General features: G+C 70.1%; 212 protein-coding genes, 5 tRNA genes, 2 other RNA genes and 4 pseudogenes (1 of these 223 running past the window's edge). 115 read left to right on the forward strand and 108 right to left on the reverse strand.

Annotation, left to right across the window (positions count from 1 at the left end; translation table 11 throughout):
* The first annotated feature begins 75 nt into the window (after positions 1-75).
* The 3 genes and pseudogenes from AC1U7O_RS05040 to AC1U7O_RS05050 all read left to right on the forward strand — a co-directional run bounded on the left by AC1U7O_RS05040 (position 76) and on the right by AC1U7O_RS05050 (position 4,401).
* Positions 76-945, forward strand: a complete 870-nt coding sequence (locus AC1U7O_RS05040; protein WP_479893500.1) for a Fic family protein — start codon at positions 76-78, stop codon at positions 943-945.
* Positions 942-3,281 (forward strand): annotated as a pseudogene (locus AC1U7O_RS05045) (DEAD/DEAH box helicase family protein); the annotation flags it as partial. The gene AC1U7O_RS05040 and the pseudogene AC1U7O_RS05045, both read left to right, overlap by 4 nt.
* 703 nt (positions 3,282-3,984) lie before the next feature.
* On the forward strand, positions 3,985-4,401 hold the full coding sequence (locus AC1U7O_RS05050) for a DUF488 domain-containing protein (RefSeq protein ID WP_479893501.1): 417 nt from the start codon (positions 3,985-3,987) through the stop codon (positions 4,399-4,401).
* 125 nt (positions 4,402-4,526) lie between these two features.
* Here the strand turns inward: AC1U7O_RS05050 and AC1U7O_RS05055 are convergent, their stop codons facing one another.
* On the reverse strand, positions 4,527-4,994 hold the full coding sequence (locus AC1U7O_RS05055) for an acyl-CoA thioesterase (protein ID WP_479893502.1): 468 nt from the start codon (positions 4,992-4,994) through the stop codon (positions 4,527-4,529).
* Positions 4,995-5,042: 48 nt separating this feature from the next.
* On the opposite strand from AC1U7O_RS05055, the gene AC1U7O_RS05060 reads away from it, so the two are divergent.
* Positions 5,043-6,050 (forward strand): transposase, encoded by a 1,008-nt coding sequence (locus AC1U7O_RS05060; protein WP_479893503.1) that lies wholly within the window; start codon positions 5,043-5,045, stop codon positions 6,048-6,050.
* Here AC1U7O_RS05060 and AC1U7O_RS05065 read toward each other — a convergent pair.
* On the reverse strand, positions 5,993-6,427 hold the full coding sequence (locus tag AC1U7O_RS05065; protein WP_479893505.1) for a TA system VapC family ribonuclease toxin: 435 nt from the start codon (positions 6,425-6,427) through the stop codon (positions 5,993-5,995). The two genes, AC1U7O_RS05060 and AC1U7O_RS05065, sit on opposite strands and share 58 nt — an antisense overlap.
* A 2-nt stretch (positions 6,428-6,429) precedes the next feature.
* On the opposite strand from AC1U7O_RS05065, the gene AC1U7O_RS05070 reads away from it, so the two are divergent.
* Positions 6,430-6,726, forward strand: coding sequence for a hypothetical protein (locus AC1U7O_RS05070; protein WP_479893507.1), 297 nt, complete (start codon positions 6,430-6,432; stop codon positions 6,724-6,726).
* Positions 6,727-6,829: 103 nt separating this feature from the next.
* On the opposite strand, the gene AC1U7O_RS05075 is transcribed toward AC1U7O_RS05070, so the two are convergent.
* From AC1U7O_RS05075 to AC1U7O_RS05085, 3 genes are read right to left on the reverse strand one after another with little or no spacing between them, the layout of a single operon-like run.
* Positions 6,830-7,297 carry an acyl-CoA thioesterase gene (locus tag AC1U7O_RS05075; RefSeq protein WP_479893502.1) on the reverse strand — a complete coding sequence of 156 codons (468 nt, stop codon included), beginning with the start codon at positions 7,295-7,297 and terminating at the stop codon, positions 6,830-6,832.
* Positions 7,298-7,327: 30 nt separating this feature from the next.
* Positions 7,328-7,684 (reverse strand): four helix bundle protein, encoded by a 357-nt coding sequence (locus AC1U7O_RS05080; RefSeq protein WP_479893508.1) that lies wholly within the window; start codon positions 7,682-7,684, stop codon positions 7,328-7,330.
* Between the two features lie 57 nt (positions 7,685-7,741).
* On the reverse strand, positions 7,742-9,007 hold the full coding sequence (locus tag AC1U7O_RS05085; protein ID WP_479893509.1) for a TIGR02710 family CRISPR-associated CARF protein: 1,266 nt from the start codon (positions 9,005-9,007) through the stop codon (positions 7,742-7,744).
* Between the two features lie 175 nt (positions 9,008-9,182).
* Here AC1U7O_RS05085 and AC1U7O_RS05090 point away from each other — a divergent pair, with 175 nt between their 5' ends.
* From AC1U7O_RS05090 to AC1U7O_RS05115, 6 genes are all read left to right on the forward strand, one after another.
* Positions 9,183-9,617: an NfeD family protein gene (locus tag AC1U7O_RS05090; protein ID WP_479893511.1), complete on the forward strand. Its 435-nt coding sequence runs from the start codon at positions 9,183-9,185 to the stop codon at positions 9,615-9,617.
* Between the two features lie 36 nt (positions 9,618-9,653).
* Positions 9,654-10,583: an SPFH domain-containing protein gene (locus AC1U7O_RS05095; RefSeq protein WP_479893512.1), complete on the forward strand. Its 930-nt coding sequence runs from the start codon at positions 9,654-9,656 to the stop codon at positions 10,581-10,583.
* A 45-nt stretch (positions 10,584-10,628) separates the two neighbouring features.
* The gene (locus AC1U7O_RS05100) at positions 10,629-11,096 is read left to right on the forward strand and encodes a diguanylate cyclase domain-containing protein (protein ID WP_479893513.1); all 468 of its coding nucleotides are present in this window, start codon (positions 10,629-10,631) and stop codon (positions 11,094-11,096) included.
* A 105-nt stretch (positions 11,097-11,201) separates the two neighbouring features.
* Positions 11,202-11,780: a D-sedoheptulose-7-phosphate isomerase gene (locus AC1U7O_RS05105; protein ID WP_479893514.1), complete on the forward strand. Its 579-nt coding sequence runs from the start codon at positions 11,202-11,204 to the stop codon at positions 11,778-11,780.
* Positions 11,764-12,780 carry a GSU2086 family protein gene (locus tag AC1U7O_RS05110; protein WP_479893515.1) on the forward strand — a complete coding sequence of 339 codons (1,017 nt, stop codon included), beginning with the start codon at positions 11,764-11,766 and terminating at the stop codon, positions 12,778-12,780. The genes AC1U7O_RS05105 and AC1U7O_RS05110 overlap by 17 nt, the downstream gene beginning before the upstream one ends.
* Positions 12,777-13,382, forward strand: a complete 606-nt coding sequence (locus AC1U7O_RS05115) for a SprT-like domain-containing protein (RefSeq protein ID WP_479893517.1) — start codon at positions 12,777-12,779, stop codon at positions 13,380-13,382. Before AC1U7O_RS05110 ends, AC1U7O_RS05115 begins: the two co-directional genes overlap by 4 nt.
* A gap of 20 nt (positions 13,383-13,402) precedes the next feature.
* On the opposite strand, the gene AC1U7O_RS05120 is transcribed toward AC1U7O_RS05115, so the two are convergent.
* Genes AC1U7O_RS05120 through AC1U7O_RS05130 form a run of 3 tightly spaced genes read right to left on the reverse strand, consistent with a single transcriptional unit; the run spans position 13,403 to position 14,218 of the window.
* Positions 13,403-13,738, reverse strand: a complete 336-nt coding sequence (locus AC1U7O_RS05120) for a hypothetical protein (RefSeq protein WP_479893519.1) — start codon at positions 13,736-13,738, stop codon at positions 13,403-13,405.
* A gap of 16 nt (positions 13,739-13,754) precedes the next feature.
* On the reverse strand, positions 13,755-14,069 hold the full coding sequence (locus AC1U7O_RS05125) for a transcriptional regulator (RefSeq protein ID WP_479893520.1): 315 nt from the start codon (positions 14,067-14,069) through the stop codon (positions 13,755-13,757).
* Entirely contained in the window at positions 14,066-14,218 is a 153-nt protein-coding gene (locus AC1U7O_RS05130) for a hypothetical protein (protein ID WP_479893522.1), read from the reverse strand. Before AC1U7O_RS05130 ends, AC1U7O_RS05125 begins: the two co-directional genes overlap by 4 nt.
* A gap of 77 nt (positions 14,219-14,295) precedes the next feature.
* Here AC1U7O_RS05130 and rfaE2 point away from each other — a divergent pair, with 77 nt between their 5' ends.
* From rfaE2 to AC1U7O_RS05150, 4 genes are all read left to right on the forward strand, one after another.
* Complete coding sequence (rfaE2, locus tag AC1U7O_RS05135) at positions 14,296-14,823, forward strand: D-glycero-beta-D-manno-heptose 1-phosphate adenylyltransferase (protein ID WP_479893523.1); 528 nt, start codon at positions 14,296-14,298, stop codon at positions 14,821-14,823.
* Positions 14,824-14,830: 7 nt separating this feature from the next.
* Positions 14,831-18,268: a transcription-repair coupling factor gene (gene mfd, locus AC1U7O_RS05140; protein WP_479893525.1), complete on the forward strand. Its 3,438-nt coding sequence runs from the start codon at positions 14,831-14,833 to the stop codon at positions 18,266-18,268.
* Positions 18,269-18,304: 36 nt separating this feature from the next.
* Positions 18,305-19,207 carry a peptidylprolyl isomerase gene (locus AC1U7O_RS05145; protein WP_479893527.1) on the forward strand — a complete coding sequence of 301 codons (903 nt, stop codon included), beginning with the start codon at positions 18,305-18,307 and terminating at the stop codon, positions 19,205-19,207.
* Between the two features lie 64 nt (positions 19,208-19,271).
* Positions 19,272-20,255: a peptidylprolyl isomerase gene (locus tag AC1U7O_RS05150; RefSeq protein WP_479893528.1), complete on the forward strand. Its 984-nt coding sequence runs from the start codon at positions 19,272-19,274 to the stop codon at positions 20,253-20,255.
* 35 nt (positions 20,256-20,290) lie between these two features.
* On the opposite strand, the gene yihA is transcribed toward AC1U7O_RS05150, so the two are convergent.
* The gene (gene yihA / locus AC1U7O_RS05155) at positions 20,291-20,905 is read right to left on the reverse strand and encodes a ribosome biogenesis GTP-binding protein YihA/YsxC (RefSeq protein ID WP_479893529.1); all 615 of its coding nucleotides are present in this window, start codon (positions 20,903-20,905) and stop codon (positions 20,291-20,293) included.
* Between the two features lie 33 nt (positions 20,906-20,938).
* On the opposite strand from yihA, the gene mtgA reads away from it, so the two are divergent.
* Positions 20,939-21,664, forward strand: a complete 726-nt coding sequence (gene mtgA / locus AC1U7O_RS05160; protein ID WP_479893530.1) for a monofunctional biosynthetic peptidoglycan transglycosylase — start codon at positions 20,939-20,941, stop codon at positions 21,662-21,664.
* Between the two features lie 238 nt (positions 21,665-21,902).
* On the forward strand, positions 21,903-22,223 hold the full coding sequence (locus AC1U7O_RS05165) for a DMT family transporter (protein ID WP_479893531.1): 321 nt from the start codon (positions 21,903-21,905) through the stop codon (positions 22,221-22,223).
* Between the two features lie 725 nt (positions 22,224-22,948).
* On the opposite strand, the gene AC1U7O_RS05170 is transcribed toward AC1U7O_RS05165, so the two are convergent.
* The 5 genes from AC1U7O_RS05170 to AC1U7O_RS05190 form a co-directional block, all read right to left on the reverse strand.
* Entirely contained in the window at positions 22,949-23,953 is a 1,005-nt protein-coding gene (locus AC1U7O_RS05170; RefSeq protein WP_479893532.1) for an NAD-dependent epimerase/dehydratase family protein, read from the reverse strand.
* Between the two features lie 37 nt (positions 23,954-23,990).
* Complete coding sequence (locus tag AC1U7O_RS05175; RefSeq protein WP_479893533.1) at positions 23,991-25,847, reverse strand: RiPP maturation radical SAM C-methyltransferase; 1,857 nt, start codon at positions 25,845-25,847, stop codon at positions 23,991-23,993.
* Positions 25,848-25,877: 30 nt separating this feature from the next.
* Positions 25,878-26,222 carry a 4a-hydroxytetrahydrobiopterin dehydratase gene (locus tag AC1U7O_RS05180; RefSeq protein WP_479893534.1) on the reverse strand — a complete coding sequence of 115 codons (345 nt, stop codon included), beginning with the start codon at positions 26,220-26,222 and terminating at the stop codon, positions 25,878-25,880.
* 34 nt (positions 26,223-26,256) lie between these two features.
* Positions 26,257-28,083: an adenylate/guanylate cyclase domain-containing protein gene (locus AC1U7O_RS05185; RefSeq protein ID WP_479893536.1), complete on the reverse strand. Its 1,827-nt coding sequence runs from the start codon at positions 28,081-28,083 to the stop codon at positions 26,257-26,259.
* Between the two features lie 70 nt (positions 28,084-28,153).
* Entirely contained in the window at positions 28,154-29,149 is a 996-nt protein-coding gene (locus AC1U7O_RS05190) for a ParB N-terminal domain-containing protein (protein WP_479893537.1), read from the reverse strand.
* Positions 29,150-29,327: 178 nt separating this feature from the next.
* Between AC1U7O_RS05190 and AC1U7O_RS05195 the strand changes: the two genes are divergently transcribed.
* The 4 genes from AC1U7O_RS05195 (at position 29,328) to AC1U7O_RS05210 (ending at position 31,678) form a co-directional block, all read left to right on the forward strand.
* Entirely contained in the window at positions 29,328-30,272 is a 945-nt protein-coding gene (locus AC1U7O_RS05195) for a hypothetical protein (RefSeq protein ID WP_479893539.1), read from the forward strand.
* 23 nt (positions 30,273-30,295) lie between these two features.
* Positions 30,296-30,799, forward strand: coding sequence for a hypothetical protein (locus AC1U7O_RS05200; RefSeq protein WP_479893540.1), 504 nt, complete (start codon positions 30,296-30,298; stop codon positions 30,797-30,799).
* Between the two features lie 238 nt (positions 30,800-31,037).
* Positions 31,038-31,280 carry a FitA-like ribbon-helix-helix domain-containing protein gene (locus AC1U7O_RS05205; RefSeq protein WP_479893541.1) on the forward strand — a complete coding sequence of 81 codons (243 nt, stop codon included), beginning with the start codon at positions 31,038-31,040 and terminating at the stop codon, positions 31,278-31,280.
* Complete coding sequence (locus AC1U7O_RS05210) at positions 31,277-31,678, forward strand: type II toxin-antitoxin system VapC family toxin (protein WP_479893543.1); 402 nt, start codon at positions 31,277-31,279, stop codon at positions 31,676-31,678. The genes AC1U7O_RS05205 and AC1U7O_RS05210 overlap by 4 nt, the downstream gene beginning before the upstream one ends.
* 509 nt (positions 31,679-32,187) lie before the next feature.
* On the opposite strand, the gene ssrA is transcribed toward AC1U7O_RS05210, so the two are convergent.
* From ssrA to smpB, 8 genes are all read right to left on the reverse strand, one after another.
* Positions 32,188-32,538: a transfer-messenger RNA gene (gene ssrA / locus AC1U7O_RS05215) on the reverse strand.
* Between the two features lie 97 nt (positions 32,539-32,635).
* Positions 32,636-33,604, reverse strand: coding sequence for a VTT domain-containing protein (locus AC1U7O_RS05220; RefSeq protein WP_479893544.1), 969 nt, complete (start codon positions 33,602-33,604; stop codon positions 32,636-32,638).
* A 15-nt stretch (positions 33,605-33,619) separates the two neighbouring features.
* Positions 33,620-34,006, reverse strand: coding sequence for a rhodanese-like domain-containing protein (locus tag AC1U7O_RS05225; RefSeq protein WP_479893545.1), 387 nt, complete (start codon positions 34,004-34,006; stop codon positions 33,620-33,622).
* A 45-nt stretch (positions 34,007-34,051) separates the two neighbouring features.
* On the reverse strand, positions 34,052-34,258 hold the full coding sequence (locus AC1U7O_RS05230; protein WP_479893547.1) for a CDGSH iron-sulfur domain-containing protein: 207 nt from the start codon (positions 34,256-34,258) through the stop codon (positions 34,052-34,054).
* Between the two features lie 62 nt (positions 34,259-34,320).
* Positions 34,321-34,767, reverse strand: coding sequence for a VOC family protein (locus AC1U7O_RS05235; RefSeq protein WP_479893548.1), 447 nt, complete (start codon positions 34,765-34,767; stop codon positions 34,321-34,323).
* A gap of 4 nt (positions 34,768-34,771) precedes the next feature.
* Positions 34,772-35,461, reverse strand: coding sequence for an SDR family oxidoreductase (locus AC1U7O_RS05240; RefSeq protein WP_479893549.1), 690 nt, complete (start codon positions 35,459-35,461; stop codon positions 34,772-34,774).
* A gap of 107 nt (positions 35,462-35,568) precedes the next feature.
* A complete protein-coding gene (locus tag AC1U7O_RS05245) occupies positions 35,569-36,012 on the reverse strand; it encodes a DoxX family protein (RefSeq protein WP_479893550.1) in 444 nt (147 codons plus the stop codon).
* A 173-nt stretch (positions 36,013-36,185) separates the two neighbouring features.
* Positions 36,186-36,668: an SsrA-binding protein SmpB gene (gene smpB, locus AC1U7O_RS05250; RefSeq protein WP_479893551.1), complete on the reverse strand. Its 483-nt coding sequence runs from the start codon at positions 36,666-36,668 to the stop codon at positions 36,186-36,188.
* Positions 36,669-36,786: 118 nt separating this feature from the next.
* Here smpB and AC1U7O_RS05255 point away from each other — a divergent pair, with 118 nt between their 5' ends.
* Together AC1U7O_RS05255 and AC1U7O_RS05260 are read left to right on the forward strand one after the other, a co-directional pair.
* Complete coding sequence (locus tag AC1U7O_RS05255) at positions 36,787-37,092, forward strand: type II toxin-antitoxin system PemK/MazF family toxin (RefSeq protein WP_479893552.1); 306 nt, start codon at positions 36,787-36,789, stop codon at positions 37,090-37,092.
* A 110-nt stretch (positions 37,093-37,202) separates the two neighbouring features.
* Positions 37,203-37,733, forward strand: coding sequence for a DciA family protein (locus tag AC1U7O_RS05260; protein WP_479893553.1), 531 nt, complete (start codon positions 37,203-37,205; stop codon positions 37,731-37,733).
* 581 nt (positions 37,734-38,314) lie between these two features.
* Here AC1U7O_RS05260 and gyrA read toward each other — a convergent pair.
* From gyrA to hisS, 8 genes are all read right to left on the reverse strand, one after another.
* Positions 38,315-40,810, reverse strand: coding sequence for a DNA gyrase subunit A (gene gyrA / locus AC1U7O_RS05265; protein ID WP_479893554.1), 2,496 nt, complete (start codon positions 40,808-40,810; stop codon positions 38,315-38,317).
* Between the two features lie 76 nt (positions 40,811-40,886).
* Complete coding sequence (gene gyrB, locus AC1U7O_RS05270) at positions 40,887-43,403, reverse strand: DNA topoisomerase (ATP-hydrolyzing) subunit B (protein WP_479893555.1); 2,517 nt, start codon at positions 43,401-43,403, stop codon at positions 40,887-40,889.
* Positions 43,404-43,463: 60 nt separating this feature from the next.
* Positions 43,464-44,594, reverse strand: coding sequence for a DNA polymerase III subunit beta (dnaN, locus tag AC1U7O_RS05275; protein WP_479893556.1), 1,131 nt, complete (start codon positions 44,592-44,594; stop codon positions 43,464-43,466).
* A gap of 23 nt (positions 44,595-44,617) precedes the next feature.
* Positions 44,618-45,961 carry a chromosomal replication initiator protein DnaA gene (gene dnaA, locus AC1U7O_RS05280; protein ID WP_479893557.1) on the reverse strand — a complete coding sequence of 448 codons (1,344 nt, stop codon included), beginning with the start codon at positions 45,959-45,961 and terminating at the stop codon, positions 44,618-44,620.
* 364 nt (positions 45,962-46,325) lie between these two features.
* Entirely contained in the window at positions 46,326-46,568 is a 243-nt protein-coding gene (locus AC1U7O_RS05285) for a hypothetical protein (RefSeq protein WP_479893558.1), read from the reverse strand.
* A gap of 45 nt (positions 46,569-46,613) precedes the next feature.
* Positions 46,614-46,958 carry a DsrE family protein gene (locus tag AC1U7O_RS05290; protein ID WP_479893559.1) on the reverse strand — a complete coding sequence of 115 codons (345 nt, stop codon included), beginning with the start codon at positions 46,956-46,958 and terminating at the stop codon, positions 46,614-46,616.
* A 21-nt stretch (positions 46,959-46,979) separates the two neighbouring features.
* Complete coding sequence (locus AC1U7O_RS05295; RefSeq protein WP_479893560.1) at positions 46,980-47,300, reverse strand: DsrE family protein; 321 nt, start codon at positions 47,298-47,300, stop codon at positions 46,980-46,982.
* 99 nt (positions 47,301-47,399) lie between these two features.
* The gene (gene hisS, locus AC1U7O_RS05300; RefSeq protein ID WP_479893561.1) at positions 47,400-48,653 is read right to left on the reverse strand and encodes a histidine--tRNA ligase; all 1,254 of its coding nucleotides are present in this window, start codon (positions 48,651-48,653) and stop codon (positions 47,400-47,402) included.
* A gap of 192 nt (positions 48,654-48,845) precedes the next feature.
* Here hisS and AC1U7O_RS05305 point away from each other — a divergent pair, with 192 nt between their 5' ends.
* The 10 genes from AC1U7O_RS05305 (at position 48,846) to AC1U7O_RS05350 (ending at position 56,268) form a co-directional block, all read left to right on the forward strand.
* Positions 48,846-49,493 carry a DUF502 domain-containing protein gene (locus AC1U7O_RS05305; protein WP_479893562.1) on the forward strand — a complete coding sequence of 216 codons (648 nt, stop codon included), beginning with the start codon at positions 48,846-48,848 and terminating at the stop codon, positions 49,491-49,493.
* Positions 49,494-49,506: 13 nt separating this feature from the next.
* The gene (locus AC1U7O_RS05310) at positions 49,507-49,917 is read left to right on the forward strand and encodes a hypothetical protein (RefSeq protein WP_479893564.1); all 411 of its coding nucleotides are present in this window, start codon (positions 49,507-49,509) and stop codon (positions 49,915-49,917) included.
* Positions 49,899-50,339 carry a hypothetical protein gene (locus tag AC1U7O_RS05315; RefSeq protein WP_479893565.1) on the forward strand — a complete coding sequence of 147 codons (441 nt, stop codon included), beginning with the start codon at positions 49,899-49,901 and terminating at the stop codon, positions 50,337-50,339. The genes AC1U7O_RS05310 and AC1U7O_RS05315 overlap by 19 nt, the downstream gene beginning before the upstream one ends.
* A gap of 8 nt (positions 50,340-50,347) precedes the next feature.
* On the forward strand, positions 50,348-51,226 hold the full coding sequence (locus AC1U7O_RS05320) for an LOG family protein (protein WP_479893566.1): 879 nt from the start codon (positions 50,348-50,350) through the stop codon (positions 51,224-51,226).
* Between the two features lie 5 nt (positions 51,227-51,231).
* Positions 51,232-52,518, forward strand: a complete 1,287-nt coding sequence (locus AC1U7O_RS05325; RefSeq protein WP_479893568.1) for a DmpA family aminopeptidase — start codon at positions 51,232-51,234, stop codon at positions 52,516-52,518.
* A 102-nt stretch (positions 52,519-52,620) separates the two neighbouring features.
* The gene (locus AC1U7O_RS05330) at positions 52,621-52,851 is read left to right on the forward strand and encodes a hypothetical protein (RefSeq protein WP_479893569.1); all 231 of its coding nucleotides are present in this window, start codon (positions 52,621-52,623) and stop codon (positions 52,849-52,851) included.
* Between the two features lie 92 nt (positions 52,852-52,943).
* Positions 52,944-54,134: an FIST signal transduction protein gene (locus AC1U7O_RS05335; RefSeq protein ID WP_479893570.1), complete on the forward strand. Its 1,191-nt coding sequence runs from the start codon at positions 52,944-52,946 to the stop codon at positions 54,132-54,134.
* 90 nt (positions 54,135-54,224) lie between these two features.
* Positions 54,225-54,629 (forward strand): FKBP-type peptidyl-prolyl cis-trans isomerase, encoded by a 405-nt coding sequence (locus AC1U7O_RS05340; RefSeq protein WP_479893897.1) that lies wholly within the window; start codon positions 54,225-54,227, stop codon positions 54,627-54,629.
* A complete protein-coding gene (gene gcvT / locus AC1U7O_RS05345; protein ID WP_479893571.1) occupies positions 54,626-55,729 on the forward strand; it encodes a glycine cleavage system aminomethyltransferase GcvT in 1,104 nt (367 codons plus the stop codon). The genes AC1U7O_RS05340 and gcvT overlap by 4 nt, the downstream gene beginning before the upstream one ends.
* Positions 55,730-55,740: 11 nt before the next feature.
* Positions 55,741-56,268 (forward strand): NUDIX domain-containing protein, encoded by a 528-nt coding sequence (locus AC1U7O_RS05350; protein ID WP_479893573.1) that lies wholly within the window; start codon positions 55,741-55,743, stop codon positions 56,266-56,268.
* Between the two features lie 675 nt (positions 56,269-56,943).
* On the opposite strand, the gene AC1U7O_RS05355 is transcribed toward AC1U7O_RS05350, so the two are convergent.
* Entirely contained in the window at positions 56,944-58,248 is a 1,305-nt protein-coding gene (locus tag AC1U7O_RS05355) for an aminotransferase class V-fold PLP-dependent enzyme (protein WP_479893574.1), read from the reverse strand.
* Positions 58,249-58,265: 17 nt separating this feature from the next.
* On the reverse strand, positions 58,266-61,172 hold the full coding sequence (gene gcvP, locus AC1U7O_RS05360; RefSeq protein WP_479893576.1) for an aminomethyl-transferring glycine dehydrogenase: 2,907 nt from the start codon (positions 61,170-61,172) through the stop codon (positions 58,266-58,268).
* 240 nt (positions 61,173-61,412) lie between these two features.
* Between gcvP and AC1U7O_RS05365 the strand changes: the two genes are divergently transcribed.
* The 5 genes from AC1U7O_RS05365 to AC1U7O_RS05385 all read left to right on the forward strand — a co-directional run bounded on the left by AC1U7O_RS05365 (position 61,413) and on the right by AC1U7O_RS05385 (position 67,377).
* Complete coding sequence (locus AC1U7O_RS05365; RefSeq protein ID WP_479893577.1) at positions 61,413-63,068, forward strand: FAD-binding protein; 1,656 nt, start codon at positions 61,413-61,415, stop codon at positions 63,066-63,068.
* A 62-nt stretch (positions 63,069-63,130) separates the two neighbouring features.
* Positions 63,131-63,805: a response regulator transcription factor gene (locus AC1U7O_RS05370; protein WP_479893579.1), complete on the forward strand. Its 675-nt coding sequence runs from the start codon at positions 63,131-63,133 to the stop codon at positions 63,803-63,805.
* A 46-nt stretch (positions 63,806-63,851) separates the two neighbouring features.
* Positions 63,852-65,261 (forward strand): sensor histidine kinase, encoded by a 1,410-nt coding sequence (locus AC1U7O_RS05375; RefSeq protein WP_479893580.1) that lies wholly within the window; start codon positions 63,852-63,854, stop codon positions 65,259-65,261.
* 97 nt (positions 65,262-65,358) lie between these two features.
* Entirely contained in the window at positions 65,359-66,852 is a 1,494-nt protein-coding gene (locus AC1U7O_RS05380) for a DegQ family serine endoprotease (protein ID WP_479893581.1), read from the forward strand.
* A 30-nt stretch (positions 66,853-66,882) separates the two neighbouring features.
* Positions 66,883-67,377 (forward strand): Spy/CpxP family protein refolding chaperone, encoded by a 495-nt coding sequence (locus AC1U7O_RS05385; protein WP_479893582.1) that lies wholly within the window; start codon positions 66,883-66,885, stop codon positions 67,375-67,377.
* Between the two features lie 278 nt (positions 67,378-67,655).
* Here the strand turns inward: AC1U7O_RS05385 and AC1U7O_RS05390 are convergent, their stop codons facing one another.
* Genes AC1U7O_RS05390 through AC1U7O_RS05405 form a run of 4 tightly spaced genes read right to left on the reverse strand, consistent with a single transcriptional unit; the run spans position 67,656 to position 79,786 of the window.
* On the reverse strand, positions 67,656-68,018 hold the full coding sequence (locus tag AC1U7O_RS05390; RefSeq protein ID WP_479893584.1) for a c-type cytochrome: 363 nt from the start codon (positions 68,016-68,018) through the stop codon (positions 67,656-67,658).
* Entirely contained in the window at positions 68,015-72,736 is a 4,722-nt protein-coding gene (locus AC1U7O_RS05395) for an Ig-like domain-containing protein (RefSeq protein ID WP_479893585.1), read from the reverse strand. The genes AC1U7O_RS05390 and AC1U7O_RS05395 overlap by 4 nt, the downstream gene beginning before the upstream one ends.
* Before the next feature lie 7 nt (positions 72,737-72,743).
* Complete coding sequence (locus AC1U7O_RS05400; protein WP_479893587.1) at positions 72,744-73,109, reverse strand: hypothetical protein; 366 nt, start codon at positions 73,107-73,109, stop codon at positions 72,744-72,746.
* Between the two features lie 32 nt (positions 73,110-73,141).
* The gene (locus tag AC1U7O_RS05405) at positions 73,142-79,786 is read right to left on the reverse strand and encodes an IPT/TIG domain-containing protein (protein WP_479893588.1); all 6,645 of its coding nucleotides are present in this window, start codon (positions 79,784-79,786) and stop codon (positions 73,142-73,144) included.
* A gap of 273 nt (positions 79,787-80,059) precedes the next feature.
* On the opposite strand from AC1U7O_RS05405, the gene AC1U7O_RS05410 reads away from it, so the two are divergent.
* The gene (locus tag AC1U7O_RS05410; protein ID WP_479893589.1) at positions 80,060-80,599 is read left to right on the forward strand and encodes a gamma carbonic anhydrase family protein; all 540 of its coding nucleotides are present in this window, start codon (positions 80,060-80,062) and stop codon (positions 80,597-80,599) included.
* Here the strand turns inward: AC1U7O_RS05410 and AC1U7O_RS05415 are convergent.
* Positions 80,589-81,347: a hypothetical protein gene (locus AC1U7O_RS05415; protein ID WP_479893590.1), complete on the reverse strand. Its 759-nt coding sequence runs from the start codon at positions 81,345-81,347 to the stop codon at positions 80,589-80,591. The genes AC1U7O_RS05410 and AC1U7O_RS05415 overlap by 11 nt on opposite strands.
* 191 nt (positions 81,348-81,538) lie before the next feature.
* Here AC1U7O_RS05415 and AC1U7O_RS05420 point away from each other — a divergent pair, with 191 nt between their 5' ends.
* From AC1U7O_RS05420 to AC1U7O_RS05440, 5 genes are all read left to right on the forward strand, one after another.
* Positions 81,539-83,113 (forward strand): ATP-binding protein, encoded by a 1,575-nt coding sequence (locus tag AC1U7O_RS05420; protein ID WP_479893591.1) that lies wholly within the window; start codon positions 81,539-81,541, stop codon positions 83,111-83,113.
* Entirely contained in the window at positions 83,106-84,611 is a 1,506-nt protein-coding gene (locus tag AC1U7O_RS05425) for a hypothetical protein (RefSeq protein ID WP_479893593.1), read from the forward strand. The genes AC1U7O_RS05420 and AC1U7O_RS05425 overlap by 8 nt, the downstream gene beginning before the upstream one ends.
* A gap of 27 nt (positions 84,612-84,638) precedes the next feature.
* The gene (locus AC1U7O_RS05430; RefSeq protein ID WP_479893594.1) at positions 84,639-85,457 is read left to right on the forward strand and encodes an outer membrane lipoprotein-sorting protein; all 819 of its coding nucleotides are present in this window, start codon (positions 84,639-84,641) and stop codon (positions 85,455-85,457) included.
* An 82-nt stretch (positions 85,458-85,539) separates the two neighbouring features.
* Entirely contained in the window at positions 85,540-88,287 is a 2,748-nt protein-coding gene (locus AC1U7O_RS05435) for an MMPL family transporter (protein WP_479893595.1), read from the forward strand.
* Positions 88,284-89,786: a hypothetical protein gene (locus tag AC1U7O_RS05440; protein ID WP_479893596.1), complete on the forward strand. Its 1,503-nt coding sequence runs from the start codon at positions 88,284-88,286 to the stop codon at positions 89,784-89,786. Before AC1U7O_RS05435 ends, AC1U7O_RS05440 begins: the two co-directional genes overlap by 4 nt.
* Before the next feature lie 352 nt (positions 89,787-90,138).
* On the opposite strand, the gene AC1U7O_RS05445 is transcribed toward AC1U7O_RS05440, so the two are convergent.
* Positions 90,139-90,612 (reverse strand): response regulator, encoded by a 474-nt coding sequence (locus AC1U7O_RS05445; protein ID WP_479893598.1) that lies wholly within the window; start codon positions 90,610-90,612, stop codon positions 90,139-90,141.
* A gap of 124 nt (positions 90,613-90,736) precedes the next feature.
* Between AC1U7O_RS05445 and AC1U7O_RS05450 the strand changes: the two genes are divergently transcribed.
* Together AC1U7O_RS05450 and AC1U7O_RS05455 are read left to right on the forward strand one after the other, a co-directional pair.
* A complete protein-coding gene (locus tag AC1U7O_RS05450) occupies positions 90,737-91,957 on the forward strand; it encodes an MFS transporter (RefSeq protein ID WP_479893599.1) in 1,221 nt (406 codons plus the stop codon).
* A gap of 57 nt (positions 91,958-92,014) precedes the next feature.
* A pseudogene (locus AC1U7O_RS05455) lies at positions 92,015-92,113 on the forward strand (prevent-host-death protein); the annotation flags it as partial.
* A gap of 257 nt (positions 92,114-92,370) precedes the next feature.
* On the opposite strand, the gene AC1U7O_RS05460 reads toward AC1U7O_RS05455, so the two are convergent.
* Genes AC1U7O_RS05460 through trmFO form a run of 8 tightly spaced genes read right to left on the reverse strand, consistent with a single transcriptional unit; the run spans position 92,371 to position 99,830 of the window.
* On the reverse strand, positions 92,371-93,153 hold the full coding sequence (locus tag AC1U7O_RS05460; protein WP_479893600.1) for an ABC transporter ATP-binding protein: 783 nt from the start codon (positions 93,151-93,153) through the stop codon (positions 92,371-92,373).
* Positions 93,154-93,195: 42 nt separating this feature from the next.
* Positions 93,196-94,050, reverse strand: a complete 855-nt coding sequence (locus AC1U7O_RS05465; protein ID WP_479893601.1) for a M20/M25/M40 family metallo-hydrolase — start codon at positions 94,048-94,050, stop codon at positions 93,196-93,198.
* A gap of 16 nt (positions 94,051-94,066) precedes the next feature.
* Positions 94,067-94,681, reverse strand: a complete 615-nt coding sequence (locus tag AC1U7O_RS05470) for a nicotinamidase (RefSeq protein ID WP_479893603.1) — start codon at positions 94,679-94,681, stop codon at positions 94,067-94,069.
* A 34-nt stretch (positions 94,682-94,715) separates the two neighbouring features.
* The gene (gene argB / locus AC1U7O_RS05475) at positions 94,716-95,609 is read right to left on the reverse strand and encodes an acetylglutamate kinase (RefSeq protein ID WP_479893604.1); all 894 of its coding nucleotides are present in this window, start codon (positions 95,607-95,609) and stop codon (positions 94,716-94,718) included.
* A gap of 42 nt (positions 95,610-95,651) precedes the next feature.
* Positions 95,652-97,055, reverse strand: a complete 1,404-nt coding sequence (gene hslU, locus AC1U7O_RS05480; RefSeq protein WP_479893899.1) for an ATP-dependent protease ATPase subunit HslU — start codon at positions 97,053-97,055, stop codon at positions 95,652-95,654.
* Between the two features lie 5 nt (positions 97,056-97,060).
* Positions 97,061-97,597 carry an ATP-dependent protease subunit HslV gene (gene hslV, locus AC1U7O_RS05485; protein ID WP_479893606.1) on the reverse strand — a complete coding sequence of 179 codons (537 nt, stop codon included), beginning with the start codon at positions 97,595-97,597 and terminating at the stop codon, positions 97,061-97,063.
* Positions 97,594-98,541: a tyrosine recombinase XerC gene (locus AC1U7O_RS05490; protein ID WP_479893607.1), complete on the reverse strand. Its 948-nt coding sequence runs from the start codon at positions 98,539-98,541 to the stop codon at positions 97,594-97,596. Before AC1U7O_RS05490 ends, hslV begins: the two co-directional genes overlap by 4 nt.
* A complete protein-coding gene (gene trmFO / locus AC1U7O_RS05495) occupies positions 98,514-99,830 on the reverse strand; it encodes a methylenetetrahydrofolate--tRNA-(uracil(54)-C(5))-methyltransferase (FADH(2)-oxidizing) TrmFO (protein ID WP_479893609.1) in 1,317 nt (438 codons plus the stop codon). The genes AC1U7O_RS05490 and trmFO overlap by 28 nt, the downstream gene beginning before the upstream one ends.
* Positions 99,831-99,953: 123 nt before the next feature.
* Between trmFO and AC1U7O_RS05500 the strand changes: the two genes are divergently transcribed.
* A tRNA-Val gene (locus AC1U7O_RS05500) sits at positions 99,954-100,028 on the forward strand.
* Positions 100,029-100,098: 70 nt separating this feature from the next.
* Here the strand turns inward: AC1U7O_RS05500 and AC1U7O_RS05505 are convergent.
* Entirely contained in the window at positions 100,099-100,338 is a 240-nt protein-coding gene (locus tag AC1U7O_RS05505; RefSeq protein ID WP_479893901.1) for a Fic family protein, read from the reverse strand.
* A 589-nt stretch (positions 100,339-100,927) separates the two neighbouring features.
* On the opposite strand from AC1U7O_RS05505, the gene AC1U7O_RS05510 reads away from it, so the two are divergent.
* The gene (locus AC1U7O_RS05510; RefSeq protein WP_479893610.1) at positions 100,928-101,266 is read left to right on the forward strand and encodes a hypothetical protein; all 339 of its coding nucleotides are present in this window, start codon (positions 100,928-100,930) and stop codon (positions 101,264-101,266) included.
* Between the two features lie 71 nt (positions 101,267-101,337).
* Positions 101,338-102,498, forward strand: a complete 1,161-nt coding sequence (locus AC1U7O_RS05515; RefSeq protein ID WP_479893612.1) for a tetratricopeptide repeat protein — start codon at positions 101,338-101,340, stop codon at positions 102,496-102,498.
* A gap of 36 nt (positions 102,499-102,534) precedes the next feature.
* Here AC1U7O_RS05515 and dksA read toward each other — a convergent pair whose 3' ends face one another.
* The 6 genes from dksA to AC1U7O_RS05545 form a co-directional block, all read right to left on the reverse strand.
* Positions 102,535-102,945, reverse strand: a complete 411-nt coding sequence (dksA, locus tag AC1U7O_RS05520; protein WP_479893614.1) for an RNA polymerase-binding protein DksA — start codon at positions 102,943-102,945, stop codon at positions 102,535-102,537.
* 151 nt (positions 102,946-103,096) lie between these two features.
* Positions 103,097-103,699, reverse strand: coding sequence for a recombination mediator RecR (gene recR / locus AC1U7O_RS05525; RefSeq protein ID WP_479893615.1), 603 nt, complete (start codon positions 103,697-103,699; stop codon positions 103,097-103,099).
* A 10-nt stretch (positions 103,700-103,709) separates the two neighbouring features.
* Positions 103,710-104,036, reverse strand: a complete 327-nt coding sequence (locus AC1U7O_RS05530) for a YbaB/EbfC family nucleoid-associated protein (protein ID WP_479893616.1) — start codon at positions 104,034-104,036, stop codon at positions 103,710-103,712.
* Complete coding sequence (dnaX, locus tag AC1U7O_RS05535; protein WP_479893617.1) at positions 104,036-105,757, reverse strand: DNA polymerase III subunit gamma/tau; 1,722 nt, start codon at positions 105,755-105,757, stop codon at positions 104,036-104,038. Before dnaX ends, AC1U7O_RS05530 begins: the two co-directional genes overlap by 1 nt.
* Before the next feature lie 112 nt (positions 105,758-105,869).
* Positions 105,870-105,969, reverse strand: an RNA gene (gene ffs / locus AC1U7O_RS05540) — signal recognition particle sRNA small type.
* 190 nt (positions 105,970-106,159) lie between these two features.
* A tRNA-Ser gene (locus tag AC1U7O_RS05545) sits at positions 106,160-106,249 on the reverse strand.
* 154 nt (positions 106,250-106,403) lie between these two features.
* Here AC1U7O_RS05545 and AC1U7O_RS05550 point away from each other — a divergent pair.
* Positions 106,404-107,261 carry a class I SAM-dependent methyltransferase gene (locus AC1U7O_RS05550; protein ID WP_479893619.1) on the forward strand — a complete coding sequence of 286 codons (858 nt, stop codon included), beginning with the start codon at positions 106,404-106,406 and terminating at the stop codon, positions 107,259-107,261.
* A gap of 26 nt (positions 107,262-107,287) precedes the next feature.
* Here AC1U7O_RS05550 and AC1U7O_RS05555 read toward each other — a convergent pair whose 3' ends face one another.
* Both AC1U7O_RS05555 and AC1U7O_RS05560 read right to left on the reverse strand, forming a co-directional pair.
* Positions 107,288-108,541, reverse strand: a complete 1,254-nt coding sequence (locus AC1U7O_RS05555; RefSeq protein WP_479893620.1) for an ABC transporter substrate-binding protein — start codon at positions 108,539-108,541, stop codon at positions 107,288-107,290.
* 166 nt (positions 108,542-108,707) lie between these two features.
* A complete protein-coding gene (locus AC1U7O_RS05560) occupies positions 108,708-109,778 on the reverse strand; it encodes a HEAT repeat domain-containing protein (protein WP_479893621.1) in 1,071 nt (356 codons plus the stop codon).
* Between the two features lie 287 nt (positions 109,779-110,065).
* Between AC1U7O_RS05560 and AC1U7O_RS05565 the strand changes: the two genes are divergently transcribed.
* The 5 genes from AC1U7O_RS05565 (at position 110,066) to AC1U7O_RS05585 (ending at position 114,428) form a co-directional block, all read left to right on the forward strand.
* Positions 110,066-110,148: transfer RNA gene (locus tag AC1U7O_RS05565), tRNA-Leu, on the forward strand.
* 57 nt (positions 110,149-110,205) lie between these two features.
* Positions 110,206-111,531 (forward strand): trigger factor, encoded by a 1,326-nt coding sequence (gene tig, locus AC1U7O_RS05570; RefSeq protein WP_479893622.1) that lies wholly within the window; start codon positions 110,206-110,208, stop codon positions 111,529-111,531.
* Positions 111,532-111,627: 96 nt separating this feature from the next.
* Positions 111,628-112,275, forward strand: a complete 648-nt coding sequence (gene clpP / locus AC1U7O_RS05575; protein ID WP_479893624.1) for an ATP-dependent Clp endopeptidase proteolytic subunit ClpP — start codon at positions 111,628-111,630, stop codon at positions 112,273-112,275.
* Between the two features lie 14 nt (positions 112,276-112,289).
* Positions 112,290-113,540 carry an ATP-dependent Clp protease ATP-binding subunit ClpX gene (clpX, locus tag AC1U7O_RS05580; protein WP_479893625.1) on the forward strand — a complete coding sequence of 417 codons (1,251 nt, stop codon included), beginning with the start codon at positions 112,290-112,292 and terminating at the stop codon, positions 113,538-113,540.
* A 90-nt stretch (positions 113,541-113,630) separates the two neighbouring features.
* Positions 113,631-114,428: a formylglycine-generating enzyme family protein gene (locus AC1U7O_RS05585; RefSeq protein WP_479893626.1), complete on the forward strand. Its 798-nt coding sequence runs from the start codon at positions 113,631-113,633 to the stop codon at positions 114,426-114,428.
* Between the two features lie 13 nt (positions 114,429-114,441).
* On the opposite strand, the gene AC1U7O_RS05590 is transcribed toward AC1U7O_RS05585, so the two are convergent.
* The 5 genes from AC1U7O_RS05590 to AC1U7O_RS05610 form a co-directional block, all read right to left on the reverse strand.
* Positions 114,442-115,230, reverse strand: a complete 789-nt coding sequence (locus AC1U7O_RS05590) for a HEAT repeat domain-containing protein (RefSeq protein WP_479893627.1) — start codon at positions 115,228-115,230, stop codon at positions 114,442-114,444.
* Complete coding sequence (tatA, locus tag AC1U7O_RS05595; RefSeq protein ID WP_479893629.1) at positions 115,227-116,105, reverse strand: twin-arginine translocase TatA/TatE family subunit; 879 nt, start codon at positions 116,103-116,105, stop codon at positions 115,227-115,229. The genes AC1U7O_RS05590 and tatA overlap by 4 nt, the downstream gene beginning before the upstream one ends.
* Positions 116,106-116,199: 94 nt before the next feature.
* Positions 116,200-116,613 carry a type II toxin-antitoxin system VapC family toxin gene (locus AC1U7O_RS05600; protein ID WP_479893631.1) on the reverse strand — a complete coding sequence of 138 codons (414 nt, stop codon included), beginning with the start codon at positions 116,611-116,613 and terminating at the stop codon, positions 116,200-116,202.
* A complete protein-coding gene (locus tag AC1U7O_RS05605; protein ID WP_479893633.1) occupies positions 116,610-116,867 on the reverse strand; it encodes a hypothetical protein in 258 nt (85 codons plus the stop codon). The genes AC1U7O_RS05600 and AC1U7O_RS05605 overlap by 4 nt, the downstream gene beginning before the upstream one ends.
* 89 nt (positions 116,868-116,956) lie before the next feature.
* Positions 116,957-118,165, reverse strand: coding sequence for a M24 family metallopeptidase (locus tag AC1U7O_RS05610; protein ID WP_479893635.1), 1,209 nt, complete (start codon positions 118,163-118,165; stop codon positions 116,957-116,959).
* Between the two features lie 95 nt (positions 118,166-118,260).
* Here AC1U7O_RS05610 and AC1U7O_RS05615 point away from each other — a divergent pair, with 95 nt between their 5' ends.
* From AC1U7O_RS05615 to AC1U7O_RS05630, 4 genes are all read left to right on the forward strand, one after another.
* Positions 118,261-118,719, forward strand: coding sequence for a hypothetical protein (locus tag AC1U7O_RS05615; RefSeq protein WP_479893636.1), 459 nt, complete (start codon positions 118,261-118,263; stop codon positions 118,717-118,719).
* Positions 118,720-118,918: 199 nt separating this feature from the next.
* Positions 118,919-119,299, forward strand: a complete 381-nt coding sequence (locus tag AC1U7O_RS05620) for a hypothetical protein (RefSeq protein ID WP_479893638.1) — start codon at positions 118,919-118,921, stop codon at positions 119,297-119,299.
* Between the two features lie 17 nt (positions 119,300-119,316).
* Entirely contained in the window at positions 119,317-120,048 is a 732-nt protein-coding gene (locus AC1U7O_RS05625; RefSeq protein WP_479893639.1) for a gamma-glutamyl-gamma-aminobutyrate hydrolase family protein, read from the forward strand.
* An 84-nt stretch (positions 120,049-120,132) separates the two neighbouring features.
* The gene (locus AC1U7O_RS05630; protein ID WP_479893903.1) at positions 120,133-121,605 is read left to right on the forward strand and encodes an amino acid permease; all 1,473 of its coding nucleotides are present in this window, start codon (positions 120,133-120,135) and stop codon (positions 121,603-121,605) included.
* On the opposite strand, the gene AC1U7O_RS05635 is transcribed toward AC1U7O_RS05630, so the two are convergent.
* From AC1U7O_RS05635 to AC1U7O_RS05680, 10 genes are all read right to left on the reverse strand, one after another.
* Positions 121,580-122,590, reverse strand: a complete 1,011-nt coding sequence (locus AC1U7O_RS05635; RefSeq protein ID WP_479893641.1) for a hypothetical protein — start codon at positions 122,588-122,590, stop codon at positions 121,580-121,582. The genes AC1U7O_RS05630 and AC1U7O_RS05635 overlap by 26 nt on opposite strands.
* An 86-nt stretch (positions 122,591-122,676) precedes the next feature.
* Positions 122,677-123,102 carry a hypothetical protein gene (locus tag AC1U7O_RS05640; RefSeq protein WP_479893642.1) on the reverse strand — a complete coding sequence of 142 codons (426 nt, stop codon included), beginning with the start codon at positions 123,100-123,102 and terminating at the stop codon, positions 122,677-122,679.
* A 65-nt stretch (positions 123,103-123,167) separates the two neighbouring features.
* Positions 123,168-124,682, reverse strand: coding sequence for an SLC13 family permease (locus AC1U7O_RS05645; protein WP_479893643.1), 1,515 nt, complete (start codon positions 124,680-124,682; stop codon positions 123,168-123,170).
* Between the two features lie 12 nt (positions 124,683-124,694).
* A complete protein-coding gene (locus AC1U7O_RS05650) occupies positions 124,695-125,177 on the reverse strand; it encodes a phosphate-starvation-inducible PsiE family protein (protein WP_479893645.1) in 483 nt (160 codons plus the stop codon).
* Entirely contained in the window at positions 125,178-125,573 is a 396-nt protein-coding gene (locus tag AC1U7O_RS05655; RefSeq protein ID WP_479893646.1) for a hypothetical protein, read from the reverse strand. It lies immediately after the preceding gene.
* 120 nt (positions 125,574-125,693) lie between these two features.
* The gene (locus AC1U7O_RS05660; protein WP_479893648.1) at positions 125,694-127,001 is read right to left on the reverse strand and encodes an MFS transporter; all 1,308 of its coding nucleotides are present in this window, start codon (positions 126,999-127,001) and stop codon (positions 125,694-125,696) included.
* Positions 126,998-128,101 (reverse strand): beta-N-acetylhexosaminidase, encoded by a 1,104-nt coding sequence (gene nagZ / locus AC1U7O_RS05665; RefSeq protein ID WP_479893649.1) that lies wholly within the window; start codon positions 128,099-128,101, stop codon positions 126,998-127,000. The genes AC1U7O_RS05660 and nagZ overlap by 4 nt, the downstream gene beginning before the upstream one ends.
* Positions 128,102-128,107: 6 nt before the next feature.
* Complete coding sequence (locus tag AC1U7O_RS05670; RefSeq protein WP_479893651.1) at positions 128,108-129,625, reverse strand: leucyl aminopeptidase; 1,518 nt, start codon at positions 129,623-129,625, stop codon at positions 128,108-128,110.
* A 68-nt stretch (positions 129,626-129,693) separates the two neighbouring features.
* On the reverse strand, positions 129,694-130,347 hold the full coding sequence (gene queE / locus AC1U7O_RS05675) for a 7-carboxy-7-deazaguanine synthase QueE (RefSeq protein WP_479893652.1): 654 nt from the start codon (positions 130,345-130,347) through the stop codon (positions 129,694-129,696).
* A gap of 50 nt (positions 130,348-130,397) precedes the next feature.
* Positions 130,398-131,087 (reverse strand): HAD family hydrolase, encoded by a 690-nt coding sequence (locus AC1U7O_RS05680; RefSeq protein WP_479893653.1) that lies wholly within the window; start codon positions 131,085-131,087, stop codon positions 130,398-130,400.
* Positions 131,088-131,225: 138 nt separating this feature from the next.
* Between AC1U7O_RS05680 and AC1U7O_RS05685 the strand changes: the two genes are divergently transcribed.
* The 3 genes from AC1U7O_RS05685 to AC1U7O_RS05695 all read left to right on the forward strand — a co-directional run bounded on the left by AC1U7O_RS05685 (position 131,226) and on the right by AC1U7O_RS05695 (position 134,413).
* Positions 131,226-131,310, forward strand: a tRNA-Leu gene (locus AC1U7O_RS05685).
* A 164-nt stretch (positions 131,311-131,474) separates the two neighbouring features.
* The gene (locus tag AC1U7O_RS05690) at positions 131,475-132,017 is read left to right on the forward strand and encodes a hypothetical protein (RefSeq protein ID WP_479893654.1); all 543 of its coding nucleotides are present in this window, start codon (positions 131,475-131,477) and stop codon (positions 132,015-132,017) included.
* An 86-nt stretch (positions 132,018-132,103) separates the two neighbouring features.
* Positions 132,104-134,413 carry a fatty acid cis/trans isomerase gene (locus tag AC1U7O_RS05695; protein WP_479893655.1) on the forward strand — a complete coding sequence of 770 codons (2,310 nt, stop codon included), beginning with the start codon at positions 132,104-132,106 and terminating at the stop codon, positions 134,411-134,413.
* Positions 134,414-134,434: 21 nt separating this feature from the next.
* On the opposite strand, the gene AC1U7O_RS05700 is transcribed toward AC1U7O_RS05695, so the two are convergent.
* The 8 genes from AC1U7O_RS05700 to AC1U7O_RS05735 all read right to left on the reverse strand — a co-directional run bounded on the left by AC1U7O_RS05700 (position 134,435) and on the right by AC1U7O_RS05735 (position 143,203).
* Positions 134,435-135,952, reverse strand: a complete 1,518-nt coding sequence (locus AC1U7O_RS05700) for an OmpA family protein (RefSeq protein WP_479893657.1) — start codon at positions 135,950-135,952, stop codon at positions 134,435-134,437.
* Positions 135,953-135,963: 11 nt separating this feature from the next.
* The gene (locus AC1U7O_RS05705; protein ID WP_479893658.1) at positions 135,964-136,323 is read right to left on the reverse strand and encodes a c-type cytochrome; all 360 of its coding nucleotides are present in this window, start codon (positions 136,321-136,323) and stop codon (positions 135,964-135,966) included.
* 263 nt (positions 136,324-136,586) lie between these two features.
* A complete protein-coding gene (locus tag AC1U7O_RS05710; RefSeq protein ID WP_479893660.1) occupies positions 136,587-136,778 on the reverse strand; it encodes a hypothetical protein in 192 nt (63 codons plus the stop codon).
* 254 nt (positions 136,779-137,032) lie between these two features.
* Positions 137,033-137,212: a hypothetical protein gene (locus AC1U7O_RS05715; RefSeq protein WP_479893661.1), complete on the reverse strand. Its 180-nt coding sequence runs from the start codon at positions 137,210-137,212 to the stop codon at positions 137,033-137,035.
* Between the two features lie 405 nt (positions 137,213-137,617).
* Positions 137,618-138,859, reverse strand: a complete 1,242-nt coding sequence (locus AC1U7O_RS05720) for an MFS transporter (protein WP_479893662.1) — start codon at positions 138,857-138,859, stop codon at positions 137,618-137,620.
* Positions 138,860-138,873: 14 nt separating this feature from the next.
* Entirely contained in the window at positions 138,874-139,968 is a 1,095-nt protein-coding gene (locus AC1U7O_RS05725; protein WP_479893663.1) for a glycosyltransferase family 4 protein, read from the reverse strand.
* A gap of 233 nt (positions 139,969-140,201) precedes the next feature.
* The gene (locus tag AC1U7O_RS05730) at positions 140,202-141,593 is read right to left on the reverse strand and encodes a sigma-54-dependent transcriptional regulator (protein ID WP_479893664.1); all 1,392 of its coding nucleotides are present in this window, start codon (positions 141,591-141,593) and stop codon (positions 140,202-140,204) included.
* Entirely contained in the window at positions 141,590-143,203 is a 1,614-nt protein-coding gene (locus tag AC1U7O_RS05735; RefSeq protein ID WP_479893666.1) for a sensor histidine kinase, read from the reverse strand. Before AC1U7O_RS05735 ends, AC1U7O_RS05730 begins: the two co-directional genes overlap by 4 nt.
* Positions 143,204-143,490: 287 nt before the next feature.
* Between AC1U7O_RS05735 and AC1U7O_RS05740 the strand changes: the two genes are divergently transcribed.
* From AC1U7O_RS05740 to AC1U7O_RS05805, 14 genes are all read left to right on the forward strand, one after another.
* Positions 143,491-144,735 carry a glycosyltransferase family protein gene (locus AC1U7O_RS05740; RefSeq protein WP_479893668.1) on the forward strand — a complete coding sequence of 415 codons (1,245 nt, stop codon included), beginning with the start codon at positions 143,491-143,493 and terminating at the stop codon, positions 144,733-144,735.
* Positions 144,736-144,790: 55 nt separating this feature from the next.
* A complete protein-coding gene (locus AC1U7O_RS05745; RefSeq protein WP_479893669.1) occupies positions 144,791-145,846 on the forward strand; it encodes a mechanosensitive ion channel family protein in 1,056 nt (351 codons plus the stop codon).
* A gap of 469 nt (positions 145,847-146,315) precedes the next feature.
* On the forward strand, positions 146,316-146,546 hold the full coding sequence (locus AC1U7O_RS05750; RefSeq protein ID WP_479893670.1) for a hypothetical protein: 231 nt from the start codon (positions 146,316-146,318) through the stop codon (positions 146,544-146,546).
* A complete protein-coding gene (locus AC1U7O_RS05755; RefSeq protein WP_479893672.1) occupies positions 146,539-147,156 on the forward strand; it encodes a TetR/AcrR family transcriptional regulator in 618 nt (205 codons plus the stop codon). Before AC1U7O_RS05750 ends, AC1U7O_RS05755 begins: the two co-directional genes overlap by 8 nt.
* 56 nt (positions 147,157-147,212) lie before the next feature.
* Complete coding sequence (gene glgC / locus AC1U7O_RS05760; protein WP_479893674.1) at positions 147,213-148,463, forward strand: glucose-1-phosphate adenylyltransferase; 1,251 nt, start codon at positions 147,213-147,215, stop codon at positions 148,461-148,463.
* A gap of 44 nt (positions 148,464-148,507) precedes the next feature.
* A complete protein-coding gene (locus AC1U7O_RS05765) occupies positions 148,508-148,762 on the forward strand; it encodes a hypothetical protein (RefSeq protein WP_479893676.1) in 255 nt (84 codons plus the stop codon).
* Between the two features lie 8 nt (positions 148,763-148,770).
* Complete coding sequence (locus AC1U7O_RS05770) at positions 148,771-150,039, forward strand: glycosyltransferase (protein WP_479893677.1); 1,269 nt, start codon at positions 148,771-148,773, stop codon at positions 150,037-150,039.
* A gap of 28 nt (positions 150,040-150,067) precedes the next feature.
* Complete coding sequence (locus tag AC1U7O_RS05775) at positions 150,068-150,775, forward strand: mechanosensitive ion channel family protein (RefSeq protein WP_479893678.1); 708 nt, start codon at positions 150,068-150,070, stop codon at positions 150,773-150,775.
* A gap of 19 nt (positions 150,776-150,794) precedes the next feature.
* Entirely contained in the window at positions 150,795-152,726 is a 1,932-nt protein-coding gene (glgB, locus tag AC1U7O_RS05780; RefSeq protein WP_479893679.1) for a 1,4-alpha-glucan branching protein GlgB, read from the forward strand.
* A gap of 131 nt (positions 152,727-152,857) precedes the next feature.
* Complete coding sequence (locus AC1U7O_RS05785; RefSeq protein ID WP_479893680.1) at positions 152,858-153,487, forward strand: hypothetical protein; 630 nt, start codon at positions 152,858-152,860, stop codon at positions 153,485-153,487.
* Positions 153,488-153,497: 10 nt separating this feature from the next.
* On the forward strand, positions 153,498-154,166 hold the full coding sequence (locus tag AC1U7O_RS05790) for a hypothetical protein (RefSeq protein WP_479893681.1): 669 nt from the start codon (positions 153,498-153,500) through the stop codon (positions 154,164-154,166).
* Between the two features lie 523 nt (positions 154,167-154,689).
* Positions 154,690-155,289 carry a hypothetical protein gene (locus AC1U7O_RS05795; RefSeq protein WP_479893682.1) on the forward strand — a complete coding sequence of 200 codons (600 nt, stop codon included), beginning with the start codon at positions 154,690-154,692 and terminating at the stop codon, positions 155,287-155,289.
* Positions 155,290-155,295: 6 nt separating this feature from the next.
* Positions 155,296-156,567, forward strand: coding sequence for a cation:proton antiporter domain-containing protein (locus AC1U7O_RS05800; protein WP_479893683.1), 1,272 nt, complete (start codon positions 155,296-155,298; stop codon positions 156,565-156,567).
* A 118-nt stretch (positions 156,568-156,685) separates the two neighbouring features.
* The gene (locus tag AC1U7O_RS05805; RefSeq protein ID WP_479893684.1) at positions 156,686-158,023 is read left to right on the forward strand and encodes an ArsB/NhaD family transporter; all 1,338 of its coding nucleotides are present in this window, start codon (positions 156,686-156,688) and stop codon (positions 158,021-158,023) included.
* A gap of 25 nt (positions 158,024-158,048) precedes the next feature.
* On the opposite strand, the gene AC1U7O_RS05810 is transcribed toward AC1U7O_RS05805, so the two are convergent.
* Positions 158,049-158,912 (reverse strand): HAD-IIB family hydrolase, encoded by an 864-nt coding sequence (locus tag AC1U7O_RS05810; protein WP_479893685.1) that lies wholly within the window; start codon positions 158,910-158,912, stop codon positions 158,049-158,051.
* A gap of 102 nt (positions 158,913-159,014) precedes the next feature.
* On the opposite strand from AC1U7O_RS05810, the gene AC1U7O_RS05815 reads away from it, so the two are divergent.
* Positions 159,015-159,443, forward strand: coding sequence for a hypothetical protein (locus AC1U7O_RS05815; protein ID WP_479893686.1), 429 nt, complete (start codon positions 159,015-159,017; stop codon positions 159,441-159,443).
* 4 nt (positions 159,444-159,447) lie between these two features.
* On the opposite strand, the gene priA is transcribed toward AC1U7O_RS05815, so the two are convergent.
* From priA to AC1U7O_RS05835, 4 genes are all read right to left on the reverse strand, one after another.
* On the reverse strand, positions 159,448-161,526 hold the full coding sequence (priA, locus tag AC1U7O_RS05820; protein ID WP_479893687.1) for a replication restart helicase PriA: 2,079 nt from the start codon (positions 161,524-161,526) through the stop codon (positions 159,448-159,450).
* A 38-nt stretch (positions 161,527-161,564) separates the two neighbouring features.
* A complete protein-coding gene (gene mnmA / locus AC1U7O_RS05825; protein WP_479893688.1) occupies positions 161,565-162,635 on the reverse strand; it encodes a tRNA 2-thiouridine(34) synthase MnmA in 1,071 nt (356 codons plus the stop codon).
* Complete coding sequence (locus tag AC1U7O_RS05830) at positions 162,632-163,087, reverse strand: bactofilin family protein (RefSeq protein ID WP_479893690.1); 456 nt, start codon at positions 163,085-163,087, stop codon at positions 162,632-162,634. The genes mnmA and AC1U7O_RS05830 overlap by 4 nt, the downstream gene beginning before the upstream one ends.
* A gap of 115 nt (positions 163,088-163,202) precedes the next feature.
* Complete coding sequence (locus tag AC1U7O_RS05835) at positions 163,203-163,694, reverse strand: bactofilin family protein (RefSeq protein WP_479893691.1); 492 nt, start codon at positions 163,692-163,694, stop codon at positions 163,203-163,205.
* 286 nt (positions 163,695-163,980) lie between these two features.
* Here AC1U7O_RS05835 and AC1U7O_RS05840 point away from each other — a divergent pair, with 286 nt between their 5' ends.
* Entirely contained in the window at positions 163,981-165,396 is a 1,416-nt protein-coding gene (locus tag AC1U7O_RS05840; protein WP_479893398.1) for an integrase, read from the forward strand.
* Positions 165,397-165,479: 83 nt separating this feature from the next.
* Here AC1U7O_RS05840 and AC1U7O_RS05845 read toward each other — a convergent pair whose 3' ends face one another.
* The 10 genes from AC1U7O_RS05845 to AC1U7O_RS05890 form a co-directional block, all read right to left on the reverse strand.
* Positions 165,480-166,331: a ParB/RepB/Spo0J family partition protein gene (locus tag AC1U7O_RS05845; RefSeq protein WP_479893693.1), complete on the reverse strand. Its 852-nt coding sequence runs from the start codon at positions 166,329-166,331 to the stop codon at positions 165,480-165,482.
* Entirely contained in the window at positions 166,309-167,082 is a 774-nt protein-coding gene (locus tag AC1U7O_RS05850; protein WP_479893694.1) for a ParA family protein, read from the reverse strand. The genes AC1U7O_RS05845 and AC1U7O_RS05850 overlap by 23 nt, the downstream gene beginning before the upstream one ends.
* A gap of 87 nt (positions 167,083-167,169) precedes the next feature.
* On the reverse strand, positions 167,170-167,826 hold the full coding sequence (rsmG, locus tag AC1U7O_RS05855) for a 16S rRNA (guanine(527)-N(7))-methyltransferase RsmG (RefSeq protein WP_479893695.1): 657 nt from the start codon (positions 167,824-167,826) through the stop codon (positions 167,170-167,172).
* Between the two features lie 79 nt (positions 167,827-167,905).
* Complete coding sequence (gene mnmG, locus AC1U7O_RS05860; RefSeq protein ID WP_479893696.1) at positions 167,906-169,771, reverse strand: tRNA uridine-5-carboxymethylaminomethyl(34) synthesis enzyme MnmG; 1,866 nt, start codon at positions 169,769-169,771, stop codon at positions 167,906-167,908.
* Between the two features lie 13 nt (positions 169,772-169,784).
* Positions 169,785-171,212, reverse strand: coding sequence for a tRNA uridine-5-carboxymethylaminomethyl(34) synthesis GTPase MnmE (mnmE, locus tag AC1U7O_RS05865; protein WP_479893697.1), 1,428 nt, complete (start codon positions 171,210-171,212; stop codon positions 169,785-169,787).
* A gap of 12 nt (positions 171,213-171,224) precedes the next feature.
* The gene (yidC, locus tag AC1U7O_RS05870) at positions 171,225-172,964 is read right to left on the reverse strand and encodes a membrane protein insertase YidC (protein WP_479893698.1); all 1,740 of its coding nucleotides are present in this window, start codon (positions 172,962-172,964) and stop codon (positions 171,225-171,227) included.
* Positions 172,965-173,028: 64 nt separating this feature from the next.
* Positions 173,029-173,238, reverse strand: a complete 210-nt coding sequence (gene yidD / locus AC1U7O_RS05875; protein WP_479893699.1) for a membrane protein insertion efficiency factor YidD — start codon at positions 173,236-173,238, stop codon at positions 173,029-173,031.
* Positions 173,220-173,603, reverse strand: coding sequence for a ribonuclease P protein component (gene rnpA, locus AC1U7O_RS05880; protein WP_479893700.1), 384 nt, complete (start codon positions 173,601-173,603; stop codon positions 173,220-173,222). Before rnpA ends, yidD begins: the two co-directional genes overlap by 19 nt.
* 9 nt (positions 173,604-173,612) lie before the next feature.
* Positions 173,613-173,750, reverse strand: coding sequence for a 50S ribosomal protein L34 (gene rpmH / locus AC1U7O_RS05885; protein WP_479893701.1), 138 nt, complete (start codon positions 173,748-173,750; stop codon positions 173,613-173,615).
* 99 nt (positions 173,751-173,849) lie between these two features.
* On the reverse strand, positions 173,850-176,879 hold the full coding sequence (locus AC1U7O_RS05890; RefSeq protein WP_479893702.1) for a PAS domain S-box protein: 3,030 nt from the start codon (positions 176,877-176,879) through the stop codon (positions 173,850-173,852).
* A gap of 378 nt (positions 176,880-177,257) precedes the next feature.
* Here AC1U7O_RS05890 and fmt point away from each other — a divergent pair, with 378 nt between their 5' ends.
* From fmt to pheT, 5 genes are read left to right on the forward strand one after another with little or no spacing between them, the layout of a single operon-like run.
* Positions 177,258-178,217, forward strand: a complete 960-nt coding sequence (gene fmt / locus AC1U7O_RS05895) for a methionyl-tRNA formyltransferase (protein WP_479893704.1) — start codon at positions 177,258-177,260, stop codon at positions 178,215-178,217.
* The gene (rsmB, locus tag AC1U7O_RS05900; protein WP_479893706.1) at positions 178,214-179,620 is read left to right on the forward strand and encodes a 16S rRNA (cytosine(967)-C(5))-methyltransferase RsmB; all 1,407 of its coding nucleotides are present in this window, start codon (positions 178,214-178,216) and stop codon (positions 179,618-179,620) included. The genes fmt and rsmB overlap by 4 nt, the downstream gene beginning before the upstream one ends.
* Positions 179,617-180,303 (forward strand): ribulose-phosphate 3-epimerase, encoded by a 687-nt coding sequence (rpe, locus tag AC1U7O_RS05905; protein WP_479893707.1) that lies wholly within the window; start codon positions 179,617-179,619, stop codon positions 180,301-180,303. Before rsmB ends, rpe begins: the two co-directional genes overlap by 4 nt.
* Positions 180,304-180,305: 2 nt before the next feature.
* Complete coding sequence (gene pheS, locus AC1U7O_RS05910) at positions 180,306-181,883, forward strand: phenylalanine--tRNA ligase subunit alpha (RefSeq protein ID WP_479893708.1); 1,578 nt, start codon at positions 180,306-180,308, stop codon at positions 181,881-181,883.
* Between the two features lie 21 nt (positions 181,884-181,904).
* Positions 181,905-183,611: a phenylalanine--tRNA ligase subunit beta gene (gene pheT / locus AC1U7O_RS05915; RefSeq protein WP_479893709.1), complete on the forward strand. Its 1,707-nt coding sequence runs from the start codon at positions 181,905-181,907 to the stop codon at positions 183,609-183,611.
* Between the two features lie 23 nt (positions 183,612-183,634).
* Here pheT and rplT read toward each other — a convergent pair whose 3' ends face one another.
* From rplT to AC1U7O_RS05945, 6 genes and pseudogenes are all read right to left on the reverse strand, one after another.
* Positions 183,635-183,997, reverse strand: a complete 363-nt coding sequence (gene rplT, locus AC1U7O_RS05920) for a 50S ribosomal protein L20 (protein ID WP_479893710.1) — start codon at positions 183,995-183,997, stop codon at positions 183,635-183,637.
* A 34-nt stretch (positions 183,998-184,031) separates the two neighbouring features.
* A complete protein-coding gene (gene rpmI, locus AC1U7O_RS05925; RefSeq protein WP_479893711.1) occupies positions 184,032-184,238 on the reverse strand; it encodes a 50S ribosomal protein L35 in 207 nt (68 codons plus the stop codon).
* A 25-nt stretch (positions 184,239-184,263) separates the two neighbouring features.
* Entirely contained in the window at positions 184,264-184,755 is a 492-nt protein-coding gene (gene infC / locus AC1U7O_RS05930) for a translation initiation factor IF-3 (RefSeq protein WP_479893712.1), read from the reverse strand.
* Positions 184,756-184,796: 41 nt separating this feature from the next.
* Positions 184,797-186,734, reverse strand: coding sequence for a threonine--tRNA ligase (gene thrS, locus AC1U7O_RS05935; protein ID WP_479893713.1), 1,938 nt, complete (start codon positions 186,732-186,734; stop codon positions 184,797-184,799).
* Positions 186,735-186,991: 257 nt separating this feature from the next.
* Positions 186,992-187,066: transfer RNA gene (locus tag AC1U7O_RS05940), tRNA-Val, on the reverse strand.
* Between the two features lie 91 nt (positions 187,067-187,157).
* Positions 187,158-187,328 (reverse strand): annotated as a pseudogene (locus tag AC1U7O_RS05945) (helix-turn-helix domain-containing protein); the annotation flags it as partial.
* 910 nt (positions 187,329-188,238) lie between these two features.
* Between AC1U7O_RS05945 and AC1U7O_RS05950 the strand changes: the two are divergent.
* The 27 genes and pseudogenes from AC1U7O_RS05950 (at position 188,239) to AC1U7O_RS06080 (ending at position 214,193) form a co-directional block, all read left to right on the forward strand.
* Entirely contained in the window at positions 188,239-188,688 is a 450-nt protein-coding gene (locus tag AC1U7O_RS05950) for an RrF2 family transcriptional regulator (RefSeq protein ID WP_479893714.1), read from the forward strand.
* 108 nt (positions 188,689-188,796) lie between these two features.
* A complete protein-coding gene (locus AC1U7O_RS05955) occupies positions 188,797-191,271 on the forward strand; it encodes a sulfurtransferase TusA family protein (RefSeq protein ID WP_479893715.1) in 2,475 nt (824 codons plus the stop codon).
* A gap of 3 nt (positions 191,272-191,274) precedes the next feature.
* On the forward strand, positions 191,275-192,003 hold the full coding sequence (locus AC1U7O_RS05960) for a phosphoadenylyl-sulfate reductase (RefSeq protein ID WP_479893716.1): 729 nt from the start codon (positions 191,275-191,277) through the stop codon (positions 192,001-192,003).
* Positions 192,004-192,066: 63 nt separating this feature from the next.
* Positions 192,067-192,480: a DsrE family protein gene (locus tag AC1U7O_RS05965; protein WP_479893717.1), complete on the forward strand. Its 414-nt coding sequence runs from the start codon at positions 192,067-192,069 to the stop codon at positions 192,478-192,480.
* 25 nt (positions 192,481-192,505) lie between these two features.
* Entirely contained in the window at positions 192,506-193,546 is a 1,041-nt protein-coding gene (locus tag AC1U7O_RS05970; RefSeq protein ID WP_479893718.1) for an anthranilate phosphoribosyltransferase, read from the forward strand.
* Between the two features lie 4 nt (positions 193,547-193,550).
* Positions 193,551-194,348, forward strand: coding sequence for a sulfate adenylyltransferase subunit CysD (cysD, locus tag AC1U7O_RS05975; RefSeq protein ID WP_479893719.1), 798 nt, complete (start codon positions 193,551-193,553; stop codon positions 194,346-194,348).
* Positions 194,348-196,195 (forward strand): GTP-binding protein, encoded by a 1,848-nt coding sequence (locus AC1U7O_RS05980; protein WP_479893720.1) that lies wholly within the window; start codon positions 194,348-194,350, stop codon positions 196,193-196,195. The genes cysD and AC1U7O_RS05980 overlap by 1 nt, the downstream gene beginning before the upstream one ends.
* A gap of 147 nt (positions 196,196-196,342) precedes the next feature.
* A complete protein-coding gene (locus AC1U7O_RS05985) occupies positions 196,343-197,260 on the forward strand; it encodes a P-loop NTPase (RefSeq protein WP_479893722.1) in 918 nt (305 codons plus the stop codon).
* Between the two features lie 10 nt (positions 197,261-197,270).
* Positions 197,271-198,011 carry a PCP reductase family protein gene (locus AC1U7O_RS05990; RefSeq protein ID WP_479893723.1) on the forward strand — a complete coding sequence of 247 codons (741 nt, stop codon included), beginning with the start codon at positions 197,271-197,273 and terminating at the stop codon, positions 198,009-198,011.
* Positions 198,008-198,907, forward strand: a complete 900-nt coding sequence (locus tag AC1U7O_RS05995; protein WP_479893724.1) for a hypothetical protein — start codon at positions 198,008-198,010, stop codon at positions 198,905-198,907. The genes AC1U7O_RS05990 and AC1U7O_RS05995 overlap by 4 nt, the downstream gene beginning before the upstream one ends.
* 6 nt (positions 198,908-198,913) lie before the next feature.
* Entirely contained in the window at positions 198,914-199,207 is a 294-nt protein-coding gene (locus tag AC1U7O_RS06000) for a hypothetical protein (protein ID WP_479893725.1), read from the forward strand.
* 153 nt (positions 199,208-199,360) lie between these two features.
* Positions 199,361-200,119, forward strand: coding sequence for a YebC/PmpR family DNA-binding transcriptional regulator (locus AC1U7O_RS06005; protein WP_479893726.1), 759 nt, complete (start codon positions 199,361-199,363; stop codon positions 200,117-200,119).
* Between the two features lie 82 nt (positions 200,120-200,201).
* On the forward strand, positions 200,202-200,810 hold the full coding sequence (gene ruvA / locus AC1U7O_RS06010) for a Holliday junction branch migration protein RuvA (RefSeq protein WP_479893728.1): 609 nt from the start codon (positions 200,202-200,204) through the stop codon (positions 200,808-200,810).
* 2 nt (positions 200,811-200,812) lie between these two features.
* Positions 200,813-201,337: a hypothetical protein gene (locus AC1U7O_RS06015; protein ID WP_479893730.1), complete on the forward strand. Its 525-nt coding sequence runs from the start codon at positions 200,813-200,815 to the stop codon at positions 201,335-201,337.
* A 61-nt stretch (positions 201,338-201,398) separates the two neighbouring features.
* Positions 201,399-202,376 (forward strand): Holliday junction branch migration DNA helicase RuvB, encoded by a 978-nt coding sequence (gene ruvB, locus AC1U7O_RS06020; RefSeq protein WP_479893905.1) that lies wholly within the window; start codon positions 201,399-201,401, stop codon positions 202,374-202,376.
* A 181-nt stretch (positions 202,377-202,557) separates the two neighbouring features.
* The gene (gene pheA / locus AC1U7O_RS06025) at positions 202,558-203,640 is read left to right on the forward strand and encodes a prephenate dehydratase (RefSeq protein ID WP_479893731.1); all 1,083 of its coding nucleotides are present in this window, start codon (positions 202,558-202,560) and stop codon (positions 203,638-203,640) included.
* A gap of 4 nt (positions 203,641-203,644) precedes the next feature.
* Positions 203,645-204,748, forward strand: coding sequence for a histidinol-phosphate transaminase (gene hisC, locus AC1U7O_RS06030; protein WP_479893732.1), 1,104 nt, complete (start codon positions 203,645-203,647; stop codon positions 204,746-204,748).
* Positions 204,745-205,758: a 3-deoxy-7-phosphoheptulonate synthase gene (gene aroF, locus AC1U7O_RS06035; RefSeq protein WP_479893734.1), complete on the forward strand. Its 1,014-nt coding sequence runs from the start codon at positions 204,745-204,747 to the stop codon at positions 205,756-205,758. The genes hisC and aroF overlap by 4 nt, the downstream gene beginning before the upstream one ends.
* Before the next feature lie 64 nt (positions 205,759-205,822).
* Entirely contained in the window at positions 205,823-206,695 is an 873-nt protein-coding gene (locus AC1U7O_RS06040) for a prephenate dehydrogenase (protein WP_479893735.1), read from the forward strand.
* Between the two features lie 4 nt (positions 206,696-206,699).
* The gene (aroA, locus tag AC1U7O_RS06045) at positions 206,700-208,019 is read left to right on the forward strand and encodes a 3-phosphoshikimate 1-carboxyvinyltransferase (RefSeq protein WP_479893736.1); all 1,320 of its coding nucleotides are present in this window, start codon (positions 206,700-206,702) and stop codon (positions 208,017-208,019) included.
* Positions 208,020-208,084: 65 nt separating this feature from the next.
* Positions 208,085-208,741, forward strand: coding sequence for a (d)CMP kinase (cmk, locus tag AC1U7O_RS06050; protein WP_479893737.1), 657 nt, complete (start codon positions 208,085-208,087; stop codon positions 208,739-208,741).
* Positions 208,738-209,430, forward strand: a complete 693-nt coding sequence (locus AC1U7O_RS06055) for a lysophospholipid acyltransferase family protein (RefSeq protein WP_479893738.1) — start codon at positions 208,738-208,740, stop codon at positions 209,428-209,430. The genes cmk and AC1U7O_RS06055 overlap by 4 nt, the downstream gene beginning before the upstream one ends.
* Before the next feature lie 66 nt (positions 209,431-209,496).
* Entirely contained in the window at positions 209,497-211,215 is a 1,719-nt protein-coding gene (locus AC1U7O_RS06060; RefSeq protein WP_479893739.1) for a 30S ribosomal protein S1, read from the forward strand.
* A 29-nt stretch (positions 211,216-211,244) separates the two neighbouring features.
* Positions 211,245-212,141 carry a signal peptide peptidase SppA gene (sppA, locus tag AC1U7O_RS06065; RefSeq protein ID WP_479893740.1) on the forward strand — a complete coding sequence of 299 codons (897 nt, stop codon included), beginning with the start codon at positions 211,245-211,247 and terminating at the stop codon, positions 212,139-212,141.
* A 46-nt stretch (positions 212,142-212,187) separates the two neighbouring features.
* Positions 212,188-212,490, forward strand: a pseudogene (locus tag AC1U7O_RS06070) (HU family DNA-binding protein); the annotation flags it as partial.
* Between the two features lie 25 nt (positions 212,491-212,515).
* A complete protein-coding gene (locus tag AC1U7O_RS06075; protein ID WP_479893741.1) occupies positions 212,516-213,508 on the forward strand; it encodes a PCP reductase family protein in 993 nt (330 codons plus the stop codon).
* 37 nt (positions 213,509-213,545) lie between these two features.
* A complete protein-coding gene (locus AC1U7O_RS06080) occupies positions 213,546-214,193 on the forward strand; it encodes a hypothetical protein (protein ID WP_479893742.1) in 648 nt (215 codons plus the stop codon).
* Between the two features lie 189 nt (positions 214,194-214,382).
* Here the strand turns inward: AC1U7O_RS06080 and AC1U7O_RS06085 are convergent, their stop codons facing one another.
* Positions 214,383-214,706: a hypothetical protein gene (locus AC1U7O_RS06085; protein ID WP_479893743.1), complete on the reverse strand. Its 324-nt coding sequence runs from the start codon at positions 214,704-214,706 to the stop codon at positions 214,383-214,385.
* Between the two features lie 199 nt (positions 214,707-214,905).
* On the opposite strand from AC1U7O_RS06085, the gene AC1U7O_RS06090 reads away from it, so the two are divergent.
* The 4 genes from AC1U7O_RS06090 (at position 214,906) to AC1U7O_RS06105 (ending at position 217,696) form a co-directional block, all read left to right on the forward strand.
* Positions 214,906-216,132, forward strand: a complete 1,227-nt coding sequence (locus AC1U7O_RS06090; RefSeq protein WP_479893744.1) for an FG-GAP repeat domain-containing protein — start codon at positions 214,906-214,908, stop codon at positions 216,130-216,132.
* A gap of 113 nt (positions 216,133-216,245) precedes the next feature.
* Positions 216,246-216,446, forward strand: a complete 201-nt coding sequence (locus tag AC1U7O_RS06095) for a hypothetical protein (RefSeq protein ID WP_479893745.1) — start codon at positions 216,246-216,248, stop codon at positions 216,444-216,446.
* Positions 216,447-216,585: 139 nt separating this feature from the next.
* On the forward strand, positions 216,586-216,774 hold the full coding sequence (locus tag AC1U7O_RS06100; protein ID WP_479893746.1) for a hypothetical protein: 189 nt from the start codon (positions 216,586-216,588) through the stop codon (positions 216,772-216,774).
* 10 nt (positions 216,775-216,784) lie between these two features.
* Complete coding sequence (locus AC1U7O_RS06105; RefSeq protein WP_479893748.1) at positions 216,785-217,696, forward strand: D-alanyl-D-alanine carboxypeptidase family protein; 912 nt, start codon at positions 216,785-216,787, stop codon at positions 217,694-217,696.
* A 164-nt stretch (positions 217,697-217,860) separates the two neighbouring features.
* On the opposite strand, the gene AC1U7O_RS06110 is transcribed toward AC1U7O_RS06105, so the two are convergent.
* Together AC1U7O_RS06110 and AC1U7O_RS06115 are read right to left on the reverse strand one after the other, a co-directional pair.
* On the reverse strand, positions 217,861-218,400 hold the full coding sequence (locus AC1U7O_RS06110) for a hypothetical protein (protein ID WP_479893749.1): 540 nt from the start codon (positions 218,398-218,400) through the stop codon (positions 217,861-217,863).
* A 118-nt stretch (positions 218,401-218,518) separates the two neighbouring features.
* Positions 218,519-219,463, reverse strand: coding sequence for a LysR substrate-binding domain-containing protein (locus AC1U7O_RS06115; protein WP_479893750.1), 945 nt, complete (start codon positions 219,461-219,463; stop codon positions 218,519-218,521).
* 165 nt (positions 219,464-219,628) lie between these two features.
* On the opposite strand from AC1U7O_RS06115, the gene AC1U7O_RS06120 reads away from it, so the two are divergent.
* On the forward strand, positions 219,629-220,081 hold the full coding sequence (locus tag AC1U7O_RS06120; RefSeq protein WP_479893752.1) for a group I truncated hemoglobin: 453 nt from the start codon (positions 219,629-219,631) through the stop codon (positions 220,079-220,081).
* A 39-nt stretch (positions 220,082-220,120) separates the two neighbouring features.
* On the opposite strand, the gene AC1U7O_RS06125 is transcribed toward AC1U7O_RS06120, so the two are convergent.
* The 6 genes from AC1U7O_RS06125 to AC1U7O_RS06150 form a co-directional block, all read right to left on the reverse strand.
* Entirely contained in the window at positions 220,121-220,408 is a 288-nt protein-coding gene (locus AC1U7O_RS06125) for a hypothetical protein (protein ID WP_479893753.1), read from the reverse strand.
* A 31-nt stretch (positions 220,409-220,439) separates the two neighbouring features.
* Positions 220,440-220,826 carry a DUF2065 family protein gene (locus AC1U7O_RS06130; RefSeq protein ID WP_479893754.1) on the reverse strand — a complete coding sequence of 129 codons (387 nt, stop codon included), beginning with the start codon at positions 220,824-220,826 and terminating at the stop codon, positions 220,440-220,442.
* 68 nt (positions 220,827-220,894) lie between these two features.
* On the reverse strand, positions 220,895-222,151 hold the full coding sequence (locus tag AC1U7O_RS06135) for a Glu/Leu/Phe/Val family dehydrogenase (protein ID WP_479893755.1): 1,257 nt from the start codon (positions 222,149-222,151) through the stop codon (positions 220,895-220,897).
* 49 nt (positions 222,152-222,200) lie between these two features.
* Positions 222,201-222,920: a lipoyl(octanoyl) transferase LipB gene (gene lipB, locus AC1U7O_RS06140; RefSeq protein WP_479893756.1), complete on the reverse strand. Its 720-nt coding sequence runs from the start codon at positions 222,918-222,920 to the stop codon at positions 222,201-222,203.
* Positions 222,921-223,058: 138 nt separating this feature from the next.
* Complete coding sequence (locus tag AC1U7O_RS06145; protein ID WP_479893757.1) at positions 223,059-224,099, reverse strand: S1C family serine protease; 1,041 nt, start codon at positions 224,097-224,099, stop codon at positions 223,059-223,061.
* Between the two features lie 160 nt (positions 224,100-224,259).
* Positions 224,260-224,804, reverse strand: partial view of a sigma-70 family RNA polymerase sigma factor gene (locus AC1U7O_RS06150; RefSeq protein WP_479893758.1) — the 3' end only. The gene runs 709 nt beyond the window's last position; the window shows 545 of its 1,254 coding nt (coding positions 710-1,254); its start codon lies beyond the right edge, outside the window; it ends in the stop codon at positions 224,260-224,262.

Raw genomic sequence — 224,804 nt, forward strand, 5'->3', positions numbered from 1 at the left:
GAGGGGGCAATTTCACATCAGAATAAAAGGGTCAACTTCGGCTGATGATTGACAGATCAGAACCTGCCGCGCGACGTGGACGAGGTGATCAATTACGTACGGGCGATGAACCACGGGCTTGCGCGGCTGCCTGAGCTGCCGGTCTCCGTACGGTTGATCCGCGAGATCCATGCCGAGCTGATGCGTGGCGTGCGTGGCGGCCGCTTGCAGGCCGGCGAACTCCGCACGAGCCAGAACTGGATCGGTCCGGCCGGCTGCACGCTCACCACGGCGACCTTCGTGCCACCACCGCACCACGTCGTGCCGGAGGCGCTCGGGGAGCTGGAGAAGTTCCTGAATGCGCACGACGAGTTGCCGCCGCTGGTGAAGATCGCGCTCGCCCATGTGCAGTTCGAGACGATTCATCCGTTCCTGGACGGCAATGGCCGCGTGGGCCGGCTGCTGATCACATTCCTGCTCACCGAGCGCGGCGTGCTGCACAAGCCCGTACTGTATCTGTCGCACTTCTTCAAGCAGCACCGGCAGGCGTACTACGAGCACCTGCAGGCTGTCCGCGACCGCGGCGCCTGGGAGGAGTGGCTGAAATTCTTCCTGCGCGGCGTAATCGAGGTCGCGGGCGAGGCGTCCGAGACGGCCCGGCGGATCCTGCAACTGCGCGAGCAACATCGCGCAGCGATCACGGCGCGGCTTGGCCGAGCGGCGGGCAATGGCCACAAGGTGCTGGAGTCGCTGTTCGACCGGCCGATCGTTGCCGTTGCCGACGTGCAGAAGTTGACGGGCACGACCTACGCGGCGGCGAACAGTCTGGTGTCCCGCCTCGTTCAGCTAGGCGTGCTCAGCGAGATGACCGGCTACGCACGCAACCGACGTTTCCGCTTCGCGCCCTATATCGCACTGTTCAACGATGCAGGCCCCGGCGCTGCTGCCGCGGAGGCAGGCGCATGAGTCAATTTGGGTTCTTGCAGGGCGAGTGGGCCAACCGTCTTCGATGCCGCCGCGAAGGCCGAGGCGGCGGTGCAGGCCGATCCGCGCACGGCCTGCTTCTACGCCCGCCGCGCGCTGGAGTTGGCGGTGCGCTGGGTCTTCAAGCACGACGGGGGGCTCAAGCTCCCGTACCAGGACAACCTCTCCGCGCTGATCCACGAGCCGAGCTTCAAGCAGACGGCCGGGGAGGCGGTGTTCAGCAAGGCGCGGGTCATCAATACGCTCGGCAACCGCGCCGTGCACAGCCACCGGCCGGTGCCTGAGGCGGATGCGCTCGCGGCGGTGCGCGAGCTGTTCCACGTCGCCTACTGGTTCGCGCGCACCTACGGGCGCACGGGGCGGCCTGCGCCGGGGCTTGCGTTCGATGCGGCCGCGCTGCCGCGTCCCGAGCGCGCGGTGGTGCAGTCGGCCGAGCAGTTGCAGGCCCTGGGGGCGCGCCTGCGCGAGCAGGACGAGAGCCTCGCGGCGCTGCTCGCGGACAAGGCCGCGCTCGACGAGGAGCTCAAGCGCCTGCCGCCGAGGTGGCCGAGGCGAAGCAGGCGGCGGCCGCGCAGCCGGACACGCACGACTACTCCGAAGCCGAGACCCGCGACTCTTTCATCGACCTCTTGCTCAAGGAAGCAGGCTGGCCGCTGGATTAGCCGCGCGACCGCGAGTTGGAGGTCAGCGGCATGCCGAATGCCGAGGGCAAGGGCTTCGTGGACTACGTGCTCTGGGGCGACGACGGCACGCCGCTCGGGCTGGTGGAGGCCAAGCGCACGCGCCGCGATGCGCGCGCCGGCCAGCAGCAGGCGAAGCTCTACGCGGACTGCCTCGATCGGCAGTTCGGCCGGCGGCCGGTCATCTTTTCCTCCAACGGCTACGAGCACTGGCTCTGGGACGACACGCGCTATCCACCGCGCCGCGTGCAGGGGTTCTACAAGAAGGCCGAGCTGGAGCTTTTGATCCAGCGGCGCACAACGCGCCGCGCGCTCGCCGAAGCGCCGATCAGCCCGACGATCGTCGAGCGCCACTACCAGACGCGCGCCATCCGCCGCATCGCCGAGGCGTTCGAGCGCGACCACGACCGCAAGGCGCTCTTGGTGATGGCCACGGGCGCCGGCAAGACGCGCACGGTGATCGCGCTCTGCGATCTCCTCATGCGCTGCAACTGGGCCAAGCGCGTGCTCTTCCTCGCCGACCGCGTGGCGCTCGTCAACCAGGCGGTGAACGCCTTCAAGAAGTTCCTCCCGGAGGCCTCGCCCGTGAACCTCGTCACCGAGAAGGAGGCCGAGGGGCGCGTCTATGTCTCGACCTACCCGACGATGATGGGGCTCATCGACGAGGCGGCAAACGGGCAGCGACGCTTCGGCGTGGGGCACTTCGATGTGGTGATCATCGACGAGGCCCACCGCTCGGTGTTCCAGAAGTACCGCGCCATCTTCGAGTACTTCGACTCGCTGCTCGTGGGCCTCACCGCAACGCCCAAGGACGAGGTGGACCGCAACACCTACAGCCTGTTCGATCTCGAGAACGGCGTGCCGACCGACGCCTACGGGCTCGAGGAGGCGGTGCGCGACGGTTTTCTCGTGCCGCCCAAGGCCGTGTCGGTGCCGCTCAAGTTCCAGCGCGAGGGGATCACGTACGACGAGCTCTCGGAAGAGGACAAGGACCAGTGGGATGCGCTGGAGTGGGACGACGAGGGGAACGTCCCGGACCGCGTCGAGGCCGAGGCCGTCAACCGGTGGCTCTTCAACAAGGACACCGTGGACAAGGTGCTGGAGCACCTGATGACGCGGGGCCTCAAGGTCGCGGGGGGCGACCGGCTTGGCAAGACGATCGTCTTCGCCAAGAACCAGCAGCACGCGGAGTTCATCGCCGAGCGCTTCGACGCCAACTACCCGCACCTGAAGGGGGCGTTCGCGCGTGTCATCACCTTCAAGACCGACTACGCGCAGAGCCTGATCGACGAGTTCTCGAACAAGGAGAAGGCGCCGCATATCGCGATCTCGGTGGACATGCTCGACACGGGCATCGACATCCCGGAGGTCGTGAACCTCGTTTTCTTCAAGCTGGTGCGCTCGAAGACCAAGTTCTGGCAGATGGTGGGGCGCGGCACGCGGCTCTGTCCCGATCTCTTTGGACCGGGGAAGGACAAGGAGTTCTTCTACCTGTTCGACTACTGCCAGAACCTGGAGTACTTCAGCCAGGATATCCCCGGAACCGAAGGCCACGTCGCCGAATCGCTCGCCAAGCGTCTCTTCGACGCGCGGCTGGAACTGATCGCAGCGCTCGATGGCCGCTCGAAGGAGGCCCTGGCCGAGGCGGTCAAGGAGGCGACGGCGACCTACGGCGATCCGCGCCATCCCCTCAGGCGGCCCCATCCCGCACCATCCCGGCGAAACTTTGTCCTTGCCCGCCTGCGGCGACTGGCAGACAATAGCGGCGCCCCGCGGTTATGGGGGGCACGGTCACAGCCGAAAAGGAGGCGCCCGATGAACGGCTTTCGCGCGGCGGCGGTCGGCGTGCTCGCAGTGGCGCTCGCGTGGGCGCAGGGGGCGGCGGCGCAGGAGAAGGACAACCAGGCGGTCGAGGCGGCCAAGCAACTGGGCTTCCGGACCTGCGCCAAGACGGTGTCCGTTCTCACCGATTTTATCTACGGCAAGGACAGCTTCTCGTACGTGAATACGTACAACACCAAGGAGATCGATCGTCACGCCCTCCTGATGCTCACCTCCAAGCCCTATTCCGACGGCACGTCGGTGGCCGCCGTGACCACGTCGCCGACCCCCGCCGGCACCTGCGACGGGACCTTCGTCCAGGTCTTCATGATCGCCGAATCCTGCCCGAAGCTGAGGGACACGACCTTTCAACAGTGGAAATACTACATGGACCTGGGCGGGGTGGCGCTGTACGAGGACCCCTCCTCCGACTCGCTGGTGGTCGCGCTCGCCTCCGTGCCCAGCGGCTGCCTGATCGTAAAGACGGGCATGATCTTCAACATGCCGTAGGGCCGGCGCGGTGCCGCTCATCATCAAGCTCAAGCGGGCCTACGACCCGCCGGCGGCTGGCGACGGGCGGCGGATCCTCGTGGATCGGCTCTGGCCGCGCGGCCTGACCGCGGCCGCCCTCAAGCTCGACTTCTGGGCCAAGGCCGTCGCCCCGTCCGACGAGCTGCGCCGCTGGTACGACCACGCCCCCGAGCGGTGGCCGGAGTTTACGCGCCGGTACTTCGCCGAGCTGGATGCGAACGCGGATCGGGTGGATGAGTTGATCGAGCACCTGGGGGCCGGCACGGCGACGCTGCTCTACGGCTCCAAGGAACCTCGGCTGAACAACGCCGCCGCGCTGAAGGCCTACCTGGAGACACGCACCCGGCGCGCCGCGCGCCGGACGCCGGCGGGTCGTGGAGGTTCCAAGAGGAAGTCGACCTCTTGAACGCGCCGGCCTGCTACTTCTTCCGGTCCGGCGGCTTCTTGGCGGGGCCTTCCGCGAAGAGGAGCCAGGCGAGGACGACGAAGCCGATCGCGACGGCGGTGATGGCCAGCCAGGTGCCGAACTTCTCAGGCATGACGCTCCTTCCTTCCCGTCTTCCCCCCGGGTGATCCGCCCAACGGCGGGGGATGCTCGACCGGATGCCCCGGCCCCGGCGCGTGGAGCGCCGCGATCAGCCCCGGCTCCAGTCGCTTGACCCGCCCCTCCGGCGTGGTCGCGACGAGGGTCGCCGAGCCCTCCACGACGGTCCGCCGGCTCGCGCGCTCGCGCACGACGTGGGCGAAGGTCATCGACGCCTTGCCGCTCCGCGCCAGCCTGGTCTCGATGGTCAGGGTGTCGCCGTAGCGGACCGGGGAGCGGTAGGTCAGCTCGGCGTGGACGACCATGAACAGGGTGCCTTCCTGCATCAGCTCCGCCACGGAGAGGCCGCGTTGCTCGAGGAAGTCCGTCCGCGCCCGCTCGAAATACTTCAAGTAGTTGGCGTAGTACACCACCCCGCCGCAGTCCGTGTCCTCGTAATAGATGCGGATGTCCATCGTATCTCGTGAAGCGTATCGCGTCGCTCGTGAAGCGCTTTAACCCGCATGATTCATGACGGTTCGTCGCGAAACCGTGGAGTCGCGTCGCGAGACGGGCGCGCGGAGCCGCGAAGACCCGGGGCGTACTTGAAACCGTACGTCGAGGGTCTGAGCGGCGAGCCCGCCCGCCAGCATGCGCGGCAGTCGCATGCTGGCTTGTCGCAGCCGCGTCCTGTATGTGGCAGAGGACCGCAAGCAGGAGAGCGTGGAGGCTTCTGGGGCACGCTGACGCCTGAGCAACGGGAGGGGATTGAGGCCATCGCGATGGACATGTGGGCGCCCGCCATCCAGTCGACCCAGGCTCACCTCGAGGAGGCTGCCGCGAAGATCGTCTTCGACAAGTTCCATATCGCCACGCATCTGCATGAGGCCGTGGACGGGGTGCGCCGGGCGGATCAGCGGGCTTTGAAGCAGGCGGACGATACTCGGCTGACGGGAACCAAGTACCTCTGGCTCATGCGGCCCACGGCCATGACGGCCGAGCCACGGGCGACGTTCCGCACGTTGCAGCGGACGGACCTCAAGGTGGCCCGGGCCTGGGCCCTGAAGGAGCGCTTCCGCCAGTTCTGGGAGTATACCTACCGGGGCGCCGCCCGGAACTTCTTCGCCCGCTGGTTCTGGCGCGCCCCGCACAGCCGACTACGGCCGATGGCCGCGGTGGCCACGCTGATCCGGCGGCCTCTCCCGAACGTGCTGACCTCTCTGCGGCATGGCATCACCCATGCGGGATTGGAAGCCGTCAACGCGACATCCAATGGGTCAAGAACACCGCTCGCGGCTTCCGCAACGTCGAGCACTTCAAGACCGCGATCTATTTCCCTTGTGGAGGATTGGATCTCCATCCAACCCCCACGAAAGCCTGAAGAGCCCTTTTTCTTCTCCTTCGGCCCCTCCGCGAACAGCAGCCAGAGTAGCACCACAAAGTCCATCCCACGACAAACACCTGACGAGGGAGGTCAGCGGGGGATCAGCGGATTCGTCCACTTGAGGCCGGGGAATCGCGAGAAATCTTGATCCGTTGTATGGAGCGTCGCGCCATGCTCAATGGCAATGGCGGCCAGGGCGGCGTCCATGACCAGTGGTCCTGCGGCTTGGCCGGTGTGCAGAAGGCTGCGGAGGATATCCCAATGACGTTCGCCTGCTTCGAGGATGCCGGCCACTGGTTGGTCTAGCCAGGACGACACCGCCGCTTCGGCCTCCGCCGTCGAGAGCGGACGGTCGAACACACGGGGGTTTGTCGAAACCCTGAGAAACGCCCAGATCGTCAGCCAGGCAAAGCGCACCAGTTGAGACCCGGACAATGTCGCTTCCAGCCAGGCGCGACTCGCCTCGTGCTGCTCAGCTCTTGGATGGTACGCGTACAGGAGCAGGTTGGCATCGACGAGGATCATCGGTGGAGCGGACCTTCCACTTGCTCGATCAGGTCCGCGACGCTGTCCAGGACGAGACCGGGTCGAAGATTTCCAAGGTCTCGGAACACGACTTTGAACGGCTTTCGTGGGGGCGTGCTGCGCTGAGCTGCAAGGCCGCGACGGAGGACGGCGTTCACCGTATCTCGGAAAGACCGGCCCAGTCGGCGCGCTTCCGCCTTCAGTTTGGCGGCCACATCGTCATCGAGGGTCAGCGTGGTACGCATGTCGTGATGCTATCGCCCAGGCATCACGATGTCAAGTCGTTGGCACCTCGATGACTATTTCTTCTTTTTGTCCTTCGGCCCCTCCGCGAACAGCAGCCAGGCGAGGACGACGAAGCCGATCGCGACGGCGGTGATGGCCAGCCAGGTGCCGAACTTCTCAGGCATGACGCTCCTTCCTTCCCGTCTTCCCCCCGGGTGATCCGCCCAACGGCGGGGGATGCTCGACCGGATGCCCCGGCCCCGGCGCGTGGAGCGCCGCGATCAGCCCCGGCTCCAGTCGCTTGACCCGCCCCTCCGGCGTGGTCGCGACGAGGGTCGCCGAGCCCTCCACGACGGTCCGCCGGCTCGCGCGCTCGCGCACGACGTGGGCGAAGGTCATCGACGCCTTGCCGCTCCGCGCCAGCCTGGTCTCGATGGTCAGGGTGTCGCCGTAGCGGACCGGGGAGCGGTAGGTCAGCTCGGCGTGGACGACCATGAACAGGGTGCCTTCCTGCATCAGCTCCGCCACGGAGAGGCCGCGTTGCTCGAGGAAGTCCGTCCGCGCCCGCTCGAAATACTTCAAGTAGTTGGCGTAGTACACCACCCCGCCGCAGTCCGTGTCCTCGTAATAGATGCGGATGTCCATCGTATCTCGTGAAGCGTATTTCGTATCTCGCTACAACCGTTTGATGAGGTTGCTCAGCATTCTGGATTCGTGATCGAGCTTTTCCAACACCTTGTCCCTATCATCAACTGAAAGGAAGCCGAGATCGTGGGCCACTTCAATTTGCGTTTCAGGTTCGGCACCAGAACCCAGCGCAACATAGAGCAGTTGGCGATACTCCGGGTTGTGTTTTCGATTGAATCCTTCCGCCACATTGAAGGGATTGATACGGCCGCGCGACGCATCTGTGAGATCAGCCCATACATTTCTTCCTCGGGGAAATTTCCCAGTCGCTCGATACACATCGAGGACGATTTCCTTGCCCAACTTCCACAGTTCCAGATCGCGGAAATTCAGAATCTTTCCCACTTCAAGCTCTTCCGTCTATCCCGCTTGCTACGAGATACGCTTCACGAACGACGCTCTTCAGAGGCGTAGGTTTGGGAATTGCGGTAATGAGCTGTCGCCCACGCCCGTCAGCTTCAGCACGATCTCATGGAGCTGGTGGAAGCGCTCGGGCTTCACCGGCTCGAAGCCGTGGCCCAGCACCGCGTGGCCGGCGGCGTCGAGCAGCGGCTTCATCTTGGGCCACTGGGCGAGGTAGGTCTGCCCCATCGGATCGCCCAGCCCCGCCAGCGCCCGGAACTGCGCCTGCAGCGGCAGCTTGTACTTGCCGTCCACGTCGTCCAGGAAGCTCGTGCGGCAGGGCTCGCGCAGCGCCTCGGGGAGCTGCTCCGGCTGCACGTCCCAGGTCTTGATCTTGTAGCGCTTGAACAACTGGAGCTGCGCGAAGGCCTCCAGCGCCCGGAGCAGCGTCGCCATCGCCGCTTCCGCATCCTGATCCACCTCCATCCGTCGCCGCGCGTGGGCGAGCAGGTCGTGGGCCACCGCCTCCTTCACCTCCAGCGGGTCCAGGACCAGCTTTTCGAGGAAGCCGGCGTTCTGCTTCACCGCGGGCAGGGCGGCCTTCAGGCCGGGAGGGCCGCCCCAGACCAGGGCCATGTCGAGCGCCTTGAGCGAGGTCTTGAGCTTGTCCCACGCCTGGCGGTAGTGGAACCGCTCCCAGAGGCCGTAGCCCTGGGCCAGGTCGGCCAGCGCGCGATAGAGGGGCTTCTGCCCGCCGCTGACCCGCGCCTCGACGTGGCGGAAGAGGGAGGCGGCGGCCTCGAAGGACCCGCGATTGAACAGGGCGGCGGCCTCCCGCGCGGCGTGGGCCGCGGCCTCGTCCCACGGGTTGCCCTGGGCCCAGCACCGCGGCCGGTCCTCGATCGTCACGAGCTCGCCCTCGGCCGCCGGGCCGTCCGCGGCCGCCGGCCCCAGCATCACGACGCGCGAGGTCGCCGGCAGGCCCGCCAGCGCCATCGCCGCCGCCATGGCGGGCGTCGCGCCGGTCAGGTCCAGGACGAGCTCGCCGCCGTGCACCTCCCAGGCGCGGAGCATCTCCGGCAGCCCGCGCGCCAGCGTCCGGTAGCAGGCCATGAAGCGGGCCGGGTCCGGCGTCACGAGCCAGTCCCAGCGGCGCGGCATCTTGGCGATCATCGGCTGGACGGCGGATTCGACGAGCGCCTTGGCCGGCTCCGGCACGAAGAAGCAGAGCAGCTCGGGGGTCAGCCGGTTGATGGTGTAGGCCGCGGCCGGCGCGTCGTCCGTGACCGCGAGCAGCAAGGCCTTGACGGGGCTCTCCGCGCTCATGACGCGCGGACTATAGCACCGGGGTCCCCCCTGATCAACGGGACCCGCCGGCCGGTTCCTTGACGGTCTCGGGGAATGTGTCTACACTGACCCCGCCCTGCGCCGACGCCCCCGTGGCCCGTTCATCGGCCGGCGACGAATCGAGGGGCGCGCCGGGGACCCCGGAGGTGCCACGATGGTGTGGTGGTCGTGGGCGTTGCTCGGCCTGGCGCTCCTGGCGGCGGAGCTGCTCACCCCGGGCGGGCTCTACCTCCTGTTTTTCGGCCTTGCCGCGCTGGCGGTCGGCGCCCTCGCCGGAGCGGGTCTCGCGGATCCGCCCTGGCTGCAGTGGGCGCTCTTCTCGATCCTGTCCGTGGTCTCCCTCCTGCTCTTCCGTGGCCCGCTCCTCGCTCGGCTCAAGGGACGGGACTCGCAGGCCCACCCGGTGGACACCTTGGTCGGCGAGCTGGCGACGCCCCTGGAGGATCTCGCACCAGGCGGCGCCGGCAAGGTGGAGCTGCGCGGCACGATCTGGAACGCGCGCAACGCCGGCCAAGCGGCCCTGGCCAGGGGCCGCCGCAGCCGCGTCGAGCGGGTCGACGGGCTCACGCTCTGGGTCGGGCCGGAGTAACCTCCTCACGGTCACGCCGCCATGGAGGACCTCACTATGTCGGGCTCAATGATCGTCGTCGTGGTCCTCGCCGCCCTCGTGGTCCTCGTCATCGCGAAGACCGCGGTGGTGGTGCCGCAACAGAGCGCCTACGTCATCGAGCGGCTCGGAAAATACTCTTCGACCCTCGGCGCCGGCTTCCACATCCTGCTCCCGTTCATCGACGTCATCCGCTACAAGCATTCGCTCAAGGAAACGGCCGTCGATATCCCGGAGCAGGTCTGCATCACCCGGGACAACGTCCAGGTTTCCGTGGACGGGGTGCTCTACCTGAAGGTGCTGGACCCGGAGCGCGCGTCCTACGGGATCTCGGACTACGTCTTCGCGATCACCCAGCTCGCGCAGACCACCCTGCGCAGCGAGGTCGGCAAGATCGACCTGGACCGCACCTTCGAGGAGCGGACCAACGTCAACATCCACATCGTCGACGAGCTGGACAAGGCGTCGGAGCCCTGGGGCGTGAAGGTCCTGCGCTACGAGATCAAGAACATCACCCCGCCGCAGGACGTCCTGGCGGCGATGGAAAAACAGATGCGCGCCGAGCGGGAAAAGCGGGCGGTCATCCTCACCTCCGAGGGCGTGCGCGACGCCGCCATCAACCAGGCCGAGGGCGAGAAGCAGCAGGTCATCAAGGCGTCGGAGGCGACGAGGCAGCAGCAGATCAACGAGGCCGAGGGGGCGGCCTCCGCGATCCTGGCCCTGGCCGCCGCCACGGCCGAGGGCATCCGTCGGGTCGCCGAGGCCATCCAGGTGCCGGGCGGCTACGAGGCGGTGCAGCTCCGCGTCGCCGAGCAGTACATCACCAAGTTCGGCGAGCTGGCGAAGGCGAGCAATACCCTCGTCCTCCCGGCCAGCGTGTCGGACATCGGCTCGATGATCGCCCTCGCCATGAACGTCATCGGGCGCCGTCCCGAGGCGCCGCGTTAGCTCAAGCCGGCCGCCCAAACAGCCGATGCGGAACCGGAGGGCCTGATGCACGAAGACGTCTGGGATCCCCCGACCGGCCTGTGGAGCCGGTTCGGGCTGGTGTTTTTCGCCGAGCACTATCTGAAGCTCCTGCGCCGGATGGGGCGGGAGGCGGTCCTCTACGGCCTCGCGCTGGAGGGCGTCCCGCCGGAGGGGCCGAGCGAGCCGGCCCAGGAGGCCCGCCTCCGGGAGGCCGCGACGCTGCTCCGCCGCACCTTCCGCACCTCGGACGCGGTGGCCCGGATCGCGCCGGACCGCTTCGCCGTGCTGCTGCCGGAAGCCTCGCCCCTGGCGGCCGAGGCCCTGCGCTTCCGGCTGGAGGACCGGCTGGCCGAGTGGCGGACGGAGCACGCCGGCGAGCCGCCTCTCCTGTTCAGGCTGGTGATGGATCGGGTCCGGCCGGACCGGGAGCCGACCTTCCTCGGCGTGCTGACGCGCATCGAAGCGGCGCTCAGGAGTCGGCAGCCCGCCTGACGGAACGCTGCGCCCGTCCCGCCGCACGGGGGTCCGCCCGTCCCCTCGGCGACGCCCCGCGGGCCGGTTTGACAGACCACCGGGGCTCACCTACAATCCCGGCCCATGAGGGAGCGGGCGATCGCGGCGTTCGAGGAGAGCGCGGAGGTCAAGCGACGGTTCGTCCGCGAGCAGGCGGAGCGGATCGTCGCGGCCGCGCGCCTGATCGCGGGGGCGCTGCGCGAGGGCCGCAAGCTGCTGCTGTTCGGCAACGGCGGCAGCGCGACGGACGCCTCGCACCTCGCGGCCGAGTTCGTCGGCCGCTACCACCGGGACCGGGCGCCCCTGCCCGCCCTCGCGCTGGGCTCCGACCCGGCGGCGGTGACCTGCATCGCCAACGACTACGGCTACGAGGAGCTGTTCGCGCGCCAGGTGCGCGCCCACGGCCGCAAGGGCGACATCGCGATCGCGATCAGCACGAGCGGCAACTCGCCGAACGTGCTCAAGGGCGCCGAGGCGGCCCGGGCCTGCGGCCTGGTCACCCTCGGCTGGACGGGCGGGACGGGCGGCGCGCTGGCCGGCCTCGTGGACCACGCCTTCGTCGTGCCCTCGACCGTGACCGCCCGCATCCAGGAGTGCCACATCACGCTCGGGCACGTGCTCTGCGAGCTGATCGAGGACGAGCTGCTTGGGCACGCATCCTGACAGGGCGCCGCGCCCGAGACGGCCGGCGGCGCGGGCCCCGATCCCCGCCATCGATCTCACCCGGCTCAAGACCTACCCCCTCGCGCGCCGGCACAGCAAGGTGCGGCTGTCCGACTTCGCCCGGCCCTGGCGGCGCGGCGGTTCGCTGGCGCGCTTCCTCGACGGCCTGCCCGACATCCTCGCCGTGAAGACCCTGCGCGACGTCGCTCGGGCGATCGTCCGGGCCCGGGCGCGCGGCCGACCCGTCATCGTCGGCATGGGCGCCCACGTCACCAAGGTCGGCTTGAACCCCCTGCTCGTGGACCTGATGGAGCGGGGCGTCGTGACGGCCGTCGCGATGAACGGCGCGGTGATCATCCACGACTTCGAGCTGGCCTTCCTGGGCCACACCTCCGAGGAGGTGGACAAGGAGATCGACTCCGGACGCTTCGGCATGGCCGAGGAGACGGGGCGGATGCTCAACGAGGCGATCGTCGCCGGCGTGAAGGAGGGGCGGGGGCTCGGCGAGGCGGTGGGGGCCTACATGAACCTGCACAAACGGCGCTTCCCCCACCGGGCCACCAGCCTGCTCGCGACCGGCGCGCGGCTCGGCCTGCCCGTCACCGTCCACGTGGCGCTGGGCACGGACATCATCCACATGCACCCGGCGGCGGACGGCGCCGCCATCGGGGCGGGCTCGCTGACCGACTTCCGCCGGCTGGCGGCGGTGGTCGCCGGTATGGAGGGCGGCGTCTACCTCAACCTCGGCTCCGCCGTCATCCTCCCCGAGGTCTTCTTAAAGACCGTGACCCTCGGCCGCAACCTCGGCCACCCGCTGTCGGACATCACGACGGTCAACATGGATTTTCTGCCCCACTACCGGCCGATGACGAACGTCGTGCGGCGCCCGACCCAGAAGGGCGGCCGCGGCTACCAGCTCATCGGCCACCACGAGATCATGGTGCCCCTGCTCGCCGCGGCGGTCCTGGAAGCGGCGGGGCGCCCGCCGTCGCGCCGGTGACGCCGGCGCGGCTCCAGGCCCTCTGGGCCGACCTCAACGCCCGCTACTTCCGCGGGACGCTGCCGCCCATCGAGATCCAATGGAGCCGGCGGCTCACCTCCTCCACCGGCATGTTCGTGAGCCGCGTCGGCCCGCGCGCCCGCCCGCGGCCGGAGCGGCACCGCGTGATCCGGCTCTCCGTGCCCCTGTTACGCGGCCCGGTCCCCGCACCCGAGCGGGAGCTGCTCGCCACGCTCGCGCATGAGATGATCCACCAGTGGCAATACGACCGGCTCCGGCGACGTCCCGACCACGGCGCCGAGTTCCGGCGCAAGATGGTCCGGATGAACCGCGACGGTCTCGGCATCGCCGTGCGGCACGACCTCGAAGAGGCGGTCCGCGCCTTCGTCCGCCACGTCTGGCGGTGCACGCGCTGCGGGTGTCTGTACGAACGGCAGCGGCGCTCCATCTCGCCGATCCGGCACCGCTGCGGCCGCTGCCGGGGGCCCCTCCGCGAGGTGCCGCCGGCGGAGCGCCGCGCGCCGCGGCGGCCGAAGGCGACGCCGTCCCGGCGATCCGGCCGGGCCGACCCTCCGGTGCAGCTCCGCCTGGCGTTCGACTGAGGGGGCGTGAGGCGGGCGTCTCAGGAGCTGGATGCGGCGTCCGGCTCGGGCAGGTCGAGGGTGTAGCGGGCGCGGGGGGAGGCGGGCGTCCGTTCCTGAACGCGGCCCGGCGGGATGTCGGCCTGCAGCCGGCGGACCACCCGCATGAAGGGCATCCCCTCCTCCACGTCGCAGACCCAGACGTGAGCGCCCGCCTCCGCGTCGCGATAGCGCCGCGCGAACCGCACGCGGGGGTCTTCCAAATAGTAGGCGGAGAGGAAGCCGGTGATCGCCGTCAGGACCCACCCGTGGGCCGCCGCGTAGCGGTCGCTGACGGCCAGCTCCACGGGCTTCCCGTTGTCCTGGCCCTCCGTCATCGACGGTCTCCGAAGGTCAGCCCCGCTCCCGCGCCTCGATCCCGAAACGGGGGCGGGAGATGTGCTCGCTGCGACAGTCGGGGCAGTGGCCGGGCTTGGTCAGCCGCGTCCGCTTGCGGAAGACGAAGCCGCAATCCAGGCAGGCCGGCGGCTCCCACACGAACCGGCGCGCGCGGTCCCGCGCGACCGTGCGGGCGATGTGTGCGAGGTCGTCCTCGATCCGCCGCTCCGGCAGCCCCAGCCGGTCCGCCAATTCCCGCGACGAGCAGCGCGCCTCGGCGATCGCCCGCATGATCCGCTGCCGGTCCGTCAGCTCGGGCTCGGGGCTCATCGCCGGAAGCCGTCCTTTTCCCGGAGCACTTCCTCCAGGAGGCGGTCCGCCTCCCTGGCCGCGCGCCGGCGCTGGAGCCAGCGCGCACCGACGAGATACAGGACCGCCGCCGCCGCGAGCGCCACGACCATCCAGCCGTCCTGGTCCATGGGCGTCAGTGTAGTCCGATCCCGCGGGGCGGACAAGCCGCCTTTCCTTCCGCCCCGCCCAGGCGGTAAGATGGCGCATGCTTGAGAAACTCCGCACGCGGGCCGAGCTGGCCGCGCGGCTGGCCGAGCGGCGGGCCCGCGGCGAGCGCATCGTGTTCACCAACGGCTGCTTCGACCTCCTCCACGTCGGCCACACCCGCTACCTCGCGGCCGCCCGAGCCCTCGGGGACCTGCTCGTCGTCGGCGTCAACAGCGACGCCTCGGTCCGCGCGCTGGAGAAGGGAAGCGACCGGCCCATCGTGCCGGAAGCCCAGCGCGCGGAGGTCGTGGCGGCGCTGGGCTGCGTGGACTACGTCGTCCTCTTCGACGAGCCGGACCCCGGGGCGCTGATCGCCGCGCTCCAGCCCGACGTGCTCGTCAAGGGCGGGGACTGGCCCCCGGAGCAGATCGTCGGCCGCGAGGTGGTCCGGGCGCGCGGCGGGCTGGTCACGGCCATCCCCCTCGTGCCGGGCGTCTCGACGACCGCGCTGGTCAAGAAGATCAGGGCCCTCGGGGGCGACGGCGCCGCGACGGGCGACCCGCCATCCCGCGGCCCGGCCGCCTGAGACCGCCGTGCCGCCCCCTTCGCATCCGGACTACTGGGAAGAGATCCTCCGCCCCGTGCGGGAGGGTCTCCAGGCGACCCCGCCGAGGGCCGGCCTCGCCGGCCTGCCCGGCTCCACCCCCGCCTTCGCGCTGGCGCTGCTGGGGGGCGCGCCCCGCCCGCCCGCGCGCACCTGGCTGATCGTCGCGGCCACGGACGAGGCGGCGGAGCGGCTCCACGACGACCTCCGGTTCTACCAGGCCCTGCTCGGCGGGCCGGCGGAGGCGCTCGCGCTCTTCCCGGAATGGGAAACCCTGCCCTACGAGCCGACGCTGCCGCACGTGGACCTGATCGCCCGCCGCATGCGGACGCTCCGGCGGCTCGCCGACGGCGCGCCCACGCTGCTCGTCACGTCGCTGCCCGCGGTCCTCCAGCGGCTGCTGCCCGCGGCGGTGTTCACGAGCGCCTGCCTGCGGCTCCGCCCGGGCGAGTCCATCGAGCGGGAGCCGCTCCTGACGCGGCTGCTGCGGCTCGGCTACCGACGCGCCTCGGTCGTGGAGGTGCCGGGCGAGTTCAGCATCAGGGGCGGCATCGTGGACATCCACTCGACGGCCTACGACGATCCGCTGCGCGTCGAGTTCCTGGGCGACACGGTGGAGTCGGTCCGGCTGTTCGACCCCGCCACGCAGAAGTCCACGGGCAAGCTGACCGAAGCCTGGCTGCTCCCCGCGCGGGAGCTGGTTCCGCCCGACGAGGGACGGGAGGCGGCCGTCGCGCGGCCGCCCGGCGCCGAGTGGCGCGGGCCGGACGTCTACGAGGCCATGGACACGCTGCTCGACTATGTGCGCGAGACCCCCGTGCTGGTCCTGGACCAGCCGCGCGGGCTGGCGAAGAAGGCCGAGGACTTCCGCGCGGAGGTGGACGAGGCCTATGCCCGCCACCGGACGGGACTCGACGGCGCGCCGCTCCCCGAGCCGGAGCGGATGTACCAATCGTGGGAGGCGCTGCTCGATCGGACCGCCGGCTGGCCCCGGCTCGCGCTGGAGCCCCTGGCCATGCTGGAGCCGGCCTGGCGGCCGATCGGCCCGCTCCCCGCCCAGTCGCCCGCGAGCGTGGGCCTCGGGCGGCGCGGCACCCCCTTCGCCGACAGCCTGGCGATCCTGGACCGGCTGCGCGGCGCGGGCCCGGTCCTGATCGTCGCCCGGAGCCGCGGGCAGGTGGACCGGCTCACGGCGCTCTTCGCCGAGCACGACCTGCCCGCCGCGCCCTGGCAGCCGCACCTCTGGAAGGCCGCCCCGGCGCAGAAGCCGCCGTTCTACCTCGTGCAGGGGGACCTCTCGGCCGGGTTCGTGTCCGGCGAGGGCCGCCTCGCGCTCGTCACCGAGGAGGAGCTCTTCGCCAAGGGGCTCCGGCACCGGCCGGCGCCCAAGAGCAAGGCCGCGACGTTCCTCTCCTCGCTGGAGGACCTCAAGGTCGGCGACGTCGTCGTCCACGTCCAGCACGGCATCGCGCGCTACCAGGGGCTCAAGCGGCTCGCGGTCCAGGGCTTCGAGAGCGACTACCTGATCCTGGAGTTCGCCGGCGGAGACAAGCTCTACGTCCCGCTCGACCGGCTGGACCAGGTGCAGCGCTACCGCGGCACGGAGGGCCACGCCCCGCGCCTGGACCGGCTCGGCGGGACGAGTTGGGCGCGCACGACCGCGAAGGTCAAGAAGGACATCGAGGAGATGGCGCACGAGCTGGTCGAGCTCTACGCCAGCCGGGAGCTGGTGCAGCGGCGGGAGTACGGCGAGGACAGCACGCTCACCCACGAGTTCGAGGCGGCCTTCGAGTACGAGGAGACGCCGGACCAGTTGCGGGCGATCGAGGAGATCAAGCGCGACATGGAGTCGCCCAAGCCCATGGACCGGCTCGTCTGCGGGGACGTGGGCTACGGCAAGACGGAGGTGGCCATGCGGGCCGCCTTCAAGGCGCTGGAGGACAACCGGCAGGTGGCCGTGCTCGTCCCGACGACGATCCTGGCCCAGCAGCATTACGAGAACTTCGTCCAGCGCTTCGCGCCCTTTCCCGTCAAGGTCGCCATGCTCTCGCGGTTCCAGTCGCCGAAGGAGGTCAAGGCGACGGTCAAGGACCTCGCGGCCGGGACGGTGGACATCGTGATCGGCACCCACCGCCTGCTCCAGAAGGACGTGCAGTTCCGGAACCTCGGGCTGGTGATCATCGACGAGGAACAGTGGTTCGGCGTCCGGCACAAGGAGCGGCTCAAGCAGCTCCGCACCCAGGTGGACGTGCTCACGCTCACCGCGACGCCGATCCCCCGCACGCTGCAGATGGCCATGTCGGGCGTCCGGGACCTCTCGGTCATCGAGACCCCGCCGCCGGGGCGGCTCGCGATCCGGACCCAGGTCCTCCGCTACGACGAGGCGGTCGTCCGGGAGGCGATCGTCCGGGAGCTGGGCCGCGGCGGGCAGGTCTTCTTCGTCCACAACCGCGTGCAGTCCATGGAGCGCGTCGCGACGCGGCTCGCGGAGCTGGTGCCGGAGGCCCGCGTCGTGATGGCGCACGGGCAGATGGACGAGCGGCTGCTGGAGGACGTGATGCTCACGTTCATCCGCCGCGAGGCGGACGTGCTGGTCGCGAGCGCGATCATCCAGTCCGGGCTGGACGTGCCCAACGCCAACACGATCCTCGTCAACCGGGCGGACACCTTCGGGCTCGCGCAGCTCTACCAGCTCCGCGGCCGCGTGGGCCGGGCCGGCCACCAGGCCTACGCCTACTTCTTCATCCCCGACGAGGGGACGCTCTCCACCGACGCCCAGAAGCGGCTGACCGCGATCCAGGAGATCACCGAGCTGGGCGCGGGTTTCCGGATCGCGACCGCCGACATGGAGATCCGCGGGGCCGGGAACCTGCTGGGCCGGCAGCAGTCGGGGCACATCGCGGCCATCGGGCTGGACCTCTACATGCAGATGGTCGAGCAGGCGGTCCAGCGGCTCAAGGGCACGGTCGTCGAGGAGGAGCCCGACCCGACGCTGCACGTCGCCGTCTCGGCCTTCATCCCCGAGGACTATGTCGAGGACGCGCACCAGCGGCTCTCCCTGTACAAGCGCCTGGCCTCCTGCCAGCAGGTGGGCGACCTGGCGCTGCTCCACGGGGAGATGGAGGACCGCTACGGGCCGCTGCCCGAGCCGGTCGAGCGGCTCTTCGAGGTCATGCAGATCCGGCGGCTGGCCAAATCCCTGCGGCTCGCCTCCGTGGAGGTGAAACCGGCCGCGGTGGCGCTCGCCTTCGACCCGAAGGCCCGCGTCCCCGAGGCGGGCATGCGACGGCTGATGGACCGCTACCAGCGCCGGCTGCGGCTGCTCTCCCCCCTCGCCTTCGAGCTCCAGACCCCGCACGGAGACTGGGCGTCCGTCTATGCCGACCTCAACGCCGCCTTGCAAACACTGGCGTTCTGTGATACCTAACCGGGCGTTTGGCGTCCCGGTCCGGAGCACACCCCCATGAACGTCGGACATCGGCCTGCGGGCCCGTGGCGCGCCCTCGCGGGCGCGGCGGCCTGCGGCCTGGCCGCCTGGCTGACGGCCTGCGCGCCCGCCGCGGAGGAACCCGCGGTGCTCGCCTTCGTCAACGGCAAGCCGATCACCCAGGAGGAGCTCGACCGGCGGTGGGCGGAGCTGCCGGAGGCGACGCAGGCCTACTACCGCGGCGAGGGCGGGAAGCGCAAGTTCCTGGACGACCTGGTCACGCGCGAGGTGCTGCTGCAGGAGGCCCGGAGGCTGGGCCTGGACCAGGAGCCGCGGCTCCGCGAGCGGCTGGAGCGTCTCAAGGAGCAGCTCGTGCTCGATCAGCTCGTGACGGTGGCGGTGCAGCCGCAGCTCGAGGTGTCGAAGGAGGAGATGGAGGCCTACTACGCCGCCCACGAGGCGGACTTCGCCGCCGCCTCGGCGATCCGCGCCGCGCACATCCTGCTCCCCACCGCCAAGCAGGCCCTGGACGTGAAACGGCAGTTGGACGAGGGAGCGGACTTCGGCAAGCTGGCCCGGCGCTACTCCGCCGACGACGCGACGCGGGAGCGGGGCGGCGACCTCGGCCCCTATCGCAAGGGGGCGATCGCGCCGGAGCTCGAGGCCGTCATCGTGAAGCTGAAGCCGGGGACGGTGAGCGAGCCCGTGCAGAGCCAGGCGGGCTTCCATCTCGTCATGGTGACGGAGCGCGAGCCGGACGACCCGTCCCGGGTCACGGCCCTGCGCGAGCGGCTGCGGAAGGAGCTCTACGCCGAGAAACGGCGCCGGCGGTTCGAGGCGTACGTCTCCGGCCTCAAGGCGTCGGCGACCATCCGGATGGCGGAGGCGTCCAAACTCCTGACCGAGGGCGCTCCGGCGGCGCCGGGCTCCACTCCCTGACCGCCCGCTCCCCGCTCGGGGGCGTGCCGAGGCGTTCACCCCCTTCCGCCCGCAGGGACCCGTGATGCGCGCTGAAGCGAAAGCCGTGGCTTCCGGCGGATGCGGCTTCCGCGGCCGGCGCGGCCGCGCGCCGCTCGGCGCCGTGCTTGCCTGCGCGCTCGGCCTGTTTCCCCCGGCGGCCTCCGCGGCGGTCCTGACGGACCGGATCGTGGCCATCGTCAACAACGAGGTGATCACCCTCTCCGAGCTCAAGAACGAGCTCGCGCCGGAACAGGAGCGGCTGCGCAAGCAGTATCGGGGAGCCGAGCTCCAGCGGCGGCTCCAGCAGGTCGAGTACGACATCCTCACCCGCATGATCGAGCGCAAGCTCCAGGTCCAGGTCGCGAAGACCAAGGGCGTGGAGATTTCCGACGACGAGGTCAAGAGCACGCTCAAGGAGCTGCAACGGCAGGGCGAGAAGTACGACTACGCGAACCCGACCGACAAGCGGATCATCCGGGAGCAGTTGATGCTCATGCGGCTCGTGGACCGGGAGGTCCGCAGCGGGATCATGGTGTCGGAGGCGGAGATGAGGCGGTACTACGAGGCGCATATGAGCCGGTTCATGCTGCCGAACGAGTACCGCATCAGCCAGATTCTCGTGAAACGCCGGCGGAGCGAGAGCGCCGAGGACCTGCGCCGGCGCGCGGGGGAGATTTACGAGGCCCTCCGGCAGGGCGCCGACTTCGCCGAAGTGGCCCTGCGCTTCTCCGACGGGCCGAGCGCCAACCGGGGCGGGAACCTCGGGTTCGTGCGGCAGGGCGAGCTGGAGCCCGCGATCGAGCGGGTCGTGGCCTCCCTGGAGACGAACCAACTCAGCGAGCCGGTGGAGTCGCCGGAGGGCGTGCACATCATCCGGCTCGACGAGAAGAAGCCGCCCCAGTTCCGCCCCTTCGCCGAGGTCAAGAACGAGATCAAGGGCCTCGTCTTCCAGCAGAAGACCGAGGACACCTACGAGACCTGGATGAAGGACCTCAAGAACAAGGCGTACATCGAGATCAAGTTTTGAGCGTGGCGGGGCGTGCGTTCGCCGAGACTCACCACTTACGACGCATCGCGCAGGAGTCCCCGAATGGCCTCCCAGAGGGCGTCCCGGCCCTCATGGGTGAGGGCGGAGTAGGGGATGAGGGGCGTATCCGTCGGGAGGGCCAGGAAGTCCCGGATCGCCCCGAAGGCGGCGGCCCGCTCGCCGCGGGCGAGCTTGTCCACCTTGGTCGCCACCACCACCGTGGGCAGGCCGCGCTCGCGCAGCCAGGCGACCGTGTCGCGGTCCTGCGGCTGCGGCCCCCGCGCATCCACGAGCAGGAGCACTCCGCGCAGCTCGGTCCGTTCCGAGAGATAGGCCTCGATCAGCGGGGCCCAGTGCCGGCGCACCGACTTGGGCACCCGGGCGTACCCGTACCCCGGGAGGTCCACGAGGGAGAGCCGGCGGAGCCGCGGGTCCGCCGTCGTGATCCGGAAGGCGTTCAGCAGGCGCGTCTTGCCCGGCGTGCCGCTCACCTTGGCCAGGCCCTTGCGCCGCAGCAGGGAGTTCAGGAGCGAGGACTTGCCCACGTTGGACCGCCCGACGCAAGCCACCTCCGGGAGGCGCTCGACGGGCAGGTGCTCGACGGCGGCGCAGCTTCTGATGAAGTCGGCGGTGAGGATGCGCATGGTCATCGGATAAGCCGAGGGCTTCTGCTGTAGCATCGCATGATGCCCAAGTCAACCCGCCGTTCCCGCCTCGCGCGGCTGCTGTTGGGGACGGCGCTGCTGGCCGGCGGCTCGCTGGCGGGCCTTGTCCTCTGCTGGCTGGCCACCGCGCCGGACGTGGCCGCCCTGGCGAAGACGAACCCGACCACGACCGCCCTGATGCGGGCGCGCGCGGAGGCCGCGCGCCTCGAGGGCCGGCGGGCCGCGCCGCGCTGGAGCTGGGTGCCGCTCGCACGCATCTCGCCGCATCTAGAGCGGGCGGTCCTCGTGTCGGAGGACGCCGCCTTCTACGAGCACGGGGGCTTCGACTGGAAGGGCCTGCGGGAGGCCGCGGTCCGGAACCTGGAGGCCGGAAGTATTCGGGCGGGCGGCAGCACGATCACGCAGCAGCTCGCGAAGAACCTCTACCTCTCCTCCGAGCGAACGCTGTGGCGGAAGCTGCGCGAGGCGCTGATCGTGATCGAGCTGGAGCGCCGCCTCGGCAAGCCCCGCATCCTGGAGCTTTACCTGAACGTGGTCGAGTGGGGCGACGACGTGTACGGCGCCGAGGCGGCGGCGCGGCACCATTTCGGCAAGGCGGCGCGGGACCTGACGCGGGAGGAGGCCGCGCTGCTGGCGGCGATCCTGCCCTCGCCGCGGCGGCACGACCCGCTGCGGCTGACGCCCTACCTCGTCCGTCGCCAGCAGCAGATTCTGGCGAGAATGGGCGACGGCCGGCACGCCTAGCCCGCAGGATTCATGAACGCTTCTCCTGCCATCGCGGATTGGCGGCGGCGACAAGCCGGCCTGCGGCCTTCGGCGCGGGCCGGCGGGCGGGCTCGCCGCGCGGGCGGTCAAGGTGCGGCGCGTTGCACGCCGCCTTGTTCGCGGCTCCGCGCGCCCGCCTCGCGCGCGACGGCGCGATTTCGTCACGAACCGCCATGAATAATGCGGACTAGCGAAGCGAGGGAAGGGGGGCAAGCGCATGGCGTGGATGTACGTGTTGATCGCGGGGGTCTGCGAGATCCTCTGGGCCACGGGCCTCAAGTACACGGACGGCTTCACCCGCCTGTGGCCGAGCGTCGGCACCGTGCTGGCGATGGCCGCGAGCTTCTGGTTCCTGGCCAACTCGCTCCGGGCCATCCCCCTGGGCACGGCCTACGCCGTCTGGACGGGGATCGGGGCGGCCGGCATGGCCCTCGTGGGCATCCTGTTCTTCGACGAGTCGCGCGAGCCCCTGCGCCTGCTCTGTCTCCTCCTCGTCGTCGCCGGCATCATCGGCCTCAAGTTCACCGCGCCGGAGTGACGCCGGAAGAGAGCCCGTGATGCCCTCTTAGCCCCGACCGAAAATATTTGACAACGCATCCACGGACTCCAGCGGGTCCTGTCGCGGCGATCACCCCCGTCGTCCTCGCTTCACCCCTCCCCCCGTGGGGGGCCGTTCGGGAGTTGTCGCGGCAAGGGCCTGTGATGAACGTGCTCGTTGACGGCCGTGTGGCTCTTCGCCCCGTCCGCTGCGGGCGCCGGGGGGCCCGCTCACCACGCCACCCGCTGGAGCCCAGATCGAGGACCGCACCGTTATTTTCGGAGCAGGGTTAGTATCGTGTCCCGTCAAGTCCGTTCGTCATTCCGGCCAAGGCCGCCGAGCGGCCGCGAGCCGGAATCCAGGGCCGTGGCAAGGTCCTGGAGCCGGCCCCGGATTGAACAGGTCCGGGATAACCTTCCGCCGGCATGACGAGGCCACGAACTTGTGGGACGCAACAATAGAATAGGCGAGGGCGAGGGCGACGTCGCACCGACGGCTCGGCTCGGCCCGCCTGATTCATGAACGCTTCTGCTGCCATCGCCCGTCTGCGTGTCCGTACAGGCAGGCACATGCGCGGCTGCGACAAGCCGGCACGCGGCGGGCGGGCTCGTCGCGCGGGCGGCCACCGTGCTGCAGGTAGAGCACGCCTCCCTCTCTCGCGCCTCCGCGCGCCCGTCCCGCCAGCGACCGCGCGATTTCGCGACGAACCGCCATGAATCTCCGGGCTAGGCGGGCAGGTATCCGTTCTCCTTGAACCAGTCGAGCGCGTCGCGGATGGCCTGCTCGACGGGGCGCCGCGGATAGTCCAGCTCGCGGATCGCCTTGCCGCAGTCGTACTGCTGCATGTGCCGGAGCATCTCGACGAAGAAGCCCGGCACCGGCGCCGGGCGGCGGAGGATCGTCCGGAACGTCCAGTCGCCGAGCTTCGCGCCCCAGCGCGCCAGCGCGTGGGGCACGGGCGCGAGCGGCGCCATGACGCCCGCCGTCCGCGCGATCAGCCGGTTCAGCTCCTTCCAGGTGGTGTTCCAGTTGCCGAGGATGTAGCGCTCGCCGACCCGCCCCCGCTCCGCCGCGCGGATCATCCCCACCGCCACGTCCCGCACGGCGATCGCGTTGATCGGCCCGTCCAGATAGAAGGGCATCAACCGCTTGGCGATCAGGAGGATTTGCATGCCGCCGGTCGGCCGGCTGTCGTAAGGCCCGAAGAAGGCGGTAGGGTTCACGACGACGGCCGGCAGGCCGCCCTTCGCCGCCTCCAGCACCTCCCGCTCCATGGCGGCCTTGGCCATCAGATAGGGATTGTCCGGATAGCGCGGCGCGAAGGGGCAGGCCTCGTCGGCGAGCCGGTCCGAGCCCGGCGGAGGGAAGCCGATCGTGGTCAACGTGCTCGTGAAGACGAGGCGCTCGACCGCCGCCTCCCTCACCGCCTTCAAGAGCGGGCGGGTGGCGGCCAGGGCGGCGGCGACGGCGCGCTCGACGGGGATCGTCTCGGTGGGATAGTAGCTGCCGGCCTGGTAGGCGACCCGGACGCCCCGGCAGGCGCGGGCGACGGCCGCCTCGTCGCGCAGGTCGCCCTCGACGAGCTCCAGGTCGAGGCCGGCGAGGGTCGGGCGCGGCCGGCCCGTGGGGGAGGGGCGGACGAAGGCGCGGACCTCATGGCCGTCGGCCAGGAGGGCGCGGACGAGGTTGGCGCCGAGGCAGCCCGCCGCGCCGAGCACCAGCACCTTCATGGCCGGTCACCTCGGGTCAGTGACCCCGCCCCTGCGACTAGAAATAGGGGTTCGTCGGCAGGGCCAGGGTGAAGTACTTGCCCTTCTCCTCGTAGAGAATCCGTTGCTCGGCCAGGTGGCGCAGCGCTTCATCGAGCCCGCCCGCGTCGCCCCCGCGCGCCCGCCAGGCGCTCCGGATCTGCTCGGCGGAGCGCGGCGCCTCGTTGCAGGCGTCGATGGCGAAGGCCGCGACCCCGTCGTAGCGCTGCTTGACCGGCTGGTCCGGCGAGCGCCCCTCGAAGACCGTGACGTAGCTCGGCGCCTTGGCGTAGTAGAGGAAGGGGCGGTTGTCCGAGGCGTGCCGGCGGCGCCACTCATGGACGAGCCCGACCAGCTCCTCGTAGAGGTGGGGGCTGACGCGCGATTCGATCTCATACTCGAAGTCGTAGGCGATCTTGTTCAGGTCCACCTTCCGGGGATCGTAGACGTACTCGTAGGCGAGGCCCGGCCCGGTGATGCGGATGCCGTACTGCTGCGGGCGGGTGAAGTAGGGGCTGAACCGCTCCAGCCAGAAGCGGCCGACCGATTCGGGCGGCTGCAGGTGGAAGAGCGCGGGGATCAGCCGGATCTGCCGAAGGTAGTCCTCGTCCGTCTCGCCCGGGAACCCGAGCAGGATGTTCCAGGAGACGTCGATGCGATAGTACTGGCTCCACTTCAGGCACTGGAGGTTCTGCATCGGGCTCACGCCCTTGTCCATCTCGTGGAGCTGGGCCTGGCTCAGGCTCTCGATACCGGGTTGCATGCACTTGACGCCGCCCTGGGCGAGGGTCTGGATCTGCCGCTTGGTCAGGTTGCTCTTCGTCTCGATGAAGACGTCCAGGTCCAGCCGCTCGGCCGCGAAGGTGCCGAACAGGTGGTCCACGTACTTCATGTCGATGATGTTGTCCACGAGCCGGAAGCGGGTCGCGTCGTAGCGGCTGGAGAGGGCGTCCAGCTCGCGCGCGACCTGCTCGGGCGACTTGGCCCGGAACTTCATGCTCTGCGCGTTCAGCCCGCAGAAGGTGCAGTGGTGCTTCTCCCCCCACCAGCAACCGCGGGAGCCCTCGTAGAGGAGGATGCGGTCGAGCCCCTTCGACGGCCCCGCGCCGACCTCCTCCAGGTCGCGGAAATAGTCGTCGTAGTCCGGCGGGCCCATCCGGTCGAACTCGGTGAACAAGGACGGGTTCGGCTGGAAGCGGACCTCGCCGCCCGCGCGGTAGGCCACGCCGGGCGGGTAGCCGCCCGCCCCGCCCGCGAGGATGCGCTCGACCAGCGGCGGGAAGGCCGTCTCCCCCTCCCCGACCACGACGAAGTCGATCCACGGCCAGGCGCGCAGGTGCTCCAGGCCCATCTCGCCGTCGAAGTTCGCCCCGCCGAAGACGATCGTGACCTCGGGGTAGAGGTCCTTGATCAGCTTGGCCAGCGTCAGGCTCGCGACGTTCTGATCGAAGGTGGAGGTGAAGCCGACGATGCGGTACCGGCCCCAGTCGATCGCGGTCAGCGCCCAGGTGAGGAACTGCGGAGCCGTGCGGCTCGCCAGCTCTTCAAAATACCCGATCGGCTGCCCGCTCTGGCGGGCGAGGTCTTCAAAGACCGGCTTGAAGGTGCGGGGATAGTCGGCGTGCTTGGGGCTGTCGCGGAACAGCAGGTGCGAGAAGAGCCACTCGCCGAACAGCGCACGCTTCTCGCAGATCAATTCATAGAGCGGGACCCCGATCCGGTGGGCGAAGAAGACGTTGAGGTTGTGGCTGCGGACGCCGATGCCCCGCGATTTGAGCAGGGTCGAGAGCGTGCCGAGCTGGATGGAGGGATACTTGGCGTAGCCGAAGGGCATGTTGACCAGCGCCACCGGCGTCCGGCTCGCTCCCCCGTCCATCGCCTCCTCCGCGCGGGCCCCCGGGCCTCGTCAGCCCTTCGGCGCGCCGTCGAAGACCCGATCCGCCTTCGCGGCCATGTAGAAGTCGCTCTCGGTCAGCCCGTTGATCTTGTGGGTCCAGAGCTCGACCGTGCACTTGCCCCAGGCCAGGTGCAGGTCCGGATGGTGGCCTTCCGCCTCGGCGATCGCGCCCACCTTGTTGACGAAGGCGAGGGCTTCGGCGAAGTCCTTGAAGGTGTACAGCCGCTCCAGGTGGCCGGCCGCGTTCACGCGCCAGCCCGGGTTCAGTTGCTTGAGCAGCTCCTCGACCCGTCCCTTCTCCAGCGGCGGCACGCCGCCGCGACAGGGCACGCACTTGTGGTCCGCCAATCCCATGGTGATCACCTCCGCGCATCAGACCGAGGTCGTATTATGCTCGCCGCACCCGGCACAATGTCAACGGCCGCGCCAGCCCCGCCAGGGCGCAGGCCCAGGCCTCCCGAACCGTCGCCTTCTCGCGCTCCAGGACCGCGCGGACGGCGGGGGTCTCGGCCAGCTCCCCGGCGAGCACGAGGTCGCCGCCCCGGCTCTCCCGGAGGATGCGCGCGGCCACGTTCACGGTCCGCCCGAAGTAGTCCAGCCGGCCGTTCGCCTGGATCGCGATGGCCGGGCCGTGGTGCAGCCCCAGCTTCACGACGAGCGGCGGCTGGGCCGGCGCGGCGGCGTTGAAGGCCGCGAGGTCCCCCTGGATCGCCAGGGCGCAGGCCACCGCGTCGGCCGGCCGGCAGAAGACGGCCATGACCGCGTCGCCGATGGTCTTGACCACCGCGCCGCGCGAGGCCGTCACGCGCTCCTTGAGATAGTCGAAGTGCCGCCGCACCTGCCCGTAGGCCGGCGCGTCGCCGGTCTCCTCGTAGAGTCGGGTCGAACCCTTGAGGTCGCTGAAGAGGATCGTGACCGACTCGACGCCGATCTCCTGGCCCGGCGCCAGCACCTCCGAGCTGAAGAGGTCCCGGAACTCCTGGAGCGCCGTCACCTCCGCCGCGGTCACGGCCTGCTCGTCCCAGCGCAGCCGCTCCAGCACGAGCGCGACGGGCCTGTCGGTGTCATTCCGCCAGCGGAGGCGCGCCGGCCCGGGCCGAAAGGCGAGGTCCCGTTCCCGCCAGCCCTCGGCGCCGTACCCGAGCGCCGCATCGAGGGCCGGCGCGGCGGCCTCCGGCCGCAACTGGAGCGTCGCGTTGACCCGGAGGCTGCGGAGCCGGTAGGGCTCCGGACCGAGCGTCACGGGCACCTCGCGGATCTCGCCGGGGCGGAGCAGGTGCTGGACCAGGATGTGCGGGGCGCTGTAGGGCCCGCCGAAGCAATGGACCCGGTCCTGCGCGGGCCGCACCGCCGGGTGCACCCGGAAGCGCAGCTCGACGTACCGATCGAGGGTGGCGTCGTAGCCGATCCCGCAGGTGTCGCAGTGGAAGCGCCGCGCGACCTCGGCCAATCCGCCGTACTCCGCCTTGGGCACGCGGCAGTTCGGGCAGAGCAGCTCCCACATCAGGTTCAGGAGCCCGGCGCGCGTCGCGTGGAGAAAGACGCGGAGCGTGGCATGCGGATCGGTCCGCCAGCGCGCCGCGAGCGCGTAGGGCTGCATCCGGACGACCGCCTCATCGCCGGCCGAGGCGAGGTGGCGCAGGAGCGCCGCGACCACGCCGGCGTCGAGCGGCGGCGCGGCGGAAAGCTGCGCGGCGCGTTCTTCCAGCAGGGCGGAGTCGGCCTTGCTGCGCGCCGTCCGGCCCGGGTCGGCCGGCGCCGGGCCTCCCCGCCCCTCCCGCGCCAGCACCCGCTGACAGTACGCCCAGGTCCGCTCAAGCGACCGGCGGCCGACGACGGGAATGAGCAGGCAGCCCAGGAGAGTGCGCGGCGTGATGTCGGCGAAGGCCCGGACGCGGCTCCCGCCTCCCTCCGGCTCGACCACGATCCCGCCCACGAAGCGCAACAGGGGACCCCGGAGGTAGTCCCGCTGCACCTGGTAGCTGCGGTCCCGGACCCACTCGAAGGGGTACTCGACCCAGGCCATCGGCACCAGCCCGAGGAACCGCGCCTCCACGCGGCGCGTCAGCTCGCCCTCGCGGGGCGGGCCGGGCTGGACGGCCGGGAGCCCGACCGCGCGGTTGAGCTTGTCCGTGTGGGAGAGGATGTCCCAGATCAGCGAGGGCGGCGCCTCGACCCTCCACTCCTGAGCGATGCGGCGGGGGGAATAGGGCATGAACACCGTTTCGAGCTGGGAGTGGTGAGTGTTACGAGGGAACTCCCTCCGCTAAGCACTCCTCACTCCTCTATTCGGGTTCGTCGGCCGGGGCCGCGGCGCCGGCCAGGTCCTCGCGCGCGATCTTGGCGGGATCGAACTTGGCGGCGGCCTGGGCCAGCCGCGACAGGGCCTCGTCGAAGGAGAGGGGCGCCGCGTCCTTCGGCCGGAACCGCAGCGGATTGATCCGCGCCACGACGACATTGCGCAGGTACGGACTGTCCATCCCCCGCGCCTTGAGGGCCTCGACCTTCTGCGTGACGACCTCGTCCAGCTCCAGCAGCGCCCGCGCGCGCCGCTCGCGCAGGGCCAGCGCCTCGCGCAGCGGCCGGTCGAGGAAGGCGTCCAGCCGCTTGACGATCGGCTGGTAGGCGCCGCCGCTGAACCGCGGGCGGGCCTCGTAGCAGAGCCCCAGCGTGATCAGGGCCGGCTCCTCGAACTCCAGCGCGTAGGTCGCCTCGGTGGCCCCGCCCAGCCGGGCCAGCTCGCGGTACATGCGGACGACCTCCAGCGCCTTCTCGCGCAGGTTGTGGGCCTTCTCGGTGTTGAGCGCAAGGATCTGATAGGCGGCCGCCGCTTCGGGGAGGACGATCGCCGTGATGCTCTTCGCGCCGAGCGTCTTCATGGCCGACAGCCGGTGGTGCCCGTTCGGCGTCCAGTACCTGGTGGCCTCGGTGGGATGGACGGCCCGCACGGCGATGATCGGGTCGAGGAAGCGCCCGAGCTTGCCGATCACGGCCTCCAGCTTGCGGACGTGGGTATCCGAGAGATTGCGCTGGTAGGGGGTGGGCTCGACCAGCTCGATCGGCAGGGCGGCGAGGACGACCCAGCGGCCGCCGAAGGGCTCGCGGTAGGCGGCGAGGACCTTGCCGCCGTCCTGCTCGATGGCGCGGTGCAGGTCGGCGACCTCGCCCGGCGGGGCGGCCGCTTGCAATTCGGTGGCGGCCAGGCCGGTCGCCCGGCCGGCCGGCCTTCTCCGACGCCCCCTCCCCGTGCCCGCCGCCGGCCTTTTCGCCCGCTCCGCCATGGGCGCTATGGTAGGCAAGTCGGGAACTAAAAGAAAGTCCCGATGCGGGCCCGGCGCCGGCTCGAGCCCCATGCTAGGTAGATGGCACCCCCTCAACATTGGGGGATAGCGGTCGCGGGCAGCCTCACGTACAAGCGCGGGCACGGGCGCCGGGCCGGGTGTGATTCGCGGGGACCTCATGGCCGGGAAGAAACCGAAAAAGGGCGGGAAGCCGGGCGGCCGGAAGGCTGCGCCGCCGCCGATGGCGCCGGAGCCGGCCGTCGCGGCTGCGTCCCCGGCGCCGGCCGCCGTTCCCCAGCCCCCTGCGCCGTCCGGCCTGATCGACGCGCCGCGCGACGTGATCTTCGTCCACGGGGTCCAGTGGGAGCGCGACTACCAGCTCAGGGGCTACTCGCGGCCGACGCAGGACCTCATGCGCAACCAGGCGCCGACGGTGAACTTCCGCTTCCACGAAGTCCTCTGGTCCGACGTCGTCGAGCGGGACGAGGAGCTGCTCATCGGCGGGGCCGGGGTCATCGCCGACATCCTCAGCGGCAACTACGTCGGCGCCGTCTTCGACCTGTTCAAGCTCATCGGCCAGCGGACGGACTTCCAGCTCACCTCGCAGGAGGAGGCCTTCCGCACGCCCCTGCCCGCGCTCATCAGCGGCAAGGGCGGGTTCATGGCGAAGGCTCTGAGCGCCGTCCTGGACATCGCCTTCTATTACTCCGATTCGTACGGCCCGCGCATCCGGGCCAAGGTGCGCGAGACGCTCGACCCCCTGCGGGGCGAGCCGGCGCCCATCCTGTTCGGCCACAGCCTCGGCTCCGTGATCCTGCTCGACATCCTCCACGAAGACATCGAGCGGGGCGACCTGCACTGCGGCGGCTTCGTGTCGGCGGGCAGCCCCATCGGGCTCTTCGACCCGGACCGCGACCGGCCGGAGTTCAGCCGGCTCGACTGGGTGAATTTCTACGACACCGACGACCTCGTCACGTTCTGGAATCCCCTGCGCAAGCGGGGCTATCTCTCCGTCAGCGACCAGCGGATCGACACCCACGAGCTCCCCTTCTACTCCCACGTGAAGTACTGGACGAACTCCGTGCTGGCCCGGGAGCTGGTGGACAAGTGCCTCACGATCTGAGGCGGGGGGAAGGAGGGACAAGCATGCGACGCGTGGCGGTCCTGTTGCTGGCGGTGTGGCTCGCGGGCTGCGCGGGCACCGCGATCATCCCGGCCAAGGTGACCTACACCTATCCGCTGGCCGGCCCGTCGGGCTACGAGTCGGCGGCCGGGACCGGGGCCGTCGCCTACCTGGACAACGGCACCCTGGAGCTGTACCTGCCGCTCTTCGCGCCGGGGCAGATCAAGCCGCAACGGTTCGTCTTCTCGCCCGCCGACCCGACGGCGCTTCTGTGGGTCGAGCGCAAGGACCCGGACCTACAGGCGCGGATGGTCGAGCGGCCCGAGGAGGTGAAGGCGGCCGACGGCCGGGTGCTGGCCCGCCTCCAAAACGGCATGCTCCTCGTCACCTTCCCCGACAAGCCCCAGTACCGCGACCTGGCCGGCAAGCGGCTCTGGCTCACCTCCACCGCGGGGCCGGAGGAGATCTTCATCCTGCGCGGCGTCTACTGGAAGTCGCCGGCCGGGTACGCCGACCTGGCGCAGTGAACTACGTCGCGGCCCTGGAGGGTCCGGCGCAGCGGAGCCGGCTTGGGCCGAGCCGGACGACGATGGCCCAGGCCGACATCCGTCGGCTGCACGCCGGGGCGGCCTGCGTGACGGACGGTGCCCGCACTCGTCCCGTTCGGCGCCGGCCCCACCACCGCGCTTGACGCTTCCCGGCTCGGTTTGTAGAATGGTTCCGTTTTGGTGCCATCAGCCCATACCCTGTCGACGGAGCGGCGACATGACGACGTTGACGATCAAAAACATCCCCGACACCATTTACCGCCGGCTTAAGCGGCAGGCTCTGCAGCATCACCGCAGTCTGAACCAGGAGGTGATCGCCTGCCTGGAGCAGTCGACAAGCAGTGTGCCATTCGACCCTTCCACGATCCTGGTCCAGGCTCGCGAGCTCCGCAAACAGTACAGGGGACCCGCACTCACGGATAAACGCCTGGGGCAGCTAAAGAGCGCCGGTCGGCCATGATCGTCGCGGACACCAACCTCTTGGTGTACCTCTACGTTCCCAGCACGCGCACGGCCCGGGCCGAGGCGGTGTTCCAGCAGGACCCGCTCTGGGCGTCGGCCTCTCTCTGGCGATCCGAATTCCGGAACACGCTCGTGGGACTGATCCGTCAGGGAAGTCTGTCGGTCGAGACGGCCCGGCACATGGCTCACCGGGCGGAATCGTTCATGGCCGGACGCGAGTACGCCGTGGTGACGGATCGCGTGTTGCGACTCGCGGCCGAGTCCGGATGCTCGGCGTACGACTGCGAGTTCGTCATCGTCGCCCAGGACTTGCGGGTCCCGTTGGTGACCGCCGACCGGCAGCTCCTGCGGGCGTTCCCCGGCACCGCCATGAGTCCCGACGAATTTCTCCGGTAGGCGGCGGGTTGCGGTCTGCCACAACAGCCCGATCGGCAGCGCCGTGCAGGTCGGCGCCGAAGGGGATGGCCTCGGCGCCGGCATACAGCACCACCGCAGGGGAGAAGAGGACCAGCCATGCGCGCGTCGGGGCTCGACGTGATCCGGTGCCGGTCCGCCCTGGCTCGATCGGCGGCCTTCGCGACAGAATCCGGAACCGGCTCGCGTGGCTCGGCGAGCCCGGCCCACGGATTTCAATCGGCCGACTCATGACTTTTCACTCAGCCGACGCATAACATTACACAATTGGCCGCCATGACCGCGCCGCGTTCTATCCCCGCTTTGCCGGGTCCTGCCTCATCGATGCCCTGGTGGACACGCCGAAGGGGGCATGCCAGGCGTTCAAACGTTGGGAGGACGACGATTAAGGGCCTTCGTGCTCAAAGAACGTTCGAACCCGCTGCAAGAGGGTCCACCAATCGTCAGTTTTGCCCCTGGCGGCCACGAGCCGCCAGGGGCCGAAATGACATTGGTGGAGGCGAGGGGAGTTGAACCCCTGTCCGAAGATCTTCAGCGCACCGGCTCTACATGTGTAGCCGATCGTTTAGTGTTCGCCGCCGCCCACGCCCATCGGCAGGCTTAGAACGGCCGCTAGCCCAGTGTGTTCTCGTCCTCGGCCGCTGAGCACCAGCCTCGGACCAGCCCGCTGCATCGCGCCCCTTCCACCCCCGCGGGCCTCAGGTGGAGGGACGTCGCGGTCACTTAAGCCGCGAGTGCCAGTTCTTGGTTGGCAGTTGCTTGTTTCCCGGAGGTTTTACGAGTCCCCGAGAGCTCGACATGCACCGATGGCCTCACGATCCCCGTCGAAACCGGTCGCCCCCTTTCGTGTGCGGGTTGGTCGCGATGAAGGCCGATACCGAGCTCCATGATACCGCAGGCCGGATCGCTTTGCCAGGAGGCCCTGCGCCGGCCCTGCGCTCAGGCCGGGCCGGCGTTGACGCGAGCGGGGCTCGCCGCCCTCGGCGCCAGCGGAAACGCCCGCTCGCGCCAGGCCTCGAGGCCCCCGGCCAGGGGGCGGACCCTCGTGATGCCCTTCCGTCGCAGCATCAGCGCCATCTTCGCCGCGGTCGCTTCATTCGGGCAGGCGCAGAACAGAATCACGTCGCCATGCCGGGGAATCTCGTGGTGGCGCTGCTCCAATTCTTCGGCCGTCATGGGGAGCGCCCCCGGAATCGTGACGGGATCGGCCTCGTGGTCCGGCGCGCTCCGCAGGTCCACCACGAACACTTCCCCGCCCTCGTCCATCCGCCGCTTGAGCTCGTCCGCGGTGATGCGGGCGATCCGCAGCTCGCGCAGCAGCCACCGCCGGTGCACGAGCTTGTAGCCGAGGTAGGCGACGAGGGCGACCCCGATCGCCGCCAGCAGGAACGAGCCGAGCCGGGCCTCCTGCGCGACCAAGGCCTCGAGCCGGCTGCTGAACGCGTAGCCCGGCAGGACGAAGGCCAGGGTCCAGAGGAGGGCGCCCAGTCCGTTGTAGGTCAGGAACCGTGTGAGCCGGATGCCGAAGAGACCGGCGAGCGCCGGCGCCAGCGTGTTCAGGCCGGGCACGAACTTCGCCAGGACCAGCGCGCGGATCCCGTGCCGCGTGAAGAAGTTCTCCGTCCGGCGCACGCAGGAGTCCGGCTCCAGGGCGATGCGGCAGAGGAGGTTCAGGGCCTGCCGGCCCCGGTGGCGGCCCAGCCCATACCAGATCAGATCGCCGGCCAGGCAGCCCGCGACGGAGAGGAGGACGACCGCGACGAGGTTGAGCCGGCCGGCGCCGGCCAGGGCGCCGGCCGCCAGCAAGAGGGGCACGGCCGGGATGGGCAGCCCCGCCTGCTCGGCGAAGACCACGGCCGCCACGAGCACGAGCCCATGCTGGACGAGAAACGCGCTGACGTCATCCATGGCTGCCGCCCACCGTCACTTCTCGATCTCGAATCCGTTCTCCTGCCACCACCGCCAGCCGCCCTCCAGCTCCATCACCGGATAGCCTTTCTTCGCAAACTCGACCGCCCCCGTCGCAGCCAGATGGCAAACGTGCGAGTAGCAATAGAGCACGTTGATCTTGTCCTTGCGCAGGACCGCCTTGAGCTTTTCGGCGTTACCCCATTGGTCCTTGGGCAGATTCGCCGCGCCGGGTATGTGGCCTTCGGCATAATCCTCCGAGGCCCGTACATCCACGATGTTCACCGGCTGACCCTGCCGCACCCACCGCTCCAGCTCAACCGGGCCGGTCGTGAACGCCAGTTTGTCCGCAAAATATTTCTTCGCTTTCGCGGCGCTGGGAATTGTGAGTTTCGTCGCCATCTCGGCTCCTCCTTGTTGTTGAACCCACGGGCCGCCGCCTGCGCGTTAGGATTTCTGGTCCACGTTGTTCTTGAATCCGGCCTTCTTGTGCGCGCCGTCGCAGAAGGGCTTGTCGGCCGAGTGCCCGCAGCGGCAGAGCCACGCCTCCTCCTCGTCGACCGCGATCTCGCGGCCGCCCTCGGTCACGATCTTGACCTTGCCTTTGACGTAGTACGGACCATCGTTCTTGGGTGTGATAATGACGTCGGCCATGGTTCTCCTCCTTTACGATCCCGATCCCTCCATCAGCTTGATGCCAGCCATCCCCGCGGCCCTCACAACCGGAGCGGCTTGATCGGCGAGAGCACCGCCGCCGGGTCCTTCTTCCAGATCGCCTCGTCCGCGTCCACGTAGACCTCCACCTCGTTCCCGTCCGGGTCTCGCAGGTAGAGGCTCTGGCTGACCCTGTGGTCGCTCATGCCCTCGATCGGGACGCCGGCCGCCTCCAGCTCGCGCTTGGCGGCCCGCAGCTCATCCAGACTATCGCCCACCTTGATGCCGACGTGGTAGAGGCCGAGCCGGTGGCCCCGGGGCGGCCCCGGCGCCTCCCCGACCTCGATCAGCAGCAGCTCGTGGTGCGTCCGGCCGGAGGTGAGCGCCGCGGCCTTGCCCTCCCAGATGCGGCCGACCTCCTTAAAGCCGAGCAGGTCGCGGTAGAAGGCCAGCGACCGATCCAGGCTGCGCACGTAGAACACGACGTGGCCGAGGTAGTGGGCTTGCATCGTTTCACCCCACCGGAATCAGGGCGCCGTTGATCGAGCCGGCCGCATCGGACGCGAGGAATAGCAGCGCCTCCGCGACCGCGTCGGGCTTGACCCACTTCGCAGGGTCGGCCCGTGGCATGCTCTCTCGATTGGCCGGCGTATCCATGGTCCCCGGCAGGACGCCGTTGACCGTGACGCCGGAGCCGGCCAGCTCCAGCGCCAGGGTGCGGACCATCGCAACCAGCCCCGCCTTCGCGACGATGTAGGCGGCAGCGCCGGGGAACGGCTCCACGGCCGCCCGCGCGGCCACGTGGAGGATGCGGCCGGCGCGTCGTTCCAGCATGGAGGGGAGAACCGCCTTCGAGAGCAGGAAGGCGGTCGAGAGGTTCACCGTCGCCATCCGCTGCCAGGTCGCCAGGTCCGTCTCGATCAGCCGACCCGTCGCGAAGCCGCCGACCAGGTTCACGAGCACGTCCACGCGGCCCGTGCGCCGGTGCGCCTCCTCCACCATCCGCCGCACCCCGCCCTCCTCCGTCACGTCCGCCTGGACCGAGAGCACCCCCTCCGGCGGCGCCGCGGCCCCCTGGCGATCCACCAAGACCACCTGCGCCCCGGCCTGGACGAACAGCGGGACGACTGCTTGGCCCAGCCCTCCCCGCCCGCCGGCGATCACCACGACCCGTCCCCTGAAACCCGTGGGTTCCGTTTGCACGCCCGCCCTCCTTCCGGGCCCTTTCAGGCCGTCGAGTTCCCGGCTCGACGGACGAGCACCATCGTCGCATGCCCTTCCGGCCTTTCGCCACTCCCGGCTGCGGGGCGTCACAGCCGGGCGGCGATCAGTCGGTCCACCGACCAGCGGCCGGCGCCCGCGACCGCGAGCGCGAGGCCCATGCCGATCACCAGCAGGTGGTACTCGAACCCCTCGCCCTGCTGCTGGCCGAACCAGTTCATGAAAAACCCGAAGGGCAGGTGCACCGTCACGATGGCCCCGAGCATGATCACGATGAAGCTCGCCGCCGTGAACCGCGTCAGCAGCCCGAGGATCAAGGCCAGGCTGCCGAACGACTCGGCGACGATCACGAGGAAGGCCACGACGGCGGGCAGGTGCATCGTCTCCGTGAAGAAGCCCATGGTCCCGCTGAAGCCGTGCCCGCCGAACCAGCCCAGCAGCTTCTGTGCCCCGTGGGGGAACATCACGAGCCCCAGCGCCACGCGCAGGATCAGGCTCGACCACGCCTCGTCGGTCTCGAACATCGCTTTCATGGCATCACCTCCGCCCCGCGCCGAACGACCCCGCCCCGATGTCCCCATGATAGTCCTAGCTAGTTCTGTGTCAAGGGGGGCCGGGTGCGCGGAGGCCGGCCGCGCAGCGGAGCGCGCGCGATCGCCCCTAAGAAATCGAGAGGTTGGTGGAATGGAACGGGTGGAGAAAAACTTCAGCCGCCCCGCCGGGAGCCCTTCATGACGCGCTCGACCTCGCGGCCGGCCTCGCGCTCCTTGATGGACTCGCGGCGGTCGTACTGTTTCTTGCCCTTGGCGAGCGCCAGCTCGACCTTGGCCTGGCCGCGCGGCGAGAAGTAGATGCGCAGGGGGACGAGGGTGAGGCCCCTCTGCTGCGTCCGGCCGATCAGCTTGGTGATCTCCTTGCGGTGCAGGAGCAGCTTCCTCGGCCGCAGCGGGTCGTGGTTCATGATGTTGCCGTGGCTGTACGGACTGATGTGGCAGTGGTGGAGGAAGACCTCGCCGTTGTGGACGCCGGCGTAGCTGTCCCGGAGGTTCACCCGCCCCTCGCGCAGGGACTTGACCTCGGTCCCCTTCAGGACGATCCCGGCTTCGAGCTTCTCCTCGACGAAATAATCGTGGAACGCCTTGCGGTTCGTCGCCACGACCTTCTCGCCGCTGTCCTTGCCCTTCACCATCGCGCGCCATGATAGCACGGCGACGCGGCGCGTGGCTCTGGGAGACACGCCGACCCCGACCCGGTTCGACGAGGAAGAGCGGACATGGCGGTAGCGGAGGTTTCCCTGACGCAGGGCGATGTCTGCCTCGTGGAGCTTGACCCCCACGCGCCGAAGCGAGATCCGCAAGACGCGCCCCTGCTTGATCGTCTCCCCGGACGAGCTGAACCGGCATCTCCGAACGGTCGTTATCGCCCCCACGATGACCGGGGGCCAAGCCTATCCTTGGCGCGTCCCTTGCCGGTTCCGCAGCCGGAACGGATTCGTCGCGATCGATCAGCTCGGCACCGTCGATGGCCAGCGCCTGGTTAAACGCCTCGGTCGTTTGTCTGCCGGCACCTTCACGTCCGTCCAGGCCGTTCTGCAAGAGATGTTCGCGCCGTAGCGGGAGATCACCGTGCGCTGTGGCGCGAGCGGTCCCCGCCGACCGCACTGCGGCCCGGCCGGCCGACTCCCGCCCTTGACCGCCGCCCGGCGGCCCCCTACCATGCCGGCATGGCCCGTCGTCGCTCCTTCTCCCCCCTCAGCTCGATCCTGACGAGCCTCGCCAGGGGCATCGGCCTGGAGCCCCGATTGCTGGAGGCGCGGCTCCGCCGGCGCTGGCCCGCGATCGCCGGCGACGTGATCGCGGCGCACACGCGGCCGGAGCAGATCCGCTATAAGAAGCTCTACCTGATCGCGGAGAGCTCGGTGTGGCTCCAGCACCTGACCTTCATGAAGCCGGCGCTGATCGAGAAGATCAACGAGGCGGCGGGCGGGTCGGTGGTGACGGACATCCTGCTGCGGGTGGGCGAGATCGAGCCGGCGGCGGCCCCGGCGGCGGCCCCGGCGGATCGCGCCGCGAGCCCCGCCCCGACGCCCGAGGCCCGGGCGGAGGCGCTCCGACTGACGGCCGGCGTCAAGGACCCGGAGCTGCGGGCCCGCCTGGCGGAGGCGGTGGCGGCGGCGCTGGGCTCGTCCCCGCCTCGACCCGACCCAGCCCCCCGGCCCCCGGATCAGGCTCCGGCCCGGCGATCGAGCCCTTGAACAGCAGCCGCGAGTAGGCCGCGGTCGCCGCCGAGTCCGGCCCCCGAAGGATCGGGCCGATCCGCCCCTCCTCCTCCCTCCCGTCGAGCCGGTAGAAGCCGCGGACCGCCTTCTCGAAGGCCTCCCGGATCTCCGGGTCCCCCGCCAGGTAGCGGTGCAGCATCTCCGGCTCGGCCCAGGCGTCGTGGGTGAAGATGTAGATCGCGATCCGCCGGTAGCGCCCGCCCGGGTCCGCCGGCGTCGTCGGCTGGATCTTCATCCGGCCGAAGTCGCGCGTCCCGCGCCCCACCGTCCGGAACCGCTCGATCAACGTCTCGATGGCCGAATCGCTCGTCCAGGGGGGCACGTGGACGGCGACCGCCTCGCCCTCCTGGGAGCCGATGCTGTAGGGGGGAATCGAGCGGTCGGGGCGCGTGAGGAACATGCCGCCCCAGATGAGGGCGAAGGCGGACACGAAGACGCCGAGGCCGAGCTTGACGACGGTGTCGAGCTTCTTCTTGGGAGGCGCCGGCATGGGCGTCGGGAGCGGGGTGGGGAGCCGGACGGGGCGACCGTCAGGGCGGATCGCCGCGGGGCGGGCCTCAGTCGCCGTCGCCCTCCGGGGCGGCGCCGTCCCCGTTCTCGGCGGCGCCCTCGTCCCGCTCGGCGCTCTCGGCGAGGCGGGCCACGGCCACCACGCGGTCGTCCGGCTCGTCCAGGTCCAGGATGCGGACGCCCTGCGTGTTCCGCCCGGTTTCGCGGATGCCGTCCACGCGGCAGCGCAGGACCTTGCCCTTGGCCGCCATGATCATGATCTGGTCGTCGTCGCGCACCTGCAGGAAGCCGACCGCCAGGCCGTTCCGCTCGGTGGTCTTGACGCTGATGATGCCCTTGCCGCCGCGGCCCTGGACGCGGTATTCGTTCACCGGCGTGCGCTTGCCGTAGCCGCCCTCGGTGATCGTGAGGATCGTCGTCGTCGAGTCCGGGGTGATCGTCTCCATCCCGATCACCTCGTTGCCCTCCTCCAGCGAGATGCCGCGCACGCCCTGGGCGGTGCGGCCCATGGCGCGGACCTCCTCCTCCTTGAAGCGGATGACGATACCCTGCCGCGTGCCGAGGAGGATCTCGCGCTGCCCGTCGGTGATCTCCGCCCCGATGAGCTTGTCCCCCGCCTCCAGCGTGATGGCGATGATCCCGCCCTGGCGCGGGTTGCCGAAGGCCGAGAGCTCGGTCTTCTTGATGACGCCCTGCCGGGTGGCCATGACGATGTAGCGGTCGTCGCGGAACTCCTTCACGGGCAGCGTCGCCGTGACCTTCTCGTCGCTCGCGAGCGCGAGCAGGTTGACGAGCGCCTTGCCCTTGGCCGCGCGGCCGGCCTCCGGGATCTCGTGCACCTTGAGCCAGTAGACCTTCCCCGCGTCGGTGAAGAACAGCAGGTAATCGTGCGTCGAGGCCGTGAACAGCGTCTCGACGAAGTCCTCCTCCTTGATCCCCATGCCGATCTTCCCCTTCCCGCCGCGGCGCTGCGCTCGGTAGAGCGAGACGGCGTTCCGCTTGATGTACCCGGCGTGGGAGATGGTGACGACGACCTCCTCGACGGCGATCAGGTCCTCGACGTTGATCTCCGCCTCCTCGGGGACGATCTGCGTCCGGCGTTCGTCCTGGTACTCCGCCTTCACGGCCAGCAGCTCGTCCTTGATGAGCTTGCGGACGAGCGCCTCGCTCGCGAGCACCGACCGCAGGTACTCCATCCGCTTGAGCGTCTCCTGGTATTCCTCGATCAGCTTGTTGCGCTCGAGCTGGGTGAGGCGCTGGAGCTTCATGTCGAGGATCGCGTTGGCCTGGGTCTCGGTGAGCCGGAACTGGCGGATCAGCCCGGCGCGGGCCTCCTCGGGCGAGGCCGAGCGGCGGATGAGCTGGATCACCGCGTCCAGGTGGTCGATCGCGATCTTGAGGCCCTCGAGGATGTGGGCGCGCTCCTCGGCCTTGCGCAGCTCGTAGGCCGTGCGGCGGACGACCACCTCGCGCCGGTGCTCGACGAAGGCCTGGAGGATCTGCTTGAGCGTGAGCACCTCGGGCCGGTTGTGGACCAGCGCGAGCATGATGACGCCGAAGGTCGTCTGGAGCTGGGTGTGCTTGTAGAGGTGGTTGAGGACGACCATCGGGATCTCGCCCTTCTTGAGCTCGATCACGATCCGCACCCCGTCCCGGTCGGACTCGTCACGCAGGTCCGCGATGCCCTCGATCCGCCGATCCTGGATCAACTCGGCGATCTTCTCGATGAGCTTGGCCTTGTTGACCTGGTAGGGGATCTCCGTGACGATCAGGCTGGCCCGGTCGGTGCGCGGGTCGGTCTCCACCCCGACCTTCGCGCGCAGCGTGAGCAGGCCACGGCCCGTCTCGTAGGCGTCCTTGATCCCCTGCGTGCCGTAGATGAAGCCGGCGGTGGGGAAGTCCGGCCCGGGGATGAGCTTCATCAGTTCGGGGATCGTGATGTCCGGGTTCTCGATCAGCTTGATCAGCCCGTCCACCACCTCGGCGAGGTTGTGCGTCGGGATGTTGGTCGCGTAGCCGACGGCGATGCCGCCCGCGCCGTTGATGAGCAGGTTGGGGACCTTGGCGGGCAGGACCAGCGGCTCGGTGGTGGACTCGTCGTAGTTCGGGCCGAAGTCCACCGTGTCCTTGTCGATGTCCGCCAGCATCTCGCCGGCGAGCTTCGTCAGCCGCGCCTCGGTGTACCGCATGGCGGCGGGCGGGTCGCCGTCGAGCGAGCCGTAGTTGCCCTGCCCGTCCACGAGCGGATAGCGCATGTTGAAGTCCTGCGCCATCCGGACCAGCGTGTCGTAGATCGCCGAGTCGCCGTGGGGGTGGTAGTTCCCCATGATCTCGCCGACGATCTTGGCGGACTTCCGGTAGGGCCGGTTGAACGCGAGCCCCATCTCGTTCATGCCGTAGAGGATCCGGCGGTGGACGGGCTTGAGGCCGTCGCGCACGTCCGGCAGCGCCCGCCCCACGATCACGCTCATGGCGTAATCGAGGTACGACGAGCGCATCTCGTCCTCGATGGCGATCTGGGTCAGGCGTTCGTCGGTCGGCATGTCGTCTCCTGAAAGCGTTCTCCGTTCACAGCGGTCCGTGCTCCGTGGCGGATCACCGACGACCGAGCACGTCCCCCTACACGTCCAGGTTCCGGACTTCCCGCGCGTGCTGCTGGATGAACTCGCGCCGCGGCTCGACCTCGTCGCCCATGAGCACGGAGAAGACCTCGTCCACCCCCGTCATGTCCTCCAGCTTCACCTGGAGCAAGGTGCGCGTCTCCGGGTTCATGGTCGTCTCCCAGAGCTGCTGCGGGTTCATCTCGCCGAGGCCCTTGTAGCGCTGGATGCTCAAGCCTTGCTTGCCCACGTCGAGGATCGCCCGGACCAGGTCTCCGGCCACGGCGTGCGGCGTCTCGACGCCCTTGGCCTTGAGCCGGTACGGGGCGCGGCCGAGCCCGATGGCCGCGGGCGCGTACTTCTGCAGCTCCCGGAACTCCGCCGAGCCGACCAGCTCGTGCGTCACCTCCAGGCCGTGCGCGATCCCGTTGTGCTGGACCCGGCAGACGACCTTGTTGGACTCGTGCTCCTCGTCGTCGACGATGTCCAGCGTCAGCGCGGCCTTCGGGTAGGCCGTCGTGAGCGTCTTCTTGACGTCGGCGACGACCTTCTTGAGCGCGGGCCCGTTCTTGAGCAGGTCGCGGTCCAGGGTCGGCTCGTCCACGAAGGCGCGCAGGAGCCCGGCCTCGTGCTGCATCTTGCCAAAGCGGGCGAGCAGGGCCTCGAAGGCGATGAGCTTCTTGAGGATCGGCAGCAGGCGGCGGCCCGTCACGAAGCCCTGCGCGCTCTCCAGGTAGACCTCCACCTCCTCGACGGCCAGGTCCGCCAGGAAGTCGTTGAGCGCGTTCTCGTCCTTGAGGTAGCGCTCGGTCTTGCCCTTCTTCACCTTGAAGAGCGGCGGCTGCGCGATGTAGACGTAGCCCTTCTCGATCAGCTCGACCATCTGCCGGTACAGGAAGGTCAGCAGCAACGTGCGGATGTGGCTCCCGTCCACGTCCGCGTCGGTCATGAGGATGATCTTGTGGTAGCGGGCGCGGGCGATGTCGAAGCTCTCCTTGTCGTCCCTGGCCTTCTCCCCCTCCTCGCGGTCCTCCCGCTTGCGCCCGATGCCCGTGCCCAGCGCCATGATCAGCGTGCGGATCTCCTCGCTGGAGAGCATCTTGTCGAACCGCGCCTTCTCGACGTTGAGGATCTTGCCCTTGAGCGGCAGGATGGCCTGGAAGCGGCGGTCGCGGCCCTGCTTGGCGGAGCCGCCGGCCGAGTCGCCCTCCACGATGAACAGCTCGCTGTGCGCCGGGTCCTTCTCGGAGCAGTCGGCCAGCTTCCCGGGGAGCGAGCTGCCGTCCAGCGCGCTCTTGCGGCGGATCAGCTCCTTGGCCTTGCGGGCGGCCTCGCGGGCCCGGGCCGCCTCGAGCGCCTTGGCGACGATCTTGCGCGCGACGGGGGGCGTCTCCTCGAAGTAGGTGCCCAGCGCCTCGTTGACCGCCGCCTCGACGATGCCCTTCATCTCGCTGTTGCCGAGCTTGGTCTTCGTCTGGCCCTCGAACTGCGGGTTGCGGAGCTTGACGCTGACGACCGCCGCAAGCCCCTCGCGCACGTCGTCGCCCGTCAGCGACTCCGTCTCCTTCTTGAGCAGGTCGTTGGCGCTGGCGTAGGTATTGATCGTGCGCGTCAGCGCCGCCTTGAACCCGACCAGGTGCGTGCCGCCCTCGCGCGTGTTGATGTTGTTCGCGAAGGAGTAGAGGTTCTCCGCGTAGCCGTCGTTGTACTGGAGCGCGACCTCCAGGATGAAGTCCTCCTTGCGGACCTCGATGAAGATCGGCTTGTGGAGCGGCGTCTTGGCCTCGTTGAGGTGCTCGACGAAGGAGACGATCCCGCCCTTGTAGCAGAAGACCTGCTCCTTCTCCCGGGCCATGTCCCTGAGCGTGATCGCGAGGCCTTTGTTGAGGAAGGCCAGCTCGCGCAGGCGCTGGGCCAGGACGTCGAAGCTGAACTCGGTCGTCTCCGTGAACACCTGGGGGTCGGGTTTGAAGGTGACCTTGGTGCCCCGCCGCCGCGTCTTGCCCGTGACCTTGAGCGGCGCGGTCGGCTTGCCCCGCTCGTAGCGCTGCTCGAAGACCTGCCCGTCCTGCCAGATCTCCAGCTCCAGCCACTCGGAGAGCGCGTTCACGACCGAGATGCCGACGCCGTGCAGCCCGCCGGAGACCGTGTAGGCCCCCGCCTCGAACTTGCCCCCCGCGTGCAGCACGGTGAGGGCCACCTCGGCCGCCGACTTCTTCTGCGTCGGGTGCATGCCGGTCGGGATGCCGCGCCCGTTGTCCACGACCGTGACGCTGCCGTCGATCTGGAGCGTGACCTCGATGGTGTTGCCGAAGCCGGCCATGTGCTCGTCCACGCTGTTGTCCACGACTTCGTAGACGAGGTGGTGGAGCCCGTCCGGACCGGTGCTCCCGATGTACATGGCCGGGCGCTTGCGCACCGCCTCCAGCCCCTCGAGGACCTTGATCTTGTCCGCGCCGTAGCTCTCGGACCGGCCCTCGGGACCGGCGGCGCCCTCCGTCTCCCGCGTCCTGCCGTTGGTGTCCTTGGTCGCCATTCGCCTCCTACGCTGTCGAGCGCCGCCGCCCGACGCCGTACCCCTTTCGCCGCACGGCCCCTACACCTTGACCGGCATCACGACGCACGCGAAGCCCGCGTGGCCCGCCTCGCGCAACAGGCAGGGGCTCAGCGGGGTGTCCATCTGCAGGGTCACCGCGTCGCCGTCCATGACGCCCAGCGCATCGAGCAGGTAGCGGGCGTTGAAGCCGGTGGTCAGCGCCTCGCCCTGGTACTGGGCGGCCACCTCCTCGGTCGCTTCGCCGAAGTCGGGGTTGCTGGTGAAGAGGGTCATGGCCCCGCGGGCCAGGCTCAGCCTGACGGCGTTGGTCTTGTCGCGGGAGAGGACCGCCACGCGCCGCAGCGCCCCCTCGAACTCCGCGCGCGCCACGGTGGCCCGCTTCTCGGGCTCCCTGTCCTTCGGGATGACCTGTTGGTAGTTGGGGTAGTTGCCCTCCATCAGCCGGGAGGTCAGGAGCAGCCCGCTGCGCCGGAAGATCATCAGGTTCTTCGTGAAGCCGAGGAGCGGGTCCCCGTCCCCTTCCTCCAGCAGACGGCGCATCTCCTGCGCGGCCTTCTTCGGGATGATCGCCTTGACCTCCCGCGGCCCCTCCTTGCCCGCGGGCGCGGCCACGTCCCGCTCGGCGAGGGCCAGCCGGTGCCCGTCGGTGCCGACCAGCCGGAGCGTGGTCTTCTTCTCGGCCACAAGGAGCGTCACCAGCAGGCCGTTCAAGATGTAGCGCGCGTCGTTGTCGCCGACCGCGAAGAGGCTCTTGCGGATCAAGTCCGCGAGGCCCGCCCCCTCGACGGGCGTGAGGCCTTCCCGCTCGATGGAGGGCATGGCCGGGAAGTCGGCGCCGGGCAAGCCGACGATCTTGAACTGGCTCTTCCCCGCCACGATCGTGGCCCAGTGGTTCTCGCCGACGGTGAGTCCGATCTCGCCGTCGGGCAGCTCCTTGAGGATCTCGTAGAGCTTCCGGGCGGACAGGGTGACGGCGCCCGGCTCGTCCACCGTCGCCTTGTAATGGCCCCGCATCCCGATCTCGAGGTCGGTCGCGAGGATGTCCACGCCCTCCGGCTTGGCCTCCAGGAGGACGTTGGACAGGATCGGCATGGTGTTGCGCTTCTCCACCACGCCCTGCACCCGCTGGAGCCCGGTCAACAGCTCGTCCCGTGCGATTCGTAGCTTCATGGAGCCCTCTCCCCCGGGTGGGCCTATCCCCTCGTGATCTGCGTCTTGAGGCTCTCCAGCGTGGCCCGCAGCGCCGGGTCCGCCTCCTTCGCCTTCGCGATCTGCTTGCAGGCGTGGATGATCGTCGTGTGGTCCTTGCCGCCGAAGTGCCGTCCGATTTCCGGGAAGGAGGCGTCGGTCAGCTCGCGGCACAGGTACATGGCGATCTGCCGCGGGTGGACGAGCGTCTTGCTCCGGCGGCGCGACTTCAGGTCGGAGGTCTTCACGTGGAAGCGCTCGGACACCGCCTCCTCGATGTCGGTCATCGTGATGATCTTTTTCTTCTCGCCGATGATGTCGCGCAGCACGTTCTTGGCCATGTCCATGGCGATGGGGTGCCCCGTGAGGGAGGAATAGGCGCTCAGCCGCACCAGCGACCCCTCGAGCTCGCGGATGTTGTGCTTCATGTTCTCGGCCAGGTACTGGATCACGTCGTCGGGCAGGATCACGCCCTCATCCTCGGACTTCTTCCGGAGGATCGCGATCCGCGTCTCAACGTCCGGCGGCTGGAGGTCCGCGATCAACCCCCACTCGAAGCGCGAGCGGAGCCGCTCCTCGATGTCCGGCATTTCCTTCGGGAACCGGTCGCTGGAGAGGACGATCTGCTTGCGCGCCTCGTAGAGGGTGTTGAACGTGTGGAAGAACTCCTCCTGCGTCCGCTCCTTCCCCGCGAGGAACTGCACGTCGTCCACCAGCAGCATGTCGATGCTCCGGTAGCGCTTCCGCAAGTCCATCATCTTGTCGTAGCGGATCGAGTTGATGACCTCGTTGGTGAACTGCTCCGTCGTCACGTAGGCGATCTTGAGGTCCGAGCGCTCGGCCACGTAGTTGCCGATGGCGTTGAGCAGGTGCGTCTTTCCGAGCCCCACGCCTCCGTAGATGAAGAGGGGGTTGTAGGCCTGGGCCGGGCGTTCCGCCACCGCGAGGCTCGCCGCGTGGGCGAATTGGTTGCTCGCCCCGACGACGAAGGTTCTGAAGGAATACCGCGGGTTCAAGTTGAGCACCTTCCGTTGCCGCACGCCGGGGAGGGTCCGTATCGGCGCCGCCTGCTCTCCGGGGCCGTCCACCCGCGGGATGCCTCTCGGAGCGCTCTGGAAGACTATACTCACCCGTGTCCCGCCCTGGACCTCGGCGAGGGCTTCCTGAAGGAGAGCCGTGTAGTGCTTTTCCAGCCACTCCCCGAAGAACTTATCCGGGACGTCAATCCGAGCTTCCCGATCATCAATGCTGTGCAGACGGGCCGGGGCGAACCAGGTGTCGAACACCTGCTTCTGGACCCGCCCGCCGATGTAGGCAAGCGCTTGATTCCAGATCGCTTGCGCCTCCATGGGGGGAAACCTCCCGTTATACACAAGCTTATAAACACCTGTTGATAACTAATCCCACTCCGGCGCTCCCCTCCCGCTCCTGAGCATCGGCAGGGCTTTGGCACCCCTCCACTGGCAGGCCGCCGACCAACCCCCGGGGTCAAGGGGCCCAGCCACCGGCGGTCCACAGCTTCTCTAGTGGAAAGTCGTCACCGATCCCCAAGCTCAACCGCCTCTCCTTCCGTCGTTCAACAGCCCCAGGACGCCGATATCTTCCCCGCCCACAGTGCTCACAGGCACTACTCTTACTCCGGCTCCGGTGGTTTCTTCTTCTGTGCTCCGCCTAAGAGAATTCGGAGGCACCGGGATACACAGAGCAAGGGAATCATAGGGTGACCACCAAGCGTGACGAGAAGATCATATCGAGCAGCTCCCGATAGGAGATCGTGGGGACCGAAGGGACGATGTGCCGAGCCACCGCATCGTCGCCCAGCATGTAGACGTCCTGGATGGGAAGCTTGGAGGGGTCCAAGGCGACAGCTTCCTGCAGGAGGACGATGGTCGCCGGCTCTTCCCTGGTGCCGGGCGTCAACAGGGCCTCGGTCCCGGCGAGCGAGGCCTTCGTCATGAGGTACAACCTGCCGGTTCCAGCCACGGGCGCGAGCGGGCTCCTTCAGAAGATGAGGACGCGATCGGCTTGGGCGACCACGCGGGCGATGGCGTGGGCCTCGACCTCCTCGACCGTGAAGGAGGGGTCGAGGCCGTGCCTCGCCCGGGCGCCGACCGGGACGATGAACGGGACGCCCAATTGGGCAAGCGAAGGACGGTACTTCTCCAGGATGTCCACGTCAAGGACGTCATCGGTGTTCTCGGCCAGCAGGAGCGGCGCCTCGTCGAGCAGGACGACAGTCAGGGGGTTCTCGCCCGCGCCCAGGCCGAGCGCGATGCGAAGGGCCTCGACCGCTCGGGGGCTCTTGGCCGGGTCCTCTCGGATGACGAGCACGATGGAGGGAGGCATCACCCTCTCGATGAGCGGACGTCAGTTGAACGCCACGAACCGGTCACAGCCGTTGACCATGTTCGACAGGACGACGAGCCCGCAGAGGCTCATCCCCTGCGGGAGGCCCTCCGTGGACACTCCATGTTGCTGGCAGCCATAGGCACAGACGAAGAGCTTGGCTCCGTCGGAAGCGAGGCGCGCGAGCCGACTGTCTCGGAGGTTCTTCACCCCCTCGTCGATGAGGTACAGATACACGTCCACCTGGGCGCGAAGCGCCTCCTGACAGAGGTTCGCGACGCTGACCACGTTCGGGTGGGAAGGCGCTGTGGATAGCAGGACACCGAGCTTCTTTTTCTCCATGGAAATCCACAGGATAGGAACGTGGAAAAACTTATTGAAATTCAAGAGGAATTTATCGGTTTTGCGGGGGAAAAGTCAAATAAAAAATCCGGCCTCGGGTCAGGCCTCGGCAAGGTGGGCTTTGAGCGACTCGATCGGCTTGGCGAGGGGCCAGGATTCCTGCCGTTTGCTGGCCATGTCGCGGATGAGCAGGCTGCCGGCCGCCACCTCATCGTCGCCGAGGATGAGGACCAACGCCGCGCCCAGCCGGTCGGCCGCGCGCAGGTGGGCCTTGAGGGTGGACGCGCGGTAGTCCATGTCCGCCCGGACCCCGGCATCCCGCAGCGCGAAGAGGAGCTTGATCCCGGCCGGACCCCCGGCCGCTCCGAATCCGGCGACGTAGGTCAGGCGCGGTCGGGCTTCCACCGCTCCCTCCGGCAGCATGAGCGCGACCCGCTCCAGGCCGACGGCGAACCCGACGCCGGGCACCTTCGGCCCGCCGAGCGCCTCGACGAGGCCGTCGTAGCGCCCGCCGGCGCCGACGGCGTTCTGCGCGCCGAGGTGCGTCGAGGTCGTCTCGAAGGCGGTCAGGGTGTAGTAGTCGAGCCCGCGCACCAGCCGCGGGTTCTCGACGAAGGGTATGCCGAGTTCCCGCAGGCCGGCGAGCACCGCTTCGTGGTGGCGGCGGGACTCCTCGGAGAGCGAGGAGGGGAGCAGCGGCGCGTCGGCCGTCGCGGCCCGGCACGAGAGGCTCTTACAGTCGAGGACCCGCAGGGGGTTTGTGTGCAGGCGGCGGCGGCAGTTCTCGCAGAGGTCCGCCTGTCGGCCCTCCAGGAAGGCGACGAGTTGCGCGCGATAGGCCGTCCGGTCCTCCGGCGTTCCGAGGCAGTTGACCTCGTAGGTCAGGCCGGGCAGGCCCAGCTCCGTGAGGAACCGCCAGAGCAGCGCCATCACCTCCACGTCGGCGTGGGGACTGGCCGCACCGAAGCATTCCACACCGAACTGGTGGAACTGCCGGAGGCGGCCGGCCTGCGGCCGCTCGTGCCGGAACATGGGCCCCAGGTAGAAGAATTTCTGGGTCGGCGAGGCGACCAACTTGTGCTCGATGTAGGCCCGGACCACGCCGGCCGTCCCCTCCGGTCGCAGGGTGAGGAGCTTCCCGTCCCGGTCCGGGAAGGTGTACATCTCCTTCTCGACGATGTCCGTGCTCGCCCCGATGCTGCGCGCGAAGAGCTCGGTCTGCTCGAAGATCGGGATGCGGATCTCCTCGAACCCGTAGAGGAGCGACAGGCGTCGGGCAGCGGCCTCGATCCGCTGCCACCGCCGGACCTCGTCCGGCAGGATGTCCTTGACCCCCTTGACGCCGGAGATCATCGCCCTCCCCCGCCCTCTCCCTCGGCCGCCGGCGCGGCGCGCCCCGCGCGGCCTGCGCGCACTATAGCCGCCGGTCCGGAGCAAGTCAACGCGGCCGCCGCGCGGCCGCGCCGTCGTGCGCGGGGCCTCGGAATCTGCTAGACTGGGCCTCCCACGGGGCCGGCACGCGGCCGGCACGGAGCAAGGGGTGTGATGGGTCACGGCCAGCGCGTCAGACGCTCCTTCCTCACCGGCATCCTGATCCTCGTCCCGGCCTGGGGCACCTTCCTCGTCGTCGAAACGCTCTTCGTGGCCCTCGACGGGCTGATCGCGGACGTCTTCGGGCCCGCCGTCCGGTCGGACGTGCCCGGGCTCGGCCTCCTCACGCTCATCCTGCTGATCCTCCTCTCGGGCCTCGTCGCCGCCCAGTTTCTCGGCCAACGGCTGGTGGATGCGACCGAGCGGGCGCTTGAGCGGATCCCCGTCGTGAGCGCGATCTACGCCACGCTCAAGGGCATGACGGACCTCTTCAAGTTCCACAGCCGCTTCGGAGAGGCGCCGGTGGTGGTCTTTCCCTTCCCGCGCGAGGGGCTCTGGGCGCTCGGGTTCGCGATGGGCGCGGCGCCCGCGCCGGTCCAGGCCTCCACCGGCACGAGCTTGGTGTCCGTCTTCGTGCCGACGGCCATCCATCCCCTGACCGGCTACCTGGCCTTCATCCCGCGGGAGCAGGCGATCCCCGTGGACCTGCCGCCGGAGGACGCGATGAAGTTGGAAGTGTCGGCCGGGCTCTACCGTCCGCGGCCCGGCTGGTTGAGCCGCAAAGGGCTCCCGGGGCCGGCGGCGGGCCCCCGGTCGCGGTGAGGCGGAGAGGGCGATGCGGCGTCACGGGCGGCGGTGGTCGGGTCCGGCGGTCCTGGCCCTCGCGCCGGCCCTCTGGCTGGCTCTCCTGACCGGCTGCGCCTTCAGCCGCGCCAACCTGGGCGACGCGCTCAACGACGAGGACATCCGGGCGATCGAGAAGGGCCGGAGCACGAGGGCGGAGGTCACGACGCGCCTGGGCGCGCCGGACCGGATCATCGAGGCCAACGGCCACGAGATCCTGCACTACTACCGGTACGACCTCAAGGCCGGCAGCCTGCTCCTCATCCTCTTGAACTTCAGCCGCGTCACCATCAAGAGCGACGACCTCTACGTCCTCGTGAACCGGGAAGGCGTGGTGGACGAGGTGGTGTTCGGGCGGCGGACCGACCGGATGGAGTTCCAGTGGTGGCCCTTCGGGGACTGAGGGGGCTCCTGGTCCTCGCGCTGCTCGCGCCGGCGGGCGGCCTCCACGGTTGCGGGCTGGCCAGCTTCGTGCGGCTCTCGATCAACGACCCGATCGAGCCGGAGGACGTGACGTTCATCGAGCCGGGACGCACGACCCTGCGGGAGGTGGTCACGCGGCTCGGCGCGCCCGACGAGATGGAGCCCCTGGGCGACGACGTGGTCGCGCGGTACCATTTCCGCGACGCCCGCTACGCGCGCGTGAACCTCGGCTACCCCTCGGGGTTCTTCCTGCCCGTGCCGATCGACCTGGTCGTGGCGGGCGGCGGGCTGGGCGCCGACGTCTTCCAGGTCGTCTTCGACGCCGAGTGGAGGGCCGTAGGCCACGCCTTCGCGCACCACGCCCGGTCCTCCCGCTATCGGCCCTGGCCCTTCTCGGAGTGAGGTCCGCGATGACCGAGCCGCAAGAGGACAAGCCGGCGCGCCGCAGGGCGCTCATCGAGTCCCCCTCCTACCGCCGGGCCGACCAGGACCTGGAACTGCTGGCCCGCGACGAGCTGCGGCCCGTGCGGCTGCAGCTCGAGCTGCTGAAGCCGGAGCTGATCCAGCAGGAAGAGGGCATCCGCTCCACGATCGTCGTCTTCGGCAGCGCGCGCGTGAGCGAGCCGGCCGCGGCCCGCGAGGCCCTGGCGCGGGCGGAGCGCGAGGCGGCCCGGCGGCCCGGCGACGCCGAGGCGCAGCGGGCGGCCGCGGTGGCGCGTCGGCGGCTGGAGCTGGCCCGCTACTACGAGGAGGCGCGGGAGTTCGGCCGGCTCGTCTCCTCGGCCTGCCAGGTCCAGGGCGCCTGCGACTCCGTCATCGTCACGGGCGGCGGGCCCGGCATCATGGAGGCGGCCAACCGCGGCGCGTCGGACGTCGGCGCCAAGTCCATCGGCTTCAACATCACGCTCCCCCACGAGCAGGAGCCCAATCCCTACGTGCCGCCGCGCCTCTGCTTCCAGTTCCGGTACTTCGCGCTCCGCAAGATGCACTTTCTCCTGCGGGCCAAGGCGCTCGTCGCCTTTCCAGGCGGCTTCGGCACGCTCGACGAGCTGTTCGAGGCGCTGACGCTGCTACAGACGCAGAAGGTGCGGGACCTCGTCGTCGTGCTGGTCGGCCGGGCCTTCTGGGAGCGGCTGATCAACTGGCCGATGCTCGTCGAGGAGGGGCTGATCGGCGCGCCGGACCTGGACCTGATCCACTACGCCGAGACGGGTCGCGAGGCCTGGGAGACCATCCAGGCCGAGTTCCGCGGGCTCGCGGGACCGCGGCCGCTCGACCGCGAGCGATGAGGGAGATGAAGGAGATGAGGGAGGCGACGGCCGGCATGCGGGCCGGGCTGACGGGGAGAGGATGGAGCCTGCAGATGGCGGCGGTCGGGACGGTGACGCTGCTGCTGAGTGCGGTGGGCGCGACCGAGGCGCCGGACGAGCCGCGCGTGCGGGCGCGCGAGCTGGGGATCACGATCGGGCGCTACCCGCCCGGCCGGTTCAACGCGATCACGGACGTGGCGGGGGTCAAGGTCGGGCACGTCACGCTGAGCCGCGGGCAGGGGGCGCTCAAGCCCGGCGACGGGCCGGTGCGGACCGGCGTGACCGTCGTCATCCCGCGCGACGACGTCTGGCGGAAGAAGGTGCCGGCCGCGGCCTTCGTGCTGAACGGCACGGGCGAGATGACCGGGCTGGCCTGGGTCGCGGAGTCGGGCTTCCTCGAATACCCGATCGCGCTCACGAACACGCTGAACGTCCCGCGGGTGGCCAACGGCGTGATGAGCTGGATGATCGGGCGGTATCCCGGCATCGGCATCACCGACGATACGCTCACCCCCGTCGTCGCCGAGTGCGACGACAGCCGACTCAACGACAGCCAGGGACGGCACGTCTCCGAGCAGGACGTGATCACGGCGCTGGACAAGGCGGAGGGCGGGCCGGTGTCCGAGGGGGCGGTCGGGGCCGGGACCGGCATGGTGGCCTACGGGTTCAAGGGCGGGATCGGCACCGCCTCCCGCAAGCTCGCGGACGAGGACGGCGGGTACACGGTGGGCGTGCTGGTCAACGCCAACCACGGGCGTCGGCCCGAGCTGGTCGTCGCGGGCGTGCCGGTGGGCCGGCTCTATGACGAGACGCGGGAGAAGGGAGGGAAGCGGCAGAGCGTGCTCCCGGGCGCGGCCGCGGCGGAGGCCCGCGCGGAGGAGGAAAGCCGGCCGTCCGCGGAGGGCTCGATCATCGTCATCATCGCGACCGATGCGCCCGTGGACGCCCGCCAGCTCGGCCGGCTCGCCAAGCGCGCCGCCCTGGGGCTGGCCCGCACCGGCTCCACCGCGCGCCACGGCAGCGGGGACTTCATGCTCGCCTTCTCGACGGGCAACACGATCCTGCACGAGCAGAAGGAGCGCACCTACACGATGACCCACCTGGCCGACCGGCACCTGAACCCGCTCCTGACCGCGACCGTCGAGGCGACGGAGGAGGCGATCCTCAACGCCCTGACGATGGCGACGACGACGGTCGGCCGGGACAACCATCGGGTCGAGGCGATCTCGCTCGCGCGCCTGCGGGAGCTGCTCCGCCGCGCGAACCCGTGAGCGGGCGGCGACCCGACGGGCGCTTGCAATCGGACCGTCGCGCCGCTATCCTGGGGACCCTTCGCGCGGTCGGGCGTCCGGGACGTCCGACGGAGGACCACGATGGGCGACTACCAGATCGGCGGGGCCGTGCGCCTGCTCACGGCGATCGAGAAGACCGAGAGCTTCGCGGAGTTCCTCAAGACGCGCATGACCCGGGCCCTCGAGACGCAGGACCCCACCGAGCTCCACTACCTGCTCGCCCAGCTCGACGACTACCATTCCTACATGTGGCGCTACTACAAGAAGCTGCACCAAGACCGGGGCGAGCGGTCGCTTCCGCTGCCGGAGTAGCGGTCCCCCGCGCGCCCGCCCGGTGGACAAAGCGCGCGGCGCGTTGCTAGACTGCCGCGGACCTTCCGGCTCGAGGACCTGAGGATCCCCCCATGCGCTTCACCACCGCCCTCTCCCGCGAGACGGACGCGCTCACGGCCGGGCGCGCGCTCGCCCAGACCGTCCGCCGGGACCTGGGCCCCGGGCCCGTGGACCTGGCCTTTCTCTTCCTCTCGCCCCACTACGCGGGCGCGGCGGAGGCCCTCGGCGCGGCGGTCCGGGACGGGGTGGGACCGCGCCTGCTGCTCGGCTGCACCGGCGAGGGCGTGATCGCCCGCGACGAGGAGATCGAGGTCGCCGCCGCCGCGGTGCTCTGGGCGGCGCGCCTGCCGGGCGCCTCGCTGACCCCCCTGCGGGCCTCCGCGGTGGAGGCGGAGGAGCCGCTCTCGATCGACCACTGGCCCGACGAGTTCGGAGGCGGTCAGCCGACCTTCCTGCTCCTGGCCGACCCCTTCTCCCTGCCGGTGGACGAGGTGCTCTCGGCCATGGCGGAGCGCTATCCCGGCGTGGCGGCGATCGGCGGCCTGGCGGGCGGCGGACAGGACGCGGGCGAGAACCGCCTCATCCTCGACGGCGAGGTCCACCGCGACGGGCTCGTGGGCGTGGCGGTGACCGGCCCCGTGGGCATCCGCGCGATCGTGTCCCAGGGCTGCCGGCCGATCGGCGAGCGGTACGTCGTGACGAAGGCGGACAAGAACGTGATCTACGAGCTGGGGGGCGCGCCGGGGCTTCAGCGGCTCCAGGCGGCCTTCGAGTCTCTCTCGGCGGAGGAGCAGACCCGGGCGCACCGCGCGCTCCACATCGGCATCGTGATGGACGAGCACCGCAACCGCTTCGACCGCGGCGACTTCCTCGTCCGCAACCTGATCGGCGCGGACCGCGGCGCCGGGAGCATCGCGATCGGCGACCTGGTCCACGAGGGCCAGACCGTGCAGTTCCACCTCCGCGACGCGCAGGCGGCCGCCGAGGACCTGCACCTGTTGCTGGCCGCCGACCGGGCGCGGCACGAGCGGCCGCCGCTCGGGGCGCTGCTGTTCAGTTGCTGCGGCCGCGGCCGGGGGCTCTTCGGCCGGCCCCACCACGACGTGGGGGTGATCCGCGAGCGGGCCGGCGACATCCCGGTGGCCGGGTTCTTCGCGCAGGGCGAGATCGGGCCGGTCGGCGGGCGGACCTACCTCCACGGGTACACGGCCAGCCTGGCGCTCTTCGCCGAGCCGGAGGCGGGCGCGGGGCACGAGGGCTGACGGCGGCGTGGGCCGCCGCGCGAGGGAACGGACGGGACGGAGGAGGGACGACGGATGCGAGGCGCGTGGCTCTGGAGCCTGCTCTGGGTGATGCTGGCGGCGCCCTCGGCCGGCCGGGCCGAGGAGCCGGCCGCCGCGCCGCGAGCGGGAGGTGAGATCGTGACGACCGAATCGGGCTTGCAGTACGTGGACCTCGTCGTCGGCACGGGCCGAGCGGCCGAGCCGGGCGACACGGCCACGGTCCATTACACGGGCTGGCTGGCGGACGGGACCAGCTTCGACAGCTCGCGCACCCGCAACGAGCCCTTCTCGTTCCGCGTGGGCGCGGGGCGGGTGATCAAGGGCTGGGACGAGGGGGTCTTGGGCATGAAGGTCGGCGGCACGCGCAAGCTGATCATCCCGCCGGCCCTCGGCTACGGGGCGCGCGGAGCCGGCAACGTGATCCCGCCCGACGCGACGCTGACCTTCGAGGTCGAGCTGCTGGGGCTGCGATGAAGCGCACGCCGCTCTACGAGGCCCACAAGGCCGCCGGCGCCAAGCTCGTGGACTTCGCCGGCTGGGAGATGCCGATCCAGTATTCCGGGGTCGTGGACGAGTACCAGACCGTCCGCTCGACGGCCGGCCTCTTCGACGTGAGCCACATGGGCCGCCTGACCCTCTCCGGTCCCGGCGCCCTGCCGTTCCTCCAGCGGGTCGCCACCAACGACGCCGGCGTGCTGGAGGTCCTCGCCTCCCAGTACTCGATGCTGTGCAACGAGCGGGGCGGGATCAAGGACGACATCTTCGTCTATCGGGTGAAGGCGGAGGAATACCTCCTCTGCGTGAACGCCTCGAACCGGGAGAAGGTCGTGGCCTGGCTCCGGGAGCAGGCGGCGGGGGCGCGGGACCTGACGATCGAGGACCGCTCGACGGAGCTGGCCCAGCTCGCGCTCCAGGGCGCCGCGTCCCGGGCGATCCTCGCGGCGCTGGGCGTCGCCGGGCTGGAGGGGCTCAAGCCCCGCCGCGGCCTGGAAACCTCCTTGGCCGGCGCCCCGGCCCTCATCACCCGGACGGGCTACACCGGCGAGCCGGGCTATGAGCTCTACGTCCCCGCGTCGGCGGCGCCGGCCCTCTGGCGGGCGCTCCTCGACGTGGGCGGCCCGCGGGGGCTCAAGCCGGCCGGGCTCGGGGCGCGGGACCTCCTGCGCCTGGAGATGGCCTATCTGCTCTACGGGAACGACATCTCGGAGGCGCACACGCCGATCGAGGCGGGCGCCGAGCGGGTCGTGGGCTTCGACAAGGGCGACTTCGTCGGACGCCGCGCGCTGCTGCGACAGCGCGAAACGGGACCGGTCCGGCGGCTCGCAGCCTTCGAGCTCGTCGAGAAGGGCGTCCCGCGCCACGGGTTCCCGATCCTCGCCGGCGGCGAGGCCCGGGAGCCGATCGGCGAGGTGACGAGCGGGAACTTCTCCCCGATCCTGCAGAAGGGCATCGGGCTCGGCTACGTCCCGCCCGCCCATGCCAAGGAGGGCGCGTCGCTCGCCATCGCCATCCGCGGGCGCATCGTCCCCGCCGTCGTCGTCGCCCCGCCGTTCTACAAGCGCACCCCGGCCTGATCGCCCGCCCGATGGACAAGCCCATCTACCAGGGTCGCGTCGTCAACCTCGTCCTCGAAACGGTGACGCTCCCCAACGGCAAGACCGTCGAGCTGGAGATCATCCACCACCCCGGCGCGGCGGCGGTGGTGCCGCTCAAGGCCGACGGCACGGTCGTCCTCGTCCGCCAGCAGCGCCAGGCGCTGCGCGACTTCATCTACGAGATTCCGGCCGGGAAGCTCTCGCCGGGGGAGGACCCGCCGGCCTGCGCCGCCCGCGAGCTGGAGGAGGAGGTCGGCTACCGCGCCGGCTCGCTGGAGCGGCTCGCGAGCATCTACACCGCCCCGGGGTTTTGCGACGAGGTCATCCACATCTACCTGGGCACCGACCTCTCCCCCGGCACCCAGCAGCTCGACCAGGACGAAGTGCTGGAGATCGTCGAGATGCCGCTTCAGCGGGCCCTCGCGCTCATCCGCGAGGGCGTGATCCGCGACGGCAAGACCATCGTGGGGCTGCAGGCCCTCGCGCTGCGGGGGCGCGGCGAGGCCTCCGAAAAGTAGCCGTTACGGGATCACGCGACCTGTCCTCCCGCTGCAAGACGCCCGTTCATCACCCGCCAAAACGTGGCAACGGCCTTGACCGGGGCACCGGCGCGTCCTGGCGCGCCTGGGGTGGGCGGGTGAGAAGGCGGGCTGGGTGAGCATCCTGCGAGGTATCCTGGCATCGTCGGTGACGCCGTCTCCTCGGCATTCCAGGCGGCCCAAAGACGATGCGGGTCGCGGTCGCCGGGAAACGTCACCCCGTCGGAATGACGAAAGGAACTGACGGGACGCGACCCTACGGCGGCGACCGCTTGCTGCGTCCCAGGCCTCGGCGGGCGCGGCGGCGCTCTTCCTTCACGCGATCGGCAAGATAGCCCTTCAGCAGACTCTGGTACGGCACGTCGCGCTCGTTCGCGCCAGTAGCGTGAGCTCGGTGAGGAGCGTATCCGGCAGGCGCAAGGAGATCGTCATAGACGAAGGGCGTCAAGGAGGAAATCGGACGACGCGAGCCTTTGACCAATCCACCTCCCAGTCGAACCCCGTAAAGCGGGCCAGGAGCTCGTCGATGTCGGGGGCGTCTTGGCTCGCGAAGCCAAGCCGATGGGCGGGATATACGGCCGTCAACGGGCCGGAAGCGGGCTGGACCCGAGGCCGCCATCCGTTCCGATGTCCCAGGACGCGCGGAGGTGGCCGTCAGCCCCGCAGGGCGCGGATCTCGCGCAGGGTGATCTCCACCTCCTCCGGCGAGGTCAGCAGGCTGGGGGCGAGGCGGATGTACTTCGTCGCGTAGGGGGTGACGCTCGCCACGATCCGCCGCCGCCGGAGCCGCTCGACCGCCTCGGCGGGCGTGACCCCCGCCACGTCGAAGCAGGTGATCCCCGCGGACAGCTCATCGGCCAGGGGCGTGCGCAGCGTGACGCCGGGCATCGCGCGCAGGCCCTCCTTGAGCTGCCGGTTGAGCGCGTGGATGCGGTCGGCGATGCGGGCCTTGCCGATCGCGAGATGGAACCGGAAGGCCTCGCTCAGCGCCCAGCGGTGCTCGAAGGAGTGGAAGCCGCCGGGCGTCATCAGCGCCGCCATGGGAAGGTCCTCGGGCGGCACGTCCTTCATCCAGATCCGGTAGGCCTGCATGTTGAAGGTCGGGATCGTCGCGTTGGCCGTCGGCCACGCGCGGTGGTGGCCCCAGACGATCCCGGTCCCCCGCGGCCCGAACATCCACTTGTGGGTGCCGGCGATGAAGAAGTCGCAGCCGAGGTCCGCCATCGTGACGTTCTCGACGCCGAGTCCGTGCACGCCGTCCACGCAGAGCAGGACGCGATCGGCCTCGGTCCGTGCGGCGTTGATCCGCGCGAGCGCGTCGGCCATCTCCCGGATCGGGAGCTTGAGGCCGGTGCTGGAGTGGACCCAGGTCACGGCCACGTACCGGGTCGAGGGGCCGACCTCCCGCAGGAGCGTCTCGACGAGCTCCTCCTTCGTCACGGTGGCGAGGTCGCGGTAGAGGGGCACGGTGCGGATCGCCGCGCCGGTCCGCTTGGTCCGCAATTGGAGGGCCACCTGGGTCGAGTAGTGGTCGTGGACGGTGGTCAGGACTTCCTGGTCCGGCCGCAGCGCGAGCCCGCCATAGAGCAGCCCCAGGCCCATCGTCGTGCTGTCCGTGAGGGCGATGTCGGTCGGCCGCGCGCCCAGGTACTCGGCGGCGGCGCGCAGGACCTCCGCCTCCCGGGGCTCCTCGTTGTCCGCCCAGTAATGGGCGGGGTTCTCGTCCAACCCGCGGCGGTGTCGCTCGATGGCCTCCCGCACGGGCGTGGGATGCGAGGCCAGGAGGAAGCCGGTCATGTGGATGACGTCGCGCGTGAGGAGGAACTGGTCGCGGACGGCGTCCCAGCCGTCGAGGGCGGGCGGCGCGGCCGAGGCGCGGCTCAAGAGCGGCAGCGGCCCCGCCAGCGCGCTCGCGCCGAGCAGGAGGCCGGTGCGGACGAGGAAGGCGCGGCGGTTCATCCCTTCCCGATCGCCCCTCAGGCGGAGCCCGGCTCCGTCGGCGGGCAGGTGCAGACGAGGTGGCGGTCGCCGTAGGCGTCGTCGATGCGGGCGACCGAGGGCCAGAACTTGGAGTCGCGCACCCAGGGCGCGGGGAACGCCGCCTGCTGGCGCGAATAGGGGCGCGTCCACTCGGCCGCGGTCACGGCCTGCGCCGTGTGCGGCGCGAGCTTGAGCGGGTTGTGGTCGCGCGGGAGCCGCCCCTCGACGATCTCCTGGATCTCGCCGCGGATCCCGATCAGCGCGTCGCAGAAGCGGTCCAGCTCCGCCTTGGACTCGCTCTCGGTCGGCTCGATCATCAGCGTGCCGGGCACGGGGAAGGACATGGTCGGCGCGTGGAAGCCGTAGTCCATGAGCCGCTTGGCCACGTCTACCGCCTCGATGCCGGCGCTCTCCTTGAACTGGCGCAGGTCGAGGATGAACTCGTGGGCCACGTGGCCCTGCTGGCCGGCGTAGAGCACGGGGTAGTGCTTCTCCAACCGCTTGGCCATGTAGTTGGCGTTGAGGATGGCGACCTTCGTCGCCTTCGTCAGCCCCTCCGCACCCATGAGCGCGATGTAGGTCCAGGAGATCGGCAGGATGCTCGGGCTCCCGTAGGGCGCGGCGGAGACCGGCCCGATGGCCCGCTCGCCGCCGACCGGCACCACCGGGTGGCCGGGGAGGAAGGGCGCGAGGTGCGCGGCGACGCCGATCGGCCCCATGCCGGGCCCCCCGCCGCCGTGGGGGATGCAGAAGGTCTTGTGCAGGTTCAGGTGGCAGACGTCGGCGCCGATGTCGCCGGGCCGGCAGAGGCCGACCTGGGCGTTCATGTTCGCCCCGTCCATGTAGACCTGGCCGCCCTGCGCGTGGACGATCGCGCACGCGCGGCGCACGCCCTCCTCGAACACGCCGTGCGTGGAGGGATAGGTGATCATCAGCGCGGCGAGCCGATCGCGGTGCTCGCGGGCCTTGGCCTCCAGGTCCGCGAGGTCCACGTTGCCCTTGGCGTCGCAGGCCACCGCGACCACCTTCATCCCCGCGATGGCCGCGCTCGCCGGGTTGGTCCCGTGGGCGGAGACCGGGATCAGGCAGACGTCCCGCCCCGCCTCGCCCCGGCTCCGGTGGTAGGCGCGGATCACCATCAGTCCCGCGTACTCGCCCTGCGAGCCGGCGTTGGGCTGCAGCGACACGGCCGCGAACCCCGTGATCTCGGCCAGCCAGCCTTCGAGCTGGGCGAACAGCGCCCGGTAGCCGGCGGTCTGCTCGTCGGGCGCGAAGGGGTGCAGGCGGCCGAAGCCCTTCCAGGTGACGGGGATCATCTCGGCGGTCGCGTTGAGCTTCATCGTGCAGGAGCCCAGTGCGATCATCGAGTGGACCAGCGAGAGGTCCTTGGCCTGGAGCCGGTGGAGGTAGCGGAGCATCTCGTGCTCGGAGTGGTAGCGGTTGAACACCTCGTGGGTGAGGTAGCCGCTCGTGCGCGCGAAGGGCGCGGGGATGCGCGGATCCACGCGGTCCGCCAGCGCCTCGACCGTCTCGGGCGCGGGCTGGCCGCCGGCGAAGACCTCCAGCAGCGCCCGCACCTCGTCCGCCGTCACCGCCTCGTCGAGCGAGAAGGTGACGGTCCGCTCGTCCAGCCGGCGCAGGTTGATCCGCCGCGCGCGCGCGGCGGCGAGCACCGCGTCGGCCGAGGCCAGCGGCGCGCGCCCGGTCGCGCCGACGCGGACGGTGTCGAAGAACGGCGCGGCGCCGACTTCGTAGCCGAGCCGACGCAGCCCGTCGGCCAGCAGGACCGCCAGCCCGTGCACGCGCTCGGCGATCCGGCGCAGCCCCTCCGGCCCGTGGTAGACCGCGTACATGCTCGCCATGACGGCGAGCAGGACCTGGGCGGTGCAGATGTTGCTCGTGGCCTTTTCGCGCCGGATGTGCTGCTCGCGCGTCTGGAGCGCGAGGCGGAACGCCGGCTTGCCCGCCGCGTCGCGCGACACGCCCACCAGGCGGCCGGGCATCTGCCGCTTGAACTCGTCCCTGGTCGCAAGAAAGGCCGCATGCGGGCCGCCGTAGCCCAGCGGTACGCCGAACCGCTGGCTGGAGCCCACGGCGATGTCGGCCCCGAACTCGCCCGGCGGGCGCAGGAGCGTGAGCGCCAGGAGGTCCGTGGCGACCGCCACGAGGGCGCCGGCGGCATGGGCCGCCTCCGCCAGCGCGGCGTAGTCGCGCACGGCGCCGTCGGTCGCGGGGTATTGCAGGAGCAGGCCGAGGGCGTCGGACCAGTCGGTCATCTCCTCGGTCGGGACGACCCGCACGGCGATCCCCAGCGACTCGGCCCGGGTTCGGACGACCGCGATGGTCTGGGGGTGGCAGTCCGCCGCGACGGAGAAGGTCCGCCGGTCGGCGCCGCGGGCGCGGGCGACGGACAGGCACATGGCCATCGCCTCGGCGGCGGCGGTGCCCTCGTCGAGGAGGGAGGCGTTCGCGAGCGGCAGCCCCGTCAGGTCCGCCACCATCGTCTGGAAATTGAGCAGCGCCTCCAGCCGACCCTGGGCGATCTCCGCCTGGTAGGGCGTGTACTGGGTGTACCAGCCGGGGTTCTCCAGGATGTTGCGCTGGATGACCGGCGGCGTCACGCAGTCGTAGTACCCCATGCCGATGAAGGAGCGGAACACCTGGTTCCGATCGTGCAGGGCGCGCAGCGTGGCGAGGGCCTCCTGCTCGCTCAAGGGGGGATCGAGGGCCAGCGGCCGGCGCAGTCGGATGTCCTCGGGCACGGTCGCGTCGATCAGGGCGTCGAGCGACTGAAGGCCCAGCGTCGCGAGCATCTCCTGAATGTCCGCGTCGGTGGGGCCGAGGTGCCGCTGCACGAACTGGTCGGTGGCGCTGAGGAGCCGTCTGCCTTGCGTCTCGGTCACCGGGCGACCTCCTTCCCTGGCGGTGAAAGATGAACGGATCGCGGCGGGCGTGGCGCCGGACCGACGCCGGCGACCCGCCCCCGCCCCTTGCGGCTGCTCCGGGGCTGATGGGACCCTATTATGCCCTATGTTGCGGGGGGTCTCGCAAGGAGTCTTCACCGAGCGGATGGTCCGGCGGTCCCTCGCTGCCGGTCGCCGGCCGGTCTTGCCATCGCCCGGCGTTTCCGCCATCATGGCCCCGTGCACGTGCATGACCTCCTGATCGTCGGCGCGGGACTGGCGGGGATGCGGGCCGCGCTGGCCGCGCCCGCCCACGCCGACGTCGCCCTCGTCTCCAAGGTCCATCCCGTCCGGAGCCATTCCGTCGCCGCGCAGGGCGGCATCAACGCCGCCCTCGGCGAACACGACTCCTGGGAGCAGCACGCCTACGACACGGCCAAGGGCGGGCAGTACCTGGGCGACCAGGACGCGATCGAGGCCATGTGCCGCGAGGCGCCGGGCGACATCCTCGACCTGGAACGGCTCGGCGTCATCTTCAGCCGGGACGAGCGGGGCCGGATCGCGCAGCGGCCCTTCGGGGGCGCCGGCGCGGTCCGGACCTGCTACGCCGCCGACCGCACGGGCCATGCGCTGCTGCACGCGATGTACGAGCAGCTCCTCAAGCGGCGGGCCGTCGTCTACGAGGAGTGGTACGTCACGTCGCTGATCGTGGACGGCGGCGCCTGTCGCGGCGTCATCGCCTGGGACCTGCTGCGCGGCGGAGTGCACGCGATCGGGGCCAAGGCGGTGGTGCTCGCGACCGGCGGGAGCGGGCGCGTGTTCCTGACGAGCACCAACGCGGTGATCAACACGGGCGACGGCATGGCCCTGGCCTACCGGGCGGGCGTGCCGCTGGAGGACATGGAGTTCGTCCAGTTCCACCCCACGACGCTCAAGGACACGGGCATCCTGATCACGGAGGGCGCGCGGGGCGAGGGCGGCTACCTGTTGAACACGCTGGGCGAGCGGTTCATGACGCGCTACGCGCCCGAGCAGATGGAGCTCGCGACCCGGTCCACGGTCTCGCTCGCGATCGGGCGGGAGATCCTGGAGGGGCGCGGCGTGGACGGCTGCGTGCTCCTCGACCTGCGGCACCTGGGGCGCGCGAGGATCCTGGAGCGGCTGCCGCAGATCCGGGAGCTGGCCGTGGAGTTCGCCGGCGTGGACCCGGTCGAGAGTCCCATCCCCGTCCGTCCCGGCGCGCACTACCAGATGGGCGGCGTCCGCGCGAACCAGTGGGGCGAGACCGACCTGCCGGGCCTCTACGCGGCGGGCGAGTGCGCCTGCGTGAGCGTCCACGGCGCGAACCGGCTCGGCGGCAACTCGCTCCTGGAGACGATCGTCTTCGGCCGGCGGGCCGGGCAGCGGGCGGGCCTCTACATCGCCGGGGTGGCCCCCAAGGCCCCGCCGGAGAGCCTGCTGCGCGACGAGGAGGCCCGGATCGCCAAGCTGCTCGCGCGGCCGGGCCGGGAGCGGAGCTGGCGGATCCGCGAGGAGCTCGGCCAGACGATGGCCCACAACCTCGGCATCTTCCGGACGGAGGCCTCGCTGAAGGAGGCGGCCGAGAAGGTGCGCGAGCTGCGCGAGCGGGCGGGCCGCATCGAGCTGCAGGACCGGGGCCGCGTCTTCAACTCCGAGCTGATCCAGGCGCTGGAGCTGCACTCGCTCCTGGACGTGGCCGAGACGATCGTCGCCGGTGCCCTGGCGCGCCGGGAGAGCCGCGGCGCCCACTACCGGTCGGACTTCCCGGCCCGCGACGATGCGAATTGGCTCCGGCACAGCCTCGCCCACCGGACGCCGGACGGCCCGCGGCTGTCCTCCGCTCCGGTGACGATCACCCGCTGGCCGCCGAAGTAAAATAGCGGGAAGCGTCGGGCGACCTCCCCTCGCCCCCGATGCCCTAGCCTCACGGGTTGAGCATGCGCATCCTGGTCGTCGAGGACGAGGTGAAGGTCGGCTCCTTCATCCGGCGCGCGCTGGAGGAGGAGAGCTACGCCGTGGACCTCTGCGGGGACGGGGCCTCGGGGCTGGAGCTGGCGCGGCAGGGCGTCTACGACCTGGTCATCCTGGACGTGATGCTCCCCGGCCTCTCCGGCCTGGAGGTGCTGGAGCGGCTGCGCAAGGAGAAGGTCCGGACGCCGGTCCTGATCCTCACCGCCCGCTCGCAGGTGGACCAGCGCGTCAGGGGGCTGGACGCCGGGGCCGACGACTACCTCACCAAGCCCTTCGCGATCGAGGAATTGCTCGCGCGGGTGCGGGCGCTGCTGCGGCGCGGCACGGGCGAGGGCGCCGGCCTGCTCCAGGTGGACGACCTCGTGCTGAACCCGGCCACGCGCGAGGTGACCCGCGGCGGCCAGCGGATCGAGCTGACCGCGAAGGAGTACGCGCTGCTGGAGTACTTCCTGCGCAACGCGGGCCGCGTGCTCACCCGCGCCATGATCGCCGAGCACGTCTGGAACCTGGATTTCGACACCTTCACGAACGTCATCGACGTCTACGTCAGCTACCTGCGGAACAAGATCGACAAGGGGCGGGAGCGCAAGCTGATCCACACGGTCCGGGGCAGCGGCTACGTCCTGCGGGCCGAGGACTGACCGCGGTCCGCTCGGCGCGGCCGTCGGGGAAGGGACGAGGAACGCGATGACGAGGGCCGTTTCCATCCGCGTCCGGCTGACGATCTGGTACGGGAGCGCGCTCGCCGTCATCCTGCTCCTGTTCGCCGTCACGCTCTACGCGGTGATGGCCCGGCAGCTCCGCGACCAGGTGGACCGCTCGCTCGTGGAGGCCGCGACCGTCGCCATCCATTCGATCGAGCAGCGGCGGTTCGGCCCTTTCCTCCTCTTCGACGACCTCTCGGCCGACTTTCCCCGGCTCGCCGTCCTCGACAAGTTCTTCCAGATCTTCGGCCCGAGCGGGACGATCACGATCCGGTCGGCCAACCTGGGGCGGCGGGACATCCCGTTGAGCCGGACGGCGTTCGACGCGGCCCTCGCCGGCCACACGACGTTCGAATCGGCCCGGTTCCCGGACGGCCCGCCGATCCGGCTCGTGTCCGTGCCGGTGCGGCACGGCGACGCCCTCGTCAACGTCGTCCAGGTCGGGACCTCGCTCCAGCCGGTCGAGGAGGCGCTCAACCGGCTCCTGTTCATCCTGCTGGTCGCGGTGCCGGGCGCGCTGGTCGCGGCGCTGGTGGGCGGCTGGCTGCTCGCGGGCCAGGCGCTGCGGCCGGTCGGCGCGATCACGCAGGCCGCCGAGCGGATCGCCGGCGGCGACCTCACGCAGCGGCTCACGCCGCCGGCCGCCGACGACGAGGTCGGACGCCTGGCCTCCACGTTCAACCTGATGATCGCCCAGCTGGAAGCCTCCTTCCGCCAGGTCCGGCAGTTCACCTCCGACGCCTCGCACGAGCTGCGCACGCCGCTGACCGTGCTCAAGGGCGAGGCCGAGCTGGCCCTGCGGCGGCCCCGCTCCGCGGAGGACTACCGCCTGGTGCTGGAGAGCGCGCTGGAGGAGATCGACCGGATGACGCGCATCGTGGACGAGCTGCTCCTGCTCTCCCGGGCGGACCTGGGCGAGATCGAGCTGGCGACCCAACCCGTGCGGCTCGACGCGCTGGTCGAGGAGATCCAGCGCCAGGCCGCCGTCCTCGGCCAGGACCAGCAGGTGGAGGTCACGCTGGCCGAGACCGCGCCGGTCACCGTGACGGGCGACGAGCTGGGCCTCCGGGAGCTGCTGCTGAACCTCGTGGACAACGCGGTCAAGTACTCGCACCGCGGCGGGAAGGTGGAGCTGGCGGTCCGTCGCGAGAACGGCTCGGCGAAGGTCTGCGTGTCGGACCAGGGCATCGGGATTCCCGCCGACGCGCTGCCGCGCCTCTTCGACCGGTTCTACCGCGCGGACAACGCCCGCGCCCACGCGAAGAAGGGCACGGGCCTGGGCCTGTCCATCTGCCGCTGGATCGTCGAGGCGCACCGAGGCCGCATCGAGGTGCGCAGCGCGCCCGGCGCCGGCGCGACCTTCACCGTCATCCTGCCGCTCGCCTCCGCTTAAAGCCTTTTAATCCCCCGTTAATCGCCGCTTCATCTCGGCTTGTTAGCCTCCTTCCCATCGGGGCCGAGCGGCCCCTCGGAACGAGAAGGAGGCAACGATGTCACCCACGAGCATCACGAAACCCAAGGCGGGCGCGGTCGCGGCGGCGGCCGCGCTGCTGGCCGCCGTCGCGTCCCTGTTCGCCGCCGGTCCGTCCCCCACCGTACCACCGGCCGCCGTCGCCGCTACGGCCCTTTCGGCAAATCCCGCCCCCCCGCTGGGCCAACCGGCCGTCGCGGGATTTCCCGAGGTCGCCAAGGCGGTGACGCCGGCGGTGGTCAATCTCACCACGCCCGGGGAACGGCGCGGGCGCGGCGCGGGCGATCCGCGGGATCGGCAGGATCGGCGGGATCGGCAGGATCGGATGGAGCCGCCCTTCGGGCCCCATGGGGACGAGGGCCCGCGCGCCGGCGGGATGGGCTCCGGCGTCATCATCTCCCCGGACGGCCACATCCTCACCAACCACCACGTCGTCGAGGGCGCGCGCGAGGTGCGCGTGACGCTGCCCGACAAACGGGAGTTCACGGGCAAGGTGATCGGCGCCGACCCCAAGACCGACCTCGCGGTCGTCAAGGTGGATGCGCGGGACCTCCCGGTCGTCCCCTGGGGCGACTCTTCCAAGCTCCAGGTCGGCGAGTACGTCCTGGCGGTCGGCAACCCCTTCGGCCTCAACTCCACGGTCACGCTCGGCATCGTGAGCGCGCTGGGGCGCGGTCGAATGGGCATCACGCAGTACGAGGACTTCATCCAGACGGACGCGGCGGTGAACCCCGGCAACTCGGGCGGCGCGCTCGTGAACACGAGGGGCGAGCTGGTCGGGATCAACACGGCGATCTTCTCGCAGACCGGCGGCTACCAGGGCGTCGGCTTCGCCGTGCCGGTGAGCATGGCCCGGCCGGTCGCCGAGAGCCTGATCGCCACCGGCAAGGTGGTGCGCGGCTACCTCGGCGTGGCGATCCAGGACCTGACGCCGGACCTCGCCAAGTCGTTCGGCCTCACGGAGCCGAAGGGCGCGCTCGTGAGCGACGTCAACGACGAGGGGCCGGCCGCCGCGGCGGGCGTCAGGCAGGGCGACGTGATCGTCCGGTTCCAGGGCAAGCGGATGGACGACCCGGCCGCGCTGCAGCGCGCGGTCACGAGCGCGAAGGTGGGCGCGACGGTACCGCTGACCGTCATCCGTGACGGCCGCGAGCGGGAGCTGACCGTCACGGTGGGCGAGCAACCCGGGCCCCGCAGCGCGGCCAGCCTCTCCGACGGAGAAGCCGGCGGCGCGCTGGCCGGCGTCGAGGTCCAGAGCCTCGACCGCCGGCTGGCCCGGGAGCTGGGCCTCGCCGGCCCGCTCACGGGGGTCGTGGTCACGGCGCTCGATCCCGAGAGCCCGGCGGCCGGCGCGGGGCTGCGGCCCGGCGACGTGATCCGGGAAGTCAATCGGCGCCGGGTCGCGTCCGTGCGAGACTACGAGCAGGCGGTCTCCGCATTGAAGGAGGACCAGCCGGCGCTGCTGCTGGTCGTCCGGCACGGGAACTCGCTCTTCATCACGGTGAAGGTGTAAGCTGGCTCAACGACCGCAAAGGAGGGCACGATGGGTGGACAACTGTTGAGCGCGATGGCGGCGGCGGTGCTGGCGGTGGGGCTCGGTGTCTCGCCGGCCTGGGCGGACAAGGAGCGGCATGGGAGGGGCGACGGGTCCCATCGTGAGGGCCATCGGATGATGGGCGGCCACGGCCAGACGGGCCATTACCTCCGGCACCTGCTCATGCACCAGAAGGAGATCGGCCTGACCGGCGAGCAGGTCGCCAAGATCAAGGCCATCCAGCTTGCGCTGGACAAGACCCGGATCAAGATGGAATCGGACATCCTCGTGGCCGAGCGGGAGGTGGCGGCCATGGTCGAGGACGACAAGACCGACCTCGCCGCCGTCGAGGCGAAGATCAAGCAGAGCGAGGAGCTGGAGGCGAGCCTGCGGATCGCGGCGATCAAGGCGAGGCGTGAGGCCTGGACGCTGCTGACGCCCGAGCAGCGGGAGAAGGAGCAGGCCGAGCACGAGCGGATGATGCGTCACCACCGGGAAGGGTGACGCGCGCGATTCCCACCCCATCGGCGGGCCGGCCGTCGCGGCCCGCCTCTCTTCCCCGCCTGCGCCGACTTCCATCGCGAGCGCCCGGCCGCGCGCCAAGGCCTGTCGGGTCTCGGGCGGCAGGCCATCCGGCGGGACCTCGCGACCGGAGCGCGTCACGAGGGACATGCCGCCCGGTTCGCCGGCGCCGCCCGGCCCCTGGCCGTTTCCCTGAGACAGGCTGTTGGTGCTCGCCCCGCTGAAGCCGCCGGGCCTCCCGCTCGATCCAGCTCCCGATGTCAGGGCGGGGCGGCCAGCGATCGCAGGTAGGCGATCAGCGCGGCGACCTCTTCCCGGCCGAGGATGGTCCCGTACCCCTTCATGGCGGTGCCCGGCTTGCCGGCCAGGAGTGCCCGCTCCAGGCGGCTGTCGGTGAGCCCGCTCCTCACGGCCGGGTCGCGAAAATTGGTCGGCGGCGGGACGAGGCCCGCGCCCCGTGGGCCGTTCCCGCGCCCATCGATCCCGTGACAGGCGGCGCAGTGGCCGCGATAGAGCGCCTTGCCCTTGGCGAGCTCGTCGGGCGGTCCGGCCGTGGCGACCCCCAAGACGCCGCAGATCAGCAGGAGACCGACTCCCCCGTGACGACGCGCGTGGTCCTTCATTGCGGCGGTCCCTCCCCCGATCCCGAGAGTCCGATAAAGCCGTCCCCGATCAGCTCGATGGGCGCGCCCGCGGCGTCCACGGAGAACACTTGGATGCGCACGTGGCCGTCCGACGACCGCAGGGGGGGCTGGTAGGTGAACGTCACCTGGCCGCCCGACGTCGCGAAGAGGGTCACGCGGGGGTCGGCCCCGCTGACGCTCCCGCCGAGGATCGTTCCGCCGTCCGAGGCGAAGAAGACCGACTCGACCGCCACCCCCACAAGCGTGCCGTCGGGGGCCGGACCCGCCGGCGTGGAGATCCCCGAGAGGGTCACGAGCGTCGTCGTCGCGCCGTCGGGCGGCAGGAAGGCCTGCTCCGGGGTGACGCCGACGCAGCAGACGGGCAGGGTCCCGAGGACGGTCCCCGGGGCGAGGGCCGTCGTGAAGCGGAACGGCGGCGGAACGGCGCGGTTGCCGACCGGGTCCACCACCGTGACGCTCACGCTGTAAGTCTGGTTGGCGAACAGCGGGAACTGCGGCGTGAAGGCGAGCGTCCGTCGGTCGGGCGAGAAGGCGGCGACGCCGGCGATGGGAGCCCCGCCGTAATAATCCAGGAGCGGGAACGAGAGGCTCAACCGCGTGCCGAGCGGGCTCACCGACTCATCGAAGGTCACCTCGATCGCCGTCGTCCGCGGGACGCCGGTCGCGCCGTCGGCCGGGCTGGTCGCGGCGATGGCCGGCGGGGTCGTGTCGGCGGCGGTGCCGGTCGTGAACGCGCTCCCGACCGGCGCGCCGAGCGGCCGGAGCGCCAGGTTGGCGAGCGCGGTCGTGACGGTGACCGTGTGGGCGGCGTGGCCGGCGAGCTGCGCCGGCGTGCTCGGCCGCCACTGGACGATCGTCAGGTTGGCCTCGGTATTGAGCGTGGTGTCCTGCTCGAACCGCACCGTGCCCGCCACCGGCGTCCCGCCCCGGCTCACGAGGATCGCCTGGTCCGTCAGGCTGGTCGGGGCGATGGGCTCCGAGAACCGGATGGTGATCGGCTGGTTGAGGGGCACGCCGGCCTCGCCGTCGGCCGGGGTGACGGACAGCACCCGCGGGCCGGCGGGATCGCTCGCGGCCGCGCCGGTCACGAAGCGGTCGAGGAACTGGAAGCCGACGCTGTTGCCCGCGAGGTCGGTGACCTGCTGGCCGATCAGGGGCTCGACGTAGAGCAGGCCCGGCTCGAGCGGCTGCGCCGGCGTGAAGGTGACCGTCGTCTGGTCGGCGGACAGGGAGAGCGTGCCGGGGACCAGGTTCCCGTTCCCGTCGAACAGCTGGACCGCCTCCTCGACCAGGGAGAGGGGATTCAGGCGCTCGTCGAACCGGAAGACCAGCTTCGCGTCGAGCGGCACGTTCTGGATCGCCGAGCAGGGGCTGCTGGTGATGTTGAAGGGCAGGCAGGAGGGGCTGCCGGCGACGATCACCGGGGCGGCGGTGTCCATCAGCGGCGCCTCGGCCACGGTCGTAAAGGACGCGGTGAACGTCGCCGGCAGCGGGTGGCCCGCCGTGTCCGTGAGGCCGGCGCCCAGGGTGACGGTATAGGCCTGGTTCGGCGCGAGGAGCTGATCCGGGATGAAGGTGAGGATCGTGTTCGGGCCGCGGTCGCCGAGCCCCGCGGTCACGCGGCCCGGGACCGGCGTGCCGCCCGCCGAGAGCGCGAAGGTCGCGGCGGTGAGCGTGGCCGCGTTGACCGGCTCCGACAGCTCGACGGACACGAGGACGTTGGTCGGGACGGCCGCGAGCGCGTCGCCGGGGTTCAGCCGGAGCACGCTCGGGGGCGTCGCGTCCGCGCCGTCGCCGGTGGCGAACGTGGCGAAGCCGGCGGCCGGCAGCGGGCTCCCGACCGCGCTCTTGACCCCGGTCGTGATCGTGACGCTGTAGACCGAGGCGGGGGCGAGCGGCTGGGACGGCGTGAAGGTGACGACGGTGTTCGGCCCCAGGGCGCTGCCGCTCAGGGCAAGCGAGCCGGCCACCGTCCCCGCCCCGCTCGCGACGCCGACCGTGGCCGCGGTGACCGTGGCCGGGTCCAGGCTCTGGCTGAAGAGGGCCGTGACGACGGCGTTCGTGCCGACCGCCGTCTGGCCGTCGGCCGGCGAGAGCCCCAGGATCGTCGGGAGCGGCCCCCGGAAGCCGGGCGGGATGCAGCCCGTTTCGTTCCCCTCGGTGACGCAGCCGCCGGTCTTCAAGCGGAGGAGGCCGTTGGCGAAGCTCGACAAGAACGGCGAGGTGATGTTCCCCGCCTCGTCGGAGGGGAAGACCGCGATCGTGTCCATCGCCGACTCGTCGGGCGCGAGGGTCAGGGACGGGGCGGTGTAGGGGAACTCGGCGGCGCCGCCGGGCTTCGTCCGGTAGAGCCTGAGCCGGGGCTCGGTGGTGGCCGTCCCGCCGCCGAGGGTGCCGAGCGGCCGGCCCTGGTTGAATTGGTCCGCGAAAACCCCGGCGATGATCGGAGTTTCGGGCGGGACGGGGCGTCCGAAGGTGTCCCGCACGAGGACCGAGAGGTCGGACCGGCTCGCGCCGTCGGGCAGCAGCGTGTCCGGGTTGAGGGCGATCGTCGCCGTCGTGCTCGTGACGAGGGAGACCTGCGCCGTGCCGATGAGGCTGATGGGCACGCCGGTGGCGGTGACGCTCATGATCTGGACGATTCCCCTGACGACGCTGCCCGGCGGCAGCGTGAGCGCGGGCGCCCGGTAGGTGACCTCGGTGGACAGCCCGCCGCCCTTCGTCGCGAAGACCCGGACGCGCGGGTCCGCCGCGCTGGCCGTCCCGCCGAAGATCGTCCCGCCCGCGGTGGAGAGGTCGAAGATCGGCTCGGCCGTGACCGCCACCAGCGTGCCGTCCGGCACCAGGGCCCCGTCGGCGTCCAGCACGTAGGGGATGCGGATCTTGGCGGTCGTCTTGCCGTTGGCGTAGAGGATGGAGTCGGTCGGGAAGGCGGCGGCCAGGGTCGGCACCACCGACGGCCCGCTCCCGACCTCGGTCGTGAAGGCGCTGCCGGTGTCCGCGATCCGGTTCCCGGCCGCGTCCTCGATCCCGCTGAGCGTCACGAAGAAGGTCTGGGCGGCGAAGAGCGGGAAGTTGGGCGTGAAGGTCACGACCCGCTGGTCCGCGGAGAAGGCGAAGCCGCCGGGGATCGGTCCGCTCACGCCGCCGCCGGTCAAAGTGAAGGTGGTCGCGGCGTTGACGCTGGCCGGCTGGATGGGCTCGCTGAACGTGACCTCGATGGTCGTGGACAGCGGCACGTTGGTCGCGCCGTCCGGCGGCAGCACGGAGACGACGGCCGGCGGGGCGGCGTCGGCTCCGGCGCCGGTGGTGAAGGTCGCCGCCGCGCCGGCGGCCAGGGGGTTGCCCGCCAGGTCGGTCAGGCCCGCCGCCACGGTGAGGTGGTAGACCGTCCCGGGCAGCAGCGCGCCGGCCGTCGGCACCAGGCGGACGACCGTGTTGCCCTGCTCCAGCACGAGGGTCAGCGGGACCGGCGCGCCGCCCGTCGAGAGCTGCAGGTGCTGCGCCGTGACGGTGGGCGGCGCGAGGGCCTCCGAGAACTGGACGCGGATGACCGCGTTGGTCGGGACGTGCTCGGACCCGGGCGCGGGCGTCAGGCTTCGGACGGTCGGCGGGGCGGCGTCGGCGACGGCGCCGGTCGTGAAGGACGTGGTGCCCGGGTTCCGAAGCGGGTTGCCGGCCTGGTCGCGGACGACCTGCCCGAAGCCGGTGCCGACGGTCACGGAGTGGGCGGCGTTCGGGATGAAGGGCTGGTCGGGCGTGAAGGTGGCCGAGAGGCCGTCCGGGGCGACCGCGATCGTCCCGGCCAGGCGCACGATGCTGACGCTGCCGACGAAGAAGGTGTCCCGCGTGACCGTGGCCGGGTCCACCGGCTCGTCGAACAGGAGGGTCACCCGGGCGTTCAAGGGGACGAAGGACTGGCCGTCGGCCGGCAGGACGGCGGCGACCGCCGGGCCGACCGTGTCGATCTGGGAGGGAAAGCCCGCGCTGGTCAGCCCGCCGACCTCGACCGTGACCGGACCCGGAAGCGCGCCCGCCGGCACCCGTGCCGTGATCCTCGTGCCGCTCTCGGCCAGGACCGGCGCGGTCACGCGGGCTCCGGCGAGGCCGGCGAAGGTCACACGGTTGCTCCCGGGCTTGGTGCCGAAGCCGTTCCCCTCCAGGATCACGGGCGTCCCCACCAGCGCGGCGTTGCCGGTGCCGGGCGCCAGCGCGGCGATGACCGGCGTCGGCTGCCGGACGGTCACGGTCACGGCCGTCGTCCCGCCCGGGGCGGTCAGGGTCAGCGTCGTGGGCCCGAGGCTCGTCGGATTGGGCAGCGTCACGGGCACGGTCACGCTCGTGCCGGTGGATGAGGGCCGGCCGAGCGCCATTTCCGGATGGCTCGTCGCGACGGTCGCGAAGAAGAGGCCGCTGCCCGTGAGGGTGAGGGACGCGGAGCCGCCCGCGTCGAGGATGGAGGGCGAGACCTCCGTCACGGCCGGCGCCGTGGCGGTCCCGTGCGAGATCGAGCGCAGGTTGCCCACCCGGTCGTACTCGTACACCGCCACGTTCCCCTGCCCGTCCACGACTCCGATGAGCCGGCCCAGCCCGTCGTAGTAGTACCGGGCCTGGTCCGCCTGCGCCGCGCAGACCAGGAGCGCGAGGCCCGCCGCCGTCCCCAGCCTGACCAGCCCTGCGAGGAGCTGTCGTCTCATCGCGCGGTCACGTCCTGTGTCTCGACCAGAGATACCAGGCGCAGAGGGCGAAGAAGGCGGCCCCCAGGAGCCCGACGGGGTGGCCGGTCCGGACAAAGGCGACCACCCCCGCCGCCGTCAGGAGCAGGCCCAGCAGGGCGCCGAGCCGGTCCGCGCCTCGCTCCAGCCGCTCGGCCGCGGCCGGCCCCAGGCGCCGGCCGAGCGCCGACGCGAGCAGATACCCGGCCACCGCGCCCAGGGCCGCGCCGACGCCGGCGAGCAGCCAGTGGCCCTCTTCGCCGATCAGCCACCAGCCGGCCAGGTCGCCCAGCGCCGCCCCGACCGCCGTGCCGACCGCGGCGAGCCCCGCGCCGCGCCGGTACCAGGCGGGCATCCCTTCCGAGGGTCTGCGGTCGTCTACGGCCATCATCGCTTGCGCTTTCCGATCAGCTCGTCTTCGCCGCAGTTCAGGCTGCCGGCGCAGGGGTCGTCGAACTGGCCGCCGATGGCGCCGCCGATCTGGCCGCCGATGATCCCGCCCACGAACCCGCCGACCACCTGCCCGACCACGCCGCCGACCACGGCCCCGCCCAGGCTGCCGAGCGGGCCCGCGCCCAACCCCAGCGCGCCGCCGACCCGGAAGCCGATCTCCATGCCGATCTCGGCCCCGACCGCGCGGCCGGCGAGCCCGCCCGTGACCGCGCCGGCCACGCCGCCGATCGCCTCGCCCGTCCCGCCGGACAGCCCCGGGAAGATTCCCCGCATGAGGCCCTCCGGGTCCGTGAAGGTGACGGGGTTGTCCTCCGTGTAGAGGTACTCGTTCAGGGCCAGGGGCCGGAGCAGCGCCCGGCGGCGGAGGCGGTCCACGGGGAGCCCGCCCGACGCCTGCCGCGCGAGGAGCACGCGGGCGAGGTTGAGCGGGTCGGGCGAGAGGAACCGCGCCATCCCGGTGCTGTAGTGTCGCGCCCGGTAGAAGTACTGGTCCACGCCGTCCCGCTCCCGTCCCGTGAAGCCGAAGGGGCTGTCCGACGCGCCGGTGACGCGCGTCCGGCCGAAGGGCTCGTAGGCGTAGGACGTCGCCAACGCGCCGCTCCCGTCCGTGAGGGCGACGATGCTCCCGAGCGCGTCCGCGTGGTAGGCCTCGCTCGTGACGCCCGCGTCGCGCAGGAAGGGCTCGTCGAGCGTCAGGCTGCGGAGGTAGCTCGCCCCGACCGTCCCGCCGCCGAGCTCCTGGACGATGTCCCGCCCGTCGTAGAGGTATTCCGTCGTGACGCCGTTGAGGGTCTTGCGCACCCGCCGGCCCAGGGCGTCGTAGGCGAACTCGGCGAGGAACCCCGGCCCGGTGACGGCGACCAGCCGGTTCCGCGCGTCCCAGGCGTAGGTGGTCGTCCCGGCCGCGTCCGTCCGGCTCACCAGGTTACCGTTCGCGTCGTAGGCCAGGTTCGGAGTCTCGCCGCTCCCGGCCGGAGCGTTGAAGCGGACGAGCTGGTTCGCCGCGTCGTAGGCCGCCTGGACGGCCGAGGGCATCAGCGTCGCCGCGCCGCCGCTCCTCGTCAGGCCGATCCGGTTTCCCGCGGCGTCGTAGCTGTAGGCCAGGCTCTCGATGAGCCCCGTCGGGCCTTGGTGGAGGATGGAGAGCAGCCGGGAGGCGGCGTCGTAGCCATACACCGTGCTCGTGCCGTTGGAGCGGGACAGGGAGACCCGCCGCCCCGCCTCGTCGTAAGCGAGTCCGACGGCGTGGAGGTCCTGCGCCACGCGCGCGAGCCGGCCGGCCCCGTCGTACTCGTAGGCGACCGGCGCCCGGCCGTTGGCCGTCATGGCGGTGCGCCGGCCGAGGGCGTCGTACTGGTAGGCCACCGTGCCCTGGGGCGTGGTCTCCTGGATCAGGCGGTCGAGCAGGTCGTAGGTGAACTCGATCGAGCCGGCGGCGGAGTCCGTCGCGCGGACGAGGCGCCCGGCCGCGTCGTAGGCGAAGGCGGTGCTGCCGCTGTCCCCCTGGTAGCCGGCCCCCGCCGGCCGGTTGAGCGCGTCATAGGCGAAAACGGCGACCTGGCCCTTCCGGTCCGTGTGCTGGGCGAGGTTGCCCGCGGCGTCGTACCGGTAGGTTTCCTGGCGGCCGAGGGCGTCGGTCCGCGAGGCCAGCCGGTCCAGGTCGTCGTAGGCGTAGGTCGTGGTGCGGCCCTCGGCGTCGGTGGCCGCGACCAGGTTGCCGTTCGGGTCGTACGCGAAGGCGGTCAGCCCCTCGACCGCGTCGGTGAGTTGCGTGACGCGGTTGAGGGCGTCGTACTCGATGCGCGTGGTGAAGCCGCGCGGGTCGGTCACGGCCAGGAGCCGGCTCACGGCGTCGTAGGCCCGCTGCGTCCGGTGGCCCAGCGGGTCCACGGTCGCGACCAGGTTGCCCGCCGCGTCGTACTCGAAGGTCGTCCGGTTCCCCAGCGGGTCGGTGATCGAGGCCGGCTGGCCGACGGCGTCGTAGGCGAGGGCCGTGGTCTGGCCGAGCGGGTTCGTGACGGCGGCGAGGTTCCCGCGCGCGTCGTACGCGAACGTCGCCGACCGGCCGAGGGGATCGGTGATCCGGGTCACCCGGTGGAACGAAGGCTCGTACTCCAGCCGCGTCACCTGCCCGGCCGCGTCGGTGACGGCGGTCACGTTGCCCGCCGCGTCGTAGGCGAAGGTCCTGCGCCGGCCGAGGGGGTCCACGACCGCGGTCAGGCGGCCCTGGCCGTCCCGCTCGCTCCGTGTCACCTGCCCGAGCGGGTCGGTCACCGCCTGGGTGAAGCCGTCCGGCGTGACGGCGTAGGTGGTCGCGTGCCCGCGCGGGTCCACGAGCGTCGTCGCGAGGACCGCCCCGCCCGCGAAGCTGTACCCCGCCTGGACGGCCTCCCACGACTCCTCGGAGGGGCAGGCCACGGTCCCGCTCACCCGCACGTCGAGCGTGACGATGGTGCCGCTGGTGGCCGTGGGGCAGCCGGGGCCCGTGACGGTCGCGCCGGAGAGGCGGTAGCGGAAGCGCCACTCCGCCCCGTCCGGGAGGAGCTGGCGGAGGATCCGCCCGCTGTCGCCGTAGACGTTCCGGACGAAGGGGATGTTCCGGGGGTCCGTGATCGTGAGGATCCGGCCCGCCGCGTCGTAGGCGTAGCGGGTCACCCCGCCCGCCGGGTCGGTCACCGTCGCGAGCCGCCCGTCCGCGTCGTACCCGTAGTGGACGGTCCGGCCCAACGGGTCCCGGACCTCCGTCACGCGCCCGCCGCTGCGCGTGAGCTGGATCGCGCGGCCGGCCGCGTCCACCACGCGCGTCGCGGCGCCGGCGAAGTCGCGCTCGATGGCCGTCCGGTTGCCGTTCCGGTCGGCGATCTCGATCAGGAAGTCGAGCGCCGCGCCGAACGAGTTCAGGACGGTCCGCCGGAACCGCCAGACCGTCCCGTCCTTCCAGCGCAGGAGGCTCTCGGCCGACTGTCCCGTCGAGAGCTGGGTCAGGACGGCCCCGTCCAGCAGCGGATGGGTCTTGTTGGTGAAGGTGCCGTCGGCGTTCCTCGTCAGGTCGAGCCGGGTGTTCCCCGGCAGGACGAGGCGGAAGATGTCCGGGCTCTGCGCGCGGAAGGCGATGCCCGGGATCAGGATCGGGTCGATGGACAGGGCCCAGCCCGGACCCAGCGGCGGCTGGTAGCCGCCGATCGTGCCGAAGGGATCGAAGGGGTTGTAGGTCCGCCCGATCGCCACGGGCAGCCGGCCGGGCAGGACGAGGTCCGTCTGCTCCACCGTGAAGACGCCGATGCCCAGCTTGACGGGATCGCCGCCGGCGGGGCCGGACGGGTTGTTGTTGGGCTGCTTCTGCTGGCGACTGACGAAGCAAGCCAGGCCGCAGACCCCGCAGAACCGCTGGATGCCGACGCCGGGATTGGACACGATCCTGCTGCCGTCCGGCGACACCGTGCCCGTTCCCGCCAGTCTCCACGTGCCGGGGCCGCCCATGGGCGAGGCGTCGTAGTACCAGAGTTCCGCCTCGTCGCCGGGGTCCAGGTCGAGGTCGTTGGGCAGCGCGATGGGGATCGGGGCGCTGGGCACCCCGCCCATCGGCGTGCCGAAGAAGAGCTGGTACAGCGAGCGCGTCGGCCCCGGCGGCGGCGGGACGGGCAGCCGGTCGGGGGTCAGCCGCTCGACCGCGAGCCTCGTCTTGAGCACGCCGTCCCAGCCGGTGATCGTGACGCCGGCCGGCAGCGTGATCGCGACGCCGGGGAACCGGGGGTCAGTGATTACCTGGTCGGCCGAGCCGTTGGCGATCGGCGTGAACCGCTCGGGCGGCGGGGGCGGCGTGATCCGAAACGGCGGCAGCACCGTGACCTGGCCCGCCGTCGCGACCACGTCGGCGGCGTACATCGGATAGCCGGGCACGGCCGCGTTGGCGTCGATCATGAGCTGCACCGTGCCGGCGGGGACTTGTTGGAGCAGGAAATTGCCCGCCGCGTCGGCCTGCGTCTGGATCGGGCCGCTCGGCGTCTGGACCTTGACGATCACGTCGGGGATGGGCGTCCCGTCCACGCGCAGCATCTGGCCGCTGACCGCCGTCTGCCCGCCCTGCGCGAGGACCTGGAGCGTGAGCGGCACCGACTGGGTGCGCGCGCCCGTCTCCAGGAGGGCCGTGCCGGTCAGCGTCACGGGGAAGGCCCCGGGCGGGGTGAAGGGACTCGTCAGGAAGGTCACGAAGCCCTGCTGTCCGGGCGTCAGCGCCGGCGCGGAGAACTGGGCCATCACCCCGGAGGGGAGGCCGCTCACGCCGAGCGTCACAGCGCCGGCGAAGCCGCCGAGCCCCGACACCGCCAGCGCGTAGGCAACGACGCCGCCCTGCACCGTCGTCGCCACGGCCGGCGCGGCGGGGGCCGCGATCAGGCTGAAGTCGCGGGCGAGCGTCACGGTGAAGGCCTCGGGGCTCGCCCCCGTGCCGAGGGTCGTCGTGACCGTGACCGGGCCGCTGGTGGCGCCCTGCGGGACGAGGGCGGTCAGCGCGGAGTCGGTCGCCGCGGTCACGAGGGCCGCCTTCCCGTTGAACCGGACCTGGTTGTTGCCGGGCGAGGGGTCGAAGTGCCGGCCGCTGATGGTGACCGTCGTGCCGACCGGGCCGCTGGCCGGCGAGAGGCTCGCGAGGACGGGGCCGCGGATGACGGTGAAGGGCTGGGCGCTGGTCGCCGTGCCGCCGGGCGTGGTCACGGTGAGCGGGCCGCTCTGGGCGGTCTCGGGCACGAGCGCCGTGAGACTCGTCGCCGTGACGCCCGTCACGACCGCGGGGGTCCCGGCGAACGCGACCCGGTTGTGGGCGAGGTCGGTGGGGTCGAAGCCCTGGCCGGTGACGGTGACGTGGGTGCCGGGCCGCCCGCTCGTCGGGACGAACCCCGTGAGGACCGGCAGCGGGACCGTCGTGAACCGGCTGGTGGTGGTGGGCAGGCCGGTCCCCGCCACATCCGTCAGGCCGGCGAGGGTGAGGGTGTAGGTCGTGCCCGGCTCGAGGCGCACGCTCGGGGCCAGGACGACGAGCAGCCCCTCCTCGGCCGGGGCGACGCGGGCGGGGACCAGGCCGCCCGGCCCGCTGAGGGTGACCGTCGCGGTCGTGACGCTCGTCGCCAGGAGCGGCTCGGAGGCCAGGACGGTGAGGAGGGGATTGCGCGGCACGAACGTCGCGTCCGGGGCCGGGCTCACGGCCGCGACGAGGGGCGCGGTCCCGTCGGGCGGCGGCGGGCCGAGCAGCTCCGTGTGGGCCAGGACTCCCCCGGCGCCTTCGCCCCCGGCGACGAGGATCTCGCCGCTGGGCAGCCGGGTGGCCGTATGGTGGGCGCGCGCGATGCGGAGCGTGGCGGCGACGGGTGCGAAGGTCTGGGTCGGGGGGAGGAACCGCTCCATCGAGCCGAGGAACGTGTCCCCCTGCCGGCCGCCGATGAGGAGGACCGAGCCGTCCGGCTGGAGCAGGGCGGCATGGCCCGCCCGGGGGGTGGTGAGCGTGGCGGCAAGGAGCGTGCTGTGGCCGGTGGCGGGGTCGAACAACTCGGCGGAGGCGAGGTCGGCGGTCCCGTTCCGGCCGCCGGCCACCAGCACCAGCCCATTGGGCAGGAGCGTGGCCGTATGGGCGGTCCGGGGCACCTGGAGCGCGTCGGGCAGGGGGGTGACGGCGCCGCTCTGGGGATCGTAGAGGGCGCCGCTCAGGGGCGACGGCCGGGCGTCGAAGTGCTCGCCCTCGGTCAGGGCGACGTGCGAGACATCCAGGCCGCCGAGCAGGAGGACGCGGCCGTCCGGGAGCAGCGTGGCGCTGTGGCCGGCGCGGGCATTGTGCAGGCCGGCCGGCAGCGGGTCGGCGGCGCCCAGGTCGCGGCGCAGGTGCTCGGCCGAGGGGAGCGGCCCGAGGGCGTCCGCGCCGCCGGTGACGAGGAGGGAGGCGTCGGGCAGCAGCGTGGCGCGGTGGCCCCGCCGGGCGGTGAGCAACGCCAGCTCCAGCGGGGTGCTCTGTAACGTGGCGCCGTCGAAGCGCTCCGTTGTGGCGAGGGGCTCCGCGCCCGCCCCGCCGCCGGTCACCAGCCCCTGTCCGTCGGGCAGGAGCGTGGCCGTGTGGCCGCTGCGGGGCTGCGTGAGGTCGCCCAGGGGGATCACGCCGCTGATGGAGAGGCGGAGGTAGCTGCCGGGGGCGCTGGCGAGCTCGACGCGCAGGCGGTGGGGACCCGGCGCGAGGGTCAGCGTCCGGTCGATCGTCGGAGTCGTCTTGGAGAAGGCGCTGGGGGCGACGACCTCCACCCCGTCCACGAGGACGCGGCCGCTGGACACCGCGTCCTCGATCGCGACGCGGGCGCTCCCGTCCGGGTTGCCGTTGATGAGGTGCAAGCTGAAGGGCGGGCCGACGTAGGCGGGGACGACGAAGCCGCGCTCGTAGACGTTCGGCGAGCCGCCGGTGCGGTCGAAGCGTTCCTGGCTGAAGACGGGACGCGGCTGGTCGGCCGCGAGGAGGGGGGCCGGCCCGAAGGCGGCCGCGAGGGCGAGGAGCCACGGGACGCCCGCGCATCCCCCTCCACGCCTCCCGCCCTGGTCGCGCATCGGCGGCCCCTCCCACGCCCCGCCGGGGTGGCGGGCCGCCTCGCGCGAGGCGAAGCGTGCGGGCGGCTATACAGCAATCGCGCCGGCGGCACAAAAGCCCAAATACGAGGGGGCGATCGCCAGCCCTCCTTTCGTTGGGGTCCAACGAACCGAGGGAGGTCCGCGCAGAGGCAACGATGCCTCGGGCGGGCGGATCGCGGGATGACTTGATTCGCGGCGGCGATCGCCCTAGAGTGGCGCGGGTCGCGATACATCGGAACCAAGGAGACGGCCATGATCCGCGGGTACAACGGCATCGCGCCCACCATCCCCGCGAGCGTCTTCGTGGACGAGACGGCGGTGGTGATCGGCGACGTGGTGATCGGGGAGGAGTCCAGCGTCTGGTTCAACTCGGTCGTCCGGGGCGACGTCCACTTCATCCGCATCGGCCGCCGGACGAACGTCCAGGACCTCTGCCTCCTGCACGTCACCCACGACACCCATCCCCTCGTGATCGGGGACGAGGTGACGGTGGGCCACCATGTCGTCCTGCACGGCTGCACGGTGAAGGACCGGGTGCTGGTGGGGATGGGCGCGATCGTGATGGACGGCGCGGTGATCGGCGAGGACTCGATCGTCGGGGCCGGGGCCCTCGTGACGGAGGGGACCGTCGTGCCGCCGAAGAGCCTGATCCTCGGCGCGCCGGCGAAGGTCCGGCGGCCGGTGACGGATGAGGAGCTGGCCTGGATCAGGGAATCGGCGGAGAACTACGTCCGCTACGCCCGCGACTACCTGCGCGGGCCGGAGAAGCCGAGGCCGGGGTTCACCGTCTGAGGGCGGCCCGCCGGGCGGACGGCCGCCGGCGGGGGCCGCGGTCCTCGATCCGGATGAAGCAGACCGGATCCTCCACGATGGCGGTCGGGTGGTCCTCCGGCTCCACGAGGCAGATGCGGCCGCTGCGCGCCGCCCAGTCCGTGATCCAGGGAATCTCCTCCACCGAGGTGGTGACCAGCGCCGGCGTCGCCAGCTTGTTGAGGCAGGCGTCCGCGAGCGCGCGGACGGCGGCTCGCTCCCGCGCGAAGGCGCGCGGGTCGAAGGTGACGGGGTCGGCGCGGCCGTAGGAGAGGGCCGAGAGCGTCGGGAACCGCTCCGGGTCGTTCAGCACGCTGACCATCCAGAGGTGGTCGAAGGGCCCGGCCGCCCGGCGCGCGTCCCCCGCGCGGAGCCGCCAGGCCGGGCCCCCGCGGTCGGCCAGGGCGCGGTTGATGACCGCGACCTCCGTCCTCCGGAGGTTGAAGGCCGCCACCTCCCGCCGGAGGTCGAGGGTCTCCGCCAGCGCCGCCGGCAGCTCCGCTACCCCCGCCCCGACGTAGAGGCTGCGGCCCCCCCGACGGAGGCGGCCGAGCAGCACTGCCGCCAGCCGCATGCCCAGCGCCCGACAGGGCCCGCGCTTCGCCCGCCAGAAGGCGGCGCCGCCCTCGTCGCAATAGACGGGCCCGAGCGCCCCGTAGTCCAGCCGTGCGAAGACCCGGCCGATGAGGGTCCGCGTGGGCGGGGCGATGGGGCGGGGGCGGTGCGCCATGGCCGGGCTACAGTAGGCCATCGGGCGCCGGGAGGCAACCCCGTCCGACCGCGTCAGGCCCCCTGCGGGACGTCCTTGTCTTCTTCGACGGCCTGCGCTAAGATGCGCCCCTCACTTTTCTGTACGTGCTTCCACCGAGCTGGCCGGCGGGATTCGCGCACGGGTCGGCGCGGCACGGATCGGGCGGGTTCATGACGGATGGTCCCGAGAACCCTCTGCTGGAGGGCCTCGCGCGGCTCCTGAGCCGGGCGGGCGTCGGCGGGGCCCACCTGCGGGTCGGCCGGAGCGCCTGGCGGCTCGAGGCGGCCGGACGGTTTGTCCCGGCCGACGCGGCCGACCCCCTCCCCGGACCCCGCCTCGCCCTTCCCGGCGGGACCCTGAGCCTGGCCGCGCCCCTGGCGCCCGAGGACAGCGCGGCGGTCGAGACCCTGGCGCGCGCCGCCGCCGAAGCGATCCAGCTTCGGGACCGGCTCGACACCGTCTTCAAGACCGGCCTCGCCCTCTCCGCCAACCTGAACCTCAAGAACGTGCTCTCGGAGCTGCTCGTGCTCACCCAGGCGACCCTGGACACCGAGGCCGGCTCCGTCATGCTGCTCGACGAGACGAAGACCAAGCTCTACTGGGAGGTGGCCGGGGGCGGCGGCTCCGGCGCGCTGGAGAGCCGGACCCTGCCCGTCGGCGAGGGCATCGCGGGGACGGTGGCGCGGACCGGCGAGCCGATCATCGTCGCGGACGCGGAGCGCGACCGGCGGGTCGCGCGGTGGGTGGATGAGGTCACGAGCTTCCGCACGCGGTCTATCCTCTGCGTCCCGATTCGATTCAAGGGCGCGATCATCGGCGTCCTCCAGGCCCTGAACAAGCGGGAGGGCACCTTCGACGAGGACGATCGGGAGCTGCTGGAGCTGATCGCCGCGGAGGCCGGCGTGGCGATCGAGAACGCCCGCCTCTACGAGTCCCTGGAGGCGCGGGTGCGGGAGCGGACCCGGGAGCTGAGCGACGCCAACGCGCACCTGAGCCGGACGCTCGACGAGCTGCGGGAGGCGCAGACCCAGCTCATCCAGGCGGAGAAGATGGCCTCCCTCGGCCGGCTCGTCGCGGGCGTCGCCCACGAGATCAACACGCCGCTCGGCGCCATCGCGAGCAACACCGACCTCCTCGCCCGCGGGTTCACGAAGCTCCAGGGGGCGGCGGCCGAGGCGCAGGCGCGGCTCCTCAAGACCCTGACCCCCCTGGTCGAGACCAACGCCCAGGCCTGCCGGCGCATCTCGGAGATCGTCAAGAACCTGCGCATCTTCGCCCGGCTGGACGAGGCCGAATGGAAGTCCGTGGACCTGCGCCAGGGGATGGACAGCACGCTCACGCTGGTCCACCACCTGCACAAGGGCCGCGTGCAGATCGCGCGCGAGTACGGGGAGATCCCGCTCGTCGAGTGCCACCCCGGCCAGATCAACCAGGTCTTCATGAACCTGCTGGTCAACGCGGTGCAGGCGATCGAGGGGCCGGGCACGATCCGGATCCGGATGAGCGCCGAAGAGGGGCGGGTCCTCGTCGAGGTGCAGGACAGCGGCTGCGGGATCGACGAGGCGCACCTGGGGAAGATCTTCGACCCCGGCTTCACGACCAAGGGGGTCGGCGTGGGGACGGGGCTGGGCCTGTCCATCTGCCACCAGATCGTCGCGGCCCACAAGGGCACCATCCACGTGACGAGCCGAAAGGGGATGGGGGCGACCTTCACGGTGACGCTCCCCGTGCGTCCTGGTGCGTGAGCGTCGGCGGGGCGGAGCCCTCGTCGCGGCGGCCCTGCTCGTCGCGGCGGCGGGCACGGCGGGCGCGGCGGAGCCGGCGAAGGAACCGGTCCCGGAGCCGCCGCCGGCCGGGCCGACCGGGCCGACCGGCGCGGCGTCACCCGGCGGCCCGGCTCCCGACCGGGCCGCCGCCGGCGCGGCTCCGGAGGGCGCGACCGGCTTCCTCCCGCGGCTCTACGAGGCCGGGGCGAAGCTCCGCGACCTGGGCGTCAAGGGGGACGTGACGTACAAGAACTTCACCTTCTTCCGCGACGTCCCCAACGACAAGCGCACGAACGGCATCGAAGGCATCATGCACCTGCAGCTCGACCGGCAGATCACCGACTGGTGGCGAATGTCCTTCCGGGGCGAGGCGCGGCAGGACAACCGCGACTTCACCAAGGGCTACGAGATCCGCATTCCGGACAACCTGCTGCGGCGCCGCATCCTGGACATCATGGAGTCCTACTGGAAGTTCACCCTGCCCGGCGAGGCCGAGTTCACCGTCGGGAAGCTCATCTACACCTGGGGCAAGGGCGACTTCTACAGCCCGACCGACAACATGAGCCCCTACGACTACCTGGACGTGATCGACCGACTCAAGCTCCCGGTCTACTCCGCCGAGCTCGACAAGAGCTTCGACACGCCCGCCGGCCCGGTGGACGTCTCGGCCATCTACATCCCCTTCTTCACGCCGGCCCGCAACCCGCTGGAGAACAGCCGGTGGACGCCGGTCGGCACGCCCACGCCGGGCGTAGGGGAGTCGGTGCCCACGGGCGCCCAGACCTCGCAGCGCGTGACGCCGGGCCGCGACCCGAACAACGCCCAGTACGCGGTCCGCGCCAAGACGACGGTCGGCAAGGTGGACGTCTCGCTGAGCTACTTCTACGGCTGGGAGTACCTGCCCGTCGTCCGGGTGAACCGGGACGGCCCGAACACCATCTTTATCCCCGTGTACCGGCACATGCAGGTGCCGGGGGCGGACTTCGAGACGACGCTGGACCGGTTCGTCCTCAAGGGCGAGGCGGCGCTCAAGTTCGGGGACCGCGAGCTCAAGGACAGCCGCGTCCAGGGGATGCTCGGCGCCCGCTACACGCGGGACGACGTCTGGACCGACTGGCTCAAGAAGCTCATGGTGGACTTCCAGTACAACCGGCAGGAGTTCATCTCGTCCCAGAACCCGCAATACATCGTGACCGGGAGCTTTTTGAACGGCTTCCGCAACTCGGGCTCGGGCGGCCTGGAGTTCGAATTCAACCCGGACCGCACGTTCAACCGCGAGACCAAGTTCCGCGTCGTCGGCTCCATGGACTGGTCCCAGCGGCTGAACACCTGGTACCAGTACTTGCTCACGGTCAAGCCGGTCGAGGACTGGCTGGTGGAGACGGGCTTCGACACCTTCTCGGGCAAGCAGACGACCTTCTGGGGCGAGTGGCGGAACAACGACCGGTTCTTCCTCAAGATCACCCGGCTCTTCTAGCCGGACACAGAAAGGAGCACGCCGACCATGCCGACGCAACGCCGATTCCCGGTCACGTTCCTCTGGGGCTGCCTCCTCGCCGGCCTGCTGGGCCCGGCGCCGGCCGTCCCGGTCGGGGCCGAGCCGACGGGCCTGGAGATCATGAAGAAGCAGCGGGACCTCCAACGGGCCAAGGACGAGGAGGAAACGCAGCAGATGACGCTCGTCAACAAGAACGGCGAGACCAAGCAGCGCAAGGTCGTGCGCCAGACGCTCACGGTCGGGAACGACTTGAGCAAGATCCTGATCCGATTCAAGGCGCCCCGCGACGTCGAGGGCACGGGCCTGCTCACCTGGGAGGCGGCGGACGGCAACGACGACCAGTGGCTCTACCTGCCGGACATGAAGAAGACGACGCGCATCGCCTCCAGCGGCAAGAAGAATCGGTTCATGGGGACGGACTTCTCCTACGAGGACCTGCGGCCCGAGAATCTCTCCCTGCACGTCTACAACCTGGTCGGCTCCGAGGCGGTGGACGGCCAGGACTGCTGGGTGGTCGAGGCGCTGCCCGGCAACGACAAGGAGGCGGAGGAGAGCGGCTACAGCAAGCGGAAGCTCTGGGTGCGGAAGGACATCCACTACACGATCAAGCGGGAGTACTACGACAAGAAGGAGCGGCTGGAGAAGGTCCAGACCGACACCAAGCTCGTCAATGTGCACGGCAGCGTCTGGCGCGCGGACCAGGTCGAGATGCGCGATCTGCTGGCCGGCACGAAGACGGTGGTGACGATCGAGACCCGCGCCCACGACAAGGGCTTGAAGGAGAGCCTCTTCACCGCCTCGGCGCTGGAGCGGGGCGGCCGGTGAGGGGGGCCGGCCGGCGAGGGGACGATCGGCGAGGAGCCGCCGGCGGAGAGATGGGGGCCCTGGCCTGACGATGACACGCCTGATGCGATGGATCACCGACCATCCCCTCCTCGGCCTGGGGCTCATCCTCCTGGCGTCGGTCGCGTTCGCCCTGCAGCTCCCGCGGCTGGAGATCGACACCTCCGCCGAGGGCCTGATGCTGGAGAAGGACCCGAGCAAGGCCTACTACGACCAGATCAAGCAGAAGTTCGGGAGCGACAACCTCACGATCATCCTCGTCAAGGCGGACGACGTCTTCGCCCGGCCGGTGCTGGAGCGCGTCAAGCGGCTGTCGGACGCGATCGACCGGATGGAGGGGGTGTCGCGGGTCGAGAGCCTGACGACCGTGAACAACATCAAGGGGGAGCGGGACTCGCTCAACACCGAGCCGCTCGTGGGCGCCCGCATCCCGACGGACCCGGCGCGGCTCGCGCGCATCCGCGCGGACGCGCTGGACAACCGGATCTTCCTCGGCAACATCGTCTCGCCGGACGCCAGGGCGACGGCGATCAACGTTTACACGGACCCCAAGCCGGGGGACAAGGCGTTCAACCGGCGGTTCGCCGACGCGGTGGAGGCGCTGATCGCCGAGGAGGCGGCCGGCGGGCTCTCGATCTACCAGATCGGCGGGCCGATCACCAAGGTCACCTTCGGCGACTACATCCGCCAGGACCAGATCAACCTCGTGCCGCTCTCGCTGGGCGTGCTCCTGACCGTGCTGCTGCTGGCCTTCCGGATGGTGCAGGGCGTGGCGATCCCGATCGTCACGGGCCTGGTGAGCATCACCTGGGGTCTCGGCTGGATGGCGCTGGCCGGCATCCCGGTGAACGTGATCACGGCGATCATTCCCTCGCTGCTGATCGCGATCGGCTTCACCGAGGACGTGCACATGATCTCGGAGTACCACCAGGCGCTGGCCAAGGGCCTGGACCGGGTCGCCGCGGTGCGCCACATGGCCGAGCACGCGGCCCTGCCCATCCTGATCACGACGGTGACGACTGTCGTCGGGTTCGGGAGCCTGATCACGAGCGACATCACGATGCTGATCCAGTTCGGACAGGCGTCGGCGATGGCCCTGTCCTCGAACTTCATCATCACGATCGTGCTCGTGCCGGCGCTCCTGCGCCTCTGGCCGGTACCGCGGCGGTTCCGGGCCTTGGCGTTGGCGGAGGAGGCGCCGGAGGGGACGATCGCCCGCTGGATGGAGCGGCTGGGCCGGTTCAACCTGCGCTACCGCGTCCCGATCGTGGTCGGGACGGTCGCGCTGGTCGCGGGCTCGCTGTTCGGCTGGTACTTCCTCAAGGTCAACACGGACTTCATCAGCTACTTCCCCGAACGCTCCTTCATCCGGCAGCGGACGCTGGACCTCCATCGCGCGCTCGCGGGGGCGGTGAACTTTTACGTGGTGGTGGAGACCGGTCGGCCGGACGGCGTCAAGGAGCCGGCGTTGCTGGAGCGGATCGCCGGCCTCCAGGACTACCTGGCCGGGACGGGCAAGGTGGACAAGACCGTCTCGGTGGCCGACTACGTGCGGAAGATGCACCGGGAGATGCACAACGGCGACCCGGCGCTGGAGCGCATCCCCGACAGCGCCAACCTCGTGGCCCAGTACCTCCTGGTCCTCGACGGCAAGGACCTGGTCAAGTACGTGGACGCGGACTACTCGACGGCCAACATCGTCGTGCGGCACAACGTCACCAGCTCCTGGGAGCTGTCCGCGCTCCTGACGGGGCTGGAGGCGCACGTCGCGCGCACGTTCCCCGAGGGCGTCCGCGTGCGGACCACGGGCGAGGGCATCCTGATCAACCACGCGGCCGACTTCATGGCGATCAACGAGGTCACGAGCTTCTCCTCCACCTTCGTCATCATCGGCCTGCTGCACTCGCTCCTGTTCATGTCGCTCAAGGCCGGCTTCCTCTCGCTGATTCCCAACGTGATCCCGATCCTGCTCAACTTCGGCCTGATGGGGCTCCTGGACATCCCGCTGAACACGGGCACCGCGCTGATCGCGACGATCGCCATCGGCATCGCCGTGGACGACACGGTCCACCATATGGTCCGCTACAGCCGCGAGCTGAACGAGCACCACGACCAGACCACGGCCATGTTCAACACCATGAAGGCGCAGGGCCAGCCGATCCTCTACATCTCGCTCGCCCTGGCCGGCGGCTTCCTGGTCCTGATCTTCTCGAACTTCGTGCCGACCTTCTACTTCGGCGTGCTCTCCGCGGTCGTCATGCTGGTCGCGGCCGCCACCGAGCTGGTGATCACGCCGATCCTCATGCATTCGACGCGGCTCGTGACGCTCTGGGACATCATGCTGCTCAAGATGAGCCCGGAGCTGGTCCGCACCGCACCCCTCTTGCAGAACCTGAGCCGCTGGGAGGCGCGGAAGGTCGTCCTGCTGGGCCGGCTCCAGGCGCTGGCGGCCGGCGAGCGGCTGATCCGGCGCGGCGAGACGGGGACGGAGCTCTACATGGTCGTGACGGGCCGGGTGCGCGTCGTCGCCCACGGGCCGGACGGGGCGCCGCAGCCGCTCGCGGTCCTCGGCCCCGGCCAGGTCTTCGGGGAGATGGGCCCGCTGGAGGGCGTGCCGCGCTCCGCGGACGTGGCGGCGGAGGAGCCGGCCGAGGTGCTGGCGCTCGACTATGCCGCGCTGGAGCGGATCCGGCGGCGGTTTCCCTTCACCGGCGCCAAGCTGTTTTTGAACCTCGCGCGCATCCTGAGCGGCCGCCTGCGCGCGATCACGCAGGCCTACGTGGAGGCCCCGGCCAGGGGGGCGAGACCGTGAGCGAGCCCGTCGAGGGGTACAACTACCTCATCATCAGCGATCTGCACCTGAAGGAATCGGAGAAGAGCCCGGCGGGGCGCCTCTTCTACTTCGACCAGGACTTCACCGACTTCCTCCGCCACTACCGCCACACCTACGCCGGCGCCCGGCGCTGGCGGCTGATCGTCGGGGGCGACTTCATCGAGTTCTACCACCGGATCAACGAGCAGCCGGACCCGCAGAACCGCCTGCTGCGCGGGAGCGAGCTCTACGAGACGGACCTCAAGTTCTATCCCGGCACGGAATGGCGGAAGTCGGTCTGGAAGCTCGACCGCATCCTCCGCAGCCACCAGTTGCTGCTCATCTCGCTCGCGCGCTTCGTGCACGAGGGGAACGAGGTCTACATCCTGCGCGGGAACCACGACCTGGAGTTTTACTGGACGCAGGTCCAGGACCACTTCCGCGCGCTGGTGGCCGAGCACCACCCGGCCGGCGTGACCTACCTGGAGATGAAGCGGCTGGTCCAGGAGCGCGTCCGCTTCGTCCCCTGGTTCTACTTCGAGCCGGGGCTCCTGTACGTGGAGCACGGGCACCGCTACGACCCCTACTGCTCGAACGCCCACAACCTCTGCCCGGTGCTGCCCAGGCAGCCGGAGCGGCTGGAGATGGCCTTCTCCGCCTTCACGATGCGCTACTTCGTCGCGCGGCTCCAGTACGCCGACCCGGCCTCGATGGAGAATTTCGGCTCCGTCCCCAAGTACCTGCTGCGCATCTTCAGCAACAACCTCGGGCAGCTCCTGGAAATCCCGGCCTACTACTGGGAGATGGTCGTCCGGACGCTCGGCAAGGTCAACAAGGACCAGGCGCCGGACCCCGAGCTGGAGGAGCGGGAGGGGCGCACCTGCGAGGAGGTGCGCCGGGCCTACGGGCTGTCTCCGGAGGCGATCCGGACCCTGGCCGGGCTCGCCCTGCCCCCGGTCCTCGTGAGCCGGTGGGAGACGCTCAAGTGCTTTCTGCTCGACCTGCAGGCCGTGACCGTGGGGCTGCTCGCGGTGGGCGTGGGCGGCTGGCTCTGGGGCGGCGAGCCGGCGGCGAGCTGGGGCGCCGCGGCGGTCGGCCTGGGGGCGGTGGTCTGGCTCGGCCGGCGGCGCATCCTCGCCTTCAACGACCACCGCAACCTGCGGGCGCTCGCGTCCACCATCCGCGAAGCGGTCGGCTGCCGCTTCGTCGTCTTCGGCCACTCGCACGACCCGGACGCCCATCCGCTGTCCGCCGACAAGGCCTCCTGGTACTTCAACGTGGGTACCTGGGTGCCCCGGGGGCGGGAGGGCCAGTTCATCTTCCTGGAGATCCTGCAGGAGGGCGGCGGGTCGGTCGCACGGCTGATGCGGTGGAGCCGGGCCGCGCACGAGCCGGTGGAGGTGGACCCGGAGCGATACGCGAAGGACAGCGCGGAGCGGAAGGCGGCGGCGAAGGCGGGGGGGAACGGGGCCGGCGCGCCGCCGGCGGCGCGTGGCTAGCGGGGCGCCCCGTCGAGACCTTTCGTCATTCCGGCCAAGGCCGCCGAGCGGCCGCGAGCCGGAATCCAGCGATGCGGCACGGTCCTGGATGCCGACGTCCGCCGGCATGACGAGGTCCCGAACGTGTGGAACCGCGGCACTCGCCCGCATGGTTCATGAGCGCTTCTGCTGCAACCGCGGATTCGCGGCTGCGACAAGCCAGCAGGCGACTGCCGTGCATGCTGGCGGGCGGGCCCGCCGCTCGGACCCTCGACGTACGGGTTCAAGTACGCCTCGGGTCGTGGCGGCTCCGCGCGCCCGTCTCGCGACGCGACTCCACGGTTTCGCGACGAACCGTCATGAATCATGCGGGCTAGCCTTTTTTCGTGTACTGAGCGAGCTGGCGCTCCAAGGCCTTGACCTTCGCTTCCAGCTCCTGCGCGTGCTCCTGCAGCTTGTAGATCTGCATGCGCTCGTTCAGCCCCGCCTCGATGATCCGGAGCATGTCGTCGTTCTCCCAGGGCTTCTCCAGGTACTGGTAGAGACGGACCTCGTTGATCGCGCGGATCGCGCTCTCCTTGTCGGCGAAGCCGGTCAGGATGATGAGCTCGATCGCGGGGTAGAGCCGGCGGACCTCCCGCAGGAAGGAGACGCCGTCCATCTCCGGCATCAGGAAGTCCGAGATCGCGAGGTCGATCGGGTTGTACCGGATGGCCTCCAGCGCGGACTTGCAGGAGGTGAACGCCAGGGGCTCGTACTCGGTCTCCAGGCTGATCAGGGACCGCAGGCTGTTGACGACGATCTCTTCATCGTCCACGATGAGAATGCGCTTCGACGACACGGCCACGCGAGCCTCCCGGTTCCCGGCGACGATCCCGGCGGAACGGCGGGCAAATTCTAGGGAGTGCGATGAGGGATTTCAACAGGATTCCGAGCCGGCGCCGGGCCGATTCCGCGCGTGAAGGGATGCGGTGAGCCGCCCCCCCGCCCCGCCGCCGTCCGCCCGCTCCTGGATCACCCGGACGGTCCTCGGCGTCGTCCTCGCCACCTTTTTCTCCGACTTCGGCCACGAGATGGCAACGGCGGTCCTGCCGCTGTACCTCGCCGCGCTCGGCCTGGGTCCCGCCGCCCTGGGCGCGATCGAAGGCGTGGCGGATTTCCTGGTGAGCCTCTCCAAGCTGGCGGGCGGCGCGCTCGGCCAGCGGGTGCGCGAGAAGCGACCCTGGGCGTCGCTGGGCTACCTGGTCACGGCGCTGGCGACCGCCGCCATGGCCCTGGCCGGAGGGCTCGCCGCGCTGGTGTCGTTGAGGGGGCTCGCCTGGATCGGGCGCGGGATGCGCGGGCCGCTGCGGGACGCGCTCCTCGCCGAGGCGGTCGCGCCGACGCACTACGGCCGGGCCTACGGCCTGGAACGCGCCGGGGACATGCTGGGCGCGGTGGCCGGACCGCTCGTGGCCGCGGGGCTGCTCTATCTCGGCGTCGCCTTCCGCGACGTCCTGCTCTGGACGCTGCTGCCGGGACTCCTGGCCGCCGGGGCGATGTTCTTCCTGACCAGCGAAGAGCCGAAGGCGCCGGTGCCGGGCGCGGCCGACCTCGAGGCCGCGCCCCGGCGGAGATTTCCGCGCGCCTTCTGGGTCTTCCTGGCCGGGGTGGCCCTCTTCGGCTTGGGGGACTTCTCCCGGACGTTCCTGATCTGGCTCGTGGCCCGGGATGCGGGCGGCGGGGCGATCCAGGCGAGCGGGCTGGTCTCGACCGCCGCGCTGCTCTACGCGGTCCACAACTTGGTGAGCGCCGGCGCCGCCTACCCGATCGGCCACCTGGGCGACCGGCGGTCGCGGTATACGGTGCTGCTGTGGGGCTATGCGCTCGGGGTCGGCACGAACCTGTTGCTGGCGGCGACCGGCGGGAGGCTCGGCTGGCTCGTGGGCGCGATCGTGCTCTCGGGCGTCTACATCGCCGTCGAGGAGACGCTGGAGAAGGCGGTCGCCGCCGAGCTCCTGCCGCGCGAGCTGTGGAGCCTGGGCTTCGGCATCCTCGCCTGCGCGAACGCGGTCGGCGACCTGCTGTCCAGCCTCTACGTCGGCGCGCTGCTCCAGGCCGGCCTCGCGGGCTGGGCCTTCGGCCTGGCGGCGGGCTTCGGGCTGGCCGGGACGGTGTGGCTGACGGTCGCGCGGGGTGCGGTCAGGAGATGACGGCCCACGCCCTTGCAAGGTTTCGACGCAGGCACGACGGCCCGAGCGAGGTATCGTCTGAAGACCATCGCGGCAAGGGAAATCAAGCGCAGGGGCATCTCCGCCGTGGACGAGGCGCTGAAGGACGGTCCGGTGCACGTCATCACGAACGACCGCTAAGCCGAAAAGTTCAAGGCTGCCCGTCCCGATCTCAAGGAGACTCTCGCCCGCGTCCTGCGGGATCTGGAATCCGACCCCTTCCAATCTCGGCTATGCCTTCACCCGCGCAAGGGACCGCTCTAAAGGACTGCATGCGGTCAGCGTCACCCATGCCTACCGGATCACCCTCACCATCCAGCTGACGGAGAAGGAACTTCTCCTGCTCGACCTCGGCAGCCACGACGAGGTGGACCGGTAGCTGCATCATGCCCCGGTTACCCCGGCAGGGCCTGATAGAACCCGTTCGCGCGCACGAGCGCGACGGGGCGGTCGAAGAGGCGGCTGAGCGCGGCGGCGGTCAGCACCTCGGCCTTCTTCCCGTCGGCGACGATCCGGCCGGCCTTGAGCAGGACCACCCGCTCGACCTCCGGCGGAATTTCGTGGATGTGGTGGGTGACGAGGATCAGGGTCTTGCCCGCGCGCATGAGCCGGCGGACGACCTCCAGGTAGTCGAAGCAGGCGGCCGGATCGAGGCCGCTCGTCGGCTCGTCGAGGATCAACGCCTCCGGGTCGTGGATCAGCGCGCGGCCGAGCAGGAAGCGGCGTTGCTCGCCGGTCGAGAGCGAGCCGAAGGGCCGGTCGCCCAGCGCCGCCACGCCGAGCTGCGCCATCAGCCGGGCGGCGCGGTCACGATCCGCCCGGCTGTAGGCCTGGTGCTCCCAGACGCCGATGCTGGCATGGAGGCCTGAGAGGATCACCTCGACGCCCCTGGCCCACGCGACATAATCGTGCTGGAGGTCGTGGGAGACGATTCCCAGGCGCGAGCGCAGCTCCCACACGTCCCAGCGCTCCCGCCCGAAGAGCCGCACGGTGCTCCCCTCCCGCGGCACCTCGTACAGCTCCCGGGACAGCAACTTGAGCAGCGTGGACTTCCCCGAGCCGTTCGGGCCGAGGATGGCCGTCTGGCAGCCCCGCGCGATCTGGAGCGACAGGTCCTCGAAGACGCAGGTGTCCCCGCGATAGACGGTGGCGTTCTGGATTTCGAGGATGAGGGGCATGGCCGCACCATAGCACTGGGCGCCCGGTCTCGTACAGGCGGCCTATGTCGTAGGGCCGGAAGACCTCGCGGCCGCGGCGACCAGGCGGGTCACCCGCTCGATGAAGGCCAGGTCCAGCGTCTCGATCGTATCCGTCGGGCGGTGGTAGTGGGGGTTGCGGAAGTCGGCGGTGTCGGTGAGCATGACCGCGGGAAAGCCGTGGAGCCAGAAGGCGGCGTGGTCGCTGCGCCTCGTGTCGGGAAACCGCTCGCCCTGGCCCGGCACGACCAGGGGGACCGTCTTGAGGTGGGGCACCTGCTCGCCGGCCGCGGCCTGGACCGCGGCCACGAGGCCGGCCGAGGCGTCGTTGCCGATGACGCCGAGGAAGTCGCCCCTGGTCGGGACGGCGATCGGCAGGCCGGGCGGCGCCTGCTGCGAGCCCTCCTCCGCGCGTGCATAGCCGACGCACTCCAGGACGATGGCCCCGCGAACCGGCTCGCCCCGCGCGCGCAGCGCGGCCGCGTAGGCGAGGCTCCCGAGCAGGTCCTCTTCCTCCAGGCCGAAGGCGATGAACCGCAGCGGTATGGGCGGCGGCGCGGCGGCCAGTTGCCGCGCCGCCTCCAGCAGGGCGGCGAGGCCGCTGGCGTTGTCGTCCGCGCCGGGGGAGCCCGGTACCGTGTCGGAATGGGCGGCGACGATGAGGGGCGGTCCGGCGTCCGGCTCCGTGCCCGGCAGGTCGGCCACGACGGTGCGCCAGGTCCCGCCGAAGGCCTCGACGGGATGGAAGGACACGGCGAGGCCGGCCTCCCCGAGCCGGTCGGCGAGGTAGGCCTCCGTGCGGCGCAGCGCGTCGGGCGCGGTCAGCGGGTGGCGCTCGCCGACGAGGGCGTGCAGGTGGGCGAGGAGGCGGGCCTTCACGGGGCGGGCGGCCCGGTCAGGCCTCGGCGAGGCCGAGGTCGCGCGCCCTGGCGGTCAGCGCGCCGGCCGCGCGCATCTCCGCGAGCGCCCGCTCGCTGTCGCCCGGCGTCGCGTCGATGCCGCGGATCGCGTCCTCCAGCACGACGACGCGCAGGCCGAGCCGCCGGGCGTCCAGCACCGTGTGCTTGACGCAGTAGTCGGTCGCGAGCCCCGCCACGTAGAGGGTGGCGACGCCCAGCTCCTGGAGCCGCTCCGCGAGCGGCGTGCCCTCGAAGGAGGAGTAGGCTTCCTTCTCGGGGTCGGTCGCCTTGGAGATGATCAGGGTCCCCGGCGGCACGACCAACTCGGGGTGGAACTGCGCGCCCCGGGAGCCGCGCACGCAGTGGACCGGCCAGGGGCCGCCCCGGTCCTTGAAGGAACAGTGGTCGGGCGGATGCCAGTCGCGGGTGGCCACGATCGGCAGGCCGCCGGCGTGGAACAGGCGGATGTAGGCGTTGACGACGGGGATGATCGCGTCGCCGCCGGGCACGGCCAGCGCGCCGCCGGGGCAGAAATCCACCTGGATGTCGCCCACGAGGAGGGCGCTCCGCGCCTCCGGGTGCGTGCCGACCGCTTTCGGGTGCCTTGTCATGCCGAGCGCCGACCGCGGACGACGACGGCCGCGGCTACGAGACGATCTCGGTGCCGATGCCCTTGTCGGTGAAGACCTCGAGCAGGATCGCGTGGGGCATCCGGCCGTCGATGATGTGGGCCTTGCGCACGCCGCCGTCCAGCGCGGTGAGGCAGGCCTGGACTTTCGGGAGCATCCCCTCGGTGATCACGCCCTTCTTGACCATCCGCTGCATGTCCTTGCGCGAGAGCGTGGAGATGTGCCGGCTCTTCGCGTCGCGGATGCCCTTCACGTCGGTGAGCACGAGGAGCTTTTCGGCCTTGATGGCCGCGGCGACCGCCCCGGCCACGAGGTCCGCGTTGATGTTGTAGGTGTGGCCCGCCTTGTCGGTGCCGATGGGGGCGATCACCGGGATGAACTGCTCCTGCTGGAGGCGCGTCAAGAGGTCCGGGTTCACGGACTGGACCTCCCCGACGAGCCCGAAGTCCTCGTCCGGCTCGCCGCTGGGCTCCGTGTAGAGGCTTTCCGCCCAGGCCCTGGCGGTGAGCGGCTTCGCCAGGATCATGCCGCCGTCCTTGCCCGTGAGCCCGACGGCGCGGGCGCCGTGCCGGTTCAGGAGCGTGACGATCTCCTTGTTGATCTTGCCGCCGAGGACCATCTCGACGACGTCCATCGTCGGCCGGTCGGTCACGCGCACGCCCTGCCGGAACTTCGCCTCCAGCCCGAGCCGGTGCAGCATCTGGTCGATCTGGGGGCCGCCGCCGTGGACGATGACCGGGTTCAGCCCGACGTACTTCATCATGACGACGTCGATCGCGAAACCCTCCTTGAGGCTCTCGTCGGTCATCGCCTTGCCGCCGTACTTGATGACGATCGTCTTGCCCTTGAACGTGCGGATGTACGGCAGGGCCTCGACCAGGATGTTCGCCTTCTTGATGAGCTTGTTCATGCGTCGCTCCCGCGGTCCGTACCCCCTGCCCCCTCGCGTCCGTCAGAGGATGAACCGGCTGAGGTCCTCGTCCTTGACGATGTCGCGCAGCCGCACCCGCACGTAGGCCGCGTCGATCGCGACCTTGCGCTCGGCGTGCTCGGGGCCCTCGAACAGAAGGTCCTCCAGGAGTCGCTCCATGACCGTGAAGAGCCGCCGTGCCCCGATGTTCTCCGTCCGTTCGTTGACCAGCGCGGCGGTGGCGGCGATCTCCTCCAGGCCGTCCCGGGTGAAGTCGAGGGCCACCCCTTCCGTGGCGAGCAGCGCCTGGTACTGCCGGACGAGCGCGCCCCGCGGCTCCGTGAGGATCCGGATGAAGTCCTGCCGCGTCAGCGGTTCCAGCTCCACGCGGATCGGAAAGCGCCCCTGCAGCTCCGGGATCAGGTCCGAGGGCTTGGCGACGTGGAAGGCGCCGGCCGCGATGAAGAGGATGTGGTCGGTCCGCACGGGCCCGTACTTGGTGTTGACCGTCGAGCCCTCGACGATCGGCAGCAGGTCGCGCTGGACGCCCTCGCGCGAGACGTCCGGCCCGAGCTGTCGCTCGCGGCCGGCGATCTTGTCGATCTCGTCCAGGAAGACGATGCCCGCCTGCTCGACCTTGGCGACCGCCTCGCGGACGACCTCGTCGGTGTCGATGAGCTTCTGCGCCTCCTCCTGCGCGAGGGCCTTGAGCGCCTCGGGGACCTTCATGACCCGCTTTTTCTTCTTGCCGGGGAACAGCCCACCGAGCATGTCCCGCAGATTGCTCTCCAGGTCCTCCATGCCCGCCCCGCCGAGGTTGGAGATCATGCCGATGGGCACGCCGCGCTCCTTGACCTCCAGCTCGACGGTGCGCTGGTCGAGCTTCCCCTCGCGGAGCTGGAGCCGCAGCTTGGAGCGGGTCGCCTCGTAGGATTCGACGCCGGGGACGGTCTGGGGCCGGTCCTCCCCGACGAAGCCCGAGGAGGCGCGCGGGGGCGCCGGCAGCAGCAGGTCGAGCAGGCGCTCCTCGCCGAGGTGCTCCGCCTTCTGCCGCACCCGCTCCATGTGCGCGGCCTTCACCATGCCGACGGCCAGCTCGGTCAGGTCGCGGATGATGGACTCCACGTCGCGGCCGACGTAGCCCACCTCCGTGAACTTGGAGGCCTCCACCTTGATGAAGGGCGCCTGGGCCAGCCGGGCCAGCCGCCGCGCGATCTCGGTCTTCCCGACGCCGGTCGGGCCGATCATGATGATGTTCTTCGGGATCACCTCGTCGCGCAGGTCGGGGTCGAGCTGCTGGCGCCGCCAGCGGTTGCGGAGCGCGATGGCGACCATCCGCTTGGCGTCGCGCTGGCCGATGACGTAGCGGTCCAGCTCCTCGACGATCTGGCGGGGCGTCAGGCTTTCCAGGTTGGGCGTTGGGGCGCCGGGCCGAGGATCCGTCATGGTGGTCAACGCGTGAGCTCCTCGAGCAGGAGGTTCTGGTTCGTGTAGATGTCGATCCCGCCCGCGATCTTGAGAGAGGCCTCGACGACCTCGCGGGCGCCGAGCTGGGAATGCTCCAAGAGCGCGCGGGCGGCGGCGAGCGCGTAGGGACCGCCGGAGCCGATCGCCAGGATGCCGTCCTCCGGCTCGATCACGTCGCCCGTGCCGGACACGATGAAGGAATGGTCGCGGTCCGCCACCGCGAGCAGGGCCTCCAGCCGGCGCAGGACGCGGTCGGTCCGCCAGTCCTTCGCCAGCTCGACCGCCGCCCGCGTCAGGTTCCCGCGGTATTCCTCCAGCTTGGCCTCGAACTTCTCGAACAGGGTGAAGGCGTCGGCGGTCGCGCCGGCGAAGCCGGCGAGGACCTGGTCCTTGTGCAGCCGGCGGAGCTTGCGCGCGTTGGACTTCATCACGGTCGTCCCGTGCGTGACCTGACCGTCCGAGCCCATGGCCACGCCCGCCCCGCGCCGGACGCAGAGGATGGTGGTGGACCGGATCGTCATGAGGCCGGCTTCGCCCCCCGCGCGCGCAGGGCGGGCGCACGGCCCGCGCGCGGATGGGCGCGGTCGTACACCGCCAGCAGGCGGTCCGGCGCCACGTGCGTGTACTTCTCCGTCGTCGCGAGCGAGGCGTGTCCGAGCAGCTCCTGGATCGCCCGCAGGTCCGCGCCCTCGTCCAGCAGGTGGGTCGCGAAGGAATGCCGCAGCGCGTGCGGCCCGATGTGACCGCCGGGCAGGTCCTTCGAATAGCGGGCGACGATCCGCTCCACGCTCCGCGCCGTCAGCCGCCCGCCCCGCCGGTTCTGGAACACCGGGTGCTCCGGGTGCCGGCCGCCGACGGCCGACGGCGGAAGCCGCGCCCGATACTCCGTGATCGCCTCCACGGCCACCGCGCCGACCGGCACGATCCGCTCCTTCTTCCCCTTGCCGCGCAGCCGCACCAGGCCGTCGGCCAGGTTGAGGTCGTCCACGTTCATCCCGACCAGCTCGCTCACGCGCGCCCCCGTGGAATAGAGGGTTTCCAGGATGGCCCGGTCCCGCAGGGCGGCCGGCTCCTCCCCCTCCGGGGCGTCCATGAGCGCGCCGGCCTCGTCCTTGGTCAGCACCCGCGGCAGCGGCTTCGGCAGCTTCGGCGTGCGGACCTCCGCCGCCGGGTTGGCGGTCGCGCGCCCCTCGCGGATCAGAAAGCGGTAGAAGCTCCGCAGCGCGGCCAGCTTCCGGCCGAGCGAGGATTTCTTCTCGCCCCGCCCGTCGAGCCAGGCCAGGTAACCGCGGACCGTCAGGCTGTCCACCTCGTCGGGCGTCGGCGGGGGGGCGCCGGTCGGGCGCTGCGTCGCGGCGTACGAGAGGAACTGGCGCAGGTCCGCGCGGTAGGCGCGAATCGTCTCGCGGGACGCTCCTCGCTCCACGTCAAGAAACGTCACGAAAGCCCGGATCGCGTCTTCCATTCCTCCCAGTCCTTGAGCGCGCGCTCGCCGATGAGCCGCCGCTTCTGGTCCTTGTCGCGGACCCTGGTCGGCAGCGGGGGGAAGAGGCCGTGGTTCGTGTTGATCGGCTGGAAATGGCGCGGGTCGCTCGTCGTGATGTACGCGAGCAAGCTCCCGTGCGCGGTCGTGGGCGGCGGCGACACGAGCGGCAGGCCCGCGAGGCCGCGCGCCGCGTTGATGCCGGCCAGCCCGCCCATCGCCGCGGACTCGGTGTAGCCCTCGACGCCGACGATCTGCCCGGCGAAGAAGGCGGTCGGCCGCGCCTTGAGCTGGAGCGTCTCCCGCAGCAGCAGCGGGGCGTTGATGAAGGTATTGCGGTGCAGGCTCCCGTAGCGGAGGAACTCGGCCCGCTCCAGCCCCGGGATCATGCGGAACACGCGGCGCTGTTCCGGGTAGGTCAGCTTCGTCTGGAAGCCGACCAGGTTGTAGCAGGTCCCGTGGCGGTTCTCCGCGCGGAGCTGGACGACGGCGAAGGGGCGCGCGCCCGTCTTCGGGTCCGCCAGCCCCACCGGCTTCATCGGCCCGAACAGGAGCGTCTGCCGACCGCGCTCGGCCATCACCTCGACGGGGATGCAGGCCTCGAAGTAAGGCGTCTTCTCGAACTCCTTCGGCTGCACCTTCTCCGCGGCCAGGAGCGCGCGGTAGAAGGCTTCGTAGGTCGGCTCGTCCATCGGGCAGTTGAGGTAATCGTCGCCGCCCTTGTCGTAGCGCGAGGCGCGGAAGACCACGTCCATGTTGATCGTGTCCGCGTCCACGATCGGCGAGATCGCGTCGAAGAAATAGAGGTGCTTCGCGTGCGTCAGGTCGCGGATCGCCGCCGAGAGCCGGTCGGAGGTCAGCGGGCCCGTCGCGACGATGCAGACGCAATCGGGCGGGATCTCCGTGACCTCCTCGCGGAGGATCCGGATGTTGGGATGGCTCTCCAGGGCCTGGGTGATGCGCTCGGCGAACTGCGCGCGGTCCACGGCCAGGGCCGAGCCGGCGGGCACCCGCACCTCGTCCGCCACGCGGAGGACGAGCGAGTTCAGCCGCCGCATCTCTTCCTTTAAGATGCCGGGCGCGCTCTGGACGTCCGCGGAGCCCAGGGAGTTGGAGCAGACCAGCTCGGCGAGGAAGCCCGTCTTGTGCGCGGGCGTGGCCTCCTTCGGGCGCATCTCATAGAGCGTGACCCGCGCCCCCCGGTTCGCCGCCTGCCAGGCCGCCTCCGAGCCCGCGAGCCCGCCCCCGATCACCACCACGTCGTCGCGCATCGTCGGTGTTTCCCCGTGAAAACCGCATTCTACGGGCCGCCCGGAGGGGAGTCAAGGACGCGGCAGGCGCGACCGCTCGCGTTGACGGGTCCGAAATCGGCGTGCTAGACTCCGCGCTCGGGTGGGCGATTAGCTCAGTGGGAGAGCGCTTCCTTCACACGGAAGAGGCCACAGGTTCGATACCTGTATCGCCCACCATACGAGACGGCCAACCGCTCAACATTCCACCGGGCGAAGCCACCCCTGCAGCCGGGCCGTAAGCTCCTCCTTAGGACATACGACTCTCCGATAGCTCCCACGTGAGCGCCTGCCCTTCGTCCCGGGATCGTTGATACCGCCGGTAATTCACTCGTAGGAACACGCGGAGGGCTTCCCACCCCGTGCGCGTGTTCCCGTCCACGAACGGATGATTCCTGACGATGTGATACGCATACGCCGCGCCATCGCCAGCAAATCGGGATGCCGATACCGGCCGGCAAATTGCGCCTGGGGTTGCGCGATCGCGGATTTCAACAAGCCGATGTCATGGACCTGCGGGGTGCCCCCCAAGCGGTCGATCATCTCGTCGTGGATCGGCAGGACATCTTCCAGTGTGAGGAACACCGGCTTGAAGCGGTCATCGTCGACGGGAACCATGGCCTTCCCTCCGAGAACGCCGGCCCCCTTCACAAACAAAAACGCCTGCCCGGTTTTCCCGAGCAGGCGTGTGGATTGAACCGCACGGCAACGTAAGGCTCGAAGAATCGCCTCGTCTTGTTCCAGGACTTCGCCCAACGCCTTTCGCACCCGCTGCCGACGCGTCCGGTGGGCATCCGGTCGCTTGGGGGGCCGCTTTGCGGCTCCGTCGCGCGACGGCCTTGGTCGCACTCGGCTGACTTTCACGCTTCATGCGCACAACCATACGGCCCGTACAAAACCGGGTTTCAGCCTACCGGAGGGCTGCGGACCCGTCAAGGCACTGGGACCTGATGCCGTCCTCCCCTCCCGACTGGACAACCGCCGGGTCTTGGGCTAGACTTGCCCCTGTCCGTAGGGGTTTCAACCGGGGCGGTCGCGCGGGCGGGACGCTCCGGCCCCGCGAACCAGCGAGGTGACCGATGCGACGAGTCTCTCTCCTCTGCACGCTGATGCTCCTGACGGCGCTGGGCGCGACCGGCTGCGCGAGCCGGGGCGAGACGAAGCAGGTCCAGCCGCTGACGGTCTATTCCGCCATGGACGGCATGGCGCTGGTCTACGGCGACCCCGCCGCGACCGCCCCGATGAACGATCACCCGCTACGCTGGGTCGGCTACGCGACCTACCCTGTCGGCGTGGCGATGGACTACCTGCTCAACCGGCCCCTCTACACCCTGGCCTCGTGGGCGCCGTGGCTGAGCGGCTACAACGCCGAGGACGCGATGTTGGACCAGCAGCGGCCCGGCCGGACCGCGCGCTGACGGACCGGCCGCCGGGTCGTGCCGCGCCCGGCGGCGGCGATCTTCGCGGCGACTTCCAACTCCCCCGACCGATGCAGCATCGTTCCCCCGCCGACACGATGGGCCTGGCGCGGCGCCTGCGCGCCGGCCTCCTGGCCACGCTCGTCGGGCTCGCCGCCTGCGGGGAGATGCCGCCGCCGTCGAACTTGCCGCCCAACGCGAGCGACCTGCCGCTGCTCAAGTCCATCAAGCTCTGCGACCGCCAGGAGTTCGTGCGCACGCGCGTCGCGGCCCAGCCCCAGCCCTGGGGCGCCGGCCAGGAGTGGCGGGTGCCGAGGGACCGGAGCGGCTCCAAGGCGGAGGAGTCGCTGTTCTTCAACCAGGACGGGCTGTTGGTCGGCGCGCTGTTCGTCTTCCCGGGCGGGCTCAAGCTGGACGCCTATCCCGTCCTCTTGGACACGTTGCACCGGCTGCCGCCGATCACCGAGTTCTACGTCAATGTGGCGGGTCTGGCGAGCCAGGGGGATTTCACGAGCAGCCGTCTGTTCCGCACGGGCGACGAGAAGAGCACGACGGAATATCTGGTGCTCGGCGACCTGGAGGCGCCCACGCTCCTGATGGCCTCCGTGAGCGTGGACCCCTACCTGCCGCTGGTGAGCGTGCACCGGCGGGAGTTCCTCGCCCGGATCGAGGCGCCGTCCAAGCCCAGGCCCGGCGCGCCGCGCAAGGGGCCGGGCTCGGAGGACAAGCAGCCGTTCCCCGTCCTGGAGCAATTCGCCCGCGGCGAGGCGGCGCAGCTCGGCTATTGCGGGACGCGCAATTTCGACACGGCGGTGGAGGCTTACACGAAGGCGATCGCCCTGGGCATCCAGGACCCCGCCCACCTCGCCGAGGCGCACCACAAGCTGGGCCTCGCGCTGATGGGCAAGGGCGACGCGGCCAAGGCGCGGGACGAGCTGATCGAGTCGCTCAAGATCCTGCCCAAGCGCCCGGACGTGCTCAACAACCTCGGGGACGCCTACCGGAAGCTCGGGGACCTGGACAAGGCGCGCGCGGCCTTCGAACGGGCCGTGATGCTCAAGCCCAACTACCCGATCGCCCGCTTCAACCTCGCGGAGACCTACGAGCCGACGAACCCCAAGCTCGCCATCAACGAATACGAAACCTACCTGGCCATCGCCGAGGGGATTCCCGAGGAGGAGGAGCGCGTCAAGAAGGCGCGGGGGCGCGTCGAGCTGTTGAAAGGGCCGTAGGGGAACGAGGGCGTGCCGGCCGTTCTCAGCAGCCGGCTACCCGCGGATCTTCTCTTCCTGCTCTTGGAGCGTCTTGCACTCGATGCACAGCGTGGTGACGGGACGCGCCTTGAGGCGCTTGAGCGGGATGTCCTGGCCGCAGCGCTCGCAGATGCCGTAGGTCTTGGTGGCCATCCGGTCGAGCGCCTCGTCGATCTTCTTGAGCAGCTTCTGCTCCCGTTCCTTGAGCCGCAGCGTGAAGTTCTGGTCAATCTCGGCGGCGGCCTGATCGGTGAGGTCGGGGTAGGATTCGAGCTCCTTGCGGCCGGTCAGCGTGCCGTTGACCTCGCCGAGCAGCTTGTGCCGCTGGCGCTGGAGCTCCCGGCGGATGGCCTCGTACTTGCCGGCCGGTTTCGCGGCGCGGACCGCGCGCTTGGGCTTGGCGAGCTTGACGACTTTCTTGGTCATCGCCCCTCCTGCTGCCACTCCGGGACGCCCTCGGACCGGCGGTTGATTCTAATCGAAGGGCCGAATCTCCGTCAACGCGGCGCGCGCGCTCGCCGGCTTGTCACAGCCGCCCGTCCGCGCTCGCCGTCGAAGCGTTCATGCATCCTGCGGGTTAGAGCTCCCTCCGGCCTTCCAGCGATTTGAGCAGCGTCACCTCGTCGGCGTACTCGATGTCCATGCCCACCGGGATGCCGTAGGCGATGCGGGTCACCCGGACGCCGGCGGGCTTGAGGAGTCTCGTGAGATAGATGGCGGTGGCCTCGCCCTCGATGGTGGGGTTCGTCGCGAGGATGACCTCCTGCACCTCGCCGCCCTTGAGGCGGTCGGCGAGGTCCTGGGCGCGGATGTCGGAGGGGCCGACGCCGTCGAGCGGCGACAGCGCGCCCAGCAGCACGTGATAGAGCCCCCGGTAGGCTCCGGCGCGCTCGATCGCGTAGAGGGTACCGGGCTCCTCGACGACGAGGAGCTTCGTTCTGTCCCGCTTCGGGTCGCGGCAGAACTCGCAGAGCTCCTCCTCGGCGATGTTGCGGCAGAGCCGGCAGAAGGCCAGCCCGTCCTTGACGGCGCGGATGGCGTCCGCCAACCGCAACGCCTCGTCCCGCTCGACCTTGAGCACGTGGAACGCCAGGCGCTGCGCCGTCTTCTGCCCGATGCCGGGCAGGCGCACCAGCTCGCGGATCAGCTTGGCGAGCAGACCCTCCTGGTCCATCCCCATCGAATCGCTCTCAGAACATGCCGGGGATGCGGAGCCCGCCGGTGACCGCCTTCATCTCCTCGGTCATCAGGTCGCGGGCCTTGCGCAGGGCGTCGTTGACCGCGGCGGTGACCAGGTCCTGCAGCATCTCCGCGTCGCCCGACTTCATGACCTCCGGGTCGATCCTGACGCCCACGACCTGCATCGCGCCGCTCACCGTGACCGTCACCATGCCGCCGCCGGCCGTGCCGTCCACGGTCTTGGCCGCGGCCTGCTCCTGCACCTTGGCGAGCTGCTCCTGCATCGCCTGGGCCTGCTTCATGAGGTTGCCGATGTTGCCGAACGGGTTCCGGGACATCACGAGGCCTCCTTCCGGGGTGACACCTGCCGCACCTCCGCCACATCCCCGCCGAACACGTCCAGCGCCTGCTTCACCAGGGGATGGGCCTTGGCGCGGTCGATCAGGGCCCGCTTCTGGTCCTGCTCCTTCGCCGCGCGGGCCTGGGCCATGCTGGGGGCCGGCGCCTCGCCCTCCGCGAGCTGGACCACCTGCACGGTGACGGGCCGGCCGGCCAATTCCGCGCAGACGGCGCCCACGGCCTGGAGGGACTCCTCGCGCTGCATCCGCGTCAGGCCGAGGTGCTGCGATGTCGGATAGCCGATCCGGACGATGCCGTCCTTGGCCGGTAGCAAGGTCCCCAGGGCGAGGAACGAGGCGATGTTGGGATGCGCCGCCTCGACCCGCTCCAGCAGCTTCTCCCAGGCGATCGCCACGGGAGCCGCCTGGTCGTCGGTCTTGGGCTCGGCCGCGGTGACGGCGGCGGCCGTCGGCGCGTCCCGGCGCGTCTTGGGCGGCTCGGGCTTCGTCGCCCGGACCGTCGACGCGGGCGGATCGCTCGGGCGCCCCGGCTCGCCGGCCGGCCGGCGCGGCGCGGCCGGTCGGGCTGGGGCCGCCGTCGCCGGCTGGGCCGGCGCCGCGACGCCGGTCGTGCGGGCCGCCCGCACGGCCGCCGCCTCCAGCACGAAGCGCGGATGCGAGGTGGTCCTGAGCGCATCCTCGGCCTGCATGAAGATGCGGAGGAGCTCTTGCAGCCGCTCGGGCTGGTGCGCCCGCGCCGCGGCGGCCAGGTCGCGGACCTCCTCCTCGGCGAGGTCGATCAGGTCCCGGAGTTCGCGGGGGTCCGGGACGACGGCCGCGATCAGCAGATGGCGGAGGCGTTCCACCAGCTCGCCGCAGTAGGCCTTGAGGTCGTGCCCCTGGTCCAGCAGCCGCGCGATCACGCGCACCGCCGCGGGCGCGTCGCCCGCGAGGGCCGCCGCCGCCAGGTCGCGGACGTGCTCCTGGGGCACGGCCCCGAGCAGCATCTCGACGTCCTCGTGCCGCAACGTCTTGCCGCAGAAGGCGACGGCCTGGTCCAACAGGCTCAGCGCGTCGCGCATGCTCCCCTCGCTCGCCCGGGTGATCGCCGCCAGCGACCGGTCCTCCACGCCGAGCCCGTCCTCGGCCGCGACGAAGCGCAGGCGCCCCATGATGTCCGCGCGGGGAATCCGCTTGAAGTTGTAGTGCTGGCAGCGGGAGAGGATCGTCGCGGGAATCTTGTGGATCTCGGTCGTGGCGAAGATGAAGACGACGTGCGGCGGCGGCTCCTCCAGCGTCTTCAGCAGCGCGTTGAACGCGGAGGGCGAGAGCATGTGGACTTCGTCGATGATGTAGACGCGGTAGTGGCCCCGGAAGGGGGTGAACTTGACGTTCTCCCGGACCTCACGCACGTCGTCCACGCCGGTGTTGGACGCGCCGTCGATCTCGATCACGTCCACCGAGGCCCCCTGGGCGATCTCCTGGCAATTGGCGCAGGCGTCACAGGGCTCGGCGGTCGGGCCCCGCTCGCAGTTCAGCGCCTTGGCGAGGATGCGGGCGACGGTGGTCTTCCCCACGCCGCGGCTGCCGGAGAAGAGGAAGGCGTGGGCGATGCGGCCGGAGGTGATCGCGTTGACGAGCGTCTGGACGACGTGGGGCTGGCCGATGACGTCCCGGAACGTCCCGGGCCGGTACTTGCGCGCGGAAACCTGGTAGTCCATGGAACGTCAGGCGTGAAAGGTGAGAGGTGAAACGGGCGGAAAGAGAAAGCGCGTGCCGTCACGTTCGAACGCGTTCCGTCTCACGTTTCACGTCTCACGTTTCACGAGAAAGTGGGGTCAGGTGATCCTGCGGCACACAGACTCGCCCGCTTACCGTTGCTTCCTTCCGGACCTGGCGGGGTTCACGGGATTCTGTTGCACAGGGCCCGACCCCGTATTGGGCGCGAGAGAACCTTACAGACGGCAGACCGACCGGCAGTAGCGCGCCAGATTTCCCGTCCGGCAATGCCCACGAACGCCGAACCAAGGCCCTCAGCCGCACGATTCACGGGCAAGGCCGCCAGGGTACTTCGCCGCCGCCACGATCGAAAGCACGGGGGCGGCTCGCACGCGAGCTAATGATGGCGGAGAGGGTGGGATTTGAACCCACGGTCCCGTTGCCGGGACACGTGCTCTCCAGGCACGCCGATTCGGCCACTCTCGCACCTCTCCGCGCCACGCCCGACATCCGGTCGTGAAAGAGGTGGCATCTTAGCACGCGGGGTAGGGGGCGGCAAGGTGCGTTCGGCGGCCGACGGCCCGGCTTGACGAGGGACAAATCGCTGTGGTCTGCTGCCGGAGGGAATCACTCGAAAGGAGGACGCCGGTGGCGACCCAACCGTTCGATCCCAAGCAGTTCAAGGAGGCGCAGCGGCGGGACTGGAGCAGCGTCGCCGCCGGCTGGAAGAAATGGTGGAAGACGATGGAGGCGTTCGCCCGGCCGGCCAGCGAGCGGCTGGTGGACCTGGCGGCGCTCCGGCCGGGTCACGTGGTGCTGGACGTGGCCACCGGCATCGGCGAGCCGGCGGTCACGGCGGCGCGGCGGGTCGGGCCGAGCGGGAAGGTCGTGGCGACGGACCAGGCGCCGCAGATGCTCGCGCTCGGGCGGGAGCGGGCCGACGAGCTGGGGCTGACGAACATCGAGTTCCGCGAGGCGGACGCCGAGGCGCTGGACCTCGCCGAGCGCTTCGACGCGGTGCTCTCCCGCTGGGGGCTCATGTTCCTGCCGGATTTGGGCGGGACGCTCTCGCGGCTCCATCGGCTGCTCAAGGACGGCGGCCGGCTGGCCGTGGCGGTCTGGGGGCCGCCGCCGACGGTGCCCTTCATCAGCCTGGCCATGGGGACGGTGCGGCAGGAGCTCCAGCTTCCGCCCCCGCCGCCGGAGGTGCCGAGCCCCTTCAGCCTGGCGGACGTGACGGTGCTGGAGCGGGCGCTCGCGGCGGCGGGCTTCCGCGACATCCGCAGCGAGTCCCTGACCCTGACCTTCGAATGGGCCTCCGCGGAGGCGTACACGACCTTTCAGCAGGACATCGCGGCGCCGATCGTCGCACTCCTGGCGAAGGAGCCGCCGGCCCGCCGAGCCGAGGTCTGGGCCGCGATCACCGAGGCGGCGCGCCGCTACGCCGGCCCCGACGGCCGAGTCCGAATGAGCGGTGAGACGTACTGCGTCGCCGCCGCCCGCTAGCCCCCATGATTCATGCGGGCTAGCCCTCAGAGCTTGCAGACGTTCTGTGTGAGGTCGCCCGCGACCGCGTCGCCGGGCACCGTCGCCAGGATCTTGTAGTGGCCGAGCCCCAGCTCCTTGCCGAAGGCCTGGCCGACCAGCACGTCCTGCACGTGCTGGTGGTCCCAGGCGCGGAAGTAGGACCGTCCTTCCTTCAGCCCGTCGAACTCGTGGCCCTCCAGCGCCTTGATCACGGCCTGCGTGTCCGTCGTGCCGGCGCGGCGCACCGCCTCCAGAATCTGCGTCATGGCGGCATAGCCGAGGTAGCAGCGCGACGTCGGCGTGTGGTTGTATTTTTCGATCACGCCGTGGATGAACCGCAGCGAGCCTTCCGTGTGGATCTTGGGGTCCCAGATGAGCCCCCACACGCCCGCGTTGTTCGCGTAGCCCAGGGGCCGGCCGATCTGCTCGCCGCCGATCATCCCGCCGACGCCGATCTTCTCCTTCGCCAGCTCCAGCTTCGTGTAGCCCTTGAGCGCATTGACGAGGTCCCAGCCGTAGAGGTTGAGGATGACGGCGTCCGGCTTGGCGGCCTTGGCGGCGGTCAGCGCCTCGGTGAAGTCCGTCGCGCCGAAGGGGGTCGTCGTCGAGCCCACCACCTCCCCGCCCTGCGCGGCGAGGGCCTCGGTCATGGCCTGGAGCGCCGAACGGCCGTCCATCGTGTCGGCGGTCACCATGAACCAGCGCTTGCCGTAGGCCTTGACGATCTGGGGCGCGACGGCCCGCGAGAGCATCCGGGCGTTGGGCATGAAGACGAAGGTGTGCGAGCTGCAGCGGGCGCCGGTCAGGTCCGTGACGTGGGCGCCCGTGACCATGAAGAGCCTGTTCTCCTTCTTGGCGAGGTCGGACACGGCCAGGGCCACGTCCCCGTTGAAGGTGCCCATCAGGAAGTCCACCCGGTCCTCCGTGATGAGCTTGGTCGCGGCCTTGATCGCGGTCTGCACGTCGGAGGCGTCGTCCGCCTCGATGATGGCGACCGGCCGGCCCAGCACGCCGCCGCGCTTGTTGTAGAGGTCGAGCGCGACCGTGGCGCCGTGGACGTCGTGGATCGAGGAGGTCTTATAGGGGCTGGAGAGCGGGTCGAGGATGCCGACTTTGATCGGCGGCCCGGCCGGGGGGGCGTCCGCCGCCCGCGCCGTCCCGGTCAGGCCGAGCAGCCGGTCGGCGAGGCCGCCGGTCGCGAGGACGGCCCCGGCCGCGGTGGAAAGCTTTAGAAAGCGTCTCCGCGAGATGATCGTCATGCGAGCCTCCGTGAGGGGAATGGGGAGCAGGGCGTCCCCGCGATGAAAGCACAGCCCGCGGGGCCCGTGCAACTGATTCGTGGGTGAGGCCGGCGGCGGGGAGCGGGGCAAGGTGAGGGTGAGGGGCCGGCGCGCGCCCGCGGGCGCGCGCCGGCCCGGCGGTCCGTCAACTGTACTGGTCTTCCGTGTAGCACTGCTTGATCGCCCAGAACACCGCCTCCTTGAGCTTCTTGACGAGGGGATCGGGCGGGTCCTGGCGGATCTTCTGGAGCTTGCGGTCGAGCGCGAACAACGGCTCGACCGACCGCTTGTCCGGGAGCTTGCCGAGCGCCCAGGCGATCTCGGTCTGGACGCGGATGTCGATCCCCGGCGCGTCGAGCATCTCCAAGAGCGGGGGGATGATCCGGGAGTCGCCGTGCAGCGCGCCGACCTGCCCCAGCCCCTTGGCCGCCGCCGCCTGCAGCGCGGGATCCTTCGAGTTCTTCAGCATGTCGATGAGAATCGGGATGGACTCCTTGCCGAGGTTGCCCATGGACACGGCCGCCTGCTGGGCGAGGTCCTTGTCCTTGAGCGCCTCCTTCAACCGCGGCAGGGCCTCGTCCGCCAGCAGCTCGCCGAGCAGCGCGATGACCTTGAGCTTGCGGAGCTGGCTCGTGTCGGGTGAGTCGAGCAGGGTCAGCAGCAGCTCGGAGTGACCCCACTCGGCCGCGAGCAGGACGGGGAAGTCGTACTGTTCCAGCCGGTCCTTCAGCTTGGTCATGGCGTAAGCGCCGGGGTCGCCGGCCCCGGCCTTCTGCGCGGCGTCCACCGCGTCCTCGAAGTCGGTCCGGACCTCTTTCTGCCATTTGATCCGGGTCGTGCCGAGCAGGTAGGTGAGCTGACAGGCGGGGCCCTTCCAGACGCGGGAGGGCGAGTCGGGCAGGTCGGCATCGCTGCCCATGGTCGTCGTGCCCTCCCAGGTCTTGCGTTGCTCGCACTTGACCTTCAGGACGACGTCGTGGGGCTTGGCGGGGTCGGTCACGACCGCGTAGCCCAGGGCCGACAGGCGCCGCGCGGCGATCTCCACGAAGGGGCCGGCGTCCGCCGGGCCCTTGTCGGTGAGGGCGATGCCCTCGACGAGGACCGTGTGGATCTTCGCCAGCTGCTGCTTCTGCTCGGGGGTGAAGTAGTCGCGGTAGGCCCAGGCCGGGCCGGTTGCGAGGAGGAACAGGGCCACGCCCAGCAGCACTCGGTACATGGTGCACCTCCTGGAAGCGGCGCGCGCCGGCCTGACGTGAAGAGCGGGCCGGGCGCGCGGGAACAGGTCGAGATGATCGGCACGATGATCGGGATGACGCGCCACCGGTAGTATACCCCCCCGGCGGAGCCAGCGCCACCGTCGGCCGGCCGCCGCGACGGGGCGGTTCCCGGTTGACAGGACCACGCAACGGCCTGTAAAAAGAGGCGCTGATACGACCGGAGGAGCAGGTCGACCGCGTCGGGCGGCGGGTTCCCGCGGTGCCATCACGATCGCGAGGTTCAGGGGCGAGAGTGGCGGAACTGGCAGACGCGCGAGACTTAGGATCTCGTGGGCAACCATGGGGGTTCAAGTCCCCCCTCTCGCACCATCTCCCCGAAGGTCATCGTCCTGGACAGAGCCCACCTCTCACGGGAATCACGCACGCATGAAGCTGGAAGTGACGGAACTGGGGCCCGTCAAGCGCGTCCTGAAGATTGAAGTGCCGCCGGAGGAGGTGGATAAACGGTTCGCGGCGGCCTACGCCGACCTGAACCGCTCGGTGCACATCCCCGGCTTCCGGCCGGGCAAGGCGCCCCTGGCCCTGCTGGAGAAGCGCTACGCCAAGGCGGTCGAGGAAGACCTGGTCCGCCGCCTGGTGCCGGAGTACTACGACCGAGCGATCCGCCAGGCGGGGATCGACCCCGTGCTGGTCGAGGTGCCGCCGCTGGAGCGCATGAAGGTCAAGCCGCACGCCGCCTTCGCCTTCAGCGCCACGGTCGAGATCAAGCCGACGATCGCGCTCCGCGACTACCGGCCGCCGAACCCCATCTCGCTCAAGCCGGACCGGCGCACCGTCACCGACGAACAGCTCACCCAGACCCTCGATCTCCTGCGCGAGCAGCAGGCCCAGCTCCATCCGGCGCCGGAGGGGACGGCCCTGGCCGAGGGCGACTACGCCGTGCTCGACGTGGAGGGCTTTCTCGACCTTGCGCCGCTGGAAGGCGCCAAGCGCGACGGGATGCTCCACAAGGTCGGCTCGAAGGAGCCGGTGCTCGGCCTGGCGGTGGACCCGCTGCTGGTCGGCAAGAAGGGCGGCGAGTTCGTCGAGGTGTCGCAGCCCTACCCGCCGAACCACCCCGATGCGCGTCTGGCGGGCAAGACCGTCGTGTTCCGCATCAAGGTCCAGGCGGTCAAGCGCAAACAGCTCCCGCCGCTGGACGACGAGTTCGCCAAGGACTGCGGCCCCTACAGCACCCTGGCCGACCTCAAGGACAAGCTCCGCGACCAGATGGAGCGGGCGCTCAAGCGGGACATCGAGGAGGGCTACAAGGAGCAGGTCGTCAAGCGGCTCGTCGAGACCCATCACTTCGACTTGCCGGAGACGCTGGTCGAGCGTGAGGTCTCGGCGATGGTCCGCGGGCACTTGGAGGCCCGGCGACGGCAGAAGGGCGCCGCGGCCGACCTCCAGGACCCCGCCGCGCGCCAGGAGGAGATCCGGCGGCTGCGCGCGGAGCACCTGCCGGAGGCGCAGCGCCGCGTGAAGGTGGCGCTCATCCTCGAGGCGATCGCCGCGAAGGAGGGCCTGACGGTCGAGGAAGCGGACGTGCACGCCGAGATCGTCCGCATGGCCGCCGAGCTCAAGATGAAGCCGGAGGAGATCCACCGCCTCGTCACGGCGGGCGGCCAGGAATCCCTCGACGACCTCCGCTCCCGCATCCTCGCCGAAAAGGCGCTGGACTTCGTGTACCGGCACGCGGTCATCCAGGGATGAGACCGCGTCCCGCGACGAGGGCTGCAAGCCGCGACGACTAGTGGTAAGATGGCGGAGTGTCCCGCACGGATGCGTAACAAGGAAGGATAGCCCCGTATGCTGGTTCCGATCGTGATCGAGCAAACCAACCGCGGCGAGCGCGCCTACGACATCTACTCCCGCCTGCTGAAGGACCGGATCATCTTCCTGGGTGCGCCCATCGACGATATCTTCGCCAACCTCGTCATCGCGCAGCTCCTGTTCCTCGAGGCGGAGGATCCGGAGAAGGACATCAACCTCTACATCAACACCCCCGGCGGCAGCGTGACGGCCGGCCTCGGCATCTACGACACCATGCAGTACGTCAAGCCGCCCATCAACACGATCTGCCTCGGGCAGGCCGCGAGCATGGGCGCCCTGCTGCTCGCCGCGGGCACCAAGGGCAAGCGCTTCGCCCTGCCCAACGCCCGCGTCATGATCCACCAGCCGATGGGCGGGTTCCAGGGGCAGGCGACGGAGATCGACATCCACGCCCGCGAGATCCTCAAGATCCGCGAGCGGCTCAACGAGATCCTGGCCAAGCACACGGGCCAGCCCCTCGAGAAGATCGCGCAGGACACGGAGCGGGACTACTTCATGTCGGGCGAGGAGGCCAAGCGGTACGGCCTGATCGACGAGGTCATCACCCGCGCGCCCAAGACCGTCCGCGATCTCGCCCGGGGCGAGGGCAAGGACGGCGGGAAGGACGGCGGGAAGGACAAGTAGGACGCGGAGGCGCCATGCCCAAACAGGAAAAGTCGGATCGGCAGTTGCGCTGCTCCTTCTGCGGCAAGAGCCGCGAGGAGGTGCGCAAGCTGATCGCGGGCCCCACCGTCTACATCTGCGATGAGTGCGTGAACCTCTGCAACGACATCATCGCGGAGGACTGGGAAGAGGCCAAGGAGGAAATCTCCGGCAAGCTCCGCAAGCCCGCCGAGATCAAGCACCACCTCGACCAGTACGTCATCGGCCAGGAACGCGCGAAGAAGATCCTCTCCGTCGCCGTCCACAACCACTACAAGCGGATCAGCGCCAACGAGGTGGACGACGTCGAGCTCCAGAAGGGCAACATCCTGATGATCGGGCCGACGGGCACGGGCAAGACGCTGCTCGCCCAGACGCTCGCCAAGTACCTGGACGTGCCCTTTACGCTGGCCGACGCCACCACGCTCACCGAGGCGGGCTACGTCGGCGAAGACGTCGAAAACATCATCCTCAAGCTGCTCCAGGCGTCGGACTACGACGTCGAGCGCGCCGAGCGGGGCATCGTCTACATCGACGAGATCGACAAGATCAGCCGCAAGAGCGACAGCCCGTCCATCACCCGCGACGTCTCCGGCGAGGGCGTGCAGCAGGCGCTGCTCAAGCTCATCGAGGGCACGGTCGCCAACGTGCCGCCGCAGGGCGGCCGGAAGCATCCCCACCAGGAGTTCATCCAGGTGGACACGACGAACATCCTCTTCATCTGCGGGGGCGCCTTCGTCGGGCTGGACGGGATCGTCGAACAGCGGCTGAACAAGAAGGCGATGGGCTTCGGCGCGGAGATCCGCGGCCGCAACGACAACCGGCTCGGCGAGATGCTCGCCCAGGTGCAGCCGGAGGACCTGCTCAAGTACGGGCTCATCCCCGAGTTCGTCGGCCGGCTCCCGGTCGTGGCCACGCTGGAGGAGCTGGACGAGCGGGCGCTCGTGCGCATCCTCACCGAGCCGCGCAACGCGCTGACCAAGCAGTACGAGAAGCTGCTCTCCTTCGAGAAGGTCAAGCTGCGCTTCTCCGAGGGCGCGCTGGGTGCGATCGCGCACAAGGCCTTCGTCCAGAAGACGGGGGCGCGCGGCCTGCGGGCCATCCTCGAGGAGGTCATGCTCGACGTCATGTACGACGTGCCCTCGCAGAAGCAGATCAAGGAGATCGTCGTGAACGAGGAGGTCATCCTCGGCAAGTGCCAGCCCATCCGGATCTACGAGCAGGACAAGGACGTCAAGAGCGCGTAACGGCGGGAGCGCAGTGACGCGGACTCACACGGGGGCGTCCGGGAGCGGCCGGACGCCCCTTCTGTTTTTGGACGTGGGACGAGGGTAGCCATGAGCCGAGGAGTCGTGCGAGCCCTGGGCCGAGCAGCGATGGTCCTCCTGCTGGCGGCGATGCCGCTCGCCGCGGCGGAGACGGCCGAGGTCGTCGGCCGCGACGGCGCTCCCATGGTGCTCATCCCCGCCGGTCCCTTTCCGATGGGCAGCGAGGAGGTGGCGGACGAGGAGCCGATCCACGAGGTGGAGCTCGACGCGTTCTACCTCGACCGGTTCGAGGTGACGACCGCGCGCTACGCCAAGTTTCTGGAGGCGACCGGCATCAAGCCGCCGCGGCACTGGGAAGAAGCCAACCTCGTCCGCGACGGCCGGCGTCCGGTCGTCGGCGTGAGTTGGGATGCGGCCGCGGCCTATTGCCGCTGGGTCGGCAAGCGGCTTCCCACCGAGGCGGAGTGGGAGAAGGCGGCCCGCGGGACCGACGGCCGCCGGTTTCCCTGGGGCAACGAGCCCCCGACGGCCGAGCGGGGCAATTTCGGGCGACAGCCCTGGAAGGGGTACGAGACGCTCGACGAAGTCGGCAGCCACCCCCTCGGGAGGAGCCCCTACGGCGTCGAGGACATGGCGGGCAACGCCTGGGAATGGGTGGCGGACTGGTACGACGTCCGCTACTACGGGAAGAGCCCAAAGAGGAACCCCCCCGGTCCGGCCGACGGCGTCGAAAGGGTGGTCCGGGGCGGCGGCTGGAACTACGACGGAGTCTTCGCCCGCGCCGCGGACCGGAACCGCGATGCGCCGGACACGGAGATCAACACCTTCGGCTTCCGCTGCGCGACGGACGCGGCGCGCGGAAAGTGAGAGTGGTGAGAGGCTAATTCTTGGCCGACTCGGCGGCCCGGGCGGCCCAGCGCCGCACGGATTCGTTGTCGTCGCTCCGCGCCGCCTGCGCCAGGGCCGGCGCCACGGTCCGATCCCCGAGCTTGCCGAGCCGGAACGCCGCCTCGGCCCTGACCGCCGGGTCCGGGTCGGTCAACAGCCTGGCCTGGAGGGCGGGCAGGCTCGCCGGGTCGGCCAGCTCCCCGAGCGCCGCCACCGCCCCCTGCCGGACCGTCGCATCCGCATCGTGCAGCGCCGCTTCCAGCGCCGGCGCGGCGGACGTCGCTTCCAGCCAGCCCAGCGCCTGCACCGCCGCCCGGCGCGTCCCGACCTCGCCGTCCCGCACCATCTCCGCGATCAGCTCGACCATCCCCTGCGTCGCGCCGGTCTGCCCCAGCGCCGCGGCCGCGGCCGCCCGCACCGCGTCGTCCGGGTCGCGCAACGACGCCACGAGCGCCATCCCCGCCCCGTCGAGCGCCGCCTCGCCCACCATGCCGAGCGCCCAGGCGCAGTCCCGGCGCACCGGGGCGTCCGGGTCGCGCAGCCCCGCCGCGAGCGCCGGCACGGCGACGGGGTCGCCGATCTTCCCGAGGGCCTGGGCTGCGGTCCGGCGCACCTCGCCGTCCTGATCCTTCAGCAGGGCGACGAGGCGGGGCACCGCCTCTTGGGGATTCGAAGGGGGCGAGACGTTGGTGCAGGCCGCGAGGATGAGGACCAGCGCGGCGAGGCACCGACACGGCTGGAGGGAACGGTCGGCTCGTGGAGGGGAAAGCAGGGCGCTCAACTCGGCTTCGGCGGCTCTTCCTTGGGGGGCGGCGCCTGCTTGGCGGTCTCGATGGTCTGCTCGATTTCCTTCTGCGCCGCGTCGAGCTCGGCCTGGATCGTCCGCATCTGCGGGTCCACCGAGCTGCGCACGTCGGCGACCGCCTGGCGGAAGGTGCGGAGCGTGTCGCCGAGCCCTTCGCCGAGGCTCTGCATGTCCTTCGGCGTGAGGCCGCCGCCCTGGCTCTGGGCGGCCTGCTGCTTCATCGCGGCCTGCTGGGCCTGGACGCGCGCCACCGCGTCCTTGTTGACGACGGCCGACGGGCGCTTGGCCGGCCCCGTGGGCTTGGGCTGGGCGGAGGGAGGGAGCGGCGGATACTGGGCGCGGGCCAGCGGCGGGGGCTGGGCCATGCGGTCCTCCATCGTCGGCAGGTTCGGCGGCTGATACCCGGTCGGGCCGGCCGGCGCGCCGCTCGCCGCGGCGGGCGCCGCGGTCGGCTGGGCCTTCGGCTTGGGCGGTCGCGGCGGCTGGGGCCCGGCGCCGGCCGCCACCATGGCCGCGGTCGTGCCGGGCGTCGCCTCGGGGCCGGGCTGGTAGGCGGCCAGGACCGTGCGGCCGCCCTCGGCCGGCTGCGCCGCCGGCGCCTGGGACACCTGGGTGGCGGCCGGTTGCGGCTGGGGCGCCGTCTGCGCTTGCTCCATCGGGGCCTGCGCCGCGCTCGGCGCGTTCGGTGCAGCCGGATCCAGAGCCGGCGGCGGCTCGTTGACTTCCTTCTTGAAGCCCTTGAGGGCCTTGCCGAGTCCCTCGCCGATCTGGGGTAGGCGGCCAGCCCCGAAGATGATCAGGATGATCGCCAGAATGATGATGAGCTCGGAGAACCCCATCGTGCCGAACATGGGCGGGTCCTTTGCCGGGTGGTCGTGCCTAATCCGTGGGCAGACTCTATCCGTCGGCCGGGGATCGTGTCAAGCTTGGGCGACCCGTCTCGGATCACCCGATCAGCTCGACCTTCAGATGGCGATGGCCGCGCCGGATGCGATAGGCGGTGAAGTCGGGCCGATCGATCGTGAAGACCTTCGTCGTGTCGAGGGATTCGGCCGCGACGATCAAGGACGCATCGGCCAGGTCCATCGGATGATCGGCGTACTGCTCCATGAGCTCGAAGGCCCGCCGGATTCCGTCGTCGTCCAGGCACCAGACGGCCGCGCCGCCGTCCATGACGAACTCGCGAAGCCTGGCGGCGCCGATGCTGGCCGGTGTGAGGAGGTGCAAGGCTTCGGTGAGGACAGGGACTGTCGTGCAGAGGGAATCGCGGAGCGACTTCAGCAGGTCTTTGCAACGGGCATGGTGGTGGTCCCTCGGATCGAACAGGGCCACGAACGGCCCCGTGTCCATCAGGATCATCGCCCGTGCTTCCGCCTGATCGCCGCGGCCGCGCCGGCTCGAGCCCGGGACGAGGGGGCAACGGCGTAGCCGCCAGGCCCGAGATCGAGCCTGCGATAGATCTCGTAGGCCGGGCGCGCCCGTCCACGCGTTTCGTCCCACAGCGCGAACAGCCCACGCTTCAAGGCCTGGGAGACGGACAGGCCGGAGTCCTTCATGAGCCTTCTGAGAACCGCTTCCGTCTCGTCGTCCAGGCGAACCGTCCGGACAGCCATGGATGCCTCCTCCGGCAATGTCGTACATTGTGTAATACAAAATCCCGCCGCGGGTCAAGCCCATCGGCCGTGGGGCGCAAGGGGAGGCGTCAGGCGAGGATCGGCACGATCTCCGTCTGCACCGGCTGGCCGAAGACGAGGGCGTCGCGGCCGTCGAGGTAGACGTCCAATTCGCTCCGGATGCCGAACTCGCCGGGGAGATAGATCCCGGGCTCGATGGAGAAGCAGGTGCCGGCGAGGAGGCGGCGGCCGTCGCGCGTCTCCAGGTCGTCGAGGTTGGCGCCGTTGCCGTGCACCTCCTCGCCGATGGAATGGCCGGTGCGATGCACGAACCGGTCGCCGTATCCCGCCTCGCGGATCACCTGGCGGCAGACCCGGTCCACCTCCGAGCCGCAGGGCAGGTCGTCCGCGGCGGCTCGGGATCGGACGAAGGCGACGGCCGCGTCGCGCGCCGCGCGGACGACGTCGAAGACCTCCCGCTGCCGGCCCGGGACGGTCCGGCCCACGTGGCCGGTCCAGGTGATGTCGGCGTAGACGCTCCCCGGCTCCGGCCGCTTGGCCCAGAGGTCGATGAGGACGAGACAGCCGTCCCGGACCTCGGCGGACCCCTCGGCCCCCGGCCCGTAATGGGGGTCGGCGCTGTGGGCGTCCACCGCGACGATCGGCGCGCTCCCGGTCACGAGCCCGTGCGCGCGGATGCGTGCGAGGATGAACTGCTGGAGGCCGTATTCGGTGAGCGACCGGCGGGCGGCGCGCTCGGCGGCGACGTGGGCGAACGCCTCGTCCACGATGCGACGCAGCGCCTCGGCGGCGTCGCGGTGGGAGGCGAGCTGCGCTCCGCTCCAGACCGCCTCGAACCGCTGCAGGAGGTCGGCCGAGGTGACGACCTCGACGCCGAGGCTCCGGACCAGCTCGACGGTGCCGGCGTCCACGCGCGAGACGTAGGGGATCGCGTTCATCGGGGAGTACTGCATCGCCAGGCGGCGGGCCCCGGCCACGAGGTCGGCCAGCGCCGCCTGCTGCTCCGTCCAGGAGACGTAGAGGCGGAGGTCGCCGGGCAGCTCGTCGAGGACCCGGGGCTCGATCCGGTGGGCCAGCTTCGCGGGCTCGCCCCGCGCGGGAATCCAGTAGTACCAGCGGCGGGTGACGTGGCGGGTCGGGTCCAGCCCGAGAACCCGATAGGCGAGGGGGTCGCTGCCCCGAAAGTCGTAGAAGAGCCAGCCGTCGAGCCCCGGCGTCTCGCGCAGGGCGCGCTGGATGTCGGCGACTCTGGCGGTCGGGTCGGGCCGGTCGGGCATGGCGCGGGCATCGTACCGCCCGTTCCACCGGCCCGTCAATCGCCCCGCGTCCGCGTCCCGCGCCGGCCTTGTGCGGCAGGAGGCCGCCGCGTACAATGCGCCGCGTGTCGCTCGCGTCGCCCCCGAACACGCCGCTCTACCGCGTCACCCTCTTCTACGGGCCGGACCAGGCCGAGGGTCCGCCGGCCCGCCTCTGCTGCGTCTTCAACGTCAAGAAGCGGAGCTGGAAGGGCGGCATCCAGGTCGCGGTCGAGGTGGAGGAGGCCCAGCTCGACCGGCTCGGCCGCGCGATCGGCTTCGACGCCTGGCTCGACGGCATCCTGATCGGCCGTCCCGAGGCGGAGCGGGCGGACTACCGGTTCCGGGCGCGGGACCTCTTCGTCCAGGCGGTCTGCGCGCAGAAGCTGGACTTGGCGATCGCGGCCGGCCTGTCGCAGGAGAACTGCACCCTCCCCCCGGCGCGCTGGTCCGCCGAGCTGGAGGCCGCCGTCCTCGCCACGCCGGACCGGATCACCGCGCAGGTGCTGGCGGAGCTCGACTTGCCCGCGCCGTGAAGAGCGCGGCGGGGCGTCTCCTCGGCAAATAGGAGTTTTCTCCATCGGCGGGGATTTGCTATAAGGACCCATCGGCCCCGCGGGCCCGCGGGGCCCTGAGCCTCAATCAAAGGAGGGAGACCCGGTGCGAACTCGTGGGATTGCCCGGCGAACGGACAGAGACAGGGGCCCGGCGACGCCGTTCCGAAAAGCCGTGGCCGTGACGGTGATCGCGGCGGTCTGCCACCTCGGTCTGCTCCAGACCGGCTGGGCCGCGGAGGAGAGCGCGGGGAAGAAAGAGCCGTCCGGCGCCGCGGCCGAGTTCGGCCTCGGCACGGCCAGCGTCTTCGCGACGATTCCCTACGGCCTCCTCAAGGTGGTCTTCGGCCTGCTGGGCGGGATCTCCGGCGGCCTCACCTATGCCTTCAGCGCGGGCAACGAGAAGGCGGCGCGCTCGGTCTGGGACACGAGCCTGCGCGGGACCTACGTCATCACGCCGGAACACCTCACGGGCGACAAGGCCGTCCGGTTCTTCGGGGTGCCGCCGGAGGCGGCCGGCGGCGCGGAGCCGGCCGCGCCCGCGGCCGAGCCCGCGCGCTAGCGCGCCCGGAGCCCGTCATGAAGCCGATCATCGGGGTCGTGCCGGATTTCACCGAGGGGGATCGGCGGGTGCGCGGCGGCGGCGAGCCGACGTACTTTCTGCGGGCCCGCTACGTCCGGGCGATCGAGGAGTTGGGCGGGGTGCCGGTGATCCTCCCGCTCGCCGCCGAGCCGGAGCTGCGGCGCCGGCTGCTGCGCGGCCTCGACGGGTTGCTGCTCACGGGCAGCGGGCCGGACCTGCCGCCCGCCCTCTACGGCGAGCGGCGCCGCTTTCCCTTCCCGGTCATGAGCCGTGCGCGGTACGACTTCGAGCTGGACATGGCGCGGCTCGCGGCCGAGGCCGGCCTGCCCACCCTCGCCATCTGCGGCGGCATGCAGTCGCTCAACGTGGCGCTGGGCGGCACCCTGCTCCAGGACATCGCGCGCCAGCTTCCCGCGGCGCTCCCGCACCGGGCGACGGGCCCCGCCACCCGCCTCGCGCACGAGGTCCGGGTGGCGCCGGACAGCCTCCTGCGCCGGATCGTGCGCGGCGCGCGGCTGCGCGTGAACAGCTCGCATCACCAGTCGGTCCGGACCGTGGCGCCGGCGCTGGCGGCGAGCGCCGTCGCGCCCGACGGCGTGATCGAGGCGATCGAGTCGCCGCGCCATCCCTTCCTGCTGGGCGTGCAGTGGCACCCCGAGTGCCTCTACCGGCGCCACGAGGTCCAGCGGCGCCTGTTCCGGGCCTTCCTGGCGGCCGCCCGTTCCTGAACGCCGGGTGTGCGACGCCTGACGGGTGGCCCGGCCCGCCCGCCGGCGTCCCACGCGCACCCCTCACTGATCGTGGAGTCCTCGGTGGTCAAGGCCCTGTTCCGCACCAAGTCCGTCGAGCAGATCCTCGCCGACTCCAACCATCCCGAGCACCGGCTCAAGAAGACGCTGACGCTCTGGGACCTGACCGCGCTGGGGATCGGCGCGATCATCGGGACGGGCATCTTCGTGCTGATCGGGACCGCCACCGTCGGGGACGCCTACCGGCCCGGCGCGGGGCCCGGCATCGTGCTGTCCTTCGTGCTCGCCGGCGTGACCTGCGCGCTCTGCGCGCTGTGCTACGCGGAGTTCTCGGCCATGCTCCCGGTCGCGGGAAGCGCCTACACCTATTCCTACGCGACGCTGGGGGAGTTCCTCGCCTGGATCACGGGCTGGAACCTCATCCTGGAGTACGGCGTGGCCTGCGTCGTCGTGGCGATCGGCTGGTCGGACTACTTCACCCACATCCTCAAGTCGCTCGGCCTGGCGCTGCCGGCCTGGGCCGCGCACGGGCCGGGCCCCGAGGGCGGCGTCGTGAACCTGCCGGCCGCGATCATCGTCCTGCTCGTCACGGCCGTCCTGGTCCTCGGCGTCAAGGAAAGCGCGCGGACGACGGGGGTGATCGTGGTGGTCAAGGTGGCGGTCGTGCTCGTGTTCCTCGCCATGGGATTCGGGTCCGTCGAGCCGGCCAACTGGACCCCCTTCATGCCCTACGGCTTCGCGGGCGTGGGAGCCGCGGCCGCGATCGTGTTCTTCGCCTACATCGGCTTCGACGCCGTGTCCACGACGGCCGAGGAGGCCCGCAACCCCCAGCGCGACCTGCCCGTCAGCATCCTGGCGTCGCTGGGCATCTGCACCCTGCTCTACGTGGCGGTCGCGGCGGTGCTGACCGGGATCGTGCCCTTCGCGGAGATCGACGTCCACGCGCCCGTCGCCCGGGCGCTCCAGCGGCTCGGGCTCCGCTGGGGCGCCGCGCTCGTCGCCGCCGGCGCGCTGGCCGGGATCACGAGCGTGCTGTTCGTGATGATGATCGGGCAGATCCGCGTCTTCTTCGCCATGTCGCGCGACGGCCTGCTCGGGCCCTGGCTCTGCGCCGTGCATCCGCGCTTCGGCACGCCGCACCACGCGACGGTCCTGACCGGGATCGGCATCGCCGCGCTCGCGGCCTTCCTGCCCATCGGGGAGGCGGCGGACATGACCAACATCGGGACGCTCTTCGCCTTCTTCCTGGTCTGCGCCGCCGTCCTCGTCCTGCGCCGCCTCCAGCCGGACCGCCACCGGCCCTTCCGCATTCCCTTCATGCCCTGGGTGCCGCTGCTGGGCATGGCGGCCTGTCTGGGGCTCATGGCCTACCTTCCCGGGTTGACCTGGCTGCGGTTCGGCGTCTGGTCGGTCGTCGGCGGGCTCGTCTACGTCGGTTACGGGCTGCGCCACAGCCGGCTGGCGCAACCGACCGTCGGCGGCGCGGTCCCCGCGAGCGACCCCGAGCGGGTCAGTCCCGACCCCAGTAATACTTGATCGAGGCCCCCGGGTAGACGGCGTCCACGTTGTTCTGGCCGGCCAGCGTGAAGAGGACGCCGCAGGAGGCCACGATGTCCTGGGTGAACCGATACTCCGCACCCACCGCCGCGCCGTAGAGGGCGAAGGTCTTGTAGCCGGTGGTGATCGCGTGGCCGTCCAGCCGCCACGGGAGGCCCTGCTGGATCACCCAATCCAGGATCAGGCCGAAGCCCTTCGACGCCGGCACCACGTACTCCAGGCTCAACCGCATGTCCAGCAGGTCGCTGGCGTAGACCGTCTGTCCCTGCTCGGTGCCGGGGGTGTTGTAGGTGTAGAGGGCCATGCCGCTCAGCCGGAAGGGCTCCAGGTTCTTCCGGACGAGGGGACCCTCGGTGATGGAGAGCGCGCCCGCGCGGGTGGCGGGGCGGGGCGTGATGGGGACGAAGCCGCCGGGGATTTCCGGCACGCCGGCCCAGCGGCTGACGGGCAGGGAGATGCGGGTGTAGGTCCCGACGGACGGCCGCCAGCCGTCCGGGTCCTGCACGATGTGGCGGGCCTTCATGATGAGCCCGATGTCGTCGGGACCGGTGGCGCCCGCCTTGGCGCCCCCGTTGAGCTGGTCGGACCTGTAGGAGATCACGCCGCCGCTCACGCCGAGCGAGACGTGGTCGGTCAGCCCGTAGTAGAGGACGGCGCCGGGCATGGCGGCGTCCTGGGAGAAGGGGGTGCCCGATCCCGTCAGGCCGTAGGTCCCGTCGAAGCGGCGGCTGGCCACCTCACCGTAGGCGAAGGCCCAGAAGAGCCACTGGCCCTTCCGCTGGGTGTCGGCGGGGGAGATCAGCAGCGGGCCGTGGGTCTGGGGATTCCAGCTCCGCCGGAAGTTCTCGGTCTCCTCCTCGGTCGGGAACCAGTCCCAGGCGAGCGCGACGGAGGGCGCCGGTGCGCCGAGGAGCGACAGGAGGGCGACGGCGAGACCTCGGACGAGCGCCGGCCGGACGGACATGGACGAGCATCATCCCCGCAACCCCCCGTGGATTGCAAGGAGGGCGCGCGCCGGCGTCGGACGGCTCGAGGGGCCGGCGGGGGACGCTAGCTGGATTTTCCGAAGGGCGCGGGGGGCTCGGGAGCGACGGTGGCGGCGGCCTGGGCGGGAGCCGGCGCGGCGGCGCCGGCGGCGGGTTGCGCCCCCTCGCCCGGCGGCGCCGACGGGGTCGCCGCGGGTTTCGGCGGTGCGGCGGGCTTGGGGGGCGCGGGCTTCTCCGGCTTGATGCCCCCTTCCCAGTGGGGGCCGGTGAACATGTCCGGCGACAGCCCCTTGGCCTTCCACTTCTCCTCGAAGTCGGCGGCCGCGCGGTTGGGCGAGTCACCCTCCCCGACGACGGTGTTCCAGGGATAGACGCGCGGCGCGATCTGGCAGGTGGCGCCGTTGCGCCTCAGGTACAGGGCGATGGGGTTTCCCCGGTAGGGCCCGAGGAATATGTGCACATTGCCGACGTATTCCAAGAGAGTCGCCATCTGGGAGCCTGGGAAGCGCCATGATGCCACAACCGGCGACTCCAGGCAAGGGGCCGCGCCGCGGGTCAGGTCAGGCCCAGCAGGGGGCAGATGAGGCGCAACGTGAGCCAGATGAGAGCCGCGCCGACGACGTCGAGGAGCACGCCGGCGCGGATCAGGTGGCGCAGGGGCACGAGGCCCGTCGCATAGACCATCGCGTTGGGCGGGGTCGAGACCGGCAGGGCGAACCCCAGGCTCGCCCCCAGGCAGGCGCCGAGGGCCGGCGGCACCGGCGGCAGGTCCGCGGACCGCGCGATAGCGATCACGAGCGGCACGAGCATGGTCGCCGCGGCGGTGTTCGAGGTCAGCTCGCTGAGGAGGACCGCGGCGGCGATGGCGGCGGCGGTCAGGCTCCAGAGAGACGACACCCCGAACCACTCGACGACGCCGCGGCCCACCGCGTCGGACAGCCCCGTCTTCGTCATCAGCTCGCCGAAGGCCAGTCCTCCGCCGAAGAGCAGGATCGTTCCCCAGTTGATCTCGGCCGCCTCCCGCCAGGAGAGGGTCATGATGCCCGCCTTCCGGTCCACGGGGAGCACGAAGAGCAGCCCCGCCGCCAGGAGCGCGACGAGCTCGTTGGGAAGGTGGCGGGCCAGCCAGGCGGCGGGGGCGCTCGCCGGGCCGATGAGGGCCCCCAGCAGGCCGGGTCCGATCCAGAGAAGCAGGGCGACGCCGAACGCGGCGGCGGCGTTGATCTCGCCCCTCGTCCATGGACCCATCGCCGCCCGATGCTCCCCGAGGTACCGGTCCAGCCCCGGCACGACGGGCTCCGACGCCGGGTGCAGCACTGCCAGCAGGGTCCAACTGGCCAGCAGCAACGCGACGGCGAGAGGGACGCCGAAGAGGAGCCAGGTCTGAAAGGGGATGGCCACGCCGGTTTCCTGCGCGATCAGGCCGGCGCCGACGAGGTTCGGCGGCGTGCCGACGATCGTGGCCGCGCCCCCGGCCGTCGCGGCGTAGGTGAGGATCAGGAGGAGGCCGGAGCGGTACCGCTCCAGGCCGGCCGGCTGCGAGGCCTGGAGCGTCGCGAGCAGGCCCTGGGCGACGGGGAGCATCATGGCCGCGGTCGCCGTGTTGCTCACCCACATGGAGACGAGCGCGGTGACCACGCCCACCGCGAGCAGGATGCGCGGGGGGCGCGCGCCCACCCAGGCGAGCGAGAGCACGGACACGGCGAGCCGACGGTCCAGGCCGTGGGCCGTCATGGCTCCCGCCAGGAAGAAGCTCCCGATGAACAGGAAAATGATGGGATGGGCGTAGCCGGCGAAGACGCTCTTGACCGAGCCCAGGCCCGCGACGACGCAGAACGCGGTGCCGAGCAGCGCGGTGACGGGGAGCGGGATCGGCTCGGCCACCCAGTAGCAGACCACCCAGGCGAGGATCGCGGCGAGCCGATGGGCCTCCGGTGACAGCGAGGGGAGCGGCGCGAGGAAGATCAGCAGGGCCGCGGCGGGGCCGGCCAGCAGGCCGGCGAGCCGTCCCGCCCGTCCCCCCGTCGGCGCGGCGGACGCCCCGGGGGGCGAGGGGGCGGGTGCCGGCATCGGGGGCCGGCCCTACGGCCTCGCGGCCGACGTGGCCGGGTCGGCGGGGCTCTTGCGGACCATGAAGACGGCCACCATCAGGACCATCACGACGCCGACGTTCAGCGCGATGTCCATCAGGTAGCGCTGGAACAGCTCGTCCGACACGCCGGTCAGGTGCGCGAGCTCCGCGCCGGCCGTCAGGATGCGCCGGATCGAGGCGATGATGCCGATGTTGAGGAAGGGCTCCAGCGTGATGATGTCCGTCTGGAGGAAGCGCACGATCGTGCGGAAGAGCTCCAGCAGGATGATGACGAGCAGCAGATCGTTGACGAGGGTCAGCGCGGCGGGGAGGAAGGTGCCGCGGGCCGCCAGGATGAAGGTGCCCCAGCTATAGACGAAGATCAGCATCCCGAGGAAGAGGAAGCTGAAGCCCGCGGTGACGTAGCCCCAGCGGTCGAGCCACCGCATCCAGGACACCCACCGCTTCATCCTCTCGTCGCTCGGCTCGGCCATTCAGGCGTTCCCCGAGGGGCCCGATTGGCCGAGCTGGTCGGCCGCCGCGCCACGCAGGTTCCCGAACCGCAGGTCCCGCATCGAGTCCAGCGTCAGGGAGTGGCCGCAGCAGCGGATCTCCTTGAACCCGGCGCCCCCCTCCATGATCATGACGCGCAGGCCGCAGGAGTCCGGAAAGCGCTTCTTCTCGTCCAGGACGATGCCCGGCAGGAGCATGTCGCGCTTGCGGCCGTGCGTGGAACCGGGCTTGGTCACCACGTCCTCCTCGGTCAGCTCGTGGTCGCAGCAGACGATCTTCTCGAACCCCTCGCCGCCGCCCATGACCTTGACCATGAGCCCGCAACTGCCCGGATGCCGCTTGTGCTCGTCGATGATGTCGCCCTTCTTGACGGACATGGTCAGTTTCCGCGTGAGCGGTGCATGGCTGATTGAGGATTGACTCGTTGCGGGATCGTTGATCGAAGGATTGGTCCGAGGCGCACTCTCCGATGCCTCGCTCCCTCGACCATCAACCGTTCAACCCGGCGATCCACCATTCCTCGCGGCGGCCTCGATCCCCCGCCGCTCGTCCACCGCGCGCAGGAGCAGGAGCCCGAGCGCGAAGAACAGGGCCATGGAGAAGACGGCCCAGCGCTGGCTCCCGGCCCAGACCGTGACCTCGCCGTACACGAGGGGGCCGATCACGGCCGCGAACTTCCCCGTCACCGAAAAGAAGCCGAAGAACTCCCCCTGGCGGCCGGCCGGGGTGAAGCGGCCCAGCAGCGCGCGGCTCGTCGCCTGGTTGGCCCCGAGCACCGCGCCGGCCGCCAGCCCGATCGCGTAGAACTGCGCGTGGGTGCGGACCAGCGCCGCCCCGGCGACGAGCAGGATCCAGCAGACCAGGGTGGCCGAGATCGTGCGCGTGAGGCCGAGTCGGTCGGCCAGCAGGCCGAAGCCGGCGGCGCCGACCCCCGCCGTCACCTGCGTGACGAGGAAATAGATAATCAGATCGCCAGGCGAAAAGTCCAGGACTTTGTTCGCGAAGATGGCCGAGGCCACGATGACCGTGTTCACCGCATCCGTATAAATCAGGTAGGCGACCAGGTAGGCGAAGAGGTCGCGGTACCGGCCCACCTGGGTTGCGGTGGCGGCCAGCCGCGCGAACCCCTCGCGCCAGGGGGCGATCGCCGAGCCGGGCTGCGGCGTCGCGCGCTCCGTGAGCCACAGGAGCGTGGGGAGCGCGGCGAGCAGGAAGAACGCGGCCGTGACGGCGAAGCTCAGCCGGTAGGACGCCAGGTTGTCTTCCGCGAAGCCCCCGCGGATGAAGGGATAGGCCAGGGCCAGGGACAGGAGGCCGCCCGCGTACCCGAAGGCCCAGCCGTAGCCGGAGAGGCGGCCCAGGCGGTCGGGCGTCGTGATCTCGACGAGGAAGGCGCTGCAGAAGAGGAAGCCGAGGTCGAAGGCGACATTGGCGATGCCGAACAGGATCAGGCCGGCCCAGACGTCGCCCCGGCCGACGGTCGCGAGCAGCGCCGTGCAACCGACGCAGACCAGGGTGGACCAGCGGAGGAAGCGCCGCTTGCACGCGCGGGCGTCCGCGAGCGCACCGAGCACCGGCGCGAGGATGGCGGCGACGAGCATGGACAGGGCGTAGCCCCAGAACCAGACCCGCTCCGGCAGGGTCTCCCGACCCGGTCCGGCCAGTGGCGCGGCGACGACCTGGACGAAGTAGACGCTGTAGGCGACCGTGACGATGAGGGTGGTGAAGGAGGAGTTGGCGAAGTCGTAGAACGCCCAGGCCCAGAGCTCCCTCCTCGTCGCGGCCCCGGCCGGCTCCCGCGTCACGCCTGGTCCGGGGCGCGTCGCTCGCAGGCGCGGAGGACCTGGTCCCGCAGCGCCCGATGCGTGCGGCTGCCGACGATGGCGCGGGCGGCCACGAGGTCCGCCGGCCGGTAAGGGAGGAGGAACCGCTCCTTGACGCGGGCGATCCGCCGGAGCGAATCCTCGATCCGCGCCTCGGGGACGGCCCCGTCGGTCACCGCCCGCTCCACCGCCTCCACCGCGGCGACCGCGCGGTCGCGGTCCTTGCAGACGAGGAGAATGTCCGCGCCGGCCTGGATCGCCCGCACCGCCGCCTCGCCGACGCCGTAGTGGTCCGTGATCGCCCGCATCTCCAGGTCGTCGGTGAGCACCAGGCCGTCGAACGTCATGCCCTGGCGCAGCAGGCCGGTCAGGATCGCCGGGGACAGGGTGGCGGGGAGCTTCTCATCGAGCGCGGGGTAGAGGACGTGGGCGGTCATCACGGCGGCGAGGCCGCGGGCGACCGCCGCCCGGAAGGGGCGCAGCTCGACCCCCTCCAGCCGCTCGCGCGGGGCGGCGACGACCGGCAGCGCCAGGTGCGAGTCGGCCGCCGTGTCGCCGTGGCCGGGGAAGTGCTTGCCGCAGGCCACGACCCGGCCGTTCTGCAGGCCGAAGACCGTCGCCAGCCCCAGCTCGCAGACCAGCTCGGGGTCGCCGCCGAAGGACCGGTCGCCGATGATCGGGTTGGCGGGGTTCGTGTCTACGTCCAGCACCGGCGCCATGTTCATGGTGATGCCGACCGCCCGCAATTCCGCGGCGGTGACGGCGGCGGCCGCGTAGGCCAGCTCGCTGGACTCGCAGCGGGCCAGGCGGCGGCAGGCGGGGAAGATCGTGAACTCGGCGGGGAGCCGGCAGACGCGGCCGCCTTCCTGGTCGATCGCCACCAGCAGCGGCGGGCGCGGGGCGCGCCGCTCCAGGTCGTTGGTCAGCGCGACGATCTGCTCGACCGACTCCAGGTTCCGGGAGAAGAGGATCACGCCGCCCGGCTTGCACGTGGCAAGCAGCTCGGCGACCTCGGGCGTCACCGCCGTACCGGTGAACCCGAGCATGAAGAGCTGGCCGACCCGTTCGCGCAGGGAGGCCACCGGCGCTCAGCCTTCCGCCTCGTTGAGCAGGTACTGGACGAGCAGCCGGGTCCCGATGCCGGTCGGCCCCTTCGAGACGTAGGCCCGCTCGCGCTCGCTCCAGTCGGTGCTCGCGATGTCCAGGTGCACCCAGGGGCAGTCGCCGACGAACTTGCTCAGAAAGAGGGCCGCGGTGATCATGCCGCCGCCGCGCCCGCCGATGTTGCGCATGTCGGCCACGTCGCTTCGGAGCTGCTCGAAGTACTCCTCCCAGAGCGGCATCTCCCAGACCCGCTCGCCCGCCGTCCGGCCGGCGTCCTGGACCCGGCGCTTGAGCGCGTCGTGGTTGCCCAGCATCCCGATCGCGAACTGGCCGAGCGCGACCATGCAGGCCCCGGTGAGCGTGGCCACGTCGATCAACGCGGACGGCTTGTAGCGGGTGGCGTAGGCGAGCCCGTCCGCGAGGATCAGCCGCCCCTCGGCGTCGGTGTTCTGCACTTCGACCGTCTTGCCCGCCATCGTCCTGACGATGTCGCCCGGCTTGATGGCCCGCCCGCCCGGCATGTTCTCGGTGGCCGGCAGGATGCCGACCAGGTGCAGCGGCAGCCGAAGCCGCGCGGCGGCCCGCACCGAGGCCAGCACCTCCGCGCCGCCGGTCATATCGGCCTTCATCTGCTCCATGTTCTCGGAGGGCTTGAGCGAGATGCCGCCCGTGTCGAAGGTGATGGTCTTGCCGACGAGGACGATCGGACCGCGGTCCCTCCGGGCGCCCGTGCCCCTGTATTCCAGCACGATGAACTTGGGCGGCTCGTGGCTCCCCCGCGCGACGCCGAGCAGCGCGCCCATGCCGAGCCGCTCCATGTCGCGCCGCTCCAGGATGCGCAGGCGCACGCCGCGCTCCCGGGCGACGGCCCGCGCCTCCTGCGCGATCCGCGTCGGCGTCATCACGTTGGCGGGATGGTTGCAGAGGTCGCGCACGTAGGCGGTCGCCTCGCCGCTCGCCCGCCCGCGCGCCGCGCCGATCTCCAGCGCGCGGCGCCGGTCCGCGCGCGGCTCGACGATCGTGATCGCCGCGAGTCCCTTCTTCTTGCGGTCCTCGCTCCGGTATTCGGTGAACCGGTAGGCGCCGCAGATCGCCCCCTCCACCATGGCCTGGGCGAGCTGGGCGGCGGTGACGCCGTCGAGCCCATCCCCGATCACCGCCGTCGTGAACGAGCAGGCGCCGGCCTGCGTGACCCGCTTGGCGACGGTCCCCATCGCCTGGCGGACCGTGTCGAGCCGCCCCTCCTTTTTCTTGCCCAACCCGACGAGCAGGACGCGCTTGGCGGGCAGGGCGCCCCTCGTGTGCACCAGGGCGGTCTCGTTCGCCTGGCCCGTGAATTCACCGGACTTGAGCAGATCCTTGAGTCCGCCGCCGAGCGCCCGGTCCACCCGGGCCGCTTCGTCTCCGAGAGGCGTCTCCCCCTCGAAGTGGCCGAGCACCAGCGCCTCGGCCGCCTCCTTCTCCACCCGTCCCTGCTTGACCCGCACATCAACCGCGTTCATTCCGTCGCTTCTCCTCTCCTGTCGGTCTTCACGCCATCGTCCTCAATCGGCAATTCTTCCCGCTGCCCTCATACGCCCCGCATGTCCGGCGCCCAGACGTGCTTGTGAAGTTGGAGCTGGAACCGCACCGGCAGCCGGTCGGCGAGGATCCACTCGGCCAGGAGGCGCGGGTCGAGCGCGCCGAAGACCGGCCCGAACAGGACGAGGGCCCTGCGGTCCAGGCCCAGGCGCCTGACGGTCTCGGCCGCCCACTCGTAGTCGGCCCGGTCCTTGATGACGAACTTCACCTCGTCGCCGGGGCGCAGGCGCTCCAGGTTCGCCCAGTCCATGCGGTCGGCCATCCCGCTGCCGGGGCACTTGACGTCGAGGATCACCCGGGCCCGCCGGTCCACCGGCGTGATATCAACGGCCCCGCTGGTCTCGACGAGCACCTCGTACCCCTCGTCGCAGAGGGCCGCGATCAGGCCGAAGGCCTCCGGCTGGGCGAGCGGCTCGCCGCCGGTGACCTCGACGAGCGGGCAGCCGTAGGCGCGCACCGCGCCAAGGACCTGCGCCGCCGTCAGGTCGGCGCCGCCGTGGAAGGCGTAGGCCGTATCGCACCAGGTGCAGCGGAGCGGACAGCCGGTCAGCCGGACGAAGACGCAGGGCCGCCCGGCGTGGCTGGATTCGCCCTGGATGCTGTGGAAGATTTCCGTAATACGCAGAATCGGTGATTGAGCCATTGGGAGATCAGCGATGAAGCGATCGACACTCTCTCGATCGTTCAACCCGCTCACGCCCACTTTGCGACCGGCCAGCCCTGCCGGCGGGCGATCCGCGCCATGCCCCGGATGGGGTTGACGACGCGGGGGTGGCCGACCAGACGGAGGATGTCCACGTCGCCGGGACTGTCGCCGTAGGCATAGCTCGCCGCGAGGTCCAGCCCGTGCTCGGCGGCGAAGGCCTCGATCAGGTGCCGCTTGCCGTCGCCGTAGGGGACGGGCGGTCGCAGCCGGCCGCTGTACACCCCGCCGGTTCGCTCCGGCTGCGCCGCGAGGACGCTCGGGACGTCCAGGTGGACGGCGAGCGGGGCGATGAGAAAATCGAGCGAGCCCGTCACGAGCACGACATGGTGACCGCGGTCCCGATGGCTCCGGAGCACGGCCAGCCCCTCCCGCGAGAGGCGGGGGCGGACGACACGGTCGAAGAAGGGCGCCGCCAGGGTCTCGATCGAGTCCGGTCGCTTGCCCGTGAGGTAGAGCTTGCGTTCGCGGAGCGGGTGCAGGCTCACCGGCGGCATCTGCCGCAGGAGGAACCAGAGGCTGCGCGCGCCCTCGCCCGCGCCGACGACGCCCCGCCGCCAGAGGAAGCGGAAGAAGCGGACCTCGATCGCGAGGCCGGGGATCAGCGTGTTGTCCACGTCGAAGAAGGCGCCGACGTTGGTGCCGGTCGCGCGGGAGCCTGTCGTCGCGGGCTGGAGCATGGGACCTCGTCAGGGGGCCGGCCGCGAGGGTGCGGACCGGTCCGCCGCGCCGTCGTTCCGCCTCGGGCGAGCGAGCGATTGTACCGGACAGGCCCTTGATTGACAAGCATTTCCGGGCCCTCCTATAATGCCGCCGTCGCCGAAGTGGTGGAACTGGTAGACACGCACGTTTGAGGGGCGTGTGGGGAAACCCATGCGGGTTCGAGTCCCGCCTTCGGCACCATCCCTCCGCTTCTCCCGGCCGCGACCCCAGGTCGCTCCGCCCGTCCTCGACGGTTTCCCCTCTCCACGTCCCGTTTACTTTTCGCTCCGCGGAGCGTAGGCTCCTGGCTCCCGGCCCGAGGTGGATGAGACGAGAAGGAAGCCGGGGGGGAGGAGTCGCCGGCCGTGAGAGATCGATCGCCCCGACCGCCGACGCGCCCCCTGGCTGCCGCGCGGCTGTTGGCGGCGGCGCTGACGGGACTGGCCGGCTGCGCCTCCGAGTACGTGCGGGAGCCCCATCCCTCGACGGGCCTGTCGCTCGCGGCGGATCTCGCGACCGCGGTCGAAGACCGCTCTGAGGACCCGGCGCTCGACGCCTCCACCTACACGGCCCTGGAGCGGGCGGCGGATGTCACGAACATGGCCGCCTACTGGGTCCGGCTCACGGCCGTCGCGCCGGTTTGGCTGACCGTCGTGGGCACCGTCGGCCTCGTGGAACAGTTGGCGTTGCTCCCGGTCAACCTCCTCTGGGTGCCGGTCACGGGCCATCCGGTGATCGGCCTCGACGCCACCGAGCGGCACTTGAACCTCGTCGGCCTGCCCTTCATCTGCCTGACCTACCCGCCCGAGCTGCACCATCCCGAGGTGCAGGACGCGGACCTCGCCGAGGCCCGCTCCCACTGTTGGGGCGAGGTCATGCGGGCGGCGGTGGGTGAGGCGAGCCAGTGAGGGCACCCGGGGCGGTGCACGATCGGGGCCGCGAGGGTGGCGACGAATCCGGACGTGTACCCCCACGATGGTGGAGCTTCCCTGCCGTGGCCCTGCTGGTCCTGGCCGCCTGCGCCGAGCCGCCGGCCAAGGGGCCCGCACCCCCAGCGCTCGTGCGGCCGCCGGGGATCGCCACGCCGGACTACTGGCGGGACGTCAAGCCGATCCTCGACCGCCGCTGCGTCGTCTGCCACGGCTGCTACGACGCGCCCTGCCAGCTCAACCTGAGCGCCTACGAAGGGCTGGCGCGCGGCGCCCACAAGAAACGGGTGTACGACACGACCCGGTTGCGCCTCGCCGAGCCGACCCGGCTGTTCGAGGATGCGACGACGGTCGCGCAGTGGCGCGGGAAGGGGTTCTACCCCGTCCTGAGCGAGCCGACGACGTCCGGCGCCCCGCCGGGGCCCGGCGTGCTGGCGCGCATGCTCGCGCTCAAGCGGCAGCATCCCCTGCCCGCGACGTCGCCGCTGCCGGACTCCTTCGACTTCGCCCTCGACCGCAAACAGCAGTGTCCCGCCGAGTCCGAGTTCGACGACTTCGCCGCCCGCTTCCCGCTCTGGGGCATGCCCTACGGGCTGCCGGGCCTGAGCGACGACGAGCAGGCGACGCTCGCGGCCTGGCTCGCGGACGGCGCGCCGTACCGGGAGCCGCCGCCTCGGGCGCCCGCTTACGAGGCGCAGGTGCGGGAGTGGGAGCGCTTCCTGAACGAGGGCAGCCCGAAACACCGGCTGATGAGCCGCTACCTCTACGAGCACCTGTACCTGGCCGACCTCTACTTCGACGACCTGCCCGCCGGGCCCTGGTTCCGCCTGGTCCGCTCCCGCACCGCGCCGGGTGAGCCGATCGCCCGCATCGCCACGCGCCTGCCCTACGACGACCCCGGCCCGGGGCCGGTCTACTACCGGCTCGAGCCGGTCCGGACGACGATCCTGGCGAAGACCCATGTCCCCTACGCGTTCGGCGAGGCGCGCCGCCGGCGCTACCGGGAGCTCTTCCTGGACCCCGACTATGCCGTGCGCGCCCTGCCGACCTACGAGCCGGACGTCGCCGCGAACCCCTTCGTCGCGTTTAAGGACCTGCCGGTCCGCTCGCGCTACAAGTTCCTGCTCGACGACGCGGGGCTCTTCGTCATGATGTTCATCAAGGGGCCCTCCTGCCGCGGGCAGATCGCGCTCGACGTGATCGACGACCGGTTCTGGATCTTCTTCGTCAACCCGGACAGCGACGTGCTGGAGGACAGCGCCGAATTCCTGGCGCGCGAGAGCGGGCATCTCCGGCTGCCCGCCGAAGGACAGACCGGCCGGCTGGGGCTCGTGTCCTGGCTCCGGTACTCCCGGCTGCAGACCGAGTTCCTCAAGGCCAAGCAGGCCTACCTGGCGACGCACCGCGCGCCGGGCGAGGTCGCCCATCTGCGGAACATCTGGGACGGCGGGGGGCGGAACCGGCACGCCGCCCTCACCGTCTTCCGCAACGAGGACAACGCGGCGGTCGTGCCCGGGCTGGTCGGGGCGAATCCGAAGACCTCGGTGATCCTCACCTATCAGTTGCTGGAGCGGATCTACTACCTGCTCGTCGCCGGCTACGATGTCTTCGGCTACATGGGCCACCAGCTCGACTCGCGGCTCTACATGGACTTCCTCCGGATGGAGGGGGAGTTCAACTTCCTGATCCTGCTGCCCAAGGCCCTGCGCGAGAGGGAGCGGGACTTCTGGTACCGGGGCGCGCACCAGTCGGTGAAGGACTATGTGTACGGCAGCCGCATCCACTACGACGCGGAAAGCGCCGTGCCCTACCGCACGGACGACCCCAAGGCCGAGCTGTTCGCCCTCCTGCGGGAGCGGCTCGGCGGCGCGCTGAATCGGGACTACGACCTGGCGGGGGAACCGGACGCGGCCGTCCGGGCGCCGCTCGAGGCGCTGGCCGCCCTGCGGGGCCGGGCGCTGGCTTGGATGCCGGAAGTCGCCTTCCTGGCCGTCACGGAGCCCGGCGCGACGGCGGCGCGGGCCGAGCGGATCTACACGCTGCTCCACGACGACGGGTACAGCAACATCGCCTCGCTTTTCGACAAGGAGGCTCGCCGCCTGCCGGACGAAGACGGCCTGACCGTCGTGCGCGGGTTCATCGGGGCCTACCCCAACGCCGTCTATCGGGTGAGCCGGCCCGACCTGCCCGCCTTCGTCGCGGCGGTCGCCGGGTTGTCGAGCGAGGCGGACTACCGGACGCTCGCCGCGCGGTGGGCGGTGCGGCGGACGAGCCCGGACTTCTGGGACCAGAGCGACCGGCTCCACCGGGCCTACCGGGACCTCGCGCCCATCGAGGCGGGCCTGTTCGATTACAACCGGCTTGAGAATCGGTGAGGGGAGGAGCGGCGGCGCCGACTACGGCTTCGCCTCGCCGGGCGGCTCGCCGGAACCGTTCGGATAGACGAGGATCGCGATGCGGCGGTTGGCGGCCCGGCCCTCCTCCGTGTCATTGGAGGCGATCGGCCTGGTGTCGGCGTAGCCGGCGGCCCCCAGGCGGGCGTGGTCGAGGCCGCTGTGCTCGGCCAGGCGGCGCAGCACGCTCGTGGCCCGGGCCATGGACAGCTCCCAGTTGGTCGGGTACCGTTGGCGGAGCCGGCTGCCGATGGGGACGTTGTCCGTGTGCCCCTCGACCACGACCCGCCCGCCGCCCAGGGCGTGGAGGATGTGGCCGATCCGTTGGAGGACCTTCGCGCCGGCCGGTGCGATCTCCACCTGCCCCGGCTCGAACAGGAGCCGGTCGGCGAGCGTGATCGTCAGGAGATGTCGGTCCTGCCGGACGCGAGCCAGGCCCTCGGCGATCTCCGCCGCCAGGGCCCGGGAGAGTTCGGCCGAAGCGGCCTCTTGCCGTCGCGCCTCCTCCTCGCGGGCGGCGCGCTCGCGCTCCAGCCTCGCCTGGTCGGCCTCCCTGGCCTTGAGCAACTCGTCCCGTTGCTGGATGGAGGTCCGCAGCGTCTCCGTCCCGGCGAGCAGCTCGTCCCGTTCCCGCTTGACTCGCGCGAGATCCTCCCCCAGGCCCTTGAGCTCGGCGGTCAGCGCGGCGATGCGCTCCTTGGCCTTCTCCAGGTCGTCCATGAGCGCCGCGACCCGGCTCTGCAGCGTCTGGCGGTCGGCGAGGTGCTGTCGCAGCTTGGCGATCTCCTGGTCGCGCTCCTCGAGCCGCTTCTGCAGGTCGGCCGCCCGTGCCGCCTCGGTTTCCAGCTCGCCGGCCCGCTTCTGCAGCCTGGCGACCTCCTCCTGGGCCGTCGTCGTGCCCGACATCAGCTTCTGCTTTTCTTCCCGGAGGGTGGCGAGCTTGACCTGTTCCGCCGCCAGCTTGGTCTCCAGGTCGCGGGCCTGGTTCTTGGCCTGGGTGAGGGCCGTGACCGTCTGTTCCTTCTCCTTCTCCAGCGCGGTGATGCGGGCGCGGGCGTCGGCCAGCGCCTTGGCGGAGCCGGCCAGCTCCTGCTGCGCGGTGTCCAGGCGGCGCTGGAGGTCCTCCGCCTTGTTTTTAAAGAGGTCGCGCTCCCGCCGGAGCTCCGTGCCGACGCGCTGGCCTTCCTCGGCGTCGGTGCGCAGCTTGTCGAGCTTGCCCTGCAGCTCCTGGCGGCCCTGACGCTCGGCGTCCAGCGAGGCCGTGAGGGTCTCCAGGTCCTTGGTGAGCTTGGCGTTCTGCGCCTGCGCCGCCAGCAGCTCGTTGCCGATGCGCGACGTCTCCCGCTCCAAGGCCTCGATCTGCGCGCGCGCGACCTTCTGAGCCGCCTCGAGGGTCGCGACGGCCTCCGCCGTGATCTTGCGCGCGGCCTCCAGGTCGGCGGCGGTCTGCTGATATTGCTCCCTGGTGACGCAGCCCGCCAACAGCAGGCCCGCCGCCAACGGCGCCAATCCCCATCTCACGGCGAAACGCGTCATCGCGGCTCGCTTCCCAGGAAACGGATGTAGGCCACCACGTCGCGGAGCTGCTCGTCGTTGAGGATGCCTCGCCAGGCCGGCATGGTCGAGCCCTTGCCGTCGGCGATGATCCGGAGCAGTTCTTCGTCCGTCAGCCGGCGGACGTCCGCCGACACGAGCTTCGGGGCCGGGGGCGAGGTGGCCTTGGCCATGGGACCGTTCCCCAGGCCTCGCGTCCCGTGACAGACCGCGCAATACTGCTCATAGGGGCCTCGCCCCTTGGCGGGATCGACGGCCGATTGTCCCCACCCGGGCGGGGAGGGCCACAGGCCGGACAGGAGCAAGCCGGCCGCCGCCACCACGAGGAATCCTCTCATGGCGCGAGCCACGGCGCGTCTCTCGGGTCGCATCCGGCCCATGTTACCCGATTTGCCTCCTTCGCCGCAGGCCCCATGGCTCAGGACGGTCGTGGAGCATGGCCGTTGCTCCGAAAGGGGGAACGGTCCTACGCGGTCGGCTGTCGGAACTCAGGGAGCGCGGGAGGGGGGGCGAGGGGACGGGCCGACGCGCAAGCGCCGGCCCGCGTCCAAGTTGCGAGGAGCTCGACCCCGGGAGTAGGGGCCGGGCGTGATCCCGTCCGTTACTTTCCGCCCTTCGTATCCTTCTTCTCGTCCTTCTTCTCGCCGCTGCCGAAGAACTTCGGCTTCTTCGTGTCCTTGCCCTTCTTGTCCGTGGGGGCCGGGGCCGGGGCCGGGTCACCGGCGAAGGTGAAGGTCGCGGTCCCAAAGCTCAACATCACCGCCAATGCCAATAGGCCAGCAAGCTTCTTCATCTCTCGCTCCTCCTCCTGATGATCTGCCGCCAGGTGCTGCGCCCGCCCGTTGCGGCCGAGCCCTGGTTGTCCGAACACTGCCCTCTCGTTACTCCCCTCCGAACGGCTCCTCGCGGGCTTGGAGCCCCTTGCGGGCCCCTGCGGGAGAGAACCGGCAAGGCCGCGGGCGATCCCTGGGCCGGATCCCTGTGGCTGGCGTGGCTGTTGACCTGGAACGAAGGGGGGACGCACCGCGTGGCGCGTCCCCCGCGTGCTTACTTACCGCCCTTGTCGTCCTTCTTCTCGTCCTTCTTCTCATCGGAGGCGTGGGGGCCGCTCGGCTTCTTGTCCTTCTCCTCGGTCGGGGCCGGAGCCGGATCCCCCGCTTGCACGTAGGTCACGGTGCCGAAGGTGAGTAGCATCGCGAGCGCCAGAAGTCCAGTGATTTTTTTCACGGTCTCCTCCTTGAAAGATGTGAATTGAGTGGTTGAGAGATGGAGCTTGCCCCGTTTGGCAGTGAACGGGATTTGACAGAGTGTCTGACCAAGCAAGAGCCGAGCCAGGCGTCCCTATCCCTCGGGCTGGAGAAAACATGCAATGAATTCACATTAATTCAAAGGTGGAGAGGAGCGATTTCCCCCTTGCCCAGGGGAAGGGGGGGACAACCTGTCCCGAACAGGATAAGTTGTCCGCCGCGTTCCCACCGACAGCGCCCGGGCCGGGCCGACCTGGGGGCCCTCCAGGCTGACGCCGTCGGCTCGGTTGCGGACGCCGCGGACAGCGGGCTCAAGATCAGGCTGGTCCAGAACGGGGGCCGGTCGCCGGCCTCATGGCCCCTCCACCCTCGAAAGATGGCCCGTTCAGGCCAGGGCCGGCTGCCACGGCACCCGGCGGCTGAAGCTGGCCGTGACCAGGGCGGCCAGGAGCAGCACGGTCGCGACGGCGCCGAGCGTGCGCGCCGGGCCGAGCGTCTCGGCGGCCCAGCCGAACGCCGCCATCCCGGCCATGGCCGAGGCCATGGCGGCCGTGCTGAAGGTCGTGAGGACACGGCCCAGCAGGGGGGCCGGCGTGACTTCCTGCACCATGGCCCAGGCCACGGGGGTGAAGAGCGCGGTGCTCGCGCCGATGACCGCGACGAGGCCCGCGGCGATCAGCGGCCGCTCGACCGCGCTCAGGGCGCCGACCGCCATCCCCCCGATCACCAGGGCCCGGGCCAACATCCGCAGCCGCTCCTCCACGTTCTCCCGCTGCCCTCGTCCTCGACGGGCGAGCCACAGGGACGCGAGCAACATGCCGACGCCCAGCGTGGACCAGAGCCAACCGAGCGTGACGGGCCCGAGCTGCAGGATCTCCTTGCCGACGACGGGCAGCAGGAAGACGAAGGCGCTCGTCGCCGGGCTGTAGAAGGTCGCGGTGACCATCAGGAGGAGGACCCTGGGCTGCTGGACGAACACGAACCGGAAGCCGGCCAGCAGGTCCCGGGCTACGGAGGCGCGTCCCGTCGGGGCCGACCGCGGGATCTCGCGCAGGTGGAGGGGGGCGAGGCAGAACGCCGAGATCAGGAAGGTCGCCGCGTCCACGTAGAGCACGTGCTGGACGCCGATCCACGCGATGCCGAGGCCGCTCACGAGCGGGCCGAGCAGGATGCCGATGTTGGCGGTGCTCTGGATGAGCGCGTTGGCCTCGGTGAGGCGGGCCGGACGGACCAGCAGGGGCACGGCCGCCGCCAGGGCCGGTCCGAACACCGTCGAGACGACGGCCATCAGGAAGACCAGCAGGTAAAGCCGCTCCAACGTGAGGGCGTCCAGCGCGTAGAGCGCCGGGATGAGCACGATCAGCGCCGCGCGGAGCAGGTCCACTCCGATCATGACCGGCTTCTTCGGCAGGCGGTCCAGGTACACGCCGATCAGGGGGCCGAGGAGGAGCGGCGGCGCGGTCTGCAGCAGGCCGATCGTGGCGGTCTTGAGCGCCGAGCCCGTGAGCTCGTAGACGAACCAGAGCAAGGCGACCCGGTTCAGGCCGTCGCCGATCTGGGAGACGACCTGGCCGCTCCAGATCAACCCGAAATCCCGAGTCCTCAGCAGGCTCCGTTGCGGCGGCATCGGTCCTCCCCGTCTCAGGCCCATCGGGCCGCGAGCCCCGGACGCCCTTCGCCCGTCCGGCCCCGGACGCGGGCCGGCGCGACCGAGGCGGCGAGGAGCCGCTCGTACAGGGCCACGTAGTCGCGGGCCATCCGCTCGACCGTGAACCGCTCCTCGAAGGCGCGGCGGCACCGCCGCCGGTCGATCGTGCCGAGGCGCTCGACCGCGGTCGCCATCTCGCCGACGCCCTTGCAGATGAAGCCCGTCACGCCGTCCTCGATGATCTCCGGCGCCGCGCCGCGCCGGTAGGCCAGGACCGGCGTCCCGCAGGCCAAGGCCTCGATGAAGACGATTCCGAAGGGCTCCGGCCAGTCATAGGGACAGACCAGCGCCAGGGCCTCGCCCAGGAAATCGTCCTTCTCGGCGTCGCTGACCTCGCCCAGGTACTCGATCAGGGGGTCCGCCAGCAGGGGCTCGATCACCTCCTGAAAGTAGGCCCGGTCGGCCGGGTCCACCTTGGCGGCGATCCGCAGGGGCAGGCCGACGCGCTTCGCCAGCTCGATCGCGTGGTCCGGGCGCTTCTCGGGCGCGAGCCGGCCGAGGTACGCCAGGTACTTGCCCGGCATGGGGTGGAACGAGTAGAGGTCGCGCGGGAGCCCGTGGTGGACCGTGCCGGCCCAGTTGGCGCCGGGCAGCGGCCGTCGTTGCGCGGCGGAGATGGACACGAGGGCCAGCTCCGCGAACTCCTCGCCGACCGCGACGAGTTCCGGCAGGTCGAGGCGGCCGTGCAGGGTGGTGAGGACCGGCACGGGGCTGCGGCGCGCCAGGGGGAAGGCCAGGCAGTCGAGGTGCGAGTGGATCAGGTCGAACCGCTCGGCCGACCCGAAGACACGCTCCATCTGGAGGATCAAGACCGCATCGGGGTTGCAGACGCCCGTTCGCAGGCGCAGCGCCTCCGAACAGACCGCCTCGAGCCGCGCCGCGGTGCGGGAGTCACCGCTGGCGAAGAGGGTCACGGCATGGCCCAGCCGGACCAGCTCCTCCGTCAGGTAGGAGACGATCCGTTCGGTGCCGCCGTACAGCCGCGGCGGCACGCTTTCCCACAGCGGAGCGAGTTGTGCGATGCGCATGGACGCTCCCTCGAATGATGGGGGCGCAAACCGTCCCCCGAGGCTGGTGGAGCAAGCGACGGGCCATCGCGGCGGTCCACCGGCCGGGGGAACGCCGTCGGCCTCGTAAGTCCCTGTGTCTGTTGGGCGCTGCGGGATGGTGTCGGGTCGAGGGGGGGCCGGAGGCCGGCCGGCAACCGTCCCCCGGCCTGGACTTTCTGCCCCGGGGAAGACAGGCTGTCCGGTCGCAGCGGTCAGGCCGGATCGGCCTCGATCCCCTCGTCGGCGGGGACGGCGATCGCGCCGTAGGTGCGCAGCTTGCGCAGGAGGGTCTTGCGGTGGATGCCGAGCACCTCCGCGGTGCGCCCGAGGTCCTGTCGGTGGGCCTCGAAGGCGCGCAGGATGTACTCCTGCTCCAGCTCGTCGAGCGTGACCCAGCCGCGCGTCGCGGCCGGCCTGGTTCCCGCCGCGCGCAGGACGTCCGGGAGGTCGTCCGGCATGATGAGGGAATGGGGCGTGAGCACCACGGCCCGTTCGATCACGTGCTCCAGCTCGCGCACGTTGCCCGGCCAGTGGTAGCGCAGGAGCAGCTCCATCGCCTCGGGAGCGAGGCCGGTGACCGGCTTCTCGCGGCCGGCGCCGTACTTCTGCACGAAGCACCGGGCCAGCAGCGGGATGTCCTCGGCCCGCTCGCGCAGCGGCGGGATCGTGATCGCGACGACGTTGAGCCGGTAATAGAGATCCTCCCGGAACTTCCCCGACTCGACGAGGGGCTTCAAGTCCCGGTTGGAGGCGGCGATGATCCGCACGTCCACGTTGGTCGGCTCGGTGCTGCCGACCCGGCGGATCTCCCGCTCCTGGATCACGCGCAGGAGCTTGCCCTGGAGGGCGGGCGAGATGTCGGCGATCTCGTCGAGGAAGCAGGTCCCCTGGTGGGCCTTCTCCAGGAGGCCCTTCTTGGCGGCGATCGCGCCGGTGAAGGCCCCGCGCTCGTGGCCGAACAGCTCGGACTCGAGCAGGGTCTCCGCCAGGGCGCCGCTGTCCACGGCGACGAAGGGACCGCCGCTCCTGGCGCTGTTGGTGTGGATGGCCCGGGCGACGAGCTCCTTGCCCGTGCCGCTCTCCCCCTGGAGCAGGACCGTGCTGTCGGTCTGGGCGACGCGCGCGATCATCTTGTAGACGGCGACCATGCCGGGGCTGCTGCCGACGATCCGCTCGAAGCGGTACCGGTCCCGGAGCTGCTCGCGCAGGGCCTCGTTCTCCCGGAGCACGCGCTTGTGCTCCAGGGCGCGCCGCGCCACGAGCCGGATCTCCTCGACGATGAAGGGCTTGCTGATGTAGTCGAACGCGCCGGCCTTGATCCCGTCCACGGCGGTCTTGAGCGAGCCGTAGGCGGTGAGCAGAATGACGAGCGTGTCGGGGTGGCGCGTCCGCAGCTCGGCCAGCAGGGCCAGGCCGTCCATGCGGGGCATGTTGAGGTCGGTGATGACCACGTCGGGCTGCTCGCGCGCCGCGAGCGCGAGCGCGGCCTCCCCCTCGCCGGCCGTGGCCACGGCGTACCCCTCCTTGCGCAGGATCTCGGTCAGGAGCTCGAGGGTCTCCGCGTCGTCGTCCACGATCAGCACGCGCGCCGGCGTCGCGATCACGATCCCCCTCCTTCGGCCGGCAGGGTCACGGTGAAGCGGGCGCCCTTGCCGAGCTCGCTCTGCACGGTGATCTGCCCTCCGTGGGCCTTGACCGCCTCGGCGGCGATCACGAGCCCCAGGCCGGTGCCGCGGCCGGTCGGCTTGGTCGTGAAGAAGGGCTCGAAGATCCGGTCCAGGTGCTCGGGGGCGATGCCCTGGCCCGTGTCCTCGACCTCCACGGCCACGAGGGGCGGGGCGTCCCCGCCACCGCGCGGAGCCACGGGGTAGCTGCGGATCGTCAGCGTACCGCCCTCGGTCATCGCGTCGAGCGCGTTCTCGATCAGGCAGGAGAAGACTTCCTGGAGTTGCGACCGGTCGGCCCGGACCTTCGGCCGCGCGGGGGTCAGGGTGAGGGCCAGGACCATGCGGCGGCGCGCGACCTCGGGGCGCAGCAGGGAGGCGAGTTCCTCCAGGCAGCGGTTCAGGTCCACGGGGGCGAGGATCGGCTCCGGCCGGCGCGCGTAGAGGAGCAGCTCCTGGATGATCCGCGAGGTGCGCTCGATCTGGGCTTCCACGGTCCGCAGGCGCCGTTGCGCCTCGGCGCCGAGGGTGGGGTCCTCGGCGAGGAGCTGGATGTGGCCGGACAGCGCGGTCAGCGGCGTGCCGATGCGGTGGGCGACGGTCGCGGCGAGCTGGCCGATCGCGGAGAGGCGTTGGGCCCGCGCCGCCTCGTGCTGCAGGGTGGAGAGCCGTTCGTTGGAGCGGAGCAGCTCCTCGTGCTTCTTCCGCAGCTCGGCCGTCGCCTCCTCGACCCGCACCTGCAGGCTGTCGTGGGCGCGGCGCAGTTCCTCATAGAGACGGCGGTTGGCCTCGGTCGCGTCGCGGATGCGTTCCACCATCGCGTTGAACCGCGCCCCGAGCTGGCCGATCTCCCCCTCGCCCTGAACGGGCACCGCGGCGGACATGATGCCCTGGGAGACGGCCTCCACGCCCGCGAGCAGGGTCTTCACCGGACGGTGCACCCTCCAGTAGAAGAAGAGGTTGATGGCGACGACGATCAACGTGCCGGTCACCAGGCGGCGGTTGAGCGAGAGCTTGCGCTGGTAGTCGAGCACCTCGTCGAACTGGGCGGTCGAGAATTCGGCGTAGGCGGCGCCGATCAGCCGGCCCTCGACCGAGATGGGCGCCGCGATCTTCAGCCGGTGTTCCTCCTCCCACCCCTCGAGGTCGGTGATGTCGTGCTCCCGGCGGAGGGCCCGGACGACGAGCGGCGGCACCCGCTCCAGCCGAGGCAGGGCGGTGTTGCCGGCGCTGACGAAGAGCCGCGGGGGCTCCCCGGGCGTCTCCGGCAGGGCGTAGAGCGCGATGTCCAGGAGGTCCGGCCGGCTCGCGAGCAGCTTATAGAGATCGAGCTCGCGCGCGGCCTGGTTGTGAAACTCGGCCGCCGTCGTGATGTGCGCGCCGACCTGCCGGGCCACGGCGGCCACTTCGTCCTGGAAGTTCTGCTTCGCCAGCCGGCCGACGTACACCCGGTCCAGGTACTCGTCGGAAACGGCCGAGACTCCCACGATCATGAGGATGACGAGGGAAACCTTGGTCTGCAGGCTGGCCCGGCGCCACGAGAGCGACATGATCGGAGATCATAGCGCCCCGCGCGGCGGGCCGCAATTCGCCCCTCCGCCCCCGTTGCGCGGACGGCTTGTCCGGGACGGGACAGGTTGTCCCCTCCTGCGGGGCCGACAAGAAGGAGGACCGGCCCCGGCGTAGCGGCACCTCGACGGACGCGGCAGCAAGAAACGGACCCGTCGCCGCCGGCGGCGGGGTTGCGCAGCCGCCGGCCCCCCTCTATGCTGGGGACAACGGCCGGGATCGGCCACGGGGCGGCGGGCTGCGGCCTTTGCCAGAGGAGGCGCCACGGATGTCGGACTTTCATCAAAACGGTGTCGTCACTGTCCTCCACCGGCTGGGACGGCCGAACACCGAGCGGATCGAGTGTGAGCTGGAGCGGCACGGCCGGATCAATCCGATCGCCCTGGTGCTGCCCTGCCTGTACGCGGAGCTGGAGCGGCCGGCGCTGGCGGGCATCGTCGAGCAGCTCAGGGGCGTCGCCTACCTGCGGGAAATCGTCATCGCGCTGGGACGGGCCTCCGCGCTGGAATTCCGGCGGGCGAAGGAATACTTCAAGGCGCTCCCGCAGGACGTCCGGCTCATCTGGGTGGACGGCCCGCGGATCCAGGAGATCCTCAAGGGCCTGGTGGCCCAGGAGATCGACATCGGCCTGCCGGGCAAGGGCCAGTCCTGCTGGATCGCCTTCGGCTACGTGCTGGCCCGGCGGCAGAGCAAGGTGATCGCGCTCCACGACTGCGACATCGTGAGCTACGACCGGGGCTATCTCGCGCGGCTCTGCTACCCGATCGCCAACCCGAACATGGGCTACGAGTTCTGCAAGGGGTACTACAGCCGGGTGACCGACCGGCTGCACGGACGCGTGACGCGGTTGTTCCTCACCCCGCTCATCCGGAGCCTGACGCGGCTGGTGGGCGAGCAGCCCCTGTTGACCTTCCTGGATAGTTTTCGCTATCCCTTGGCCGGGGAATTCGCTATGGTGCGCGAGTTGGCCTGGATCAACCGCATTCCGGGCGACTGGGGCCTGGAGGTCGGCGTGCTCGCCGAGGTGTACCGGAACTGCGCGCTGCGCCGCATCTGCCAGGCGGACATCGCCGAGGCCTACGAGCACAAGCACCAGGCGCTGTCGGCGGACGACCCGGAGCAGGGGCTGCTCAAGATGACCGTGGACATCACCAAGTCCCTCTTCCGCAACCTCGCCAGCGAGGGGGTGGTGCTGACCGAGGAGATGCTCAAGACCCTGCGGGCGACCTACCTGCAGGAGGCGCAGGAGGCGATCCGGCGCTACGAGGACGACGCGGCGATCAACAGCCTCAAGTTCGACCGGCACGAGGAGCGCACGGCGGTGGAGGCCTTCTTAAAGGGCATCAAGCTGGGCACGGAGGTCTTCGCCTCGGACCCGCTGGGGGTGCCGATGATCTCCAACTGGAGCCGCGTCGCCGCGGCGGTCCCGGATATCTACGACCAGTTGCTAGAGGCGGTCGAGGAGGATCTGCGCTGGGACCCGACGGCCGCGGGGGAGCCGGCGAGGACATGAGGGGCGCCGACCGCTCCTTCCGTCTCGTCCGGCCGCGGTCTGCGGAGGCCGTTCCGTGAGCCGCCCGCCCGCGATACAACAGGTCGTGATCGCGGCCGGGGTGTTCCTCGGCGTGCTGGCCGTGGTCTTGGTTGCGCGGTCGCTCGCCTTCCGGGCGCTGCACCGTTGGGCGTCCCGGACCGAGACGCACCGGGACGACCTGATCGTGGCCGGCCTTCGGGGGCCCTCCTTCGCTTGGTGCCTGCTCCTTGCCCTCTACGTCGCCGTGGAAACGGCGGACCTGCCGGGGCGCTACGGCGCCGTCGCGTTGAACCTCATCTACAGCCTGATCGTCCTGTCGGTGACGGCGACCCTCGCGCACCTCGGCGGGACGGCCGTCCGGTACGGGCTCCGGGGGGCGAGGGGCGCGCTGCCCGCGACCGGGCTCACGATGACCTTCCTGAAGGGCGGGATCTGGGTCATCGGGGGCCTCGTCCTGCTCGGTGGGCTGGGCATCTCGGTCACGCCGGTCCTGACCGCGCTGGGTGTGGGCGGTCTGGCCGTCGCGCTCGCGCTGCAGGAAACCCTGTCGAACCTCTTCGCGGGACTGCACCTGCTGATCGAGGAGCCGATCCGGGTCGGCGACTTCGTGCGGCTGGAGTCGGGCCAGGAGGGCTATGTCGCGGACATCGGCTGGCGTAGCACCAAGATCCGGATGCTACCCAACAACATGGTCATCATTCCCAACAGCAAGCTGGCGCAATCCATCGTGACGAACTACTTCATGCCCGAGCGACGGATGGCGCTCCTCATCCCCATCAGCGTGTCCTACTCGGCCGACCCGAACCACATCGAGCGCGTCCTGATCGAGGAGGTGAGCAAGGCGGCCGCCGAGGTGCCGGGCCTCCTGCTCGATCCCGCCCCGGCCGTCCGGTTCAACCCGGGATTCGGCGAGTCGTCGTTGGATTTCACGCTCATCTGCCAAGTCCAAGACTATGAGGCACAGTTCCTCGTCCAGCACGAGATGCGGAAACGAATCCTGAAGCGGTTCCGGGCCGAGGGCATCGAGATCCCCTTCCCGCAACGGGACGTCCACCTCCGCCAGGAGCCCGGACCACCGCCCTCCGTCTGAGCCGTCCCTCCCGCACCGGCCCGCATTTCTTCCCCTCTCGCCCCTTGTCCCTTCGCCCCATGGGCTGGCGTCACCCCGGCCATGGCCTGTTCCGAGCTGGAAGCACCGACCAGCAAAAAGCCATGCCGGCACAGGCCTTATCCATACTAAAGCCTCAAAAGTCTGCATCGCATTGGAAAAGTTTACCGCATATGACTATAAGTTCGGAGTTGACTATGTATTCTAGTTCGGCTATATGGTCAGAACAATGATTCGTCCCAACCCCAAGGTTCGTAGGGCGGACTCGCGGCGATCCTCCCGGGGTGGGGGTGGGCCTTCGGAGTTCTGGCGACTTGGTGGCAGCCCTGTTGCATTGGGGGGACGGCGAGGCGGAGGGCGCCGCAGTATCCGAGCCGACGGGGAATGGCTGCATACGGATCGCCGGCGCCGCTTCGCCGCGTGACGTGCATTCCAGGGAAGGAGGAGCGCTATGCGATGTTTGCGCTGCCAAGGCTGCCTGGTGCCCGAGCGCCTCGTCGATCTCTTGGACGACACGGGCCAGCTCCACTGCGATGGATGGCGCTGCCTGAACTGCGGCGCTATACTGGACCCCCTCGTGCTCGGGCGGCGCGACGGAGGGGAGCCGGTGTCGGCCGATCGCCCCAGACCCAAGCGACGATGGAATCGCCAACTCGTGCCGGTGGTGATCACGCATGAATGACGCGCTTCCCTCCCGCGTCGAGCGCAGGAAGGAACGGACGCGCAAGGTCCTGATGGGCGTCGCCCTCGGCCTCTTCTACGAGAAGGGGATCTACTGGACCAAGATCGAGGACATTACCGAGGAGGCGGACATCGGGAAGGGTACCTTCTATCAGTATTTCGAAACGAAGGAGAGCCTGATCCGGGCTCTCCTCGAGGAGGGGTTGGCCGAGTCCCTGAGCCGGATGCGCGCGGCGGCCGCCGGGGCCGGGGACGGCCCGTCGCTGGTCTGCGCCCTCGTCGGCGCCAAGCTGGATTTTTCCCTGGTGCATCCGGAATACCTGCTCCTGTTCCATCAGGTGCGCGGCTGGCTCCAGTTGAAGACGGAGACGGTGTCGGAGTTGCGCGACGTGTACGACCGGTACCTGGGCCAGGTGGCCGAGTTGCTCCGCCCCGCCGTCCCCGCCGGGCCGGAGCAGGACGGCCGGGCGCGCTGGCTCGCGCTGGCCCTGTCCGCCTTCACGTCCGGGCTGCTGACGTACGCCCTGCTGTTCGACCGGGCGGATGACCCCGTCGCGCGACGCGAGGACCTTCGCCGACGGATCGAGGGCAGCCTCCTGGCGCTTCTGTGAGCGCGGCCTGGCCGCCCTGGCCCGCGGCGATCGGCCGGTCTGGAAACGGAGGGCCCATGGTGGAACGACGACATCGCCCGCGCATCCTGGCCATGATCATGGCCGGCGGGAAGGGCCAGCGGCTGATGCCCCTGACCGAGGTGCGCAGCAAGCCCGCCGTGCCCTTCGCCGGCAAGTACCGCATCATCGACTTCGTGCTCAGCAACCTGCTGAACTCCGAGATCCTGTCCATGTACGTCCTCGTCCAGTACCGCTCGCAATCGCTCATCGAGCACCTGCGCCGGGCCTGGCGGATCGGGGGACGGATCAAGCGGAACTTCATCACGGTCGTGCCGCCCCAGATGAAGGCGCGCGGCGGCTGGTACGAGGGCACCGCGGACGCGGTCTACCAGAACTTGAACCTGGTCCGGGACTTCGCGCCGGACCTGGTCGCGGTGTTCGGGGCGGACCACATCTACCGGATGGACATCGGCCAGATGGTGGAGGCTCATCTCGCGCAGCGGGCCGACGTCACGGTGGCGGCGCTGCCCGTGCCGCTGCACGCGGCCAAGGGCTTCGGCATCATCGAGGCCGACCGGTCGGGTCGCATCGTCGGGTTCGACGAGAAGCCGAAGCAGCCCAAGCCCATGCCCCAGGACCCGGAGCAGGCCTATTCGTCGATGGGCAACTATCTGTTCAACACGCAGGTGCTCCTGGACTCCCTGGAGCAGGATGCGGCCAAGCCCGGCTCCCACGACTTCGGCCGGGACATCATCCCGAACCTCATCGGCTCGCACCGGGTGATGGCCTACAACTTCCTCTCGAACGAGGTGCCCGGCGTGCGGTCCTACGAGGAGCGGGGCTACTGGCGCGACGTCGGGACGCTCGACGCCTACTGGCAGGCGCACATGGACATCCTGGGGGAAGCCCCGATCTTCGACCTGCGGAACACCGACTGGCCGATCTTGACGGACAGCTACGACGGCCCGATCGCCAGCCTCGTGCGCTCGCGCCTCGACGACGCGATGGTCGGCCAGGGCAGTCAGGTGATCGAGGCGGAGATCCGGCGCTCGGTCATCGGCCGGAACGTGCGCATCGAGCACGGAGCGCAGATCGAGGAATGCGTCATCATGGACGGCGCCGTGATCGGGTCCAAGGTGCGGCTGCGCCGTGTCGTCGCCGACCGGTTCAACGTCATCCCGGCCGGGACCGAGATCGGCGGCGATCCGGCCGCGGACCGGCGGCGCTACCAGGTGACCAAGTCCGGGCTGGTGGTCCTGCCGCGGGGGCGCTCGGCGGGCGATCGTCCCGTCGTGGCCGAGCCGTGACGGCCGGGGGCGATCGGGACGCGGGACGGAACGAGGAGGCGCTGGTGCGAGAGCAGCGGGTGCGGCACGGCCGGCCCGGGGAAATCCATGACCGCGCCTGGCTGGGGGGCGAAGCCCACGTGCCGGTCCACCGGGGCTCGGGAGGTTGGGGCGGTGCGCTGCGCGCGCGGGACGGCTTCAGCGGGCGTGCGCTGGGCCTCCTGTTCGTGGCGGGGCTCCTCCTCGGGGGCGGGCTGATCTGGCTCGGCCGGCGCCCGGCCGGAGGATGCCGAGCCGGGGGGCGGCAGGGGCGGAAGTGATGGGGAGCGTGACCACCCTGCTGACGGAGGAGGCGGAGGCCAAGGTTCGGGAGATCGGGCGGACCGACATCCTGGTCGGCATTCCCAGCTACAACAACGCGGCGACGATCGCCCACGTGGTCCGGGCCGTCAGCGCCGGCCTCGCCAAGTACTTCCCCCGCGCTCGGGCGGTCCTGGTGAACAGCGACGGCGGCTCGACGGACGGCACCCGCGAAGTGGTCGCCCGCACGGTCCTCGACCACGGGGCGGTCCTGATCAGCGAGCACCAGAGCCCGCTGCAGAAGATCATCACGCCCTACCACGGCATCCCGGGCAAGGGGAGCGCCTTTCGGACGATCTTCGAGATCGCGCGGCGGCTCGGCGCGAAGGCCTGCGCGGTCGTGGACTCCGACCTGCGCAGCATCACCCCGGAGTGGATCGAGCTGCTGCTGCGTCCCGTCCTGGAGGAGGGCTACGAGTACGTGGCGCCCTACTACCTGCGCCACAAGTACGACGGGACGATCACGAACGGCATCGTCTATCCCCTCACCCGCGCCCTCTACGGGCCGCGCATCCGGCAGCCCATCGGGGGCGACTTCGGCTTCGCCGGCCGGCTGGCGGAGCACTACCTGGACAAGCACGTCTGGGAGTCGGAGGTCGCCCGCTTCGGCATCGACATCTGGATGACCACCGAGGCCATCGCGAGCGGCGCGCGCGTCTGCCAGAGCTTCCTCGGTGCGAAGATCCACAACCCGAAGGACCCGGCGGCGGACCTCTCCGCCATGCTCGTCCAGGTGCTCGGCGCGGTGTTCGCGCTGATGGAAGAGCACCAGAGCATCTGGTCCGCCGTCCAGGAGACCAGGCCGGTGCCCCTGTTCGGGTTCCGGTACGAGGTCGGGGTCGAGCCGGTGAACGTGAACGTGGAGCGGATGGTGGCGACCTTCCGCCAGGGGCTCGCGGACCTGGCGCCGCTCTGGCGGCAGATGCTGGCGCCGGAGACCTTCGAAGGCCTGGGGGTCCTCGCGGACGGCCCCCTGCAGGCCTTCACGCTCTCCGACGACCTCTGGGCGCGCGTGGTGTGCGACGCGGCGGTGGCGTACCACGGCCGCGTGATGCCCCGCGAGCACCTGCTCAAGGCCTTCACCCCGCTCTACCTGGGGCGGACCGCGACCTTCGTGCTCCAGACCCAGGGCCTGACGACGACGGAGGCGGAGGGACGCATCGAGGCGCTCTGCGAGACGTTCGAGCGCCGGAAGCCGTACCTGATCGAGCGGTGGTACGGCCAGTCGGCGTCCTGACGCGGGGCGCCGGAAGGAGGATCAGGCCATGGAACGATTCTGGGAAACCGCGCTGCTCGGCCCGTTGGAGACGCTGGGCGGGCAGGTGCTCGTGTTCCTGCCGAACCTGCTGGCGATGGCCATCATCCTGATCGCGGGCCTGGCGGCGGCCTGGGGCGCCCGCTACGTGATCGAGCGGCTGCTGCGCGTGATCGGCCTCGACCACCTGAGCATGCGACTCGGGGTCAGCGACGCCCTCGCCCGGGGCGGCGTGAAGTCCGACCCCTCCCGGCTCGTCGGCCAGGCGGCCTACTGGCTCGTCGTGCTGTTCGCGGCCGTGGCGGGGATCAGCGCGCTGAACCTGCAGCCGGTCAACCAGCTCGCCCAGTCGTTCCTGGCGTACATCCCGCGCCTGTTCACCGCGCTCCTGATCCTGGTCGCGGGATACCTGCTGTCGAACTTCGTCTCGCAGGCGGTCCTGATCGCCGCGGTGAACGCGGGACTGCCGCCGGCGCGGCTGGTGGCCCTCTGCGCGCGGTGGGGCGTGCAGCTCGCGGCCACGGCGATGGCGCTGGAGCAGCTCGGCATCGCCGAGACGATCGTCGTGGTCGGCTTCGGCGTGGTGCTGGGCGGCGTCGTCCTCGCCGCGGCGATCGCGTTCGGGCTGGGGGCGCGGGACCTGGCGAGGGAGTTCCTGGAGCGCCGGCTCGGCGGAAGCCCGCGCGAGCGCGCGGCGGACGACCTCCGGCATCTCTGAGGCGGGAAGGAGAGAGAGGATGGCGAGCATCGAGCGGGGGACGACGTCCCCGGCGGTCACGCTGCTGACGAGCGACGACCTGCACCTGTTCAACGAGGGCACCCACGTCCGGCTCTACGAGAAGCTGGGCGCGCATCCGGTGTCCCTGCCCGGTGCGGAGGGCACTTACTTCGCGGTCTGGGCGCCGGACGCGGAGGCGGTGAGCGTCATCGGCTCCTTCAACGACTGGGAGCGGGACCGCCATCCGCTGCAGCCGCGCGGCTCCTCCGGCATCTGGGAGGGATTCGTGCCCGGCGTGGGCCGGGGCGCCCTGTACAAGTACCATGTCCGGTCCCGGTTCCACGGCTACCGCGTGGACAAGACCGACCCCTTCTCCCGCTTCAACGAAGTGCCGCCGAAGACCGCTTCCATCGTCTGGGAGCCGGCCTACGAGTGGGGGGACGCCGACTGGATGGCCGCGCGGAAGCGCCGGCAGGGACTTCATGCGCCGATCTCCATCTACGAGGTGCACCTCGGCTCCTGGCGGCGGGTCCCGGAGGAGGGCAACCGGTCGTTGAGCTACCGGGAGCTGGGCCCCACGCTGGCCGACTACGTCGCCGAGGCCGGCTTCACCCACGTCGAGCTGCTGCCGGTCATGGACCACCCCTTCTTCGGCTCCTGGGGCTACCAGACCACCGGCTACTTCGCGCCCTCCGGCTGCTTCGGCGCGCCGGAGGACCTGATGTTCCTGATCGACACCCTGCACCGGCGGGGGATCGGGGTGATCCTGGACTGGGTGCCCTCGCACTTCCCCACCGACGAGCACGGGCTGGCCTACTTCGACGGCACCCACCTCTACGAGCACGCGGACCCGCGCCAGGGGTTTCACCCGGACTGGGGGACCTACGTCTTCAACTACGGGCGCAACGAGGTGCGGAGCTTCCTCCTGAGCAGCGCGCTGTTCTGGCTCGACCGCTACCATGCGGACGGGTTGCGGGTGGACGCGGTCGCCTCGATGCTCTACCTGGACTACTCGCGCAAGGAGGGCGAGTGGATTCCCAACGAATACGGCGGGCGGGAGAACCTGCCGGCGATCGGGTTCCTGCGCCGCCTCAACGAGGAGGTGTACCGGCACTACCCGGACGTCCAGACCTTCGCCGAGGAGTCCACGGCTTGGCCGATGGTGTCGCGGCCGACCTATCTGGGCGGGCTGGGCTTCGGCCTCAAGTGGGACATGGGCTGGATGCACGACACGCTCGACTACATGGCGCTCGACCCCGTCTTCCGCAAGTACCACCAGAACGACCTGACCTTCCGGATGCTCTACGCCTTCCACGAGAACTTCGTGCTGCCCCTCTCGCACGACGAGGTGGTCTACGGCAAGGGCTCCCTGCTCGGCCGGATGCCCGGCGACGACTGGCAGAAGTTCGCGAACCTGCGGCTGCTGTTCGCCTACATGTTCGCGCAGCCGGCCAAGAAGCTGCTCTTCATGGGCGGCGAGTTCGGCCAGTGGGGGGAATGGGCCCACGACGGCAGCCTGGAATGGCACCTGCTCGCGCACGCCCCGCACGCGGGCGTGCGGCGGTGGGTCGCCGACCTCAACCGCCTCTACCGGAGCGAGCCGGCGCTGCACGAGCTGGACTGCGAGCCGGCCGGCTTCGAGTGGATCGACTGCTCCGACGCGGAGGCGAGCGTGGTCGTGCTGCTGCGGAAGGGCCGACGCGCCGAGGAGCTGCTCCTCGTGGCCTGTAACTTCACGCCCGTGCCGCGCCTGGGCTACCGAGTCGGCGCGCCGCGCGCCGGCCTCTGGCGGGAGCTCCTCAACAGCGACGCGACTGAGTACGGCGGGAGCGGGATGGGCAACCTGGGCGGCGTCGAGGCGGTCCCCGTCCCCATGCACGGCCGGTCCCACTCGCTGAGCCTCACCCTCCCGCCGCTCGGCGCCGTCTTCCTCAAGCACGTCGGCCGGTGATCCCTGGGCTCCCCTCCGGGTGGTTGCCCAAGCTTCCCGCCGATGCTCTGGCCGGCCCAGCGGGCCGGGGGGAGACCCTGCCCGGGAGGCCCGGCGCCCGACGGGACGGGACACGACAAGGGAGGGACACCATGTTCGGCGATCGGCGGGGCGGCGTTCGCGGATGGCCGGCGCTCGTCGTCGCCTGCGGGTTGCTCGCGCAGGCGACGGCCTGCTCGCTGACCAGGGACGTGAGCAAGACGGCGAGGACCGGGATCGAGCAGCTCCTGCTCACCCAAGCGCTCGAGCGCAGCCTGGTCACCCTGTCGTTGCCCCTGCCCGACGGGGCGCCGGTCAAGGTGGACGCCGCCTCCCTGACCGGCGGCGACGAGGACCTCGTCAAGAAGCTGATCGAGGACCGCCTGGCCCGGCTGGGCTATCGGCTCCCGGAGAAGCCCGAGGACGCGATCTATCGCGTGCGCGTCGTCGTCCAGGCCTTCGGGACCGAGCAGGGCACCACGTTCTTCGGCATGCCGCCGGTCCAGAGCGTCCTGCTGCCCTTCTCGCTGCCGGAGCTGGCCCTGTACAAGAACGTCCGCCAGCGGGCCGTCGTCCGCCTGTCCCTGGACGTGCACCGGATCCAGACGGGCCAGTACATCACCACGAGCCCCTGGTACGAAGGCACGACCTACAACAACGAGTACACGTTCCTGCTGATCTTCAGCGCGAACCGGAACGACTTGATGGAACCGGAAGTGAGGGACCTGCTTGCCACGAGGTGAGAGGTGCCGGATGACCGGCAGGAGCCGGGCGGCTCCCGGGCCGGCGTGGGCGGCGGTCCTGCTGTGGCTTCTCCCGCTCGCCGGCTGCACCGGCCCCGAGCACGGGATCGTGGTGGACGTCCGGACGGTCGCGCCCGGATCACGGCCGGCGATCTCGCGCCCAGACGGGTTGAAGGTGGCGATCGCGCCCTTCCGGGTGGAGCAGCCGGACAGCGTCCTGGCCGGGTCGCTCGCTCCACTGGTGGGCGACCGCATCCGCCTCATCGTCAAGGGGGAGGATGTGGGACAGGACGTGGCCGAGGTCTTCGTCGACGACCTGAAGCGGCGACTGGGATGGCGGACGTGGCTGGACAAGGCGGGCGTGCTGCCCCTCGACGGAGGGCCGGATGTCCGGATGTCCGGCCTCCTGCGGAAGTGCGTCGCCAGCGCCGACACGGGGTTCTTCGGCACGACCGTCGAGGTCGAGGTGGACCTGGCGGTGGACGTGCTCAACACGGAGGGCGGCGGCCGCCTGCGCATCGAGCTGGCCGGGCGGGTCTCCCGTTGGATCGGAGACTTCGAGCCCGGCGAGATCAACGAGCTGCTGAACGAAGCCATCCGGCAGTCGGTCGACCACTTCCTCGCCGAGACCGAGGTCTCGGGCCGCCGCTTGGTCTCGACGGCGGCCGGCGAGCGGTAACAGGCTGTTGAAAAAACTCTTTTCGGCCTTGCTCAGACACCGCGGCACAGGGTTCCAGACGGAACCAGAATCGCTCGCAGATGGTCAAACAGGCCGTCCAGCAAGGCCGCCTGCCTGGCGGCAGGCGTGCGGCGAGCGAAGAGGCGAGGCGTACTCTCTGCCGTCCGTTGAGCTTCCGAGCGACGCGAGCGTGCCGCCGGCGGACGTTGTCGACATCCTGGTACGCCCGGCCCGGCACTTCCGAGGACCTGCAGGTGGGGCTGGTCGCCACGGTCGTCGCGACGGCCGCGCTGGCCCTGATCTGGCCCCTCGCCTTCCGCCGTGGGTTCCGGAAGCGGCTCACCGCAGTCGAGTCCCGGCACGGCACGCGCATCCGCTCCCCCACGGATCCGGCGCCTGGCGTGGCCGTCGGCCGAGCGGGTCACGGCCATCCCCCTGGGAGCCGTCAAGGCGCTCCGCGGAGTTCAGCTTCTTCCCCAGGACCCGCGGCCTCGCGGGCCTGCTGTTCGGCTACCCCTTATCGGTGATCAGGGCCGGTGTCGAGGCGATCCTCTCCTCCCTCCCGGACCTGGTCGTGGTGGTCGTCAACATCGCGGTCACCCGGTACGAGATCGACGTCGGGGTCACGATCCCCCACTCGATGGTCCTCGGGAGCCACCTCGCCAACGACAGCACGTCGGCCGGGGAACGCGGGCTGACCCTCCATACGAGCGTCACGATTGGTTACGACGTCCCCCGGCGGAAGGTCCACGAGCCGCTGATCGCGGCCGCCCGGGCCACCGAGCACCTGAAGGCCAAGCCGGAGCCCTTCGTTCTCCAGACCGCGCCGAACGACTTCTACGTCAGCGACGAGCTCAACGCCGACACCGGTCAGCCCACCCGGATGGCCGAGGTCTCCTCCGAGCGGCATCGGCACAGCCAGGACAAGTTCAACGAGGCCGGAGTGGAGATCATGTCCCCCCACGCTGCGCAGCTCCGGGACGGCAACCGGACGACGATCCCCGCCGAGGACGTGACGGAGGGCGACGAGCCACCGGCCCACCCTGTGACCCACGTGGAGGGGCCGGACCCCGCCCTGCGCGCGGAGGCGCGCGCCGACGCCCCGGGCCGACGGGAGCCCTGAGCCCGCATGGACATCGCCCTCGCAATCGCCGCGATCGGCCTCCTGGTCTTCCTGGCCCACCTGTTCACGGCGGTGTTCGAGCAGACGCGGCTGCCCGACGTGCTCTGGTTGATCCTGATCGGCCTGCTCCTGGGCCCCCTGCTCGGCTTCGTCGAGCCGGAGGACTTCGGGGCGGTGGGAGGGGTCGTGACGACCATCACGCTGATCATCCTTCTCTTCGAGGAGGGTGTGGGCCTGAGCCTCACCGTGCTCCGGCAGGCGGCGCGCGGCACGCTCGGGCTGACGCTGACCGGCTTCGCGGCGACCGCGGGGGCGGTCGGCGCCTGCGCCCTCGCGCTGACCGACCTGGACCCCGTCGCGGCCCTGATGCTGGGCGCGATCGTCGGCTCCACCTCCCCGGCGGTCGTCATCCCGTTGGTCAAGCAGCTCCGGATGGGCGAGGAGAGCCGCACGATCCTGTTCCTCGAGTCGGCGGCCAGCGACGTCCTGAGCATCGTCGTCGCGATCGCGCTCGTGGAGCTGCACCGGCTGGGGGAGCTGCGTGTGGGCCTCATGGTCGGGGAGATCCTCTCGTCCTTCGTCCTCGCCTCGCTGCTCGGCATCGGCAGCGGCTTCCTGTGGTCCATGCTGCTGGACAAGGTCAGAAACCTCAAGCACGCGGTCTTCACGACCCCGGCGTTCCTCTTCGTCGTCTTCGGCGTGACGGAGCTGCTCGGCTTCAGCGGCTACATCGCGGCCCTGGCCTTCGGCGTCACGCTGGGGAACATCGAGGCGGTGGAGCTGCCGCGGCTCAAGCAGCTCACGCCCCTGGTCCCGCTCACCTTCAACGACACGGAGCGGGTCTTCTTCGCCGAGGTCGCCTTCCTGCTCAAGACCTTCTTCTTCGTGTACGTGGGACTCTCCGTCCACCTGACGGACGTCGGCGTCGTATCGGTCGCCGGGGCGCTGACGCTGGCGATCTACCTGATGCGGGTCCCCGTCGTCCGGCTCACGGTCCGCCGGACCACGCCCGTCGGCGACGCCTCGCTGATGGCCGTCATGGCGCCCAAGGGCCTGGCGGCGGTCGTCCTCTCCGCGATGCCGCTGCAGGCGGGCATCCCCGGGGGGGAGCTGATCCGGGACGTCACCTACGCCGTGGTCCTGTTCAGCATCGTGCTCACCGCAGTGCTCGTGTTCCTCCTCGAGCGGACCGCGCTGGCCGGGGTCTACGCGCGGGTCTTCGCCGGGTTCGCCGGCCCGACGTCGGCCTCCGACGCGGACTCCACGGCCCCGTCCTGAGGCGTTGCGCGGAGCTCCGAAATCGGTTGCGCAAGCCGGCCGGCTGTGCGATGCGTGGAGCGGTGCGCCGCCCGACCGCGCGACAGGACGCGGGCGGCGCGGCTCGACGGGAGTCTGTATGACCGACCTGGCCATCGCCCTGCTGATCTTCGGCGCCGCCTACCTGGCGATCGTCACCGAACGCATCCACAAGACCATCGTCGCCCTCTTCGGCGCGGCGCTGATGATCAGCCTCGGCGTGGTCACACAGGAGGAGGCCTTCTACTCGCCGGAGCTCGGGGTGGACTACAACGTCATCTTCCTGCTGATCGGGATGATGGTGATCGTCAACGTCACGCGAAAAACGGGGCTCTTCGAGGTGCTCGCCATCTGGGCCGCCAAGCGGGCGAAGGCCAGGCCCTTCCGGATGCTCGTCCTGCTGGCCGTCATCACCGCGGGGCTCTCGGCCCTGCTGGACAACGTGACGACCGTGCTGCTCATGGCGCCGGTGACCCTGGAGATCTGCCGGCGATTGGAGCTGAACCCGGTCTCCTTCCTCGTCAGCGAGGCCTTGGCCTCCAACATCGGGGGGACGGCCACCCTGGTCGGCGACCCCCCCAACATCATGATCGCGAGCAAGGCCGAGCTGAGCTACGTGGAGTTCGTCGCGATGTTGGGGCCCGTCGTGCTGGTCATCATGGCGGCGTTCCTCGGCGCCCTCTGGCTCGTCGCCGGCCGCTCGATGACGGTCGCGCCCCGTCTCCGCGAGGCGGTGCTGGCCCTCCGCGAGCGGGACGCGATCCGCGACCGCCGGCTCCTGATCCAGTGCGTCTGGCTGCTGGTCCTGACCACGATCGGCTTCTGTTTCCACGGCCTCCTGCGCCTGGAGCCCGCCACGGTCGCGCTGCTGGGGGCGAGCCTGTTCATGCTCGTCGGGCACGGCCACGGCGGGGGCGAGCACGGAGAGGAGCTGGACTACCTGACCGAGGTCGAGTGGAAGACGATCTTCTTTTTCATCGGGCTCTTCATCCTGGTCGGCGGGCTGGTCAAGGTCGGGGCGATGGGGTACCTGGCGGACGAGCTGGTCCTGTTCACGCGGGGGAACACCGCCGGCACGACGTTCAGCGTCCTGTTGGGCTCGGCGATCCTGTCGGCCGTCGTGGACAACATTCCCTATGTCGCCGCCATGAACCCGCTCATCGTGGACCTGGCCCGGTCGCTCCATCCCGAGGTGACCGACTACGCGGCGCTCGTGCGCCAGCCGGACATCCAGCCGCTCTGGTGGGCGCTGGCGCTCGGGGCCTGCCTGGGCGGCAACGGCACGCTCATCGGGGCGACGGCCAACGTCGTCATCGTGGACCTCGCCCGCCGCGCCGGGCACACGATCACGTTCTGGCGTTTCTTCGCCCTGGGTTTTCCGGTGATGCTCGGCTCGGTGGCCATCAGCGCGGCGTACCTGTGGCTGCGGTTCTTCTGACGGTCCAGGGGCGGGCGGGAGCCGGTCACACGGAAGCGAGGAGACCCAGGATCGCTTGGTTCCAGCCCGCCGGGCCGATGCCCGTGGTGCGAATCAGGCCGGGGAGTCGGATCGCCTCGACGTGGGAGCCGTCCGGTTTGCGCACGAGGACCGGCCGGTCGGCGAGGGCCAGCATGGGGAGGTCGTTGAGGTCGTCGCCGATGGCGATGGTCAGGAGGGGCTGGCCCTGGCGGCTGGCGACCTGCCGGTAACATTCGATCAGGGTCTGGCAGGCCTTCCCCTTGTCGCTGTCGCCGGTCAGATGGAAAAAGCGCCCCCCCCTGGTGCAGCGCAGCCCCCGCGCCTCGGCCAACCGGTGAACCTCGTCGGCCAGCTCCGGTCGGTCCTCGATGACGAAGGGCTCGTCATATTCCCGTTGCTTGGCGAGGAGCGCCTCCTGGGGCGCCAGACCCGTCAGGGCCCTGACCTCGTCCAGCGACATGTCCCCGAAGCCGATGAGCCGGCAGCCGAGGGCCTGCCCGATTTCCTTGAGCGCGGCGCGGAGCCGCGCACAGGGGATGCCCAGCTCGATCACCTGGAACGAGCCGCGCACGGCGGCCCAGGGGACGGGAAAGGGGAAATAGCCCTTGGGAAGAAAGACCGCCCCGCCGTTCTCGACGATGAAGGGATCGGCCAGGCCGAGCCGCTGGCGGATCGGCTCCATCTCGGCCCTGGTCTTGCTCGACGCGAGGATCAGGGGGATGGCGCGGGCGCGGAGCGCGTCGAGCGCCTCCTTGGCGCCGTCGAAGGCGTAGGTATCCGCGTCGAGCAGGGTCCCGTCGAGGTCCGTCAGGACGAGGAGGCGGGGCTTGGCCCGCGGAAGGGGGGTGGGATCGGTCGAGCCCGTCATGGACAGACTCTAGCGGAGGGGGACCGGCTGCGCAACCGCGCCGGGCGGGATTGACAGGGGCCCGGGAAGCCTGCACACTGCGGCTTCCATTCGCGAGCCACGATGGTCTGGACCCCCACGCTCAACGCGGTGCTCGGCAGCCTGGTGCTGACGGTCGGCTTCTGGCTGATGACGGGCGAGCTGTCCGTGCCGGTGGCCGCGGCCATCGCCCTGGGCTCGGCCGGGTTCCTGGCCTGGCGAGGGACGACGGTGGGGGCCGTCTGGGCCTGGGCCACGCTGCTCCTCGGCCTGGAGAGCCTGGCCTGGCCGATCACCACCATGGTCCGGATCCACCGGGCCACGGCCGCGCCGACCGACGAGCAGATGGGGCAGATCCTGACCTCCTTCCTGTTCGGCGGCTTCGCCGCGATCTTCTGGATGAGCTTCGCTTACGGAATTTTCCGGCGGATCGGCCGGCCGGAAGGCGGGACGCCGGCCGCGGCGGGGACCCCGGAGCCCCCGCCGTCTCGGCGCAAGCGTCGAGGGCGGTAGCCGCTCACGCCATTTCGACCGGATCGACGTCCACCTCCAGCCGCAGCCCCCGTCCCGACTCCCGCCGGAGCCGGTCGAGGGACGCCTCGACGGCCGCCCGCGCCGCCTCCCTGTCCTCGGACTTGACCAGGAGCTGCCGCCGGTGCATGCCCCGCGCCACCGCGACGGCGGCGGGGATCGGACCCAGCAGGTGCAGCGCGGGCGAGCCCGACGCGGCGAGCAGCGCGGCCCACCGCTCCGCCGCCGTCTGGACCTTCCGCTCGTCCCGGCCGGCGACATGGAGCGCGATCAGCGCGGCGAAGGGCGGATAGCCGAGGGCACGGCGGAAGGCCAGCTCCGGCTCGATGAACCGCGCCGGGTCGTCGTGGATGACCGCGGCGATCGCCTGGTGCTGGGGCAGGAGCGTCTGCAGCAGCACCCGCCCCCCCTCCGCGGCGGGCCGGGCCAGGCTGACTGCGTCGAGCAGCAGGTGGTAGAGCCGCTCGGCCGCGCGGAAATCCGGGAGGTGGAGGCCCGCGTCCGCCAGGGGCAGGCCGACGAAGCCCAGGGGCGGAAGCGGCGGGCCCTGGAAGACCATCTGCGTGCCCACGAGGATCTCCACCTCGCGGGCGGCGGCCTGACGTCGCAGGGCCTCGGCCTGCGCCGGAGTCCGCGCGGACTCCCGGTCGAGGCGGAGGATGCGGGCGCGGGGGAATTCCCGGCGCAGCTCCGCCTCGATCCGTTCGGTGCCGAAACCGACCGGCTCGAGCTTGGGGGCCAGACAGCTCGGGCAGGCGTCCGGCAAGGCGAGGGAGGCACCGCAGTAGCGGCAGCCGAGTCGGCCGGCCCTTCGGTAGAAGGTCAGGCTCACGCTGCAGCGGGGGCAGAGCGGCGCCTCCCCGCAGTCCCGGCAGAGGAGGGCCGGCGCGAAGCCCTTGCGGTTGAGGAACAGCAGGGCCCCGGTGCCCGCGTCCACAGCGGCCCTCAAGCCCTCGACCATCGCGGGCGAAAGGAGGGTGCCGGGCGGCAGCGTCCGTAAATCCACGACCTCGACCGTCGGTCGCGGGGCGCCGGCCGACAGGTCGGCCGTGGCGGCGGGCGGGACCGCCCGGCTCGTTTCAAGGGAGGGGTGGGCGGAGGTCACGAGGAGCAGGGCCTGATGTCGGCTCGCGCGGAGTCGAGCGACCTCCCTCGCGTGGTAACGCGGGGCCTGCTCCTCCTTGAGCGAGGGGTCGCCCTCGTCGTCCAGGCCGATGAGGCCGATGGACGCGAGGGGGGTGAAGACCGCCGAGCGGGTGCCGATGACGACCCGCACGGCGCCGCGCCTGATCCTCCACCAGAGGGCGGCGCGCGCCGCGGGGGGCAGGCGCCCGTGCCAGAGCGCGACCGCGTCGCCCCAGCGTGTGCGCGCCAGGTCGGCCAGGGCGACGGCCGCCGCCTGCTCCGGGACGATGATCAGCGCCGGCCGGTCCCGGTTGAGGGTCGCGCCGACCGCTTCCAGGAGGATGGCCCAGCGGGCGGCGGCCCGACCGACGCACAGGAGGGTGTCGTGGCGGCGGGCGTCGAGCCGACGCTCAAGCTCCCGCCACCAGCCCGAGGGAGGGGCCGGACGTTCCAGCACGATCGGCGGAGCGGCCGGACCGGACCCGCCGTCCGGCCGACCCGGTGCGGCCGCCTTGGCCCGCGCGGGCCGTCGCCGTCCAGGGTCGGCCGGCAGGACGAGCCGCACGCATTGGCCTCTGGGCGCCAGGTAGATGCGGGCCAGCTCGCCGGTGAGGGCCAGCAGCTCTTCCGGCAGGGCGGGTCGGTCCGGAGACTCGTCGAGCAGGGCGCGGATCGTCCTCAGGGTCTTGGTGCCGGCCTCAGCCGATGGGGCGACGCCGACCTCAACGACGACGGCGGGGGCCGAGGCCGGGCCGAAGGGTACGAGGACGAGGCTGCCGGGGCGGAGTGCGGTCCGGAGGGGCTCCGGCACGGCGTAGGTAAAGGGCCCGCTCAGGCGGCGCGGCACCAGCACGTCGGCCAAGAGCGGGCTCGGGACCTGATCGGCGGACGGCGCGGGATTGGGCGGCTGGGCCTGATGCCGGGCGCGGGGGTCGGACATGCGGCTACGGCGCGGGCGGAGCGACAGCGGCCAGAGGCCTACTGGATGATCCCGCCGCCGAGGACCCGGTCTCCCTCGTAGAGGACGGCGGACTGCCCGGGGCTCAAGGCGCGCTGGGGCTCGTCGAATCGGATCCGGAGCGTACCGTCGCCGGCGGGAGCGACGGTGGCCGGCGTGGCCGGCGTGGCGTACCGGACCTTCACCTGGACGCGGACCGGTCCCCGGGCGAGGGTCGGATCGAAAAGGTTGAGGTCGGCGATCAGACAGTCGCTCCGGTAGAGGTCCCGATCCGGCCCGAGCACGACGGTCCCGGTCTCGGCGATCACCCGCTGGACGTAGAGGCGCTCGCCGACGGCGACGCCCAGCCCGCGACGCTGGCCCGGCGTGTAGAAGGCGATCCCCTCATGCCGGCCCAGGACACGGCCCCCGCGGTCCACGAAGGGGCCGGGACGCTTGGCCTGCGGCGCTTCCCGCTCGATGAAGGTCCGATAGTCGCCCTGAGACACGAAGCAGATTTCCTGGCTCTCCTTGAGCTCGTCCGCGGGGAGGCCGAGCGCCTCGGCCCGTTCCCAGACCTCGGCCTTCTTCATGGCGCCGACGGGAAACCGCAGCCGGGGGAGCCAGGCGGCGGGCAGGCGATAGAGAAAATACGTCTGGTCCTTGCGGGCATCCGCGGCGCGGAGCAGCGCCGGCGGCTCATCGTCGAGGCGGGCATAGTGGCCGGTGGCGACCGCATCGAGCCCACGCGCCTCGGCCAGCCGAACGAGGGTGCGGATCTTCACCCGCTCGTTGCATCGGACACAGGGATTGGGGGTCAGACCGGCCTGGTAACCGGTGAGGAAATCCTCAATGACGGCGGTGCGGAAGGTCTCGCGGGCCTCGACCACCTCATGGGGGATGCCGAGCCGCTTGGCGACGTGGCGGGCAAGGCCGACCTTGCAGCAGCCCCGCTCCTGCCAGCGCTTGGAGACGGCCGCCGTGGGGTCCTCCGGCTCCCAGACCTGGAGGGTGACGCCCCGCACTGCATAGCCCTGCTCGACGAGCAGCATGGCGGCGACGGCGCTGTCCACCCCGCCGCTCATGCCGAGAAGGACCGTCGGCCTCGTCATGGCTGGTAGTCTTGGGCTCTGACCTTGCCTCGGTGGGCGGAGAGGTTGTGGACGTTCTCGAGGTCGCCGCGATCCTCTTCCTCCTCCCACTTCTCCGCGCCCATGTCGCAGGCGCCGTGAAAGTGCGCTCCGTCCTCGATGGAGATGGCGGGCGTGCTGATGTCCCCCACCAGGAGCGCGGGCTTGAGGAGCTGGACCTTCTGAGTCGCGGTGACGTTGCCGCGGATCTTGCCGCCGGTGATGAGCGTGCCCACGGTCACGATGCCCTTGATGACGGCGTGCTCTCCCACGATGAGCGTGCCCTTGGTGTGGATCTCCCCCTCCAGCCGCCCGTCGATGCGGACGGTCCCGTCGAAGTTGACCACACCCTTGAAGTCGACGCCCCGCCCCAGGAAGGTGAAGTTCTCATCATTGTCCTGGGTGAGTTTCTTTTTCCCGTTGAACTCCCACATGGCATCCTCCTGCGACCACGGTCGGCGGGAAGGGAGCGCGGCGATCGCTCAGCCCGACGGACCCTTCCTCGCCAGCCTCAGGCCGTCGAAGCGGGGATCAGCCCCTGGAGGGGGCTCACGCCCGCTTCATCCCGGTCGCCGCCTGGGGGACGGTCCTGAGCCCCGGGTCTCTCGGAAGCTCGTGGACATCCGCGCGGGCCATCTCGCAGCTCCCGTTGAACAGCACGCCCTCCTCCATGGAGAGCACGGGCGCCTTGACCGACCCGTTCAGGATCGCGGGCGCCATGAGCTTGACCTTCTCCTTGGCGATCACATCGCCGGTGATCTTGCCCTTGCTGACGACGGTGCCCGCGCTGATCTTGGCGGTGATGACCGCCTCCTCGCCGACGAGCAGGATCCCCTCCGTGTGGATTTCCCCGTCGAGGAAGCCGTCGATGCGCACGGTCCCGTTGTACGTGATCGTGCCCTTGAACTCGACGCCCTTGCCGACGAAGGCGATGACGTCCTGGCCATCCTCCGGGCCGCCGTTCGCGGGCGCCGTCGGTTCACCGCCGCCGTCGCCGGCGTCCGATTTCAGTTCGGTCCGCTCTTTGGCTCTCTGCCACATGGATCCCTCCTTCCTCGGTTGCTGGACGAGCCGACTGGGGATCCCCGCGGCGGCCGACAGGGTCGGCTGCTCCCGGCGCATCGCGCGATCGAGGACGGAAGCCGGAAGGGGCCCAGGACCTGTCCCGGAAGGCCTCAGGATACGAGCTTCCCCGACGGAAGGCAAGCGATCGTATTGAGTCATCTAAAATCTTACCGAGAGACAGATCGTTGCGTCATTTGTAATTCTTACCCTCCAGGTCCGCCCGGTGCGGGTCGGAAGGAGGGGGAGGATGGAGGCAGGAGGGATGGCGCGACGGTCGAAGTACGAGTATCTGCGAGTCATGTGGCAGCGGTATCAACGGGCCAACCGGGTGACGCGCTCGGCGTTGTTGGACGAAGTGACGCGAATGTGTGGCTATCATCGCAAGTACGCGATTGGGCTGCTGAGCCGGGCGGCCCCACCCCGGCCGCCGGTGCGCCGGGTGGCCCGGCGGCGGCCGACCTATTCGGAGGAGGTGATTCGGCTCGTGGCCCAGATCTGGGCGGCCTCGGGCTATCTGTGTGGCCAACGGCTCAAGGCCGCCCTCCCGCACTGGCTGCCCTGGCTGCGCCGCCGGGTGCGCCTCACCCCGACTCTGGAGCAGCAGCTTCAGCGCATCAGTGCTCGGCAGCTCGACCGGCGCCTGCGGGAGCGCAAGCAGCGGATCACGCGACGCCTCTATGGGACGACGCGCCCGGGCTCGCTGCTCAAGCACCTCATTCCGATCAAGACGGACCAGTGGGACGTCACCAAGCCTGGCTATGTGGAAATTGACCTGGTATCGCACTCCGGCGCCTCCGCCGCCGGGGAGTTCCTGCACACGCTGGACTGCGTGGACATTCAGACGACCTGGGTGGAGCGCCAGGCGGTCCTGGGCAAGAGCCGCCACGGGGTCGTGCAGGCCATGACCGCGATCGAGGAACAATTGCCGTTCCCCCTCCGGGGTGTCGATTCCGACAACGGGAGCGAGTTCATCAACGATCATCTGCTGGCGTGGTGTCAGGCGCGGCCCGCCGGCCAGCAGGTGCAGTTCACCCGCTCGCGCCCCTATAAGAAGGATGACAACGCGCATGTGGCGCAGAAGAACTGGACGCATGTGCGCCAGCTGGTGGGCTGGGAGCGGTATGACAGCCCGGCGGCCTGGCAGGCGCTCAATGCGCTGTACGCAGACCTACGGCTCTTTCAGAATCTGTTTCAGCCCTCCATGAAACTGGTGCGCAAAGTGCGGGTGGGCTCGCGGCTGATCCGGCGCTATGACCGCCCGCAGACGCCGTTCGAGCGGGTGAAGGCGTGTGCGGAGGCGGATCCGCAGAAGGTGGCGGCGCTGGAGCACATCATGGCGACCACCGATCCGTTCGTGCTCTCGCAGCGGATTGACCGCTCCCTGGAGCGGTTGGGGGCGCTCGCCACGCGGGCGACGCGCACGCCACGCGAGACGACCCCCCGGCCGCCGCAGCCGCGAGCGACCCCCCCGTGGCGCGGGGGACGTTCAGTCCACGGGTCCAACACCAGAAGCGGGGGAGGGCCGGGTCCCAACGACCTGAGGGGGGATACTCCAGCTTGGCCCACCCGGCGATCGCCCCGTATGAGGCACATGCGGAGGCCGTTTCTCCGGCAGGCAACCCGAAGACCCGCAAAACCGGGCTCCGGGAAGGAGTCGCTCGGTAAGATTGAGAAATGACGCAACGATCCCCCCGTGGGTAAGATTTTCAGATGGCTTGACAGGGCGATTCCTCGGTCTCGGGGAGCCCTCGCGGGACCGGCTCAGGGCGAGGCGAGGAGGTGCTCGACGAGCCGGTCGAGCTCGGCGGGCGAGTAGTAGTGCAGGGCGACGACGCCTCCCCGCCTCCCGGCGGTGATCGTGACACGGGTCCCGAGCCGGCGGCGCAGGCGCTCTTCCAGGTCGGGATAGGCCGCGGCGCGCCCCGCCTTCCGCCGGCGCTTGGCGGCCCGCGCGGCGCGGGCCGCCGCCTGCTCGGCCTGCCGCACGGACAGGGATTCGGCGACGATCCGGCGGGCGAGGCGGAGCTGTTCCTCCTGATCGGCGAGCCCGAGCAGGACCTTGGCGTGGCCGGTCGTCAGTCGGCCGGCGGCGATATCCTGCTGAATATCAGTAGGTAAGTGTACCAGTCTCATTATGTTCGCCACCGACGAGCGGTCCTTCCCCACCCGCTCGGCGAGGGCCTCCTGGGTGAGGCCGAACTCCTTGAGAAGCCGGTGGTAGGCCTGGGCCGTTTCGATCGGGTTGAGGTCCTTCCGCTGGAGGTTCTCGACCAGCGCAAGGACCATGGCCTGCTGGTCCGTGCAGTTGCGCACGACCACGGGAACGGCCTGGAAGCCGGCCAGCCGCGCGGCCCGCAGCCGGCGCTCCCCGGCGATCAATTCGTACCGCCCGTCGCCCTTGCGCCGGACGACGGGCGGCTGGAGCAGACCGTCCCGCCTGAGCGAGTCCGCCAACTCGGCGAGATCCTCCTCGGCGAAGTCCATCCTGGGTTGGTAGGGATTGGGCAGGATGTCGTGGATCGGCACCTGGACCGCCTCTTCGCCGGGGGCTGGGCGACCGCCGTGGTCCGGAAGCAGGGCATCGAGTCCTCTACCGAGCGCCTTCTTTTCCATGGTTCAGGATCTCCTTGGCCAGCTCGAGATAGGCTTGGCTCCCTGAAGCTGCGGCATTGTAGAGCATGGCCGGCTTGCCGTAGCTGGGCGCCTCGGCCAGCGTGACGTTTCGGGGAATGACGGTGTGGTAGACCTTCGCGCCGAAGTGGGTGCGAATCTCCTCCGCCACTTGGCGCGCCAGCGTATTGCGCGAATCGTACATGGTCAGGACGATCCCCTCCAACGCCAGGCCGGGGTTCAGCGACTGCTGCACGCGCTGGACCGTCGCCATCAACCGGCCGAGCCCCTCCATCGCATAGTACTCGCACTGGACGGGAATCAGCAGGCTGGTCGCGGCGGTCAGGGCATTGAGGGTGAGGAGCCCCAGGGCCGGCGGGCAGTCAACGATCACAGAGTCATAGCGCGGGAGAAGCTGGACGAGTCGTTGCTTGAGGAGCGATTCACGGTTTGGGAGCGCGACCAGCTCGATCTCCGCCCCGGCCAGGTCGGCATTGGCCGGAAGGAGGTCGAGTTTCGGGACCGAGGTCGGGACGACGGCTTGCCCCGCCTCTTCTCCGATGAGGCAGGTATAGACGGTCGCCCTGCATTGCCGGGGGTCAACCCCGAGCCCGCTCGTGGCATTGCCCTGGGGGTCCATATCCACCAAGAGCACCGGATGGCCCGCGATCGCGATCGCCGCTGCGACGTTAACGGAAGTCGTTGTTTTTCCAACTCCACCCTTCTGATTGGCAACAGCGATCACCCTAGTCATGATGTGCCGTTTTGCCAAGGCAATCGGTCAGCCATTGAGGACCCTGGCAGGGGACTGTTCCACGTGGAACATCAGGGCAATATCGGATCATGCCCGTCCCTCGTCAGCCGGTTTTAAGACGGTCAGGACTCGATGGCCTGAACCGTGGGGTAGCTCGTAGGCCACCTCCCGCTCGATGCCGAACCCTGCGGGCGGGTTGCCGATTGGCGTTGTCCGGCAGAGAATGAGCCGTCCGTCAAGGTTAAGCAGGGAACGGATATCGGCCAGGAACGGCTCGACCCGGAGCGCTCTGGTGACGGCGGTGGAGAAGCGACTGAGCCATCCGGAATCTGTCACAAGCTGCTCGATCCGGTTGGGTAGGACCGTCACCTTGGATAGGTTGAGCGAGCCGACCACGTGGCGTAGGAACGCGGTTTTTTTCAGGCTTGGCTCGAGCAAGGTAAGCTCGATCGTTGGGTCGAAGATTTTCAGGGGCACTCCTGGGAAGCCGGCCCCTGTTCCGATGTCGAGGAGAGAGCACATAGATTCGCGTGACAAGACCTTGGTGACGGCCAAGGAATCAACGAAGTGCTTGATGGCGATCTCCTCTGTCTCCTTGATGGCCGTCAAGTTGACCTTCCGGTTCCATCTGACGAGTTCTTCAAAGTAAACAGTGAATTGTGCGAGATGATTGGCTGTTAATCTCACGCCGAGTTGTCCAGCCCCCTCAGCCAGCGTCTTGGCGAACAATTCGGCCTGTTCCACGTGGAACATCTACGAAAAACGGAAGGCGGCGTCAAGTCAAATCTCCGTTTCATGGCTCGGCGGCGAAGAAGAGAGAAGATCACTGTGCCAGCCCTCGATGTCTGGCGAGAGCGACCAGGAGGAGCGAGATGGCGGCGGGCGTCACACCGGAAATGCGAGAGGCTTGACCGAGTGAGGCCGGCCTGACCCGCTTGAGGATTTCTCGAACTTCATTTGAAAACCCAGGGACTTGGTCGTAATCGAAGTCCGGGGGGATTCGGCGTCGCTCCAATTTCTTGAAGGCCTCGACTCGGCGGAGTTCTCGGAGGATGTAGCCTTCGTACTTGATCATCACTTCGACCTCTGCCCGCACCTCGGGGTCGGAGGGACCATCGTCACCGGTCAGGCCCAGGAGTCGCTCATAAGACATGTCCGGTCGCTTGAGGAGCAGGGCCAGGGTGTGGCAGGGGTGTAGGCCTTCGAGCTCCTGATCTTCCGCGGTCGCCCCGATCTTCTCCGTGAATCTCGTCCTGGTCCTCCTGAGGCGGCCAACCTCCCGCTCGATCGCCTCCTGCTTACGCCGCAGGCGGTCATAGAGGGGTTGTGACACGAGGCCGATCCTGTACCCGATCTCCGTGAGGCGAAGGTCCGCATTGTCGTGCCGGAGCAGGAGCCGGTGCTCGGCCCGCGAGGTGAACATCCGATAGGGCTCGCGCGCATCCTTCGTGATGAGGTCGTCGATCAGGACGCCGATGTAGGCCTGGGAGCGGTCCAGGATCACCGGAGACTCGCCCCGCACCGCCAGGGCCGCGTTGATGCCGGCCATGATGCCCTGCGCCGCGGCCTCCTCGTAGCCGGAGGTGCCGTTGATCTGACCGGCATGGTAGAGGCCGGCCACCGGCTTGGTTTCCAGGCTTGGGTGGAGCTGCCGCGGTGGAAAGTAGTCGTATTCAACCGCATAGCCGGGCTTGAGCATGCGGGCCTGCGTGAGGCCGGGGATCGTCTTGAGCATGGCCGCCTGGACGTCCACCGGCAAGCTGGTCGAAATGCCGTTCGGGTAGAACTCCTGCGTATCCAACCCCTCCGGCTCGACAAAGACCTGGTGCCGGGGCTTGTCCGCGAAGCGGACGACCTTGTCCTCGATCGAGGGACAGTAGCGCGGGCCGACCGACTCGATGAGCCCGTTGTACAGGGGCGAGCGGTCCAGGTTCTCCCGGATGATCCGGTGCGTGTCCTCCCCCGTGTGGGTCAGGTGGCAACAGACCTGCGGCAGGGGGATCCGCTCCGTACGGCGGGAAAAGGGCGTGGGCGGGTCGTCGCCCGGTTGCACCGTCATGGCGGCGAAGTCGATCGTGTCGCGGTCGAGACGCGGCGGCGTGCCGGTCTTCAGGCGTCCGACCTCGAAGCCGAGGTCGCGCATGCAGTCCGACAGCCGTTCGGCCGACGCCTCCCCGGCCCGGCCGGCGGGGAACCGGTTGAGGCCGATGTGGATTAATCCCTTAAGAAATGTACCCGATGTCAGGATGACGGCCTTCGCGGCGATCGCCTCGTGCCGGCCGGTGACGAGGCCGCAGACCGCCCCGCCCTTCGTGAGCAGGCGCTCCGCCGTCCCGCGCGCGATCGCCAGGCCCGGCTGCGCCCGCAGGGTCTCCTGCATGGCCTCCCGGTACCGCCGCTTGTCGCACTGGACGCGCAGGGCGCGGACGGCCGGGCCCTTGCTGGTGTTGAGCAGGCGGAACTGGATGCCGGCCCGGTCCGTGTTGCGGCCCATCTCGCCGCCCAGCGCGTCGATCTCCCGGACGAGATGACCCTTGGCGATGCCGCCGATCGCTGGGTTGCAGGACATCTGGGCGATCTTGTCCTCGTCCATGGTCAGCAGCAGGACGCGCGCGCCCATGCGCGCCGCGGCCAGCGCCGCCTCGCAGCCCGCGTGGCCCCCGCCGACGACGACGATGTCGAATTCCATGACCGCCCCTCGCCTACTTGCCGATGCAGAACTCCCGGAAGATCCGGTCCAGGACGTCCTCCGTCGCCGTGGCGCCGGTGATCTCGCCGAGGGCCTCGACCGCGGCCCGCAGGTCCACGGCCACGAACTCGCCGGACAGGCGCGCGGCGACGCTCGTCTCGGCCCGCTCCAATGCGTCACGGGCCGCGAGCAGCGAGGCCTGGTGCCGGAGCCGCGTGGCGACCGCGGATTCCCCCGCCTCAAAATCGGACCGCAGCACCAGGGCCCGCAGTCGGTCGCGCACCTCCTCCAGCCCCTCGCCCGTCCTGGCGGACACGTGGAGGACGTGACTCGGCGGGTCGGCCTGCTCGCAGGCCGCGAGGTCCTGTGCCGAGAGGCGGGTCGGCAGGTCGCGCTTGTTGACGAGGACGAGTCGCCGCCGGCCCTCCAGCTCGCCGAGAAACGCGCGGTCCTCCTCCTCCAGCGGCCGGGAGCCGTCGAGCACGACTAAGAGGAGATCCGCCGCCTCCATGGCGGCCCAGCTGCGACGGACCCCCTCCTGCTCGGCGGGGTCCTCCGTCTCCCGGACTCCGGCGGTGTCCACCAGGCGGACCGTCAGGCCGCGGATCGTGAGGGATTCTTCCAGCAGGTCCCGCGTCGTGCCGGGCCGCGGGGTGACGATCGCGCGGTCGGCGCGCAGGAGCGCGTTCATGAGGCTGGACTTGCCCACGTTCGGCCGGCCGAGGAGCACCGCCGAGATGCCCTCGCGCAGGATGCGTCCATCCTCCCCGCTGCCCGCCAGCCGTGCGACGGCCTCCTTCGTCCGCCGGAGCCGGTCGAGGAGCGTCGCCGGCTCGATGAAGGCCAAATCCTCCTCCGCGAAGTCGATCGCCGCCTCGACGTGGGCCAGCAGCCCGATCAACTCTTCGCGGAACCGGGTCACTTCGGCGGACAGGCGACCGCGGAGCTGATCCTGGGCCAGGCGCAGGCTTTCGGCCGTCCGCGCCCTGATGGTGTCGAGCACGGCCTCGGCCTGGGTCAGGTCCAGTCTGCCGTTCAGGAAGGCCCGCTTGGTGAACTCCCCCGGCTCGGCGGGGCGCGCGCCGTGCCGGATGAGCCCCTCGCAGAGGCGCTGGAGAAGGAAGGGGCCGCCGTGGCAGTGCAGCTCGACGACATCTTCGCCGGTGAAGGAACGCGGGGCGCGCATCACGACGACGAGGGCTTCGTCGAGCGGCGGAGGGTGGCAACCGGGAGACGGGGTGGCGGCCTCCACCGCATCCAGCAGGTCCGCGTGGTAGAGCCGGCGGCACTTGGCCGATGCCAGGGCGACGCCGGAGCGCAGCCGCACGAGGCCGGAAGCCACCTCCACGGCCCGGCGGCCGCTCAGGCGCACGATCCCGATGCCGCCCTCCCCCACCGGCGTGGCGATGGCGCAGATCGTGTCGTCGACCTGTCCGCCCATGGCGAATCCGCCTCAGGCTTCGGCCTGGCCGTCGGCCTCGGCCGCCGCCTTGCCCCTCTTGCCCTTGCCCGCCCGCGGGGTGCCGGCCTCCGCCTCGTCGCCAGCGACCGGGGCGGCCTTCTTCTTGTAGACGTACCGGTCGGTGATGAACTGCTGGGCGATGGTCAGCACGTTGTTCGTCAGCCAGTAGAGGACGAGCCCCGAGGGGAACGTCACGAAGAGGAGCGTGAGGAAGGCGGGGAAGACGAGCATGATCTTGGCCTGGGTCGGGTCCATGGTCGTCGGCATGATTTTCTGCTGCACGACCATGGAGATGCCCATGAGGATCGGTAGGACGTAGTAGGGGTCCTGGACGGAGAGGTCGGTCACCCAGAGGATGAAGGGCGCCTGCCGGAGGTCGATCGTCATGTAGAGGATATTGAACAGGGCGACGAACACCGGCATCTGCAGCAGCATGGGCAAGCAGCCGCCGACCGGGTTGACCTTGTGGTCGCGGTACAGCTTGATCAGCTCACGGTTCAGCCGCTCGCGATCGTCCTTGTACTTGGCCTGGAGCGCCGCCACCTGCGGCTGGATGACCTGCATGTCCTTCATGGACTTGTAGCTCTTGTACTGCAGGGGGACGAAGAGCAGCTTGATCGCGACCGTCAGGAGGATGATGGCGAGGCCGTAGTTGTGGGTGAAGCCGTAGACGAAGCGCAGGACCGCGAACAGCGGCCAGGCGACCGCCTTGACGAGGCCCCAGCTCCCGTAGATGAACCACCCGAAGTCGATCGTCTCCTCGACCCCGACCCCGAGGGCCTTGAGCGTGTCGTACTCCTTGGGGCCGGCGTAAAGCCGGGCCGTCATCGGCGCGCCGGCCTGGCCGGCGAAGCGGACTGCGGCCGAGGCCAGCTTGTCGCCTTCCTTCCTCGCCACGGCGGCCGTCCCGTCCGTGGGAAGCAGGACGCTGATGAAGTACTTATCCTGTAGCGCCACCCAGCGGACCGACCCCTTGCGCTCGGCCTCGGTCTCGGGCGTCTCTTTCTCGATCACGCCGTCCACCAGCGAGGCGGGCCCGATCAGGCCGATGAAGCCCTCGCCCCACTCGACGATCCCGAAATTGGTGCCCAGCCCCAGCGTCGGCGGCCCCTCGAGGCCCGCGGCCGTCACGGAGACGTCCACGAGGTAGCTGTCATGGTGAAAGGCGAGGCGCTTTTCCAGGAGGAGGGCGCCGTCGGGCGAGCGATGGCGGAAGATCAGGTGGCCGACGGGGTGGGCGGCGTCCAAGACCGTGAAGTCCCGCTCGATCTCGTAGAGGGCGTCGGCCAGGCGGGCCGTGACGGAGGCATCCGGCGTCAGGACCGACAAGGGCCCCGCGAACTTACCCTCGGTATAGACGAGCTGGACCGGCGGCGAGTCGGCGGCCCCGGTCCGCTTGTAGCGCTTCAGCTCCCAGCGGGAGACGACGGCGCCGCGGTTGGAGAGGGTCGCCCGGTAGAGGTCGGTCTCGACGACGACCTGCTGCTCGCTCGATGCGGAGGCCGCGAGGTCGCCGGCCGGAGACGCCGGCGCGGCGCCGGCGGACGGCGCCGGGGCCTGCGTCCCCTCGCCCGGCCCCTTGGCGGGCTGATCCGCCTCGTCGCCCGTCGGCGACTGAACCGCCGACCGCTCCGGCGGAGCCGGGGCGAGTCCGAGCTGCTTGAGCAGGTAGTCGTACCCGAGGATGATCGCAAGCGAAAGAACCAGGAAGACGACGACCCGCTTTTCCATGGAGACGGAAGACCTCGTTGCGACGATCAGGACCGGGATCGCTGGTCGGGCGGAGCGGGCCGGCCTAGCGGACGGGGTCCACCCCGCCGGGATGGAGGGGATGGCATTTCAGGAGCCGACGGGCGGCCCGGCCCGACCCCCGGAGCAGCCCGTGCCGCCGGATCGCTTCGTAGGCATAGGCGGAGCAGGTGGGTTCAAACCGACAGGCGGGCGGGAGCGCCGGCGAGATCCAGTGCCGGTAGAGCGCGATCAGGGTCAGGCAGAGCTGCCGCATGGACGATCCGATTCGGACACCAACAGGCCCTCCCGCCCGAGCACCGACAGCCAGAGCTCCCGCAGGGCCGCGGGACGCACCGTGACGGCCTCGCGCCGCGGGAAGACCAGCATCTCGTAGCCTCGGACCAGGCGGGGACGCACCGTCCTCGCCAACTCCCGAAACCGCCGCTTGACGCGATTGCGGGCGACCGCCCCGCCCAGCCGCTTGCCCGCCACGATGCCGACCCGTGCCGGGGACCCGCCCGCCCGCCGGGCCTGCAGGTTGAACAGCGGAGTCTGCACGCGGCGGCCCTGGCGCTTGACCAGCTCGATCTCGACGCTCCGTCGGAGAAAGAACGTCCGTTCCCCGCCAGGCGGGCCCATGACCGCCGGTCACACCGTGAGGCGCGCGCGCCCCTTGGCCCGACGACGGGCCAGGACCTTCCTGCCGCCCTTCGTGCTCATCCGCTTGCGGAAGCCGTGTTCGCGCTTCCGCTTCAATTTCGAGGGTTGCCTGAACGTGAACGACATGGGCCGGCTCCTCTCATCCTTCGATCCAAAGGGCTGGATTATAGGGACCGAATAGAGGGCTGTCAATCGGGCGAGGGGGCCGGGTCCCCGGCGCGGTCGTCAGCCCCGATGGGAGGACCAGCTCGCCGCGGCGCCGGAGGACTGCTCCGCGAGGGGGACCTGGACATAGATCGTGGTGCCGCGACCGACGGTGGATTCGATCTCGATGGTGCCGTTGATCAGGCCGGCGCGCTCGCGCATGCCGTGCAGGCCGAAGTGGGCGGTCCGCCCCGATGAGTGCAGCGTCTGTTGGACGTCGAAGCCGCAGCCGTTGTCCTCGACGATGGTCTGCAGGAAGGCAGGCTGCCGCTCGATGACGATGCTGGCCACCGTGGCCTGCGCGTGCTTGGCGATGTTGGTGAGGGCCTCCTGGATGATCCGGTAGACGGCCGTCTCCACCGACGACGGGAGCCGGTGGTCCTCCAGCCCCTGGCAGTGCACGTCCACGCCGATGCCGTAGGACTTGGCGTACTGCTCGGCGTACCGCTCGACCGCCGCGGCCAGGCCCAGGTCGTCGAGGACGCTGGGGCGCAGGCCCATGGCCATCCGCCGCACCTCCTCCAGGGCCAGCGCGGCGATCTCGCGGTACTTGCGCGCGAGCGTGTGGGCCTCGCGCGCGGAGCCCGCCGCCTCGATGGCGTGGAGCCCGACGAGGAGCGACATGAGGGACTGGCCGGTCTCGTCGTGCAGCTCGCGGGCGATCCGGCGCCGCTCCTCCTCCTGGGCCGAGATCACCTGCTCGAGCAGCCGGCTGCGGACCTCGGCGGCCTGCACCCGCTCGGTGATGTCCCGGACGATGCTGCTGAAGTAGCGGGTGCCGTGCTGCGAGAACTCCCAGAAGGAGAATTCCAGGGGGATCTCGCGGCCGGTCTTGTGGCGTCCCGGCAGGTGCACGACGTCCCACGAGCGGTGCTTCTGGCCCTCGCCCAGGTACTGGGCCATCGAGCGCCGGTGGGCGTCCCGCATGGATTCCGGCATCAGCATGGTCAGGGGCCGGCCCAGCATCTCTTCCGCGCTGTAGCCGAAGATCTGCTCCGTGGCGCGGTTTACGAACACGATCGTGCCCTGCTGGTCGATCGTGATGATGCCCTCCGCCGCCGTTTCCGCCACGGTCCGGTACCGCTCCTCGCTCTCCCGGAGCGCCTCCTCCACGCCCTTGAGGTCGGTTACGTCCTGGGCGGAGCCGACCATCCGGACGGGGCGTCCCTCCTGGTCCACCACGACCTTGCCCAGACAATGCAGCATGCGGATCGTCCCGTCGGCGCGGACGATCCGGTGGTGGAAATCGAAGGCCTCGTGGTCCCGCACCGCCCGCTGGATCGTCGCGTGGACGGCCTCTCGGTCCTCCGGGTGGATGCAGGCCAGGTAGGCTTCGTAGGTCGCGTCGAACTCGAAGGGGGTGAGCCCGAAGATGCGGTAGAGCTCGTCGGACCAGGTGATCGTGTTCGTCGTCATCTCCCAGCTCCAGCTCCCCAGGTGGGCGAGCCGCTGGGCCTCGGCCAGTTGGACCTGGCTCTGCTGGAGCTGCTCCTCGGTGCGCTTGCGCTCGGCGATCTCCCACTGGAGCAGCGTGACGGCCTGGGAGAGCTCGACCGTCCGCTCGCGGACGCGGCGTTCGAGCTCGTCGTGGGCCGTCCGGATCGCCTCCTCGGCGCGCTTGCGATCGGAGATGTCCTCGGCGATGCCCGCGATCCGGTAGATGGTCCCGTGGCGGTCGCGGATGGGGAAGGCCCGATCCTGAATCCAGCGGATCGTGCCGTCCGGGCGCACGATCCGGTACTCCTCGTCGTAGGCGCCGGCGGCCTGCTTGGTGAGGGCGGCTTCCAGCACCCGGTCTCGATCGGCGGGGTGGATGGCCTCCAGCCAGGAGCGGGGCGAGGCGTAGAGGCTCTCGCGGGACCGGCCCCAGATCTCCTCGTAGGCGGGGCTGATGTAGATCATCCGGTTTTTGTCGGGGGTGGTCATCCAGATCACCTGGCGGATGGTCTCCGCCAGTTGCCGGAAGCGCTCCTCGCTCTCCCGCAGCTCCCCCTCCGCCCGCTTGCGGGCGGTGATGTCTCGGGCCAGGCAGACGAAGGCGACGGCCCGGCCGTCCTGGTCCCGGATGGCGGAAATGGATACTTCCAGGTCGGTGGCCGGGCCCTCCGCCGGGCGGTAGGCCGTCTCGAATTTCTGGAGGGTGCCGGAGCGGAACAACCCCTCGAGCCCTTCCTTGTCGAGGAGGCCGTTGCCCAGGGCGGGCACGGGCTTGCCGATGAGGGCGTCCTCCGGCAGCCCGAACAACCGGCTGGCCTGGTGGTTCGCGACGCGCACCAGCCCCTCTTGGTCGAGCACCAGCAGCGCGTCCGCCATCGTGGAGAGGATCTGCTCCGCCGCGAAGGCGGGCGTGATGTCCACCAGCCGGTACCGCCAGATCGCCAGCGCCATGACCGCGGTGAAGCCCAGCACGGGCAGGTAGCCGAAGGGGTAGAGGGCGAGGCCGTACTTCGGGGCGAAGTCCACGCAGCCGAGGAAGGCGAAGATGAAGGCGATCATGAACAGCCGGACCCGCGGGCGGCGCACCGCGCCTTGGGCCGAGCGGAACTCCGTCCAGTAATTGCGGAGACTGGCGCCCATGAGCAGGGCGAAAAACAGCAGGAACAGGGCGCCCAGCCAGCCGTACTTCGGATAGAAGCCCCACCAATAGCGATAGAGGCCGGTGATCAGGGCATCGCTGGCCACGGCGGCCAGCGCGAAGAGCCCGGACACGCCCCAGGCGACGGGGACGAGCCGATCCCTCGCCTGCTCGCCCCTCAGGGCCGTGATCGAAAAGTGGTAGAACGCGGTGGGAATGAAGGGCACCCCCAGGTAGGCCAGGACGGCCCATCGCCTGGCCGACTCGGCGGACTCGGAGGCGTACATCAAGCCGAAACAGGCCAGCCAGATGAAGATCGTCAGGGTGACGGAGAAGAAGGTCGCGCTGACGCGGGAGGCCTTCTCGTGGAGCAGGACGAGCAGCCCCAGCAGCAGGATGGCCACCGCCGTCATCAGGGGTGGGACGGCGTAGGCGACCGAGCCGTAACTGGCGGAGGAGAAGATCTCGCCGCTCATCGTCGCGTGTCCCAGGCTACCCGGCAGCCGAGGGGGAGGACGCGGTCTCCGAGACCCCACCCCGGTGGACCGCGGCTGCGCTCAAGGCGCCGGCCCATTCCGAACGCGAACAACCTGGGTCGGACGTCTGTCCGGGAGCGATCGCGGTGCGGCAGGGGCCGCGGGACCTCGACGGGTGACAAGGGGCTGGGACCGAGGGAACGGTCGCCGATGTCGGTGCCACGCCCGGGTCTCGATCCAGCCGACGGGACACAACAGCCCCACGGTCAGGGTGAGCAAGCCCTTCTACAGCGCGAAGCCTAACCCAGAAGGGGTGGACCGTCAAGGTGGGGGACGCCCGCCGTTGATTTCCCTCAGGGCCCATGCTAAAGCAGCCCCATGCGCATCGTGTTCATGGGGACGCCGGACTTTTCGGTTCCGTCGCTGGAAGCCCTCATCCGATCGGGGGAAACCCTCGTCGGGGTCGTGACCCAGCCGGACCGGCCGAAGGGGCGCGGCCGACCCCTTGTCCCTTCCCCGGTCAAACAGCTCTGCCTGAAGGAGGGGGTGCCCTTCCTTCAGCCGGTGAAGATGAAGGATCCGGCCTTCCTGGAGGCGCTCACGGCCTGGCGGCCCGACCTGATCGCGGTCGCCGCCTTCGGGCGCATCCTGCCCAAGGTGATCCTGGACCTGCCGCCGTTGGGCTGCATCAACGTGCACGCTTCGCTCCTGCCGCGCTACAGGGGCGCCGGCCCGATCCAGTGGGCCATCATCAACGGGGAGGGGGAGACCGGCATCACGACCATGTTGATGGACGAGGGAATGGACACGGGCGCGGTGCTGCTCCAGCAACCCGTGCCGATCCAGCCGGACGACACGGCGGGTACCCTCTCCGCCCGCCTTGCCAAGGTCGGGGCCGCCTTGCTGATCGAGACGATCCGCCGGCTCAAAGAAGGGACCCTCACGCCGCGCCCGCAGGACCACGCGCGGGCCACGCTCGCCCCCCTGCTCAAAAAGGAGGACGGGCTGATCGACTGGACCCTGCCGGCGCAACGGATCGCCGACCGCGTGCGCGGGCTCTCGCCCTGGCCGGGAGCCTATACCTATGCCGGCCCGGAGCGGTGGACCATCTGGCGGGTCGCCGCCGACGGCCGACCGGCCGGCGCCCCGCCCGGAACCGTGGTCGAGGCGAGAAAGGACGCCCTGCTCGTGGCGACCGGCGAGGGGGTCCTGGCGATCGCAGAGTTGCAGCCGGCCAACGGCCGGCGGATGGCGGTCGCCCAGTACCTGGCCGGCCATCCCGTGCCGCCGGGACTCCGGCTGGGCAACGGACCGCCTCCCGGCGAGGAGGCGAGGTGAAGCCCGTCGGCGGAGCGATCGCCGCGCGGGGCGCGGGCCACCGGACCGGAGCCCGGGCCGTCGCGCTCGATGTCTTGGTCGGGGTCCATCGGCAGGATGTCCCGGCGGACGAGCGGCTCGACGCCGGCCTCGCGCGCGCCGGGTTGGATCAGCGGGACCGTGCGCTCGCGCATGAGCTGGTCTACGGGGTGCTCCGCCACCGGGCGAGTCTCGACTGGCGGCTGGGCCTGGTCGCCGACCGCCCCGTCGAGCGGCTGCCCCTCGTCGTGCGCGGCGCCCTCTGGCTCGGCGCCTATCAGCTTCTCCATCTGGACCGGGTGCCGGCGTCGGCGGCGGTGGATGAATCCGTGGACCTCGTGAAGCGGCTGCCGGGCGGCCATTGGGCCGGGTTCGTCAACGCGGTGCTCCGTCGGCTGGCGCGCGAGCCGGCGCCGCCCTGGCCGTCGCTCGAGACGGACCCGCTCCGCTCCCTGTCCCTTCGGTATTCCTGCCCCTCCTGGCTGGCGGCGCGGTGGTTGGCGCGGTACGGTCCGGCGAAGGCCGAGGCCGCCTGTCGCGCGACGACGGTGGCGCCGCCCCTGACGATCCGTGCGAACCGCCTCAAGACGACCCGCGAGGCGCTGGCCGAGGCCCTGACCGCCGAGGGCTGCGTCGTGCGGCCCACCGCCTACAGCCCCGACGGCTTGCTGGTCGAGAAACGGGGGGCAGTCACGGACCTGCCCCAGTTCGAGCAGGGGCTCTTTTACGTCGAGGATGAGGCGGCGCAGCTCGTCGCACGGCTGCTCGATCCCCGGCCGGGCGAGCTGGTGCTGGATGCCTGCGCGGCGCCCGGCGGCAAGGCGACGCACCTGGCGGCGATGATGCGGGACCGGGGCGAGATCGTGGCCCTCGACCGGAGCGACGCCCGGCTCGCGCGGCTCCGGGAGAATTGCCGACGGCTGGGGATCCACATCGTCAGGCCCCTGGCCGCCGACGCGGCGGCGGAGCGCCATGACCACCCGGCGCTCGCCTGCGCCTTCGACCGCGTGCTGGTGGACGCGCCCTGCAGCGGCCTGGGCGTGCTGCGCCGGCATCCGGAGGGGAAGTGGCGCAAGGGCGAGGCGGACCTCGCCGCGCACCACGCCGCGCAGGCGCGGCTCCTCGATGGGGCCGCGCGACGCTTGCGACCCGGCGGGGTCTTGGTCTATAGTACCTGCTCGCCCGAGCCCGAAGAAAACGAGCAGGTGATCGACGAGTTCTGCGACCGGCACCCCGAGTTTCAGCGCGAATCCGTCGAGCCCTGGCTCCCCCCGGGCGGGTCCGGGCTCGTGACCGTCCGCGGCGACCTCTCGACCCAATTCTCCCCCGACGCCGCCATGGACGCCTTTTTCGCCGCTCGGCTCCGAAAGGTCGCCCCCGCATGACCCGCCCGGCCCTCCGGATCGCTCCCTCGATCTTGTCCGCCGACTTCGCGCGACTCGCGGACGAGGTGGCGGCCGTCGAGTCGGCCGGCGCGGACCTGCTCCACGTGGACGTGATGGACGGCCATTTCGTCCCGAACCTGACCGTGGGGCCGCCGATCGTCGAGGCCCTCCGCAAGGTCACCAAGCTGCCCCTCGACGTCCACCTGATGATGACGACGCCCGACCCCTTTATCCCCGAGTTCGCCGAGGCCGGCGCCGACTACCTGACCGTCCACGTCGAGGCCTGTCCCCACCTGCATCGGACGGTCCAGGCCATCAAGGAGCGGGGCGTCAAAGCCGGGGTCACACTCAACCCGGCCACCAGCCTGGCCACGGTCGAGGAGATCATCGGGGAGGCCGATCTCCTGCTGATCATGTCCGTGAACCCCGGCTTCGGCGGGCAGCAGTTCATCCCCGCCGTGCTGGACAAGATCGCCCGCGCCCGACAGCTCATCGACCGAACCGGGAGCCCGGCCCTCCTGGAGGTGGACGGGGGCGTGAAGGCGGAGAACGCCGCGCGCATCGTCCAGGCGGGCGCCGACATCCTCGTGGCCGGCTCGGCGATCTTCCGCGCGGGAGATTACGGTCGCGCCGTCGCGGCGCTGCGAAGCGCCGGCGGGTCGGCCGGCAAGGGGACGACGTGACGATGGCCGACCCCGCCGGGCTCATTGAGCGCCTGCACCCCCTCGAGATCAGGGTGCTGCGGGCCTTGGCCGCCGCGGCCCAGGCCAAGGATGCCCCCGCCCTACGGGAGGAGCAGCTCGCCCAGGCCGCCGCGCTCGACCGCTCGCAGGTGACCATGGCGGTCGAGTGGCTGCTGACGAAGGCGCTCGTGCTGGTGCAGGCCGAGCACGTCACGCCCATCGTGTCGCTCACGCCCGTGGGCGAACGGTACTTCGAGAAGTATTCGCCCATCGAGCGCATCCTCTCGGCCGTCCGCCAGGCCGGTCAGACCGGCAAGCGCCTGACCGTCCAGGACCTGCAGGTCAAGGAGGGGCTGGAGCCGGCCGAGGTCAGCACCGCCGTGGGGACGCTCAAGAAGGAGGGCGTGATCCGAATCGTCCAGGGCGGGGTCGTGGAGGCGACGGGCAGCCCGAGCCAGACGGCCGAGGCTCTCCGCTGGCTGCTCAAGCAGCTCCATGCCGGAGCCAAGGAATTCCAGTCCTTTCCCGATCCCATGCGGCGGGTGATCGAAAGCCATGCGGTCCGCCGCGGCAACCCCAAGGAGCCCTTCCGCATCGACGAGCGGGTTGAGCGCCGGTACGCGCTCACGCCGGCGGGGCAGGAGGTCGCCCAGCTTCTGGCGCGGCAGGCGCCGGGCGAAGAGGTCTCGCAGCTCACCCCGGAGTTGTTGAAGGACGGCTCCTGGCGCAGCAAGCGGTTCCGCAAGTATACGATCAGCCTCCGCCCGCCGCGTCTGGCCGTCGGGCGGCGGCACCCCTACCGGGAATTTCTCGATCAGGTGAAGCACCAGCTGGTCGGCATGGGCTTCGAGGAGATGCGCGCTGGCCTCGTCGAGACCGAGTTCTGGAACATGGACGCGCTGTTCATGCCCCAGTTCCATCCGGCCAGGGCCATCCACGACGTCTATTTCGTCAAGGAGCCGAGCCGCGCCAAGGCCATGCCGGAGCCCTTCCTGTCCGAGGTGGCGGCGGCCCACGAGCGCGGCGGCAAGGCCCAGTCGTCCGGCTGGGGGTACGCCTACGACCGCGAGCGGGCCGCCCGCCTGATCCTCCGCAGTCAGGGCACGGCCGTCTCCGCGCGCACGCTCGCGGCGGGTCCGAAGATCCCCGGCAAGTATTTCGCCATCGCCCGCTGTTTCCGCTACGACCAGGTGGACGCGACCCACGCGACCGACTTCTTCCAGGTCGAGGGCATCGTCCTGGGTCGGGACATCACCTTCCGCACGCTCCTGGGCCTGCTCGATCTCTTCGCCCGCGAGGTGGCGCAGGCGAAGGAGATCCGGTTCCTGCCGGCCTACTTTCCGTTCACCGAGCCGTCGGTGGAGCTGCACGTGCGGCATCCGCGCCTGGGCTGGATGGAACTGGGGGGAGCCGGCCTGTTCCGGCCGGAGGTCACGCTCCCCCTCGGGGTGGAGGTGCCGGTCATCGCCTGGGGCCTCGGGCTCGACCGCATGGCCATGGTCGCCCTGGGCATCCACGACATCCGCGACCTTTTCTCCGGCGACCTGGAGCTGATCCGGACGATGCGGGGAAGGTATTGATCGCGCCCCTCGGACGCCGCCATGCCGACGATTTCGATCAACCTGAAGGATTTCGAGCAGCTCCTGGGCCGTGGCCCCGTGACGCCGGAGCAGCTCGAGGCCTGGCTCCCCCTCGTCAAGGGCGAAGTCAAGGACCGGGACCAGGATAGCGGCGAGCTGCGGGTCGAGCTGCAGGACAGCAACCGGCCCGACCTCTGGTGCTGCGAGGGCATCGCCCGCCAGGTCCGGTTCAAGCTGGCGCGCGCGCCCAAGGCCTACCCCTTCTTCTCCGGGGCGGCGGCCTCCTCCCTGCGCCGGCTGGTCGTCTCGCCGGGGCTCGAAACGGTCCGCCCCTACGTGGCGGCCTGCGCCGCCCGGGGCTATGCCGTCACGGCGGAGGGACTGGCCCAGCTCATCCAGACGCAGGAGAAACTGGCCGACGTCTACGGCCGCAAGCGGCGGACGGTGTCGATCGGCCTCTACCGTCTGCCGCCGATCGTCTTCCCCGTGACCTATGGCCTGGTCAAGCCGGACGAGGCCAAATTCACGCCCCTGGGCCTGGAGGAAAAACTCACGCTGCGGGAGATCCTGAGCGTGCACCCGAAGGGGATCGAGTACGGTCCGATCCTGGCCGGCCACGACCGGGTGCCGCTCCTGCGGGACGAGGAGGGCCAGGTCCTGTCGCTGCCCCCCGTCATCAACAGCCGGGAGATCGGCGAGGTGCGGGTGGGCGACACGGAGCTGTTCGTGGAGGTCACGGGGACCGACCTCCCGATGGTCCTGCTCACGCTGAACATTTTGGCGGTGAACCTGGCGGACCGCGGCGCCGTCATCGAGCCGGTCGAGGTCGTCTACCCGACCGCGACGAAGCTGGGGAAGGTCCTCCGGACGCCGACGGACTTCGGGAAGCCGCGCGCCGTGCCGGTCAAGACCATCCAGGCGGCGCTCGGCGAGACGCTCAGCGCGGCCGACATCCGCCAGGCACTGGAGGAGTACGGCTGCGAGGTCCAGGCCTCGCGGGACAAGGTGACGGTCAAGCTCCCGCCCTACCGCAACGACCTGATGCACGCCGTGGACGTGGTGGAGGACGTGGCGATCAGTCGCGGCTACGGGAGCTTCGCGCCGGTGATGCCCTCCGCCTTCACGGTCGGGGGGCTGTCGCGGGTCGAGCAGTGGGCCGACCGGGTCCGCCAGCTCCTGATCGGGATGGGGGGCGAGGAGATCATCTCGAACATCCTCGCCTCGCGCCAGGACCTCGTCGAGCGGATGCGCCTGGCCGGCACCGAGTGGGACCGCGTGGTGGAGGTGGACAACGTCATGTCGCAGAGCTACGGCTGCCTGCGGCAGTGGACGCTGCCCTCGCTCCTGCGCGTCGAGGCCGCCTCCCCGCGGGCCTTCTACCCGCACCGGATCTTCGAGGTCGGCGAGGTCGCGGTGCCTTCGCCGGAGGAGGAGTTGGGCTCGCGGACACTCATGATGCTGGGAGTGCTCATCGCCCATGCGTCGGCCAATTTCTCCGAAGCGCACTCCTGCCTGGACCTGCTGATGTACTACCTGGACCAGCCCTACAGTCTGGAGGCGGTGCCGCACCCCTCATTCCTCGAGGGACGGGCGGGGCGGATCGTCGTGGACGGCGCGGCGGTGGGGCTGATCGGGGAGCTGCACCCGGACGTGCTCGAACGCTGGCAGATCGGCATGCCGACCGTCGCGTTCGAGCTCCAGGTGGACCGGCTGGCGGGAAAGCGGTGAAGGATGGTCGGTGGCGGGAGTCGTCAGCTTGCGGCCAGTTGCTGCTTGGCCAAGTCGGTCAGCCGCGCGAACCCCGCCTCGTCCTTGATGGCCATGTCGGACAGGACCTTCCGGTCGAGGAGGACGTTGGCCTTCTTTAGCGCGCTGATGAACCGGCTGTACGTGAGGCCGTGGGCGCGCACCGCGGCGTTGATGCGGGCCACCCAGAGCCGCCGGAAGTCCCGCTTGCGCTTGCGCCGCGAGACGTAGGCGTAGGTCTGTCCTTTGTCCACGGATTCCGTGGCGGTGCGGAAGAGCCGGCTCTTCGCGCCGTACTGGCCCTTCGCGAGCTTCAACCGCTTCTTGCGACGCTGCCTGGTCTTCGGACCGCCTTTTACGCGGGGCATCGTTCCTACTCCTTCGCTCTGCTGAGAGCGTCCGTTACTGGTTGTACGGCATCAGCTTTCCGACCGACGCGGCCATGGTGGCGTCCACGGGCACGCTGCCGGAGAGCCGGCGCTTGCGGTCCCGCGGCTTGCCGGTCAGCAGGTGGCGTCGCCCGGCCTTGCGCCTGACGATCTTGCCGCTGCCGGTGCGCCGGAACCGCTTGCTCACTCCGCTGTGCGTCTTCAACTTCTTGCCCGCCATGCTGAGAGTCCTTTCTCGCCGTGCGTCAGGCCTTCGGCGCGACGATCATGATGAGGCTCCGGCCCTCCATCCGCGGGGGGATCTCGACCGTGCCGGCTTCGGAGAGTTGCTCGATCACGCTGGCGATCATCGTCCGCCCCTGCTCCTGGTTGGCCATCTCGCGGCCGCGGAAGTTCACCGTGACCTTGGTCTTGTTGCCCTCCGCCAGGAAGCCCTTGATCTGCCGCACCTTGATCTCCAGGTCGTGCTTGTCGATCTTCGGCCGGAGCTTGATCTCCTTGACCTGGGTGGATTTCTGGTGCCGACGACTCTGGTGCTCCTTCTTGCTCAGCTCATACTTGTACTTGCCATAGTCCATGATCCGGCAGACGGGCGGTTGGCTGGTGGGCGCCACTTCCACCAGGTCGTAGCCCAGCTCCTGAGCCTTCCGGAACGCATCCGGCGTGGGCAGGATGCCGAGCTGCTCCCCCTCCGGGCCGATCACCCGCACTTCCCGGACCCTGATCTCACGATTCACGCGCAGCTTGGGAACGATACCGCACCTCGCCTGTAAAGGGGTTACCGCACCTGACCGACGCCCGCGGCCTCGGCCCGAATCATCTCGATGGCGTCCGCGACCGGCGTGGCGCCCCGGTCCTCGCCGCCCCGCTTGCGCACGGACACGGATTCCGCCTGCTGCTCGCGGGCGCCGACCACCAGCATGTAGGGGATCTTGGCCTTCTCGGCCTCGCGGATCTTGTAGCCCGCCTTCTCGTTCCGCAGGTCGGCCTCCGCGCGCAGCCCGGCCGCCCGCAGCCGCTCCGTGACCCGCAGGGCGTAGGCGTGCTGGTGCTCGCTGATCGGCAGGACGAGCGCCTGCACCGGGGCCAGCCAGGTGGGGAAGGCGCCGGCGTAGTGCTCGACCAGGATACCGAAGAACCGCTCGATCGAACCCATGAGGGCCCGGTGGATCATGATCGGCCGGTGCGACTTGCCGTCCTCGCCGGTGTAGGCCAGGTCGAACCGCTCGGGGTTGTTGAAGTCCACCTGGACCGTGGAGCACTGCCAGGCGCGGCCGAGCACGTCCTTGATCTTGATGTCGATCTTCGGGCCGTAGAACACCCCCTCGCCCGGGTCCACCGCGTAGGCGATTCCCCGCCCCTTGAGCGCGGCCTCCAAGGCTCCGGTGGCCTGGGCCCAGTGCTCCGGCGAGCCGACCGCCTTCTCCGGCCTGGTGGAGAGGTAGACCTCGAACTCGGAGAAGCCGAAGGTGCGGAGCACGAAGAAGGTGAAGTCCAGGACCCGGCTGACCTCTTCCTCGATCTGGTCGGGACGGCAGAACAGATGCGCGTCGTCCTGGGTGAACCCGCGGACCCGCAGCAGCCCGTGCAGCACGCCCGTGCGCTCGTACCGGTACACCGTGCCCAGCTCGCCGTAGCGGATCGGGAGGTCCCGGTAGCTGCGGAGGTGGGACTTGTAAATCATGATGTGGAAGGGGCAGTTCATGGGCTTGAGCTGGTACTCGCTCGCCTCGACCTGCATCGGGGCGAACATGTTCTCCCGGTAGTAGTCCACGTGGCCGCTGGTCCGCCACAGGTCCAGCCGGGCGACGTGGGGGGAGTAGACCAGTTGGTAGCCCTGCTTGAGATGGTGCTCCCGCCAGAAGTTCTCGATCAGCAGCCGGACGAGCGCGCCCTTGGGATGCCACAGCACGAGCCCCGGGCCGATCTCGTCCTGGATCGTGATCAGGTCGAGTTCCTTGCCCAGCTTGCGGTGGTCGCGCCGCTTGATCTCCTCCAGCTTGGCCAGGTGGGCGTCGAGCGCGGCCTGGGTCGGGAACGACGTGCCGTAGATCCGCTGCAGCATGGGATTCCGCTCGTCGCCGCGCCAGTAGGCGCCGGCGGTGGTGAGCAGCTTCAGCGCCCGAACCCGGCCGGTCGAGGGGACGTGCGGCCCGCGGCAGAGGTCCACGAACTCGCCCTGGCTGTAGAGAGACACGGTCGGCTCTTCGATGGACTCCAGGATGTCCACCTTGTACAGCTCGCCGCGCTCGCGGAAGAACCGGATCGCCTCCTCGCGCGGCATCTCCCGGCGCCTGAAGGGGTGGTTCGCCTTGAGGATGTCCTGCACCTTCGCCTCGATCTTCTGCAGGTCCTCCGGCGTGAAGGGCCGCTCGAAGGCGAAGTCGTAGTAGAAGCCCTCCTCGATGGCCGGCCCGATGGCGAGTTGGGCGGAGGGGAAGACCTCCTTGACGGCCTGGGCCATGATGTGGGTGCTGCTGTGCCGGTAGACTTCCCGGCCGTCCGGCTCGTCGAAGGTGACGGGCTCCAGCGCCGCATCCTCGGTCAAGGCGACATCGAGGTCCCGGAGGACGCCGTTGACCTTCACGGCCACGACCTCCGCCGCGTCGGCGCCGAGTGCCGCCTCAATCACCGACGCCGCCGTCGCGCCGACGGGCACGGTGCGACGGGCTCCGTCCGGGAGCGTCACCGAAATCTGAGTCACCGCGGTCGCCATGGTATCCGACGAACCATCCTACATCTAATGACAGTCGTCCCCCCGTCGCGGAGCATCCCCGTGGAGGGCGGAACGGTTACGCGCCGGCCCGCGTTGCGTCGCGCGCGGACCAGGGCCGGCCGATCATGCCGCCCGCGCCGAGGCCCTGACCCGCTCGCCCGCGGGTCCCGTTGCTCCGGCAGCACGTCAGGCCGCGTCTGTTGCCGCGAGGGAAAAGTCCGACGGGTTCGTGGCTGGGCTGAAGCCCTCGGCGGAGGTGGTAGGCGCGGACGGTCTTGAACCGTCGACCTCTACCGTGTCAAGGTAGCGCTCTCCCCCTGAGCTACGCGCCTAAACGTCCGCGGCCATGCTAATCCAGTCTCTTCAAGCCTGTCAAGGTTGATCCGCCCGTGCCGGGACGGGGTCGGAGTCGCGCCGTCCCGGTCAGGCCCGCGCCGCTCGCTGGGTCCGGCTGCGGGTGACGGGAATGCGCAGGTCGGCGATCTTCTTGCGGAGCGTGTTGCGGTTCATCCCCAGGAGCTGAGCGGCCTGGATTTGGTTGCCGTTCGTCTCCTTGAGCGCCAGGGTGATCAGGGGTTTTTCCACGGCCTTGATCAACATCGGGTGGAGGTTGCGGGCCGAGCTGCTCTTCATCCCCTTGACGAACTCGCCGAATTTGGCCTCGATGAAGTCCTCCAGGTTGGGCCCCCCGTGGGCCGCCGCCGACCCGAGGCGGCCGTTGCGACGGGCCACGGCCTGCACGGCCCCGGAGACGTGGCGGAGGACCGAACGCGGGCCGGCCAAGATGACCGTCCGCAGGGGGTCGATCGCGCGCTGTACGTCGCCGACCTCGCTGGACACATTCCGTTTCGTCTCCAGGATCACGATGTCGAAGGGATGTTTGCCGGGGGTGCGAGTGCCGGCGGACCAATCCTTCGCGACGGTCACGCTGGCCTCTTTGAGGTCTTGCTTGAGCTGGGCTTGAAGGTCGGGATCCGTGCTCAGGAGGAGCACGTTCAGCGCGGATGGCCGACTTGCCATGAAGGCACCTCGGAAGAAGAGGGCGGGATTATCACGCCAAGATCGACGCCTGTCAACGGGAAAAACCATCGCCCATCGCGGCGCCGCGTGTGCAACGAGGATGCCATCCGCCTCGCTTGCGTGGCGGCGCATGGACCCACCGCCACACGTTGTGGACGGCCGCCGTCTCAGGTTGGGAAACAGCCTCTCGCGCCACCAGTCCATGTCGTGACATGGCGTAAACGGCGGGCGAGCGACGGAACGTAGCTCGGAAAATTGTTCCCGTCCTTCCAGGAAAAAATCGGGAGCGATCCGCTCCGGCCGCCGGGACTTCGGGAACGGCACGGCGACCTCGCCCAGAAGGCCAATGCGGAAGAGGAGGAGGCATCCACCTGCCAGGCTCAGTCACGGGGGACTTGACAGGTCGGCAACGGCCGGGCTATACAGTGGGCATCGAATTGCTAATCCTATCGGAAAACTCAAATATCATGGATCTCCGTGCCGGATGAGGGTTTCTCTTAAAGCGACCTACGGGATCCTCGCCTGCGTGGATTTGGCGCTCCACGAGGAGAGTGCTCCGGTCCAGGCCAGGGCCATCGCCAAAAGACAGGGGATCCCCTTTCGATTTTTGGAACAGGTCCTCCACGCCCTCAAGCAGGCGGGCGTGGTCGAGAGTCTCAGGGGTGCACAGGGCGGCTATCTGCTGAGCAAACGTCCGGAGGAACTGTCGCTGACACAGATGTTGGAAACGCTGGACGGGCCGCTGGGGCCGACCCAACGCGGCGGGACGGTCCGTCGGGGGCGGGAGAAGGTAAAGCCCGACCGGCTCCTGGGTCCGGTCTGGGAGCGGGTGCGCCAGGCGGAACTGGACGTCCTGAGCCGCGTGACGTTGAAAGACCTGGTGGACCGCCACCGGGAACTCCAACAGACCCAGGCCTTGATGTATCACATCTGAAGGCATGGACGATCGGGTGATCGACGGATCGAGGAATGACCGGTTGAAGGCGTGCCGGTCGGTGAAATCGTCACTCCCTCCATCTTCATCTTCAACGGAGACAGTCCCATGACTCCCCAGACCACCCATCCGGTCGAGATCCAGACGACGCCCGTCCCCCCCGCGATCCTCGAGGAGATCGAGGCCTTCGAGGCCGAGGTGGCGCGTCTGCGGGCCGGGGATGTCTCGATGGACATCTTCAAGCCCTTCCGTCTCCAGCACGGCATCTACGGACAGCGGCAGCCCGGCGTCCAGATGTTCCGGATCAAGATTCCGTTCGGCGGCCTCACCGCCAACCAGGTGCGCCGCGTCGCGCAGCTCGCCGACGCCTACGCGACCGGCGTCGGCCACGTCACCACGCGCCAGGATATCCAGCTTCACTTCGTGGACCTGGACAACGTCGGCACGATGATGCGGCTGCTCGCGGAAGTCGGCTTGACCACGAGGGAGGCCTGCGCGAACACCGTCCGCAACGTGACGGCCTGCCACCTGGCCGGCGTCTGCCAGGGCGAGGTCTTCGACGTGACACCCTACGCGAAGACCGTGGCGCTGCACCTGCTGCGAAATCCCCTGAACCAGAGCCTGCCGCGCAAGTTCAAGATCGCTTTCTCCGGCTGCCGGCACGACTGTGCGCTCACGCCGATCCACGACATCGGCCTGCTCGCGGTCCGGCGCGAGGACGGTGCGCTGGGCTTCCGCATGGCCGTCGGCGGCGGGCTGGGCTCGACGCCGCGGATCGCCCAGGTCCTGCGGGACTTCGTGCCCCTGGAGGAGCTGATCCCCTCGATCGAGGCGGTGATCAAGGTCTTCGACTCGCTCGGCAACCGCAAGAACCGCCACAAGGCGCGCATGAAGTTCGTCATCGACAAGCTCGGCTTCGAGGAGTTCGCGCGCCGCTGGGAGGAGGCCTATGTCGCGATGGGCCACGCGCGGCCCGACCGCGGGCCGACGACGTGGCTCAGCCACGACGACCGGCCGCCGCTCATCATGCCGACCTCGGCGAGCGCCAAGGCCCGGGATGGGGGCAACGGCCACGGCCGCTCCGGGGAGGAGACGCCCTTCCAGATGTGGGAGCGGACGAACGTCGTCCGGCAGAAGCAGGCGGGCTACGCGGCCGCGATCGTCAAGCTGCAGATGGGCGACATCACCGCCGCGCAGATGAACCTCGTCGCGGACCTGGCCGAACGCTACGCCAACGGCAACCTGCGGACGACGATCAACCAGAACCTCATCATCCGGTGGGTGCCCGAATCGGCCCTGGAATCGCTCTACGAGGAGCTGGCCGCCGCCGGTCTGGGCGATCCCGGCGCCGAACTCGTCGAGGACATCACCGCCTGCCCGGGGACCGACACCTGCGGGCTCGGCATCACGTCGTCCAAGGGGCTGGCCCGCGCCATGGCGGAGGTGTTCCCGCCCGGCCGGGTGCCGGAAGACCTCAAGGACGTGACGGTGAAGATCAGCGGGTGCCACAACTCCTGCGCGCAGCACCACATCGCGACGATCGGGCTGCACGGGGTCGGCAAGCGCATCGGCGACCATGTCGCGCCCCATTACGAGCTGCACCTCGGCGGAGGCGTCAACGGCACGGCGACCATCGGCCAGATGACGGTCAAGCTGCCGGCGAAGAACGTCCCCGCCGCGGTCGGGCACCTCGTCGAGGTCTATCGCCGCGACCGGCGGCCGGGCGAATCGCTGCTCGCCTTCATCAAGCGCGTCGGCAAGGCCGCGCTCAAGGAGGAGCTGATCCCCTTCACGATCGTGCCCTCCTTCGCGGAGGACCCGAGCTACTACTACGATTGGGAGGGGGAGGAGGAATTCGTCCTGGAGGACCTGGGCCCCGGCGAGTGCGCCGGCGGCGCGCTGGAGATGATCGACAACCGCATCCTGGAGGCGGACCAAGAGCTGTACCAGGCCCGGCTGCAGGCGGAGAAGCACCAGCATGCCTTCGCCGTCAACAAGGCCTACCGCGCGGTGCTGGCCGCGGCCAAGGCCCTCCTGGTCACGGAGGGCATCGATCCCGCCACCGACGCGGAGACTTTTGCCGAGTTCGAGCGCTGCTTCGCGGGGAAGGGCGCCATCCCCCCCGAGTACCGGCGGCTGGGCGACCAGCTCGGCGACCTCGGCCCGAAGGAGGTCACGACGGAGTGGGTGCAGGCCAAGATCACGTTCGCCCGCGGGTTCGTGGAGGTCTGCCGGCGGGCCACGGAGGCGATGGGCAAGGACCTGAAGCTGGCCGAGGTCAAGGCCGAGGCCGTGCCGACGGCTCCGGCGCCTCAGCCGGAAGAGATGCCCCAGACGCCGGCCGAGGCCGTGCCGGTGCTCGACCTGCGCGGCGTGATGTGCCCGCTCAATTACGTCAAGACCAAACTCAAGCTGGAGCTCATGGACGCGGGCGAGCGCCTCGAGGTCTGGCTGGACGCGGGCGATCCGATCAAGAACGTGCCGATGAGCCTGAGGAACGACGGCCACAGGGTCCTGGCGGAGGAGCCCCTGGAGCCGGAGGCGGCCCACTTCAAGGTGCTCGTCGAGAAGGTGGAGGGCTAGGGCATGGGCGCCGACGGGGACAGGACCGCGGTGGGCCGGCCGTCCGACGAGGACCTGCGGGCGTTGAGCGACTCCTTCGAGTCGGCAGGTCCGGAGGCGGTGCTCGCCCACGCGCTGGAGCGGTACGCTTCCCGAATCGTCCTCGCCTGCAGCTTCGGGGCGGAGGACGTGGTGCTGCTGGACATGATCCAGCGGATCAGGCCGGCGACGCCGCTGCTCTACCTCGACACGGATTTCCTGTTCCCGGAAACCTACGCGCTGCGCGACCGGATCGTGGAACGGTACCGGCTTCGACCGGAGCAGATCCTGCGGGTGACCTCGCGGCTGACGCCGGCGCAGCAGGCGGCGGAGTACGGCGAGGCCCTCTGGGCGCGCGATCCCGACCGCTGCTGCGCGCTGCGGAAGGTGGAGCCGCTCGGCCGCGCGCTCTCGGCCTTTTCCGCGTGGATCACCGGCATCCGGCGCGATCAGGCGCCGACGAGGGCCAATGCCGGCCTGGTGGAATGGGACCGGAAGTTCCATCTGGTCAAGTTCAACCCGCTCGCCCGCTGGACGTGGACCGACGTCTGGACCTACATCCGGGTCCACGAGGTGCCCTACAACCCGCTGCACGACCGACACTATCCCAGCATCGGGTGCACCCACTGCACCGCGCCGGTCCTGCCGGGGGAGGATCCCCGTTCGGGCCGCTGGAAGAACCTGGGAAAAACCGAGTGCGGGCTGCATAAGTAATCTTCGCCAATCAGCCTCGAGCCACGCCGCGGGCTGAGCGCTTCGTGAGGTTGGAGAGGAGGCATGAAAAAGCTGGCCGTGATCGTGACCCGAGGGGCGTACAACAACGTGCTCCAGGCCTGCGAGCTGGCGCGGATCGCCGCGGAGGCCGGCGCGCAAGTGAGCCTGCTGTTCCGCGACGAGGCGGCGGCCAGGCTGACCCAGGACAAGGTCAAGGACCTCACCCTGTCGGAAGCCTACAAGGGCCGGGAGTCCCGCGTCCGCGAGCTGCTCCGCCAGGCGGGCCAGCACGACCTGCCGGCCCTTCTGCGTCGGATCAAGGAGAAGGGGGACGCGAAGTTCTCCGTCTGCCGCGAGTCGCTGGAGCGGTTCGACATCGACGTGCGCCAGCTCATTCCGGAGCTGGACGAGGTCCAGCGGGCCGAGGCCTTCTGGAAGGAAGAAGTGACGCCGGCGGACCGGGTCCTGACGTTTTGAGGCGGAGAAGGAACGTCGCCCTCGCATGAGCATGCAGGCCTTCATCGCCAAGATCGGCAAAGGTCCCAGGGAGTCCAAGGACCTGACGTGGGAGGAGTCCAAGCAGGCGATGCGGCTCCTCATCGAGGGGCGGGCCACGCCCGCGCAGACCGGAGCGTTCCTGCTCGCCCTGCGGCTCAAGGTGGAGTCGGTGACGGAGCTGGCCGCCTGCACGGCCGCGGCCCGCGAGTATGTCGCGCCGCTGCGCCGGCCGGCCGCGCTGGCCCTGGTGGACCTGCCGGTCTATGCCGGGAAGGAGGACACCTTCCACGCCTCCGTCGGGGCGGCGCTCGTGGCCGTCGCGGCCGGGGCGGCGGTCCTGATGCACGGCGCGGACACGCTGCCGGAGCGACCGGGCCCTTCCCGGGTCCTGTCCGAGCTGGGTCTCGCCACGGACCTGACCCCCGACCAGGCCGGGGAGGCGCTGGCGGGCAGCGGCTTTGCCTACCTGGACCTTGCGCTCTACCATCCGCCGCTGGCCCGGTTCCTGGAGCTGCGTCGGGAACTCGGAGTCGGGAGCATCGTCGAGCCGATCGCCGCGATGTTGAACCCGGCCAGGGCCGGAGCCCAGGTCCTCGGCTTCTCCCACCAAGCCTACCTGGAGAAGGTGGCCGAGGCCCTCGGTATGTTGGGCTGCCGGCGGGCGCTCATCCTGCGCGGCGTCGAAGGCGCGCCGGAGCTGTCCATCTCCGGCGTGACCAGGGTCCTGGAACTCTCCGGAGAACGGACGATTCCCCTCGCCCTCCAGCCCAAGGACGTCGGGATGCCCGGCGGCCATTCTCAGGACATGGCCAAGCGGGATCAGGAGGGCGCGTGGCTCCGGCGCCTGCTGGCCGATCAAGTGCGGGGCGGGGCGCGGGACTGGGTGTTGCTGAACGCCGCCCTGCTCCTCTACGCCTCCGGCCGGGCCCCTTCCATTTCCGCGGCGGTGCCCCTGGTCACGCGGGCGCTGGAGTCCGGGGACGCCGCCCGCAAGCTGGTGGAGGCGGCCAGCCGGCATCACCCCTCACCCGTCAACCCCGCGTGAAACCATGAAACACCTGCGCGAGCTGGAAGACCAGAGCGTCTACATCCTGCGGGAGGCCTACAAGCACTTCGACAACCTCGCCATGCTCTGGTCCATGGGGAAGGACTCGACCGTGCTGCTGTGGCTCGCGCGCAAGGCCTTCTTCGGCCATGTCCCTTTTCCGTTGCTGCACGTGGACACGAGCTACAAGATCCCCGAGATGATCCAGTACCGGGACCGACTCGCCCGCGAGTGGCGGCTCAACCTCAAGGTCGGCATGAACCGCAAGGCGCTCGCCGAGGGGATGAACCACACGAAGGGCCGGGTCGTCTGCTGCACGGCGCTCAAGACCGAGGGCTTGAAGCAGCTCATCGAGGAGGGCGGCTACACGGGCATCATCCTCGGTGTCCGGGCGGACGAGGAGGGCACGCGGGCCAAGGAGCGGTACTTCTCGCCCCGGGACAAGAACAACGAGTGGGACTTCCGGGACCAGCCGCCGGAGCTGTGGGACCAGTACAAGACCACCTTCCCGCCCGGGACCCACATCCGGATCCATCCGCTCCTGGACTGGACGGAGATCAACATCTGGGAATACATCAAGCTGGAAAGCATCCCCTTCATAGATCTCTACCTGGACCGCGGCGACGGCACCCGCTACCGGAGCCTCGGCTGCGCCCCCTGCACGTTCCCCATCAAGTCCACCGCCGCGACCGTGGACGACATCATCGCGGAGCTCCGCACGACGACGGTCGCGGAGCGCGCGGGCCGCGCCCAGGACGAGGGGCGCGGCATGGAGCTGCTGCGCAAGGAAGGCTACATGTGATGAGCGCCACCGCCCAACCCGGGCCCAGCGAGCACCTGAACATCGTCATCGTCGGCCACGTGGACCACGGGAAGTCCACGCTGCTCGGCCGGCTCTACGCCGACACCGGCTCGCTCCCCGACGGCAAGCTGGAGAAGGTCCAGGCCATCTGCCGCCAGCAGGGCAAGGAGTTCGAGTACGCCTTCCTCTTCGACGCCTTCCTGGAGGAGCAGGAGCAGGGCATCACGATCGACACGGCCCGGACCTTCTTCGTTTGGCAGGGCCGGCAGTACATCATCATCGACGCCCCCGGCCATAAGGAGTTCCTCAAGAACATGATCTCCGGCGCCGCGCGCGCCGAGGCGGCGTTGCTGCTGATCGACGCGCTGGAGGGCGTGCGGGAGCAGTCGAAGAAGCACGGCTACCTGCTCTCGATGCTCGGGATCCGGCAGGTGGCTGTCGTGGTCAACAAGATGGACCTCGTCGGGTACCGCGAGGATGTCTTCCAGGCCATCGAGAAGGAATACCGGGACTTCCTCGGCCAGCTCAAGGTGGTGCCCGAGCAGATGGTCCCCGTCAGCGCGAAGCAGGGCGACAACATCGTGTCGCGCAGCGAGCGGATGCCCTGGTACCGCGGGCCGACGGTGCTCCAGACGCTCGGGGGCTTCCGCAAGGAGGCCGCCCGCGCCGAGCTGCCGCTCCGCTTTCCGGTCCAGGACGTCTACAAGTTCGACGCGCGGCGGATCATCGCCGGCCGGATCACGGCCGGCCGCCTGCGCGTCGGCGACCGGCTCGTCTTCTCCCCCTCGAACAAGACGGCCAACGTCAAGTCGATCGAGGCCTTCAACATCGAGCCGCCGCCGACCGAGGCGCAGGCCGGGCAGTCCGTCGGCGTGACCCTGGACGAGCAGATCTTCGTCGAGCGCGGCGAGCTGGCCTCCCACCAGGACGCCCTGCCCTTCGTGTCCACCGTCTTCCGCGCGAACCTCTTCTGGCTGGGCCGCCGGCCGTTGGAGCCGGAGCGTCGGTACGTCCTCCGGCTCGCGACCCGCGAGGTCGAGTGTCGGGTCGCGATCATCCACCGCATCGTGGATGCGACCGACCTGGCCCAGCAGCAGGGCGGGAACGCGGTCGGCCGGAACCAGGTCGCCGAGTTGACGATCCGGACCAAGGCCCCGATCGCGTTCGACCCGGCGAGCGCGTTCGAGGCGACGGGCCGGTTCGTCCTGGTGGACGAATACGACATCGCCGGCGGGGGCATCATCACCGAACTGGTGCACGACGAGCAGGAGTCCCTGCGGGACGAGGCGCGGCGGCGCGACTTCGCCTGGGTCAAGGGGGAGGTGCGTCCCGAGGACCGGGCCCGGCACTACGGTCACCGGGCCGCGGTCGTTCTGTTCACCGGCGCGCCGCACACGGGCAAGTCGTTCCTGGCGCGCAAGCTGGAGTCGCTCTTGGTGGCGGAAGGGCGGCATGCCTACCTCCTGGAGGGTGAAAACCTCCAGCGCGGCCTGGACGCGGACCTGGCGGCGGCGGACCGGGCCGCCACGATGGAGACGATGCGGCGCTATGGAGAGGTCGCCCGACTGCTGACCGACACGGGCCTGATCGTCGTCACCACCACCAAGACCTTCGCCAACGCCTATCGCCTGGCGGCCCAGACGATCCGGACGCTGGTCCATCCCACGCCGGTCGTGGCCATCCACATGAGCAAGGCGCAGGAAGAGCCGCCGCCCGACACGGATCTGCACTTCGTCGGGCCCCAGAACTTCGACGAGGCGGCCCGGCGGATCCTCGACGAGCTGAAGCGTCGGGGCGTGCTCGCCCATGCCATCGGCGCGAAGCCGGTGTTTCAGTATTCCATTTAACCGCTCACCGCCGAGCATGGGGCACGGAGGCGGGCGGCCGGCCGGCCGGTTTGACGGGCCGGAAACCGCTGTGCTACGGTTACCCTCCACGGTCGCACGTCATAAGAGGGGGGCGGCGCATGCACCCCTCGCCCGAGAGGCACCCGCATGGCTGACAAGGACCTCAAAGCGATCCTGGGCAAGCTCCAGTACGCCGACGACGCCAAGGTGATCCAGCAGATCACCGAGCAGATGCGGCAGGTGCAGGGCCGCATGGCCGGCATCCGCAACAAGCTCGTCGTCATGAGCGGGAAGGGCGGGGTCGGCAAGAGCATGACCACCGTCAACCTCGCGCTGGCCCTCGCCCGCCTGGGCAACCGGGTCGGGCTTCTGGACGTGGACCTGAACGGGCCCTGCGTCCCGCGCATGCTCGGGATGGCCGGCCGGGCCATGACGATCACCGCGGAGGGCGCCCTGCCCCCGGCCGGGCCGTTGGGCGTGAAGGTCGCCTCCATGGACTTCTTCCTCGGCGCCGGCTCGCCCGTCCGCTGGAAAGGGCCGATGGACCTGAGCCCGGTCTGGCTCGGCTTGATGGAGATGAACGTCATCCGGGAGTTCCTCGCCGACGTCGTCTGGGGCGAACTGGACTACCTGCTGACGGACCTCCCGCCCGGCGCCGCCGCGGACAAGCCGCCGGTGATGGCGAGCTTCATCCCCGACCTGGCCGGCGCGGTCGTGGTGACGACGCCGTCGGAAGTCGCCTCGGAGGTCGTCCAGAAGTCGGTGACCTACGCGCGCGACATGGGAATCAAGGTCCTGGGCATGGTCGAGAACATGAGCGTTTACCGCTGCCCGACCTGCGGGGCCGAGCACGAGCTGTTCGAGGGCGATACCCAGGCGATGTGCGACGTGCTCGACGTCCCGCTGCTCGGGCGCATTCCCTTCGACCGGACGCTGGCCCGCACCTTCGATCGGGGGCAGCCGTTGCTCGACGACGCCTACCCCACGGTCCGGCGTTACCAGGAGATCGCCGAGCGGCTTCAGGCGTTGCTCCAGTACAAGCGGGTGCTGGCGGAGAAGCTGTAAGGAGTCCACCATGAAATTCGTCTGCCTGAACTGCGAAACCTACATGTCTTTCGAGAAGGTCGAAAAACCCGCCGAGGGCTCGCTCGGGGTGTTCTTCGGCTGTCCCTCCTGCGGGGCGAAGTTCTCGATGGTGACGAACCCGGGCGAGACGCAGATGGTGAGCTCCTTGGGCGTCCAGCTCGGCGGCCGGAGCGCCGCCGCGGAGCCCTTCGAGATGACCAGGGGGACGCTCAAGCGCGAAGCGCAGCCGGGTCCCGGCCAGATGGCCGACTATCTCAACGAGAAGATCGGGGCCGGCAAGCCGGCGGCGGCCGTTGCGCCCGCGGCCAAGGTCGAGGGCGAGAAACCCGGCGGCTGTCCCTTCTCCGCCATGGTGGCCCAGATGGGCCTGACCTCTTCCGGTACCCCGGCGGGAGCCGCCCCCGCCGAGTTCACCTGGACGCCGGACGCGCGGGAGAAGCTGGAGCGGCTGCCCGCCTTCGTCCGGCCGATGGTCCAGGGCAGCGTCGAGGCCTATGCGCGCAAGCAGGGGTACACGACGATCACGTTGCAGGTGATGGACGATTCCAAGAACGACTCGAACGGCGTCACATGGACACCCGAGGCCGAGAAGCGCCTGGAGAACATCCCCGATTTCATCCGGCCGATGGCGCGCAGGGAGATCGAGCGGCTGGCGAAGGAGCGGGGCGCCGCCACGATCACGGCCCAGGTCATGGACGAGGCCAAAGAGAAGTTCATGAAGTTCATGTGAGTTGGCGCGGGGCGAAGCGCGAGGTACGGGACGAGCAGGCCCATCCGGACAGCCGGATGGGCCTTGTTGTGTGGGGGCCGGAGACGGGAGAGGACGTGACCGATATGCGGACGCGACTGAGAACGGCGCACAGCCTGGTGACGACCGTGGCCGGCCTGTCGCTGCTGGCCCTGTGGTTGAGCGGCGCAACCCCGGAACCCGGGGCTGAGATGAGCGGCGGCGCGCCGGGTGCCGCGGCGTCGGCGGAGGCCCATCACCATGCCCATGGCGTCGCCGCCGGGGGATGGGAGGGCTCCGCCGAGGGGAAGGCCTATTCCGAGTTCAACCACCACCTCGCCGGTGCCCTCGTCGTCCTGATCGGGCTGACCGAAGTCCGCAGCGCCCTCGCCCTGCCCGTCCTCGCCTGGAGCCGGTTTCTCCTCCCGGCGGCGATGCTCGCCGCCGGCGGGTTTCTGCTGATTTGGAGCGACCACGAGGCGTGGCCGATCGGCTCCATGAGTCTCGTGCAGACCCTGACCTCCGGCGACACGGAGATCCTGCAGCACAAGCTCTACGCCGTGCTCCTGCTCACGGTCGGCACGATCGAGTTGCTCCGGCATCTGGGGCGGGTCCGGCACGGACTCTGGCGGGCCCCCCTCCCCGTCTTCGCGATCGTCGGCGGGCTGCTGCTCTTCCTGCACAGCCACGGCGCGCATCCGGCCGCCCACAAGATCGCCGTGCACCACGCCATCATGGGCACCATGGCCATTTCGGCCGGCGCCTGCAAGTTGATTCCCGGCTGGGGCGGCGGGCGGCCTGCACCGGGCGGGCCCTCCTCGGTGGGTTCGCGCTGGGACCTGGCCTGGGCCGCTCTGATCTGCCTGATCGGCGTGGACCTGCTGCTGTACTCGGAGTGAGGCTCCATGGGCGTCGGACGCCGTCCACGTCCGGCTATCGCCGGCCTCCTGTCGGGCCTGCTGCCGGGGCTGGGGCAGTTCTACAATCGCCGATGGGGCCGGGGGACGGGGTTTCTGCTCGGCGTGCTGCTCGTGGATGCGGGCTTCGGCGTGACCCCGACCCTCCTCGACGCACTTGCGGGCGCCCCGCCGGCGGACCTCTCCCGCTTCCTGCTCGGCAGCCTGCTCGTGCTCGTGGTCGCGATCTGGAGCGTGACCGACGCGGTACGGACCGCCAGGGCTCGGGCCGGGCGTCAGTGACGCCGCGCCGCGCGGTCCTGCGGGCCGCCGGCTCCGTTGACACCCCTTCGGGGTCTGTGTTAGAAGCTGCACCAGACAAGGTAAAAAGCATCGAGAGTCCGCCGATTTGCGCCGATTTCGGCGGGTCGTCGGCCGGATCGGGAGGGAGCCACCATGGGCGGCCATAGCCACTGGGCCACCACCAAACGCCACAAGGCCGCGCAGGACGCCAAGCGCGGCAAGATCTTCACGAGGATCATCCGGGAGTTGACCATCGCCGCCCGTCAGGGCGGTGGAGACCCGGACCACAATCCGCGCCTCCGCCTCGCGATCGCCAAGGCCAAGGACGCCAACATGCCGGGCGACACCCTGAAAAAGGCGATCCAGCGCGGGACGGGCGAGCTGCCGGGCGTGACCTACGAGGAATTCTCGCTCGAAGGCTACGGTCCCGGCGGGACGGCGCTCCTGCTGGAAATTACGACCGACAATCGGAACCGGACCGTCGCCGAGATCCGCAGCCTCCTCACCAAGAACAACGGCAACATGGCCGAGGCCGGCGCGGTGTCCTGGCAATTCCACAAGAAGGGACTCCTGGTCGTCGAGCGCGCCAAGGTCGACGAAGATCGGTTGATCAGCCTGGCCTTGGAGGCCGGTGCGGAGGACGTGAAGGCGGGCGAGAAGGCCTATGAGGTGCTCACGTCTCCCCAGGACTTCGAGGCGGTCAAAAAGGCCCTCGCCGACGCGGGCATCCCGACGAGCCTCGCGGAGGTGACCTTCGTCCCGCAGAACACGATCCGGCTCGAGGAGAAGGCGGCCGAGCAGATGCTCAAGCTCATGGAGGTCCTCGACGACCACGACGACGTCCAGAAGGTCCACGCCAACTTCGACATTCCGGACGAGATCATGGAGAAGGTCGCGGCGGCCGCCGGCTGACGCGAGCGGCGAGTGTGCGGTCGCCAGTGCGAAGTTGCGGGTCGGGGACACGCACGACCATTCACCCAAGACTCACGGCTTCATGATTGCCGCGCTGACCGGCCGGCTCGCCTGCAAGGCCCCCTCGCTCGTCACGCTCGATGTCCAGGGCGTCGGGTACGAAGTCCATATTCCCCTGAGCACCTACTACGCCCTCCCCGACCCCGACGAGGTCGCGTCCCTGCACATCCACACCCACCTCCGGGAGGATGCCATCCAGCTCTACGGGTTCGGCTCGACGGAGGAGAAGGGCGCCTTCCTGCTCCTGACCGGCGTCTCCGGCATCGGCCCCAAGCTGGCCTTGAGCGTCCTGTCCGCCCTCTCGGTGCCGGACCTGATCTCGGCGGTCCAGGCCGGGGATCTCGACAAGCTGGCCACGGTGCCGGGTATCGGCAAGAAATCGGCGGGGCGGATCGCGCTGGAGCTCAAGGACAAGCTGGAGCGGCTCCATCCCACCGCGACGAGGCCGATCGAGCCGCAGCAGGCCCAGGCGGGGCGACTCCACGACGACGCCCTGTCCGCGCTGGTGAACCTGGGGTACAGGGCGAGCGAGGTCACGGCGGCGATCAAGCTGGTGCTGGAGAGGAGCGCGGCCCCGCCGGCGCTCAAGGACCTGATCCGCGCAGTGCTCCGGGCGTTGGCCAAGGGGTGAGCATGAGACAGCGCGCGCGACGCCTTCCCGGCCGGTGCCTCTGGTGGCGACGGGGTGGCGGACGGGTCGTTCTGGCGGCGTTGCTGGCCGCAGGGCTGCCGGTCGGTCCCGCCTCGTCGGGACCGGGGGGGCAAGCGGGGCGGCAGGGGCCGGGGTTCGTCTGCGGGTCCTGTCCGTCCGGCTATGCGACCACCGGCGTGACGGCCGACCCCAACATCTGCCGGGGGGACGACCCGACGTTGGTTCACTGCGTCCCCCTCGGCGCCAACCTCCTGGCCGTCTGCGGGGCCTGTCCCGAGGGCTATCGGGAGGTCGGTTCCTCCCTGGTCCCCGCCCGATGCGGGGGCCTGGATGGCGGCCGGCTGAGCCAATGCCAGTTGCCGGCCCTGGAAGGAGGACTGCCGGACCCGACGCAGGGCGGGGTGCGCTGTCCGCCCGACTGCGCCGGCACCCTCCCCACCCCCGGGCAGGGGGCCATGGAGCCTGGGCGTAAGTATAGACCCGCGCCGAGCCAGCCGGAGAGGTAGGCGTCCCGCGCCTTCCCAGCGGGAGCAGGAGCCCGTGGCCGATCGGATTGTGACGAACCAGATGACGGACGATGAGCGCGGGGTCGAAGCGACGCTCCGGCCCCAGACGCTGGACGAGTACGTCGGCCAGGCCCGGATGAAGGAGTCGCTCCGGGTCTGTATCGAGGCGGCCCGGCGGCGCGGCGAGGCGCTCGACCATGCGATCTTCTACGGTCCGCCCGGCCTGGGCAAGACGACCATCGCCCATGTGATCGCCCGGGAGATGGGCGTGGCCATCCGGTCCACCTCCGGCCTCGTCCTGGCCCACGCCGGCGACCTTGCGGCCATCCTCACGAACCTCCAGGACCGCGACGTCCTCTTCATCGACGAGATCCACCGCCTGCCCGCGGCGGTCGAAGAGGCCCTCTATCCGGCGATGGAGGACGGGCAGCTTGACTTGGTGATCGGCCAGGGGCCGTCCACCAGGACGATCAAGCTGGACCTCCCCCGCTTCACCCTGGTCGGGGCGACGACCAGGGCCGGCGCCCTGACCTCCCCGCTCCGCGAGCGGTTCGGGCTGGTCCACCGGCTGGACTTCTACCAGCCGGCCGAGCTGCAGGCCATCGTCACGCGGTCGGCCGGCCTGCTCGGCGTCCCGATGGAGGCGGAGGGCGCGGCGGAGATCGCACGGCGGGCCAGGGGCACGCCCCGCATCGCCAACCGCTTGGTCAAGCGCGTCCGGGACTTCGCCGAGATCAAGGCGGCGGGTCGGGTCACGCTCGACGTGGCCTGTCAAGCCCTCGACTGGCTGGGGGTCGACGGCGCCGGGTTCGACGAGATGGACCGAAAGATCCTGTCGGCGATCCTGGAAAAGTTCCGCGGAGGGCCCGTGGGGATCGACTCCCTTGCCGCAGCCGTCAACGAAGAGCGGGCCACGCTGGAGGATGTCTACGAGCCGTTCCTGATCCAATCGGGCTATCTGGAGCGGACGGCCAGGGGGCGCCAGGCGACCAGGCTCTGCTATGAACACTTTGGAAAGACAAGGGATTTATTGGGATAAGCGCAAACTCTCCCGCCGATCGGGCCCACAGGGCACTCCCCAACCGCTTCGCCCCTCCGGCGGGGGCTCCCACCAGCCGATCCTGCAAATCTCCTTGAAAAACCTTGCAAAGACCTGGTTTGTCGAGTAAAATTCCCTTCTTTCTTCTGGCCGTCCGTCGTCTTTCCCTGGAGGAGCGTCCGTGAGTGGACAGAAGGACATTCAGGCCTTTCGCGCCGAGATCGACCGGCTCGACGACGAGATCCTACGCCTCCTCAACGAACGCTCGAAGCAAGTGATCGAGATCGGCAAGCTGAAGAAGCAGGCGGGGGCCGACGCCCACCTCCATACCCCGGCGCGAGAGGCGGAGATCGTCGAGCGGTTGACGAGCCGGAATCCCGGGCCCTTCCCGAACGAGGCCATCCGGCCGGTGTACCGGGAGATCATGTCGGCCTCCCTCTCGCTGGAGGGCATGCAGAAGGTCGCCTACCTGGGCCCCCCGGCGACCTTCACGCATCTGGCCGCCATCCAGAAATTCGGATCGTCTGCCCAGTACCTCCCGGTGAACGGGATCAAGGACGTCTTCGATGAAGTCGAGCGCGGGCGAGCCAACTTCGGGGTGGTGCCGATCGAGAACTCGACCGAGGGGGTGGTGAACCACACCCTGGACATGTTCATCGACTCCAACCTCCTGATCTACGGCGAGGTGCTGCAGGAAGTCTCGCACCACCTGCTGTCCCGCTCCGGGCGGATCGAGGACGTGAAGAAAATTTACTCCCATCCTCACGCGATCGCCCAGTGCCGCCACTGGCTGGAGAGCAACTTGCCCCAGGTGCCGCTCGCGGAGGTGCCGAGCACGGCCCGGGCCGCCGAGCTCTGTGGGAGCGAGCCGTCGGCCGCGGCGATCGCCTCGGAGTTGGCGGCCGAGCTCTACGGCCTGAAGGTGGTGAAGGCGCGCATCGAGGACAACATCAACAACGTGACCCGTTTCCTCATCCTCTCCAAGAAGGCCCCGGAGCGGACGGGCAAGGACAAAACCTCCGTGATGCTGTCGGTCAAGGATCGCGTCGGCGCCCTCTACGACCTGATCCGGCCCTTCGCGTCGCACGGGCTGAATCTCACCAAGATCGAGTCCCGGCCCTCCCGACGCAAGGCCTGGGAGTACATCTTCTTCGTGGACCTCGAGGGCTACGCCGAGGAGGAGCGCGTAAAGAAGGCCCTCGAGGAGGTCAAGGGCCGCTGCCTGTTCTTCAAGGTGCTGGGGTCGTACCCCGCCCACAGTTGACACCATGCCGCTGCGCGTCCACCAGGATATCGCCTCGCTCACGCCCTATAGCCCGGGCAAGCCCATCGAGGAGCTAAAACGGGAGTTGGGGCTCCAGTCCGTCGTCAAGCTGGCCTCCAACGAGAATCCGCTGGGCCCCTCGCCCAAGGCGTTGGCCGTGCTGGCGGAGGCGGCCGCGACGCTTCATCGCTACCCGGACGGCGGCGCCTTCCGGCTGCGGGGCGCCCTCGCCGAGCGCTGGAAGGTCTCGCCCGAGCAGGTCATCCTCGGCAACGGGTCCGACGAGCTCCTCGGGCTGCTCGCCCGCACCTTCCTTTCGCCGGGGGACGAAGCGGTCATGGCGGACCAGACCTTCGTCATCTACCGGATGGAGGTCACCGCGGCGCACGCCAGGCCGGTCCTCGTGCCGCTCAAGCAGGGGCGCCACGACCTCGCGGCCATGGCGGGCGCCGTGACGCCCCGGACCCGACTGCTGTTCGTCTGCAACCCGAACAACCCGACCGGCACGATGGTCGGCGCGGCGGAGGTGGAGGCCCTCATGGCCCGCGTGCCGGAGGACGTCGTCGTCGTCTTCGACGAGGCCTATTACGAATACGTGACCAGCCGGGACTTTCCCGACAGTCTGGGGTACGTGCAGCGGGGCCGGCCTGCGATCGTGCTGCGGACCTTCTCCAAAGTCTACGGACTCGCCGGCCTTCGGATCGGCTACGGCCTCACCACGCCGGAGATCGCCGGCTATCTGAACCGGATCCGCCCGCCCTTCAACGCCAACAGCCTGGCCCAGCGGGCCGCGCTCGCGGCGCTGGACGACGAGGACCACGTGGCCCGGAGCCGGGCCTTGAACGTCAAGGAGCGGGAAACGCTGCGCCGGGAGCTCGAGGCCCTGGGCTTCTCCCCGCTCCCCAGCGAGACGAACTTCCTGTACTTCGACTCGGGCCGGGACGGACGGGCCGTCTTCGAGGCCCTCCTGCGGGAGGGCGTTATCATCCGGCACATCGAAGGGCGCATGCTGCGCGTCACCGTCGGGCTCCCCGAGGAGAACCGGCGTTTCCTGTCGGCGTTGCGCGCCATTCTGAACCATCAGCCGCAGCCAACGAGGCCATCATGATCATCGTGTTGAAACCGGAGGCCACGGAGCGGGAGATCGAGCACGTCTTAGACCGGTTGCGCGAGCTCGGGCTCAAGCCGCACATCTCGAAGGGTGAGGAGCGGACGATCATCGGCGTGATCGGGGACGACCGCATCCTCCAGAACCAGCCCCTGACCGTCTTCCCCGGGGTCGAGAGCGTCACGCCGATCCTGGCGCCCTGGAAGCTCGTGAGCCGCGAGTTTAAGAAGGAGAACTCGGTCATCGACGTGCACGGGGTGAAGGTCGGGGGGAAGAAACTGGCCATCATGGCCGGCCCCTGCGCGGTCGAGAAACTGGAGCTGACCGTGGGCATCGCCCACGAAGTGAAGGCCGCCGGCGGCAGCATCCTGCGCGGCGGGGCCTACAAGCCGCGCACCTCGCCTTACTCGTTCCAGGGCTTGGGGCGGGAGGGGCTGGACTTCCTGCTGGAGGCGAAGAAGCAGACCGGCCTGCCCGTCGTGAGCGAGATCCTGGACCCGCGCGACATCGACCTCTTCCTGGAAAAGGCCGACGTCATCCAGATCGGCGCGCGGAACATGCAGAACTTCGAGCTGCTCAAGGAGGTCGGCGCCTACGATAAACCCGTGCTTCTGAAGCGGGGCCTCTCCGCGACGATCAAGGAGTTCCTCCTGTCGGCGGAGTACATCATGTCCCGCGGCAACGGCAACGTCATGCTCTGCGAGCGCGGGATCCGCACGTTCGAGACCCAGTACCGCAATACCCTCGACCTGTCGGCCGTCCCCGCGTTGAAGGAGATGTCCCACCTGCCGGTGATCGTCGACCCCAGTCACGCGACGGGCAGGTGGAACCTGGTGGCCCCCATGGCCAAGGCGGCGATCGCGGCGGGCGCGGACGGGCTGCTCATCGAGGTCCATTCCAACCCGGAACAGGCGCTCTGCGACGGGGAGGAATCGATCAAGCCGACCAAGTTCAAGGAACTGATGCAGGACCTCCGGAAAATCGCGGAGGCCGTGGGACGCACGATCTGACCGCCGCCCGAGGCGGCGTCGCCGGTGCGCCGACCCCCGCCTCTCCCGCGCGGATACCCCTCGCATGACCGTCCATTTCAGGCAGGTGGCGATCATCGGAGCCGGGCTCATCGGCGGCTCGCTGGGCATGGTGCTGAAGGGCCGGGGCCTGGCCGACTCCGTGGTCGGCGTGGGCCGCCGCGTCGAGAACCTCAAGGCGGCGGTCGAGCTCGGCGCGATCGACCGGTACGTCTCCGACGCCCACGACGGCGTGCGGGACGCCGACCTAGTGGTGCTCGCGACGCCGGTGGACACCTACGAGCGGCAGCTCCGCGACTGGGGCGGCAGCCTGGCGCGCGGCGCGATCGTCACCGACGTGGGCAGCGTCAAGGGGCCGCTGGTGGCGAGGGCGGAGGAGCTGGTGCCCGAGGGCGTGCGTTTCGTGGGCGGGCATCCCATCGCGGGCCGGGAGAAGACCGGCGTCGCCGCCGGCTCGCCCGAGCTGTTCCACGGCGCCCGGTGCGTCCTCACGCCGACCCGGCGGACGGACCCCCAGGCCCTGCAGGCCGTCCGCGAGCTGTGGGAGGCGGCAGGCTCGATCGTGCTGACGATGGACCCGATGGTCCATGACCGCGTGCTGGGGGCGGTCAGCCACCTGCCCCACGTCGCGGCCTTCGCCCTGATGACGGCGCTGGACGAGGTCCGGGCCGGCCTCGCCCCGGAGGTCGACCTGTTGAGCTACGCGGGCGGCGGGCTCCGCGACACGACCAGGATCGCGGCCAGCTCCCCGGAGATGTGGCGGGACATTTTCCTCTGGAACCGGGACAATCTCCTGCACCTGATCGAGGTCTACGAGGTCCACCTCCGGCGGCTCAAGCAGCTCATCCGGGAGGGGGACGGCGGGGGGATCGAAAAGGAGTTGGAGCGCGCCAGGCAAGCCAGGCTGGAGGTGCGGTGACCCGATGGCCCTGCTCACCGTCCAACCCGCCGGTTCGCTCAAGGGAACGGTCACCCTTCCCGGGGACAAGTCCGTCACCCACCGGGCGATTATCCTGTCGGCCCTGGCCGAGGGGGAGAGCACCATCTGCGGGTACGGCCGGGGCGAGGACTGCCTGAACACGATGCGCGCCCTGCGCGCGATGGGCATCCGAATCGAGGAACAGCCGGACCGGCTGCAGGTGTTCGGCAAGGGGCTCTGGGGCCTGGCCGAACCCGAGGCGCCGATCGATTGCGGCAATTCGGGGACGGGCATACGATTGCTCGCGGGCCTCCTGGCCGGCCAGGACTTCTTCACCGTGCTCACGGGAGATGCGTCCATCCGGCGACGGCCGATGGGGCGCGTGGTGAAGCCGCTGCGGGCGATGGGCGCGACGATCAACGGGCGGAAGGGCGGCGAGCTGGCGCCCCTCGCGGTGACGGGAAGCCGGCTACGCGGCATCGTCTACGAGTCGCCCGTCGCGAGCGCGCAGGTGAAGTCCTGCCTCCTGCTCGCGGCACTCTACGCCGAGGGGACGACGCGCGTCACCGAGCCCCGGCTGTCGCGGGACCACACGGAGCGGATGTTCGGGTACTTCGGGATTCCCCTGGTCCGGGAGGGGACCAGTCTGTCGCTCCGAGGACGGCCGTCTGCCGGTTGGGCCGGCGCGCCTGCCCTCCGCGTGCCGGGGGACTTCTCCGCAGCGGCCTTCTTCCTCGTCGGCGCGACGATCGTGCCGGGTTCCGATGTGACGCTGCTGAACGTGGGACTGAATCCGACCAGGATCGGCCTCCTGGACGCCCTGCTGGAGATGGGCGCGGACATCCAGGTGCTGAACCGGCGTGAGGAGGCGGGCGAGCCGATCGGCGACCTCCGGGTGCGGTCCTCCCCGCTGCGGGGCATCACGATCGCCGGCGACCGCATCCCCGGCATGATCGACGAAGTGCCGATCCTCTGCGTGGCGGCGGCGCTGGCCGAGGGCGACACCGTCATCACGGGTGCCGAGGAGCTGCGCGTCAAGGAAAGCGACCGGATCGCGACCATGGCCTCCGAGCTGCGGAAACTGGGGGTTGCGATCCAGGAACGTCCGGACGGGCTCCTGATCTCCGGCGTGAAGGGGCGCCGGTTTGCCGAGGCCTCCTGTGGGAGCCACGGCGACCACCGGGTGGCCATGTCGCTGGCCATCGCGGCCCTGGCGGCGACTGGGCCCGTCATGATCGCGGACGCGGAGTGCATCGACACCTCGTTTCCGGGATTCCAGGACAAGGTCTTGGAATTATTGACAGAATCTTCGCGAGGTCTATAATAAGCGCCCGCTCTTCAGACGATGGTGATTCCCCTCGGCGAGGGGCGGGGGCGGCTCGCCGCCTGGTGGTGACCATTGACGGCCCGGCCGGGGCGGGCAAGAGCACGGTGGCCCGCCGGCTGGCGCTGAGGCTGGGCTACCTCTATCTGGATACGGGCGCCCTCTATCGCGCCCTCGCCTGGAAGGCGCTCGCGACCCGGGTCGCCCTGTCCGATAGGGCGGCGTTGGAAGCGATGCTCGACCGGACCGAAGTTTCGTTGGAATTCGACCCGACGGTTCCGCGCGTGTTGGTGGATGGACGGGACGTGACCGGTCTGATCAGGACGCCGGAGGTCAGCCAGGCGGCGTCCGTGATCGCGGCCGTGCCCGCCGTCCGGGACTGGCTGGTTCCGGTGCAGCGGCGCATCGGAGCCGAGGGAGGGATCGTGGCGGAGGGCCGGGATTTGGGGACGCGGATCTTCCCCGCGGCGGACGTCAAGTTCTTCCTGGACGCGCACCTCGACGTCCGGGCGACGCGGCGACACTTGGAGCTGGCCCGCGCGGGGCACGCGTCGGGGGTGGACGACGCCCGCGCCCACTTGGACGCCCGCGATACCCGGGACCGCTCCCGCGAGGTGGCTCCGCTGCGGCCGGCCGACGACGCCTGCGTGATCGACACCTCGGCGCTGGACGTGGACGCGGTGATCGAGCGCATGATGGCGGTGATCGCCACCAAGCTGTGAGTGGGTTGGTCTATGGCCTGCTCTGGGTGTTCTTCAACGGGCTGGGGCGGCTCTGCTTTCGGTACCGCATCGTCGGCCGGGAGCATGTCCCCGCCCGGGGCGGAGTCCTGATCGCCGCCAACCATGCGAGCCTGCTGGACATCCCGATGTTGGGCTGCGGGATCCGGCGGCGGGCCTGGTTCCTGGGTCGCCATGACCTTTTCCCGCTGCCGGGCGCCAAGCGGGTCCTGCGCTGGCTGGGATGGATTCCCATCCGGATGGGCCGGTTGGACCGGCAGGGGTTCGGCAAGGCGATCCGCCTCATCAAGGAAGGGAAGGCGGTCGTGATCTATCCGGAGGGGACCAGGACGCCGGACGGGCGGCTCCGGCCGGGCAAGCCGGGTATCGGCGTGATCGTGGCCGAGACCGGCTGTCCCGTCGTCCCGGTCTACATCGGCGGGACGCGGGACGTGCTCCCCATGGGGGCACGGTGGATCCGCTGCCGTCCCATCCGGGTGGTCTGCGGCAAGCCGCTCGACTTCACCGCCGACGCGGCGCGGTGCAGCGGCAAGGAGTTCTATCGTCACGTGAGCCGGGTCGTCATGGCCCGGATCGCCGAGCTGGGCCGGGTGGCCCCGCCGGAGGAGCCGGCTGAGGAGCCCCGAGGGGGCCTCGCGAGCCCGGCCGTCGAGCCTCACAAGGCTGAGTGAGGCCCGGCGCTTATTCACCGTCAGCACCCGACGCGGGTCGGATGAGAAGGGTATTGGGGACCACGCATGACTATCGCAACGACGCAGGCAGAGGAACCGATGGACCGTGGCGCGCTGGCCGCGCTGTATGAGGAAACCTTCCGGAACTTCGAGGAAGGGACCATCATCGAGGGACGCGTCATCGCCGCCGGGAAGGACAAGGTGGTGGTGGACATCGGGTACAAGTCCGAGGGCGTGATCCCCGCCGACCAGTTCTCGGCCGAGGAGCTCCAGAACCTCAAGGTGGACGACCGGCTGATGGTCTACATTGAGGAGCGGGAGGACTCCGAGGGCAACCTCGTCCTGTCCAAGGAAAAAGCGGACAAGATGAAGGTGTGGGAGGAGCTGGAGAAGGCCTACAAGGAAGAGAAGACCGTCGAAGGGCGGATCCTCTCCCGGATCAAGGGCGGCATGATGGTGGACATCGGGGTCAAGGCCTTTCTCCCCGGCTCCCAGATCGACCTCCATCCGGTGCGTGACCTCGATTCGCTCGTCGGCAAGAGTTTCCCCCTGCGGATCATCAAGATCAACCACCGGCGGGGCAACGTCGTCGTGTCGCGCCGGGTGCTGCTGGAGGAGACGCGCGACAAGCGGCGACAGACGACGCTCGCCACCCTCAAGGAAGGCCAGCTCATCCAGGGCACGGTCAAGAACATCACGGAGTACGGCGCGTTCATCGACCTCGGGGGCATCGACGGTCTGCTGCACATCACGGACATGTCGTGGGGCCGGGTGGGGCATCCCTCGGAGTTGTTCGTGGTCGGCGACAAGGCCGAGGTCATGGTCTTAAAGTACGATCGGGAAACCGGCCGCATCTCCCTGGGGCTGAAGCAGAAGAGCGCGGACCCGTGGACCAACGTGGCGAGCAAGTACCCCGTCGGCTCGCGGGTGCGCGGCCGCGTCGTGAGCCTCACGGACTACGGTGCCTTCGTGGAGTTGGAGCCGGGCGTGGAGGGGCTCGTGCACGTGTCGGAGATGTCCTGGACCCATGAGGTCCGCCACCCTTCGCGGCTGGTGTCCGTCGGGGACCAGGTCGAGGCGGCAGTGCTCAACGTGGACCCCAACAACCGGAAGATCTCCCTCGGCATGAAGCAGACCGCGCCGAACCCCTGGGACACGGTGGAGGCAAAGTACCCGCCCGGCACGAAGATCGAGGGCAAGGTCAAGAGCCTGACCGACTTCGGCGCCTTCATCGGGCTGGATGAGGGGATCGACGGCCTCATCCACATCTCGGACATGTCCTGGACCCGGCACGTCAAGCATCCCTCCGAGCTGTTCAAGAAGGGGCAGAAGGTCGAGGCCGTCGTCCTGCGCATCGACAAGGACAAGGAGCGGCTGTCGCTGGGCTACAAACAGCTCACGCGGGACCCGTGGGAGGACATGATCCCGCAGCGCTACCGGGTCGGGGCCGAGGCCGTCGGCAGGGTGATGAAGCTCACCGATTTCGGTGTGTTCGTCGAGCTGGAGGGCGGGGTCGAGGGCCTGATCCACATCAGCGAAGCGGCGCTGGAGCCGCAGGTCCGGCTGGAGGAGAAGTTCAAGGTGCAGGACGAGGTCCGCGCCAAGATCATCAAGGTGGACCGCGATGAGCGCAAAATCGCCCTGAGCCTCCGCGAGTTCCAGATGGACAGCGAGCGCCGGCAGGTCGAGGAGTTCCACGCGACGCAGGGGGCCCTCGACCAGAGCCTGGGCCGTCGCGCGAAGAAGACCGGGAAGCGGGGAGAGGCCGAGGGCGACGAGGCCTGAGTCCGCGGTCCGCAGCCTCGGGAACGACGATGAGCGATGATGCCTCCGGCGAGGGCCGGCGACGACGCCCCCTGCGGTTTGTCTTCTGGACCCTGGTAATCGGGATGGCGCTGGTCCTGCTGACCAGCGCCATCTTCCCCGAGATGGACCTGGCGCCGGGCGACCGGGTGGCTCTGATTCGCGTCGAGGGCGTCATCCTGGACGCGGAGCAGACCGTGGGCGACCTCAAGCGGTTCGCCGACAGTCCTTCCGTAAAGGCGATCGTGCTGCGCATCGACAGCCCCGGCGGGGGCGTCGTCCCCTCCCAGGAAATCCATGACGCCGTCAAGCGGATCAGGGAGAAGTCGAACAAGGCCGTGGTGACCTCGATGGGGACCGTGGCCGCGTCGGGCGGCTACTACATCGCCGTGGCCACGGACCACATCGTCGCGAACCCGGGCACCCTGACGGGGAGCATCGGCGTCATCATGGAGCTGGCCAATCTGGAGGGTCTGCTCAAGAAGATCGGGGTCGAGAGCGTGGTGGTCAAGAGCGGCCGGCACAAGGACATCGGCTCGCCCTTCCGACAGATGAGTGAAGAAGACCGGCAGATCCTCCAGTCGGTCATGGACGACGTCCATGGTCAGTTCATCGAGGCGGTGGCCGAGGGACGGTCCCTGGACATCGCGAAAGTCCGTCCGCTGGCCGACGGGCGCATCTTCACGGGGCGCCAGGCGAAGGACGCCAACCTGGTGGACGACCTGGGAGACTTGGACGACGCCATTCGCGTCGCCGCGGAGCTGGCCGGGATCGAGGGTGAGCCGAAGGTGGTCGAGCCGCGCCGCCGGTTTTCCATCCGCGACCTGCTCGAGAGCCGGGTGCTCGGCTCGCTGCCACGCCTGAACTTCGAGCCCGGCGTCCGGCTCAAGTACCTGATGGCGTTCTGACGACCGAGGGGGAGGCCCGCGGCGGGGGCGCGGAGCGCCTCGTCACGGGTCGGCCAAGGAGGAGAGGCGAATGACCAAGGCACAGATCATCGAGCAGGTCGCGGCGCAGATCACCACGCTCACGAAGCGCCAGGCGGAGGTCGTGGTCAACACCATCTTCAACTCCATTCGCAACTCCCTGCAGAAGGGGGACAAGACGGAGATCCGTGGCTTCGGCAGCTTCCGCCTGCGCTCCCGCCGGACGAAGGAGGGGCGCAACCCCAAGACCGGCGCGACCGTCAGCGTGCCCGCGAAGAAGGTGCCCTTCTTCAAGGCGGGGAAGGAGCTGAAGGAGATCCTGAACAAGTAACCCTGTGGCCCGAAGGGGGCGCGTGATGGGCATGTTCAATCGGCGGGAGGAGCCGGCGGGGGCCGCGGTCGCCTGGACGGAAGGCGCGCTCAGGCGCATGGAGCGCGCGCCGGTGTTCCTGCGTGGGATGGTCAAGCGGCTGGCCGAGAAAAAGGCCCGGGAGCTGGGGTACGCGGAGATCACGGAGGAGATCCTCGAACAGTTCAAGAGCCAGATGATGGGCCGCATGGGCGGAGAAGCCGGGATGAGCGAGGCCGCGGAGGAGATGGCCCGGGGCCAACTCCCCTGGACCGCCGCCGCCCGCGAGCGCCTGGCCACGGTCCCGGAGTTCATGCGGGGCATGATCAGGCAGATCGCCGAGGAGCTGGCTCGCAAGGACGGACACCTGGAGGTCAACGTCGAGCTGTTCGCCAAGGTCGAGGCCCTGGGCGATCTGCAGGAGCGGGCGGCGCCGCCGATGGAATGGACGGAGGGCGCGCGCGTCCTGCTGGAGCAAAAGGTCCGCGAGGCCCCGCCCATCGCGATGGAGTTCGTCCTCGACATGCTGAAGCGCGACACCGAGGACCTGGCCCGGGAGAAGGGTTTCGACCGCGTCGATGAGTCGGTGTTCGTCCAGGTCTGGGAGGCCCCGCAGGAGCGGGTGACCTGGACCGACGAGGCGTGGAAGCGGCTGCAGACCTCGCCGGATTTCGTCCGCAGCGGGATCCGGAAGGCCGCCGAGCGGCGCGCCAGGAAACTGGGGCTCAAAGAGATCGACTCCGAGCACCTGACCACCTTCCGGAACGAGGCGATGATGAAGGCGGTCAAGCGCATCCGCAGCTTCGGCTACAAGGAGCTCACCTTCGACGCCTTCGAGGACGCGATGGTTAAGGTCAAGCGCCTCCAGGGCAACGAGCAGGCCGAGAAGCGCCTGGCCGAGATCCGGGCCTATATGAAGACCAAGCCGGAGGTCGGGGTCCTCGGCGAGGAGCTGATGGACCGGTTCAGGAAGTATCTCAAGGGCGAGGGCCCCCTCTAGCCCCAAGCCTTCAGCCGGACGTGGGAGCCGGCCGTCCATGATGAAGAGCTGGGCGTTGGTGATCCTGGGCCTCCTCCTGCCCGGCTGCGCAACCGGCCTGAAGCGGGACGGCCAGTGTCTGGCCAGCCTGACGAGCGATGTGCTCGCCGAGCGCCAGGAGATCGACGTCCTCGAGACGGACTGGCGCACCGCCCTCCGCCAACGCGACGAGCAGCACCTCCGCGCCGCCGTTCACCCGCCTCGTTCTTCTCTGCGCGCGACGGTGCCGGTGTCCCGGGACGGGGACCTCCGGCCGGCGCTCTTCTTCGGCCCCTCCGGCGAGGCCGAGTCCACCCTGCGCCTCGAACGCGAGGCCTACCAGCGTCTCGCGGAAGCCAGGTCTCGGCACCGGGCGACGATGCAGTGGTACGAGCGTCTGTACGATCGGGTTCGCACGAGGCAGGAAGAGCAGGAGATCCTGTCGCAGGCGCGGGTGGTGCTGCTCACCGGTCCCGGCCTGCTGCTCTACCCCGTCCTCCACTGGAACGTCCATTCCGTCTTCTGGGACGGCCAGGACCCTGACGCCGACACCGACGAGATCACACGGTTCTGCCGACAGCGGTTGGAGACGGAGGAAGCGGAGCGGGAGCCGACGTCTGACCCCCTCCCGCCCCTGGCGTCCGGCCCGACGGGGACGACCTATTAAGACAGGCTCGGGAGCGGCCAGGGCGGGGAGGTATGTGGTGGAGGGACATCTCCCTAGGAGGATGAGGAGACGTCGTTACTTCGGGGCACAACCAAAGTAAGCTACCTCCACCGCTTCACTTAAACATAGATCGGCCCCCTCTTCAAGCAGCCCCCTGGACGCTCCAGGAGAGGGAATTCCGGCCCGAGGTCAGTGAGCGGCCGCGGCCTGCTTGGGCCAGAATTTGTGGCGAATCTGCGGCAGGGGGACATTCTCGAAATTGGGGATGTCGTACAGGCAACGGTCGATGGTCGCGACTTCCTCCTCGGTCAGCTCGAGGACGACGGTCTTCTTCCAGAACTGGTCCAGCGTGAAGTAGTCTGCGGTCTGCGGCTTCTCGGCCAGGAGGGCTTGCATCTTCTTGAACCCCTCCGTATCCGTGCCGGGAATTCGGCCATGGTTCCGGTCCACGCACCACTTCAGTACTTCGGCGATGCCGTACATCGTCAGCTCAATCTTGACTTTCTCGGCCATGACACCCTCCTGAGGTTAGCGACGGCATTGTACCGTACCGCTCATGCTGGGCGCCAGCGGGAAAACCGACGAGGGCGGCCGATTCACCGCCCGACCGGCAATTGCGAAAGCGTCGGGGGCCCTTGTATACTGGCCCCCCTGACCCCGGCAGACGCCTGCCGCTGTTCCCCCTTGGCCGTGGTCCGGGACGATGCAATCAGTGCCTGCGATCGAGACGGTGATGGTGCCCGGTCCCCCCCACGGAGCGGGCCGAGCGGCCCCGCCGCCGTGGCATCGGGCTGGCCGGCTCCTGCTGGCCCTCGCGGTCGGGCTCGCGGGGTGCGGGCAGCAGGACTCTTACCACCCGCCCGACCTGCTCTATTTGTTCGCCAGCTATAAGGTCGGCAAGAATCCGACGTCGGTGACGCCCGCCGACCTCGATCGGGACGGCATCACGGACCTGATCACGACCAACATCGGGGACAACACCCTCTCCATCCTCTTCGGGAACGGCGACGGCAGCTTCCGGGAGCAGGTGTCCATCGAGGCGGCCAAAGAACCGAGGGCCCTCGCCTTGGCCGACTACAACGGCGACGGCCTGCTGGACGCGGCCGTGGCCTGCTCCGGGAGCGACCAGGTGGCGGTCCTCTTCGGCGTCCCGGGGGGCACGTTCCGGCTGGAGCACCGGTACGCGGTCCACCGGACGCCCGTGTCGATCGCGGCCGGCGACGTCAACGGAGACGGCAGGTCCGACCTCCTCGTCGCCTTGCGGAACGACAAGCTCAAGATGCTGTTCGGCAACGGGGACGGCAGCTTTCGCGACGGGCCGCAGTACGAGTTCGGGGATACGCCCACCTCGCTCGCCACGACGGATCTGAACGGGGACGGAACACTCGACATCGCCGTGAGCAACGGGGGCCCCATGAGCAGCGCCGTCTCCATCTGGCTCGGGCGAGGGGACGGGACGTTTCGGGGGCCGACCGATTATCGTACCGGGAAGCGACCGCTCAACGTCGGCTTCGCGGACTTCAACGGGGATCGGGTGACGGACCTGCTGGTGATCAACGGCGAGCGGGACACCTTCACGGTGTTTCTCGGGAACGGCGACGGGACCTTTAAAGAAGGCAAGGAGTCGGGGGCGGACGCCGGACCGGTGTACGGCGTGGCCTGGGATTTCGACGGCGATCGCCTCACGGACGTCGCGATCGCCAACATCCAGTCCAATAACCTCTCCATCCTGTACGGCCGCGGCGACGGGACGTTCCGGTATCCCCCCATGAACTACCGGGCCAAGGGCGGCCCCTTTGCGATGGCGACCCTGCACATCCGCACCAACGAAGGGGAGGAGCCGGGCTTGGCCGTGGCCGACAACGGGAGCGGCACGGTCACGGTGTTCCTCCACCGCGGGCTCAAGGGGGCAAGCGCGCCCCTGCCCAGCGCCTCCTGAGGGGCGAATCCTCCGGCCAGTTTCTTGACAGGACTCAAGCTCTCGGCTAGAGTCGCCGATATGGACGTTGAGCCGGGCCCGCCATTCGCCCAGACGGCCGGGGGCCGGTCTGCGTGAGGACCTTCGCATGGTGGTTCGGGATCGGCTCGCTCACGACGCTGGCGGTCTTGATGATTCAGGGCGGAGTACGGGATCTCATCTACGAATCTCACCCGGCAGGGAGCACGCACGCCCTGCTCACCTTCACCATGACCATCGCCGGCGGCGGCTTGCTGGCCGGCTGTCTGGCGTTGATCATGAATCGGCTCCGCTGACCCTCCACAAAAGGCTTGACAGGAGGGGGAAATACGGAGTAGAAGCCTTTCCGGCTTCGGTCGGCGGTGCCCGCGGGCTGCGGCGGTCCGGTCGAGCCGTCGGCGAAGCCGACCCGCTTCTCACCGCCGGGGGGACCGCGTGCACTGCCTGAAATGCCAAGGCTTCATGCTCGTGGAGCGCCACTACACGCTCGTCAACCGGCGGTTGTACGCCCGCTGTCTCAACTGCGGGTTCTGGCTCGACCTTGCCGACCTCCTCAGGTTTTTTCACCGCGTGCTCGACAGCGGGTTTCGAGGCTCCAAGGTCCGTGAAACGCTCACGCTCTGACGGAGGGGCGATGGGGGGGCAGCTCGCGGCGGCGGGTGTCGGGTCGAGGGGGCTGGGGCTGCGGGCCTTGTTGGTGGCCGTGGTGCTCGGCGCTTCCGGCCTAATCATCGGGTCGTCGGCGGGGGCGGAGCCTCTGTCGGCCGCCAAGCCGCCGATCTATAAGATCCTCGGCCCACGCGCCTCGGCCCACGGCATCCTGCTCAAGGACCTCACGACCGGCCGGACGATCTATGAGTTCATGGCCGATCGACGCCTCTCTCCCGCCAGCCTCACCAAGATCATGTCGGCGTTGGTCATTCTGGAGGAGGGCCGATTGCAGGACCTCGTCACGGTCAGCCGAAGGGCGGCGGCGGCGCCGAAAATCCATCTGCGCCTCCGGGCGGGGCAGGTCTTTCGGCTGGAGGATCTCCTCAAGGCGATGCTGATCACGTCAGCGAACGACGCTTGCCTGGCCGCGGCGGAGCACATCGGCGGGTCGGAGGAAGGCTTCGTGGCGCTGATGAACCGCAAGGCCGTCGCTCTGGGGCTGCAGGACACCCACTTCAGCAACGCCTGCGGGTTCGATTCGCCGAGCCACTACTCGACGGCGGTGGACCTCGCGAGGCTCACGGAGATCGCGCTCCAGGACCCGGTGTTCAAAGCCTTCGTGCGCGAACGCTATGAGGTCATCACCGCCGTCAATGCGAACCGCTCGTTCCTGCTCCGCAACACCAACCGGCTCCTGGGCGCCATGCCCGGCGTCGAAGGAGTGAAGACGGGGTTCACGTCACAGGCGGGACGGTGCCTGGTCGCCAAGGTCTCCCAGGACGGCAAGGAGCTCCTGCTGGTCCTCCTCCACGCCAATCGGCGCTGGAACTCCGCGCAAGACCTCATCAACTACGGGCTGCGTACGCTCGAGCAGCCCGCCTACGCGATGCGGTAATCCCTCCTGCGAAGGGAAGCACTCCCCTGAAAGGCACATGGCCCGTCCGGGTCTTGGTGGGCCCGCCGCTTCGCTCGCGGAGGGGGTCTGGAGGGACAGGGCGCACGGGCGGGGAGCGGACGGAACGGCCGAATCGGAACAGCCTCGACCGTCGGCCGGGCCGGTTACTGCGGGAGCGAAAACTCGACGTTGATGTCCTTGCCGAGATAGTTGACCAGGAACCCCTGCTTCTCGTAGGTGAGCGCCGCGCCCATCACGTTCTCGTCTCCGTAGTCTTCCTTGCCCAGGAGCTTGCGGATTTCGTCCGGACTCTCGCTGTTGAGGACGTTGCGGAAAATGCCGCGGGCTTTGTAGGCGAAACGGTTGTTGATGAAGATCAGGTCCACCTTTCCGTCCATCAGGCGAACGCCGGCCATCGGGCCGGTCGGTTTCCTGGAGTCGAGGAGCAGAATGAACGTCCCTTCCTGCTCGGCCTTCACTCCGGGGATCTTCTCGTTGATCAGGATGTCCGTGGCCTTGGCCTCCGCATCACCCAGTTTGACCCCGAAGAGAGAGATGTCGGCGCTCTTGACGGCCTTGGGATCCATCACGTCCGTCTTGGTGAGCTCGTAGGGGTCGGCGTGGGCCATGGCGGCCAGGAGCACGGAGAGGGTCAGCATGGAAGCCAGGGAGCCGAGCCAGATCGTCCGCCGTCGCGCGTCCATCGATCCCTCCATGCTTGATGGCCGAGCCTCCCGCCGCACGCCGAGACGAGGCCAATCGGTGCCGGGCAAAAAAACGGCGCCATTGTAGCGGAGGGAGAGATAACTTGCAAGGCGACGATCACCGCGCCTGCGCCGGCGTGCGGTGAGACGGTACGGCCTTCCGTGCGGGCCTGGGACCGAACTGGGCCAAGACGGTGCGACAAAGGCCGAGGAACTCCCGAGCCGGGAGCCCGAGGTGTCGTCCCTCCTGGTAGATCAGGCCGACCGGATGGCGCGGGATGGGATCGTACAATTCGACCGTGCGGAGCGCGGCGCTCTGCAGGCGCCGGCGGAGATAGAACTCGGGAAGGATGGTGAGGCCCGCCCCGTGCCGCACCGCCTCCAAAATGCCGTCCGGCGCGGTCATTTCGGTCAGGACCTGCGGCTGGACGCCGACCCGGCTGCATTCGGCCTCGATCATCCGACGAAGACAGTAGTCGGCGGGCATGAGGATCAGCGGGAGATGGGCCAGCTCCCGCAGCCGCACGCGGCGCGGGAGCGCGCGGTCCCGTGTCGGCGCGACGAGCACCAGCCGCTCTTCGAAGAGCGGCGTGACGGCCAGGCGGTCCGAGCCGACGGGAAGCAGGCAGAGGCCCAGGTCCAGGCGGCCTTCCGTGACACCTCGGGCGATCTCGGCCGACGGCAGGGCCTCGATGTGGATCTGCACCAGGGGAAACCGCCGACGGAATTCGGAGACCAACGGCGGAACGAGGTAGGAATTGACGGTGGACAGGGCGCCGACCCGCAGGCGCCCCCCTCGGCCGCCGGCCAGATCACGAATCGTCTGCGCTGCCTGGTCCGCCTCCCGCAACAAACGCTCGGCATGGCGGTGGAAGACCTCGCCGGCCTGGGTCAGGATGACCCGCTTCCCCAGCCGGTCGAACAGCCGCGCCCCTAATTCCTCCTCCAGGGCTGCGATCTGGACCGAGAGGGAGGGTTGGGAGAGGTGCAGCGACTCCGCCGCCCTGGTAAAGCTCTGATGGGTGGCCACGGCGAGAAAATATCGGGCCTGGCGCAATTCCATCGGTCACCTCGTCCTATAAGTTAATCTTATCGGTTTGATGAAATCAATGTATTGGAACTATCACGCCTTCGTCCTGTACAGTCCGGCACAGAGCACTCCGAGGGGGAGTCCCTCGGGGCGAGGCCGGAAGGAAGGCGGAGTTGCAATCGTAGGAAGGAGGTGTCGATGCTCGGCAGAATGAGGGGATGGCGGTATGGCTGGGCGGTCGGGGTCGTGCTCGTCGCGGGCGGGTGCGCCGAGACGCGCATGGGCGAAAGCGGCCCGGCCCTCTACGAGCGTCTCGGCGGGAAGCCGGCTATTCAGGCCGTGGTGGAGGCCTTCGTGGCGAATGTGGCCCAGGACCGACGGATCAACGGGCGGTTCGCCAACGTGGACATCCCCAAGCTCAAGGGTAATTTGGTGGACCAGGTTTGCCAGGCCACCGGCGGGCCCTGTCAGTACAGGGGGCGGGACATGAAGACGACCCACGCGGGGATGCGCATCTCGACGAGCGACTTCGACGCGCTCGTCGAGGACCTGAGGAAGGCCATGGACCAGCTAAAAGTCCCGGCCAAGGAACAGCAGGAGTTGCTCAACCTCTTAAGCCCCATGAGGCCGGACATCGTGGAGGTGCCATAGCGGCGTTCCACGGGCGGGGTCGTCACGGCCCCGCCCGGTTTACGGGCTCCCCTGCGCCGCAAGGAGGAGGCCGGCCAGCGTTCTCAGTCGCTCGAAGTACGCGGAAGCCTCCTCGGGCACGGACGGCAGGAGCTCGTCGAGATCGGCCAGACAATCCGCCAGGATGGCGAGTCGCTGGGCATCAAGACCCTCCGGGTTGTCCAAGAAGTAGGTCGTGCAACCGCCGATCACCGTGTCGAGGGTCATCAGGTGGCCCTCGTCGGGAGAGGAAAAGACCGGCCATCCCGCGTCGCGGTGGACTTCCCAGAGCGCCACGATCGGGCTCACGACGGTATCCTCACGGCGAAGACCGACGGCCTCATGCCGGACCGAGCCAGCCGAGGGCATGGAGCAAGAGCAGGGCGAGGGCGCAAAGGCCGAGGCCGAAGAACCGATAGTCCACGTCCTCCCGACGCAGAAACCAGTCCAGGACGGTATGGCGCCAGCGGTCCGGTCCGACGGTCAGGAGCGTTCCCTTCAGCACCATGACGACGCCGCACATCAGCCAGAGCGGTTGGTACCGCAGCCCTTCGGCGTCGGCGAACAGCAGCAGCCCGAGCAGGACGTTGAGGCCCTCCCAACGAATCATCGTGGGCGAAACGGCCAGGACCTCCCGCAGGCGACCGGCCACCTGTCGGGGCGCGACGAGCAGGCAGAGCCCGTCGGCCATCCAGATACCGGCGATCGCCGCCAAGAGATAGGGCATGGCCCATTCCTCACACAGGCCCGGAGGGGCGTGAGGGCTCGTGGAAGCGCCGCGGCCCGACCGCTCGCCTAAGGATAGAGCCCCCGGGCCAGATGGGCCTGCGCGACCTTGTCGATGCCGCTCATCAAGGCGGCCATCCGCATGGAAACCCCTCGTGCCCGGGAAAATTCCAGGGTCCGTTGGAAGGCGGCGGTGATGATCTCGTGCAGGCGGTCCCGGATGTCTTTCTCGCGCCAGAAGAACCGCTGCGCGTCCTGGACCCATTCGAAATAGGAAACGATCACGCCTCCTGAGTTGGCCAGGATGTCGGGAATGACGAAGACGCCCTTGTCTTCCAGAATCTGGTCGGCTTCCAGGGTGGTCGGGCCGTTCGCGCCCTCGACGAGGACCCGGCAACGGACGGACGGCGCGGTCTTGACGGTGATCTGCTCCGAGAGGGCCGCCGGCACAAGGACGGTGCAGTCCAGGGCCAGGAGCTCTTCGTTGGTGATGAAGTCGCCCAGCTTGGTGTCCCGCAACGACCGCTCCTCCTGGCCATAGCGCCGGAGCAGCTCCGGAAGGTCCAGTCCCTTCGGGTTGTACAGCCCGCCGGAGACGTCGCTGACCGCGATGACCGTGGCCCCGGCCTCCGCCATGATGCGGGCGGTGTTCGAGCCGACGTTCCCGAACCCCTGAACCGCGACGGTGGCCCGGTCGATCCCCAGTCCCAAATGCCCGAGGGCCTCCAGCGTCACGGACACGACGCCGCGGCCCGTAGCCTCCTCCCGCCCCAGGCTCCCCCCGATGGAGAGGGGCTTGCCCGTGACCACGCCGGGAACGGCGAATCCCACCTGCTGGCTGTAGGTATCCATGATCCAGGCCATGACCTGGGCGTTGGTGCCGACGTCCGGAGCCGGTACGTCCTTGTCGGGGCCGAGCAGGGGAAAGATCTCCGCTGCATACCGCCGCGTGAGGCGCTGCAGCTCCGCGTGAGAAAGCTCCTTCGGCGAGACGCGCACGCCGCCCTTGGCCCCACCATACGGCAGCCCGGCCAGGGCGCATTTCCAGGTCATCCACATCGCCAGCGCGCCCACCTCCCCCAGGTTCACGGAGGGGTGGTAGCGGATGCCGCCCTTCGAGGGGCCGCGCGAGGAGTCGTGTTGGACCCGGTAGCCGGTGAATACCTTGACCGCGCCGTCGTCCATCCGGATCGGAATGCTGACGATCAGGGAGCGCTCCGGCATCTTGAGCCGTTCCCGCAGGTTGGGGTCCAGGCCCATCAGTTCGGCCGCCCGATCGAATTGCGCCACCGCCAGGCGGTAGGTGTCAGTCTCGAGTTCGTTCACCGATCTCTCCCCCTGCGCTGTCGGGATCGTGCGGCCGATCGACCGGACCCTACACGATCCATTCCAGCCCGAACAGGTCCGCGAACACGGCGGCCAGACGCCGCCGGACCGCCGGCAGGTCGACGTCGGCGCCGAGCTCCGCCGCCATCGAGGTGACCGCCGCCCCCTCGAGACCGCAGGGGACGATGCGGTCGAACGCCGTCAGGTCCGGGGCGACATTCAACGCGAAGCCGTGCATGGTGACGCCGCGCGCGATCCGGACGCCCACTGCGGCAATCTTGGCCGGATGCTCGCGGCGTATCCACACGCCGGGAAACCCCCAGAGGCGGAAGCCGTCCAGGCCCCAGGCACCGAGCGTGCGGATCACCGCTTCCTCGACCATCCCAACGTAGGCCTTGGGCCCGGGACAAAAGTGCCGGAGCCGCAGGATGGGGTAGCCGACGATCTGTCCCGGTCCGTGGTAGGTGACCGAGCCGCCTCGATCCACATGATACAGGGGAATTCCGCCGATTCCGGCGCTGTCGCGGTCACCGTGCCAATGGGCGGGCTGACCTCGTCGGCCGACCGTGTAGACGGGGTCATGCTCGAGCAGCAAAAGCGTATCGGGGCACCGGTCGGCCTGCCGGGCCTGGACGAGGCGCTGCTGCAGGGCCCAGGCGTGCTGGTAGTCCAATCGCGCCGATTCCCGGAGGGCCGCCCGGCGCCTTCCAGGGACGGGGGCGAGGGGGGGCGGATGGTCGAGTGCAGGCCTTGTGGTGGCAGGACCCATGGACGTTGAACGACGCCGCCTTGCTGCCCGCAGGCGCCCGGCACCGGAGGGGATGCCGTCGGCCCGCAACCGACTATAGCATAGGGCCAGCAGACGGGCAAAGAAGGGGGCGGCGGCGGAAGGTGGGCGATGAGCGCGTCAGCGGGACGCTTGTGGCGGACGGGTCCGGGGCAAGGTGATCGACAGCGGTCCGGACTTTCGGTAGACGGTGAGCTTGGCGGGGTCGTGACCTTGCAAGAACAGGTGCCAGAAGTCGGCCTGGTTGAAGATCGGGCTGTTGTCGATAGCCGTGATGACGTCGCCGTCCTGCAGTCCCGACTGCGCGGCCGGCTTCGCCGACGACACCTGGACCGCCAGGACGCCGCGGTCCACGTCGAGGTCGAAGCTCGCGGCGACGCTGGGCGTGACGGTCACGGGGATAAACCCCACGTCGGGTCTCATGACCGTCCCCCGAACCATCATCGAGGCGATGTTGGGGGAAGCGGCGTCGATCGAGATGGCGTAACTGATCGCCTGGGCGGCGGGCGCGACGGCCGCATTGATCCCGACGACCCGTCCCGACAGGTCCACCAGCGGGCCTCCGCTGTTGCCGGGGTTGATCGCGGCGTCGGTCTGGATCAGGTCGTAGAGCGTTTCGCCGTTAGGCGCCAGGATGGCCCGGTCGAGGGCGCTCACGACGCCGACCGTGACGGTGGAGCCGCCCTTGAGCGCGAAGGGATTGCCGATGGCCACGACGGTCTCACCGATCTGGAGCTCGGACGACCGGCCCAGGCGGGCCGGAACCAGGTCCTTCGCCTCGATCTTCACCAGTGCCAAGTCCAGGAGGAAGTCCCGGCCGATCACCCGGCCGGGCGTGAGCCGACCGGACGGGAGCCCGACCAGCACGTTCTTGATGCCCTCCACCAGATGGTTGTTGGTCAGGATCTGGCCGGACTCGTCAAGGATGATACCCGAGCCCGAGCCTGGAGGTGAGGGATGCTGGAAGGGGTTCGGGGGAACGCCCCGAGCGATGATGGTCACGACGGATGGCCTGACCGCGGCCACCACTTCGGACACGGAGAGGGTCTTGCTGCGGGCGGCGTCCGCGGGTGACTGCGCGAGCGCCGCGCTCCCGACGATGAGGGAGAACGCCAAGCCGGCCAGGGAGGACAGCGGCCGGCACCACCTCGAGCTCTTCACGTTCGCCTCCACCACGGCGCGAGTCGTCCTCGGGAGATGACTACGGTCGCCCGCTTCGTCAGTCGACCGGGGCGACAGTCTAGCAGAAATGCAGGGGCCCGAAAACACGGAGGGCGAGGCCGCGGGGCCTCGCCCTCCTGTTGGGTGCCGGCCGGAGTGCTTACTTGATGGCCGCGAACATCTGCTTGATCTCGGGAGACTTGAGCTTCTTGAGCGCCTTGGCCTCGATCTGCCGGATCCGTTCCCGTGTCACCGAGAGGTTTTGGCCGACCTGCTCGAGCGTCCAGGGCTCGTCCTGGCCGATGCCGAACCGCAACCGGATAACCGTCTGTTCCCGCGGGGTGAGGGTGCCCAGGATGCGATCCAACTCGCGCGTCATCTCCGTCCGGTGGACGTGCGAGTCGGGGGAAAGGGCCTGGGGATCGGCCAGCAGCTCCCCGAACAGGGTTTCGCCGTCTCCCACGGGGTTTTCCAGCGAGATCGGTTCCTGGAAGGCCTGCAGCGTCTCCTGGATCTTACTGGGCCGCTGCTTCAGCGCCTTGCCCAGCTCATCGGGAAGCGGCTCGCGGCCGAGCTGCTGTACGAGCCGCCGCGAGGTCCTCAGGATGCGGTTCGACGCTTCCGTGAGGTGCACGGGGATTCGGATGGTCCGTGACTGGTCGGCCAGCGCCCGCGTGATGCCCTGACGAATCCACCAGGTCGCGT

The organism is Candidatus Nitrospira neuquenensis, assembly GCF_979578155.1.

Coding starts and splice junctions, on each gene's coding strand:
- AC1U7O_RS05055 (WP_479893502.1), bottom strand. CDS start 4,994: ATGGACATCCGCATCTATTACGAGGACACGGACTGCGGCGGGGTGGTG.
- AC1U7O_RS05060 (WP_479893503.1), top strand. CDS start 5,043: ATGATTCATGACGGTTCGTCGCGAAACCGTGGAGTCGCGTCGCGAGAC.
- AC1U7O_RS05065 (WP_479893505.1), bottom strand. CDS start 6,427: ATGATCCTCGTCGATGCCAACCTGCTCCTGTACGCGTACCATCCAAGA.
- AC1U7O_RS05075 (WP_479893502.1), bottom strand. CDS start 7,297: ATGGACATCCGCATCTATTACGAGGACACGGACTGCGGCGGGGTGGTG.
- AC1U7O_RS05085 (WP_479893509.1), bottom strand. CDS start 9,007: ATGAGCGCGGAGAGCCCCGTCAAGGCCTTGCTGCTCGCGGTCACGGAC.
- AC1U7O_RS05090 (WP_479893511.1), top strand. CDS start 9,183: ATGGTGTGGTGGTCGTGGGCGTTGCTCGGCCTGGCGCTCCTGGCGGCG.
- AC1U7O_RS05095 (WP_479893512.1), top strand. CDS start 9,654: ATGTCGGGCTCAATGATCGTCGTCGTGGTCCTCGCCGCCCTCGTGGTC.
- AC1U7O_RS05100 (WP_479893513.1), top strand. CDS start 10,629: ATGCACGAAGACGTCTGGGATCCCCCGACCGGCCTGTGGAGCCGGTTC.
- AC1U7O_RS05105 (WP_479893514.1), top strand. CDS start 11,202: ATGAGGGAGCGGGCGATCGCGGCGTTCGAGGAGAGCGCGGAGGTCAAG.
- AC1U7O_RS05120 (WP_479893519.1), bottom strand. CDS start 13,738: ATGACGGAGGGCCAGGACAACGGGAAGCCCGTGGAGCTGGCCGTCAGC.
- AC1U7O_RS05125 (WP_479893520.1), bottom strand. CDS start 14,069: ATGAGCCCCGAGCCCGAGCTGACGGACCGGCAGCGGATCATGCGGGCG.
- AC1U7O_RS05130 (WP_479893522.1), bottom strand. CDS start 14,218: ATGGACCAGGACGGCTGGATGGTCGTGGCGCTCGCGGCGGCGGCGGTC.
- rfaE2 (WP_479893523.1), top strand. CDS start 14,296: ATGCTTGAGAAACTCCGCACGCGGGCCGAGCTGGCCGCGCGGCTGGCC.
- AC1U7O_RS05145 (WP_479893527.1), top strand. CDS start 18,305: ATGAACGTCGGACATCGGCCTGCGGGCCCGTGGCGCGCCCTCGCGGGC.
- AC1U7O_RS05150 (WP_479893528.1), top strand. CDS start 19,272: ATGCGCGCTGAAGCGAAAGCCGTGGCTTCCGGCGGATGCGGCTTCCGC.
- yihA (WP_479893529.1), bottom strand. CDS start 20,905: ATGACCATGCGCATCCTCACCGCCGACTTCATCAGAAGCTGCGCCGCC.
- mtgA (WP_479893530.1), top strand. CDS start 20,939: ATGATGCCCAAGTCAACCCGCCGTTCCCGCCTCGCGCGGCTGCTGTTG.
- AC1U7O_RS05165 (WP_479893531.1), top strand. CDS start 21,903: ATGGCGTGGATGTACGTGTTGATCGCGGGGGTCTGCGAGATCCTCTGG.
- AC1U7O_RS05170 (WP_479893532.1), bottom strand. CDS start 23,953: ATGAAGGTGCTGGTGCTCGGCGCGGCGGGCTGCCTCGGCGCCAACCTC.
- AC1U7O_RS05175 (WP_479893533.1), bottom strand. CDS start 25,847: ATGGACGGGGGAGCGAGCCGGACGCCGGTGGCGCTGGTCAACATGCCC.
- AC1U7O_RS05180 (WP_479893534.1), bottom strand. CDS start 26,222: ATGGGATTGGCGGACCACAAGTGCGTGCCCTGTCGCGGCGGCGTGCCG.
- AC1U7O_RS05185 (WP_479893536.1), bottom strand. CDS start 28,083: ATGCCCTATTCCCCCCGCCGCATCGCTCAGGAGTGGAGGGTCGAGGCG.
- AC1U7O_RS05190 (WP_479893537.1), bottom strand. CDS start 29,149: ATGGCGGAGCGGGCGAAAAGGCCGGCGGCGGGCACGGGGAGGGGGCGT.
- AC1U7O_RS05195 (WP_479893539.1), top strand. CDS start 29,328: ATGGCCGGGAAGAAACCGAAAAAGGGCGGGAAGCCGGGCGGCCGGAAG.
- AC1U7O_RS05200 (WP_479893540.1), top strand. CDS start 30,296: ATGCGACGCGTGGCGGTCCTGTTGCTGGCGGTGTGGCTCGCGGGCTGC.
- AC1U7O_RS05205 (WP_479893541.1), top strand. CDS start 31,038: ATGACGACGTTGACGATCAAAAACATCCCCGACACCATTTACCGCCGG.
- AC1U7O_RS05210 (WP_479893543.1), top strand. CDS start 31,277: ATGATCGTCGCGGACACCAACCTCTTGGTGTACCTCTACGTTCCCAGC.
- AC1U7O_RS05220 (WP_479893544.1), bottom strand. CDS start 33,604: ATGGATGACGTCAGCGCGTTTCTCGTCCAGCATGGGCTCGTGCTCGTG.
- AC1U7O_RS05225 (WP_479893545.1), bottom strand. CDS start 34,006: ATGGCGACGAAACTCACAATTCCCAGCGCCGCGAAAGCGAAGAAATAT.
- AC1U7O_RS05230 (WP_479893547.1), bottom strand. CDS start 34,258: ATGGCCGACGTCATTATCACACCCAAGAACGATGGTCCGTACTACGTC.
- AC1U7O_RS05235 (WP_479893548.1), bottom strand. CDS start 34,767: ATGCAAGCCCACTACCTCGGCCACGTCGTGTTCTACGTGCGCAGCCTG.
- AC1U7O_RS05245 (WP_479893550.1), bottom strand. CDS start 36,012: ATGAAAGCGATGTTCGAGACCGACGAGGCGTGGTCGAGCCTGATCCTG.
- smpB (WP_479893551.1), bottom strand. CDS start 36,668: ATGGTGAAGGGCAAGGACAGCGGCGAGAAGGTCGTGGCGACGAACCGC.
- AC1U7O_RS05255 (WP_479893552.1), top strand. CDS start 36,787: ATGTCTGCCTCGTGGAGCTTGACCCCCACGCGCCGAAGCGAGATCCGC.
- AC1U7O_RS05260 (WP_479893553.1), top strand. CDS start 37,203: ATGGCCCGTCGTCGCTCCTTCTCCCCCCTCAGCTCGATCCTGACGAGC.
- gyrA (WP_479893554.1), bottom strand. CDS start 40,810: ATGCCGACCGACGAACGCCTGACCCAGATCGCCATCGAGGACGAGATG.
- gyrB (WP_479893555.1), bottom strand. CDS start 43,403: ATGGCGACCAAGGACACCAACGGCAGGACGCGGGAGACGGAGGGCGCC.
- dnaN (WP_479893556.1), bottom strand. CDS start 44,594: ATGAAGCTACGAATCGCACGGGACGAGCTGTTGACCGGGCTCCAGCGG.
- dnaA (WP_479893557.1), bottom strand. CDS start 45,961: ATGGAGGCGCAAGCGATCTGGAATCAAGCGCTTGCCTACATCGGCGGG.
- AC1U7O_RS05285 (WP_479893558.1), bottom strand. CDS start 46,568: ATGACGAAGGCCTCGCTCGCCGGGACCGAGGCCCTGTTGACGCCCGGC.
- AC1U7O_RS05290 (WP_479893559.1), bottom strand. CDS start 46,958: ATGCCTCCCTCCATCGTGCTCGTCATCCGAGAGGACCCGGCCAAGAGC.
- AC1U7O_RS05295 (WP_479893560.1), bottom strand. CDS start 47,300: ATGGAGAAAAAGAAGCTCGGTGTCCTGCTATCCACAGCGCCTTCCCAC.
- hisS (WP_479893561.1), bottom strand. CDS start 48,653: ATGATCTCCGGCGTCAAGGGGGTCAAGGACATCCTGCCGGACGAGGTC.
- AC1U7O_RS05305 (WP_479893562.1), top strand. CDS start 48,846: ATGGGTCACGGCCAGCGCGTCAGACGCTCCTTCCTCACCGGCATCCTG.
- AC1U7O_RS05310 (WP_479893564.1), top strand. CDS start 49,507: ATGCGGCGTCACGGGCGGCGGTGGTCGGGTCCGGCGGTCCTGGCCCTC.
- AC1U7O_RS05320 (WP_479893566.1), top strand. CDS start 50,348: ATGACCGAGCCGCAAGAGGACAAGCCGGCGCGCCGCAGGGCGCTCATC.
- AC1U7O_RS05325 (WP_479893568.1), top strand. CDS start 51,232: ATGAAGGAGATGAGGGAGGCGACGGCCGGCATGCGGGCCGGGCTGACG.
- AC1U7O_RS05330 (WP_479893569.1), top strand. CDS start 52,621: ATGGGCGACTACCAGATCGGCGGGGCCGTGCGCCTGCTCACGGCGATC.
- AC1U7O_RS05335 (WP_479893570.1), top strand. CDS start 52,944: ATGCGCTTCACCACCGCCCTCTCCCGCGAGACGGACGCGCTCACGGCC.
- AC1U7O_RS05340 (WP_479893897.1), top strand. CDS start 54,225: ATGCTGGCGGCGCCCTCGGCCGGCCGGGCCGAGGAGCCGGCCGCCGCG.
- gcvT (WP_479893571.1), top strand. CDS start 54,626: ATGAAGCGCACGCCGCTCTACGAGGCCCACAAGGCCGCCGGCGCCAAG.
- AC1U7O_RS05350 (WP_479893573.1), top strand. CDS start 55,741: ATGGACAAGCCCATCTACCAGGGTCGCGTCGTCAACCTCGTCCTCGAA.
- AC1U7O_RS05355 (WP_479893574.1), bottom strand. CDS start 58,248: ATGAACCGCCGCGCCTTCCTCGTCCGCACCGGCCTCCTGCTCGGCGCG.
- AC1U7O_RS05370 (WP_479893579.1), top strand. CDS start 63,131: ATGCGCATCCTGGTCGTCGAGGACGAGGTGAAGGTCGGCTCCTTCATC.
- AC1U7O_RS05375 (WP_479893580.1), top strand. CDS start 63,852: ATGACGAGGGCCGTTTCCATCCGCGTCCGGCTGACGATCTGGTACGGG.
- AC1U7O_RS05380 (WP_479893581.1), top strand. CDS start 65,359: ATGTCACCCACGAGCATCACGAAACCCAAGGCGGGCGCGGTCGCGGCG.
- AC1U7O_RS05385 (WP_479893582.1), top strand. CDS start 66,883: ATGGGTGGACAACTGTTGAGCGCGATGGCGGCGGCGGTGCTGGCGGTG.
- AC1U7O_RS05390 (WP_479893584.1), bottom strand. CDS start 68,018: ATGAAGGACCACGCGCGTCGTCACGGGGGAGTCGGTCTCCTGCTGATC.
- AC1U7O_RS05395 (WP_479893585.1), bottom strand. CDS start 72,736: ATGAGACGACAGCTCCTCGCAGGGCTGGTCAGGCTGGGGACGGCGGCG.
- AC1U7O_RS05400 (WP_479893587.1), bottom strand. CDS start 73,109: ATGCCCGCCTGGTACCGGCGCGGCGCGGGGCTCGCCGCGGTCGGCACG.
- AC1U7O_RS05405 (WP_479893588.1), bottom strand. CDS start 79,786: ATGCGCGACCAGGGCGGGAGGCGTGGAGGGGGATGCGCGGGCGTCCCG.
- AC1U7O_RS05410 (WP_479893589.1), top strand. CDS start 80,060: ATGATCCGCGGGTACAACGGCATCGCGCCCACCATCCCCGCGAGCGTC.
- AC1U7O_RS05415 (WP_479893590.1), bottom strand. CDS start 81,347: ATGGCGCACCGCCCCCGCCCCATCGCCCCGCCCACGCGGACCCTCATC.
- AC1U7O_RS05420 (WP_479893591.1), top strand. CDS start 81,539: ATGACGGATGGTCCCGAGAACCCTCTGCTGGAGGGCCTCGCGCGGCTC.
- AC1U7O_RS05430 (WP_479893594.1), top strand. CDS start 84,639: ATGCCGACGCAACGCCGATTCCCGGTCACGTTCCTCTGGGGCTGCCTC.
- AC1U7O_RS05435 (WP_479893595.1), top strand. CDS start 85,540: ATGCGATGGATCACCGACCATCCCCTCCTCGGCCTGGGGCTCATCCTC.
- AC1U7O_RS05460 (WP_479893600.1), bottom strand. CDS start 93,153: ATGCCCCTCATCCTCGAAATCCAGAACGCCACCGTCTATCGCGGGGAC.
- AC1U7O_RS05470 (WP_479893603.1), bottom strand. CDS start 94,681: ATGACAAGGCACCCGAAAGCGGTCGGCACGCACCCGGAGGCGCGGAGC.
- argB (WP_479893604.1), bottom strand. CDS start 95,609: ATGAACAAGCTCATCAAGAAGGCGAACATCCTGGTCGAGGCCCTGCCG.
- hslU (WP_479893899.1), bottom strand. CDS start 97,055: ATGACGGATCCTCGGCCCGGCGCCCCAACGCCCAACCTGGAAAGCCTG.
- hslV (WP_479893606.1), bottom strand. CDS start 97,597: ATGACGATCCGGTCCACCACCATCCTCTGCGTCCGGCGCGGGGCGGGC.
- AC1U7O_RS05490 (WP_479893607.1), bottom strand. CDS start 98,541: ATGGAAGACGCGATCCGGGCTTTCGTGACGTTTCTTGACGTGGAGCGA.
- trmFO (WP_479893609.1), bottom strand. CDS start 99,830: ATGCGCGACGACGTGGTGGTGATCGGGGGCGGGCTCGCGGGCTCGGAG.
- AC1U7O_RS05510 (WP_479893610.1), top strand. CDS start 100,928: ATGCGACGAGTCTCTCTCCTCTGCACGCTGATGCTCCTGACGGCGCTG.
- AC1U7O_RS05515 (WP_479893612.1), top strand. CDS start 101,338: ATGCAGCATCGTTCCCCCGCCGACACGATGGGCCTGGCGCGGCGCCTG.
- dksA (WP_479893614.1), bottom strand. CDS start 102,945: ATGACCAAGAAAGTCGTCAAGCTCGCCAAGCCCAAGCGCGCGGTCCGC.
- recR (WP_479893615.1), bottom strand. CDS start 103,699: ATGGGGATGGACCAGGAGGGTCTGCTCGCCAAGCTGATCCGCGAGCTG.
- AC1U7O_RS05530 (WP_479893616.1), bottom strand. CDS start 104,036: ATGTCCCGGAACCCGTTCGGCAACATCGGCAACCTCATGAAGCAGGCC.
- dnaX (WP_479893617.1), bottom strand. CDS start 105,757: ATGGACTACCAGGTTTCCGCGCGCAAGTACCGGCCCGGGACGTTCCGG.
- AC1U7O_RS05555 (WP_479893620.1), bottom strand. CDS start 108,541: ATGACGATCATCTCGCGGAGACGCTTTCTAAAGCTTTCCACCGCGGCC.
- AC1U7O_RS05560 (WP_479893621.1), bottom strand. CDS start 109,778: ATGTACCGAGTGCTGCTGGGCGTGGCCCTGTTCCTCCTCGCAACCGGC.
- tig (WP_479893622.1), top strand. CDS start 110,206: ATGAAGCTGGAAGTGACGGAACTGGGGCCCGTCAAGCGCGTCCTGAAG.
- clpP (WP_479893624.1), top strand. CDS start 111,628: ATGCTGGTTCCGATCGTGATCGAGCAAACCAACCGCGGCGAGCGCGCC.
- clpX (WP_479893625.1), top strand. CDS start 112,290: ATGCCCAAACAGGAAAAGTCGGATCGGCAGTTGCGCTGCTCCTTCTGC.
- AC1U7O_RS05585 (WP_479893626.1), top strand. CDS start 113,631: ATGAGCCGAGGAGTCGTGCGAGCCCTGGGCCGAGCAGCGATGGTCCTC.
- tatA (WP_479893629.1), bottom strand. CDS start 116,105: ATGTTCGGCACGATGGGGTTCTCCGAGCTCATCATCATTCTGGCGATC.
- AC1U7O_RS05600 (WP_479893631.1), bottom strand. CDS start 116,613: ATGATCCTGATGGACACGGGGCCGTTCGTGGCCCTGTTCGATCCGAGG.
- AC1U7O_RS05605 (WP_479893633.1), bottom strand. CDS start 116,867: ATGGCTGTCCGGACGGTTCGCCTGGACGACGAGACGGAAGCGGTTCTC.
- AC1U7O_RS05610 (WP_479893635.1), bottom strand. CDS start 118,165: ATGCCCGACCGGCCCGACCCGACCGCCAGAGTCGCCGACATCCAGCGC.
- AC1U7O_RS05615 (WP_479893636.1), top strand. CDS start 118,261: ATGCGCCGCGTGTCGCTCGCGTCGCCCCCGAACACGCCGCTCTACCGC.
- AC1U7O_RS05625 (WP_479893639.1), top strand. CDS start 119,317: ATGAAGCCGATCATCGGGGTCGTGCCGGATTTCACCGAGGGGGATCGG.
- AC1U7O_RS05635 (WP_479893641.1), bottom strand. CDS start 122,590: ATGTCCGTCCGGCCGGCGCTCGTCCGAGGTCTCGCCGTCGCCCTCCTG.
- AC1U7O_RS05640 (WP_479893642.1), bottom strand. CDS start 123,102: ATGGCGACTCTCTTGGAATACGTCGGCAATGTGCACATATTCCTCGGG.
- AC1U7O_RS05645 (WP_479893643.1), bottom strand. CDS start 124,682: ATGCCGGCACCCGCCCCCTCGCCCCCCGGGGCGTCCGCCGCGCCGACG.
- AC1U7O_RS05650 (WP_479893645.1), bottom strand. CDS start 125,177: ATGGCCGAGCCGAGCGACGAGAGGATGAAGCGGTGGGTGTCCTGGATG.
- AC1U7O_RS05655 (WP_479893646.1), bottom strand. CDS start 125,573: ATGTCCGTCAAGAAGGGCGACATCATCGACGAGCACAAGCGGCATCCG.
- AC1U7O_RS05670 (WP_479893651.1), bottom strand. CDS start 129,625: ATGAACGCGGTTGATGTGCGGGTCAAGCAGGGACGGGTGGAGAAGGAG.
- queE (WP_479893652.1), bottom strand. CDS start 130,347: ATGGCTCAATCACCGATTCTGCGTATTACGGAAATCTTCCACAGCATC.
- AC1U7O_RS05680 (WP_479893653.1), bottom strand. CDS start 131,087: ATGCTCCAGCCCGCGACGACAGGCTCCCGCGCGACCGGCACCAACGTC.
- AC1U7O_RS05705 (WP_479893658.1), bottom strand. CDS start 136,323: ATGAGAGGATTCCTCGTGGTGGCGGCGGCCGGCTTGCTCCTGTCCGGC.
- AC1U7O_RS05710 (WP_479893660.1), bottom strand. CDS start 136,778: ATGAAGAAGCTTGCTGGCCTATTGGCATTGGCGGTGATGTTGAGCTTT.
- AC1U7O_RS05720 (WP_479893662.1), bottom strand. CDS start 138,859: ATGCCGCCGCAACGGAGCCTGCTGAGGACTCGGGATTTCGGGTTGATC.
- AC1U7O_RS05725 (WP_479893663.1), bottom strand. CDS start 139,968: ATGCGCATCGCACAACTCGCTCCGCTGTGGGAAAGCGTGCCGCCGCGG.
- AC1U7O_RS05735 (WP_479893666.1), bottom strand. CDS start 143,203: ATGTCGCTCTCGTGGCGCCGGGCCAGCCTGCAGACCAAGGTTTCCCTC.
- AC1U7O_RS05740 (WP_479893668.1), top strand. CDS start 143,491: ATGTCGGACTTTCATCAAAACGGTGTCGTCACTGTCCTCCACCGGCTG.
- AC1U7O_RS05750 (WP_479893670.1), top strand. CDS start 146,316: ATGCGATGTTTGCGCTGCCAAGGCTGCCTGGTGCCCGAGCGCCTCGTC.
- AC1U7O_RS05755 (WP_479893672.1), top strand. CDS start 146,539: ATGAATGACGCGCTTCCCTCCCGCGTCGAGCGCAGGAAGGAACGGACG.
- glgC (WP_479893674.1), top strand. CDS start 147,213: ATGGTGGAACGACGACATCGCCCGCGCATCCTGGCCATGATCATGGCC.
- AC1U7O_RS05775 (WP_479893678.1), top strand. CDS start 150,068: ATGGAACGATTCTGGGAAACCGCGCTGCTCGGCCCGTTGGAGACGCTG.
- glgB (WP_479893679.1), top strand. CDS start 150,795: ATGGCGAGCATCGAGCGGGGGACGACGTCCCCGGCGGTCACGCTGCTG.
- AC1U7O_RS05785 (WP_479893680.1), top strand. CDS start 152,858: ATGTTCGGCGATCGGCGGGGCGGCGTTCGCGGATGGCCGGCGCTCGTC.
- AC1U7O_RS05790 (WP_479893681.1), top strand. CDS start 153,498: ATGACCGGCAGGAGCCGGGCGGCTCCCGGGCCGGCGTGGGCGGCGGTC.
- AC1U7O_RS05800 (WP_479893683.1), top strand. CDS start 155,296: ATGGACATCGCCCTCGCAATCGCCGCGATCGGCCTCCTGGTCTTCCTG.
- AC1U7O_RS05805 (WP_479893684.1), top strand. CDS start 156,686: ATGACCGACCTGGCCATCGCCCTGCTGATCTTCGGCGCCGCCTACCTG.
- AC1U7O_RS05810 (WP_479893685.1), bottom strand. CDS start 158,912: ATGACGGGCTCGACCGATCCCACCCCCCTTCCGCGGGCCAAGCCCCGC.
- AC1U7O_RS05815 (WP_479893686.1), top strand. CDS start 159,015: ATGGTCTGGACCCCCACGCTCAACGCGGTGCTCGGCAGCCTGGTGCTG.
- priA (WP_479893687.1), bottom strand. CDS start 161,526: ATGTCCGACCCCCGCGCCCGGCATCAGGCCCAGCCGCCCAATCCCGCG.
- mnmA (WP_479893688.1), bottom strand. CDS start 162,635: ATGACGAGGCCGACGGTCCTTCTCGGCATGAGCGGCGGGGTGGACAGC.
- AC1U7O_RS05830 (WP_479893690.1), bottom strand. CDS start 163,087: ATGTGGGAGTTCAACGGGAAAAAGAAACTCACCCAGGACAATGATGAG.
- AC1U7O_RS05835 (WP_479893691.1), bottom strand. CDS start 163,694: ATGTGGCAGAGAGCCAAAGAGCGGACCGAACTGAAATCGGACGCCGGC.
- AC1U7O_RS05840 (WP_479893398.1), top strand. CDS start 163,981: ATGGCGCGACGGTCGAAGTACGAGTATCTGCGAGTCATGTGGCAGCGG.
- AC1U7O_RS05845 (WP_479893693.1), bottom strand. CDS start 166,331: ATGGAAAAGAAGGCGCTCGGTAGAGGACTCGATGCCCTGCTTCCGGAC.
- AC1U7O_RS05850 (WP_479893694.1), bottom strand. CDS start 167,082: ATGACTAGGGTGATCGCTGTTGCCAATCAGAAGGGTGGAGTTGGAAAA.
- mnmG (WP_479893696.1), bottom strand. CDS start 169,771: ATGGAATTCGACATCGTCGTCGTCGGCGGGGGCCACGCGGGCTGCGAG.
- mnmE (WP_479893697.1), bottom strand. CDS start 171,212: ATGGGCGGACAGGTCGACGACACGATCTGCGCCATCGCCACGCCGGTG.
- yidC (WP_479893698.1), bottom strand. CDS start 172,964: ATGGAAAAGCGGGTCGTCGTCTTCCTGGTTCTTTCGCTTGCGATCATC.
- yidD (WP_479893699.1), bottom strand. CDS start 173,238: ATGCGGCAGCTCTGCCTGACCCTGATCGCGCTCTACCGGCACTGGATC.
- rnpA (WP_479893700.1), bottom strand. CDS start 173,603: ATGGGCCCGCCTGGCGGGGAACGGACGTTCTTTCTCCGACGGAGCGTC.
- rpmH (WP_479893701.1), bottom strand. CDS start 173,750: ATGTCGTTCACGTTCAGGCAACCCTCGAAATTGAAGCGGAAGCGCGAA.
- AC1U7O_RS05890 (WP_479893702.1), bottom strand. CDS start 176,879: ATGAGCGGCGAGATCTTCTCCTCCGCCAGTTACGGCTCGGTCGCCTAC.
- fmt (WP_479893704.1), top strand. CDS start 177,258: ATGCGCATCGTGTTCATGGGGACGCCGGACTTTTCGGTTCCGTCGCTG.
- rpe (WP_479893707.1), top strand. CDS start 179,617: ATGACCCGCCCGGCCCTCCGGATCGCTCCCTCGATCTTGTCCGCCGAC.
- pheS (WP_479893708.1), top strand. CDS start 180,306: ATGGCCGACCCCGCCGGGCTCATTGAGCGCCTGCACCCCCTCGAGATC.
- pheT (WP_479893709.1), top strand. CDS start 181,905: ATGCCGACGATTTCGATCAACCTGAAGGATTTCGAGCAGCTCCTGGGC.
- rplT (WP_479893710.1), bottom strand. CDS start 183,997: ATGCCCCGCGTAAAAGGCGGTCCGAAGACCAGGCAGCGTCGCAAGAAG.
- rpmI (WP_479893711.1), bottom strand. CDS start 184,238: ATGGCGGGCAAGAAGTTGAAGACGCACAGCGGAGTGAGCAAGCGGTTC.
- thrS (WP_479893713.1), bottom strand. CDS start 186,734: ATGGCGACCGCGGTGACTCAGATTTCGGTGACGCTCCCGGACGGAGCC.
- AC1U7O_RS05950 (WP_479893714.1), top strand. CDS start 188,239: ATGAGGGTTTCTCTTAAAGCGACCTACGGGATCCTCGCCTGCGTGGAT.
- AC1U7O_RS05955 (WP_479893715.1), top strand. CDS start 188,797: ATGACTCCCCAGACCACCCATCCGGTCGAGATCCAGACGACGCCCGTC.
- AC1U7O_RS05960 (WP_479893716.1), top strand. CDS start 191,275: ATGGGCGCCGACGGGGACAGGACCGCGGTGGGCCGGCCGTCCGACGAG.
- AC1U7O_RS05965 (WP_479893717.1), top strand. CDS start 192,067: ATGAAAAAGCTGGCCGTGATCGTGACCCGAGGGGCGTACAACAACGTG.
- AC1U7O_RS05970 (WP_479893718.1), top strand. CDS start 192,506: ATGAGCATGCAGGCCTTCATCGCCAAGATCGGCAAAGGTCCCAGGGAG.
- cysD (WP_479893719.1), top strand. CDS start 193,551: ATGAAACACCTGCGCGAGCTGGAAGACCAGAGCGTCTACATCCTGCGG.
- AC1U7O_RS05980 (WP_479893720.1), top strand. CDS start 194,348: ATGAGCGCCACCGCCCAACCCGGGCCCAGCGAGCACCTGAACATCGTC.
- AC1U7O_RS05985 (WP_479893722.1), top strand. CDS start 196,343: ATGGCTGACAAGGACCTCAAAGCGATCCTGGGCAAGCTCCAGTACGCC.
- AC1U7O_RS05990 (WP_479893723.1), top strand. CDS start 197,271: ATGAAATTCGTCTGCCTGAACTGCGAAACCTACATGTCTTTCGAGAAG.
- AC1U7O_RS06000 (WP_479893725.1), top strand. CDS start 198,914: ATGGGCGTCGGACGCCGTCCACGTCCGGCTATCGCCGGCCTCCTGTCG.
- AC1U7O_RS06005 (WP_479893726.1), top strand. CDS start 199,361: ATGGGCGGCCATAGCCACTGGGCCACCACCAAACGCCACAAGGCCGCG.
- ruvA (WP_479893728.1), top strand. CDS start 200,202: ATGATTGCCGCGCTGACCGGCCGGCTCGCCTGCAAGGCCCCCTCGCTC.
- AC1U7O_RS06015 (WP_479893730.1), top strand. CDS start 200,813: ATGAGACAGCGCGCGCGACGCCTTCCCGGCCGGTGCCTCTGGTGGCGA.
- ruvB (WP_479893905.1), top strand. CDS start 201,399: ATGACGGACGATGAGCGCGGGGTCGAAGCGACGCTCCGGCCCCAGACG.
- hisC (WP_479893732.1), top strand. CDS start 203,645: ATGCCGCTGCGCGTCCACCAGGATATCGCCTCGCTCACGCCCTATAGC.
- aroF (WP_479893734.1), top strand. CDS start 204,745: ATGATCATCGTGTTGAAACCGGAGGCCACGGAGCGGGAGATCGAGCAC.
- AC1U7O_RS06040 (WP_479893735.1), top strand. CDS start 205,823: ATGACCGTCCATTTCAGGCAGGTGGCGATCATCGGAGCCGGGCTCATC.
- aroA (WP_479893736.1), top strand. CDS start 206,700: ATGGCCCTGCTCACCGTCCAACCCGCCGGTTCGCTCAAGGGAACGGTC.
- AC1U7O_RS06060 (WP_479893739.1), top strand. CDS start 209,497: ATGACTATCGCAACGACGCAGGCAGAGGAACCGATGGACCGTGGCGCG.
- sppA (WP_479893740.1), top strand. CDS start 211,245: ATGAGCGATGATGCCTCCGGCGAGGGCCGGCGACGACGCCCCCTGCGG.
- AC1U7O_RS06075 (WP_479893741.1), top strand. CDS start 212,516: ATGGGCATGTTCAATCGGCGGGAGGAGCCGGCGGGGGCCGCGGTCGCC.
- AC1U7O_RS06080 (WP_479893742.1), top strand. CDS start 213,546: ATGATGAAGAGCTGGGCGTTGGTGATCCTGGGCCTCCTCCTGCCCGGC.
- AC1U7O_RS06085 (WP_479893743.1), bottom strand. CDS start 214,706: ATGGCCGAGAAAGTCAAGATTGAGCTGACGATGTACGGCATCGCCGAA.
- AC1U7O_RS06105 (WP_479893748.1), top strand. CDS start 216,785: ATGGGGGGGCAGCTCGCGGCGGCGGGTGTCGGGTCGAGGGGGCTGGGG.
- AC1U7O_RS06110 (WP_479893749.1), bottom strand. CDS start 218,400: ATGGACGCGCGACGGCGGACGATCTGGCTCGGCTCCCTGGCTTCCATG.
- AC1U7O_RS06115 (WP_479893750.1), bottom strand. CDS start 219,463: ATGGAATTGCGCCAGGCCCGATATTTTCTCGCCGTGGCCACCCATCAG.
- AC1U7O_RS06120 (WP_479893752.1), top strand. CDS start 219,629: ATGCTCGGCAGAATGAGGGGATGGCGGTATGGCTGGGCGGTCGGGGTC.
- AC1U7O_RS06130 (WP_479893754.1), bottom strand. CDS start 220,826: ATGCCCTATCTCTTGGCGGCGATCGCCGGTATCTGGATGGCCGACGGG.
- lipB (WP_479893756.1), bottom strand. CDS start 222,920: ATGGGTCCTGCCACCACAAGGCCTGCACTCGACCATCCGCCCCCCCTC.